Below are 225792 nucleotides of genomic sequence, written 5' to 3'. Positions count from 1 at the left end.
CCGAGTACGGCGCGGTGACCAGCGAGACGCTCTCCAGCGGCATCACCCCGGTCTCCTCGCCGATGAAGATGCGCACCCCCGGGGCCTGGATGGTGCGTTCGAGCAGCTGCAGGATCTCGCGCTTGCTGGCGAACACATCAAAAAGCTCGCGCAGCCGCTCCAGATCGGACAGGTCCTGCACGCCCATCAGCCGGGTCTGCCCGGCCAGCACCATGTCATCGGCCGGCGGCACCATCGCCTGCTCGGCCAGTTCGATGCTGTGCGCCAGCAGCTGCTCCATTTCCGACTGCGCATCGCGCAGCTCCAGCAGCAGCCGGGCCCGGATCTCGGCCAGCGGTCGCCCGGCGCAGTTCGCATTGAGGTAGTTGGCGACCTGCTCCAGCTCCCCGGGGTTGAACCCGCGGCGCGGCTCGATCACCCGGTTCTGGACCTCGTTGTCGGCAAACACCAGGATCGCCAGCACCCGGCGCGCGTCCAGCGCCACGAAATCGATATGCCGGAACGCGAACTGCTCCCGGCGCGGGGCACTGACCACCCCCACGAAATGGCTCATCGCCGAGAGCAGCTCCGAGGCGCTGCCGAGCAGGGCCTGGGTGCCGGTGCCGGTGGCCAGCTCGGTGCGCAGGCGGCTGAGCTCGCCCTCGCCCGGCGGCTGCATCTTGACCAGGCTGTCCACGAACACCCGGTAGCCGTGCGCGGTCGGCACCCGGCCGGCGGAGGTATGCGGCGAGCTGAGCAGCCCCAGGTCTTCCAGATCGCCCAGGATGTTGCGGATCGTGGCCGGGCTGACATCCAGGCCGGCATGGCGGGCAAGCGTCTGCGAGCCGACCGGTTCGCCATCCTGGATGTGGCGCGCGATCAGCGTCCGCAGCAGATGGCGGGCGCGCGGGGCGAGATGGGACGCGGAAGGATGCATGGAATCAGCCTGTGAGACGCCCACTTAGATAATGGCTGCACGGGGCGTTGGCAAGTCATTGGAGACGCCCCCCGCCCATGCTAGCTTGCGCGGCTTGGAGACGCCCCTCGTGTACAACGTAGACCATGCTTAGACATCTATCGATCAAGGATTTCGCGGTCGTCCGCGCCACCGAGCTGGAATTCGGCGCCGGCATGACCGTGGTCTCAGGTGAAACCGGCGCGGGCAAGTCGCTGATGGTGGACGCGCTGGGCTTTTTGTCCGGGCTGCGCGCCGACAGCGGCGTGGTCCGCCACGGTGCCGCACGCGCCGAGCTCTCGGCCGAATTCGCGCCGCTGGCCGACGCCCCGGCCCGCCAGTGGCTGCGCGACAACGAGCTGGACGACGAAGAACAGTGCCAGTTGCGACGGGTGATCCGCGCCGACGGTGGCTCGCGCGCCTTCATCAACGGCCGCCCGGTGACGCTGACCCAGCTGACCGAGCTGGCCAGCATGCTGGTCGAAATCCACGGGCAGCACGAACAGCAGGCCCTGCTCTCACGCCCCTCGCAGCTCTCGCTGCTGGACGCCTTCGCCCGCAACGACGCCGAGCGCGCCCAGGTCCGCCAGACCGCGGCACGCTGGCAAGCGCTGGTCGATGAAGCCGAGGCGCTCTCGCGCCAAGGCGACGTGAGCGACCGGATCGGCTACCTGGAACACCAGCTCAGCGAGCTCAAGCGCGAGGATCTGGACCCGGCCTCGATCGCCACTCTGGGCAGCAGCCACCGCCGCCAGGCCCACGCCAGCGCGCTGATCGGCGCCTGCGACGTGGCGGTCAGCCGCCTCAATGGCGACGACGAGGTCTCGGTCCTGCAGCTGCTGCAGCAGACACGCCATGACCTGGCCCGCGTGGCCGAACACGACAGCCGGCTCGGGGACGTCGATGCCCTGCTCGACAGCGCCGCCATCCAGCTGGACGAAGCACTGTCCCTGCTGGACCGCATCCATGACGACCTGGATGCCGACCCGGAACAGTTCGAGGACATCGAACGCCGCCTGGGCCGCCTGCATGACCTCGCGCGCAAGCACCGCGTGCCGATGGAAGGGCTGGGCGAGCACCGCGACGCCATGGAGGCCGAAGTGGAGCAGCTGCGCGGTGCCGACGAGCGCCTGCAGGCCCTGGCCGGCGAGATCGACCGTGCCGCCGGCCAGTGGAAGACCGTGGCCGAGGTGCTCAGCGCCAGCCGCCGGAAAGCCGCCAAGGCGCTCTCGGACACCACTACCACACTGATCGGCGAGCTGGGCATGGGCGGCGGTCAGTTCCTGATCGATATCGAGCCACAGACCGTGGTCAAACCGGACCCGAACGGGGCCGAGCGGGTCGAGTTCCTGGTCGCCGCCAACGCCGGCCAGCCGCCGCGCGCCCTGCGCAAGGTCGCCTCGGGCGGTGAACTGTCGCGTATCTCGCTGGCGATCGAAGTCGCCGCGCTGGGCCTGGATGCGGTGCCGACCATGGTCTTCGACGAAGTCGATTCGGGCATCGGCGGCGCCGTGGCCGACATCGTCGGGCAGAAGCTGCGCGCCTTGGGCGAGAAGCGTCAGGTGCTGTGCGTCACCCATCTGCCGCAGGTCGCCTCCAAGGGCCACGCCCACTACCGGGTCAGCAAGGCCCCGGTGGACGGCATGACCCAGAGCGCGGTCGAGAAGCTCGACACCAAGGCCCGCGAGGAAGAGCTCGCCCGGATGCTGGGCGGCGTGGAAGTCAGCAAGGAAGCCCGGGCCGCGGCGCGCAAGCTGCTGCAGGTCTGACAGGTAGTGCCGGCCGCTGGCCGGCGCCCCGCCCGAACCGGCGCCTCACCCCACAAATAAAAACCCCGGGCACGCCCGGGTTTTTTTGATCGCGTCCGGACGGCCAGCGGGCCGTTACCGACGCTTCTTGCGGACGTAGAGCACCAGTGAGTGCTCTTCCAGCTCATAGCCGTGGTCGGCCGCGATCTTGCGCTGCAGCTCCTCGATCTCGTGGCTTTCGAACTCGATGATCTTGCCGCTGTCCACATCGACCATGTGGTCGTGGTGACCACCGCGGTCCAGCTCGTAGACGGCCTGCCCGCCCTCGAAGTTGTGCTTCAGCACCAGGCCGGCGGCCTCGAACTGGGTCAGCACCCGGTACACCGTGGCCAGGCCGATCTCATCACCGTGCTCCAGGAGCTGGCGGTAGATATCTTCGGCGGTCATGTGGTGGCTGGCATTGCGCTGCTCGAGCAGCGCCAGGATCCGCATACGCGGATGGGTCACCTTGAGGCCAACTTTGCGCAGGTCGTGGGTTTCCATAGTTCTCCGTTCATTGGCGATTTAGCGCCAGCTGCCTCGGATTGGGTCGCGGCGACACGTCAGGAGTGTATCATCGACTCGATTTCCCCAAACGCCATTCCCCGATGCGCAATCTCCTGCTGGTCGCCGCCGTTGCCCTGTCCACCACGGGCTGCGGCATCATTTACAAGCAACCCATCTATCAGGGCAACCTGATCCGGGAGCAGGCCGTCGGTCAGCTGCAGGTGGGCCAGAGCAAGCAGCAGGTTGGTGCCCTGCTTGGTACGCCCTCCATCGCGGACCCGTTCCACGCCCAGCGCTGGGACTACACCGCCAGCCAGCGCGTGAACCGCGTGGGCAAGACGGAAGTGAAGAACTTCACCGTCTACTTCGAAAACGACGCGGTCACCCGTTGGGACGGCGAGTACTTCGCCAGCGACGACGCCCAGCTGGCCCGCAGCACGCTGCGCCAGTTCGGCCGCAACCTGCCCAAGGACAAGAAGAAGCGCGGCCGCTGAGGCCTGCCTTCTTCACTCAGCTGCCGGCGCGTGCGCGCCGGCGGCGGTTGTCTTTCGGGTCGGCCAGCAGCGGACGCAGCAGCTCGACCCGGTCGCCCTCGCGCAACATCTGATCCGGCTTGGCCAGCAGCCCATGCACGGCCACGGCCGGGCATTGCGCGCCGCCATCGATGGCCGCCGCTTCGATGGCATCGGCGACTGTGGCCCCTTCGGGCAGGGTCAAAGGCCGGGTATCTGCCCGATCGGGCCAGGCCAGTACCACCTCGACCGTGATCACGGCTCAGTCCTGGGCGTCGGCGACGCGGACGAAATCATTCACCATGCGGTCGGCCAGCCCCTGGAAGCCCAGCGCCAAGGCCGGACCGAGCAGGCGTGAGGTCGGCTCGAACTCCAGCGTCAGGGTGACCTTGCAGGCGTCCTCGGCCAGCGCATGGAACTCCCAGCGCCCGTGCAGGCGCTTGAACGGCCCGTCCTTGAGCTGCATATCAATGCTGTGCGGGCGCTGCAGCGTGTTCTCGGTCATGAACCAGGTCGAGAACGACCCGAAGCCCAGATCCAGGCGCGCGACCAGTCGGTCCGGGCCGGACTCCAGGATCTGCGAGGCCGAACACCAGCGGAAGCGGCGCGGATAAGCGTCAATATCATTGACCAGGTCGAACATACGGGCAGCCGAATGTTCGACCAGGGCACTACGGCGGATAGTTGGCATGCGATACAGATGTCGGATGAATCGACCGGGCGTGCCCGAATCGGAGACAATAGGGAAATGAGCAAGAACAGCGGCAAGGATAAAGCAAAGGGCGCGACGGCCAACAAAACCATCGCGCTCAACAAGCGTGCCCGTCACGAGTACCACATCGAGGATCGCTTCGAAGCCGGCCTGGCCCTGCAGGGCTGGGAGGTCAAGTCGATCCGCGCCGGGCGCGGCAACATCATCGATGCCTACGCCTACGTGCGCGATGGCGAGATCTTCCTGATCGGCGCGCAGATCACCCCGTTGATCCAGGCCTCCTCCCACATGGTGGCCAACGACCGTCGCGAGCGGAAGCTGCTCCTACATCGCAGCGAGATCGACAAGCTGATCGGCAAGGTGCAGCGCGATGGCTACACGATCGTGCCCACCGCGATGTACTGGAGCAAGAACAACATCAAGCTCGAGATCGCGCTGGCCAAGGGCAAGCAGACCCACGACAAGCGCGATGCCGAGAAGGACCGCGACTGGGCGCGCGAGAAGTCGCGCACCATGCGCCGGCACAACCGCGACGCCTGATGACCCCGGTGTCGCCCGCACCGGTTATCCAGCCCGCCAGCGCCGAGGACACCCGCGCGGTGTTCGCCGGTCTGCTGTCCTTCAACCAGGCCGCCAGTGGCGATGCGCTGGATGACCAGCCGGTCAACCGGGTGATCCACGATGCCGCCGGCCAGGTCGTGGCCGGGATCGCCGCTGACGTCTGTGGCGGCTGGCTGATGGTGCATGCGCTGTGGGTGGATGACACCCGCCGCGGCGAAGGATTGGGCCAGGCCCTGCTGGCCGAGGCCGAGCAGCAGGCCCGCGCGCTCGGCGCGCACGCCGTGACGCTGGATACCTTCTCCTGGCAGGCCGAGGGCTTCTACCTCAAGCAGGGCTATGAAGTGTTCGGCTGGCTGCAGGATTTTCCGCCTGGCCATCACCGGGCGTATCTGCGCAAGCGGCTGTAGCCCCTGCCTGACAGCCGCCAGTGCTGCGCCCCGGCACCATCGGCAGGCGGCCTTACTGGCGCGACGTCCGCCTCGCCTGCCCCCCGCGGCCCCCGCACGGAAACGATCTTTCCCCGCCAACCCCGCACAGCTGTCAGAATCCCCGCATTGATACGGAAAGGATCCGCGCGTGACTCTTGAAACTACCCCGGCACCCGCACAGGCGGCGGACGAACTGACCACCCTGCGCGCCGACGTGGCGGCGCTGGAGTTCATCTTTGACGAACTCGCCCGCGCCATGGACCCGGCCGCGCTGCTCAAGGTGCTGACCTACCTGATCCGCAACGCCAAGCGCGCGGCCTCGGAGACCCAGAGCTACGACAGCCTGGAGCACCGCCGCCTGGTGGCCCAGGTGGAATCGCTGATGGCCCGGGTTGAGCCGCAGGCCAAGAAGCAGGCGATGACCGTGCGCAACGAGCACAACCGCCTGAAGAAGGAAAAGGCCCGCCACAAGGCTGACAGCCGCCGCCAGCTGCAGAAGTAAGGCGCAGAGGGCCAAGGTGACTGTTCAGCTGGATTGGAGTAGCATCCACTCCGTCAAGTAGAGTTCCGGTGCTGTTTTCCGGATGAAGTGCGGTTCTTGAAGAAACCGGGGGTGCATTGGTTTCGACGGGGGTTGTGAAGTTACTTGGTGCATGCCGAGGGGGCAGCTTTCCTCGTTAATCCAGCAGCAAACTTTTAGTTGCCAACGACGACAACTACGGTTCGAACGACTTCGCAATCGCTGCCTAAAAACAGCTTTAGCGTTTAGTTCTACAGCCGCCTTAGGCGAACCCCCGAACCTACTTGTGCCCGTGCTCGTAGATGTAGGGTCATTATCACGGAACCGGTTGTGATGGCTGCCTGTCAGTCACGACTTAACTAAAGCAGGCTGGTCCTGGGGTGCGCTTTGCACACCGTGCTGCCACAGGATGAGATTCAACGGTGAGCTAAGCATGTAGTACCGGGGATGGAGTGCCTTCGGACGGCGGTTCAATTCCGCCCACCTCCACCAATTAGCCGTTTCGACGGTGCATCAAAGGCTGGAACCCTAGAGAAATCGAAGGTCCCGGCCTTTTTTGTGCCCGTCTTCCGTCAGCAAGAAAGGCGCTCAGCCCCTCACGGCAACGTAAACTTCCGCGCCATCCGCAGCGGCCACACCGAAGTGAACTGCGCACCGCCCACCAGCCGATATGCCGCAGACACGCTGTGCAGCACGCCCATCGCCTCCAGCACATCCTTGGTCTTCCGGAACGTCGGGCGCGGATCCGCGGTGAACATGAAGAGGTTGATCTCTTTCGTGCTGACGTCGTAGCCGTCCAGCGTGGCGGCTTTGCCGAGCGCGGTGGTCAGCTCGGCCTCCAGCGTGGTCAGAAAGGCCTCGTCGTCCAGAGACTTTCGCCAGAACTTGATCACAAGCTGGTAATCCATCAGGCGTTCCCGTCGTTTAAGAAGTGAACCGCCAAGGGTACCCGCATGGCGGGCATCACGCTGTCTTTGAGGCGGCAGCGATCATCTGCGCCAGCCGGTCGGCGATGGCCTCCCCTACCTCTGGCGGCAGGCGCGAGCGCGACAGCGCTTCGAACACCCACATGCCATCGGCGGCGAGCTTGGCGATGAACAGGTCCAGCGCGGCCGGGTCGCTCAGGTCGTGCGGGGTGGGCGGCGACCAGCGCTCGGCGACGGTGGACCAGGGCTGCACGTTCTCGTCGGTCGCCGCCGCGTCGAACATCAGCTGCAACTCGGCGCGGGTGGCGGTCTGCACGCAGGTCAATGCGTACGCCTGGTAGCGCTCGGTTGCATCGGCGGCTTCGGCGGGCTTGCCCGCCATCTGGATCAGGCTCGCCTCCCACACGCCGGCCAGGTGCTGGTGGATGCCCTGCAGCAGCGCATCGCGCGAGGGAAAGTGGTACAGCAGCCCGCCCCGGGCGATGCCGGATTCGGTGGCCACCGCTTCAAAGGTCAGTGCGGTGATGCCGTCGCGTTCGATCACGCGGACGGCGGCATCAAGGATGTTGGTTCGGTTGCTCGGGCGCATGGGATCAGTGGGCGTGGGAGGCGGTGGTGGCCGTGCCGGGGCCATGGCGGCGCAGCAGCACGCCGGTGGTGACGGTGCCGACCAGCAGCACCCCGGCGATCACATACAGTACCCAAACGTAGCTGGCGTCGTACGCGGTGCTGGCTGCCGCCAGCCAGCCGGCATCGCCGCCCGGTTGTGCGGCCAGGGCGAGTGCCTGCTGGATGCTCTCGCCTGCGGCCGGGTCCACGCCGTCCGGCAGCGTCACGGTGGCCGAGTACAGCGCGGCGATCAGGCTGCCCAGCAGGGAGACCGCGAACAGGTTGCCGAATTCATAGGACACCTCCTCCACCGACGACGCCATGCCGGCGCGGTGCGGGGGCACGTTGCCGATGATCGCGGTGGAGGCCACGGAGATGGTGGCGCCCATGCCCAGCCCGGTCAGCAGCAGCCCGGCAAGGGTCCAGCCAAGGTGGCCGCCGAAGGTGGCCGCGACCAGCACCACACCGGCAGTGCCCACGCCCAGCCCGCCGGTGATCAGCGGCAACAGCCCGACGCGGTGCAGGAACATGCCCCCAAAAATGGCGCTGGGCAGGCACCCGATCGCCACCACGGACACCAGCAGGCCAGCCTGCAACGGGGTGTAGTCGGCGACCAGCTGGAAGCGCTGGGTGGTCAGCAACTGCAGCCCGGCGATGGCGAACATCGCGAACGCCGCAGAGAGCACGCCGGCCAGGAACGGCGCGTTGCGGAAGATGGCCACGTCGAGCATCGGATACGGCAGGCGGCGCTGGCGGCGCAGGAACAGCACCAGACCGACAACGAAGATCAGCGCGGCCCCGCCGGCCAGCGGCCAGTTCGGCGGTGCATGCGCGACCTCCTTGATCGCGACGACCAGCCCGGACAAGGCGATCAGGCTGAGCAGCGAGGAGATCAGATCCCATGGCTTGCTCGCATCGGGCGTGCCGTGCGGCGCGAACAGCACTGCCCCGAGAATGGCGAGCAGCACGATCGGGACATTGATCAGGAACACCGCGCCCCACCAGAAGTGGGCCAGCAGCACGCCGCCGACGATCGGACCGAGGGCCGCGCCGATGATGGAAATGCAGCCCCACACGGCGATGGCCAGGTTGCGCTCGCGTTCGTCCTCGAAGGTCAGGCTGATCAGCGCCAGCGTGGCGGGCATCATCGCCGCCGCACCCACGGCCAACAGCGCACGGGCGGCGATCAGCAGATTGGCATCCGGCGCGAACGCGGCCAGCAGCGAGGCAATGCCGAAGATCACCAGGCCGATCAGAAACATGCGGCGGTGCCCCAGCCGGTCGCCCAAGGTGCCGGCACCCAACAACAGGCCGGCCATCACCAGCGGGTAGGCGTTGATGATCCACAGGCCCTGCAGCGGGGTTGCGCCCAGCTCTTTGGTCAGGGTGGGCAAGGCGGTATAGAGCACCGAGTTGTCCAGGGTGATCAGCAGCAGGCCGGCGGCAACGGTGAGCAGCAGGCTCCAACGCTGGGTCTTGGTGGGGGTCATGTCGGATCGGAGGGGGCGACGGGATCGTAACTATACAGACTATCCTGTTTAGTTTTAACGACAGGAAGCTGGCCGCGTTCAGTCTGCAGCGGGGGTGTTTGATGCGCACGACACACCGCGCCGTGGCCGGTGCGCCCGCCCAACGACGTTTACATCATTGCAGGGGGCTCACCCGGGCAGGCAGGCGCCTTCCCGATAGGGACTGTGTTGGGGGAATGCTATGGACGGACAGAAAGAGGCTTTTCGGTTGGCGCATGCCGAGCTGGCGCGGTGCTGGGCAGGCGGTATGTCAGCAGCGGAGCGCTGGGCGGTGTACGACGGCATCCATGATCGGCTCGTCGCGCAATGGCCCGGTGATGCGAATCGCATTGTCGGCATGATGGTGATGTGGGTGACCGAGATCCGCGGCACCTGCCCTGCCCCGTACCGCGTGGCGGATCCGGGCCTGAGTGACACCACGCTGCTGCGCGGGTGTCGTATCGATTCCTGAGCCGCTACGAGGCGGTGGGCTGGAACGGATCGGTATGGCCGGCCACTTCCATGTTGATCGCGTTGATCAGTGCGGAAATGGCGGTCGCCAGGCGGCGGCTGTCGGCGATGGAGCCGAAGAACAGAATGGACGTGCCCTCCAGTTCGACGCCGGCCAGCCCGAGTTCACCCTTGAGGGCGGCGACGCGCTCGCCGAACAGTTTCAACCAGCGTGCATCGGGTGCGACATCGAGCATGGCCACGATCGCTTCGTCCGCGCCGTGATCGACACTGGTGCGCAGCGTCGGAACGTCGAAACCCAGCAGGCGTGGCACGCTGCTGTCGGGGGAGGGAATGCTCATGGGCGCATGGTAGCCGGTAACCGGGTGCGGTGCCGGTGGCCGCCCAGTGGTGCGGGCCTGTGAAATGCGAAACACATGGCCAGCGCGGCCGGGCCACGGCGCCTACAGACGGGTCTTCTGCTTCCTGTTCGCTCTGGTGGGGGGCCTTCATGCGGGTGCCGTCATCGCACGCATGCGTCTCGACAGCGTCTTTATCCTGGCCGGATCATGCTCGCGCTGACATGCCCACGTCCGGGCTCACGAGGAAACGCCATGCTGCCGCTCCGCTCGATGTTGCTGACCTCCCTTCTTGCGCTCACACCGGTGCTGGCCAGCGCGGCGGACAAGGTCACCACAACCCCTGTGCACTTCACCAAGGGCGCCAGCAGCGCCACGTTGCGCGGCACGTTGTCCGGCTATGAGACGGTTCGATACACGGTTGCCGCGCGTGCGGGCCAGACCATGGCGGTGACGATCGACGGCAGCCCGAATGCCAACTTCAACGTCTTCGCGCCCGGCGTGGTGCCCGGGGAGGGTGAGGCGCTGGGCAGCAATGACGAAAAGCGCCGCTGGAGCGGGACCCTGCCGAACACCGGCACCTACGTGGTGCAGGTCTACCAGATGCGGGCGCAGGCACGCCGTAACGAGAAGGCACCGCACAGCGTGACGGTGGCCATCCGCTGAGTCCTGCACCGGGTATTCTCGGCATCGTCGGCTTCCTCCTTCGCAAGGACCCGGGATGGACTTCCTCAAACTGCTGCGGTCGCTGGAAGAGTTCCTCTACGAGCTGTGTACCTGGTTCCTGTTTTTTCCGCGCACGCTGTATCGCGTTATCGTCCATCCGCGGCGGATGGCCCAGTACGTCAACACCGAACTGACGCAGAAGCTGGACCGCCAGTTCGACGATGCGATCAGCCCGCCGATGTTTCTGATGCTGGCGGTGCTGGTCGCGCACGGGGTGGAGCTGATGCTGCACCAGCAGGTGGTCGGGACCGGGGCACTGTCGCGCTCGGTCTTCGGCAATGAAGAGAGCCTGCTGCTGTATCGCTCGATCACCTTCGCGATCTGGCCGCTGGTCACCACCACGCACCTGCTGCGGCGCAAGCACGTGCCGATGACACGCGAGTCGCTGCGCAGGCCGTTCTTCATGCAGTGCTATCTGACCGCGCCGTTCGCGGTGGCGCTGTCCACCAGCATGGTGTTCGTGCGGCTGCCGGGCCAGTTGTCGACCACACTGGGCATCGCGGTCGGCGTGCTCGCCGCGCTCTGGTATGCCGTGGTGCAGGCCGGGTGGCTGAAGGTCGCGCTGCAGCGCTCATGGCTCAACACCCTCCTCTCGACCCTGTGGGTGCTGGTACTCGGCGCGGCGATCAACATGACGATCGGCGTGATCCTGCTCTCCAACTGAGGGCGCCACTGCCGATCAACCGCCATGTCCCGCATATCCTTTCCGCGCCCTTCCGTGCGAACCTTCCGGAACGTTTTCATGGAATGGAGGGATTCCACATGCTGTCTCGTTTCCACCGGCCGGCGCTGCTGGCCCTGATGATGTTCGCCGCCCCGCTGGGCAGCGCCTGGGCGCAGGCACCAGGTGCATTGAAGGTGATGTCGTTCAACGTACGCACGCCGGCCGATACCGACCCGGGCAAGCGCTGGGAGGACCGCCGCGATGCGATGGTCACGCTGATCCGCGAACAGAAGCCCGAGGTGATCGGCACCCAGGAGCTGGTCAAGAAACAGGGCGACTATCTGGTCTCGCACCTGCCCGGCTATACCCTGTTCGGCAGGGACCGCCGCGGCGGCAACGGCGATGAACACATGGGCGTGCTGTACGACAACACGCGCCTGAAGGTGATCGAGTCAGGCGACTTCTGGCTGTCCGATACGCCGGATGTCCCGGGCAGCATCACCTGGGGCAACCTGTTCCCGCGCATGGTGACCTGGGCACTGTTCCAGCGTCAGGCCGACGGCCAGCGTTTTTACCTGTTCAATACCCACCTGCCCTACCGCGATGAGGATGAGCCGCGCCGCGTACTCGGCGCGAAGCTGATCGTCTCGCGGCTGGCCGCACTGCCCAAGGACATCCCGGTCGTGGTCACCGGCGATTTCAACAGTGAGCCCGGCAGTGACACCTACAAGGCATTCACCGCTGCGTTGGGCGATGCTCGCAAACTCGCCGGCAAGGTCGACGGCCCGCGCCTGACCTTCCATGACTTCACCGGCAAGCCCACCGTGGAGCTGGACTGGATCCTGGTGCGCGGCTTCAGCGTGGACAGCTTCAGCACGCTGGAACAGAAGCCTGGTGGCGTGCTGCCCTCGGATCATTATCCGGTGCAGGCCGAGCTGCGGTTCCCGGCGTCCGCGGCCACAGGCAAGTAAGAAGACCAACGATGGGCGGTCACGGCTGCCGCTCATCGATCTGCTGCAGCAGCCGGTACAGCGCCTGATGCTGCTCGCGCGCCTGGCAGATCCGCGCGCCGATGGCGATGAACACACCGGTGGCGATCAAGCCGATTTCGAACAGGCCTTCGGTGAGGCAACAGAATCCCATGAGCACTGCGAGGATCGCTACGACCAGCAGGGCGATCACGCCGCGGGAAAGCCCCGCGCCGGACCCTGGCCCCTGCTCGTTCAAACGCGCGCGGACAGGACGCCACTGATTGGGTTGCATGCGGGCCACTCCAGAAAACGACCCACGCTTTTAGCACCGTGCGCAGACACCGTGCAGAGGCAAAGCCGTCAACCGCGACGCACTGCGCAGCGGAAGTGACGGCTGTTGCTCATTCCTTCCCCGGGACGGCGCCGTCGCCGCCCCGAGACCCACGCGGCGGTCAGCGTTGCATGACCGCCACCGGCACCTTGGCTGCATCCTGCTGTTGGCCCCAGCCACCCAAGGCCTTGTACACCCCCACCACACTGACGTTGACCGTGGATTCGGCCTCGGCCAGTGCGTCATCCGCAGCGAGCTGCGTCCGCTGGGCATCCAGCAGCGTCAGGAAATCCTCCGAACCCTCGCGGAAACGGATCTGCGCCAGTTCCTCTGCGCGGCCTGCCGCCTGGGCCTGCTCGGCGACGATCGCCAGGCGTGCCTGCTGCTTGGCGTAGCGCGTCAGTGCGTTCTCGGTGTCTTCCAGCGCCAGCAGCACCGCTTTCTCGTACTCGGCCGCAGCACCGTCGGCCTGCGCCTTGCTTGCGCGCAGACGGGCCTTCACGGTGCCGAAATCGAACGCGGCCCAGCTGATCGACGGGGTCACCGACCACGCCTTGTTGCTGCCGTTGACCAGGCCACTGGCATCGCCGGACAGGAAACCGACGAAACCGCTCAGACTGATCCGCGGGAACAGATCGGCCGTGGCCACCCCGACGCGCGCGGTCGCCGCTGCCAGCCGACGCTCGGCCACGCGCACATCGGCGCGCTGACGCAGCAGATCGGTGGTGTCACCCAATGGCAAGGCCTTGGCATACGGCCGCATATCACGCGGCTGCAGCAGGCTGTCCAGTGCATCCGGGCGCTGGCCCAGCAGCACCGCCAGGCGATGCCGTGACTGCACTTCGGCCACTTCCAGCAGCGGGATGTCGGCCTCGATCGCCTTCAGCCGCGCACGGCTGCTCTGCACGTCCAGCTCGCTGCCGGCACCCAGTTCCCACCGGGTTTCGGTGAGCTTCTGGGTGTCGCGCAGATTGACCAGGGTGCGCTTGGCCACCGCGATGCGCTTCTGGGTACCGCGCAGCTCGAAGTAGTTGCGGGCCACTTCGGCGGCGACGGTGACCTGGGCATCGGCAAGATTGTCCTGCTCGGCGCCCAAGTCCGCGCGCGCTGCTTCGGCGGCACGGCGCTGGCGACCGAACAGATCCAGTTCCCAGCCGGCATCGAAGCCCAGCTGGTAACTCTCGCTGAAGACACGCTCGCCACCCACCGTTGCATCCGGCTGCTTGCGACGGTCGTAGCTGCCGCCGCTGGTGACGTGCGGCAACTGGTCCAGGCGCTGCTCGACGAACACCGCGCGGGCCTCGCGCACGCGCGACATCGCGATGCGCAGGTCCAGGTTGGTGCCCAGTGCTTCATGCACCAGCTGCTCCAACACCGGATCGTCGAACTGGGCCCACCAGCTCGCCACCGGCGAGGTGGTGGTGAACACCGGCGCGGCGGCGCCCTGCAGGGTCACCGGCTCGGCCGGCGGCGCCTGGTAGTTGGGGCCGACGCTGACGCAGCCGGCCAGCAGCGCGCTGGTCACGGCCACGGTCAACAGGCGGATCACCATGGCAGCACCTCGCCGAGGTAGGTGAAGCTGCCGTTCGGGCCATCGGCATCGATCAGTGCCATGCCCACGCTGGAACGCGCGCCTTCGCTGATCTCGATCTCGCCCTCGCCACCGTTCATGTCGGTTTTGACGTAGCCCGGGTGCACGGTATTGACCTTGGTGGTGCTCTCGCGCAGCTCATAGGCCAGCTGCACGGTCCAGGCATTCACCGCGCTCTTGGAGGCGTTGTAGGCCGGCACCGCGAAGCCGTAGATCGGCGAGCCCGGCTGGCTGTGCAGGGTCAGCGAGCCCAGGATGCTGGAGACGTTGACGATGCGGCCGGCCGGCGAGGCGTTGAGCAGCGGCAGGAACGCCTGGGTGACGGCGATCACCGCAAACACGTTGGTGTCGAACGTATCGCGCCAGGTCTGCAGGGTCTGCGCAGAGGGGGCCAGCTTGATGTCGTCGAGCAGAATGCCGGCGTTGTTGACCAGGATGTCCAGGCGGCCGTGACGCTCGGTCACGGTCTGCACGGCGGCGGCGATGCTGGCAGCATCGCCCACGTCGAGCTGGATCGCCTCGACCGGCAGGCCCTCGGCCTGCAGTTTGAGCGCCTCGGCCACGGCGACGTCGCGCTTGCGCCCGGCCAACAGCGTATGCACGCCGGCCTGGGCCAGCTGACGGACGGTTTCCAGGCCGATGCCGCGGGTGGCACCGGTGACCAGGGCGATCTTTTGGGTAGCGGTATTCATAGGAAAAACCTCGCGGGGGAAGGAATCAGTGGTGGATGGTCGGTTCGCCGTGGGTCACCAGCTGCCCGCCGCCATTACGGCTGACGAACTTGCGCAGGGCCACGTAGAACACCGGGGTCAGGAACAGGCCGAACAGGGTGACGCCCAGCATGCCGGCGAACACCGTGATACCGGTCACCGAGCGGACTTCCGCACCGGCGCCATGCGAGATCACCAGCGGGATGGTGCCGGCGATGAACGCGATGGAGGTCATCACGATCGGGCGCAGACGCAGGCGGCACGCTTCCAGTGCAGCCTCCACGATGCCCTTGCCGCCCATCTCCAGTTCTCGGGCGAACTCCACGATCAGGATCGCGTTCTTGCACGCCAGGCCCATCAGCACCACCAGGCCGACCTGTACGAACACGTTGTTGTCACCGCCCGTCATCCATACGCCGAACAACGCAGACAGCAGGGTCATGGGGACAATCAGGATCACCGCCAGCGGCAGCGACCAGCTTTCATACAGCGCAGCCAGCACCAGGAACGCCAGCAGGATCGCTACCGGGAACACGATGAAGGCGGCCTTGCCCTGCGTGGCCTGCTGGTAGCTCAGGTCGGTCCACTCGGTCTGCATGCCCACCGGCAGCACCTGCCCGGCGATCTCGGTCAACTTGGCCATGGCTTCGGCCGAGGACAGCATGCGCGGGTCGGCTTCGCCGGCCAGATCGGCCGCCGGGTAGCCGTTGAAGCGCAGCACCGGGTCAGGACCGTAGGTTTCCTTCACGGTCACCATCGAGCCGATCGGCACCATCTCGCCACGGTTGTTGCGGGTACGCAGGCGCCCGATGTCTTCCACGCTGTCACGGAACTGGCCGTCGGCCTGGGCGATCACCTGCCAGGTACGCCCGAACTGGTTGAAGTCGTTCACGTACGACGAGCCCAGGTAGGTCTGCAGCGTGTCGAACAACTCGGTCAGTTCCACGCCCTGGGCCTTGGCCTTGACGCGGTCAACTTCGGCGTCCAGCTGCGGCACGTTGGCCTGGTAGCTGGTGATCGGGAACGCCATGCCCGGCGTCTGCGCGACCGCCCCCTGCATCGTGCTCACCGCGGTCTGCAGTGCGCCGTAGCCGAGATTTCCACGGTCCTGGATGAACATCTGGTAGCCGTTGCCGTTGCCCAGGCCGAGGATCGGCGGCGGCATCATGGAGAACGCGAAGCCCTCCTGCAGCCCGGCGATCTTGGCGTTGATCTCGGCATTGATCTGCGCGGCGGTCCGCCCCTTCCGCTCACTGAACGGCTTGAGCGGAACGAAGGCCACACCGGTATTAGGCGTGTTGGTGAACTGCAGTGCGTTCAGACCCGGGAACTGGATCGTGTGCGCGACGCCATCGGTATTGCGCGCGATCTCGGCGACCTTGGCCAGCATGGCGTCGGTGCGTGCGATCGAAGAGCCTTCCGGCAGCTTCACACCCGCGATCAGGTACAGCTTGTCCTGGGTCGGGATGAAGCCGGCCGGTACCGCCTTGAACATCAGGCCGGTGGCCAGCAGCAGGCCGGCGTAGACCACGAACACCAGGCCACGACGGCCCAGCAGACGGCCGACCGTGCCGTGGTACTTCTCCGAGCTGGTCTTGAAGAAGCGGTTGAACGGACGGAAGATCCAGCCGAACAGACGATCGATCAGGCGGGTCAGGCCATCCTTCGGCGCGCCGTGCGGCTTGAGCAGGCGCGCGGCCAGGGCCGGCGAAAGGGTCAGCGAGTTGATCGCTGAGATGACGGTCGAGATGGCGATGGTGACGGCGAACTGCTTGTAGAACGCGCCGGTCACGCCCGACAGGAACGCCATCGGCACGAACACCGCACACAGCACCAGCGCGATCGCCACGATCGGGCCTGACACTTCACGCATTGCCTGGTGGGCCGCGGCCAGCGGGGTCAGGCCTTCTTCGATGTTGCGCTCGACGTTCTCCACCACCACGATCGCATCATCGACCACGATGCCGATCGCCAGCACCAGCCCGAACAGGGTCAGCGTGTTGATCGAGAAGCCCAGCACGTACAGCGCCGCGAACGTACCCACGATGGACACCGGCACCGCGATCAACGGAATGATCGAGGCGCGCCAGGTCTGCAGGAACAGGATCACCACCAGCACCACCAGCGCGATCGCTTCCAGCAACGTGGAGACCACGGCCTTGACCGAGTCGCGCACGAAGATGGTGGTGTCATACACCGCTTCGTACTTCACGCCGGCCGGGAACTGCTTGGTCAGCTCATCCATGGTGTGGATGACCGAGTCGCGGATTTCCAGTGCGTTCGCGCCCGGGGCCTGGAAGATACCGATACCGACCGCGTTCTTGCCGTCCAGCTGCGAGCGCAGCGTGTAGTCGCCGGCGCCCAGTTCCAGGCGGGCCACATCGGACAGGCGCACCACTTCACCGTCGTCACCGGCCTTGAGCACGATGTCGCGGAATTCCTGCTCGCTGCGCAGGCGGCCCTGGGCATTGATCAGGGTCAGAAAGTCGCTGCTCGGCATCGGTTCTGCGCCGAGCTGGCCGGCCGAGACCTGCACGTTCTGCTCGCGCATCGCGCGCACCACGTCACTGGCGGTCAGGCCGCGCGCGGCAACCTTGTCCGGGTCCAGCCACGCACGCATGGCGTAGTCGCCCCCACCGAACATCTGCGCATCACCGACGCCCTGCAGGCGTGCCAGGGCATCCTTGACGTGCAGGCGGGCGTAGTTGCGCAGGTACAGCGAGTCGTACTTGCCGTCCGGCGAAGTCAGGTGGACCACCATCAGGAAGGTGGGCGACTGCTTCTGGGTGGATACACCCTGGCGGCGCACGTCTTCGGGCAGGCGCGCCTGCGCCTGGGCGACGCGGTTCTGCACCTTCACCGCGGCCTCGTCCGGATCGGTGCCCGGGCGGAAGGTCACGGTCATCTGCAGCACGCCATCGGAGCCGGCGACGGACTTGATGTACATCATGTCCTCCACGCCGTTGATCGCTTCTTCCAGTGGCGTGGCCACGGTTTCAGCGATCACCTTGGGGTTGGCGCCCGGGTATACCGTGCGCACCACCACCGAGGGCGGCACCACTTCGGGGTACTCGCTGATCGGCAGCATGGGAATCGCGATCAGGCCTGCGGCGAAGATCACGATCGACAGCACCGCCGCGAAGATCGGCCTGTCAATGAAAAAACGGGAAAAGTCCATGGGTGGATTCCTGGGTGTTCGCCGACACCGGCATGCAGGACCCCTGCCGCTGTCGCGGACGACAGCGGAGACGGGCAGCCCCGCACGGGGCATCAGCGAGGGAAGATCAGTTCAGAGCAGCGGTGGCTTTCGGCGCAACGGTGCCGTCGGCCGGCTGCATCGCAACCGCCTTGGCCTGGACCGGCATGCCGGGCATGAAGACTTTCTGCACGCCGTCGATGATCACGCGGTCGCCGGCCTTCAGGCCCTGCTCCACGATGCGCAGGCCATCGGCATTGCGGCCGAGCTGCACGTCGCGGCGCTGCGCCTTGTTGTCCTTGTCGACCACGTAGACGAACTTGCGGTCCTGGTCGGTCAGCACGGCCTTTTCATCGATCAGCATGGCCTGGAACTGGCCACTGCCGAGCAGCTGCACGCGGGCGAACAGGCCCGGGGTGAAGGCGCGGTCGGCATTGTCCAGCAGCGCGCGGACCCGGATGGTGCCGGTGCTGCGGGTCACCTGGTTGTCCAGGAAGTCGACCTTGCCTTCGTGCGGGAAGCCCTCCTCACCCGACAGGCCGACCTTCACCGGCAGCTCGCTGTCGCGCTCGCTGGGGCGTTCACCCTTGCGCGCCATCTGGGCGTAACGCAGGAAGGTCCCTTCATCGGCATCGAAGTACACATGCACCTTGTCCAGCGAGACCAGCGTGGTCAGCACGCTGGCGCTGTCACCGGCGGTGACCAGGTTGCCAGCGGTCACCATCGCGCGGCCGGCACGGCCGTTGATCGGTGCGCGTACCTGGGTGAACTCCATGTTCAAGCGGGCCGCATCGACCGCCGCCTGCGCGGCCTGTACCTGCGCGAGCGCCTGCTCGGACACCGCACGGCGCTGTTCCCAGGTCTCGGTGGAGATGGCCTGCTGGTCGGACAGGCGGCGGGCACGGTCGGCTTCGCTGCGGCTCACCTGGGCCTGGGTGCGGGCGCGGTTGAGCTCGGCGGTGGCGCGGTCCAGCTCGGCGCGGTAGCTGCGGGCGTCGATGGTGAACAGCACATCGCCCTTCTTGACCTCCTGGCCTTCGACATAGTTGACCTTGTCGATGTAGCCGGAGACACGCGGGCGCAGTTCAACGCTCTCGACCGCTTCGACGCGGCCGCTGAAGTCGTCCCACTGGCTGACCTGCTTGACCAGGACCGGGGCGGCACTGACCGAGGGCGGCGGCGGCATGCCGGCTTCTTCAGCGTGGCTGCCGCTGCAGGCGGTCAGCACCGCGGCAGCAAGAATCGACACGCCGGCCAGGGCCAGCCGTCGGGTGAAACGGTGCGGGGTGGAAGAGGAAGAAGTCATGACATGCATCCGTACGTAGGGGTGGTGATACAGGGAAATCAAAAAGACGGGGCGACGTGGGGGCGTAGCCTGGGACCTGAACCTAGGTGAAGGTCAAGCGGTGCCGGCGGTGTTGCGCGAGATCGGAGGAGGCCAATCCAGGTGCAGCAGCCCGCGCGGCAGTTCAGCATCGCGCGTGTCGCAGCGGACGATGGCGCGGTTGTCCGTGCAGCTGTCGAGCAGGGAGACCACGCGGCGGCCGACCAGCAGTGCGCTCGGCCACTCGATGCAGGCATTGGCCGCGTTGGCCGGGGTACAGACCGGGTTGCACACTTCCAGCATCTGCGCGCGCACGCCCAGCGCCTGGGCTTCCTGGTGCAGCACCTGCGCGTACATGCGCGTGGTGGACATGGTGATGGACGACTCACCGTGACCGGCCCACGGCTTGAAGCCGGCCGGACCGCCCACGAGCACATAGCGACGCGTCTGTGCGCCACCGCGCAGCAACGGCAGCAGGTGCCGCCCGGCATGCACATGCGGCATCACATCGGCCTGCAGCGCCTGCAACAGGGCGTCGCCGCTGCGGTCGGTCACGCGGCCGCGGTTGTACGGCCCGCCCATCGCATCGACCACGGCGGCCAGCGTCCGACGACGTCCGCCCAAGCGCTCGGCCACGGTGCGCGCAGAGCCGTCGTCGCCCAACGAGCCGAGCAGCACTTCCAGGCCCGGCTCGTCGGCGAACTGCTCCTGCAGCGCCGCCAGCCGGGCGGGATCGCGGCCGACCACCAGGACCGGGCTGCCGGCCTCCAGCAAGGCCGCCACGATGCCCTGGCCCACGCTGCCGGTGCCACCGAGCACCAGCACCTCGGGGGCCAATGTCCCATTCATGGGACTTTCACTCCCGTCGCCGGGATAATCCCAATTCGGCCCAGTCGGTCGACGCCGCGGGCACCCAGGCGAATGCTGCCACCACGCTGCATGTTGGCAGGTGGCGTGAACTCACGGAAAGCCTTGCGGGACAGGGAACTCAAGCGGGGCTCCACGGTCAGCGCCAGGTCCAGCGGGGCGTTGGGGCCGCTACGCAGGCGGCCAAGAATGTTCCGCAACCACATGGTTGTCGTCCTTCATATCTGGAATGGCGCCAGATTAGTCCTCAAACTCCCCCTTGATTAGTCCGGATTTAGGGGAATAATCATCCCGTGCCCGGCACAATCATTTGCGGCACTCTCTCCTCCCCCGACCTTGGATCCCGTCATGGCCCACGATCTCAACGACACGCTGATCTTCGTCAAGGTGGTCGAGCAAGGCAGTTTCATTGCCGCCGCCACTGCACTGGGGCTGCCCAAGACGACGGTCAGCCGCAAAGTGCAGGAACTGGAAACGCGTCTTGGCGCACGCCTGTTGCACCGGACCACCCGCCGCCTCGGCCTTACCGAAGCCGGCTCGGTCTATCACGAGCACTGCCAGCGCATCGCACGCGAACTGGAAGAAGCCGAAGGCGCGGTCAACCAGCTGCAGTCCGGCCCGCGCGGCTGGCTTCGCTTCACCGTGCCCTATTCGATCGGCATCACCTGGATCGCGCCGCTGCTCGGCCAGTTCCATGCGCAGTACCCGGAAATCCAGTTGGACATGCACCTGGGCAACGAGAAGCTCGACCTGATTGCCGGTGAAGCGGATCTGGCGCTGCGCGTGGGCACCCTGCCCGACTCCAACCTGGTCGCGCGCAAGCTGGGCAGCCTGCGCACGCAGGTGTTCGCCAGCCCGGCCTATATCGAACGCTACGGCGAGCCGCTGCATCCGGATGAGCTGCAGTTCCACCGCATCCTGGCCATGCGCAAGGCACGCAACCTCAACAACAACCGCTTCTTCTGGCAGCTGGGCGAGAACGGTGGTGAGCTGCTGGATTTCCCGGTGAATCCGCTGTTGGTGGCCAATGACCCGTCCGCGTTGAACGGTGCATTGGTGTGCGGCGAAGGGTTGTTGTTGACCGGTGACGTGATGGCCAAGCCGTTCGTCGAATCGGGCATGGTGCGCCGGGTGCTGGCCGGCTGGACCGGGCCGGAAGTGGACTTCAACGCGGTATTCGCCGGCGGCCGGCTGGTCTCGCCGAAGGTGCGCGCCTTCGTTGATTTCCTGGTCGAGAAGATGAACTTCGACGCCAACTACATGCTGGCCCAGTGCCCGGCCGCAAAGCTGGCCAAGCAGCAGCAGACCCAGGTGGAAACCGAGCTGCAGGCGGCCGGGAAGCGGATTCTGGAGACGGTGACGGCGGGGTAATGCTGGCGATGCTTCATCAGCGCAGTGCCGTATGAACGACAACGCCGCCCTTGGGCGGCGTTGTCGTTTGGGTGTTGCGGGAATGCAGGTGTGCGAGCGGACGGAATTGTTCCGCGCGTACCGGCCAACGGCCGGTACCTACAAAAAATGCCGCCTGTAAGGGCGGCATTTTTGTGTCGCGAACCTGTGGCTCGCTACACGCAATAACAGCGCGCGGGCGCGCCGTTATTGCTGCAAAGGAATCACACGGATCTCGACGCGGCGGTTCTGCGCGCGGCCGGCATCGGTGTTGTTGTCGGCAATCGGGTAGGCCTTGCCGGCACCCAGGGTCTCAATACGGGCGCGCTGCACACCCTGGCCGGCCAGGTAGGCGGCGACGGAGTCGGCGCGTTCCTTGGACAGACGGTTGTTGACCGCGTCGCTGCCGATGCTGTCGGTGTGGCCGACCACTTCGATGATCGTCTGGTTGTACTCGGCCAGCGTGCTGGCCACGCCGTTGAGCGAACCGTAGAACTGCGGCTTCAGCGTGGACTTGCCGAAATCGAAGGTGATGCCGTCCGGCAGGTTCAGGACCAGGTTGTCGCCGTTGCGGGAGACATCGATACCGGTGTTGGCAGTACGCTCGCGCAGGGCGCGCTCCTGACGGTCCTGGTACTGGCCGACGGCCGCACCGCTGAGTGCACCAATACCGGCACCGATCATGGCGTGCTGGCGGCGCTCGGTAGCGCTGTTGCCGCTGAGCAGGCCTGCAGCGACGCCGACGGCGGTGCCGATCAGGGCATTGCGGCCGGTACGGTTCTGCTGTTCGACAGGGTTGCCGTACTGGTCACTCTGGACATACGAGCCGCCGGTGGCGCAGGCCGTCAGGGCGGCAGCGGTCATCAGGGCCAGGGCCACGTTGCGGGTTGCGGGTCGAATCATGAGGTTTCTCCTTGGTTACCGGACGCCGCCGGCGTGCGGGGCGTGAAGAGCATAAACAGCCCAACGCGATGCCGGCATGATGAATGTCACGCCCGGCAGCTCCCTGTTCAGGTAAACGGTTACGGCAAAAGCGACTTTTACGGGACGCCGGTCACGCCCCGCCGGTATGCCGATACGCTGCCAACGCGGCATCCCGACCCTCGCTCAGATCCACCAGCGGCAGGGTCGGATACCCGGGCGCGAACTCGGCCAGCAGCTGCGGCGATTGCCACGGGGCGAAGCGCGCCTTCACCGGTAGTGCCCCCAGTTCGGGTACCCAGCGCGTGATGTAGCGCGCCTGCGGATCGAACTTCTGCGACTGCGTCACCGGATTGAAGATCCGGAAGTAAGGCGCCGCGTCCGCCCCCGTGCCGGCAACCCATTGCCACCCCATGGTGTTGTTGGCCAGATCCGCGTCGACCAGGGTGTCCCAGAACCAGCGCGCGCCTTCGCGCCAATGCTGGCGCATGTGCTTGCACAGATAGCTGGCGACGATCATGCGCACGCGGTTGTGCATGTAGCCGGTGGCCCACAGCTCGCGCATCCCCGCATCCACGATCGGGATGCCGGTACGGCCCTGCTGCCACGCACGCAGCGCGTCGGCATCGGGCTTGGCCCAGTCGAACTGATCGAAGCGCGGGTTGAGGTTGTGATCCGGGGTCTGCGGGAAGTGATGCAGCAGGTGATACGAAAACTCGCGCCAGCCCAACTCGCGGATGTAGCCATCGATGTCGGCATCGCGACTGGCGCTGCGCTCGCCCTGCAGACGACGCGCGATCTGCCACGGGGCGATCTCGCCGAAATGCAGATGCGGCGACAGCATCGAGGTGCCCACACGGTCCGGCAGATCACGCTGCTCGCGGTAACCGTTGAGTGCACCGTCGATGAAGACGCCCAGCGCCTCGTGCGCGCCCGCCTCGCCCGGTTGCCAGTGGTCCCAGAACTGCCGATCCCACGGAATCGACGGCGCCAGGCCGAGCGTGTCGAGGCTCTCGCCGCTGGCGCTGTGCGCGGGCAGCCGATCCGGCAATCGGGTCGGGGCCGGCAACTGCAGACGGGTCAGCGCATTGCGCCAGAACGGGGTGAACACCTTGTACGGCCCGCCCTGCTGGGTCGCCACATCCCACGGTTCGAACATCAGGCTGCCGTTGTGGCTTTCGGCGTCGATACCCTGCTCGCGCAGTTCCCGCTTGATCGTCGCATCGCGTGGCTGCGTGGCCGGCTCGTACTTGCGGTTCCAGTACACCGCGACCGCACCGGTCTGCTCGATCAGCTGCTGCAGCTGTGCCTGGCTGTCGCCCTGGCGGAGCACCAGTGCCGAGCCGCGCGCACGGAGCTCGGCGTCCAGCGCGGTGAGTGAGCGATGCAGCCACGTATCCGATGCAGCGCCCGGGGCCCAGTCGCCCTCCTCCTGCGGCGCATGGATGTAGACCGGCACCGGCACGTGGCCTGCGTCCAAGGCGGCCTGCAGGGCCGGGTTGTCCTGCAACCGCAGATCACGACGAAACCACACCAGCGCTACCGACACGAGACTACCCCGGAAGATTGTTGAGGCAATGATAGCCAGTACAGGTGAAGGGGAGGCAGCGATCACGCGTGAATGGCCCGCACTGTTCCACACCGCCGCGCTTGACCTCAATCGTGCTTGAGGTTCTATCGTGGCATCACCGTGCTGCTTGCCGGCACCGCCCTCATCTGCTCTTCCGGAGATATCCATGGCCTACACCCTCCCCGCCCTGCCCTACGCCTACGACGCACTCGAACCGCACTTCGACGCACGCACGATGGAAATCCATCATGCCAAACACCACCAGGCCTACATCACCAACCTCAATGCCGCGCTCGCCGATGCCGGGATCCAGAGCACGGATATCGATGCACTGATCGCCGATATCGGCTCTCTGCCCGAGGGGGTGCGCAACGCCGTCCGCAACAACGGCGGCGGGCATGCCAATCACAGCCTGTTCTGGACGGTGCTGACCGCCAACGGGAGCACGCCGGAAGGCACGGTGGCTAAGGCGATCGAGCGCGATCTCGGCGGCTACGCCGCGTTCAAGGAGGCCTTCACCAAGGCCGCGCAGACCCGCTTCGGCAGCGGCTGGGCGTGGTTGACGCTGACCCGCGACGGCACGCTTCTGGTGGAGAGCAGCCCGAACCAGGACAACCCGCTGATGGGCGAGTTCGCCGGCCTTTCCGGTGGCACGCCGATCCTGGGGCTGGATGTGTGGGAACACGCCTACTACCTCAACTACCAGAACCGTCGTCCGGACTACATCGCCGCCTTCTTCGAGCTGATCGACTGGGCCGAAGTGGCGCGCCGTTACCAGGCCGCCGGCGGGCGATGATGGGCGCCGGTACTGCACGGTAGAGACAGCGATGGATATCCCCGCACTGCAACGTCTGCTCGAGCGTGGTCGCGACAGCGCCCTGCTCCGCTTCGGCCTGGGCAAGGCTCTGCTCGACGCGGGTGACACCGCGGAGGCGGTCATCCATCTGCAGGGCTGTGTCGCGCAGGATCCGCGCTACTCGGCAGGCTGGAAATGGCTGGGTAAAGCACATCTGGCGGCCGGCGATACGGACGCGGCATCACAGGCGTGGCGCGAAGGGATTACCGTCGCCGAGACCAACGGCGACAAGCAGGCGGCCAAGGAGATGGCCGTGTTCCTGCGGCGACTTCAGAAGGCGGATGCGAGCCGGGTGTGATCGCCCGGCATCGCTACCAGAGCAGACCGTTGTTGTAGAGCGCGATCAGGGTCCACATCAAGGCGATCACCGCGAAGCCGGTGAAATAGGTCCAGTTCTGGTGCGCGGCCGTCCAATCGTCTTTTCCAAAGCGGCCGCCGCTGAAAGCGAACAGCGTGACGCGCCCAATACCGAACACCAGAATCTGCACGATGAACACGACCACGATCCAGTGGATCACGGTCAGTACGCCACGCTTGATCTCCTCTTCCATGTGCCGCCGCCCCAATCCGTTGGAAAGCCTGACATCGACGATGCGCAGGCGAACAACATTGAGGATAGCGGACGGAACAGTCAATCGCCTTTCGCGCGCCGCTGCTGTGCATCGAAGCGTTGCATGGACGCACGGATCAGCGCCTTGGCCTCGGCGGCATTGCCCCAGCCGTTGAGCTGGACCGGATTACGGCCGGCAGGCAGGTCTTTGTAGACCCGGAAGAAGGCTTCGATGCGCTGCCGTTCGATCAGCGGCAGGTCATCCAGATCGCGGATGTTGGCGTAGGTCGGGTCGATCTTGTCGGTCGGCACGCCGATCACCTTTTCATCCTGCTCCCCGTCATCGACCATCTTCAGGAAGCCGATCGGGCGGAACCGCACGATCACGCCGGGATGCAGCGGCTCGCGGGTCAACACCAGTGCGTCCAGCGGATCGTTGTCGCCAGCCAGGGTGCGTGGCATCGAGCCGTAGTTGGCCGGGTATGCCACAGGCATGGACTGGAAGCGGTCCACATGGACCAGACCGTCTTCCTTGATCTCGTACTTCGTGAAGCTGCCGGCCGGGATCTCCACGGCCAGATGCACTTCGTCCGGCGCGTTCTTCGGCTGCGCGGCGAGGAAGGGGTGCAGGACCGCATTGGCGGCCACGCTGGTACCGGCGAGCAGCAGCAGCGAGGTGGCCAATACGACCAGCCCGAGGGAACGGCGATGGATCATCTCAGTCTCCACGAATGGCCGGGCGCGCCGCAGCGGCCCGGCCGCTCGATCATTCCCAACAACGGTCGGCGCGGCCCTTGAGGGTCTGGGCGCGCGTGCAGTCACGGGGGGCGATGCGTCCCTGCGTCAGTTCGGCTTTCTGTTTGCGGCCATCGGTGCCGCGTGTCAACTCGAAGCCGTCGTACAGGCGGCCGGTGACGGTGCGCGCCTCGTAACGCAGGTGGCTCGGATCGATCTTCAACACTTGGAACAGCTGCGTGTCCTCACCCACCGGTGCCATGGTGGCACGAGCTTCGTCAGACAGCCGGTACTGCTTCGGTCCAGCCACGGTGACCACAAACTGCGGCGTCGCACCCTTCCCTTCGCCACGGCGGCCGTAGGTGTGGTCGTGGCCCTGCAGGACCAGATCGACCTGGTGGCGGCGCACCACGGGCAGCAGCACATCGCGCAGCTCGGTGTTCTCACGGCCTTCGCGCGGGGAGTAGAACGGCTGGTGCAGCAGCACAATGCTCCACGGGTGCGGGTTGTCGGCCAGCACCTTGTCCAGCCAGGCGGCCTGCGCCTTGGCGGTGCCGAGATCGAGCGCGGAGGTGCCGTCGAGCACGGCGATGCGCACGCCCTGGTAGTCGAACCAGTAGGTGCTGGTATCCGCGGCGTCCACACCATTACGCGGCAGCGCGAACGTCACCGGCCAATGGCGGCCGAGCACGCGACGCTCCTGCGGGGTGTCTTCAAACTCCTCGAAGTACTCATGGTTGCCGATCGCCGGGGCCACGGCGGTCTCCTGCGGCAGCCAGCCGGCAGCGGCGAACCACTCGCCCCACTCGCTGTCGTCCTGCCCGTCGCCGCCGCTGACCAGGTCACCGGCGAACAGGCTCAGGCGCGCTTCCGGGGCGGCCTTGATGCCGGCCCGCATCACCCGCGAGACGTGGCTGAGGTTCTTGTTCTGGGTATCACCGAAATACAACAACGTGAGCGGCTGCTCGGCACGGCCGGCGGTGCGCAGCTGGTTCCAGGCACTCCAGGTGTTCTGTCCCTGCACGCGCCACAGGTACAACGTATCCGGCTGCAGGCCGGTGATGTCGGCACGGTGATGATGGGACGCGCCCAGTTCGGTGGTCAGCGCCTGCGTGATGGCAGTGATGCGGGTGGGCGTGCCGACATCCGGCGAGTCGCCGGCCACGACCCACTCCAGCACGGGCGCCTTGACGGAGGTGTCGGTGCGCCAGGCAACCGAGAAGCCGCGTGCGGCGTCCTGTGCCGGGGAGGCGACCAGGCGGTCCGGGAAGCCGGTGGCCGCGTAGTGACGGCTGCCGGCCGGCACCTGGGTGTTGGGCTCTGCACCGTTCTCGGCATCTTTTTTCGCCACGGCACTGCCGCTGCACAGCAGCAGCGCCATCACAAGCGCGGTCAGCGCGGCTGGAACACGGCTCACGCGCCACACTCCAGCGGAAGCGACAACTGCTTGGCGATGCTCGCCCAATCGAAGGCCACCACGCCCTGATCATCGTGCACGGCATACAGCGCGCCATGCGGGAAGCGCGCGGACGGTGCCTGCATCGACCAGATGCCGTCGGTGTTGGCCACCGTATTGCCCTGGAACGCACCGACATGCTTCAGGCTGTGCCGGTCGAACAGATGGAACACGCTGCGCTGCTTGCCCTGCTCGGTGGTGATCCACCAGCCGTCCTTGCCACAGGTACGCAGCATCACGCCCTCGGCCTGGGCCTGGAAGGCATCGCGGCCGAACGTGGTGCCGCTGAAGCGGCCTTCCAGCGTGTAGACCTTGAACTCGCTGGCATAGGTTTCGTCTTCTTCAGCGATCAGCAGGCGATCGTTGGCCGGGTCGCCCCAGATCGATTCGACCACGCGCAGCGCGCCGGCCTCGGTGGTGTCACCGAAACTGGCCGTCAACGAAGCCTGCGCCTTGCCGCCCTGCACGGTGAGCGCGTAACGGCGCACGCGCTTGTCCAGCTCGGCCAGCGGCGGCAGCACGTCGTTGCCCTGCGCATCTTCGCCCGCATCGTAGGAATCGGTGACGTACACGTCGTAGCCGGTGCCCTGCTTGTTCACCCACAGCCCGTACGGTTTGCGCAGGTCATCGGCGGCGAACACACCCAGCGGGGTGAAGTCCGGCAGCTGCAGGACCTGCACGCGGTGGTTGTCGCGCTCCACGATCAGCACCAGGTCATCGACCACGGCGATGCCGTTGGGGCGGTCGAACTGGCCCGGGGCAGTGCCGAGGCTGCCGACGTCACGCAGCTTCGCGCCAGTCTGCCCGTCGTAGACCACCAGCTTGTCGGTGGCCTTGGCGGTGGCGATCAGCCAGACCTGGCCCTCGGGCGTGGTCCAGCTGGCCGGGGAGTCGATGTTGTCGTCCGGAGTCATCGGGGTGAGGAACGCTTCGGCGACCGTGGCGACATCGCGTGCGGCGGAGGCGTCGGTGCCGGTCGGTGCGACCACCGACGCCGGCGCCGCTGCTTCGGGCGCCGCCGCCGGCCTGCAGGCGGTCAGCAGCGCCAGCGCGAGCAGGCTAAGACCATGGGACGCGCGCATCACAGGGCCACCTTCAGGCCGAGGGCGTAGGTGCGGCCATATTCTTCGTTCTGCAGGGTGCGCGAACGCACGCCCTGGTACAGCTCCAGCGGCTTGTCGAGCAGGTTCTGCGCTTCGAAGTAGACGCTCACGTTGGAGGTGATCTTGTAGTCCATGCTGAAATCGAGCTGGGTGTTGGGTGCCACATAGATGTCATAGGCGCGGCTGTCGCCGAGTGAATCCAGGTACTCGCTGCGGTAGACCGCGGCCACGCGGGTGCTGAAGCCGGCCTTTTCATAGCCCAGATGCGCGCTGTACACGTGTTTGGAGGCACGCGGCAGCATGAAGTCGTCACGCTCGCGGCCGGCCACGCCCGGATCGAAATCGGTATCCAGCCAGGTACCGCTGGCGCCGACCAGCAGACCATCCCAACCGGCCGGCAGGAAGGCGAGCTGCTGCTGCCAGTTGAACTCGGCACCCTTCACCGTGGCCTTGTTGCCGTTGATCACCCGGGTGACCTCGTAATCCGGATACGCCGGATCCGTATTGCTCACCGTGTTGACGATATAGCCGTCGATCGACTTGTGGAACACGCCCAGCGAGACGATGCCGGTGCTGCCGATGTATTTCTCGAGCGACAGGTCGATGTTCTTCGATTCATACGGATCCAGCTGCGGATTGCCGATCCGGACTTCCTCGTCACCGCGGCTCAGGCCGACACGCGGCGCCACATCGCCGAACGATGGGCGCGAGACAGTCTTGTTTGCGGCCGCGCGCAGCACCCAGTCATCACCGGCGTCATAGCGCAGGTGCAGGCCGGGCAGCACGTTGGTGTAGCTCCGGCTCACGCTCAACGGGGTGACCGTAAAGCTGCGCCCGTTACCGGCCACGTCGACACTGTTGCCGGTGGCGCTGAACTGGGTGTTCTCCACACGCACGCCACCGATGATGCGCAGCGCGCCGACATCCCAGGTGCCCATCGCGTAGCTGGCAAAGATGTCCTCACTGGCGGTGTAATCCTCTTCCAGCGAGGTCAGCGCATTGCCGCCGATATCCTGCGGGCGGGCACTGTAGCGGCTGCCGGACTGCGCCCAGTAGCGACGCATGGCATCCGAGCTCATGCCCTGGCCGAGGCTGCCGCCGCGGTGATCGGGGGTGGAGGTGGTCCAGTCCGACAACGCCACGTCCGGGCCGACGCGCAGTTCGCGCTCATCGACATTGACGTCGCGATCGCGCCAGCGGCCGAGCAGGCCAAACTTGATGCTGGAGGCATCGCCATCGAAGCGCACGTTGATCTGCGCACTGCGCTCGCTGTCGTTGACCTGCTTGGGCGAGACCACGAAGCGATCAAAATCGTAGTTGCCGTTGTCCATCCACTGCGCGCTGGTCAGGGTGTAGCGCGGGATGCCGCTGCTCTGATCGACACGGGCGCCGAGGTCGTCACCGCTGTACTCGAAGCGCGCCTCCATCTCATCGTTGACGCGCTCTTCGGTGCGCGTGTAGCCGACCTTGTAGTCGATCACCGCGTTGGTGAGACGGTTTTCGCCGCCGGCGCTGGTGGCGAAGGTGTTTTCCTTCTTGGTGCGGTAGCGCATGCGCTTCTGGATCGCATCGGCCGGCAGATCATCGACGCGGTACTGGCGGTCGCCCAACGCGGTGACGTCACCATCGCCGAAGTTGAAGATGGTGCGCTGGCGGGTTTCGGCATCGTCGAACTGGCTGTACAGCGTGCGCAGGTAGTAACGATTGTCTTCGTCCGGATGCCAGTCCAGATTGAGGTTGGCACCGATGCGCTTGCGCTCGATCTCGTACTTGCGCTGCTGCAGGCTGGTGGCGAACAGATCGTCGGCGGCACCGCCATCGAACGTGTCGTACTCCACTTCGGTGTTGTCCGATTCGAACTTGCGGTTCTGGTAGTTCACACCCAGCGCCACGCCGAAGGTATCGGCGAACACTTCGCTGTAGTTGATCGCGGCCTTCGGGCTGGTGTTGCCGGAGAGCTGCTGGTGGCTGGCTTCGATCTTGCCGCGCAGGTTGCGGCCTTCGCGGTCGAACGCCGAGGCGGACTCGACCAGGATCGCGCCGCCGATGGCGTCGCCGGGCATGTCCGGGGTCGGCGATTTGACCACGCGCAGGCGCTCGGTCGAGTCGGAGGGAATCACGTCCAGCGGGGCTGCGCGGCTGGAATCTTCCGGGGTACCAATCGCGATGCCGTCCACGCTGACGCTGTTGAGGTTGGCATCCAGGCCACGGATGACCACGAAGCGCCCCTCGCCCTGGTCACGGGTGACGCTGACGCCCGGCAGGCGCTGCAGCGACTCGGCCACGTTCTGGTCCGGGTAGACGCCCATGGCATCGGAGGACACCGCATCTTCGATCGCATCACTGCTGCGCTTGAGGTCGACCGCGCGGGTCTGCGACTCCAGCTGGGGGCGGACTTCGACCCGGTCCAGATCGATGGCGGCGGCACTGGCGGCGGCGCTGCCGGCCACGGTGCTGCCATCGGGCGTATCGGCGGCATGGGCCGACGGGGTGATCACCGCCAGCAACGAAAGGCTTATCGCCAGGCCCAACGGACGCTTCTTCTGCACTGCATTCCCCAATCTGTGTAAAGAATGGGTCAGCACGGTATGTCCGGGAGGTTGCATGGGGATGACACCGGGGACATCGAACGGTCGGTGGCGGGGTCGGCTTTTGGCTTCGGCGGGGTGTTGCGGCACACTACCGGCCTCTCCTTTGCCAGTCATTCCCCCATGAAAATCGTCGAAGTGCGCCATCCGCTGGTGCAGCACAAGATCGGCCTGATGCGCGATGCGTCCCTGAGCACCAAGGACTTCCGCGAGCTGGCCAATGAACTTGGTGGGCTGCTGGCCTATGAGGCCACCGCCGATCTGGATACCGAGGCCCACACCATGGCCGGCTGGGCCGGCCCGGTGACGGTGCAGCGCATCGCTGGTGCCAAGATCACCGTGGTGCCGATCCTGCGCGCCGGCCTTGGCATGCTCAGTGGCGTGCTGTCGCTGATCCCCGCCGCCCGCGTGAGCGTGGTCGGCCTGCAGCGCGATGAGGAAACCCTGCAGCCGGTGCCCTATTTCGAGCGCCTGACCGGGCGCCTGGAAGAGCGCGATGCGCTGATCCTGGACCCGATGCTGGCCACCGGCGGCACCCTGATCGCCACCATCGACATGCTCAAGCGCGCCGGCGCCCGCCGCATCAAGGGCATCTTCCTGGTCGCCGCACCGGAAGGCATCGCCGCCGTACAGGCCGTGCACCCGGACGTGGAGATCTTCACCGCCGCCATCGACGCCCAGCTCAACGAAAAGGGCTACATCCTGCCGGGCCTGGGCGATGCCGGCGACCGGATTTTCGGGACCCGCGTGGTCGGTTGATTCCGTCGTTCTGACCGGCGGGCCTTACCGGCCGCCGGTGCTTCACATGGCCGGGTCATGCCCGGGCGTCGAACCGGGTTCATGCCCGGTGCCGTGGGGTGCCGTGCCGACCCACGCTCGGCACCTACCGGTGTGGCTGCGCGGGCCGTTGTACCCGGCGGTGCGCGCCCGGGCCAAGCATAGCGTTACGCCAGCGCACGGGCCTTCAGTTCGCCCTGTTCGTGCACGGTGCCGAAGCGGCCCTTCTCATCGCGTGCCACCTGCGCCAGCGCGCACTGCGGATCGTGGGTGAAGAACAGATGGACGTTGCGGGCGAGTTTGTCTTCCAGGAAGCTGCGCTTCTCGTCGATCAGCAGTTCGGCATTGCGGTCGTAGCCCATGGTGATGGGTACATGCACCCACGAGCGGCCCGGGATCAGGTCCGCACAGAACACCACCCCGCCCCGTGCCTGGCCGTCCACGGTTTCAGGACCGACGATCTCGGCCAGCATCAGGCCCGGGGTATGCCCGTCGCTGAAGCTGAAACGCACGCTGTCGCCCAGCGTCTTTGAGTATGGACCGTCGACGATTTCCAGCCGCCCGCTCGCCTCCAGCAGACCGGGCAGTTCCGGGATAAAACTGGCGCGGTCGCGCGGGTGCGGGTGCAGCGCGCGTGCCCAATGCTCGGCACCGACCAGGAAGGTCGCATTGGGAAACAGCAGCTCCGGTGAGCGCCCTTCGCTCCACGGTGCGAGCAGCCCACCGGCGTGGTCGAAGTGCAGATGGCTCAGCACCACCACGTCGATATCCTCGTGCTCGAAACCGGCCTCGCGCAGGGATTCGATCAGCACGTGGCTGGGCTCCTGCACGCCATAACGGTCGCGCAGTTTCGGCTCGAAGAACGCGCCGATACCGGTTTCGAACAGCACGGTCTTCCCGGCCAGCGGGCTGGCCAACAGCGCGCGGCACGCCAGTTCGATCCGGTTGAGATCGTCCGGCGCCGCCCATTTTTCCCACACCGCGCGCGGCGCATTGCCGAACATCGCGCCGCCGTCGAGTTTCTGCGAGTTACCGCGGATGGACCATAGTTTCATCCGCAAATTATCCGGCCGCGCGCGTTAAATATTCGCTAGCCATCGGGCATGAAAAAACCCCGCCACTGGGACGGGGTTTCTCGTTGCTGCGATCAATCAGTGCGCCTGGCTGACCGCGGCGCTGCCCACCGGATTACGCGGGTCGCTGCCGCCGCTGAGCACATTGCTGCGGCGGTCCCATTCCACGGTCTGCAGATTGCCCCAGACGTGGCTGGAGCCGCGGCCGCCCGCAGCGGTATCACCGGGCAGATCGATCTTGTGACCCATCGCCTGCAGCTGCTTGATGGTGTCCGTATCGAAGGTGCCGTCCTCGGCCTCGATCCGGTCGGGCAGCCACTGGTGGTGGTAGCGCGGCAGCGCGGCGACCTGCTGGGCGGTCAGGCCGTCGTCGTAACCCAGGATCCCCAGCAGCACCATGGTGATGATGCGGCTGCCACCGGGCGTGCCGAGCACCACCACCTTGTCGGCGGACTCCATGAAGGTCGGGGTCATCGAGCTGAGCATGCGCTTGCCCGGCTTGGGCGCATTGGCCGCGTAGCCCATCACACCAAAGGCGTTGGGGGTGCCCGGCTTGAGCGCGAAATCGTCCATTTCGTTATTGAGCAGCACCCCGGTCCCGGACGGAATCAGGCCCGAGCCGTACAGCAGGTTCACGGTCTGGGTCGCACCGACGCGGTTGCCTTCGCGGTCGATGATCGAGAAATGCGTAGTCTCGTCGTCTTCCAGCGGGGTCGGATTGCCCGACAACAGGTCGCTCGGGGTGGCCTTTTCCGGATGGATGGTGGCACGCAGACCCTGCGCGTAATCCTTGCTGGTCAGCACTTTCTGCGGGATATCCACGAAGTCCGGATCGCCCAGGAAGAAGGTGCGGTCGCGGTAGGCGCGGCGCATCGCTTCCACTACCAGGTGGGTGCGGTGGGCCTGGTCCATCGACTTCAGGTCCCAGCCTTCCAGGATCTGCAGCATGGCCGCCAGCGCGATGCCACCGGAGGACGGCGGCGAGGCAGTGGTGATGGTCCAGTCCCGGTACTTGAAGGCGATCGGCTCGCGCAGCTTGACCCGGTAACCGGCCAGTTCCTCGGCGGTCCACTGGCCACCGGCCTGCTTCACGCCCTTGAGCAGCAGCTTGCCGGTCTCGCCACGGTAGAAACCATCAAAGCCCTGATCGGCCAGACGCTCCATGGTCCTGGCCAATTCCGGCTGGCGGAACACGTCGCCTTCGGCGATCGGCTTGCCGTTGCGCTCATACACCTCGCGCGTGCCAGGGTAGCGCTGCATCACCTCACGCCGGGACTGATAGCCCTTGGCCATGCGTGCATACACCGGGAAGCCCTCGCGCGCGATGCGCATGGCCGGTTCCAGCGAGGTCTTCAGCGGCAGCTTGCCGTGCTTGGAAGAGAGCTCCACCAGCGCTGCCGGCAGGCCCGGGATACCGGCCGACCAGGCACCGTTGACCGAACGGTCGCGGTCCAGCTCGCCTTTCTTGTCGAGGAACGCCTCGGGGGTGGCGGACTGCGGCGCGGTTTCGCGCGCGTCCAGCATCACATCCTTGCCGGTGGCCGCGTCATGCAGCAGGAAGAACCCACCGCCGCCGAGACCGGAGCTGATCGGCTCGACCACGGCCAGCGTGGCCGAAACCGCGACGGCCGCATCGAACGCGTTACCGCCCTTGGCCAGGATTTCCATGCCGGCTTCGGTGGCCAGGTGATGGCCACTGGCGACGGCGGCACCGTCAGGATGTTTGGCCAACACCGCCTGCGCGGGTTCCGCGGACCAGGCACTCGGGGCCACCAGCAGGACAAACAGCAACCAGCGACGCGACAGCGTTCTCATTTGGGCACAAACTCCGTGACATACAATTCGGGATGATCGCGCTGCAGCCCATGCAATTTGGCCAGCAGAGCGTCCTGGGTTTCCGGAATGTCCGGATCGGGATCGATGCATTCGACCGGGCAGACGACCACGCACTGGGGTTCGTCGAAATGCCCCACGCACTCGGTGCAGCGGGCCGGATCGATCACGTAGATGGTTTCACCCATCGAGATGGCCTGATTGGGACAGGCCGGCTCACAGACGTCGCAATTGACGCAGAGCTCATTGATTTTCAGCGACATGGCGTTACTCCACGCCCGCGCCGGCGGATGAGAACCGGCCCACGCGGGCGCGCGGGCCGGTCATCGGTGACGCCCCTGCGGGCGCCACCCGGGCCGCGCACGAGGCGCAGCCGCCACTGCACGGGTTACTTGGCTTCGACGAAGATGTACTCGGCGCCGGTCGGCTGGATGATCGACTGGACGCGGGCGTTGTCGGCAGCCTTGCCGATGAACACCACGCGCACACCCTTCATCGAGTCCGGCGAGACGTCCTTGAACACGGCCTGGATCATGTCGGCCATCTTGGCCGAGGCCGAGGAACCGAAGGCCAGCATGTTGCCCGGCTGCACGCCACGGCCGACGGCCTGGGTGGCGCTCTCGACCTGACGCTCATACTTGGCCGCGAATTCCGGATCCGATTCCGGGGCGAGGTAGTACAGGTACGGGCTGTTGCTGATGTTGCCCATGTTCTGCACGGCCACGGCCTGCAGGTACTTCTTCCAGCCGGCATCGTCATCGGCAGCCGGGGCGACCAGCGCCTGCTGGGCTTCGACGACCGGCGCGGCTTCTTCCTTCTTGCAGGCGGTGAAGGCCAGCGCGAACGACGCGATCAACATGGCACGCATGGTGTTGTTCATGGAATTCCTCCCTTGGTGATTCTTGGTATGTATGGGTCTGACAGGTACTACGCTTGGCCCGACTTCGCTTCACGGACCTTGCGCAGCGCCTCAAGCACAGCGGACGGCACAAAGCCGGACACGTCGCCGCCCAGACGGGCGATCTCGCGGACCAGCGAAGACGAAATGAAGCTGTGTTGCTCGGCCGGGGTCAGAAACAGGGTCTCGACCTCCGGGATCAGATGGCGGTTCATGCTCGCCATCTGGAATTCGTATTCGAAATCGGACACCGCGCGCAGGCCGCGCAGCAGGATCCCGCCCTGTACAGAGCGCACGAAATGCGCCAGCAGGGTATCGAAACCACGCACTTCCACGTTGCGGTTGTGGCCCAGCGCATCGCGGGCCAGCTGAACGCGCTGCTCCAGCGGCAGGGTCGGCCCCTTGGACGGACTCTGCGCCACGCCCACTACCACCTTCTCGAACAGGGGTGCAGCGCGGTTCACCAGATCGATGTGACCGTTGGTGATCGGATCGAAGGTGCCCGGGTAGACAGCAATGCGGCGGTTGGCCACGGTCATACGTCAGCTACGCGTGTTGGTCTGGTGAAAGTGTAGCAGCGGCGCGGCGATACAGGGCAAAACGGACCTCCCGGGTGCCCCCCTCGCGGTGCAGCAGCCACGGCGCGGGCATCTTCGGCGCCTGATCGGCCGGCGACTCCACGTACACCCAGGCATCGGCGGCCAGATGCGACGGCAGCCCGGCGATCACCGCCTCCCACAGCCCATCGGCAAACGGCGGATCGATGAACACGATATCCGCCAGCGCCCCGGCCGGCTGCCGCAGCCACTGCAGCGCATCGGCCTGGACCACCGCGATCTGCTCCTGCGCCCCCAGCTTGGCGACCGACTCGCGCAGCTGCCGGGACAAGGCGACATCCCGCTCCACCAGCGTCGCCTGCGCCGCCCCCCGCGACACCGCCTCCAGCCCCAGCGCCCCACTCCCGGCGAACAGATCCAGCACCCGCGCCCCGCCCAGCCGGGGCATCAGCCAATTGAACAGCGTCTCCCGCACCCGGTCACTGCTCGGCCGCAACCCCGGCGACAGCGGCACCGGCAGCTTCGTGTTGCGCCACCTGCCCCCGATGATCCGCACCTGGCCCACGGCGGCCGCCGGCTGACGCGGCTTCATGCGTGGCTCCGGAGATGGATGGCGCTGGGATGGGCGAACGGGCGGGAAAGAGTCATGGGCACAGATGGCAGGTAGTTCAGGACAATATTCTAGGCGGTCCGGTCGCTGTCTCTGCCAGGCATCCCGATGCTGGAATGAAATGCAGCCACGCATGGCGTGGCTCTACCTGTCGCACGTCCGACCCACCTTAGTAGAGGGCGGCGGGTATGGGGGGCCGGGACCGTTGGGCAGCATGGATGCTGCCCACGAGGCCCCATGGATGGGTTCACGCCGCGTCCCGGCCCCCCGTACCCGCCGCCCTCCCACGCAGAGATGCAGGCGCCGCGCTCCAGCTTGCGATTCAGCCCCGAAGGCTGCCGACACTCTTGAATTCGGGACAATCGACCCCTACCCCTTGAGCCAGCCGCCGCGCCGGGCGCGGCAATGCCCCAAGGAGCAACACGACCCATGACCGTGCAGACCCAAAAAGAAACCCTGGGCTTCCAGACCGAAGTCAAACAGCTGCTGCAGCTGATGATCCACTCGCTGTACTCCAACAAGGAAATCTTCCTTCGCGAGCTCATCTCCAACGCCGCCGACGCCTCGGACAAACTGCGCTTCGAAGCGCTGACCCAGCCGGCCCTGCTCGAGAACGACGGCGAACTGCGCATCCGCGTCAGCTTCGACGCCACCGCCAACACCCTGACCATCGACGACAACGGCATCGGCATGAGCCGTGACGAAGCGATCGCCCACCTGGGCACCATCGCCAAGTCCGGCACCGGCGACTTCCTGCGCCAGCTCTCCGGTGACCAGAAGAAGGATTCCCAGCTGATCGGCCAGTTCGGCGTCGGCTTCTACAGCGCCTTCATCGTCGCCGACCAGGTGGATGTCTACTCCCGTCGCGCCGGCCTGCCCGCCAGCGAGGGCGTGCACTGGTCTTCGCGCGGCGAAGGCGAGTTCGACGTGGAAGGCATCGACAAGCCCGAGCGCGGCACCCGCATCGTGCTGCACCTGAAGGACGACCAGCGCGACTTCGCCGATGGCTGGCGCCTGCGCGGCATCATCAAGAAGTACTCCGACCACATCGGCCTGCCGATCCAGATGGTCAAGGAACACCACGGCGAAGACGCCCCGGCCGAGATCGAATGGGAAACCGTCAACCGTGCCAGCGCGCTGTGGACGCGCCCGCGCACTGAGATCACCGACGCCGAGTACCAGGAGTTCTACAAGCACGCTGCGCACGATCATCAGGATCCGCTGGCGTGGAGCCACAACAAGGTGGAAGGCAAGCTCGAGTACACCTCGCTGCTGTACGTCCCCGGCCATGCCCCGTTCGACCTGTACCACCGCGACGCGCCCAAGGGCCTGAAGCTTTACGTGCAGCGCGTGTTCGTGATGGACCAAGCCGAGCAGTTCCTGCCGCTGTACCTGCGTTTCATCAAGGGTGTGGTGGATTCCAACGATCTGTCGTTGAACGTCTCGCGCGAGATCCTGCAGTCCGGCCCGGTCATCGATTCGATGAAGTCGGCGCTGACCAAGCGCTCGCTGGACATGCTGGAAAAGCTGGCCAAGGACAAGCCGGAGGTCTACGCGGGCTTCTGGAAGCAGTTCGGCCAGGTGCTCAAGGAAGGTCCGGCCGAAGACTTCAACAACCGCGAGAAAATCGCCGGCCTGCTGCGCTTTGCCTCCACCCATGACGACAGCGGCGAGCCGAGCGTATCGCTGGCCGACTACATGGGCCGCATGATCGAAGGCCAGGAGAAGATTTACTTCCTGACCGGCGACAGCCACACCCAGGTCAAGGACAGCCCGCACCTGGAAGTGTTCCGCAAGAAGGGCGTGGAAGTGCTGCTGCTCACCGACCGCATCGACGAATGGTTGATGGGGTACCTGACCGAGTTCGATGGCAAGTCGTTCGTGGATGTCGCGCGTGGCGATCTGGACCTGGGCGCGCTGGAAAGCGCCGAAGACAAGCAGGCGCAGGAAGCCGTCGCCAAGGACAAGCAGGCGCTGGTGGACCGCATCAAGAGCGCACTGGGTGACGACGTGGCCGACGTGCGCGTCTCGCACCGCCTGACCGATTCCCCGGCGATCCTGGCCATCGGCGAACAGGACCTGGGCCTGCAGATGCGCCAGATTCTGGAAGCCAGCGGCCAGAAGGTGCCGGACAGCAAGCCCGTGTTCGAGTTCAACCCGGGCCATCCGCTGATCGGCAAGCTGGACCAGGAAGGCGATGCCGCGCGCTTCGACGATCTGAGCCGCGTGCTGTTCGATCAGGCCGCGCTGGCCGCGGGCGACACGCTGAAGGACCCGGCCGCGTATGTGCGTCGGCTCAACAAGCTGTTGCTGGAGCTGTCGGCGTAAGACGTTCTGCAGGTGGGCGTCGGCCAAGGGTCGGCGCCTGCTGCGGACGATGATGGGTGCCGCTGGGCAGTGGCCGTCGCGGCCGGTTGGATCAGGCCCAGCGGTCGAGCAAGGTGCCCAGCATCTCGTCCTGGCGACGGACCACGGTCGCGTTGGCGGCAAACGCCAACGCAGCCTGTTTGGCCGTGAGCAGATCGGCGATGGGCGCGTTGGCGTCATCCGGTGCGGCGACCACGGCGGTGGTGGCACCGCCTCCTGCCGCTGCGGCCTGCGCGACACCCAGGCGGGTGGAATCGGCCACCGGCAGCCGTGCCACGTTGGAGGCGGCCGCCTGCACGCCCAGCGAGGCGGCACGCATGCCGGCACTGGCAATGGACATCACGCTCATCGTTCACCGTTTCGCTGTACTGGCCGCGCCCGCATGGCGCAGCCCTTCACAACCGGTAACGGCCGCATCGGCCATTACTTGAGTCCCGCCCCACCGCACCTGCACGCCCATGGGCCTTCGGGGCGCAGTGGTAGCATACCCCTCTGATTTCAGCGTCTTTTGCCAATGCTCAGCTTCTTCCGTCGCAAAAAGCCCCAGGACGCCCCGCAAGAGGCGGCCAAGACCCAGCACTACTCCACCGAGGAGCTGGCCGCCGCGTTCCCGCAGGCCACGCCCGAGCCTGCTGCACCGCCGGCGCCTGCCCCGCTGCCGCCCGTGGTGGCTGCGCCGGTAACCCCGGCTCCGGTTGCTCCCGCGCCCGTGGTGGCTGCGCCCGCTGTTCTGGAGCCGATCATTCCCACCCCGGCGGTGGCTGCTTCAGTTCAAACGCCACCGGTGGAGGCCCGTGCCGCGCCGGCCGCCGTCGCGCCGCCGGTTGTGCCAGCGCCGACTGTTCCCGCGCCGATCGCTCCCGTTGCACCGGTTGCCCCGGCTGCACCGGTCGCCCCCACCCTCGTGACCGAGCGTCCGTCCGCCCAGGACATCGCCCCTGCCGCGGCCGGCAAGAGCGGCTGGCGCGAGCGTCTGCGCAACAGCGTGATCGCACGCAGCTTCGGTGGCCTGTTCTCGCGCAATCCCAAGCTCGATGACGACCTGCTCGACGAACTGGAAACCGCCCTGATCACCGCCGATGTCGGCGTCGGCGCGACCACGGCGCTGGTCGAAGGCCTGCGCAAGCGCATGAAGGCACGCGAGTTCACCGATGCCAACGCGCTGCTCACCGCGCTGCGCGCCGAGCTGATCGCGATCCTGCAGCCGGTGGCCAAGCCGCTGGTGATCGACCGCACCGCCAAGCCGTTCGTGGTGCTCACCGTCGGCGTCAACGGCGTCGGCAAGACCACCACCATCGGCAAGCTCGCCAAGCGCTTCAAGGACGACGGCCACAGCCTGATGCTGGCCGCGGGCGATACCTTCCGCGCCGCTGCCGTCGCGCAGCTGCAGGCCTGGGGCGAGCGCAACGGCGTGGCCGTGGTCGCGCAGGGCCAGAACGCCGATGCGGCCTCGGTCGCCTTCGATGCACTGCAGGCCGGCAAGGCGCGCGGTACCGAGGTGCTGATCGCCGATACGGCCGGTCGCCTGCATACCCAGGCCGGCCTGATGAACGAGCTCGGCAAGATCCGCCGCGTGCTTGGCAAGATCGACGCCAATGCCCCGCATGAAGTGCTGATGGTCATCGACGGCACCACCGGCCAGAACGCGCTCTCGCAGCTGCGTCAGTTCCATGCCGCGGTCAACGTGACCGGCCTAGTGGTGACCAAGCTGGACGGCACCGCCAAGGGCGGCGTGGTGTTCGCGCTGGCGCGTGAATTCGGCATTCCGATCCGCTTCTGCGGCATCGGCGAGCGCCCGGAGGACCTGCGCGTGTTCGACCCGGAAGCCTTCGTCGACGCGTTGCTTCCGGAAGCACTCGGCGCCTGAGCCGATGCAGCCACGCATGGCGTGGCACCCGCCCTTCTCCGGAAACTGCATGACCCGCCAGCCTCCCGCCAGCGCCCCGTTGCCAACCGACGATGTCTTTGTCACGCGGCTGCTGCACTGGTTCGATGACCACGGCCGGCATGACCTGCCGTGGCAGCACCCGCGCTCGCCGTACCGGGTGTGGCTGTCGGAGATCATGCTGCAGCAGACCCAGGTCAGCACGGTCATCCCGTACTTCCTGAAGTTTCTCGCAGTGTTCCCGACGCTTCCCGACCTGGCCGCCGCCAGCAACGATGCGGTGATGGCGCAGTGGGCTGGATTGGGGTACTACGCTCGTGCACGCAACCTGCATGCCGCCGCGCAGCGCTGCGTGGACCTTCATGGCGGCGAGCTGCCGCGCGATTTCGATGCATTGCATGCGCTGCCGGGCATCGGCCGCAGCACCGCCGGCGCGATCCTCAGCCAGGCCTGGAATGACCGGTTCGCGATCCTGGATGGCAACGTCAAACGCGTGCTGACGCGCTACCACGGCATCGAGGGCTTCCCGGGCCTGCCGGTCATCGAAAAGCAGCTGTGGGCGGTGGCCGAGGCGCACGCCGAACATGTGCCTGACACGCGCATGGTCGATTACACCCAGGCGCAGATGGACCTCGGCGCCAGTGTCTGCAGCCGCAGCAAGCCGGCCTGCGTGATCTGTCCGCTGCAGGCCACCTGCGTCGCCCGGCGCGAGGGGCGTACCGATCAGCTGCCGACACCGAAACCCGGCAAGACCCTTCCCGAGCGCGAAGCGGTCGCGCTGCTGCTGCGCGATACGCGCGGCCGGGTGCTGCTGCAGAAGCGGCCGGACACCGGCATCTGGGCGCAGCTGTGGACCCTGCCCCAGGCCGACAGCGGAATCGCGTTGCAGGACTGGTTCGACGCGCACATCGACGGCTCGCTGGACGATGCCGAGCCGCTGCCGGTGCTGGAGCACACCTTCAGCCACTACCGGCTGCATCTACAGGTGCTGGTGACCGCGGTACAGGGGCTACGCGACGATAAGGCGGACCTGCGTTGGGTCGCTCCCGAGGAATTGGCCACGCTCGGCCTGCCCGCACCGATCCGCAAGCTGCTCCAGACCGGTGCACCGCCCGCTCAGCCCAAGCGCCGTACAATGCGGCGCGCAGCATCATCCCAAGACATCGAGTAACGCCATGCCCCGCACCGTTTTCTGCCAGTACGAACAACGCGACGCCGAAGGCCTGGACTTCGTGCCCTACCCCGGCGAACTGGGCCAGCGCATCTTCAACCACATCGGCAAGCCGGCGTGGGCCGCGTGGTTGGCGCACCAGACCATGCTGATCAACGAAAACCGGCTGTCGCCGCGCGATCCCAAGCACCGCGCGTTCCTGGAAGAGGAACTGGTGAAGTACCTGTTCAGCGGCGGCGCGGAGAAGCCAGCCGGGTTCGTACCGGAGGCCTGATCGTCGCTGATACCGACCAACGGTCGGTATGGTCGGGGTCCGGTTGCCGGCCAACGGCCGGCCCTACGGGGTTGGCGACTGCTGGCCTTCTTCGCGCTCCTGCACCTGCGCCTGGCGCAGCGCCTGTTCCGAGCTGCGCAGGGCCTTGGTGTCCAGCTTGCGGATGCTGCTGATGAAGCACGGCATGTTCATCGGGCCAGGCGTGGGGTCACGCACCAGCACCTTGTCGAAGCGCGCCGAGACACGGCCGACGCGGCTGATCAGACCGATCGCCGGGGCGTAATCCAGCCCCTGGCAGGGGCCGGCCAGCTCCAGCAGATAGCCTTCGCTGGGGCGCGTCCACACCGCCAGCGCGCTGTCGCCCAGCTCGGTCCAGCCGGACAGTGAGCCGTACAGCGGCATGTCCTGCTGCGGCGGCCCGGCGTGGGCGCGGTAGAGATCGAGCTTCTGCGCGGTGGACAACCGGCCGGTACTGGCACACGCGGCCAGGCCGAGGCACAGGGCCGCGATGGCAAGGGTCTGCTTCATGACGCCTCCCGCTGGGGACTGTGCGGCGATCATGCGCCGCCCGGCGTGGTCCCGGCGAGAGGACCCCGCCGGGTGTTCAGCGATCAGGCGGGCAGCAACGCCCGCTCAGACCTCGCTGTGCGCCAGGCTGTGCAGCCGCCCTTCGCGCAGCTCCAGCACGCGGTCCAGCTTGCGCGCCAGCGAGCGGTCGTGGGTCACCAGCACCAGGCTGGTGTGGTGCGCGCGGTTGAGCTCCAGCATCAGCTCGAATACGGTCGCGGCGGTCTTGTCGTCCAGGTTGCCGGTCGGCTCGTCGCCGAGCACGCAGGCCGGGCGGTTGACCAGGGCGCGCGCTACGGCCGCACGCTGGCGCTCACCGCCGGAGAGCTCGCCCGGCTTGTGATCCAGGCGATGACCGAGACCGACCGATTCCAGCAGCGCCTGCGCACGACTGCGCGCGTCGACTACTTCTTCGCCGCCCAGCAGCACCGGCATCATCACGTTTTCCAGCGCGGTGAATTCGGGCAGCAGGTGATGGAACTGGTACACGAAGCCGAGCGCGCGGTTGCGCAGCTGGCCGCGCTGACTGTCGGACAGGCCGGACATGCGCTGGCCGGCCACGTAGACCTCGCCCGCCGTCGGCGTATCCAGCCCACCCAGCAGGTGCAGCAGGGTGCTCTTGCCGGCGCCGGAGGCGCCGATGATGGCCACGGTCTCGCCGGCCGCTACGCGCAGGTCCAGCCCGTTGAACACGGGCGTCTGCATGCGGCCTTCGGCATAGGTCTTGGCCAGGGCTTCGGCGCGGATGACTTCCTGGCCCAGGGTGAGTGCTTCATTCATAACGCAGGGCCTCCGCCGGCTGGGTACGTGCCGCGCGCCAGGCGGGATACAGGGTGGCAAGGAAGCTCATGACCAGCGCCACGGCGGTGATCACGATGATGTCGGGGGTCTGCATGTCGGTCGGCAGGCCGGTGATGTAGTACACGTCCTCCGGCAGCAGCTTGACGTTGAACAGCGTCTCGATCGCGCCGAGGATGCGCTCCAGGTTCAAGGTCAGGGTGATGCCACCGATCACGCCGAGCACGGTGCCGAAGATGCCGATCAGCGAGCCCTGCACCATGAACACCTGCATGACACCGCCCGGGGTCAGGCCCAGGGTGCGCAGGATCGCGATGTCGGCCTGCTTGTCGGTGACCAGCATCACCTGCGAGGAGACCAGGTTGAACGCGCCCATGGCGATGATCAGCGAGAGCAGGATGCCCATCACCACCTTCTCCATGCGCAGCGAGTGATACAGGTTCGCGTTCTGCTGGGTCCAGTCGCTGACCCGGTAGGCACCGGTCAGGTTGTGGGCCAGATCGACGCCGACATCCAGCGCCTTGTCCATGTCATGCAGTTTCAGGCGCACGCCGGTGACGCCATCGATGCGCAGTACTTTTTCCAGATCGGCCATGTTGGCGTAGGCCACGCCGCGGTCGACCTCGTTGTAACCGGCTTCGAAGATGCCGCTCACGGTGAAGCGTTTCATGCGCGGGATCGCGCCGATCGGCGTGCCCTGCACTTCGGCCAACGTGACCAGCACGGTATCGCCGACGCCGACGCCCAGGTAGATCGCCAGTTCCTGGCCGACCAGCAGGTTGTAGCTGCCCGCGGTCAGGCTGTCGAAGCTGCCCTTCTTGACCTTCTGGTTGATGACCGAGACGTTCGGCTCCAGCGCCGGGTCGATGCCCTGCACGATGGCACCCTGCACGCGGGGACCGCTGAGCATGGCCTGGATTTCGATGTACGGCGCAGCACCGGCGACGCGCGGATCCTTCTTGGCCACCTCCACCGCATGCGCCCAATCGGCCATCGGTGCGCCGTCGGTGGTGATGGTGGTATGCGCGGTCATCTGCAGCAGGCGATCGCGGATTTCCTTCTGGAAACCGCTCATGACCGCCAGCGTGGTGATCAGCACCGTCACGCCCAGGGCAATGCCGAGGATCGAGGCCATGGAGATGAAGGAGATGAAGCCGTTGCGGCGTTTGGCGCGCAGGTAACGCAGGCCAATCGAGACAGGTATGGGTTTGAACATGCAGGTACGCCGGACAATTCAGGCTATGGTGCCACTGCAGGGGGTGAACGGGAAATGCAGTGTGCCCGGACGGCTAGTCGCAGTTCACGTGCCTGCGCCTGCGGAAGGGTATCGGGCCAGAACAAGCGCCAGTGGCGGCGCCCTTCCTGCCGCCAGCCCAGCTGCACCAGCGGGCCGCGGCGCCGAAGCTGCAGCTCCTCCACCGGCTCGCCATCCACCTGTGCCGGGTCTTCGCCCGCCGGGATCACGAAGACGCAGCCCGGGCGGCGCGCATATCGCCACGCCTCCCACCAGCTGCCGGCCATCGCCAGCACGCCCAGCCCCAGGCCCCACGGCGCAGGCAGATCGGTCGCCCACAACGCCCAGGGCATCAACGCGCCCATGGCGATCATCGCGCGGCACTGCCAGCGCGAGGGAGACCACTCACGCTGGAAGGGCGCGGATCCTGGCGATGAGGGCGGCGGGCGCGGCATGCGGGCACTCCTCGTAACCCATGAACCAGCGCCACAATTTATCGTCCTCGCTCTCGAGCAGGAACAGGAAAACCTCGCGCTCGTCTGTCGGTGCCTGCAGCCAGCAGCGGTCCAGGTAACGGCCGAACAGCTGGTCCAGCTCGCGCATGCCGCGGCGGCAACGCCAGCGCAGTTTCTTCAGTTCGGTTGCTTCGTCCATTTTCTGCGTTTCCAGATAAGGCAAAGCCACGCATGGCGTGGCTCTGCTGTTTCGATCATTGGTTGCAGGGCCACGCATGGCGTGGCGCTGCAGGGCACGTCTGGATCAGGCGCGACGCGCCATCATCAGCTTCTTGATCTCGGCAATGGCCAGCGCCGGGTTCAGGCCCTTCGGGCAGGTCCGCGAGCAGTTCATGATGGTGTGGCAGCGGTACAGCTTGAACGGGTCTTCCAGCTCGTCCAGACGCGCACCGGTGTCTTCATCGCGCGAGTCGATGATCCAGCGGTAAGCCTGCAGCAGGATGGCCGGGCCCAGGTAACGCTCGCCGTTCCACCAGTAGCTCGGGCAGCTGGTCGAGCAGCACGCGCACAGGATGCACTCGTACAGGCCATCCAGCTTCTTGCGGTCTTCCGGCGACTGCAGACGCTCGCGATCCGGCGGCGGCGGGGTCTGGGTGCGGATCCACGGCTTGATCGAGGCGTACTGCGCGTAGAAGTGGGTCAGGTCCGGCACCAGATCCTTGACCACGCTCATGTGCGGCAGCGGGTAGATCGGCACCTCGGCCTTGCCGCAATCGGCGATGGCGCGGGTGCAGGCCAGCGTGTTGGTGCCGTCGATGTTCATCGCGCACGAACCGCAGATGCCCTCGCGGCACGAACGACGGAAGGTCAGGGTCGGATCGATCTCGTTCTTGATCTTGATCAGCGCGTCCAGGACCATCGGGCCGCAGGCGTCCAGATCGATCTCATAGGTGTCGGTGCGCGGATTGCTGTCGTCGTCGGGACTCCAGCGGTAGATCTTGAAGGTGCGGGTGTTCTTCGCACCGGACTGGGCGGGGAAGTGCTTGCCCTTTCCGATCTTGGAATTCTTGGGGAGGGAAAACTCGGCCATGGCTGTTCTCGTTGGCTCAGGCGGCTCGCGCTGCGTGGCAGGCGCGGGTAGCACGGAAGATGAGGAAGTCGACACCGCCGGCCAGCGGCGCACGCGCCACCCCACCCTTGCGGATGATGGCGGTCGCGAGCGCTGCGTGGACGGAGGTCATGCCGCAGGTCTCTTAGTAAACGCGCGGCTTGGGCGGGACGACGTCCACGTCCTTGCTCAGCGTGTACATGTGGACCGGGCGGTAATCGAACTCGCACTTGCCGTTCTCGTCGACGTTGACCAGCGTGTGCTTCTGCCAGTTGACGTCGTCGCGGTCCGGGAAGTCCTCATGCGCATGCGCGCCACGGCTTTCCTTGCGCTGTTCGGCCGAGTTGATCGTCGCCACCGCGTTGAGCAGCAGGTTGTTCAGCTCGTAGGTTTCGATCAGGTCCGAGTTCCACACCAGCGAACGGTCGGAGACCTTGACGTCCTGGAAGGAGTCGAAGATCTCGGCCATCTTGCTGCAGCCCTCTTGCAGCGTCTTGCTGGTACGGAACACCGCCGCGTCGTTCTGCATGGTGCGCTGCATGCGATCACGGATGACCGAGGTCGGGGTGTCGCCGTTGGCGTAACGCAGCTTGTCGAGCAGACCCAGGGCCTTGTCGCAGGCATCGGACGGCAGGGTCTTGTGCGGCTGGCCCGGCTTGATGGTGTCGGCGCAGCGGTTGGCCACCGCACGACCGAACACGACCAGATCCAGCAGCGAGTTCGAGCCCAGGCGGTTGGCGCCGTGCACGGACACGCAGGCCGCTTCGCCGATGGCGTACAGACCGGGCACGACCGCATCGGGGTTGTCGCCGACCTTGCGCACGACTTCGCCGTGGTAGTTGGTCGGGATGCCACCCATGTTGTAGTGCACGGTCGGGATGACCGGAATCGGCTGCTTGTGCACGTCCACGCCGGCGAAGATGCGGGCGCTTTCAGCGATGCCCGGCAGCTTGTCGTCGATGACGCCCGGGCCGAGGTGGGTCAGGTCGAGCAGGATGTGATCCTTGTGCTCGCCGACGCCGCGGCCTTCGCGGATCTCGATGGTCATCGAACGCGACACCACGTCGCGCGAGGCCAGATCCTTGTAGTGCGGTGCATAGCGCTCCATGAAGCGCTCGCCGTTGCTGTTGCGCAGGATGCCGCCTTCGCCGCGCACGCCTTCGGTGATCAGGCAGCCCGCGCCATAGATACCGGTCGGGTGGAACTGCACGAACTCCATGTCCTGCATCGGCAGGCCGGCACGCATGACCAGACCGCCGCCGTCGCCGGTGCAGGTGTGGGCCGAGGTGGCGCTGAAGTAGGCGCGGCCGTAGCCGCCGGTGGCCAGCACCACGCCATGGGCGCGGAACAGGTGCAGCGAGCCGTCGGCCATGTCCAGCGCGAGCACGCCGCGGCAGACGCCTTCCTCATCGAAGATCAGGTCGAGGGCGAAGTACTCGATCATGAAGCGCGCGTTGTGCGCCAGCGACTGCTGGTACAGCGTATGCAGCATGGCGTGGCCGGTACGGTCGGCCGCGGCGCAGGTGCGCTGCGCGGAGGGGCCTTCGCCGTACTTGGTGGTCATGCCACCGAACGGGCGCTGGTAGATCTTGCCGTCTTCGGTACGGCTGAACGGCACACCGTAGTGTTCCAGTTCGATGATGGCCGGGATCGCTTCGCGGCACATGTACTCGATGGCGTCCTGGTCACCCAGCCAATCCGAGCCCTTGATGGTGTCGAAGAAGTGGTAGCGCCAGTCGTCTTCACCCATGTTGCCCAGCGCGGCGGAAATACCGCCCTGCGCGGCCACGGTGTGCGAACGGGTCGGGAAGACCTTGGTCAGGCAGACCGTCTGCAGGCCCTTGGCGGCAAGACCGAACGTGGCGCGCAGGCCAGCACCGCCGGCGCCGACCACGACCATGTCGTACTTGTGTTCCGTAATCTTGTAAGCGGACATCTAATCTGGATTCCTGTCTTGGTGCCTGGACTCAGGCAACGCCGAGCGCAATGCGGGCGACCGCAAACACACTGACGATCGCGCCGAGCACGGCGATGAACTTCACCGTGGTCTGCAGCGCCAGGGCCAGCAGCGAGTTATGGATGTAGTCTTCCAGCACGACCTGCAGGCCGAGCTGGGCGTGCCAGAACATCGCGACCAGGAAGCCGACCAGCAGCACCGCGTTCCACGGCTTGGACACCGCGTCGGTGGCGGTCACGTAATCGGCGCCGATCAGGCTTAGCACGAACACCAGGAACCAGATGGTCAGGCCGACCAGCGCGGTGGCGGTCAGGCGCTGCATCACGAAGTGCTCGGTGCCGGTCTTGGCGGCGCCCAGGCCACGCACGTTCTTCAGCGGGGTACGGTACTTGTTCATGCGGCCGCTCCCAGGAAGACATAGGCCCAGACCAGGGCAGTGATCACCAGGCTGGCGAAGACCGAGACCCAGCTGCTGCGCACGAAGGCGGGAATGGAGAAGCCGATCGCGAAGTCCTGCACGATATGGCGGATGCCATTGCACAGGTGGTAGGCGAAGGACCAGGTCCAGGCGAACAGGAAGAGCTTGCCGTACCAGCTACCGGCGTGGCCGGTGAAGCAGTTCCAGGATTCAGGACCCATCATCAGGGCGAGCAGGCCGCCGGCAATGATCAGGGCTCCAACAGACAGAAAGATGCCGGTCGCTCGATGCAGGATCGAGGTGGCCATCTGAATCTGCCAGCGATACACCTGAAGGTGCGGGGAAAGGGGACGTTCTCTGGCGGCCATTCGCTGGGCTCGTTATCTCGGCTGGGCGGCGCAATGCCGCGTTGGCTCAATGCTGATCAAAAATCGATGCAGCGTCCGTTTTTTTCCCAATCTCCGTACCGCACCGGATCAAGTCCGCCGCGGCCGCCGATTTCCAAAGGCGATGCCGGGGTCTCGGGAAGCGGTTGCTTCTCCGGTACCAACGTGCCTTCAGCTTCAGAATCTGGAGTGGGGGTTGTTTGGCCTATCATGGGTGTTCTCGCAACGCACAAATTTTAGACCCCGTTCACGTGCCTGACAACCTGCCCTCCGATTTCGCCGGCTTTTCGCGCCTCCCCGGTCACCAGCTGCTCAGCCTCAGCGGTGCCGATGCGGCCGCGTTCGCCCATGCCCAATTCTCCAGCGATGTGACCGCCCTGCCCCTGCGGCATTGGCAGTGGAGCGCCTGGCTGACGGCCAAGGGCCGCACCATTGCTGTGTTCCAGCTGTTGAGGCTGGAGGAGGAACGCATCGTGCTGGTGCTCGCCGACGGCGATGCCGATGCGATTGCGTCGCAGTTGCAGCGTTTCGTGTTCCGCCGCAAGGTGCGGATCGCGGTGCGTGACGACCTCGCCGTCGTGGCCAGCTTCACCGCGCCGGAATCGGCCTCCGGGGCGGCGATTGCGCAACTTGCCGGCGAAAACCTCGAATTGGACCTCGGCAGCGATGCACTTCCGCGCAGCCTGCGGATCGGTGCGGCCGATGCCGTGGCCGCTGCCGCCGACAGCGCGGATATCACGCTGGCCTGGCGCCAGTCCGACCTGCGCTACGGCCTGCCGCGCCTGGAGGCCGAGCAGCGTGAGCAGTGGACGCCGCAGCAGCTGGGTCTGGACCGCCTGAACGGGTACAGCGTCAAGAAGGGCTGCTACCCCGGCCAGGAAATCGTGGCCCGCACCCACTTCCTCGGCAAGGCCAAACGCGCCCTGCAGCTGCTGCGGGTCGTGGAGGGCACGACCAGCGGCACGCAGGTGCATCAAAACGACGCCGCGATCGGCACCGTGGCAGCGGTGGCCGGTGACCTGGCCCTGGCGGTGCTCCCGCTGGAGATCGCGCCCGAACCGTTGACGGTCGGCGGAGTTGAAGCCGCCCACCTGCCCTTGCTGGACGGCCTGGCGCGGTAAGCATCGCGGTCACGACCAATGGCCGTGACCCACCGCCCGGTAGTGCCGGCCGCTGGCCGGCAATCCCGTCACCCATCCTCGCCTTACGCGTCCTTCAGACGCTCGCCGCTCTGCGCATCGAAGAAGTGCAGACCCTGCGGCTGGATCGCCACGCGGATCGGCTCACCGACGGAGGGCAACGCCTGCGGCGCCACGCGCATGACCAACGGCTGGCCGCCACTGGTCATGTTGACGAAGATCTCGTTGCCGACCGGCTCGATGCCGTCGATCATCGCCTCGAACGCAGTCGCATCCCCGGCAGCGGCCGGCTGCAGATGCTCCGGGCGCACGCCCACGGCGATCGCCTTGCCGACCCAGTTCTGATCGATGCGCGCCTGGCCCAGCGGGGCGGTCAGCGCGGTGTCCTGCACGGCGAAACCGCTGTCGGTGCGCTGCAGGGTGCCGCGCAGCACGTTCATCGCCGGGCTGCCGAGGAAGCCGGCGACGAACAGATTGGCCGGACGGTCGTACAGCGCCATCGGCGTATCGATCTGCTGGATCACACCATCCTTGAGCACCACGATGCGCTGGCCCAGGGTCATTGCTTCGACCTGGTCGTGCGTCACGTAGATCATGGTGGTGCCCAGCTTGCGGTGCAGCTGCGCGATTTCCGTGCGCACGCTGTGGCGCAGCTTGGCATCCAGGTTGGACAGCGGCTCATCGAGCAGGAACACGGCCGGCTCACGCACCAGCGCACGACCCAGCGCAACGCGCTGACGCTGGCCGCCGGACATCGCCTTGGGCAGCTTGTCGAGCATGTCGGTCAGGCCCAGCGTTTCGGCCGCCTCGCTGACCCGCTTGCTGATCGTCGCCTTGTCGTGGCCGCGCAGCTTCAGGCCGAAGGCCAGGTTCTCGGCCACGGTCATGTGCGGGTACAGCGCGTAGCTCTGGAACACCATCGCGATGTCACGATCCTTGGGCGCCACGTCATTGACCACGCGGTCGCCGATCGTGAGCGTGCCGCCGCTGATCTCTTCCAGCCCGGCGACCATGCGCAGCAGTGTGGACTTGCCACACCCGGACGGCCCCACCAGCACCATCAATTCACCATCGGCCACTTCGAAGGTTGCGCCCTGCACGGCCACCTGACCGTTGTCATAGACCTTGCGAACGCCCTGCAGCTGCACTTTTGCCATATCACCATTCCAGTCCGCCCGGTCTCCGGGCTGTTATGCGGAACTGCCTTCGGCCCTCCCGATGGCAGGTCGATGGCGTGGTGCCGCATGACGGCGACCACTGCAATCGAATACAGTCTGCGCATTCTGCCATGTAAACGTTTTCACGTGGCACTATCCGATGGTCGGCCGTGACCTGATTGCCGGGAAGGATGCGAAATCCCTCCCGACACCGGGTCGGCAGGCCATCATGTCGGGCAGACAAGCTACCCCGCCCGACCCCCGAGAACATAGACGAGAAGCGATTGACAACGATGTCACCCGGATCTGAAACTCGAGCGATGCACGACACCCTTTTCCTGTTTGGCGCCACAGGTGATCTGGCCCAGCGCTATCTGTTCCCCTCGCTGCTGCGACTCCTCGGCGACGGCCTGCTCCCGGAAGACTTCAAAATCCGCGCGCTCGCGTTGTCGCCGCACGACACCGAGGCCTTCCGCGAGATCCTGCGCCCGCGCCTGCAGCAGGCCATGCCCATGGCCAGCCAGGACGACATCCACTCGCTGCTGCAGCGCATCGACTACCGCTCGGTGGACCTGCGCAATCCCGAGTCGGTGGCCGAATCGGTGCATGACCTGGTCGACCGCCATTGCGTGAGCTACCTGGCGATCCCACCGGGCCTGTACATCTCCACCTGCGAAGGCCTGGCCAAGGGCGGCGCACTGGCCGCCCCGCACCGGCTGATGCTGGAAAAGCCGATCGGCAGCGACAGCGCCAGTGCCGAGGAGATCATCTCCACCATCGGCCAGTGGATCGACGAAGACCGCGTGTTCCGTCTGGATCACTACCTGGGCAAGGCTGCGGTGCAGAACCTGATCGCGCTGCGCTTCGGCAACACGCTGCTCGAGGCGGTCTGGAACCGCAACTACATTGAATCGGTGCACATCCTGGTCGCCGAAAGCGAAGGCGTGGACGGCCGTGACGCGTACTACGCCCGCTCCGGCGCGCTGCGCGACATGGTCCAGAGCCACATCCTGCAGCTGCTCTGTCTGGTCGCGATGGAACCACCGGCCTCGCTGGAAGCCGACCGCATCCGCGATGAAAAGGTCAAAGTGCTGCGCGCCCTGCGCCCGCTGGACGCCAAGCACGCCGCACGTGACAGCGTGCGCGGCCGCTACACCGCCGGCACCATCAACGGGCAGCCTGCGCAGGCCTACCAGCCGCCGGAAGGCAGCGACGTGGAAACCTTCGCCGGCGTCACCGCGCATATCGACAACTGGCGCTGGAGCGGCGTGCCGTTCCACCTGGTCACCGGCAAGCGCCTGGCCGAGCGCACCACGCGCGTCGTGGTCAACCTCAAGCCCGTCACGCATTGGCTGTTCGAACGCCCGCACCGCGGCAACGCCACGCCGAACCGCATCACCTTCCAGCTGCAGCCGCAGGAAAACATCGAGCTGGGCCTGATGAGCTCGCTGGCCGGCCCGGAATGGGGCGCACTGGAGCTGCACCCGCTGGAACTGGAACTGTCGGTACCGACCGGCCTGCACCGCCGCATCGCCTATGAACGCCTGTTCCTGGATGCCTTCAACGGCAACCATGCCCTGTTCGTGCGTGATGACGAAGTGCGCGCTGCCTGGGCCTGGATCGACAGCGTCAGCGATGCCTGGAAAGCGGCCAGCCTGCCGCTGCAGCCCTACCCGGCTGGCGAGTGGGGTCCGAAGGAAGCGGCCGGTTTCCTGCCGGCCGATGTGGATGCCGAGGCCGGCCGCGGTGGCCAGGCATGACGGTGGTGTCCCAACCGGTCCTCGTGGCGGATATCGGGGGTACCAACGCACGCTTCGCGCTTGCCGATACCTCGCTGGAAGCCCCGCTGCAGCAGGACAGCATCCGCGAGTTCCGCGTCGCCGAATTCCCCTCGCTGGGTGAAGCGGCGCGTCATTACCTGGACGAGATCGGCGCGGAGGCAAAACGCGGCGTGTTCGCCGTGGCTGGCCGCGTGGACGGCGACGAAGCACGCATCACCAATCACCCGTGGGTGATCTCGCGCATGCGCACCGCGCACATGCTCGGCTTCGACGAACTGCACCTGATCAACGACTTCGCCGCGCAGGCAATGGCGATCTCGCTGCTGCAGCCGCACGACGTGATCCAGGTTGGCGGCGCGGCATGGGTGCCGGGCAAGCCCGGCCAGCCGCGCAATTATGCGGTGATCGGCCCGGGTACCGGCCTGGGGGTGGGTGGATTGATCCTGCGCCACGGCCGTTGCTATCCGCTGGAAACCGAGGGTGGCCACGTCAGCTTCCCGCCGGGCACGCCGGAGGAGATCCGCATTCTGGAGATCCTGTCCGAGCAGTTCGGGCGCGTTTCCAACGAGCGCCTGATCTGCGGCCCTGGTCTGGTCAACATCCATCGCGCCGTGTGCGAGATGGCCGGCATCGACCCGGGCCAGCTGCAGCCGGTGGACGTCACTGCGCGTGCACTGCATGGGGACCCGCAGGCGATGCGGACCGTGGATGTGTTCTGCGCGGTGTTCGGTGCGATCGCCGGCGACCTGGTGCTGATGCAGGGCGCCTGGGACGGCGTGTTCCTGACCGGCGGTCTGGTACCGAAGATGCTCGATTCGCTGCAGCATTCCGGCTTCCGCCAGCGCTTTGAACACAAGGGCCGCTTCTCTTCGATCATGTCCAAGGTGCCGTCACTGGCCGTGATGCACCCCAGCCCGGGCCTGCTCGGCGCGGCCGCGTATGCGGCGGATGTGGAACGCGATCTGCCGGGAGGCACCGCATGAATACCCTGGATACGTCCGACCGTTTCACCCTGATCCGTCACGGCGATGCCGATGGCTGGATCGAGGCCGTGGCCGCTGAAATGGCCGCCGAACTCAACCGCGACATCACCGAATTCGGCCGGGCGCGTATGCTGCTCTCCGGCGGCACCACGCCGGCGCCGATCTACCAGGCGCTGGCCGAGCTGGATGTTCAATGGGACCGGGTGGAAGTGAGCCTGGTCGATGAGCGCTGGCTGTCGCCGCAGGATCGCGACAGCAATGCCTGGCTGGTACGCGAGAGCTTCCTCAACCGTGCCGACGGTGCGCATTTCGACCCGCTGGTGCGGATCGGCAAGCCGCTGCCCGAATGCGTCTACAGCGCCAACCTGCAGGCCCAGCACAGCCAGCGCCCGTGCCTGAGCGTGCTGGGCATGGGCAACGATGGCCACACCGCCTCGCTGTTCCCGGGGTCGAAGGATCTGACCCGGGCACTGGAAAGCACCCTGCCCTACGCGGCGCTGGATGCCACCGGCTGCCCCGGTGCCAATCAGTGGCCGCTGCGCATCACCCTCACGCCGCATGGCTTGAAGCAGAGCCGCCAGCGCCTGTTGCTGCTACGTGGCAAGCAGAAGCTGGAAGTGCTCAAGCACGCGCTGGAAAGCAACAATCCGCAGCTGTATCCCATCCTCAATGCGATCGATCTCGACGGCGCGAAACTGCGCGTCCACTGGTGTGACTGAGTCGCCCCGGTGTTGTTCCGTTCGCCTTCTCATAGCCGGTAGCCAATGAGCCTGCATCCCAAACTCCATGCCATCACCGAGCGCATCGTCCAGCGCAGCGTCGCCTCGCGCGCCGCCTACCTGGCCGGTGTCGACGCGGCCCTGCGTGACGGTCCGTTCCGTTCGCGCCTGAGCTGCGGCAACCTCGCCCACGGGTTCGCCGCGTGCGGCCCGACCGACAAGTCGCGCCTGCGCGGCGGCGTGACGCCCAACCTGGGCATCATCACCGCGTACAACGACATGCTGTCGGCACATCAGCCGTTCGAGCACTACCCGGAGATCCTGCGCGAAACCGCGCGCGAACTCGGTGCGACCGCCCAGGTCGCCGGTGGTGTGCCGGCGATGTGCGACGGCGTCACCCAGGGCCGCGGCGGCATGGAACTGTCGCTGTTCTCGCGCGATGTGATCGCCCAGTCCACCGCGATCGGCCTGAGCCATGACATGTTCGACGCCAGCGTCTACCTCGGCGTCTGCGACAAGATCGTGCCCGGCCTGCTGATCGGTGCACTGGCCTTCGGGCATCTGCCGGCGATCTTCCTGCCGGCCGGCCCGATGACCCCGGGCATCCCGAACAAGCAGAAGGCCGAAGTGCGCGAGCGCTATGCGGCCGGTCAGGCCACCCGCGAGGAACTGCTGGAAGCCGAGGCGGCCTCCTACCACGGCGCCGGTACCTGCACCTTCTACGGCACCGCCAACTCCAACCAGACCCTGCTTGAGGCGATGGGCGTGCAGATGCCGGGCGCTTCGTTTGTCAATCCGGATACACCGCTGCGCGACGCACTGACCCGCCACGCGGCCGTGCGTGCGCTGGAGATCAGCGCACTGGGCGACGACTTCCGTCCGCTCGGCCGCCTGATCGACGAACGCGCGATCGTCAATGCCGTGGTCACGCTGATGGCCACCGGCGGTTCGACCAACCACACCATCCACTGGATCGCAGTGGCGCGTGCGGCCGGCATCGTGCTGACCTGGGACGACATGGACCAGCTCTCGCAGCTGATCCCGCTGCTGGCCCGGGTCTATCCGAACGGCGAAGCCGACGTGAACCGCTTCGCTGCCGCAGGCGGCACCGCGTTCGTGTTCCGCGAGCTGATGGAGGCCGGCCTGATGCATGCCGACCTGCAGACCGTGGCCGAAGGCGGCATGCACCAGTACGGCCAGGAGCCGGCACTGCGCGACGGCAAGCTGACCTACATCGATGGCGTGCGCGAGAGTGCCGATCCGGATGTGGTGCGTGGCGTGGCCAATCCGTTCGAGTCGCAGGGCGGCCTGCGCCTGCTGCGCGGCAACCTCGGCCGTTCGCTGATCAAGCTGTCGGCGGTGAAGCCGGAGTTCCGCACGATCGAGGCGCCGGCGGTGGTCGTCGATGCGCCGCAGGTGCTGAACAAGCTGCACGCGGCGGGCGTGCTGCCACACGATTTCGTGGCGGTGGTGCGTTACCAGGGCCCGCGCTCCAACGGCATGCCGGAGCTGCATTCGCTGGCGCCGTTGCTGGGCCTGCTGCAGAACCAGGGGCGCCGGGTGGCGCTGGTCACTGATGGTCGTCTGTCCGGTGCCTCGGGCAAGTTCCCGGCGGCAATCCATATGACGCCGGAAGCTTCGCGTGGTGGTCCGCTGGCACGCGTGCGCGAGGGCGACATCATCCGTCTGGATGGTGAAGCCGGCACGCTGGAACTGCTGGTGGACGCAGCCGAGTTCGCAGCACGTGAGCCGGCGCCGAACACTGCGCCGGCCGGGCACGATCTGGGCCGTAATCTGTTCGCGATGAGCCGCCGTCTGGTGGGTCCGGCCGATCAGGGCGCGATGTCGATCTCGTGTGGGCCGGCCGCCGATGACGGCAGCATCTGGAATTACGATGCGGAATACGAGCTTGGGCATGATGCCGCGGCTGCGGAAGCGCCGCATGAGGGTAAGGACGCCTGAGCTGACGCAAGAGCGGCGGCTGGGTGTCCTGGTTGAGGCAGCGGATGGCCCCAACTAGGACGCGCCGTGAACCCATCCATGGGGGCTCGTAAAGCGGCATCCATGCCGCTTAACGGTCCTGGTTGGGGCCATCCGCTGCCTCCGGACACTTTTCGGCGCGTTGTTGGCGTCGTACTTTTTGAAAGAAGGATTGGAAACGCATGAGCATCGCCGAACATCAGAAGCGCGCTGAAACCCTGTTGAAGGCTGCCGGCATTCTGCCGGTGGTGACGGTGCATACGCTGGATCAGGCCCGTGCGGTCAGTGCGGCGTTGTTGGAGGGCGGGCTGCCGGCGATCGAGCTGACGCTGCGTACGCCGGTGGCGATGGAAGCGCTTGCCATGCTCAAGCGCGAGCTGCCGGATGTGGTGGTGGGTGCGGGCACGGTGTTGACCGTGGAGCAGATGCAGCAGTCGATCGATGCGGGTGCGGATTTCCTGGTCACGCCGGGTACGCCGGCGCATATGGCCGATGCGTTGGCGCAGGCGCCGTTGCCGGTTGTTCCGGGTGCGGCGTCGCCGACGGAGATGCTGGCGCTGTATGCGCGCGGGTTCCGGGTGTGCAAGTTGTTCCCGGCCTCGGCCGTGGGCGGGCTGGCGATGATCAAGGGTCTGGCCGGTCCGATTTCGGATCTGAAGCTGTGCCCGACCGGTGGCATCACCGAAGATACGGCGGCCGAGTACCTGGAGCAGAAGAACGTGGTCTGTATCGGCGGTTCGTGGATGGTGCCGGGCGGTTGGATCGAGCGCGGTGAGTGGGACAAAGTGCGCGACAGTGCGGCCCAGGCCGCGAAGATCGTGGCGCGGGTGCGCGCGCACTGAACGAAAACGCCCGGGCATGCCCGGGCGTTTTTTATCTGCCGCCAGCGCGCGGTTACATCGGGCGTGCCGGATCCACCAGGCCGTACTGGCTGGCCATGCGCGCGAGCGCGATGTTGTCGTTGATGCCCATCTTCTCGAACAGGCGGGCCTTGTGCGTGTTGACGGTCTTCGCGCTCAGGCTCAGGCGCTTGGCGATGTCTTCCTGGCGCAGGCCCTGGGTGAGCAGCAGGGCGACTTCCAGTTCGCGCGGGGACAGGGTGTCGAACGGCGAGTGGTTGCCTTCCACGTTCGACAGCGCCAGGTTCTGCGCGATGCTGTTGCCCAGGTAGCGGCGGCCGAGTGCGGCATCACGCACCGCGCGCAGCAGCTCCTGCGCATCGCAGGCCTTGCCGATGTAACCGGACGCGCCGGCTTCGAGCAGGCGCTTGGGCATCGGGCCGTCTTCAAGCACGGAGACGATCACCACGCGGGTACCGTGATCGCCACGGACCACGCGCTCGGTGACTTCCATGCCGCTGACGCCCGGCAGGTGCAGGTCGCACAGCACGACGTCAGGCCGCAGGCGGCGGATATCCGGCAGCGCATCTTCGCCGCTCTCCGCCTCGCCGACGACCTCGATGTCGGTCTCGTTGGAGAGGATCATCTTCATGCCCGTGCGTACCAGAGCATGATCGTCCACCAGATACACTCGAATCGTCATCCGCCAACCTCGTTAAACACTGTGAACGGGGGCAAGCCTAGCCGCGGTATGTGGCGATCACAAGGAACGAGGTTCCCCATCATCGCGTTCTGGTCCGCGCATCACAGACGTGCTGTCCTGCCCCTCCCCCTGCGCCTCTCATCCTAGCCTGTTCCAAAGGGACAGCCTATCGATGCGGCCCACCTTCATGCCGTTTTCGGCCAGTTTACCGCCGGAATGCCCTCAGTGGCGGTGCCGCCACGGGTGACGGCGGCGGAACATGACCAGGAAGCACCCTACCACCCACACCAGGGCGGCACACCAGCCAGCCAGGATGTCGGACGGGTAATGCACCCCCAGGTACATGCGCGAGACGCTCACCAGGACCGCAAAAGTGAGTGCGGACAGCGCCACCGGCCAGCGCCAGCGGGTGTTCCAGGACAGCAGCACCAGGGTGACGGCCAAGGTCATCGAGCCCATGGCATGGCCGCTGGGAAAGCTGAAGGTGCTCTCCGGGGCGATGGACTCCCACAGGCTGGGGCGGTCGCGCTGGAAGAAGCGTTTGCTGCCCAGGTTCAGCAGGGCAGAGCCGGCAAAGCAGATCGCCACGAAACTGGCCTCGCGCCAGCGTTTGCGCCAGGCCAGCAGGCCCACGATCAGCACGTCGGCCGGAATCAGGAACCACTCGTAGCCCAGCTTGGAGAGCAGCACGAAGAACCGGTCCAGGCCCGGCGAATGCAGGGCGTGCAGCTTCCACAGCAGCAGGTCATCGAAGTAGATCGCCTCCAGCTCGTGCACTTCATCGGCCAAGGCCACGAAGCCCGCCAATGGCAGCAGCACGCCGACAAACAGCAGCACGAAGCGCCAGGCGTTGCGGCCCATCCAGTGGCGGACGCCGGCGGCCGGCTCCGCTGCGGCCAGCACCGCCGGCTTATCCAACGCGTCGGACATAGGTGCGTTCGACGTACTCATCGATCAGCGTGACGAAGTCCTGGGCGATGTTCTCGCCACGCAGGGTGACCGTCTTTTCGCCATCCACGAACACCGGCGCGGCCGGCGTTTCCCCGGTGCCCGGCAGCGAGATGCCGATGTTGGCATGGCGCGATTCGCCCGGCCCGTTGACGATGCAGCCCATGACCGCCAGGGTCATGTTCTCCGCACCCGGGTGGCTCACCTTCCAGACCGGCATTTTCTCGCGCACGTGGTTCTGCACGACCTTGGCCAGCTCCTGGAAGAACTCCGAGGTGGTCCGGCCGCAGCCGGGGCAGGCCGTGACCAGCGGCGTGAAGGCCCGCTGCCCGGTGGTCTGCAGCAGCTCCTGGGCAACGATCACTTCGGCCGTGCGGGACTGGCCCGGTTCGGGCGTCAGCGAGATACGGATGGTGTCGCCGATGCCTTCCTGCAGCAGCACGGCCAGCGCCGCCGAGGAGGCGACGATGCCCTTGCTGCCGATACCGGCTTCGGTCAGGCCCAGATGCAGCGCGAAATCCGAGCGCTGGGCCAGATCGCGGTACACCGCAATGAGTTCCTGCACGCCGCTGACCTTGGCCGAGAGCACGATGCGATCGCGCGGCAGGCCCAGTTCCACGGCGGTCTGAGCCGAATCCAGCGCCGAACGGATCAGCGCTTCACGCAGCACCCGGCCGGCATCCCAGGGCTGCTCGCGCTGGCTGTTCTCGTCCATCAGGCGCGCGGCCAGGGACTGATCCAGCGAGCCCCAGTTGGCGCCGATGCGGACTGGCTTGTTGTAGCGGATCGCAAACTCGATCAGCTGCGCGAACTGGGTGTCCTTCTTTTTGCCGAAGCCGACGTTGCCCGGATTGATCCGGTACTTGGCCAGGGCTTCGGCGCAGGCCGGCTCCTGGGTCAGCAGCTGGTGGCCGTTGTAATGGAAGTCGCCGATCAGGGGGACATCGATCCCCATCATCTGCAGCTTCTCCACGATCCGCGGAATAGCCGCGGCCGACTCGGGATTGTTGACGGTCAACCGCACCATCTCCGAGCCCGCACGCCACAGTTCAGCCACCTGCTTCACGCTGGAGGCGACATCGGCGGTGTCGGTGTTGGTCATGGACTGCACCACCACGGGATGGCCCCCACCCACGACCACGCCGCCGATATGGACGGGCTGGGTCTGGCGGCGGGCCCACACGGCGGAGTCGGCGGGTTGGGTCGGTCGGGTCACGGCGTCATGCATTCACCTATTTTAGCGCGCCCAGCGCGCGGGTAGGTGCCCACCGTTGCTAGGCACTCATGTTCCGTACCGCCTGCGCGCCGCGCCCGCCTGATGCGGCCGATTGTCGCAGGCAGGTCCTGTCCGGAGCGCATACGATGTGCGGACATGACCGGTACCGACGCCCCCTTTCTCCGCACCCTGTGCAGCCTGCGCTGGCTGGCCGTGGCTGGCCAGGCCGCCACCATCCTGGTGGCCACCTGGGTGCTGGGCCTGGAGCTGCCGCAGTTGCCGCTCTGGGCTGGTGTTGCCGCGCTGACCCTGTTCAACCTGTACGCGCAGCTGCGTGTGCAGGAGCCGGACACCGCACCGGTCACTGCCTTCGGCCATATCCTGGTGGATGTCACCGTGCTGACCTGGATGGTGGGCTGGAGCGGCGGCATCGCCAATCCCTTCGGCTCGCTGTTCCTGATCCTGATCGCACTGGCCGCGCTCGCCCTGCCCCTGCGCTGGACCCTGGCCGTCGCCGCAGCCTGCCTGATCGGCTATGCGGTGAGCGGGGTGTTCGGCCTGCCGCTGCCGAGCGGCTATTTCACCGGCGCGCAGATGCAGCAGTGGGGGGTGGTCTGCAACTTCCTGCTGTCGGCCACGGTGGTGCTGGTGTTCGCAACCCGGCTGGCGATCGCCCTGCGCCAGCGCGAACACGAGCTGGCGATGCTGCGCGAGCGCTTCGTGCGCAACGAGGGCATCGTGGCGCTGGCGACCCACGCCGCTTCGGTGGCGCATGAACTCAATACCCCGCTGGCGACCATGACCCTGCTTGCCGACGATATCGCCGACCAGACCGAGAGCAGCGAGGTCCGCGATGACGTGGAAACCCTGCGCGAGCTGCTGGTGCAGTGCCGGGAGCGCGTGCTCGCCCTCGCCCGCCCGGCTGCGGGCGATGCCCCGGGCCGCGATGCGGTGACCTTGCCGCAGGTGCTGGAACAGTGGCGGCTGGTGCGCCCGACCATCGCACTGCATCGCAATGAAGATGCCCCGCTGACCCTGCCGCTGGACCCGGGTATCGGGCACCTGCTGATGGTGCTGCTCAACAATGCCGCCGACGCCGGCGAGAAAGCCGACCGCCCGCAGGTGGATCTGTCGCTGCGCATCGAAGGCGACGACCTGATCGGCGAAGTCCGCGATTACGGCCACGGCTTCGACGCGCGCCAGGCGGTCCTGCCCGGCACCTTGTTCAACAGCGGCAAGACCGACGGCATGGGCGTCGGCCTGGCACTGTCCCACGCCACCATCGAACGCCTGGACGGCGAGCTGTGGATGCGCCCGGCCAACGGTGCCGGCACGCGCGTCGGCTTCCGCCTGCCCTTGTCCCCACGGGAGACTTCCGCATGACCACCTTCACTCCGGCCCCCGGCCTGGCCAGTCACGGCCTGCTGGTCGATGACGACGAACTGTACCTGCGCACGCTGCAGCGCAGCCTGGCCCGCAAAGGGCTGGAAACCGTCACCGCCAGCGATACCGCCTCGGCCCTGTTGCTGGCCCGGCAGCAGCCGCCGGCCTACGCGTTGATCGACCTCAAGCTCGGCACCGAATCCGGGTTGGCGCTGATCCAACCGCTGCGCGCCCTGCGCGAAGACATGCGGATCCTGCTGGTGACCGGCTACGCCAGCATCGCCACGGCGGTGGAAGCCATCAAACTCGGTGCCGACGATTACCTGCCCAAGCCGGCCACGGTGCCGATGATCCTGCGCGCACTCGGCGAGGAAGACGATGGTCCGGCCGACGATGGCGACATGGAACCGCCGGATGCGATGACCCCGATCAGCCGGCTGCAGTGGGAACACATCCAGCAGGCGATGCATGAAACCGGCGGCAATGTGTCCGCCGCTGCGCGGCTGCTCGGCATGCACCGGCGCTCGCTGCAGCGCAAGCTGGCCAAGCGGCCGAGCCCGGAGCGCGATCCGAGCCGCTGAGGCCTCGCTCGCACCCTGCGGCATGACACAGAAACGGCGACCCGAAGGTCGCCGTTTTCGTTTGCCACAGGTGCGTGACCGCGGTTACCAGAACACCGTGTACAGCGCGATCAGAATCGCGATCACTGCGGCACCACCGATGTTGAAACTCATCGGCGTGGCGTAGCGCACGTCATCGGTGCGGATCAGATCCTGCCCGGTACGCGCCGGCTTCCACAACGAGATCAGCACGGCCAGCGCCAGCGCCAGCAGGAACACCAGGCCGACGCGGTCGATGAAGGGCAGCGATGGCCACGCCAGTTTCAACACGATCGACAAGGCGAACGAGCCGCTGGCCGCGGCCAGCGCACCGGCTTCGCTGGCCTTCTTCCAGAACAGGCCGAGCAGGAAGATCACGGTGATGCCCGGGGTGAAGAAGCCGGTGAACTCCTGGATGTACTGGAAGCCCTGGTCGAAGCTGCCCAGCAAAGGACGTGCCGTGGCAATCGCCACCAGTACCGAGACCGTCGCTGCGATGCGCCCCACGCGCACCAGCGTGGTCTGGCTGCTCTGCGGGCGCGCCTTGGCGTAGAAATCCAGGGTGAAGATGGTCGCCACCGAGTTGATCTTGGAGGCCAGCGACGCCACGATGGCCGCCACCAGCGCGGCGAACACCAGGCCGAGAATACCGCTGGGCAACAGGCTCATCATGGCCGGGTAGGCCCGGTCCGGCTTGCCCAGATCCGGCGCCAGCACCACCGCCGCGATACCCGGCACCACGACCACCAGCGGCACCAGCAGTTTCAGGAAGGCCGCGAACAGCACGCCCTTCTGCGCTTCGCCGATGTCCTTGGCCGCCAGGGCGCGCTGGATGATGTACTGGTTGAAGCCCCAGTAACTCAGATTCATGATCCACAGCCCACCGATCAGCACGCTCAGGCCCGGCAGGTCTTTGTAGAACGGGTTGTCCGGGTGCAGGATCATCTGGAAGTGTTCCGGATGCTGATCCCACAGTTTCTGGAAGCCGCCGAGAATGCCAGCGTCGCCTCCCACCGCGTTGAGGGTGAGCGCGGTCACCAGCAGGCCACCGAGGATCAGCAGCGAGACCTGCACGATATCGGTGAGTGCAACCGCCTTCAGCCCGCCGTACAACTGGTAGAGCAGCGCGAACACGCCGATCAGCACCAGCGCCAGCATCTGGTCCATGCCGGTCACCTCGGTCACCGCGATCGAACCCAGCCACAGGATCGAGGTCAGGTTGACGAAGACGTACAGCCCCAGCCAGAACACCGCCATCAGCGTGCGGATGCGGTTGCCGTACCGCTGCTGCAGGAACTGCGGCATCGTGTAGATACCGTTGCGCAGGAAGATCGGCAGGAAGTACTTGCCAACGATCAGCAGCGTGAGCGCGGCCATCCATTCGTAGGACGCAATGGCCAGGCCGATCGCGTAGCCCGAGCCGGACATGCCGATGATCTGTTCGGCCGAGATGTTGGCCGCGATCAGCGAGGCACCGATGGCCCACCACGGCAGCGAGCGCCCGGCCAGGAAATAGTCTTCGGCACTCTTGCTGTGCCCGGCCTTCTCGCGCGAGACCCATTGCGCCAGGACGAAGATGCCGGCCAGGTACACCAGCACGATTGCCACATCCAGTGTTGCCAATCCCACGTCATGCTCCTTATGCAACGTTGCACCGCCCCGCCTGCCGGCAAACGCGGCGCGCGGTGGTGATCAGCCCCTGCCGCGGCGGCAGGGGCCCGTGTGGCTCATCGGGTCGCGCAGGCGACCACGGTCTTGGCGTCGTTGCCGGTGCCCAGCGCGATACGCGACACCGACAGGTCCAGCGCATTGGACGACTCCAGCACCGGCAGGCGCTCGATCTTCGACAGATCCGCACCCGCCGCCGCGAAGCACTTCAACGGCACGCCGATCGTCTGCCATTCGCCCTCGGCGATGCCGCCCAGCGTGGGGGCGAGATCGACCCTGCCCTCGCAGCCCTGGCCGCAGCCGATCGCCAGCCCCACCGGCCCGGCAATCGCGCCGGTGCGGCGCACGGTCAGCAGCAGCTGCACATCGCCATTGCTCTCGCGGGTCAGGTCCAGCGGGCGCGTGGACAGCAACGCCATGTTCGCCTTGCCACTGCCCGACCACTGCAGGCGACGCGCGTCTTCCTGCGCCTTGTGATCGACCGCGGACACTTTCAGGCTGGCATCGCTGAGCACGGCCGGGAATGTCACCGCCGGCAGCTCCGACTGCTTGACCCCGCTCAGGCGCATCGCCAGCCCAGCGGTCGGCTTGCCCTTGTTGAAGTACACACCGGCATCGCCCTGCTCACCGGTGATGCCCGAGACCTCCGGCAACGCGGCGAGGTTGCCGTTGTCGGCATAGTGCAGGCCGAAGCCGAAGGCGAACTGCGGGTCGTAGTCTTTCTGGCCGACATTGTTCTGGTACTGCACGGCGGTGCGCGGCCAGGAGAAGCTGAGCGTGCCCTTGAAGTCGTGCTGCACACTGCCGTCTGGCTTGCGCAGCAGCACATCAGCGATGCCGGCCCCTTCCGAGCCCGGCAGCCAGGCGGCCACGAACGCGTCGGACGCATTGATCTCGCGGTTCACCCACAGGGGGCGGCCGCTGAGGAACACCGTGACGACCTTGATGCCCTCGCTCTTGAGCCGTTTGATCAGCTGCAGATCGCTGTCATCGCCGGGCTTGTAGGCCAGCGTGGCGATGTCGCCCTGGAACTCGGCATACGGGTTCTCGCCGATCACCACCACCGCCACATCCGGCTTGGTGCGGTACTTGCCGTCGATCGACAGCTCGGCGCTGCCACCGGCGGCGGTGACCTGCTGCTTGACCCCGTCCCAGATGCTGTCCGCATTCGGGTAGTCCGCACGCTTGGTGCCGGTGCCCTGCCAGTTGAGGGTCCAGCCACCGGACTGCTTGCCCAGATCATCCGCACCGTCACCGGCGACCAGCACGCGCTGCTTGGGCGCCAGCGGCAGGACGCCGTCCTGGTTCTTCAGCAGCACCAGCGATTCGCGTACGGCCTGGCGCGCGATCGCACGATGTTCGGGCGCGCCGAGCAGCTCGAATTTGCCACCGAGTGGGCGCGTGGACGGCTTGCCGGCCTCGAACAGACCCAGGCGCAGCTTGACCCGCAGGATGCGGCGCACCGCTTCATCCAAGCGCTCCATGCTGATCACACCGGACTTCACCGCTGCGACATTGCTTTCGTAGATACCCTTCCAGCTGTCGGGCGCCATCAGCATGTCCACGCCGGCATTGAACGAGGCCGGGCAGTTGTCGTTGGTGCAACCGGCCACTTTGCCGTGGCCGTTCCAGTCGCCGACTACAAAGCCGCCGAAGTGCATGCGCCCCTTCAGGACATCGGTGAGCATCGGCTTGTGGCCGTGCATGGACACACCGTTGAAGCTGTTGAACGAGGCCATCACGGTCTGCGCACCGGCCTGGATCGCAGGCGGGTAACCAGCCGCGTGCACATCACGCATGACCGCTTCGCTGACCTGGGTGTCGCCCTGGTCCTTGCCGTGCGTGGTGCCGCCGTCGCCGGCGTAATGCTTGACCGAGGCGATCACGTGGTGGCCGTCGAGGAAGCCCGGCTGGCCAGGCACACCCTGCAGGCCTTCCACCACCTTGCCGGAGAAGCTGGCCACCACCTCCGGTGATTCGGAATAGCCCTCATACGTGCGACCCCAGCGATCGTCCTGCGGCACGGCCACGGTGGGCGCGAAGGTCCACTCCATGCCGGTGGTGCGCGTTTCCACGGCGGTGACCTGGCCGATCTGGCGCATCAGCTCGGGATTGCGGGTCGCGCCCAGGCCGATGTTGTGCGGGAACAGCGTGGCGCCGACGATGTTGCTCTGGCCGTGTACCGCATCGATACCGAAGATGATCGGGATGCCGGGGCCGCCGCTGGCCGGATCCATCGAGGCCGCGTAGTAGGCATCGGCCAGCGCGAGCCACGCCGAGGGCGGCGCATCGTACTTGCCGCCCGGATCGGAATTGCCACCGGCCAGCACCGAGCCGATGTGGTATCGGCGCACGTCATCGGGGGTCATGCTGGCGATATCGCCCTGCACGGTCTGCCCGACTTTCTGCTCCACGCTCATGCCCGCCATCAGCGCATCGATGCGCTTCTCCAGCGCCGGGTCGTCGGCCAGCGGCCAGGTCAGTTCAGGCCAGTCCTGCGGGTGGATCGCGTTGGCATCGGCTTTGTCGGCCGGCGCCGGTGCCTGCGCGGTCGTGGCAGGTGTAGTGCCGCCGCAGCCGGCCAGCAGCAACACCGTGGCCGAGGTGGCCAGCGCAAGGGCGTGGCGGATCGACCGCCGGTTGGAACGAAGCGAAAGCAACGGCATGTACCCTCCCAGGTATTGCACAGGCAGCAGACGGATGGCACGACTCCCCGCGCCATGACGGCCTACCTTTGGCGTTGCGCGCCACGCTGTCAATCGATCGCGCGGCATATGCCGTCGGCGCAGGCTGGTATGGGATTGGGCTATAGCCAAACCGATGCCCCGCCCTGCAATCACGGTGGTTTACGGCATACCTGGGCCGCGCGCCAGGGTAATCCGTGTTGCGTTGCAGTATCCCGTGCCGCGCGTACTGCGCAGAACGCGATGCGGCCCTGACCCCACAACGCAGAACCGCCGGACAGGCCGGCGGTTCGTGATGGCACAGCATGCGCCGATGCTCAGCCCTCGAGTCGGCCCAGCAGCTCCAGCGTCACCGGATCGGTGATGGCATGGGCCTGGCCCTGCAACGCGGGCAGCAACTGGCTGGCCAGCTGCTTGCCCAGCTCCACGCCGAACTGGTCGAAGGCGTTGATGTTCCAGATCAGCGATTGCACGTACACGGCATGTTCGTACATGGCGATCAGCGCACCGAGCGACTGCGGAGTCAGCGCGTCGAGCAGGATCAGGGTGCTGGGACGGCCACCGGGATACTCGCGATGGGGATCCTCGCTGCCCTGGCCATTGGCCAGCGCCTCGGTCTGCGCCAGCAGGTTGGCCATCAGCGCCTGGTGGTTGACCACGTAGGGATCATCGTTGTGCACGCAGCCGATGAAATCGGCCGGAATCACGCTGGTGCCCTGGTGCAGCGCCTGGAAGAAACTGTGCTGCACATCGGTGCCCGCCCCGCCCCACCACACCGGCACGGTGTCGCTGGCGACCGGACTGCCATCGAGCTGCACGCGCTTGCCCAGGCTTTCCATCACCAGCTGCTGCAGGTAGGCCGGCAGCAGCGCCAGGCGCTGGTCATAGGTCATCACTGCATGCGTGGCATGGCCGAGCAGGTTGCGGTTCCAGATATCGGTCAGTGCATGCAGTACCGGCAGGTTCTGCGCCAGCGGTGCGGTCAGCGCGTGTTCGTCCATCTGCGCGGCGCCCTCGAGCAGCTGCTCGAAACGCGTGAAGCCGATCGCCAGCGCGATCGGGAAACCGACCGCCGACCACAGCGAGTAGCGCCCGCCCACCCAGTCCCACATCGGCAGCACGCGGCCGGCGGCGATCGAGAAGGCCTTGGCCGCACGCTCCGGGTTGGCGCTGACTGCATACAGACGCTCGCTGCCACCCAGCCAGTCGTGCAGGATCTGCCCGTTGAGCAGGGTCTCCTGGGTGCCGAAGGTCTTGGAGATCAGGATGCCGGCCGTGGTGGCCGGGTCCAGCGTGGCGAGCGTGCGCTGCATCGCAGCGCCGTCCACGTTGGACACGAAATGCACGCGGAAGCGCGCCCCGGTGACCGGACGCAGCGCATCGGCCACCAGACGCGGCCCCAGGTCCGAGCCGCCGATGCCGACGCTGACGATATCGGTGATATGGGTGGCTTCCAGCGCGGCGATCAGCTCGCCCATCTGCTGGCGCACCTGCGCGGCAGTGGCGAAGGCCTCACCGGCCACCGGCGCGCCGCTGGCGTCACCGCGCAGCGCGGTGTGCAGCGCCGCACGGCCTTCGGTCACGTTGACCGTTTCGCCACGGAACAGACGCTGGAAACCACCGGCGACATCGCGCTCGGCAGCCAGTTCCAGCAGTGCGTCCAAGGCCGCGCGGTCGTACTTCTGCCGCGCGAAATTTACATACAACGGACCGACCCGCAGCCCCAGTGATTGTGCGCGGCCCGGTTCGGCGGCGATCAACGAGGGGATGCTCGCGCCACGCAGGCGCTGGGCATGGGAATGAAGCGGGTCGAATCCGTTGTGCTGTGTCATGCGGCCTGGGTCGGGATCGTGTCGTTGGTGTGGGAGATCTGGTTCTTGCCGTCCACATATACCAACTTCGGCTTGAAGCTGTCAGCTTCTTCTTCGCTCATGCTGGCGAAGGCGGCGATGATGATGATGTCGCCCACCTGCACGTGACGCGCGGCGCCACCGTTGAGCGACACCACGCCGCTGCCGGCTTCGGCGCGGATGGCATAGGTCGAGAAGCGCGCACCGTTGGTGACGTCCCAGATGTGCACCTGTTCGAACTCACGGATGCCGGTCGCAGCCAGCAGGTTGTCATCGATGGCGATGGAACCTTCGTAGTTCAGCTCGGAATGCGTCACGGTGGCGCGGTGGATCTTGGTCTTCAGCAGGGACAGATGCATGGCAACGGGACAACGGTAAAGGAAAGGGAAATTCTAGCACCCGGGGGGCGGGCGGCAGGGGGTGGCCCCGCAAGGCCGGTCCCGCGCTGCCATCCGTTCAGGCACCCGGATCAGCCCCGGCAGGCCCGGCAGGCCCGGCCGCCGGAGCCTCCTTCTCGCGCTGCCAGAACTCCACCAGGATGGTCATCCCGGCCCAGACCAGCAGGGTCGGTCGGATTTTGTCCGGGACGATGTCCGGATCGTGGAAGAGCACCCCCACCAGCTCGGGGAAAGTCGCCGATACCAGCACCGCGTATGCGGCATACGCCGCCCTGTGCCGGCTGGAGGAAATGTAGAGGATGGAGATGACCGCACCGGCCACCATCGTCAGGACCACGGCGAAACGCAGGTCGTTGAGCTGTTCGGCCCCGGTCAGTGCGAGGCCGAGCACGGCACCGAAGAACATGTTCAGGCCGTTCATGTTGGCGCGGTACTCGCGGTCGGTCATCCGGCCGAGCCCGACCATGGCCGCCCAGCGCCGTTTCTTTCCCGCCATGTGCCCTTCCCCTGTGTGGACGCGCTTGACGCCAGCCCATTCGTTGGCCGGCGGCCCCGATCGCATCGTCGTCGCGCGCGCTGCGCACTGTCAATCCAGCCCGCGCCGCACGGCTGACCGCACCGGGGAAGCCGCCTGCGGAAACGCGCAGGGCCACCCGAAGGTGGCCCTGCGTGGGTACCGCGAGGGCGGCCTCAGAACTCCAGGTTGTCGATCAACCGGGTGTTGCCGATCCGCGCGGCGATCAGCGCCACGCGGGTGCCGTCGTTGGCATCGGCCGGCTCGGACAGGTCCGGCAGGCGGACCACGGCGTAGTCCACCTGGAAGCCGGCAGACTGCAGCGCGGCGGCCGCTTCGGCCTCGATCAGGGTGCGGGTCTTGCCGGCGATGAAGCCTTCGCGCATGCCCAGCAGCACCTGGTGGATGGTGGTCGAGACGCTGCGCTGCTCGGCGTTGAGGTACTGGTTGCGCGAACTCATCGCCAGGCCATCGTCTTCGCGCACGATGTCGCCGCCGACGATCTGGATCGGGAAGGCCAGGTCTTCCACCATCTGGCGGATCACCGCCAGCTGCTGGAAGTCCTTCTTGCCGAAGGCCGCCACGTCCGGCTGGACCTGGTTGAACAGGCGCGAGACCACGGTGCAGACGCCATCGAAATGACCCGGTCGGTGTGCGCCTTCCAGCAGCCCGCTGATGCCCGGCACGTTGACGCTGGCCGCCAGCTCTACGCCGAACGGGTACATCGATTCAACGGTGGGCAGCCACAGCACATCGCAGCCGGCCTGCTCCAACCCGGTGGTGTCGGCTTCGGGCGTGCGCGGGTAACGGGTGAAATCTTCGTTCGGGCCGAACTGGGTCGGATTGACGAAGACGCTGGAGACCACGCGGTCGGCATACTGCCGCGCCAGCGTGACCAGCGAGTAGTGCCCGGCGTGCAGGTTGCCCATGGTCGGGACCAGCGCAACGCGCAGCCCCTCCCGCTTCCAGCCGTTGACCACAGTGCGCAGGCGGGACAGTTCGGTGACGGTATCGATCATGAGGCGTAGGCGTGTTCTGCGTCGGGGAAGGAGCCGTCGCGCACGGCGTCGGCGTAGGCACGGACCGCACCGGCAACCGACCCACCTTCGGCAAGGAAATCCTTGACGAACTTGGGACGGCGATGGCCGCTGTCCAGACCGAGGAAATCATGCAGCACCAGCACCTGGCCATCGCACTGCGGGCCGGCGCCGATACCGATGGTGGGCACGCTCACTTCTGCGGTGACCTGCCCGGCAACGGGCGTCGGCACGCATTCCAGGACGATCAGGCTGGCACCGGCGGCCACCACGGCCTTGGCGTCATCGCGCAGCTGCTGGGCGGCATCGCCACGGCCCTGCACGCGATAACCGCCCAGGCGAAGCACCGACTGCGGGGTCAGGCCCAGGTGCGAGCAGACCGGAATCTCGCGCTCGAACAGATAACGGATGATGTCCAGCTTGAAGCCGGCACCTTCGATCTTGACCATCTCCGCACCGGCCTGCAGCAGACGCAGCGAGGCATCCAGCGCGCGCTCGGGGGTGGCATCGGCGCCGAACGGCAGATCGGCCACCAGCAGCGCGCGCTCCAGCACGCGGGCCACGGCGCGGGTGTGATAGACCATGTCGTCGGTGGTCACCGGCAGGGTCGAATCGTGCCCCTGCACCACCATGCCCAGCGAGTCGCCAATCAGGATCAGGTCCACGCCGTTGGCATCGAAGCTGCGGGCAAAACCGGCATCGTAGGCGGTCAACATCACCAGCTTCTGCCCCGTGCGCTTGGCCTCCGCCAAGGCGGGGACGGTCCAGGGCTTGCTGTCTGCGTGGGTACTCATGAGCTGATAACCGGTGGCGATAAGCCCCCCATTATCCTCCTATTGGGGAGATCCCGCAGGGGTCGACCCGCATCACAGCATCCCGCACACGGCCATGGCCCGGAATCGTGGCGTCCGGCGCGATCTCGGCCAGCGGCAGCAACGCGAACGCGCGTGCGTGCAGATACGGGTGCGGCACCTGCAGTTGCGGCAGGTCAATGACGTCTTCGCCATACAGCAGCACGTCCAGGTCCAGTGCACGCGGGCCCCAATGCACGGCCGGATCGCGTACGCGGCCGAAGCGGCGCTCGATCTCCAGCAAGGCGTCCAACAGCACCGGCCCCGGCAGCGCGGTATCCAGCACGGCGGCGGCGTTGACGAACGCCGGCTGGTCTTCGTTACCCCAGGCCGGCGTGCGGTAGAGCTGCGAGCGGGCCCGCAGCGTGGTCTGCGGCAGGGCCGCCAGCGCCTGGAACGCCTCACGCAGGGTCTGCGCGGCGTCCCCCAGATTGGCGCCCAATCCAATACAGGCCAGGGTCACGGCTTACTCGCCTGCCACTCCACCGGGACGACGGCGGCGGCGGCGACGCTTGCGCGGTGCACCGTCTTCGCCCTCACCGTCGGCCTGGGCGGCATCCAGCGCCGAATCCAGCTCCGTGCCGGACTGCAGCTGGGCCTCGCGCCAGAACGCCACGTCGGCTTCATGTTCGCTGGAGGCGACCTGGCGCAGGACCAGGAAGTCGTAGGCGGCGCGGAAGCGAGGATGGGTCAGGGTCCGGATCACGCGCTTGCGCTGGCGCGAGCTGAAGCGGCCCTGCAGCAGCCAGATTTCCTGCATCGGCAGCGAGAAGCGGCGCGGCAGGGCGATCGTGCTCAACTGGTGCAGGGTCACGCGGTCCGCGGCGCGGCGCTGCGCTTCTTCCAGTGCCACGCCCTGCTTCTGCAGGCTGGCAAGGGCGCGGCAGAAGGCCGGCCACAGCAGCAGCGCGAACAGGAACGACGGCGACACCGGCTCATCATTGGCCACGCGCAGATCGGTGTTGTGCAGGCCTTCGATGACCATGCGGCGCAGCGCGCCACTGCGGTTGCTGCGCAGGGCCGCGGCGCTCTCGGGGAACATGACGTCGAGCAGGCCATACCGCTCGAGGCCCTCGAAGCTGGCCACGCCGTGCCCGGACAGGAACAGCTTGAGCACTTCCTCGAACAGGCGCGCCGGGGCAGCCTCGGCCAGCAGATTGGCCAGGCGCGGCAGCGGTTCGGCGGTCGCCTCTTCGATCTGGAAGCCCAGCTTGGCCGCCAGGCGCACCGCGCGCAGCATGCGCACCGGGTCTTCGCGGTAGCGCTGCTCGGGTTCACCGATCAGCTTCATCAGGCGCGCCTGCACATCCTCGAAGCCGCCGGTGTAATCGCGGACAGAGAAATCCTCGATCGCGTAGTACAGGGCATTGCAGGTGAAGTCGCGGCGGATCGCGTCGTCTTCGATGCTGCCGTACACGTTGTCGCGCACGAGCATGCCGTTTTCCATCTCACGGTCGCCGCTGCCATCGTCGATGTTGGCGCGGAAGGTGGCGACCTCGATGATCTCGCGGCCGAACACCACGTGCGCCAGGCGGAAGCGGCGGCCGATCAGCCGGCAGTTGCGGAACAACTGCTTGACCTGCTCGGGCGTCGCGTCGGTGGCGACGTCGAAATCCTTGGGGTGCCCGTTCACCAGCAGATCGCGGACGGCGCCGCCGACCAGGTAACCGGCAAACCCGGAATCACGCAGCCGGTACAGAACGCGCAGGGCGTTGGGGCTGATGTCCTTGCGGGAGATGTTGTGCTGATCGCGCGGGATCACGCGCAGGCTGAACGGTGATGTAGCAGAGGAATTGATGTTGGCGCTTCCGGTTGAGTTTTCGGGATTGCCCAATGGCATCTAGGTCCATATACTAGCGCGCTGCGCAGTTCGCGACAAAGTCTGCTCCCTTCGTCTAGAGGTTAGGACGTGGCCCTCTCAAGGCTAAAACAGGGGTTCGAGTCCCCTAGGGAGCACCAGTCGCGGTGCAGAAAGCCAAAAACCCCGCTACGGCGGGGTTTTTGCGTTCAGGGCCCAGGCGTGCGGCGCCTGCCCTGCCAGGCCCGGACCGGGGAGCACAGCTCCCCGACCCGGCCCCTGCCCTGCGTGGAGGGCCGTCGGAAGCGGCTCAGCCCTCCATCTGCTCCAGTTCCTTGCCCTTGGTCTCCTTGACGAAGCGCAGCACGAAGAACACCGAGATCACCGCTGCCACCGTATAGATGCCATAGGCACCGGCCAGGCCGATGCTGCCCAGCAGGATCGGGAAGGACACGGTGATGGCGAAGTTGGAGGTCCACTGCGCCGCGCCGGCCACCGCCAGCCCCGAGCCGCGGATCTGGTTGGGGAACATCTCGCCCAGCATCACCCACATCACCGGGCCCCAGGACATGTTGAAGAAGATCACGTAGACGTTGGCCGCCACCAGCGCCAGCACGCCCATGTTGTCGGTGAGCTGGAGCTTGCCCGCGGTATCCAGCGAGCCACTGGCAAAGGCGATGGTGACTAGGGCCAGCGAGATCGCCATACCGACTGAGCCGACCCACAACAGCGGCTTGCGGCCGATGCGGTCGATCAGCACCACCGTGATCAGGCACGCACCGATGCTCAGCGCGCCGGACAGCACGTTGATCAGCAGCGCGTCGTTCTCCGAGAAGCCGACCGCCTGCCACAGCACCGCGCCGTAGTAGAAGACGACGTTGATGCCGACCAGCTGCTGGAACACCGCCAGGCCGATGCCGATCCAGACGATCGGGCGGAGCTTGCCGGTGGTCTTGCTGATCAGGTCCGAGAACGTCGGGCGGTGCTGGTCCTGGGACAGCGAGCCTTCGATCTCGGTGATCTTGGCCTGCGCCTCGGCCGGGCCGTACAGACGGGTCAATACCGCCAGGGCCTGGTCACGGCGCCCTTTGACCACCAGGAAGCGCGGGCTCTCCGGAATCACCAGCAGCAGGCAGAGGAACAGCAGCGAGGGAATGGCCTGCATCCAGAACATCCAGCGCCATGCCGCCTGCCCCAGCCACAGCTCCTGGGTGGAGGCACCGGCCGCCTTGGCCAGCAGATAGTTACTGAGGAAGGCGCAGAACAGGCCACTGATGATCGCGATCTGCTGCACCGTCGCCAGCCGGCCGCGGTAGCGGGCCGAGGCCACCTCGGCGATGTAGGCCGGCGACATCACGCTGGCCGCACCGACCGCGAAGCCACCGATCACCCGGGCGATGATGAACACCGTGGAGCTGTGTGCCGCCCCGGCCCCCAGGGCGGAGAACAGGAACATCACCGCGGCGATGATCAGCACGCCGCGACGGCCGAGCCGGTCGCCGAGGCGGCCGGCGAAGAACGCACCGATCGCACAGCCGAGCAGCATCGAGGCGACCTCGAAGCCGATCCCGGCCGAACTGGACTGGAAGGTGTCCTTCAGGCCGTCGACGGTGCCGTTGATCACGCCGCTGTCGAAGCCGAACAGGAAGCCACCGATGGTGGCCACACAGCTGATCAGGACGATGAAGCCGGTGTTCTCGCCGCTGCCGGCGCGGGTACTGCTGAGCGAAGCACTGGACATGGGAACCCCTGGGTTGAAGGGAAGCTGCGGATCAGCGCAGCAGGTACTGGTTGATCAGGTTCTCATACCTTTCCTGGCGGCCGCTGCGCTGCTGCGGCTCGCCCTGGGCAAGGGCCAGGCTGCGAAGTGCATCCAGGCTGCTGCGGCCGGCGGCGAACTCGGCACCGGCGCCACTGCTGAAGCTGGCATAGCGGTCCTGGCGCCAGCCTTCCAGCGGCGAGGACTCGATCAGGGCATGGGCGACTTCCAGGCCGCGCGCAAACGCGTCCATGCCACCGATATGGGCCTCGAACAGGTCTTCCGGCGCGGAGGACTCGCGGCGCACCTTGGCATCGAAGTTGAACCCGCCCGGGGCCAGACCGCCCTGCCGCAATACGACCAGCATCGCGCCGACCGTGTCATACAGATCCGTCGGGAACTGATCGGTGTCCCAGCCGTTCTGCGGGTTGCCGCGGTTGGCATCGATGCTGCCGAGCAGGCCGGCGTCGGACGCCACCTGCAGGTCATGGGCAAAGGTGTGCCCGGACAGCGTGGCGTGGTTGGCTTCGATGTTGAGCTTGAAGTCCTTGTCCAGGCCGTGCTCGCGCAGGAAGCCGACCACGGTGGCACTGTCGAAATCGTACTGGTGGTTCATCGGCTCCATCGGCTTGGGCTCGATCAGGAAGTTGCCCTTGAAGCCGATGCTGCGCCCATGATCGCGGGCCAGCGTGAGGAAGCGCGCCATGTTGTCCTTCTCGCGCTTCATGTCGGTGTTGTACAGGCAGGCATAACCCTCGCGACCGCCCCAGAACACGTAGTTTTCGCCGCCCAGGGCCACGGTGGCCTCCAGCGCGGCCTTGACCTGCACCGCGGCGCGGGCGACCACGGCGAAGTCCGGGTTGGTCGACGCACCGTTCATGTAGCGCGGGTGCGAGAACAGGTTGGCGGTACCCCACAGCAGCTTGACCCCGGTGGCCTTCTGGCGCTCGCCGGCGATGCCGACCATGTGCTGCAGATTGGCCTCGTACTCGGCGATGTCGTCGGCGTCCGGCGCCAGATCGATGTCATGGAAGCAGTAGTACGGCACGCCCAGCTTGGTGATGAACTCGAACGCGGCATCGGCCTTGGCCTCGGCACGCGCCAGCGGCGTGTTGCCGGCATCCCACGGATACACCCGGGTGCCCGGGCCGAACGGATCGTGGCCGGTCGCGCAGAAGCTGTGCCAGTACGCCACCGCGAAGCGCAGATGCTCGGCCATGGTCTTGCCACCCACGCGCTTGTCCGCGTCATACACCTTGTAGGCCAGCGGGTTGTCCGAGTCGCGCCCCTCGAACGGGATGCGGCCGATGCCGGGGAAGTATTCCTTTGCGCCGATGTAAACGGAGGTGCTCATTGCTCGGATCCTTGCGGTGGTGACGGGGCGGTGCGCAGCAGCGGACCGACCTCGGAAAGATGGTGGAGGAAACGCCGGTACTGTTCTGCGTAGCGCGGCACAGTGCGGGGATCGGGTGTGGCCGACAGCGCGTCATCGAAGCGCACGTGCGCATCGACCGTCGCCACCAGGTCCGGTTCGCCGCCCTGCCCGCGCTGCGCGGCCCACAGCGCCTGCAGGGCGGCGCCGAACGCCGCGCCTTCGGCCTGGGTGGGCACCTTGACCGGCAGCTCGAAGACGTCGGCGATCAATTGCCGCCACGCGGCACTGTTGCTGCCGCCGCCGGTAAGCAGCACGGTGTCGAACGACAGGCCGGCACGGGTGAAGGCGTCATAGCCATTGCGCAGGCTGTACGTGGCGCCTTCCATCGCGGCCCGATAGAAGTGCGCGGGGGTGGTGTTGTGCAGGTCCATGCCATGCAGGCAGGCACGCGCGTCGGGCAGGTCCGGGGTCCGTTCGCCGTTGAAGTACGGCAGCATCACCAGGCCGCCCGCGCCTGGCTCGGTCTGCGCCATCAGCGCCTCGCCACAGCCGCGCGGGATGTTGAACAGTGCGGCCATGCGCTCGGTGGCGACGGTGCAGTTCATCGTGCAGATCAGCGGCAGCCAGCCGCCACTGGACGAGCAGAACGCGGCCCAGCGGCCATCGTCGTCCACCACCGGGTGATCGGCATACGCGAACAGCGTGCCGGACGTCCCCAGGCTCATGGTCAACCGCCCCGAGGCCACGTTGCCGGTGCCCAGCGCGGCCATCATGTTGTCGCCGCCGCCGGTGGAGACCTGCACGTCGGCCGGCAGGTCCAGCAGCGCGGCGATCCGCGGTGCCAGGGTAAAGGTGGATTCGAGCGGCACCAGCGGCGGCAGCAGCGCGGCCAGATCGCGTTGCGGGTCGATCGCATGCAGCAGTTCGCGCGACCAGCAGCGGTTGCGCACGTCCAGCCAGCCGGTGCCGGAGGCATCGCCGTACTCGGCATAGCGCTGCCCGGTCAGCCAGAAGTTGATGTAGTCGTGCGGCAGCAGGATGCCGTCCAGTTCTGCATACGCCTGTGCGCGATGGCGGCGCGTCCACGGCAGTTTGGAGGCGGTGTAGCCGGCAAGGATGGGATTGCCGGCCAGTGCGATGCAGGCGGCAGCGCCCCCCACCGCGGCCATGATCGGCGCACAGTCGGCGGCGGTGCTGGTATCGCACCACAGTTTCACCGGTGCGATCACCTCCCCGCGCGCGTTGATCGGCACGAAACCGTGCTGCTGGCCGGAGACGCCGATCGCACGGATGCGGCCGCGCAGCGCCGGGCCCAGTTCGGCGAAGCAGGCGACGATGCCATCGATCCACCACTGCGCCTCCTGCTCCCGGGTGCCATCGTCGTGGCTGACCAACTGCATCGGCCGGGCGATCGTGGCCACTACCTCGCCGAGCGACGGATCATAGGCCAGCAGCTTGACGCTTTGCGTCCCGACATCCAGCCCTACGTACAGACTCATTGCTTCACCAGTTGATTGCCGCGCAGGCCGATGCGCTGCTGACCACCGGCGCGAAGCGCCACGGTCAGCGTGCTCTCGCCATGCACGAGTTGATAGGTGCCCCCGCGCTCACTGCGCAGCAGGGCCGAGTGCAGCTGGCCATCGCGCCATTGCAGATCCACGCCGGCGGCATTGCGTACGCGCAGGCCGCGTACCTCGCCGTCAGGCCAGGCCGATGGCAACGCCGGCAACAGGAAGATCGACCCGCCCCAGCTCTGCAGCAGCATCTCGGTGATGCCGGCGGTGCCGCCGAAGTTGCCATCGATCTGGAACGGCGGATGCGCGTCGAACAGGTTCGGATACGTGCGCTCGGGCGAGAGCAGCATCTTCAGGATCTGCAGCGCATGCTCGCCATCGCCCAGCCGTGCCCACAGGTTCAGGCGCCAGCCGATACCCCAGCCGGTGGCGTCATCACCGCGGATCTGCAGCGAACGTTTGGCGGCCGCCGCCAGTGCGGGAGTATCGCGGAGGTTGATCTGGCTGGAGGGGTGCAGCGCATACAGATGCGAGACGTGCCGGTGGTGCATTTCCGGCGCCTCCATGTCCCAGTCCTGCTGCCATTCCTGCAACTGCCCGGCCTTGCCGATCCGGTCCGGTGGCAGTTGCGCACGCAGCGTCTTCAGCTGCGCGGCGAGCGCGGTATCTACGCCGAGCGCCGCGCTGATCTGGATGCACTGCGCGAACAGATCGCGCAGCAGCTGCGAGTCCATCGCCGGCCCGGCGCACACCGCCGCACCGAACGGATGCTGGTTCTCCGGCGAGATCGAGGGGTTGGTGACCATCGCGCCGGTGGTCGGGTCGCGCTGCAGGGTGGCCACGAAAAACTCGGCCGCGCCCTTGAACAGCGGATGGATGCGGCGCAGATAGGCCCGATCGCGGCCATAGTCCCAGCGGTCCCACAGCTGCTGCAGCAGCCAGACACCGCCCATCGGCCACAGGCTCCACTGCGCGCCGTCGATCGGCCCGGCCTGGCGCCAGAGGTCGGTGTTGTTGTGCACCACCCAACCCGGCGCATCGTAGATCCGCCGTGCGGTGACCGCGCCGGTACGGGCCAGATCGAACAGCATGTCTTCCAGCGGCTGCACGCATTCGTGCAGCGCATTGGCCTCGCTGGGCCAGTAGTTCATCTCGGTGTTGATGTTGATCGTGTACTTGCTCTCCCACGGCGGGGCCATGAGGTCGTTCCACACGCCCTGCAGGTTGGCCGGCTGCGAGCCGGGCCGCGAACTGCAGATCAACAGGTAGCGCCCGTACTGGTGATACAGGGCCGCCAGCGCCGGATCGTTGCCGCTGGCGAACGCCTGCACGCGTTGATCGGTGGGCAGCTGCGCGGCCGGCGTGCTGCCCAGATCGATCGACACACGACGGAACAGCGCCTGGTGCGCGCCCAGATGGCGCGCCAGCAGCGCCGGATAATCGTGGGCACCGGCCTGCAGCTGGTACGCCGCGGTAAGCACCTGCGGATCACCACTGACATCATCGAAGCGGCGGAAACTGGTGGCGGCCGTCAACACCAGCACCATCTCATCGGCACCTTCCACATGCAGGCGATCACGCGCCACCCGCAGCGTGCCGCCGCGCAGACGCGGCTGCACCCGCAGCGCGAAGCGGAGCTTGCCTTCGATACCGGCAAAGCCCGCGTTGCGCCCTTGGAACAACAGCCCTGCCTCATCCACCTGCACGTCGCCTGCCTGCGGGCTGTCCACGCCCAGCCGCAGCGAAATCCGCCCCGGCAGGTCGGCACTGAGCCGCACCACGATGCACTGGTCCGGTTCGGACACGAACACCTCGCGGCGGTGCCAGGCGCCGCCGCTGCGGAATTGCGTGGTCGCCACCGCCGTGTCCAGATCCAACGACCGGCGATACCCGTCGATGTGATCGGCACGGTCGAAATCCAGCAGCAGATCAGCCAGCGGCTGGTACGGCATCTGCTTGGCCGGCCGCGACAGCAGCTTGGCGTCGGCCAGTGCTTCGGCCTCGGCGTAGCGTCCGGCGAAGATCAGCGCGCGCACCTGTGGCAGCGCCGCCAGCGCGTCCGGGCTGGTCGCATCGTAAGGACCACCGGCATAAAGCGTGTCTTCGTTGAGGCCGATCCGCTCATGCGCGACCCCGCCCCAGACCATCGCGCCCAACCGGCCGTTGCCGGTCGGCAGGGCCTGTACCCACTCGGTGGCCGGCGCACGGTACCAGAGCTGCAGGGCGTCCCCCGGCGCCGCGGCGGCGTCGCTCCGCCCTGCAGCCGCTGGCACCGCACCGGCCTGCGACGACCACCCGGTGGCGGACAGGGTCAGCCCCGCCCCAAGTGCCTTGAACAGCCCGCGACGGCTCAGCTCCACGGCATTGCCCTGCGCTGCATTGGCCTGCCTGTACTGCCTGCTGCCACGTCAACGCCCTCCAAGGCGAAATGTCCACCGGTAGTCATCTTCATCCTAGGCGATCAGCGCGCGGCTGCCATCTTGCGCTGCGGCACGACCACCGCCTTACCGTCGTAGCGCACGGTCTGGTCGATGGCCGGGGCCAGCGCACCGGCATCGGCACGCGGTCCTTCCACGAAGCGGACCTGGATCGTGCGCTGCGCCTGCATGCCTTTCCACTGGCCTTCGCGCTTGCCGATGCGCAGTTCACGCGTGGCCTCGTTCCACTGCAGCGGGATGCGGCTGAACTGCCCCTTCTCATAGCCATAGCTGCGGCCGTCGTCTTCGTACAGCGAGAACGCACCGTCCGCGCCGGTGTAGACCACCACGGTCAGCGGCGCATCTGGCTGTTCATCCACGTACTGCTGGACCGGCCCGGTCGGAAGGATCGCGCCGGCACGCACGTACAGCGGGATGCGTTCCAGTGGCGCGGCGGCATCGATGGTCTGGCCGCCCTGCAGGCGCTGGCCGGTGTAGTAATCCAGCCAGGTGGTACCGGCCGGCAGGTAGACCTTGCGCGTGGTGGCGCCAAAGGTGGTGACCGGGGCGACCAGCAGCGAGGGCCCGAACAGGTACTGGTCGTTGATGTCACGGACCGCCGGATCGGACGGGAAATCCATCGGCAAGCCACGCATGATGCTGCCGTCGTGGTGCCAGGTGTCGGCGGCCAGGGTGTAGATGTAGGGCAGCAGCGTGTAACGCAGGCGGCTGTAGTACACCATGCTGTCGTAGTACGGCGTGCCTTCCGGGGCGATGTTCCAGATCTCGCGGAACGGGTACTGCCCGTGCGAGCGGAACAGCGGTACGAACGCACCGAACTGGAACCAGCGGGTGTTGAGTTCACGCCACTCCGGCAGGTGCGCCGGATCTTCTTCCGAATAGCGCTTCTCGGTGGAGAAGCCGCCGATGTCGAAGGTCCAGTTCGGCAGACCGGACATGGCCGTGTTCACACCGGCCGAGATCTGCTCGAGCATGTCATCCCACCGCGACACGATGTCGCCGCTCCACACCGCCACCGCATTACGCTGCGTGCCGGCATAGCCTTTGCGTGAGAGGATGAAGACACGCTGGCCATCGGCCGCGCGATCCCCCTCGTACACCCCCTGGGTGTGCGGCAGCGGATACGAATTGAAGAACTCGGTGGACGGCCCCAGTGCGGTCGGCGTGGTACGTGCCTTGCGCTCGCCGATATCCAGGTTGGAGTGCACGTCCGGCTCGTCGGCGTCCATCCACCAGGCATCGAAGCCCTTGCTGTTCAACTTCTCATTGATCTGGCGCCAATAGATCTGCTGCGCTTTTGCCGCGTAGGGATCGTAGAACGAGTTCTTGTAGCCCTTGCCGATCCAGTCCAGCTCGCCGACCTCGACGTTGCGCTGGTACATGAAGCCGGCCGCGTCCAGTTCCTTGTAGTTGGCCGTGGTCGGGTAGAACTTCGGCCACACCGAAATCATGACCTGCGCGTGCTGGTCATGGATGTGCTTGACCATGCCATCCGGATCGGGGAAGTGGGTGGGATCGAAGTCATGCGAGCCCCACGCATCTTCGGGCCAGTACGACCAGTCCAGCACGATGTTGTCGATCGGCAGCTTGCGGCGGCGGTACTCGTCCAGCACGCCGAGCAGCTCATCCTGGCTCTTGTAGCGCTCGCGGCTCTGCCAGAAACCGTAGGCCCACTTGGGCAGCATCACCGCCTTGCCGGTCAGTTCGCGATAGCCGGCGATCACCTGATCGGCATTGCCGCCGGCGACCACGTAGTAGTCCACCATCTGCCCAGCTTCGGACCACAGCGAGAGATCGGCGGCTTCGGCCTGCGGCAGCGGATCACGGTGCAGCAGCGCGATGTAGCTGGGGTCGATCAGGTCCCACTCGACCTTGATCTGGTGGCGGGTGCCGGGCGTCAGCTCCAGCGCGAATTCGTGATGCCACGGGTTCCAGTTCTGGCGCCAGCGGTCGATCACCAGCTTGCCGTCCACGTACAGCTTGATGTATTCGCTGCCGTACAGGGAGAAGGTATGGCGACCGGCGGTCTTCGCTTCGATCGCGCCTTCCCAGACCACCTGCGAGCGCCCACCCTCAGCGCCGTTTTTGCCCTTGGCCGGGAACGCGGTGAGATCCTTGATGTACTGGTAGTTCACCTCCGGCTCGCGGCGCTCGACGCGGGTCTTGCCATCGACGATGTAGCGGGCGGTCAACGCGCCGGCCTTGCCCTTGGCATCGAACACCTGCAGCGAGGCCTGCAGCGGCTGCAGCCCACGCGGGTCGCCCAGGCGGGTGATCGCGTTGTTGTCCCAGAGCAGACCGTAATTGCGGCTGGAGACAATGAACGGCACCGCCATGTCGATGTTGCCCTGGAGCAGCTCGACGTCGCGGCCCTTCTGATTCATCCATCCCTGCTGATGCTGCCCGAACCCGTAGATCGCCTCATCGCTGGGCGACTCGAAGCGCTGGCGCACGCTGTAGTACGCCTTGCCCTCCACGGTGAGCGGGCTGAAGCTGCGGCCACCGGCGCGCTCGGCCAGCAGCGGCTTGCCTTGCGCGTCACGGAAGCTCACGTGTCCATCGGCTTCGGAAACATCGGCGCTGATCCCGGCCGCGACCAGGCGCACGCTGCCACCGCCCTGCTCCACCGTGAAGCGCGGTTTGCCCTGCACGGGGACGCGCATCAGGCTCGGCGTGCGCGTGAAGTCGCCGTCGGGGTCGGCGCTGACCCGCACGATGTTGTCGTCCACCAGCTCCAGCCGGACCTGGGCCGCGCCGGCCTGGGCCGGCACCACCACCACACCGTTGTCCAGCACGCGGTGGCTCTGGGCCATCGCCGGTGACGCCAGCAATGCCAGCAGCGGCACGCTCAGTACGCTCATGTAACGCATTCAGTGCTCCCTTCTCATTCGTTGCGCGGGTGCGGACACCCCCGGTTCAATACGTCGCCAGCGTGACCTTGAGCAGCTGCGGCGCAGTGGTGAAGTTCAAGCCGTAGTCGGTCTGGTCGCCGTTCCAGTTGCGCTGGAACTGCCACTGGCCGTCCTTGTAGAACCCCTCTTCGACACGATCGAGCACCATGTTCGCGGTGGCCTCGCCGGCCGGGTGCAGGGTGACCCGTGCGTGCTGGGCGGTGATCAGGAATTCGTCCGGGCCGAGTTCGGCGATCAGCGCACTGCCGATCGGCTCGGGATTGCCCGGCGGCTGGCCCTGGAACCAGAACTGCGGCACGCCATAGGTGACCGTGGCCCGCCAGCGCGCGTTGAGCGGCACGTCCTGCACGGCCTGGCCGGCTTCTTCGGCCACGCCGTGCAGCTTGCCTTCGGCCGAGGCCTTGGCAAACTGGCGCATGCCCAGGCTGACCAGCTGGAAACCGGTGGCGAACGGCGCCAGCGTTTCCGCGTCCACTTTTTTCGCGCCCAGCGGGTAGTTGCTGTAATGGCTGAAGTCGATACCGAACGTGGACCAGCCAATGCCGTCGTGCCCCAGCGTCGGGAACAGGTACCGCGCATACGGCGGTGCGTTGCCGGTTTCGGCGACGAACAGCGCGTTGTCCGGCCGCGCATAGCGCTCCAGCACCGTGGTGTACATGCGGTACTCGGGCATGTAGATGTCCGGCGCCAGGAAATCGATGTGCGGGCCCGCGGCCTTCCACACATCCAGCACGTTGTCGGTCGGGCCACCACTGGCGTACTGGCCCGGCTGCCCGGGATTGAACGGCCCGCGCAGCGCGCCGTTGACGTACATCGGCAGCGGGTACACCGCCTTGCCTGCTTCAGTGACCTGATCGATGAAGCGCCCGATCGACCAGGCGTGGAAGAACTCATCGGCATCGGCACCGAACACCTGTGCCCAGGTGCCGGGTGACTTGCCGAGTTTCTGCAGCAGTTCGGCCGGCACCGGCCCGTCGAACAGTTGCTGCGCCATCGGCGAGAAGTCGCGGACGCTGCCATAGGTGCCCGGTTCGTTCTCCGGCTGCACCATGATCACCGTGCGCTGGGGGTCAGCCGCTTTGAGGTGCTGCATGAAGGCAACGAAGGCCTTGCGATCCGCCTCCAGCGTGGCCGGGGCATGCGGCGACAGCGAGCCGATGCTGCGTCCGTCGCGGGTCACCACCCGCGGGAAGCGGGTGTTGTCAGTCTTCACCCAGCGCGGCGCGTAGGCCGGGCCATTGTTCTTCCAGGTGGCGAACCACAGCAGCACCAGCCGCACGTCATGCTCGCGCGCCTGCTGGAGCAGCGTATCGACGAAGGAAAAATCAAACGTGCCCTCCTCCGGCTCGATCTGCTCCCAGGCGATCGGCACCTGCACCGTGTTGGCACCGATGATCTTCACCGCCGGCCACACTGCCTCCAGCGCCGCCGCGTAGTTGCTGGAGTTGTTGACCTGCGCGCCCAGCACCAGGAACGGTTCACCATCCACCAGCAGCGCGTGCTTGCCGTCCTTGCTGATGAACTGCGGGATCGGCGCTTGCCTGGCGTCATCGTTCGTCGCCGGCTTGCCTGTCGCGGAAGGCTGTGCACCCGTGGCGCCATCGGCCGATGGCGGCGTCGGTGCCTGCTCACAGGCGGCAAGCAGACAGAGCAAGGCGGCCGGCAGCAGCAGGCGGCGGCGTGGGAACAGCGGAAGCGGGTAGGTAGTCGGAGACATGCACGGGGTCCTTGTGGTCACCAGGTATCGCTGCGGAACGGCGAGGCCGGCAGCTGTTGCGAATTGATCAGGTTGGCGTCGGCCGGATTCTCGCGCCAGGCAAAGCGCACGGCGACCGGCGTGGCGACCGCGTCGCTGTGGACGATCACGCGATCACCGTCTATCCGCGCCTGTGCCAGGTGGAAGCGGCGGTCGGCACCGGCCACGGTGAAGCCTTGTACCTGGGTGCCACCGCCACGTACAGCCAGCGCGCTGCCCATCGGGTCGAAGGTGATGACGGCCTGGCTGCGATCGAAGCGGACGGCGCGCTGCACCGGGCCGCTGTACGCCAGCGTTTCGCCATACGCCGCGTGCCGGGCGGCCAGCGCCAGCCGTGCGCCGACGTCGCGCTTGTTGCGCGGATGGATATCCGTCGCATTGCCCAGGTCGATGCTCACCACCTGCGCGGTGTGCGGCAGCGACAGCGCCGCCGACTGCGACTCGCGCAGCAACGCCCACGGGCTCTGCTCACCATGATCGGCGCCCGCGCCGAAGCTGGCCAGCTGCACCCAGACGAACGGCAGCGCCGGTGCGTTCCAGTCCTGACGCCACTGTTGGATCAAGGCCTTGAACTGATCGCGGTAAGCCAACGCCCCGGTGTCGGTCGCATTGCTCTCACCCTGGTACCAGATCACCCCCTTGATCGGGAACGGCGGCAGCGGGTGGATCATGCGGTTGTACAGCAGGGTCGGGGTCTGGTTCTTGTCATCGTCCAGCGCGACCGTGACCGCAGCGGGGCGGAACCGCCAGCGCTGCAGCGGCACCTGGCTGCCATCGGCCAGACGTACGAACAGCTCGGCCGCCTCACCGTGGATACCACCGCCACCGCCCAGGTCCTCGACCCGTACCGCGACCACGTTGCGGCCGGCGTGCAGCTGGCCGGCCGCCAGCGGATACACCCGCGGCGTGTTCCAGGCCATCGTGGTCGCGCCAACCTGCACACCGTTGACGAAGGTGCGGTCCGAATCATCGATCCGCCCGACCCCGAGGCTGCCGGACTGCGCTGCCTGCGCGGCGCTCAGGGTGAACTCGGCCCGGTACCAGCCGATGCCGTCCATGCCGGCATAGCCCCCGGTTTCCCACAGGCCGGGGAGCGTGGTGGCCTCCCAATCCTTGTCGTCGAACTGCACTGCCGACCACTGCGGCTGCTCATCGAACGTGGTCCAGTGGGCAAGCCGCTGCCGCACCTGTGCCAGCGTGCGGGCATCGCGCTCACGCTGCGCCTGCATGCGTGTGGCCAGCGTGGCCGCATCGATGCCCTGGAGCGCCGCAGGCATCCACGCTTCGATGGTGCTGCCGCCCCAGGTGCTGTCGATGATGCCGATCGGCACCCCTGCGTGCTGCCGCAGCTCGCGCGCGAAGTAGTACGCGACCGCAGAGAAGCTGCCCGCGTTGGCGGGGGTTGCCGGCAGCCAGTGGCCACCGGCCAGCGCCGTCTCCGGCTGCCCGGACCAGGATTTGGGAATCTTGAAATGACGCAGCTGCGCGTCGCTCGCAGCGGCGATGGCCGCCGCCGCGTCCTGCGTATCGTGCAGCGGCCATTCCATGTTGGACTGGCCGCTGGCCAGCCAGACATCGCCGAACAGGACATCGCGCACCTGCAGCGCGCGCCCGTCGCCCGTGATCTCCAGCTGGAATGGGCCACCGGCCGCGTGCGGCGGCAGCACGACCTTCCAGCTACCGTCCGTACCGACCGTGGTACTGGCACGCTGGCCGTCGATGCCGACCTGCAGGCGTGCGCCGGGCGTGGCCGCGCCCCACACCGGCAGCGGCTGGTCACGCTGCAGCACCATGCCGTCGGCGAACATCCGCGGCAGGACCGGCTCGGCCTGCACGGCTGCGGAGAACATCGACAGCGATACCGCCAGCGCACACGCTCGTTTCATTGTGGATCTCCATAGACGATGCCGCGTCCGCCGGTTGCGAAGTAGACGCGCCCATGCAGGCGCGGATCCCCGGTGACGCGTTGAATCTGACCGAACTGATGCGCGGCGTCATCGATGCGCAGCCACCGGGCACCACCGTCATCGGAACGGAAGAGCCCCTGGACGCCCTCGACGGTGCCAGCAACGAACACGCTGGCAACGTCACGACCCGGGGCACCTTTGCCGACGCCGAGGCTGTGAACCGTCTCCACCCCCGCCACGCGCTGCAGATCACCCGCGCGCCAGCGCAGCAGCCCCTGCGAACCGGCACCGACATACACCAGCCCACTCTGCTGTGGATCAGCGCGCAGCTCGGCCGTCAGCGCCGGGGCCGGCGCCAGGCGTACGCGGTCGGCCACGAACGAGGCGCCACCATCGTCGCTGCGCAGCAACGCGCCGCTGGCGGCGTCGTACGCATACCAGTGCGCAGGCGAGCGGGTGTCCGCGACCACCACGGCTGTGTTAGGCAGGCCGCGCACGGCCTGCCAATGCCGGCCGTGATCGTCGGTGTACCAATGGCTGCCGCGCAGCGTGTGCCACAGCACCCGGCCGCCATCGCTGGCGATGCGGATGCGGCCCGCGCCTTCGCCGTCCGGCGGTTCGCTGACGAACGCCTGCCACGTTCGGCCACCATCGTCCGACCAGGCCGCACGGACCTCGTCATGCAGGCGATGGCGCACGGTGCCGCTGCGCACCACGTGGGAAGGTGACTGCGGGGCAGCGTCGATGCTCTCGCTGTTGGTCAGGCGCGGACCGGCGTACTGCAATGGCGACACGGTCAGGTCATCGTGGCGGAAGCCATCGATATCGCCCAGCGCGCTCAGCAGGTGCGCGCCCTGCCCCGGGCTGACCAGATCCAGCGGTACGGTTTCTTCCAACCCGTCATTCTGGAACCACCATCGCACCGGTTGGCCGTTATCGGCGACGCGGATATCCCGGCTCGCCCACAGCCCGTAGCCGGTGACGAACAGCACCCGGCGCGGGTCGAACGGATCGATCTGCACGTCGGCGATCCAGTGCGGGGAGGCGTGCGCGGTCCATGGCGCATTGCCGTGGTCGAACCTCGCGCCCGCGATGACCGGGGTCCAGCTGCGACCGCCATCGGTACTGCGGAAGATGTCGTCGTGCGGGCCAAAGCGATTGAAGGTGCTGGCCATCACCACCTGCGGATTGCCGGCCTCCACGCTGACGCCGCCCCAGCCGAAGCCATCGCCCTGGGTGTCACTGGACTGTGGCACCGGACTGATGTCCTGCCAACGCCCCTGCGCGGGATCGAACCGCCACAGCGCGCCATTGCTCATGCTGTCCGGGCCCGGCAGATCCGCGTAGGCGATGTACAGACGCCCGTCGCTGCCCTGCGCCATGCGGGTGGGTCGCAGGCCACGCGGTTGCCCGGGCAGTGCCTGCCAGGTCTGCCCGGCATCGTCGGAGCGGTACAGCGCGGGGCCGGTGGTGGTCGACACACCGGCATGGATCACCGGCGTCGGATCGCCATCACCACCGCTGCGCGCGTCGAACTGTACGAACACGATGCCGATCTGCTGCGTGCCATTCCAGGCCGGCGCACTGGCCTGCGCACTGCGCGCGATCGCCGGGAAGCTCGTCACTTCCTGCCAATGCGCGCCGTGATCATCGCTGCGCCACAGCCCATTGCTGCGCGTGCCCAGCAGCAGGATGCGGCCTTGATGCGGATCCACCGCCAACCGCTCGCCATTGCCGCGCGAGAGTTCGTTGCCACCGAGCTTGAACGGAAGATCGGTGCGGGTGAACGTAGCCCCGCGGTCGGACGAGCGCAGGATCGCGCCGTTGCCCACCCGGGGGTTGGTATAGGTGCCAGCGGCCAGATAGACGCGCTGCGGGTCGCTGGCGTCCACGGCCAGGCTTTCGATGCCGGTCAGGTTGGCATCGTCGCGACCGAGCCAGTCGGTCAACGCGATCCAGCGGCCAGCGGTCTGATCCCACCGGTAGGCTCCGCCAACATCGGTGCGTGCGTACAGCAGGTTCGGCTCGGTCGGATGGAACACCAGCCCGGTCACGAAGCCGCCGCCACCGATCGCCACGTTCTGCCACTGGTAAGGGGCCGCCACGGCGAGGACCGGAAGCACGGCCAGCAACAGCACCAGCCACCCTGCCCGGCAGCGGCCAGGACGGGCCGATGCACGCAACGTCCAGATCAGGCAATCGGCGGGGGTCATGCACGGGCCTCCCGGTGGAGCGGCGTGCGGCACAGCAGCCGCACGCCTGGAGCAGGAACTGCGGCCCTGCCCGCTTCGTGGTGGAGAGGAAGGTCCACGAAGCAGGAAGGCCGACAGACGATCACGCGCGTTACAGGCTCGCGCGCAGGGTGATGCCGTAGCGACGGTCGTTGATCACGAAATCGCGGTAGCGCGTGGTGTAGCCCAGGTAGCTTTCGTTGCGGGTATCGAGCAGGTTCATGCCATCCAGCGACACCGACCAGACGTCGTTGATGTTGAACCGCAGCGAGGCATCCAGCTGGCCGAAGCCCTTGTTGTAGACCGGCAGGTTGCCCGTTCCGTTGCCGGCGGTGGTGATCAGCCAGTCACTGCGCCAGTTGTAGGCCACACGCGCCTGGAACCGCGGCACTTCGTAGCTGAGGATGACGTTGTAGCTGTTCTTGGACAGCCCCTCCAGCGGCACTACCAGCTGGCTGCCGTTGGTATCGGTGGCGTTCGGGCTCGGCGCCTTGGAATCGACATAGGTGTAGTTGGTCTGCAGGCCGAAGTGGCTCATCCAACCGGGCAGGAAATCGAAGAACTGGGTATAGCCCACTTCCACGCCCTTGATCTTGCCGTCATCGCCATTGACCGGGCGGGTGATTTCCCAGTTCTCGCCGGCGTACACCTCGTTGAACACGGCATTGGCGATGAAGCCATCAACCTTCTTGTAGAACGCGGTGCCGTACATCATCGAGCCCTGGCCGAAGTACCACTCCAGCGAGGTATCGAACTGGGTGGCTTCCATCGGCTTGAGGTTGGGGTTGCCCGCCGAACCGGTCCGCCGGGTCACACCGCCACCGGCATCGGCCGCGCTCAGGCTCAGGTTCGGGTTGAGCTTGTCGAAGCCCGGGCGCGAAATGCCCTTGGACGCAGCGAAGCGCAGCTGCAGCTGATCGGTGAACATCCAGCGCAGGTTGAGGCTGGGCAGCACGTCGGTATAGGACTGCTCGACATTCACCGGCAGCAGGCCGCCACCTTCGATGTCGGTGCCGGTGCGCACGCCGTCGGAGGTGACCTCGGTTCGTACCACGCGCACGCCGACGTTGCCATCGAACGGCACGCCCCAGTCGTCCGCGCCGAAGCGCAGCACGCCATACGCCGCGTAGGTCTTCTCGCGCTGGTTGTTGATGTTGTTCGGCGAGAATTCCAGCGGATCAGCGCCGAACGCCGCCAGGGTCTGCTCGTAGTTCTCCACCGCCGCGTCGGCCGCACTCAGGGTGGGACCGAAGGTATAGCTCTTGCCGCGGAAGAAATCAGTGATCGGGTTCGGCACCAGGCCCACGTTGGGGAAGTCGGCGAACGGCGCGCCGAGCCACATGAAGCGCCACACGTTGCCCTGGTTCTCGGCCTTGCGATCGGTGTAACGCACGCCGGCCTTGAAGCTGCGGGCGAAGCCATCGTCGAACGCCAGATCCATGTCCGAACGCCAGGCGAACTCGGTGCCCTTGTTGTCGTCCTTGTTGTCCAGATGGAATTTCCAGCCGACATAATTGGCCGGATCGGTCAGATACCCCTGGTTGCCCGCGGCATCGGTCACGGCCAGGTACGGCAGGTCGCCGCTCAGGTCGATCGTGTAGAAGGGCGTAGCGTTCATGCCGGTGCCCACGATGTAGCGCGTGCCCTTGGTGGTGGCATCGACGTACTGGAAATCGGTGCTCAAGGTCAGGTTCGGGGTCACCGTCCACTTGGCGCCCAACGAGTAGTCGGTGGTGATCGACTTGCGCTGGGTGAGGCTGGTGTTGGAATCGGCCGGGGTGTTCTGGAACACGCCACTGACCAGTTCGTTGCGGTCGTTGACCACGATGTCGCGCGCGCCCTGCATGGCGTCGCCGCCGCTGTAGGCGAAGAACGAGTAATCCTGCCAGCGGAAATCGTAGTCCGAACGCAGCACCTGCGCCTGCACTTCGATGTCGTCGCGCGGGCGCCACTGCAGCGCCACCGCACCGGTGCGACGCTTGCGCTCACCCACGGTGGTGTTGATGCCGGCGCCGTGCGGCACGAACACCTCAGTGCCTTCAAAACCAGGCAGATCGGTCTGCGAATACCACGGTTCCAGCGAAATCGTGTCCTGGCGGAACGGGCTGGTCTGCTGCGAGTAGTTCACCAGCAGGCCGACCTCGCCGATACCGGTCTGCCAGCGGTCGCTGAACATGCCCGAGAACGCCGGCTTGCTGTCATCGGCCAGATCGTAATGGTTGTACTGCAGGCTGCCGGCGATCTTGCGGCCTTCATAATCGAACGGCAGACGCGTGCGCAGGTCGACCGTGCCGCCCAGGCCACCTTCGATCATTTCCGCCGAGGGGTTCTTGTAGACGTTGACGCCGCCGAGCAGCTCGGCCGAGACGTCCTCGAAGCTCAGGCCGCGGCCGTCATTGGCGGTGAAGATGTCACGGCCATTGAGCTCGGTGCGCACCTGGGTCAGGCCACGGATGGCGATGGTGCTGCCTTCGCCATAGTTGCGCGTGATCTGGATGCCGGAGATGCGTTGCAGCGCTTCGGCGACGTTGTTGTCGGGCAGCTTGCCGATGTCCTCGGCCACGATCGAATCGACGATCTGCTCGGCATTCTGTTTGATCTGCTGGGCACGGGTCACGCTGCTGCGGGTACCCGTCACCTGGACGGTGTCCAGCTGGGTCGCGGCATTCGTGTCCTGGAGATCACGCTGCTGCGCCATCACCTGGCCGGCAACCAGCATCGAAACGCAGACCGCCAGCGCACGGCGGCGCAACGCGGTGGGGGCGCGTGCAGGCACGGATGCGCCTGTCGCCCCACGGCAACAACGTACTGACATGATGTTTCCCTCCCAGGACACATGTGCTGACGGTGGGCGACGCCGCTCGGCGCCGCCTGTAACAATCAGGTTGTAGGGTTATGCCCACCACCGGAGGACCGGAGCGGGGTACAACGCGGCCGATCTTTCACGGTCGGCTGGCGGGCAGCTTAGGCAGCGGCAGCCATTCCATGCCAATAAAATATTGGGCTGGATGTATTCCTTCGGAGAATACCATTCACGCGGCCTATACCAGCCGTGGCCCGGCCTTCGTCAGGCGCTCCCGCGCAGCCCCGGATACAGCCAGCGCGCGGTCGTTCGCAGGGCCAGCAGCATGCGCTCGGCGGCCGGCGGCAACACGTGGCCGCGCCGGTAGATGATCCCGAACGACTCCATGCGGACGCCCACGTCAATGGGCAGCACGGTCAGCAACTTGGCCTGGATGTAGGGCGCCACCGATTCCACCGGCAACGCGGCCAGCAGATCGCTGCCGCGCAGCAGGCTGGTCATCACCGGCAGCGAGCTGGTCTCGATGATGTTCTGCGGAATCGGCAGGCCCTGCTCCAGGAACAGGGCATCCAGCCGGGCGCGCAGCACACTGTCGGCCGGCGGCAGGATCCAGCCATGCTTGGCCAGATCGGCATAGTGCAGATCATCGCGGCTGGCCAGCGGATGGCCGGCGCGGGCGATCACCGAATGCGGCTCGTCCGCCAGCGCTTCAAAGGTCAGGTCCGCCGCGCCCTCGGGCCCCAGGATGCGGCCGATCACCAGGTCCAGCTGACCGTCCAGCAGCCGCGCCACCAGCGGCCGGCTGTAGTCCATCTCGACCCGGATCAGGATGTCCGGGAACTCGCGCTTCACCTCGGCGATGGCCTGCGGCACCAGGTTGGTGCCCGGGTTGACCACGGTACCGATCGAGACCTGCCCCATATGCCCGCTGCGCAGCGCGGCGATCTCTTCGGTGGCGCGGCCGATCTCCGACATCGCCGAACGCGCGCGCCGGATCAGCACCTGCCCGTACCAGGTGGGCTCTACGCCGCGGGCGTGCCGCTCGAACAGCTTCACCCCGAGCATGTCCTCCATTTCCGCCAGCAATTTGGAGGCAGCCGGCTGGGTCATGGCAGCAGCCTCGGCGGCGCGCAGCACCGAGCCGTGTTCGTGCAGGTGCAGCAACAACATCAAATGCCGGGTCTTGAGCCGGGAGGCATTTGTCCAAGGGCTAGGTGCGGTCGTCATCACACTTCCGTTCTGCGTTGATCGCCGCATTGAATCACGGTATTCGCCGGGGGAATAGATATCCCGAAAAATTTCATTTGATAAGAATACCTTCGCACGCAACTCTGACCGTATGGCTGCGCCGCCACCGGCCGCCAGCCCGCCAGCGCCCCCCGCGCCCGCCGAGTCATGGAGCCTGCTTTGTCCGCACCCGCTTTGTCGTACCGTCTGCCGTTGGCTCCATCCCTGGACACACTGTTCGATGAGTAAACGACTGCAGGACAAGATCGCGCTGGTCACCGGCGCAGCCAGCGGCATCGGCGCGGCCACCGCTGCGCTGTTCGCCGAGCATGGCGCCCGGGTGATCGGGCTGGATCTGAACCCACCGCTCGCCCCGGATGCACGGATCGACCATCGCCTGGCCGACATCACCGATGCGGCCGCGGTGCGCGCTCTGGTGGAGGACGTTCGCGCCAAGCATGGCCGCGTGGATGTGCTGGTCAACAACGCCGGCGCCGATGTCTTCGCCGACCCGCTGCAGCTGGAAGACGCGCAGTGGGAACGCTGCCTGGATCTCAACCTCAAGGGCGCCTGGAACGTGTGCCGCGCGGTGCTGCCGGCGATGCTGGCGCAGCAGGCCGGTTCCATCGTCAACATCGCCTCGGTGCATGGTCACCGGATCATCCCGCACGCCTTCCCCTACCCGGTCGCCAAGCATGGCCTGATCGGGCTGAGCAAAGCACTTGGCATCGAGTACGCAGCGCAGGGCATCCGGGTCAACTCGATTTCGCCGGGGCTGATCCTGGTGCCCCGGATCGAAGCCTGGTTCGCCAACAGCGCCGATCCGGCCGCCACGCGCCACGCACAGGAGCAGCTGCTGCCCTGCAAGCGCATCGGTGAGCCCAGCGAAGTGGCGTACACCGCGCTGTTCCTGGCCAGCGACGAAGCCCGCTTCATCAATGCCACCGACATCCTGATCGACGGTGGCCGTTCCCAGCTTTACCACGAGTAATCATGAGCGCCCCGACCTTCCAACTGCCTCTCGTCGCGATCCTGCGCGGCATCACCCCGGATGACACCCTTGCCCATGTCGGCGCGCTGGTGGAGGCCGGCTTCGATGCGATCGAAGTGCCGCTGAATTCGCCGCGCTGGGAAGACAGCATCGCCCGCGCGCAGCAGGCCTTCGGTGCGCAGGCCTGGATCGGCGGCGGCACGGTGTTGCGCGAGCAGCAGGTGGATGCCCTGGTGGAGATCGGTGCGCGCTTCATCGTCACCCCCAACACCCGGCCGGCGCTGATCCGCCACGCGGTGGATCGCGGCCTGCAGGTGATGGCCGGGTTCGCTACCGCCAGCGAGGCATTCGATGCGATCGACGCCGGCGCGCAGATGCTCAAGCTGTTCCCTGCCGCCACTTACGGTCCCGGCCACGTGCGCGCCCTGCGCTCGGTGCTGCCGCGCGAGCTGCCGTTGTACGTGGTTGGCGGCGTGACCCCGGATTCCCTCGCCAGCTACCTCGCCGCCGGTGCGGTCGGTGCCGGCATCGGGGGCGATCTCTATCAACCCGCCCAGCCGCTGCAGCGTACCCGCAAGCAGGCCCAGGCGTTCCTCCAGGCCTACCGGACTACGCACGGATGAAGATCACCCGACTGGTTACCTATCACGCCGCACCGCGCTGGCTGTTCCTGAAGATCGAGACCGACGAGGGCATTACCGGCTGGGGCGAGCCGGTGATCGAGGGCCGCGCGCGCACCGTGGATGCGGCCGTGCATGAACTGTCGGAGTATCTGATCGGGCAGGACCCGACCCGGATCAACGACCTGTGGCAGACGATGTATCGCGGCAGCTTCTACCGCGGCGGCGCGATCCTGATGAGTGCCATCGCCGGGATCGACCAGGCGCTGTGGGACCTCAAGGGCAAAGCGCTCGGCGTGCCGGTGTACCAATTGCTCGGCGGCCTGGTGCGCGACCGCATGAAGACCTACCGCTGGGTCGGCGGCGACCGGCCGGCCGATCTGGTCGAGCAGGTGCATCGTTACCGCGAGCTCGGCTTTGATACGTTCAAGTTCAACGGCACCGAAGAGATGCAGCTGCTGGACAGTCCACGCCGCGTGGATGCCGCCATCGCGAAAGTGGCCGCGCTGCGCGATGCGTTCGGCGACAGCATCGATTTCGGCGTGGATTTCCACGGCCGGGTCGGCGCGCCGATGGCCCGCGTGCTGCTCAAGGAGCTGGAGCCCTACCGGCCCTTGTTCGTGGAAGAGCCGGTGCTGCCCGAGCAGGCGGAGTACTACCCGCGCCTGGCCGCGGCCACCTCGATTCCGCTGGCGGCCGGTGAGCGCATGTACTCGCGCTTCGAATTCAAGCAGGTGCTCGCCAACGGTGGGCTGTCGCTGCTGCAGCCGGATCTCTCGCACGCCGGCGGCCTCACCGAGTGCCTGAAGATCGCCGCGATGGCCGAGGCCTACGATGTCGCGCTCGCGCCGCACTGCCCGCTCGGCCCGGTCGCACTGGCGGCCTGCCTGCAGCTGGATTTCGTCTCGCACAACGCGGTGCTTCAGGAACAGAGCATCGGCATCCACTACAACCAGGGCGCCGATCTGCTCGATTACGTGTTGAACAAGGACGACTTCCACTGCGACCATGGCAGCATCGCCGCCCTGCCCAAACCCGGGCTGGGCGTGGAAATCGATGAGGAGCGCCTGCGCCATGCCCATGAGAATCCGCCTGACTGGCGCAACCCTGTCTGGCGCCACGCCGACGGCTCCGTTGCCGAGTGGTGAGCCGCGATGAGCGTTGAACTGGCCCCGGCCACGCTGGCGGTGGACAGCCGCTGCACCCATGGCGAAGGCGTGCTCTGGTGCGAACAGCGACAGAGTGTGCTGTGGGTCGACATCGCCGAGCGCCGGCTGTGGGAACACCACCCCGAGCGCGGCACCACGAGGCACTGGATGCTTCCCGATCGGCCCGGCTGCATCGGCCTGTTCGAGGACGGCACGTTGCTGGTGGCGCTGGTGAGTTCACTGCACCGCGCCGACCTGGCCACGGCCACCGACGATGCGCTGCCGCTGCAGTGGCTGGCCGACGTGGACCCGCTCAACGCGTACACACGCAGCAACGATGGCCGCGCCGACCGCGACGGCAACTTCGTGTTCGGCACCATGAACGAGCACCCCGGACGCGCTGCCGATGGCCGCTTCTACCAGTACTCCACCCGCCACGGCCTGCGCGAGCTGCCGCTGCCGGGCATCGTGATTTCCAATGCGATCAGCTTCAGCCTCGATGGCCGCACGATGTACTGGTGCGACTCGGTATCGCCGCGGATCATGGCCTGCGATTACGACCCCGAGCAGGCCAGCACCACCAACGTGCGCGAATTCACCGCGCTGGCCAATACCGCCGCCGAACCCGACGGCTCGGCCGTGGATGCCGCCGGACGGGTCTGGAACGCGCAATGGCGCGCACGCCAGGTGAGCTGTTACGCACCCGATGGCACGCTGCTGCAGGTGCAGCCGGTGCCGGTCAAACACCCCACCTGCGTCGCGTTTGGCGGCAGCGATCTGCGCACGCTGTATGTGATCAGCTCACGGCTGGACCACACGCCGGAAGAACTGGCCGCCAGCACACACGCCGGTAGTCTGTTCAGCGCACGCCAGGCGCAGCCGGGCCTGCCCGAGAGCCGGATCCGCGGATGATCGCGGTCGACTGGGGCAGCAGCAGCCTGCGCGGCTATTGGCTGGATGATGCCGGCGCGATCATCGAGCAACGCGCCAGCGGGCGCGGCATCCTGCATTGCCAGGGCAACTTCGCCGGCGTGCTGGCCGAGCTGATGGATGGCTGGCCGGACCGTACGATCCTGCTCAGCGGCATGATCGGCAGCCGCAACGGTTGGATCGAGCAGGCCTACCTGCCCTGCCCGGCCAGACTCGCCGATCTCGCCGCGGCCCTGCACCTGCATCACGACGAACGGCTGCCCGGGCGCGATATCTGGTTCGTGCCGGGCGCGGCCGTCCAAGGTGCTGGCGAAACGCCGGATGTGATGCGCGGCGAAGAGACGCAGTTGGTCGGTCTGGACGCCGGTGCCGGCGTGGCGCAGGTCTGCCTGCCCGGTACCCACAGCAAGTGGGCAATGCTGCACGATGGATCGATCACCGGTTTTGCGACCGCCATGACCGGCGAACTGTTCGCCCTCCTGCGCCAGCACAGCCTGCTTGGCCGCCTGATGGACGACGGCGACACCTTCGACGCCACCGCCTTCGCGCAGGGCGTGCAGCGCAGCGGCGAGGCCGGCGGCCCGCTCCACCACCTGTTCGGCGTGCGTGCGCTGGGCCTGTTTGAACGGTTGTCCGCCCTCGCAGCGCCGTCTTACCTCTCCGGGGTGCTGCTCGGCCATGAAATCCGTGCGCTCGCCGACGCCAGCGCGAAGGTCCACCTGGTGGGCAGTGCCGCGCTGACGGCGCGCTATGGCCACGCCTTGCAGCTGCTCGGCATCACCCCGGTGAATGCCCCTGAAAACCTTGCAGCACGGGGCCTGTACCGCCTTGCGCAGCAGCGCCGCCTGCTTGGCTGAGCGCACCGCCCCAGCATTCAGGCACAACCTGTTCTAGAATTACGCGGCTTAACGCCGGATTTCCCCATGCCTTTCGTCGTCACCGAAAACTGCATCAAGTGCAAACACACCGATTGCGTGGAAGTGTGCCCCGTGGATTGCTTCCACGAAGGCCCCAACTTCCTGGTGATCGACCCGGATGAGTGCATCGACTGCACCCTGTGCGAACCGGAGTGCCCGGTCAACGCGATCTTCCCCGAAGACGACGTGCCCGCCGGGCAGGAAGCATTCGTCGCCCTGAACGCCGAGCTGGCCCAGGCCTGGCCGGTGCTGACCGTGCGCAAGGACCCGCCCGCCGATGCCGGCGAATGGGACGGCAAGCCGGACAAGCTGAAGCTTCTGGAACGCTGAGCCTCCCGGCTCTGGCAGCAACGAAAAAGGGCGCCGAGGGCGCCCTTTTCGTTTCCATGACCCGTCCCGATTACGGGGCGAGTTTCGCCTTCAGCTCACCCAGCAGCTTGGTCGGGGCGGCAGCGGTGGCCGGCATGCCACGCGGATCCACGGCCGAGACGTAGGCGCCTGCGTCGACGGCAACCACGCGGACCAGGAAGTCGCTGCCTTCGAAGGCCACGTCGTAGGAACCCAGCAGCTGGGCCTTGCTGGCGATCTTCACACCTTCAACGGACTCCAGGGCGGTGCCGACCTTGGCGAACACCTCTTCCTTGGTGCCCGGCACGGTGAAGCCGGCATTGTTGGCGGCCGCCGGATTCGCGGCCGGACGCGCGGCCTGCGAAGCCAGCGTCGAACTGGCGACGGCGGCGGTGGCAGCGGCCTGGCCAGCCGGGACGTTCAGATCCGGCGGCACTTCCAGCGGGCGCACTTCCGGGGCCAGGGCATAGTCGCCCTTGGCGCCACGCTTGAAGCAACCGGTGGTGCCGACGAGGGTGGCGGTGGCCAGGATCGCGAAGGACAGCACGCGGAAGGCGGAAACGGATTGACGCATGGGAATCTCCTGAGTGACCACTGTGATCAGTGGTTGGATAGTGCTTCCAGCGCACCGATATCGGTGGCCAGGTGTTCGGCAGCGGCGTGATGGGCCGCGGACAAGGGCAGCAGCGGCAGGCGCAGGCCGTCACCAATGCCGATCCGGCGCAGCAGGTCCTTCACCGGGATCGGGTTGGACTCCACGCCGCAGAATTCATGGAACGGTTCAAGGCGGGCATCCCACGCCTCGGTCGCCTCGCGCTCCCCGGCTGCCGCCAGGTCGCACATCCGGCGGTACGCGCCCGGCAGGGCATTGGAGCCCACCGAGATCAGGCCATCCACGCCGGACAGGATCGAGCGCGCGGCCGTACCGTCGTCACCGCTGAGGATGGCGAAATCCGGCGCACGCAGCGCCAGCAGGGCATTGACGCGACCGACATCGCCGACCGCCTCCTTGATGCCCACGATGTTCGGGTGCCGGGCCAGTTCGGCCACGGTCTCGGGCAGCATGTCGCAGCCGGTGCGGCCGGGAACGTTGTACAGGATGACCGGCAGGCCGCCCTGGTCGGCCACGGCGCGGTAATGCGCGATCAGGCCCGCCTGGGTGGGGCGCACGTACGGCGGGGTCACCACCAGCGCATGGGTGGCGCCATTGGCGGCCGCCCGGCGGGTCTGCTCGATGGTCTTGGCCGTCCCCGACAGCCCGGTCCCGGCCAGCACCGGGATGCGCCCGGCGACGGTTTTGACCGCACTGCGCAGCAGCTGATCGTATTCGTCGTCGGACAGGGCCGCCGCTTCACCGGTCGAACCGGCCACCACGACACCGTGAACACCACCCTCCAGTTGCAGGTGCAGCAGGCGCTGCCAACCGTCGGGATCCAATGCGCCGTTCGCCTGGAAGGGCGTCGCCAGCGCGGTGATGAGACCGGAAAGGGACAAGGACATCGTGCTCGGAAGAAAGGGGGCACCCTGCCTGCGTAAACGCCGGCCAGATGTACGTTGCATGTTACTTGCGGGTCGAAAGCGCGGGCAAGTATGCTGGACTCCGGCGAACGAGCCGTCGTCCGGCCGTTCAGACTCACCTTGCATCACCCGGAACCATCTTGACCGACACCACGCCGCGGCCTGCGCCGACCGAAAACCACCTCCTGATCAACGCCTATACGACGCATCCGGAGTCCCCCCTGCTGCCTGTGACCCGGCGTATCGCCGACAGTGGCTGCAATCTGGTCGATGCCCGCCTGGCCACGGTCGGGCGCGACGTGTCCGTCACCGCCCTGGCCACCGGCTCGTGGGATTCGGTAGCCAAGCTGGAGGCGATGCTGACCCGGCTGGAGCGTGAGGAAGGGCTGAAGCTGGTCTGGTACCGCACCGGTGCCAAGCAGGCGCAGTCCAACCTGCTGCCCTACATCGTGGAAGTGATCGCCGCCGACAAGCCGGGGATCCTGTTCCAGCTGGCCGATTTCTTCGACCGCCAGGGCATCACCATCGAAAACCTGCAGAGCACGCGTTACCGCGCGATGCAGACCGGTGCGGAAATGTTCTCCGCGCAGGTGACCATCGGCGTGCCGGCCAACATGCACATCGCCGCGCTGCGCGATGATTTCCTCGAGTTCTGCGATCACCTCAACCTCGATGCGATCATGGACCCGATGAAGTTCTGATGCTTCGCGCGTTCGTCACGGGCGCGCGGGGTTTCATGCAGTTGTAGTAGATCCACCCCAGGATCCGGAAAGGAACCCATGAACGACGGCGACACCCTGGACAGCACCACCCTCGCACTGCCGCTGGCCTTGTCCGGCGGCGAGACCACCACCCTCGGCGATCTGGCCGGCCAGTGGCTGGTGCTGTACTTCTACCCCAAGGACAGCACCCCGGGCTGCACCACCGAGGGCATCGATTTCAACGCACTGCTGCCGCAGTTCACCCAGGCCGGCGCCCGCGTCTTCGGCGTCTCCCGCGATTCGGTCAAATCCCACGACAACTTCTGCGCCAAGCAGGGCTTCGCCTTCCCGCTGATCAGCGATGGCGACGAAGCGCTGTGCACCGCGTTCGACGTGATCAAGCTGAAGAACATGTACGGCAAACAGGTGCGTGGCATCGAGCGCAGCACCTTCCTCATTTCGCCGGACAGTCGTATCGTGCAGGTGTGGCGCAAGGTCAAAGTGGCCGGCCACGCAGACACCGTCCTTGAAGCCCTGAAGGCCGCGAAAACCCAGTGATCAACCCGGCACCCCCAATGGCCATCACCCTGCCCCGCAGGTCGTGATGGCTTGTCCCTGTTCTGCCACCAGGAATTGACGATGACCCGAGGCAAGCGCATCTACGTACTGGATACCAACGTGCTGATGCACGATCCGACCGCGCTGTTCAAGTTCGAGGAGCATGATGTCTACCTGCCGATGCAGGTGATCGAAGAGCTGGACAACGGCAAGAAGGGCACCACCGAGGCGAGCCGCAATGCGCGCCAGGTCAGCCGTTTCCTCAATGAGCTGGTGCAGGCCTCGGGCCTGGACAACCTGGCCGACGGCATCCCGCTGCAGCGTCCCAACGGGCTGCAGCTGCGCGGCAAGCAGAGCGTGGGCCTGCTGCGTTTCCAGACCAGTCATTTCGATGCTGGCAAGAGCTTTGGCGCGGTGATTCCGGACAACGCCATCCTCGGCGCGATCCTGGCGCTGAAGGAACAGGTACCGGAGATTCCGGTGGTGTTCGTGTCCAAGGACATCAACCTGCGGATCAAGGCGGCGATCGCCGGCATCGTCTCCGAGGACTACGAAAACGACCGCGCGCTGGACGATTTCAGCCTGCTCTACACCGGCGCCACCGAGCTGCCGGAAGACTTCTGGAAAAAGCACACCGACAACCTGCGCAGCTGGAGCGACAAGGGCCGCACCAGTTACGAAATCATCGCCAGCGAAGACGAGAACTGGCACCCCAACCAGTACGCCTACCTGCCGGGTGACGATGAAGTCGAACTGCGCGTGGCCAAGGTGGACGGCGACAAGATCACCCTGTCGCTGGTCAACGATTTCCGCCACGGCAGCCACGCGGTGTGGGGCATCAGTGCGCGCAACCGCGAGCAGAACTTCGCGCTCAATGCGTTGATGGACCCGGATATCGATTTCGTCACCCTGCTCGGCACCGCCGGCACCGGCAAGACGCTGCTCGCGCTGGCCGCCGGCCTGGCCCAGACCATGGACCAGCAGCGCTACCGCGAGATCATCATGACCCGTGCGACGGTCAGCGTTGGCGAGGACATCGGCTTCCTGCCCGGTACCGAAGAAGAAAAGATGACGCCGTGGATGGGCGCGCTGACCGACAACCTGGAAGTGCTCACGCATACCCAGGAAGGCGGCGCATGGGGCCGTGCGGCCACCAACGACCTGATCGCCAGCCGGATCAAGATCCGCTCGCTGAACTTCATGCGCGGCCGCACCTTCCTGTCGCGTTATCTGATCCTGGATGAAGCGCAGAACCTCACCCCCAAGCAGATGAAGACCCTGATCACCCGTGCCGGCCCGGGCACCAAGATCGTCTGCCTGGGCAATGTCGAACAGATCGACACCCCGTACCTGACCGAGACCACCTCGGGCCTGACCTACGCGGTGGACCGCTTCAAGAACTGGCCGCACAGCGCGCACATCACGCTGCGTCGAGGCGAGCGTTCGCGCCTGGCCGATTACGCTTCGGAGGTGTTGTGAGCCGTTCCCTGTCCCGTGCCGTCCTGCCGCTGGCGCTTGCTGCGCTGGCGGCAGCCTGCACGCCTGCCAATACGCGGCCGGGCGCCAGCGTCCCGACCGCGATCAAGACCGGTCAGTCCTGGGTGGTGACGCGACCGATCGTCGCCGCCCAGGTGCTCGATACCTGCTCGCGTGACAGTCCCGGCCGCGAGGCCGGCCGGGTCACCGGTTACTGGGCCCCCAGCCGCAAGGACGTCGAGCAGCTCGAGGCCGCCTTGCCGACACTGGAGGCACAGGTGCCCAACGCCGCCGGATTCGATCGCCAGTACGTCGGCATCGAGATGAAGGCACGTAAGCTGATCTACCTCAACGCCTTCCATCTGCCTGACGATGCCGACATCGATCCCGCGCGCGATGCGATCCGGGTCTGCGATGGGGGCGCGCAGTTCTGGGGCGCAGTGTTCGATCCGGCCAGCGGCAGTTTCTCGGATGTGCAGTTCAACGGCCCGCCCGCGGGCCGTTGATCGCGCCGTGACCACCACCGCGCACGCCGGATGAGCATCCGGCTGCCCACCTGGGTCTGGATCGGGGCGATCGCCCTGTCCTGCGTCGCCGGGATGGTCAACGTGGTCGGCTTCCTGGGCTTCGAACACCAGGCGGTCAGCCACATGACCGGCACCACCAGCCAGCTGGGGATGGCACTGGCCCAGCGTGACTGGCGCGTGGTCGGGCATCTGTGGGGGCTGCTGATCGCGTTCTGCGTGGGCGCCACGCTCAGCGGCGTGATCATCCAGGACAGCGGCCTGCAGCTGGGCCGTCGGTATGGCGTGGTGCTGGCGCTGGAGTCGCTGTTGCTGCTGATCGCGATCCCGTTGTTCAAACAGCAGCAGATCTGGGGCGCACTGGCGGCAGCGACGGCCTGCGGCCTGCAGAACGCGATGGCGACCACCTTCAGTGGCGCCGTGGTGCGCACCACCCACCTCAGCGGCATGTTCACCGATCTGGGGATCGGCCTGGGCCACCTGCTGCGCGGGCTGCCACTGCCGATCCGACGGCTGACCCTGAGCGGGTTGATCGTCAGCGGCTTCCTGGCGGGTGGCGTGATCGGCGCCCTGTTGTTCCTGCGCTTCGGCTACGACGCCCTGCTCGCCCCCGCGCTACTGACCGGCGGCACCGGGCTGGGCTACGTGCTGTACCGGCAGTGGGCACTGTTGCGGGCGCGCTGACAGCGCGGCAGCAATGCCGCGGCAAACATTGCACAATCGGCGTATGACGCCCTCCAGCCCCGTTTCCGCCCTGACCATCGCCGGTTCCGATTCCGGCGGTGGCGCCGGCATCCAGGCCGACCTCAAAGCGTTCGCCGCCCATCGCGTGCATGGCCTGTCCGCGATCGCCGCACTGACCGCGCAGAACACCCGCGGCGTTACCGCCGTGCACGTGCCACCGCTGGCGTTCCTGCAGGCGCAGATCGATGCCTGCTTCGCCGATTTCGATATCCATGCCGTGAAGCTGGGCATGCTGGCCAATGCCGACGTCATCGGTCTTGTCGCCGACGCACTGGAAAAGCAACGCCCACCGCACGTGGTGCTGGACCCGGTGATGGTCGCCACCAGCGGCGCCAAGCTGCTCGAAGCCAGCGCGCTGGAGGCGATGCGCACGCGCCTGATCCCGCTGGCCACGCTGCTGACGCCCAACACCCCCGAAGCCGAGCTGCTGCTCGGCCGCCGCATCGTCACCGCCGAGGATGCCGAGGATGCCGCCGACGCGCTGCTTGAACTGGGCGCCGGCGCGGTCCTGCTCAAGGGCGGGCATCTGGACGAAGGCAGCCGCGTGATCGATCGCTACTTCGACGGCGTGACCCGCGAAGAATTCATTCATACCCGCCTGCCGGTGGATGCGCACGGCACCGGCTGCACGCTGGCCTCGGCCATCGCCGCGCAGCTGTGCCAGGGCCTGTCATTGCCCAATGCCTGCGAAGCGGCCATCGACTACGTCGCGCGCGGCCTGCAGAGCGGTTATTACCCGGGCCGCAGCGAGGTGCTGGTGATCGACCATTTCGGTGCGGCACGCCCGGCATGATCGACGCCTCGCCTCTTACTGTGCAGGCCGAAGACGGCCATCGCTTCGAACTGCTGGCGCGCGTGCCCACACAGCCGCGCGCACGTCTGCTGTGGTTGCCTGCGCTGGGCGTGGCCGCGCGCCATTACCTGCCCTTCGCCGAGGCGCTGGCCGCACGCGGCGTTGCGGTGTACCTGCACGAGTGGCGTGGCAACGGCAGCAGCAGCCTGCGCCCGTCGCGCACGCAGGACTGGGGCTATCGCGAAATCCTCACGCAGGACCTGCCGGCCAGCCTGGCGCGGTTGCCTGACGAGGGACTGACACCACTGATCATCGGCGGCCACAGTCTTGGCGGTCAGCTGGCCTGCTGCTTCGCCGGGCTGCATCCACAGCGGTTCGCGCGGGTGTGGCTGGTCGCCAGCGGCACGCCGTACTGGCGCACCTTCCCGGCCCCGCGCGGCTGGACCCTGCCGCTGGTGTATCGCTTCCTGCCCTGGCTGGCCCGGCGCCAAGGGGTCCTGCACGGCAGGAAACTCGGTTTCGGCGGCACCGAGGCGCGCAGCCTGATCCGCGACTGGTCGCGCGTGGGGCTCAACAACCACTACGCAGCGGCTGGCATGGCGGTGGATCTGGAGGCCGGCATGCGCGAGCTGCGCGGCCAGGCCACTGCCGTGGTGATGGACGCCGACTGGCTGGCGCCGGTGGGATCGATGCAGGGCCTGCTGGACAAGATGCCGGGCATGCGTGCGCAGCGCTACGTGGTCAGTGCGCAGATGTTGGGTGCGCGCGCCGATCACTTTGCCTGGATGAAAACGCCGGAGGCCGTGGTACAGCGGCTTTTTCATTCATTTGAATGAAGACCTTCACAAAAACCGTTGACGAATGCGACGCCGATCCGCATAATTCCGCTCCTGTTGACGCGCCCGTAGCTCAGTTGGATAGAGTACCTGGCTACGAACCAGGCGGTCGGGAGTTCGAATCTCTCCGGGCGCACCATCAACAGGGTATCGATTTCGCCGTCGGTATCAGCTGTAAAAATTCGATGTAAATGCGCCCGTAGCTCAGTTGGATAGAGTACCTGGCTACGAACCAGGCGGTCGGGAGTTCGAATCTCTCCGGGCGCACCATTACATCGAACGGCAAGCCTGCTTGCCTTCCCGTCGAACGTGGCAACACGCGCGGCAGGACACACAACCAGACAATGCAAATGCGCCCGTAGCTCAGTTGGATAGAGTACCTGGCTACGAACCAGGCGGTCGGGAGTTCGAATCTCTCCGGGCGCACCATTGCATCGACGAAGACAGCAGCCCCCGGTTGCTGTTTTTTTTTGCGTCAGCCCTGCGGAGAGACGTGCGCCTGCGCCGCCTGCATCGCCATCAGATCGGCTTCGCCCGGCAGTTCCGGCGCGGGGCACGCACCGCCGGCATGGGCGTCGTGCGCCAGCCAGTCATCGACCACGCCGCCCAGCAGATCCACGCGCAGCGGCAGCGTGATGTGGTCTTCGCCCCTCAGCTCGATGTAGTGCACGCGCGGGCTGGCGGCGGCCAGACGACGGCCCTGCCCGACCGGCACGTGCTGGTCATTCTGACCATGCAGCAGCAGCACGCAGGTACGACTGTCCGCCAGTGCGCGGGTGACATCGACGCGGTCCAGGTCCAGATCCAGGCGCTGGCTGGCGGCGGCGATCACCTGGTCGATGTCCTGCCCGCCGTAGCGCCAGCGCCCGTAGGCGGCCATCACCTGCGCCTTCCAGGCGGTCGGCTGCAGCGACATCAGGTGCGGGATCATGCTGCGGATCGCATCGCCGGCATTGGCGAAGGATTCCATCGCCACCACGCCGGTAACCTGGTTGCCGAGCTTGTCGGCGGTGAACAGCGCGGTGGCCGCACCGTAGGAAACGCCGAACAGATACAACGGCCCGACCACCTCCCCGCGCGCCTTCAGCGCGGCGATGACATCGACCACGTCATCCGATTCGAACGTACCGTAACCGGACGGGCCGGCGCCGGAATGGCCGTGATTTCGCAGATCGATGGTGACCACGCGATAGCCGGACTGCGCCAGCTGCAGCGACCACGGCAGCATCGCATCACCGTTCATCATCCAGCCGTGCAGCAGCACCACCGTGCCGCGCGGCGCCTGCGGCTGGAACGGATGCGGCAGGTCCAGCGCCATGCCGGTACGCAGCGGCTCGCCGTTGTCGTGCTGCTGGGGCAGATACTCATAGCGCACCCCGTACTGGCCGGGATCGAACGCACGCCAGAAGATCGGCACACCTGCGCGGCCGGTGACCCGACCATGGCGGTTGGGGACGCTGTCCACTGCTTCGGCGATGCGCGGCATATCCAGCAGCGTGGACACGCCACCGGGCGCGATCAGCCGATCGCTCAACGAGGTCGAGGCAGCGGTGGAGGTCAAGGAGGAGCAGGCAGCCAGCCACAGGCCAGCCCCGGCCAGCAGCAACAGCAGCAAGCGCTTCATGGGCAGAGTCGGAAAACCAATCGAGTCGGGCAGGTTACCGATCCGCTCCGCACCGCTCTATCGCATCCGTATGACCATCCGATGACAGCGAGGCCAGGATTCAGGTTGACTACCCCAGCCAGCCTTCCATCGTCGGCCACCAGCCCGCCAGCACCGCCGGCCGCTGCATGCGCTCGCGCCACCAGCGCAGCGCCGCACCCTCCTCGCCGGTGCGCCACGCCAGCCAGAACGTCTCGTCCGGCTTGGGCTCCTCGACCTGCCTGATCACCAGCCGACCATCCCGAACCGCCCGCTGCACATACGGCTCGGGCAGGAAGCCGAAGCCCAGCCCAGCGCACTGCAGGCGGAACTTGCTGACCATGTCCGGCACGGTGACGGTCTCCTGCCCCATCAGCAGCCCGACCGTGCGTGGCAGCAGCCGCCGGGCCGAGTCTGCCACGGCGATCGCGCAGTGGGCAGCCAGCTGCTCACGGCCCAGCGGTTCGGGCGCGGCTGCCAGCGGATGCGAGGGTGCGACGGCGAACACGAAACGCACCACACCCATCGGCTCGACCACATAGCCCCCGCCGCTGGGCCCCTCGCCTGCCGCGCCGACCAGCAGGTCCGCGCGCCGGTCCAGCAGCGCTTCCCAGGTGCCCGACAGCGATTCACTGATCAGCCGCATCCGGGTCTGTTCGGCCACTGCATTGAAGGCACGCACGTCCTCGGCCAGTAACGCCGGCACGAACATCGAGTCGACCGCCACGGTCAGCTCCGCCTCCCAGCCGGACGCCACCCGCCGCACCCGCATCTCCAGCTCCCGCGCCGCCCGCAGCAGATGGCGGCCCTCCTCCAGCAGTGCGTCGCCGGCCGGGGTCAGGTGCGCGCGCGGACCGACCCGGTCGAACAACTGCACGCCCAGGTCCTCCTCCAGCTTGGAGACCGTATAGGAAATGGTCGAAGGAACCTTGTGCAGGGCCTTGCCGGCCGCGGCGAACGAGCCACGGCGGTCGATGGCATCCAGGATCTGCAGTGCATCGAGGCTGAGCTTGAGCATTCGAATTTTTCGATGATGGCTTGCGAAACTATCCGTTTTTCAACCGGCCGGAGCAAGCGGATACTGGCCGCAACAGGAAAGGGAACGGCAGCGACCGCCCCGGACCGCCATCGAAACCATCGAACACCAAGGAGATTCACCATGCTGCAGATCCGCAAGAGCAACACCCGTGGCAAGGCCGACCATGGCTGGCTGAACTCCATGCACACCTTCTCCTTCGCCAACTACTATGACCCGCGCTACACCAGCTTCGGCCCGCTGCGGGTGATCAACGAAGACCGCGTGCAGGGCGGCCAGGGCTTTGGCACGCACAGCCACAGCAACATGGAGATCATCTCCTACGTGCTCGGCGGCGCACTGGAACACAAGGACTCGATGGGCACCGGCTCGGTGCTGCGCTACGGCGATGTGCAGCGCATGAGCGCCGGCAGCGGCGTCAGCCACAGCGAGTTCAACCACTCGGCCAGTGAGCCGGTGCACTTCCTGCAGATCTGGCTGTTCCCCGACCAGGAGAACATCACCCCCAGCTACCAGGAAACCCACTTCGCCCCGGAGACCAAGCGCGGCCAGCTGCGCCTGATCGCCTCGCGCGATGGCCGTGACGGCTCGCTGCTGATCCACCAGGACGCCAACATCTACGCCACCATCCTGGACGGTGACGACCGCGTCCATCTGCCGCTGGCGCCGCGTCGCGGTGCCTATGTACAGGTCGCCCGCGGGCAGCTGCAGGTCAACGGCATCACCCTGGAGACCGGCGATGCGCTGCAGGTCAGCGACGAGGCGCAGCTGACGCTGGAAAACGCCAACGATGCGGAGGTCATCGTGTTCGAGCTGGCGCTGTAACCACCCGGCCGCAAACGCAGACACCCCGGTTGCCCGGGGTGTCTTCGTTGCATGGATCAGAATTTGTAATTGAGGGTCAGCCGCACGTTGCGCGGCTCGCCCCAGGTGTAGGTGCTGTACCAGCTGAAGATCGTGTAGTAGTGCTTGTCCAGCAGGTTGTTGACGTTGAGCGTCGCCGACAGCTGATCGTTGAACTGGTAACGCGCCATGGCATCGAGCAGCCAGTACGGTTCGGTGCGGTGGATCTGGCTCCCGCCGGTGGCCGGGTTGGTGATGGTGCCGAAGGTGCTGCCCTGCCAGCGCGCGCCGCCGCCCACGCTCCAGCCATCGGCCGGCCCGGTGAGGCGATAGCTGGTGTGCACGCTGAACTGATCTTCCGGCTCCAGCGTGGAGACCTTGGTGGACTGCTGGCGCGCGATCTTGTGCGCGTAGCCGCCCTGGATCTGCCAGCCCGGTGCAAGCTGACCGGAGACTTCCAGCTCATAGCCCTTGGTGCGCACGCCCATCAGGCCCTCATAGGCGATCCCGCCGCTCGGCGTCCTGCCGCCGGTCGGCTGCGCATAGTTGTCCTGCTCCAGCTGGAACACCGCCGCACTGGCGTTGAGGCGGCCGTCGTAGAACTCCGCCTTCAGGCCCGCTTCGTAGCTGCGCCCTTCCAACGGATCCAGCACCCGGCCCTGTTCGTCCTGGTTGCCCTGCGGCTTGAAGATGGTGCTGTAGCTGGCGAACACCGAGAAATTGCGGTTGAGGTCGTACACCAGACCGGCGTACGGCACGACCACGCCGCTCCCGTCGGTGTCCGGGGATTTATAGTTCGCGATGCGACTGCCGACGATCAGCTTGAGCGGATCGGCCAGGTCGAAACGGCCCACCACATAGGCACCACTCTCGCGGGTGACCTGGTTGTCGCCATAGCCCCACTGCCAGTCCGGCTCGGGCACATCACCCGTCCACGCGTAGTAATCGGCAACGTCGCTCACGTAGCTCGGCTGCGGCGAGTAGCCGTTGTTGACCCAGCGCTTGCGCGACACGCTGCCACCAACGACCAGCTCATGCTGCCGGCCGAACCACTCGAACTTGCCGCTGACGTACAGATCGGCCGCGTTGCTGGTGGTCTTGCCGATGTACTGGCCCAGCCACATGCTCACGCCTTCACCGGTCACCGGATCCGGATTGCCACCGGCCGCCGCGCCCAGCGAGGCGTCATAGCCGTTGACCTGGTGGTTGAGCTGCAGCTTGGCGACCCAGCCATTGGCGAAGGTGTGCTCCAGCGTGGCGAAGCCCGTGCGGGCGTACTGGCCCCAGCGGCTCCAGCGCGCCCCGTTGTTGAACGAGCGCGGCATGCTGTTGAAGTTGCCTGCACTGTCCAGCAACGGGATGCCGCCCCAGCTGGAACCCTCGGGATCGCTGTCCTGGTAATCGGCCCCGACGGTCAGCAGCGTGCTTTCGCCGATGTCGGCTTCCAGAATGCCGTAGAACACCTCATTGCTGCGCTGGTAGTGGTCGACATTGGAATGCTTGTCCTGGTAGGCACCCACCACGCGCCCACGCACGCGACCGCTCTCGGTGAGCGGGCCGGCGACATCGACTTCGGCGCGGTAGCTGTCCCACGAACCGACACCCAGCGTGGCACTGCCGGCCAGTTCCCGGGTGGGCTTCTTGCGCACCAGGTTGATGGTCGCGCCCGGGTCGCCCATGCCGGTCAGCAGGCCGGTGGCCCCCTTGAGCACTTCCACGCGATCGTAGATGGCCATGTCGCTGAGCGTGTTGCCGGCCGAGTACGCCGAATCGCGCGCCATCGGGATGCCGTCGTACTGGAAGTTCTGCACCGCGAAGCCGCGCGCGTAGTACTCGGTGCGTTCGCTGTCGTAGGTGACGATGCTCACGCCCGGCGTGACCTTCATGACGTCATCGATGCCGTTGAGCCCGAAGTCGTTCATTTCCTGCCGGGTGATCACGCTGATCGACTGCGGGGTCTGGCGCGGGCTGAGCACCAGGCGCGTCGCCGTGGCGATCGTGCCGGGCGTATACGAATCACTGCCTTCGGTCACGGTGCCGAGCTGATTGGCCGTGACCTGGACGGTCTGCAGGGTCTGGGCGCCGTCCTTGGCAGATGCGTCACCCGTCGGCGCCTCGTCGGCCTGCACGGCCGAGGCGGACAAGGCCAGGCCCAGCACGCAGGCCATCGCCTGCATCAACGGGGAGAACGCGGGAACAGCACGACGGCGACCCGAATGGATCGGGGCAACACGGAACGGAACGACAGACACGGCAATGCCTCCAGGCAGGAAGGGACTCCTCTGGCGGCGGCTGGAGGGAACGAATGGGCGGCATGATGCCGCATCCGGGCCTATAGCGAAAGGCTATGCGGCAGGCGAGCGGGTGGAGAGCCCCGCAGACAGGCGACGCTCCGGCCGCAGCCGGGGCGTCACAGGTCATTGGCCGGTAGCGATCACGTCAGGTGATCCGCCGGTCGACCCACCGGATCAACCACGCGGCACCGGCGCATCCGAGGCAATCAGCTTTTCCTGCTTGAGCTCGGCCCAGAAGGCCCCCGGCACCGCCACCGACATCGACGCGACGTTGGCCAGGACCTGTTCGGGCGTGCGCGCGCCCGGAATGACCGCCGATACCACCTCGGGTGCATCCGCGAACTGCAGCGCCGCCGTGCGCAGGTCCACACCATGGCGATCGCAGATGGCCTGCACCTTGGCGCGCTTTTCCGGCGCCCAGGACGGCACCTTGCCGTCATAGAGATACCGGTCCCGCCCGGCCAGGTAGCCCGCCAACAGCGGCGACCCCACTACGACCGACGCGCCATGCGCGGCGATCTTCGGGAAGGTGTCATGCAAGGCCTGCTCGTGATCCAGCAGCGAGTACTGGCAGGCCAGCAGGAAGATATCCGGGTCGGCCTCGGCCACCGCACGCAGCGCCGGCTCGGGGCGATTGACGCCGAACCCCCAGGCTTTGATAAGCCCCTCCTCGCGCATGCGCGTCAGCGCCGGCATCGCGCCTTTCGCGGCCTCTGCGAAGCGCTGCTCCCACGGCATGCCGAGGTCGTTCTCGTTGTCCGGCGACAGGTCATGAATGAAGACCACGTCCAGCTGCGACACCCCGAGCCGGTTGAGGCTGTCCTCCACCGAGCGCCGCGTGCCATCAGCGGAGTAGTCGTAGCGGTAATGGAACGGCGACGGGTCCTTCCACATCACCTCCTGCAGCTCACCGGCGGTTGCCGTCAGCAGGCGCCCGACCTTGGTCGACAACGTGTACTCACGCGCGGGATGGTTGTGCAGATGGTGGCCGTAACGGCGCTCGCTCAGACCAAGGCCGTACCAGGGCGAGGTATCGAAACAGCGCACCCCGGCCGCATACGCCGCCGCCAGCGTGGCTTCGCTCTGCGCATCGGTCGCGGCCGCGAAGCCGTTGCCGATGGCGACACCGCCGAGGCCCAGGCGGGTCTGCGGACGATATCGCTGACCCTGCTGCGCGGGATTGCCAGGCAAGGGCTTCACCGAAGCCTGGCCGCGGGTGGGCAGGACGCTGCCCGGCCCGGCCGACTGCGCCATCAACGGTGAGGCGGCGAACGCGGCGGTACCGGCGGCGGCAACGGAGAGGAAGTGACGACGTGTGTTCACGGCGACTCCTGTTTCTGCGGGGGAGGCGGTCACCTTCGCAGAACAGCGGTGCAGAGCGTGCCGTTACCGCGTCAAGGCAGCGGCAACATTGCCCCCGGGATCACCCTGGGCGAGCGCCTGCCGCCACCAGCAGCGCCTCCATCTCGCGGTAGCCGCGCTGGCGTGCGTGCTGCAGCGGGCTCACGCCTTCGCCGTCGGGCAGGTTCACATCGGCCCCGGCCGCGATCAGCTGACGGACGATCTCCACGTGCCGTGGCCCGCCATCGGCCAGAATGATCGCCTCCAGCAGCGCGGTCCACTGCAGCTTGTTGACGTGATCCACATCGACCCCGGCCGCGATGAGGGTCGCGACGGACTCCACGTGCCCGCGTTCGGCGGCTGGAATGAGTGCGGTGCCACCGTAGCGGTTGGTGCTTTTCAGGTCGGCACCCGCAGCCAGCGTCGCGCGCAGAATCTCGATGTGCCCGCGCGCACCGGCGTAGAGATACGGGCTGTCCTGGATGGCATCCTTGGCATTGACGTCGGCGCCAGCTTGGATGAGCGCAACTGCGGCCTCCACATGGTTGTGGTGGGTCGCGGCCAGCAAGGGCGTCACCTTGGCCGCACCGCGCGCATCCACCTGTGCGCCCTGCCCCAGCAGCGTACGCACTGCGCTGGCATCGCCCTTCTCCGCCGCCCGATGCAGGCGCTCTTCCAACGACGCCGCACTGACCGGCATGACCATGCCCATCAGCATGCTCATGACCACCCAACCACGGACCGACCTCCGTCCCATCGACATGTTCCTGCTCCTTACATGGGTGGCGCCCGGTGGGACGCTGCTGGACAACGACCGTAGCCGAGCCGCCACGCCGGCACCAATGAAGATTGGGGATCGACGGCATGCGCTATCAGAATGCGTCGACCGGCGCGCCGTCCGCCTGTTTCATGCGACGCTGCGCGCGACATTCGACACGGAAGCGCACCACCATGCTGCATCACCTTTCACTGGGCGTGCGCGATCTCGCGCGCGCCGCCGCCTTCCACGATGCCGCGCTCGGTGCGCTGGGCATGCGCCGCGTCTTCGAAGACGACGAGGCGATCGGGTATGGATATGTCGAGGACGAGGATCTGCTGTGCCTGAAGCTGCGGGCCGATGCCTCGCCCCCGGGCGCCGGATTTCACCTGGCCTTCGGGGCGCCCTCCCGCCAGGCCGTGGACGCGTTCCATCGCGATGCGCTGGCGGTCGGCGGCACCTGCAACGGGGCGCCGGGGCTGCGCGAGGACTATGGCGATCACTACTACGCCGCCTTCCTGATCGACCCGGACGGGCATCGCATCGAAGCGGTCTGCAAGTCGGTTGTTTGAACCGGATCGCGCAACCGGATCGCACAAAGAAAAAGGCCTCCGTACTTGCGTACGAAGGCCTCTTCTACAACTGGCGGAGCGGGAGGGATTCGAACCCTCGATAGAGTTTTAAGCCCTATACTCCCTTAGCAGGGGAGCCCCTTCAGCCACTCGGGCACCGCTCCAGTGTTCTTGGTCCGCCGCTGTGATGAATCATCTCAGCGGGGGCGCGAATAATAACGTTTTCCGCGCCCTCAGGTAAAGCCTTAATCCGAAGAATTTTCACTTCCGGATGCATTCGGCTCATCACCGCGCTGGATGCGCTGGTAAATCTCTTCGCGGTGCACGGCCACGTCCTTCGGAGCGGTGATACCGATACGCACCTGGTTGCCCTTGACGCCGAGCACGGTCACGCTGACCGAGTCACCGATCATCAGGGTTTCGCCTACACGGCGAGTCAGGATCAACATTTGTTCAAGTCTCCAGGGGAACCGGTGGTGGCATTTCCCCACCGGCTTGGCGCCCCGGCAAGAGCGCCCCACGACAACGGGAAAAGATTCGCCATAGTACCGTCAGGCCTCCCGACCCATCAAGGAGCAGGAGGCTTCAGGCTGTTCAGATACGGGGGGTGACCCAGTCGACCACCGCGGCCAGTGCAGAAGCAAGGGCGGGCCCGTCCTCACCACCACCCTGGGCGAGGTCCGGGCGGCCGCCGCCCTTGCCTCCGATCTGACTGGCGATATGGGCCAACAGTTCCCCGGCCTTGACCTTGCCCATTGCGCTGCCGTTCACGCCCGCGACCAGGGCCGCCTTGCCGTCCTGGGTACCGGCCAGCACGATCACCGCATCGCCGAGCTGCTGCTTGAGGCGGTCGATCGCATCGCGCAGCGCCTTGGCATCGAAGCCTTCCAGACGCGCGGCCAGGATCTTGATGCCGTTGACCTCGACGGCAGCGCCACCGAGATCGGCAGTCGCACCAGCAGCCTGCTTGGCCTTCAGCGATTCCAGCTCACGCTCGAGCTTCTTCTGGCGCTCGCCCAGCTGGCGGATCTTGTCGACCACGTCGCCGGCATTGCCGCCGAGCAGTGCAGCCGCTTCGCTGAGCTGCGCTTCTTCGTGGGCCACGTAATCCAACGCGCCCTGCCCGGTCACCGCTTCGATACGACGCACGCCCGAGGACACACCGCCTTCGGAGGTGATCTTGAACAGGCCGATATCGCCGGTGCGCGACACATGCGTACCGCCGCACAGTTCAGTGGAGTAATCGCCCATTTTCAGCACGCGCACGTGCTCGCCGTACTTCTCGCCGAACAGTGCCATCGCGCCGAAGTCGAGCGCTTCCTGCATGCCCATGTTGTGGACTTCAGCGGCGTTGTTGGCACGCACCTGCTCGTTGACCTTGCGCTCGATGATCGCCAGGTCCTCCGCGCTGATCGGCGCGAAGTGCGAGAAATCGAAGCGCAGGCGATCGGGCGCGACCAGCGAGCCCTTCTGCTGCACGTGGGTGCCCAGCACTTCGCGCAGGGCGGCATGCAACAGGTGGGTGGCCGAGTGGTTGAGGATGGTCGCGCCACGGCGCTGGCCATCGACCTGGCCGGACAGCACATCACCGACCTTCAGGTTGCCTGCCGTGATCTTGCCCACGTGGCCGTGGAACTGGCCCGCGAACTTCTGGGTGTCCCCGACGTCTACCTGCACGCCCGCGCCGGACAGGATGCCGTTGTCACCGACCTGGCCACCGGACTCGGCGTAGAACGGGGTCTGGTTGGTCAGCACGATGACGTCATCGCCAGCCTGCGCGCTCTCCACCGGGCGGCCGTCCTTGAGGATGGCGACCACGGTGAGGTCGTCGGCCTGCAGGCGGTCATAGCCGAGGAACACGGTCGGCTTGAGCGTGGCGACCAGATCGGCCGACAGGGTCACGCCACCGCCGAACTTGCCAGCCGCGCGCGCGGTCTCGCGCTGGGTGTCCATCGCGGCGTTGAAGCCGACCATGTCCACCGTCATATCGCGCTCGCGGGCGATATCGGCCGTCAGATCGACCGGGAAGCCGTAGGTGTCATACAGGCGGAACGCATCCACGCCCGGGATCACGCCGTTGGTGACCTTGGCCGCCACGTCGTCGAAGATCTTCATGCCCGAATCCAGCGTTTCAGCGAAACGCTCTTCTTCGGCCTGCAGCGCGCGCACGACCGTGTCGACCTGCGCCGGCAGTTCCGGATAGGCCACGCCCATCTGCTCGACCAGGGTCGGCACCAGCTTGCTGAAGAACGGCTGGCGCACGCCCAGCATCCAGCCATGGCGCAGCGCGCGGCGGATGATCCGGCGCAGCACATAGCCGCGGCCTTCGTTGGACGGCAGCACGCCGTCGACGATCAGGAACGAGCAGGCGCGGATGTGATCGGCGATCACGCGCAGCGACTTGTTTTCCAGGTCGGCCATGCCGGTCAGCTCGCTGGCCTTGCGGATCAGCGCCTGGAACAGATCGATTTCGTAATTGGTGTGAACGTGCTGCAGGATCGCGGCCAGACGCTCCAGGCCCATGCCGGTATCCACGCACGGCGCCGGCAGCGGCACCAGCGTGCCGTCGGGCTGACGGTCGAACTGCATGAAGACCAGGTTCCAGATCTCGATGAAACGATCGCCATCCTCATCCGGCGAGCCCGGCGGGCCACCGGCGATGTGGTCGCCATGGTCATAGAAGATTTCGGTACACGGGCCGCACGGACCGGTCTCCGCCATCTGCCAGAAGTTGTCCGAGGCAAACGGCGCGCCCTTGTTGTCGCCGATGCGCACGATCCGGTCTTCCGGAATGCCGATCATGTCGCGCCACAGCGCGTAGGCCTCGTCATCGGTCTGGTACACGGTCACCAGCAGGCGCTCGGCCGGCAGCTTCCAGACCTGCGTCAGCAGCTCCCAGGCCCAAGCGATCGCGTCCTTCTTGAAGTAATCGCCGAACGACCAGTTGCCCAGCATCTCGAAGAAGGTGTGGTGGCGCGCGGTGTAACCGACCTGGTCCAGATCGTTGTGCTTGCCACCGGCGCGCAGGCAGCGCTGGACATCGGCCGCGCGCACGTAGCTGCGCTTCTCGGCGCCAAGGAACACGTCCTTGAACTGCACCATGCCGGAGTTGGTGAACAGCAGGGTCGGATCATTGCCCGGCACCAGGGGCGCCGACGGCACGATCGTGTGGCCTTTGCCCTTGAAGAACTCAAGGAAATCGCTGCGGATCTGGGAGGTAGTGAATTTGACGGATGCGTTCATGGGGGGCTGGCTTTGTGCGGGCCGGTCAGTCCCTGGCACGCAGCCCCAATGGCCGGGTGTCAACTGCAGGACCGCCGAAACCACAAAGGGTATCAGGCCCGGGCCGCTCAGTCCTCAGGGTCGTAACGGGTGGCCTGGCGGATGCTGTCGCCGGGGAACCCCCGGCGGGCCAGAAGATCGGCGGCTTTGCGCCGCGCAGGCAGCTCCTGCGGGCCGGCCTCGCCGAAACGGCGGCAGACCAGGTCGCGGGCGTTCTCGGTCCAATCGCCTTCGAAGGTCTCCATGGCCGCAGCGATCTGATCGCTGTCCAGGCCATGTGTGCCCAGTTCGGCGCGGATGTGGATCGGCCCATAGCCGGTGTTGGCCCGGATCCGGACCAGATTCTCGGCAAAGCGGGTGTCATCCTGCCAGCCGGCCTCGGCCAGCTTGCTGACCGCGGCTTCGGCGGCCTCGTTCTCGATACCGCGGGCCTGCAATTTGCGGGTCAGCTCTTTACGCGAATGTTCGCGGCGCACCAGCAGCCCCAACGCCCGCTGGACCGGCGTCTGTTCCTGGACACGGCGCTTTCGCCGGGGTGCGGGGGCTTCAGAGTCGTGCATGGCAGCGGTCCATTACAGTGCGCCGTCCTTGGCGCCATCCCGTCGGGGATTCTTGAAACTGCAGGACAGGGCGAGCGTCACTGACGGCGCTGCCCTGCCCCGCAGCAAACTCACTCGGCGTCGTCTTCAGCCTCGTCGCCGCCTTCACGCACGGCTTCTTCCGGCTGGAACTTCTCGCGCAGCTCGGCCTCCAGACGCTGGGCGATCTGCGGGTTGTCGCGCAGATAGCCGCGGGCGTTGTCCTTGCCCTGGCCGATGCGCTCTTCGCCGTAGCTGTACCAGGCGCCTGCCTTCTCGACCAGCTTGGCTTCCACGCCCATGTCGATCAGTTCGCCTTCGCGGCTGATGCCTTCGCCGTACAGGATCTCGGTGATGACCTGCTTGAACGGGGGCGCCAGCTTGTTCTTGACCACCTTGATCTTGGTCTGGTTGCCGATGATCTCGTCGCCCTTCTTGATCGCGCCGATGCGGCGGATGTCCAGGCGGACCGAGGCGTAGAACTTCAGCGCGTTGCCGCCGGTGGTCACTTCCGGGCTCTGGCCCGGCATCATGACGCCGATCTTGTGGCGCAGCTGGTTGATGAAGACCACCAGGGTGTTGGAGCGCTTGATGTTGCCGGTCAGCTTACGCAGCGCCTGGCTCATCAGACGGGCCTGCAGGCCCGGCAGCTGGTCGCCCATTTCGCCTTCGATTTCAGCCTTCGGCGTCAGCGCGGCGACCGAGTCGACCACCACGATGTCCACCGAGCTGGAGCGCACCAGCATGTCGGCGATTTCCAGCGCCTGCTCACCGGTATCGGGCTGCGAGAGCAGCAGGTCGTCCACGTTGACGCCCAGCTTGGCGGCGTAGATCGGATCCAGCGCGTGCTCGGCATCGATGAAGGCCGCGGTGCCGCCCTTCTTCTGGCATTCGGCGATCGCCTGCAGGGTCAGGGTGGTCTTGCCCGAGGATTCCGGACCGTAGATCTCCACGACACGGCCCTTGGGCAGGCCACCGATACCGAGGGCGATATCCAGCATCAGCGAACCGGTGGGGATGACCTCGACCGCTTCGACGACGCGGTCGCCCATGCGCATCACGGCGCCCTTGCCGAACTGCTTTTCGATCTGGCTGAGCGCGGCGGTGAGGGCGCGCTTTTTGTTTTCGTCCATCGGAGTGGTCCTTGCAGAGGTCGTATCGGTGGAGGTGCTGTCTTTGGAAGTCTTCTTGGCCATGGGTTCACTTTAAGGCTGGCGTATCGCACGGGCTGAGATTCTGCCCGGCGTTCGGAAAAAAATTATCGGACATCCGTACCAACCTCAGCAAAACCAGAGATGTGCCACAAAAGACCGCGCGTGATTCAAGGGGAAACAGGGTCAGCGGTTGGGCCGCAGCAACCCGCAATAGAGACCTTCGATGGCGAAGTCCTGGTCGGGCAGCACTTCGATCGGTTTGTAATCGGGGTTGCGTGGCAGCAGGCGGATCCGGTCCTTGCCCATCTTCAGCAGCTTGACCGTGATCTCGTCATCGATGCGGGCCACCACGATCTGCCCGGAGCGGGCGTCGCGGGTGCGGTGCACACCGATCAGATCGCCGTCGAAGATGCCTTCGTCGATCATCGAGTCGCCCTGCACTTTCAGCAGGTAATCCGGCGCGGGCGAGAAGAACACCCGGTCCAGGACCACGAAATCGTCCGAGCCGATATCCGCGCCGATCGGCAGGCCGGCCGCGACCCGGCCCAGCACCGGCAGGCGCAGGACGTGATCCGGCAGCGCCGAGGCAGGCAGCGACTCCGGCAGACCGCTCTGCAACGCCGGTGCCTGGACCAGCCGGATGCCGCGGGCCTGGCCCGGGATGCGACGAATCGCCCCGGCCTGCTCCAGCGCTTCCAGATGGTATTGGGCTGCGCGGACGCCCTTGAAGCCGAACGCACGGGCGATTTCCGTCTGCGACGGCGGTGCGCCATCGGTCTCTATACGCTCGGCGATCAACTGCAGGATCGCCTGCTGGGTATCGGTCAGGTCCATGGTTAGTAGTATTACTACTAACGATACAGGCACGCAAGTGCCCGCAGAGAAAGAGCCGATAGAAGAAGGCCGCTCCCGCCGCAGCCGAAGCCTCCAGCAATGCCTGTAGCCACCGACCGTTGGTCGGTGACCACGCGAACGCGCGGCAATGCCTGACGGCGCGGGCGCGTTACGCGGGAGATTCCGGGGTTCCTTCGGACCCCAGCGGCAGGAACCCTATGGGTTCTTGCCGCTGCGCCAGATCGAAAACAGGATCCACACGCCACAGAAGCCGGCACCGATGAAGCCGGCCACGCCCAGCGCGAGCAACCAGCGGCTGGAGATGCCGCCGACGCTGTGCATGACGATCGAGGAGCCGATGATCAACGCGGCGGTCACGATGCCCATCACCAGACGGTTGGCGGCGCGGTTGACCTGGTCGCCGAAGCCCTGCAACGCGGTGGTTTCGATCTTGAGCTGGAGCCGCCCGCGGCGCGCCATCTGCAGCAGGCGACGCACATCGCGCGGCAGATCACCGACCAGGTCCATCACCCCGACCAGGCTGCGCTTGCCGCGTTTGAGCATGGCGCCGGGCGAGTAGCGCTGCCACATCACCCGCTCCAGATACGGACGCGCGGCACTGGCCATGTCGAACTGCGGATCAAGCTGACGCCCCATGCCTTCCAGGGTCAGGAAGGTCTTGATCATCAGCGCCAGATCGGCCGGCAGGGTCAGCGCATATTGGCGCAGCAGCTGGGTGATGTTGCCCAGCATCAGGCCCATGTGCAGGTCCTTCAGCGGCACCCCGCGGTACTGGTCCACGAAGGTGCTGATGTCCTGCTGCAGCCGCGACTCGTCCACCTCCACACCACCGGCCCAGTCCAGCAGCACATCGGCCACCTGCTCCGGCTCCTGGGTGACCAGGCCGTGCAGCAGCTGGGCGACCTGGAAACGACGCTGCTCGGAGATGGCGCCGACCATCCCGAAATCGATCACGCCGATGCGGCCGTCACGCAGGTAGATGATGTTGCCCGGGTGCGGATCAGCGTGGAAACAGCCGTCCTCCAGCACCATCTTCAGCACGATGCGCGCCCCGGTGCGGGCCAACTGTACGCGGTCCAGACCGGCCGCATCGACCCCGGCCAGATCGCGGCCGGGAATGCCATCCACGAAGTCCTGCACGTTGAGGCTCTCGCAGGTCCACTGCCAGTGCACGTTGGGGATCAGGATGTCCTCGCGGCCCTGGAAGTTGCGGGCGATACGCTCGGCGTTGCGGCATTCGGCGGCAAAATCCAGCTCGCGGCGAAGCGAGACCTGGAACTGCTGCACCACCTCGACCGGGCGGTAGCGCTGCATGTCCGGCAGTCGCGCTTCGACGATTTCGGCCAGCCGCGCCAGCAGACGCAGATCGGCTTCGATCACCTCGCGGATGCCGGGGCGGCGGATCTTCAGTACCACGGCGGTGCCGTCATGCAGCGTTGCGCGATGCGCCTGCGCCAGCGAGGCGGCCGCCATCGGCGTTTCATCGAGCCAGGCGAAGACCTCGGTCGCCGGTGCGCCGAGATCGCGCTCCAGCTGATCACGCACCTGTGCGTACGGCAGCGCCGGCACGGCATTCTGCAGTTCGGAGAATTCAGCGATCCAATCCGGCGGAAACAGATCCACGCGGGTGGCCAGCACCTGGCCGAGTTTGACGAAGGTCGGCCCCAGGTCTTCCATCGCCCGGCGCACGCGCACCGGCGCGGTCATCCGCAACATCTGCTGGGTGTCGTTCCAATGCAGCAGGCGGCCGGCACGTTCAAGCACATCGGCCAGGCCGATCCGACGCACCAGATCGCCGAAGCCATAGCGGATCAGGACCGACGCGATTTCCTGCAATCGCCCCAGGTCACGCACGGTACCCAGCGTTTCCCACATCGGCCCACTCTCCTGTCAGCACACCCGGTCAGGATGTCACAACAGCGGGAAGATTCCCGTCAGCGCCTGCTGTACGGTCTGGCGCCGTATGGCTTCGCGGTCGCCATCGAACTGGAACAACTGCGCACGCGCGTAGCCGCCCCGCCCCTTCCAGCCAATCCAGACGCTGCCGACCGGCTTGTCCTCGCTGCCACCGCCCGGACCGGCAATGCCGGTCACCGCCACGGCGATGCCGGCACCGGAATTGATCAGCGCGCCGGAGACCATTTCCAGTACGGTCTCGCGGCTGACCGCACCGAACTGTTCCAGCGTCTGCGCGCGCACGCCCAGCAGGCGTTGCTTGGCTTCGTAGCTGTAGACCACCATGCCGCAATCGAAGAACGCCGAGGAGCCGGCGATGTCCGTCATCGCCTTGGCGATCCAGCCGCCACTGCAGCTTTCGGCAGTCACCAACTGCAGCGAGGCCTGCTGCAGGCGCTGGCCCACGTCACTGGCAAGCGCGCCCAGTTCGGCGTCGGAAGGAACGGTCATGGGAAATCCTGGATCAACGGGGGACGAACGCCCCCTGTTTTAGTCGAAAACGCGGGTGATGTCGTGTGTTGCCGGGTGCGACAAAGGGTCGCTCACCCTCAGGGTCATGGGAGCCGGCCAGCGACCGGCACTACCGTGCGCGAAGCCTCGCCCATTCTCGAAGCCTCGCCGGGAGAATCATGGGCGCCGGCCAGTGGCCGGCACACCCATCACCACTCCGGAAGCTTCTCCGGAAGCATCGCGCGGATCGGTTCGCCGCCCTCGCCGGCCGCTAGCTTCTCGGCCTCGGCGATCGGGATTTCGACCTGGAGCAGCCAGCCATCTTCGTCGGTGGCTTCGCTGCGCACGACTTCCAGCTGGTGCAGGCGCGACCGCAGGCGGCCGGCACTCGGCGGCAGCCGCAGCTCGCCACTGACGTGCTGCAGGCCCAAGCGCTTGCCCAGGACGGACTGCAGCAGCGGCAGGCCGACGTTGTCGCGGGCGGAAATCCAGACCCGCTCGCGGCGCGCGTTGTCGGGGATGCCGTCCTGGCCATCGTGACGCACTTCGGCCCCGTCGATGCGGTCGATCTTGTTGAACACCAGCAACTGCGGCAGATCGCCCGCGCCGATGGCGGTCAGCACTTCATCGACCTGTGCGATGCGCTCCTCACGGTGCGGATCTGCGGCATCGACCAGATGCAGCAGGAAGTCCGCTTCGCGGGCTTCGGACAACGTGGAACGGAACGCGGCCACCAGATCATGCGGCAGGTCGCGCACGAAGCCGACGGTATCGGCAAGTACCACGCTGCCGCCCGGCAGTGCGATGCGGCGCACGGTCGGGTCCAGCGTCGCGAACAGCTGGTCCGCGGCGTAGGCCTCGGCGCCGGTCAGTGCGTTGAACAGGGTCGACTTGCCGGCATTGGTATAGCCCACCAGCGCCACGCGCGGCAGCTCGCTGCGCAGGCGGGCACGGCGCATCTGGGTGCGCTGCACTTCCACCTTTTCCAGCTTCTTCTGCAACTGCTCCACCCGCTTCTGCAGCAGCCGACGGTCGGTTTCCAGCTGGGTTTCACCCGGGCCGCGCAGACCGATCGAACCGCCGCGCTGGCGTTCCAGATGGGTCCAGCCGCGGATCAGCCGCGTGGACATGTGGCGCAGCTGCGCCAGTTCCACCTGCAGCTTGCCTTCGTGGCTGCGCGCGCGCTGGGCGAAGATGTCCAGGATCAGTCCGGTACGGTCGATCACCCGCCGCTCCAGGAACCGCTCCAGGTTGCGCTCCTGCCCCGGCGACAGCGCATGGTTGACCAGGATCAGGTCGGCGCCGGTGGCGTCGGCCGCGGCCTTGACCTCATCCAGCTTGCCGCTGCCGATCAGGATCGACGGATTGGGCCGATCGATGCGCGCGGTCAGTGTGGCCGCGATGCTGGCCCCGGCGGAGCGGGCCAGATCGGTGAACTCTTCCAGCACGTCGTCTTCGAGCCGGCCGGCATGCGGCTGGATCAGGAGTGCGTGTTCGCCTCGCTTGGAACGGTCAAACACGCAGTTCTCCAGAATTCTTCACGCTATCACTCAACGTCGTCATCACCTTGGACGCCATCGGCGCCATCGTTGGATTGCACATAGCCACCACCGGGCCCGACCTTCACGTTGCGTGCCGGCACCACGGTCGAGATGGCGTGCTTGTACACCATCTGGCTCACCGTATTGCGCAGCAGCACCACGAACTGGTCGAACGATTCAATCGTCCCCTGCAGCTTGATGCCATTGACCAGATACACCGACACCGGCACACGTTCGCGCCGAAGTGCATTCAGAAACGGATCCTGCAGCGATTGCCCCTTGGACATTGCACACTCCTGATTATTGTTTTTATGGTTTTCCGGCAGTTGCCACGGCCCCCGCCGCCCGCCGGAACCCTTGATGGTACACGGGGTGGGTGGGTGAGCGCGTGGACTCAGCGGTCGACGAAGGTCGACACCGCATCCGCCAGGGAAGCCCTGTCTAAATGGGGATCGAACCAGCGCGCATCAAGCTCCCCCCGCAACCAGGTCAGCTGGCGCTTGGCAAGCTGACGGGTAGCCTGGATGCCGCGTTCACGGAACACCTCGGCCGTCCCCTGCCCGTCCAGATACTCCCAGGCCTGCCGGTAGCCCACGGCCCGCACGGCCGGCAGATCCAGCGGCGCGGCCACCTCGGCCATGGCCGGCAGGGCCCGCAGCGCCCGGACTTCGTCCAGGAACCCGTGGCCCAGCATCGCGTCGAAACGGGTTTCGATGCGCTGGTGCAGCACTGTGCGCTCGCGCGGGGCGAGGATCAGTTTGAGCGCCCGCACCGGCAGCCGGTCCACCCCGGGCAGCTTCTGCCACTCGCTGATCGGGGTGCCGGTCAGGCGATGGACTTCCAGCGCCCGCTGGATACGCTGCGGGTCGGTGGCATGAATACGCTTTGCCGCTGCCGGATCGATGCCGGCGAGCTGGGCATGCATCGCCGCCCAGCCCTGCTCGGCCGCCTCGGCGGCGATCTGCGCGCGCACCGCCGGATCGGCTTCAGGCATCGGCGACAGGCCCTGCAGCAGGGCGCGGAAGTACAGCCCGGTGCCGCCGGCCAGAATCGGCATGCGCCCGCGCGCGATGATGTCGCGGACGGCTCGCGCCGCGTCGCTGGCGAACTCCGCCGCCGAATAGGTCTGCCACGGGTCGCGCACATCGAGCAGGTGGTGCGGCGCCTGCGCGCGCTCGGCCGCGTCGGGCTTGGCTGAGCCGATATCCAGCCCGCGGTAGACCAGCGCCGAATCGACGCTGACGATCTCACCGTCCAGCTGCTGGGCCAGCGCGATCGCGGTGGCGGTCTTGCCCGACGCGGTCGGGCCCATCACCGCGATGGCCAGCGGGCGCTGATCGACGGCCATCAGTCCTCGTCCGGCCAGCGCGGCATCGCCGGGGCCGCCGACACCCGCGGCATCGGCACGGCATCGACCGCCGCCCATACCTTCAAGGCGTCGACCGTGGCCGCGACATCGTGCACGCGCAGCAGCATCGCGCCACGCTGGGCCGCGATCAGGTGCGCGGCGACGGAACCGGCCACGCGGTCACGCGGCTGCTCACGACCGGTCAGCTCACCGATGCTGCGCTTGCGCGACAGGCCGGCCAGCATCGGCACACCCAGCTCGAGAAAGCGGTCCGAGCGCGCCAGCAGGATCATGTTGTGTTCGGTGGTCTTGCCGAAGCCGAAGCCCAGATCGATGATCAGGTGCTTCTTGGCGATGCCGGCCATCTCGGCCTGGAACATGCGCTCGGTCAGGAAGCGATGCACCTCGGCGACCACGTCGTCGTAATGCGGAGTGTCCTGCATGCTGCCCGGCTCGCCCTGCATGTGCATCAACACCACCGGCACGCCGAGGTCGGCGGCGGCGTCCAGCGCACCGGGCTGGCGCAATGCCTGGATGTCATTGATCAGGCCGGCACCGGCCGCGACGGCGGCACGCATCACCTCGGGCTTGAAGGTATCGATGCTGATCGGCACGGTGGTGTCGCGTGCCAGGCGCTCGATCACCGGGATGACCCGGCGCAGCTCTTCATCCAGCGGCACCGGCGCACTGCCTGGCCGGGTCGATTCGCCGCCGATGTCGAGCAGGTCCGCGCCCTCGGCCACCAGTTGCAGGCCGTGCGCGACCGCGGCCTCCACGCTGTCGTGGTCACCGCCGTCGGAAAACGAATCCGGGGTGACGTTGACGATGCCCATGACCCGCGGGCGATCCAGCCGCAGCAGGCGGCCGCCGCAATCGAGCTGGGGGGAGATATCGAACATGGGCAGATCCACGAAGTACGCCAGCGCGTAGTTTACGCTGGCGCACCGGACCGGCCGTCAGAGGTCGCCGAGGCGGGCCCCATCGACCGGCTTGGCCAGCCAGATCGCCAGATCGTTGCCGATCGCATTGACCGTGCGCTCGAGCACATCGCACGAGCCCTTGAAGCCGGCAAACGCGCCACCGCGCGACACGCGGCGTGCGGTGACGGTGGCCACCTGCTGGCCGTTCTCGAACAGCACGCCGCGCACGGCAGCCGACTTGAAGTGACCGGTGAATGCATTGCCGGCGCTCTGCGCCTCCACCAGCTCCAGCTTCAACGCGTGTCCGCTGCCGGTGTTCACTGGATCACTGCTGAAGACGATGGTATTGCCATGGGCCGGGGCATTCTTGCCCAGCGCGGTTGCCAGCTGCGCGCCCATCCGGCACTCGGCCTTGATGTTCTCGGCGATGATCGCCGATTCATTGAACGGCACCGGATCCTGCACGTGGATCTCGGCCGCCATGACCGGCGTGGCACAGCACAGCAGCGCAGCAACGGCTGCGCGCATCGAATGACGCATCAAAGTCCCCCTGGAAAGTGTGTCGGCCGATCCCCCGGCCATGCCCGACCGCGGCATGCAGCGCGGGCAAGCGCATCGTGCCCACTGCCGGCCGCGCGCGCAAGCACTCAGCGCTGGCGGCGCTTTCGCTCCACGTAGACGGTCTTGGCGATGCTCATCAGCACACCTACCGCGATGCCGATGCCGGCGCCGAGCAGGAAGTTGTCGCGGGTCAGGCCGATGGCCACGCCAATCATCGTGGCAATCACCATTTCGGTGGTGTGCGAGATCGGCTGCGGTGGGGGTGCGGACATGGCGACTCCAGAACGGGAACGAAAACAGAGCGACATTATGACCCGTCGGAAACGACGAAGGCCGGGTTTCCCCGGCCTTCGTCACTTACGTGGGCAACCCTCAGATCTGCTCGGCGGGACCGGCGATCGGCGACACGGGACGGGCATCGCCGCCCTTGTCGTTGTTGTTGCCGCCATCCTTGTTGCTGGGGGACTTGTCCCAGCCTGCCGGCGGCGGCGGATCGCGGCCTTCCATCACGGCATTGATCTGCGGCGCATCGATGGTCTCGTACTGCAGCAGCAGCTGGGACATCGTGTGCAGCTTGTCGAGGTTGGCCGTCAGCAGCTCGGTGGTACGGGCATAGGCCTTGTCCAGGATGCTGCGGACCACTTCATCGATGCGGCGGGCAGTGTCATCGGACACACTCTTGTGCTGCGTCACCGAACGACCGAGGAACACTTCATCGTCCTCTTCGCCGTAAGCGATCGGGCCGAGCTCATCGGACAGGCCCCACTTGGTGACCATGTTGCGGGCCATCTTGGTGGCGCGCTCGATGTCGTTGGAGGCACCCGTGGTGACCTTGTCGGTGCCGAAGATCAGCTCTTCGGCAACACGGCCGCCGTACAGCGAGCACAGCTGCGATTCGATCGCCACGCGGTTCATCGAGTACTTGTCGCCTTCCGGCAGGTACATCGTCACGCCCAGCGCACGGCCGCGCGGAATGATGGTGACCTTGTAGACCGGATCGTGCTCGGGCACCAGGCGGCCGACGATGGCGTGACCGGCTTCGTGATACGCGGTGAGCGTCTTTTCTTCTTCGCTCATCGCCATCGAACGGCGCTCGGCACCCATCAGGATCTTGTCGCGGGCACGATCGAAGTGGTCCATGCGGACTTCCTTCTCACCGCCACGCGCCGCGAACAGCGCCGCTTCGTTGGCCAGGTTGGCCAGATCCGCACCGGAGAAACCCGGGGTACCGCGCGCGATCACCATCGGCTCGACATCGTCGGCCAGCGGCAGCTTGCGCATATGCACCTTGAGGATCTGCTCGCGGCCCTTGACGTCCGGCAGGCCGACCACGACTTGGCGGTCGAAACGGCCCGGGCGCAGGAGCGCCGGATCCAGCACGTCCGGACGGTTGGTGGCGGCGATGACGATCACGCCCTCGCCTCCCTCGAAGCCGTCCATTTCGACCAGCAGCTGGTTCAGGGTCTGCTCGCGCTCGTCATGACCGCCGCCGAGACCGGCGCCACGGTGACGACCCACGGCGTCGATTTCATCGATGAAGATGATGCACGGCGCCTGCTTCTTGGCCTGCTCGAACATGTCGCGCACGCGGCTGGCGCCGACGCCGACGAACATTTCCACGAAGTCCGAACCGGAGATCGAGAAGAACGGGACCTTGGCCTCGCCGGCAATCGCACGGGCCAGCAGGGTCTTGCCGGTACCCGGCGGGCCGACCATCAGCACGCCGCGCGGGATCTTGCCGCCCAGCTTGGTGAACTTGGTCGGGTCGCGCAGGAAGTCGACCAGTTCGCCGACTTCTTCCTTGGCTTCATCGCACCCGGCGACGTCGGCGAAGGTGACCTTGATCTGGTCCTCGCCCTGCAGCTTGGCGCGCGACTTGCCGAAGGACATCGCGCCCTTGGCACCGCCACCACCGCCCTGCATCTGGCGCATGATGAAGATCCAGAAGCCGATGATCAGGATCACCGGGAGGAAGTTCATCAGGATCGCGCCCAGCGAGATGCCGCTGGAGGGCGGCGCCTGCTCGAATTCCACTTTCTTGCCGCGCAGCACATTGATCAGGTCGCGATCGTAGGGCGCGGTGATGGTGCTGGTCTGGCCGCTGCGGGTGGTGTAGGTCACATCATTGGCACCGCCGCGCATTTCGCCCAGCACTACCTTCTGGATGTTGCCGCTGTCCACCTGGTCCAGGAACTGCGAGTAAGTCGCCCCCTGCGCGCCGGCTCCGCTGCTCTTTGGCGAGAAGCTCTGGAAGACCACCATCAGCACGACGGCGACGACCACCCATAGCAGGAGGTTCTTGGTCAAGTCGTTCATCCTCATTGGCTCCGGTGTTCCTCTAATTCCTGACGCGATTCGTATGGTTGAGCTTACTTGATCTGCGCGCGTTTTCCCTGCCCCAAGGCGTACACCTCGGGCGAGCGCTTACGGGACGCTTCAGGCTTGCGGATCACCACTTTGTCGTACCGGCGGCGCATCTCGCGCACGTAGTCGTCAAAGCCCACGCCCTGGAACAGCTTGATCAGGAACGCGCCACCGGGCTTGAGATGGTTGTCGGCAAAATCCAACGCCAACTCCGCCAGGTGCATCATCCGCGGTTGGTCCACCGCATCCATTCCACTCTTATTGGGGGCCATATCCGAGAGCACAAGGTCTACCGGCTGATCCCCCAGCATGGCTTCGAACTCCGATAGAACGGCTTGCTCCCTGAAGTCACCGTGAAGGAACTCCACGCCGGCCAGCGGCGGCATCTCCAGGATGTCCAGGGCGAGTACCCGGCCGGTGTCGCCGATCTGGCGGCGAACCTGCTGGGACCAGCCGCCCGGGGCGGCGCCCAGGTCGACCACGACCATGTGCGGCTTCAGCAGCCGATCCCGCTGCAGCAGCTCCTCCAGCTTGTAGGCCGCGCGCGAGCGCATGCCCTCGGCCTGGGCCTTCTTCACGAAGGGGTCGGCGAAGTGCTCTTTCAACCAGCGTTGACTGCTTTTGCTACGGGTTGCCATTGAGATGCGGGTCGGATGGGGAGGTCATGATACCCTGATCGCCCCAGTTAACCGCTTGTTCCTGAATGGCTATCGCCCTGACGTCTTCCCAAACCCGTTTCCTCCGCGGCCACGCGCATGATCTGAAAGCCCTGCTCCAGATCGGCGGCAAGGGGGTGACACCGGCCTTCCTGGCTGAACTGGAAGAGGTGCTGGAGCGCCACGAGCTGATCAAGGTCAAGGTCGCCGCCGAAGACCGCGAGGCCCGTGACGCCATCATCGCCGAGCTGGTCGGTGCCAGTGAAAGCGCGCTGGTGCAGCGTATCGGTCATGTGGCCGTGCTGTACCGCCCGAGCAAGGAACAGCGCCAGATCGTCCTGCCGCGCGGCTGATCCGGGAACGCCCATGCAGCTGAGCCACGAAATCCCCGACTACGCCTACGCCCTGCGTGCCGCCGATGGCCGCAGCGCGAAGGTGAATGACCGGACGTTGGCCGACAGTTTCATCCTGGCCCCGGATACGCTGATCGAAGCCTGGCCGGTGGCCGACATCGCCCAGCTCACGCCCGAACACCTGCAGCCGGTGCTGGCATTGAATCCGGCGCTGGTGGTGCTGGGCACGGGCGACACCCAGGTGTTCCCGCCCGCTGCGGTCATGGCGGCCTGCCTGACGCGGGGGATCGGCCTGGAAGTGATGAACAACCCCGCCGCCGCGCGGACGTTCAACATCCTCGCCAGCGAGGGTCGCAAGGTGGCCGCGGCGTTCATCCTGAAGGGGTGAGACCGCGCGTTTCGTTCAGAAAAGGCCGCCCGTTGAGGCGGCCTTTTTCGTTCTTACTTCGGCGGAAGATACATCAACGGATCGACCGGCTTGCCGTTGTAGCGGATCTCGAAGTGCAGCATGTCGCGCGCCGCGCCGGTGCGGCCCATCTCCGCGATCTGCTCGCCCGCCTTCACGCTCTGGCCTTCGTTGACCAGACGCTTGCGGTTGTGGCCATACGCCGACAACCACTGGTCGCTGTGCTTGATGATGATCAACTCACCGAAACCGACCAGCCCGGCACCGGAGTACACCACCACGCCGGCGGCCGTCGCGCGGACCGGCTGACCACTGGCCCCGGCGATGTCCACGCCCTGCTTGGTCGCTTCACCGGCGACGAAACGGCCCACGATCGCGCCGTCCGCCGGCCAGCGCCAGCTGATGTTGCTCTTGATCGCCGTGGTCGGCGACGGGGTTGCTGCCGGCGCGGTGCTGCCCGGCCGCGGCGCGGTGACCACGGTGGTCGGCGCGCGGGCCGGACTGCCACCACTGCCGCCCGGGAACAGCCGCAGCGACTGCCCCGGATAGATCGTGTACGGCTCGGCCAGCCCGTTCCAGGCGGCCAGATCGCGCGGGGTGATGTTGTGGATGCGCGCGAGTGCATACAGCGTGTCGCCACGGCGGACGACAGCGGTCTGGCCGGGCTTGGCCACCGAGGTCTGCGGGGTGGTGTGGGCCACACGGCCGCCCGAACCCGAAGGCCGCACCACGGTGGCGGTGCCACAGGCGCTCAGCGCCGACACCACCAGCAGCAGCGCGCCGGTGCGCACTCCCTTGCTCAAACGATCAGCACTCATGCGAACTTCGCTCTCCATACAAGCCAGGCCACCAGCACGACCACCAGCGCGGTCGCGATCCAGCCCAGCGGTTCAATCCAACGGCGCAGCGCAGCTTCCGCGCGCGGACCGCCAATACGAATGACCGCCGCCAGCACGTACACGCGCTTGCCACGGCCGATCAACATGCTCAGGAAATACTGCGGCAACGGCACGCCGACGATACCCGATGCCCATGTGAAGACCTTCATCGGGATCGGCATGAAGCCGCCCAGCACCAGGAAAGTGAACACTGCCCACGGCGACTCGGCCATCTTGGCCTGCACGATGGCGATGCCACCTTCGATGCTGCTGAGCATGCCCAGCGCGGCAAACACCGGCTTGAGCGCTTCGAAGGCGAAATGACCCAGGGCGTAACCGACCAGCGCGCCGGCCATCGAGCCGATCAGGCTGAGCGTGGCGAACCACCAGCCGCGTTTGGGCTGCGCCACGCACATCGGCGCGAGCATCACCTCGGGCATCACCGGGAAGATGATCGCCTCGATGAAGCTCAACACCGTCAGATAGGTCGGGGCGCGCTCGTGTGAGGCCCACTTCATTGCCCGCTCGTACAGCGGACCAAAAATCTTCATGACGCAACGCTCCTTGGAATCAGTCCAGCATGCCAGACAGCAGCGGTACGAACGTGACCGGTGCCAGTACCTGCTGTTCAACACTGCCGTCATCGCGACGGGTCAACTGGATCAGCGACTGCGCGCCGGGGCCACCGACCGGGGCAACCAGGCGGCCACCGACGGCGAGCTGCTCGACCAGCGCATCGACCAGCGCCGGTGCGGCCGCGGTCACCACGATCGCATCGTACGGGCCATGCTCGGCCCAGCCGACACGGCCGTCGTCATGTTTGCTGCGGATGTTCATGCCCAACGCACGGAAGCGCTTGCGCGCCTGGCGCAGCAGATCGCCGATGCGCTCGACCGTGTAGACCTCCAGCCCGATCGCCCCCAGTACGGCGGCCTGATAGCCCGAGCCGGTACCCACTTCCAGCACCGTCTTCGGCGCGGACTGCAGGATCGCTTCGGTCATGCGTGCCACCACCCATGGTTGCGAAATGGTCTGGCCGTGGCCGATCGGCAGCGCGGTGTCTTCATAGGCGCGCGAGGCCAGCGCTTCATCAATGAACAGATGACGCGGCACCACACGGATCGCATTGAGGGTGGCTTCGTCGGTGATGCCGGCGTCGCGCAGGCGGTCGACCAGACGATCGCGGACGCGCTGCGAGGTCATGCCGATGCCGACGGCTTCGGGCTGCAGGCGCAGGCGCGGGCTCATGCCGGCCGATCCAGTGCGGCGGTCAGCCCACCCACCCAGCTGGCCACCTTCTCCAGCGCCTGGTAGCGCGTGAGATCGACCTGGATCGGGGTGATGGAGATGTATCCGTTGCGCACGGCATGGAAATCCGTGCCGGGGCCGGAATCCTGCTCGCGCCCGGCCGGGCCGATCCAGAACACCTGGTTGCCGCGCGGGTCGCGCTGGGCGATGCAGCCTTCAGCACGGTGCCGATTGCCCAGGCGGGTCACTTCAAACCCCCGGACCTCGCTCCACGGCAGGTCCGGCACGTTGACGTTGAGGATGGTGTCAGCGGGCAGCGGATCGGCCTTGAGGCGGGTCACGATCTCGACCGCGGCGCGCGCGGCGGTCTCGAAATGGCGCGGCTCGTGATTGTGCGTGACCAGCGACATCGCCACCGCGGGCAGACCGAGGAAACGCCCTTCCATCGCCGCCGAGACGGTGCCGGAATAGATGACGTCGTCGCCGAGATTGGCCGCGTTGTTGATGCCCGACACCACCATGTCCGGCTCGTACTCGAGCATGCCGGTCAGCGCCAGATGCACACAGTCGGTCGGGGTGCCGGCCACGGAACAGGTGTAGTGATCGATACGCTTCATGCGAATCGGCAGGTCCAGGGTCAGCGAATTGCTGGCACCGGAGCGATCACGATCCGGCGCGACCACCGTCACTTCATGCCCCGCGTCACGCAATCCCGTGGCGAGCATCTTGATGCCTGGTGCATCGACACCGTCGTCGTTGCTGACCAGGATCCGCATCTGCGATTTAACCGCTTGATTTTTCAAGACTTCGATTCCATCACTTCCCACTGTTGGCGGCGGCTGCCCTGCCCCTTCCGGAGCGGGACGACCGCGCAAGTGCGTTCGCTATTGTGCCGCAAGCGGACAGATCGTCCTACCCCGATAACGGTAGGCATCGCCCCTCCCGCCCATTAGGCTGTACGCATGTCACATCCTGAAGACGAAGATCCCGCCGCCCTGTTCCGTGCCGCCATCGGCGAGGTGAAACCGCTGCGCAAGGTGGTCACGCCCCCGCCCGCCACGCCGCGGCCGAAGCCCCGCGCGCGGATGGCCGAGCAGGATGAACAGGAGGCGCGGGGGGAGTTTGCCCGGCTGCTGCGTGACAGCGCGCCGCTGGAAGCCGGTGATACCGCGAGCTACCGGCGCGAGAATCTGCCGCCACGGATGTTCCAGCGGCTCAAGCGCGGGCAGTATTCCGTGCAGGACGAACTGGACCTGCATGGTGCGACCGTGGCCCAGGCCGAGGCACTGGTCCGGCAGTTCCTGGGCGAAGCGCATGCGCACGACTACGGCTGCGTGCGCATCATCCATGGCAAGGGGCTGCAGTCCGATGGCGGCGCACCGGTGCTGAAGAACCTGGTGGATCGCCTGCTGCGGCTGCGCAATGACGTGCTGGCGTTTCATTCCGCGCCCGCCGGGCAAGGCGGGACGGGCGCGGTGCTGGTACTGCTGGCGAACCGGTAAAGCCCCCATGGGTGGCTGCCCGGGGTGCCGATCGTGCGGCAGCCACGGGGTCCGATCGTGCGGCAGCCACGCGTGGCGTGGCTCTACGCCTCCGGTGCGGCCTGGCTGGCGTCTTCCACCGGACCCAGCTCGTGCAGCACCGCTGTGGCATAGCAGCCCGGCGGCAACGCGAAGCTGAGCTCCAGCACATCCGCAGCCAACCACTGATGCTGCAGCATGGCCGGACGCAGGCGCAGCGCGCGGCGTTCCTGCTTCAAGCGGGCACTTTCCAAGCCGGCACGCAGCGCGAGCGATTGCTCGTCCGCGACCGCGCCCAGTTCCAGTTCGGCGGCGGCACCGGTGCTGCGCAGTTCGCCTTCGCCCCACAACGGGCCGCTGGGATGAATGTCGAAGCGGCCGAGGCGATCGGCCAGCAGATCCGTCCACGGTTCCGGGCCGAACACGCTGCGGCTGCCATCGAGCATCCAGACCTCGCCGTCCAGCGGCGTATCCCAGTTGCCCTGCTCCACGCGCGACGCCAGGACCTGGTTGAACAGCGCCGAGCGTGCGGCCGAGAGCAGCAGCGAGCGCTGGTCCGGGCGCATGCGGCGGCCGCCGAACATCGCCAGCGCGGCCGGCACGTTGCCACCGTCGCGACCAAAGCGCTGCTCGCCGAACCAGTTCGGCAGGCCACGCGAGGCGATATGGGACAGGCGTTCTTCGATGGCCGCGGCATCGCCTTGCACATCGCGCAGCACCAGCTTGAAGCGGTTGCCCGCGAGGGCGCCGCGCTGCAGTTTGCGGTTGTGCCAGGTCGACTCGATCACTTCGATCTCATCGGAGGCCAGCAGCGCCGGATCCGGCGCTACGCGCTTGGGCAGGTGCACGCTGAAGCGCTGCGTGGTGACCGCGTGGCGATCCTTCATACCGGCGTAGCTGACCGCCATGTCCGGCAGCCCGGCCCACTTGGCCAGCACCTTGGCGACATGCACGGTGTTGGCGCCGCGCTTGCGGATCGTCAACAGCAGGTGCTCGCCCTCGCCGCTCGGCTCGAACGCCGGCAGTTCGTCGACCTGGAAATCCTCGGGCGTGGTACGGATTTTCGCGGTGAGCAGCGGCGCACCGAACGCCAGCGGCAACGGGATCACAGGGCCACCAGCAGCACGCTGGCCTGGGCGGCGATGCCCTCACTGCGGCCGGTGAAGCCCAGCTTCTCCGAGGTGGTGGCCTTCACGCTCACGCAGTCCAACGCAATGCCGAGCACGGCAGCGATGCGCTCACGCATGGCCAGCGCATGCGGGCCGACCTTGGGTCGCTCGCAGATCACCGTGATGTCGGTGTTGCCGACCTGCCAGCCGCGCGCGCGCAGCAGCCCGTTGCAATGATCCAGCAGGTGGGCGCTGTCGGCGCCCTTCCAGCGCATGTCGGTCGGCGGGAAGTGCACGCCGATGTCGCCCAGTGCCAGCGCACCAAGCATCGCATCGCACAGCGCATGCAGGATCACATCGCCGTCACTGTGCGCGAGCACGCCGGAGCTGTGCGCGACGCGGATACCGCCGAGCATGACGTGGTCGCCCTCGCCGAAGGCATGGACGTCGTAGCCCTGTCCGATGCGGAAGGGAGGAAACTGTGGCGTGGTCATTGCGAAAAACCTGCGGTTGGGTGCGGCGCGTGCGGACGTCAGGGTTCGCGACGCGACAACACGAATTCGAAACGGGACAGATCAGCCGGGGTGGTGACCTTGAAGTTGTCTTCGCTGCCTTCCACCAGCAGCGGGCGCAGCCCCTGGCGCTCCATGGCCATGGCCTCGTCGGTGACCTCCACGCCGGCGTCGGCCGCCTCCTGCAGCGCGCGCGCCAACTGGTGGCGGCGGAACAGCTGCGGGGTCAGCGCACGCCACAGGCGTTCACGCGGCTCGGTGGCATCGATACCACCGTCATCGCCGGCACGCTTGAGCGTGTCGCGCACCGGCGCGGCCAGGATCGCGCCGACCGGGTCGGCGCGGCCGACTTCCAGCAGGCGACCGAGATCGGCCGCAGCCAGGTTCGGACGCGCGGCGTCGTGCACCAGCACGAAATCATCGGCGCGCACGTCATCGGGCAATGCACGCAGGCCCGCCAGCACCGAGCCGGCGCGGGTCGCACCGCCGATGCAGGTCAGAATGGGTTTGTCCGCCAGTGACTGCCAGCCCGGCCAGTCGGCATCGTTCTCGGCGACCACCACCATCACCCCGGCCACGACCGGGTGCGAGAGCAGTGCCTCGAGGGTATGGGCCAGCAACACGCGGTCGCCGGCCAGCAGATACTGCTTGGGCGTGGGCCCGCCGAAGCGGGTGCCACGGCCGGCAGCAGGAACCACCGCCCAGATGCCCGCCATCAGGGCACATCCTGGTGCGGCGCATCCGGATCGGTGACGGCCGTCGGCGCGCGCGGCGGCGGCACCGGCGCATCTTCCACCACGCGGTAGAACTTCTCGCCGGGCTTGATCATGCCCAGCTCGCTGCGCGCGCGTTCTTCGATGGCCGCCTCGCCTTCCTTGAGGTCCTTGACCTCGGCAGCGAGCGCATCATTGCGCTGCTGCAGGCCGGCGTTGTCCCGCTTCTGGTTCTCGACCTGGGCCTCGAGCATCATCACTTCGCCCGAGTTCCCCGGCCCAAACCAGAAGCGGTACTGCAGCCATGCGAGCAGCAGCGCGAGCACCAGCAGCAGCCAGCGCCAGTTGCGCATGGGATCAGCGCTTCAGCGACACGAACGCGTCACGACCGGCGTAACGCGCGCCGGCACCGAGGGCTTCCTCGATACGCAGCAGCTGGTTGTACTTGGCCACGCGATCGCTGCGGCACAGCGAGCCGGTCTTGATCTGGGTGGCGGTGGTGGCCACGGCGATGTCGGCGATGGTGGTGTCTTCGGTTTCGCCCGAACGATGCGAGACGATCGAGGCGTAGTTGGCCGCGTGCGCCATGGCGATCGCTTCCAGGGTCTCGGTCAGGGTGCCGATCTGGTTGACCTTGATCAGGATCGCGTTGGCGGTGCCGGTCTCGATGCCTTCCTTGAAGATCTTCGGGTTGGTGACGAACAGATCGTCGCCCACCAGCTGTACCTTGTTGCCGATGCGGTCGGTCAGCAGCTTCCAGCCGGCCCAGTCGTTCTCGGCCAGGCCGTCTTCGATGGTCACGATCGGGTACTGCGCAGCCCAGTCGGCCAGGAAGTCGACGAACTGCTCGGAGGTCAGGCGCTTGTTCTCACCCACCAGGTTGTATTTGCCGTTCTCGTAGAACTCGCTGGAGGCCACGTCCAGGCCCAGCAGCACGTCTTCACCGGCGGTGTAGCCGGCCTTGCCGATGGCTTCCAGGATGGTGTCCAGTGCTTCGACGTTGCTGCGGAAGTCCGGCGCGAAGCCGCCTTCGTCGCCCACCGCCGTGCTCAGGCCGTGCCCCTTGAGCACCGACTTGAGCGAATGGAAGATTTCAGTACCGGCACGCAGCGACTCGGAGAACGAGGTGAAGCCGACTGGCAGCACCATGAACTCCTGGAAATCCACGTTGTTGTCGGCATGCGCGCCGCCGTTGATGATGTTCATCATCGGCACCGGCAGGGTCACGTCGCGGCCGTTGGCCAGGTGCTGCCACAGTGCCTGCTTCTTGGAGGCGGCCACGGCATGGGCGTTGGCCAGCGAAACCCCCAGCAGCGCGTTCGCGCCCAGGCGGCCCTTGTTCTCGGTGCCGTCCAGATCGATCAGGCGGCGGTCAAGGCCTTCCTGGTCGGCGGCATCGAAGCCCTTCAGCGCGGTGGCAATCGTGGTGTTGACGTTGGACACGGCGTTGCGCACGCCCTTGCCCAGGTAACGGGTCTTGTCGCCGTCACGCAGTTCCACGGCTTCCTTGGTGCCGGTCGAGGCGCCCGAGGGCACGGCGGCACGACCGAACGAGCCGTCCTCGAGGATGACTTCGGCTTCCAGCGTGGGGTTGCCACGGCTGTCGAGGATTTCACGGGCGTGGATGCTGCGGATCGTGGTCATAGCGGGCCGGTTACCAGTCAGAGAGGGGAGGCGCCGCCAATGCAGCGCCGAAAAAAACATGCCGCGTGATTATCCCTGCACACCCGTCACTTGCCAAATCGGCGTGGCGGCCGGCAGTACGTCGGCCACGATGGCCTGGCGCGAGACCAGCGACGGGATCAACAGCACCACCAGCAACAGCGCCAGCAACGCGAGCGCGACGCCACCACCGGCGGGTCGCCGGCGCAGCCGGAATGCCAGCACGCTGGCGATCACGCAGGCCAGCGCGGCGGTGCCGGTGAGCGACAACGTCACCAGCAGCATCGGCATCACCGAGCGCAAGGCGTTGTCACCATCGCCGGGCGAGCCGACGCTGGCGAACATCAGCACCACCTGCAGGAACACGCCGCACCAGACCGCGATCGCCGCACCCAGCGCGATCCAGCCCCAGGCCCAGCCGCGCCAGCCGCGGACAACCGCGGGTGACGCCGGAACATGGGCCGTCATGCGAAGCGCGAGAACCCGTGCTTCTTGGTGACCGCGTCGAGTTCCATCAGGGTTTCGAGCAGTTCTTCCATGCGGTCCAGCGGCCACGCGTTGGGGCCATCGGACAGCGCCTTGGACGGATCCGGGTGGGTCTCGGCGAACAGGCCCGACACCCCCACAGCGACCGCCGCACGCGCCAGCACCGGCACGAACTCGCGCTGACCACCGGAGCTGTTGCCCTGCCCGCCCGGCAGCTGTACCGAATGGGTGGCATCGAACACGACCGGGCAACCGGTATCGCGCATCACCGACAGCGAACGCATGTCACTGACCAGGTTGTTGTAGCCGAAGCTGGCACCGCGCTCGCAGACCATGATGTCCTGGTTGCCGGTGGCCTTGGCCTTCTCCACGACAGGCTTCATGTCCCACGGGGACAGGAACTGGCCCTTCTTGATGTTGACCGGCTTGCCGGTGGCACACACCTTGGTGATGAAATCGGTCTGGCGCACCAGGAAGGCCGGCGTCTGCAGCACGTCCACCACCGAGGCCACTTCGTCCATCGGGGTGTATTCGTGCACGTCGGTCAGCACCGGCACGCCGATCTGCTTCTTCACTTCGGCCAGGACCTTCAGGCCTTCTTCCATGCCCGGGCCGCGGAAGGCGGTGCCCGAGGTGCGGTTGGCCTTGTCGAAGCTCGACTTGAAGATGAAGTTGATGCCGAGGCGATCGGTGATTTCCTTCAACTTGCCCGCCACGTCCAGCTGCAGCTGCATCGACTCGATCACACACGGGCCGGCGATCAGGAACAGGGGCTGGTCCAGCCCGACGTCGAATCCACACAGTTTCATGGCATTTCCTTGTTGTCCGGCAAACGCTGGCCAGGCCAGCCGCCGTGGGTGATTAGCGCTCTGCAATGGGGGCATGCGGCCCCCACTGCAAGTGGGAGGCCGCGATCAGGCAGCTGCGTCCTGGGCCAGCTTGCCACCGGCCTTGCGCTCGCGCGCGGCACGGATGAAGCCGATGAACAGCGGGTGGCCCTCGCGCGGCGTGGACAGGAACTCCGGGTGCGCCTGGCAGGCCAGGAACCATGGGTGCTGGTCGCGCGGCAGCTCGATGACTTCCACCAGGGTGTCATCCATCGACTTGCCGGCGATCACCAGGCCCGCATCTTCCAGCTGGGTGCGGTAACGGTTGTTGAACTCGTAACGGTGGCGGTGACGCTCGGACACCACGTCCTTGCCGTACAGCTCGCGGGCCAGGGTGCCCGGCTTCAGGCGCTGCTCCTGCAGGCCCAAACGCATGGTGCCGCCCAGATCGCTCTTGTCGTCACGCTTCTCGACATCGCCGGTGGCGGTACGCCATTCGGTGATCAGGCCGATCACCGGGTTCGGCGACTGGCGGTCGTTCTCGGTGCTGTTGGCACCGTCCAGACCGGCCACGTGGCGGGCGAAATCGACCACCGCGGCCTGCATGCCGTAGCAGATGCCGAAGTACGGCACGTTCTGCTCGCGGGCGAACTGCGAGCTCAGCACCTTGCCTTCGAAGCCACGGTCGCCGAAGCCGCCCGGCACCAGGATGCCGTCGACATCCTTGAGCGCGGCCAGGTCGCTGTCTTCCAGCTCCTGTGCTTCCAGCCACTTCAGGTTGACCTTGGTGCGCTGGCGCAGGCCGCCGTGCTTGAGGGCCTCGCCGACCGACTTGTACGCATCCTGGTGATCGACGTACTTGCCGACCACCGCGATGGTGACCTCGTCCAGCGGGTGCAGGGTGGCATCCACCGCCGCTTCCCACTCGTGCAGGTCGGCCGGGCCGGCCTTGTCGCCGAGCTTGAGCTGGTTGATGACGATGTCATCCAGCCCCTGCGCGTGCAGGCCCATCGGGATGCGGTACAGCACGTCCACGTCCGGCACGCTGATCACGGCGCGTTCGGAGACGTTGGTGAACTGGGCGATCTTGCGGCGCTCCGAATCCGGCACGACCTGCTCGGAACGGCACAGCAGCACGTCCGGCTGGATGCCGATCGAGCGCAGTTCCTTGACCGAGTGCTGGGTGGGCTTGGTCTTCAGCTCACCGGCGGCGGCGATGTACGGCACCAGGGTCAGATGCATGAACAGCGCCTTCTCCGGGCCGCGCTCGGTGCGCACCTGGCGGATCGCCTCCAGGAACGGCAGCGATTCGATGTCGCCCACGGTGCCGCCGATCTCCACCAGCGCCACGTCGAAGCCTTCGGTGGCCTCGTCCATACAGCGGCGGATTTCATCGGTGATGTGCGGGATGACCTGCACGGTGGCGCCGAGGTAGTCGCCGCGACGCTCCTTGCGGATCACGTTCTCGTAGATGCGGCCGGTGGTGACCGAGTTCTTGCGGCTCAGGCGGGTGCGCACGAAGCGCTCGTAATGGCCCAGGTCCAGGTCGGTCTCGGCGCCGTCATCGGTGACGTAGACTTCACCGTGCTGGAACGGGCTCATGGTGCCCGGGTCGACGTTGATGTACGGATCGAGCTTCATCATCGTCACCCGCAGGCCGCGGGCCTCAAGGATGGCGGCAAGCGACGCGGCGGCAATGCCTTTGCCGAGCGAGGACACTACGCCGCCGGTTACGAAGATCAAGGGAGTCATGGCTGGGGGTGTCCTGTCAGGAAGGGGGAAACGGCGCCGGCGCGCGGGGCGACGGACGACGTAAAGGGGGAAATCGGGACGATCCGGCTGGCCGCGGCGTCTTCACGCGCCAAGGGCTGGATCAGGGGGGATACGGTGCGGGAGTGGGTCAGCGACGTCGGGTCAGCCGTGCCGGCCGCTGTCTGGACCGTCACCTCCTGCCTACCCTGCTGGCGATCGCGCACGATCAGGCCAGTCCATTCGCTGATGGATGACACGCACTACTCCCGGAAAGCCATAGTTTACAGATTGACGGCCTCCAGCCCAAGGGGCGGATGACGGCCTTCACATAAAAAACGCCCCGGCCAGGCCGGGGCGTCGGTAGTCAGGCAACAGGAATCAGCGCTTCTTCCGCGCTTCTTCTTCCTCTTCCTTCTGCGGGGCCTGCTCGCCCTTGGCCTTCATTTCGGCCGTGGCGGCGGCGCGGCGCTTGGCCTTGGCATCCGCCTCAGCCTGCGCCTTGTCGGCCTGTTCGCCCTGCTGCGGCGTGGGCTGGCCCTGTCCGGCGTTCTGGGCCAGTGCCATGGGCACGGCCACCACGGCGGCGGCGATGGCAACGATGGTCAGCAACTTCTTCATGGGGTGCTCCTCGCGGTATGGCATGGAATGGGGCGCCGGAGGGTCCGGTTTCCCATCGCAGACAGTCTATCGCGCCCCGGTCGGCCGCCCCCTGAACGTGTGGCGTGCAAAAAAGCCGTCCAGACCGCAAACTTCGCCGTCGCATTGCGCTTTATGAAGACAGATGAACGCCCGCTATAACGCCGCCGATATTGAAGTCCTGTCCGGCCTGGACCCGGTCAAGCGCCGCCCTGGCATGTACACCGACACCGCGCGCCCGAACCATCTGGCGCAGGAAGTCATCGACAATGCCGTCGACGAAGCCTTGGCCGGACACGCCCACACGGTCGAAGTCACGCTGTTCAAGGACGGCAGCTGCGAAGTCAGCGATGACGGCCGTGGCATGCCCGTGGACATCCACCCCGAGGAGAAGATCCCCGGCGTCGAACTGATCCTGACCCGCCTGCACGCGGGCGGCAAGTTCAACAACAAGAACTACACCTTCTCCGGCGGCCTGCATGGCGTTGGCGTCAGCGTGGTCAACGCGTTGTCCACCCTGGTCGAAGTGCATATCAAGCGCGACGGCAGCGAACACCGCATCACCTTCCGCAATGGCGACCGCGCCACCCCGCTGGAAGTGGTCGGCAGCGTCGGCAAGAAGAACACCGGTACCCGCGTGCGCTTCTGGGCCGACCCGAAGTACTTCGACACGCCCAAGTACAACCTGCGGGGGCTGCGCCACCTGCTGCGCGCCAAGGCCGTGCTGTGCCCGGGCCTGACCGTCAAGCTTCTCGATGAAGCCACCGGCGAGCAGGACACCTGGTACTACGAAGATGGCCTGAGCGATTACCTCAAGGCCGAGCTCGGCGAGCGCGAGATGCTGCCGGCCGACCTGTTCGTGGGTCACCTGAAAAAAGAAAACGAGATCGTGGACTGGGCCCTGGCCTGGATCCCCGAGGGCGAGCTGGTCCAGGAAAGCTACGTCAACCTGATCCCGACCGCGCAGCACGGCACCCACGCCAACGGCCTGCGTACCGGCCTGACCGAGGCGCTGCGCGAGTTCTGCGACTTCCGCAACCTGCTGCCGCGTGGCGTCAAGCTGGCCCCGGAAGATGTCTGGGACCGCGTGTCGTTCGTGCTGTCGCTGAAGATGACCGACCCGCAGTTCAGCGGCCAGACCAAGGAACGCCTGTCCTCGCGCCAGGCGGCCGGGTTTGTCGAAGGCGCCGCGCACGATGCCTTCAGCCTGCTGCTCAACCAGAACGTCGCATTGGGCGAGCAGATCGCGCAGCTGGCGATCGAGCGCGCCAGTGCGCGTTTGAAGACCGAGAAGCTGGTGACCCGCAAGAAGGTCACCCAGGGCCCCGCCCTGCCCGGCAAGCTGGCCGACTGCATCAGCCAGGACCTGTCGCGCACCGAGCTGTTCCTGGTCGAAGGCGACTCCGCCGGCGGCAGTGCCAAGCAGGCGCGCGACAAGGACTTCCAGGCGATCCTGCCGCTGCGCGGCAAGATCCTCAACACCTGGGAAGTGTCCTCGGGCAGCGTGCTGGCCTCCGAAGAAGTGCACAACCTCGCCATCGCGATCGGTTGCGACCCGGGCAAGGAAGACATCGCCGGCCTGCGCTACGGCAAGGTGGTCATCCTGGCCGACGCCGACTCGGACGGCCTGCACATCGCGACCCTGCTGACCGCGCTGTTCCTCAAGCACTTCCCGGCGCTGGTCGATGCCGGCCACGTGTTCGTGGCGATGCCGCCGCTGTTCCGTGTCGACGTGGGCAAGCAGGTGTTCTACGCCCTGGACGAGGAAGAGAAGCGCACGATGCTGGACAAGATCGAGCGCGAGAAGATCAAGGGCCAGATCAGCGTGACCCGCTTCAAGGGCCTGGGTGAAATGAACCCGCAGCAGCTGCGCGAGTCCACCATCCATCCCGATACCCGCCGCCTGGTGCAGCTGACCATCGATGACGGCGAGCAGACCCATTCGCTGATGGACATGCTGCTGGCCAAGAAGCGTGCCAGCGACCGCAAGGGCTGGCTGGAGAAGAAGGGCGATCTGGCTTCGCTGGAGGTCTGATCGGCCGGTCGTGACATTCCGGTCTGTTGTGACATTGAAAAACCCGCCTTCCGGCGGGTTTTTTCTTGGGCTGCGTGGTGCGTGATGGCACGCAAGGCGTGCGACACGGCGCGCGAGCCGCTACCGTGGCCTGAGCTCGATCACAGGAACCCACATGCCGTTCGACCCGACCCTGCAACTGGACAGCGCGCGCCTGGTACTAAGCCCGATCCGCGCGGCAGACGCCCAGGCATTGTTCGCGATCCAGTCCGACCCGGCAGGCATGCGCTACTGGAACCACGCGCCCTGGACCGACCTCAAGCAGGCTTACGTGCAGATCCTCGACGATCTCGCCGCCCTGGACGCGGGCACGCAGCTCAAGCTGGCGATCCGTGAGCAGGCGGACGGGCCGCTGCTGGGCATCGTGGTGGTATTTGCCATCGACGAGACGTCCAGGCGCGCGGAAATCGGGTATCACCTCGCTGCACACGCGCAGGGCAAGGGCTACATGCACGAGGCGTTGTCACGGTTCGTGACGTACCTGTTCGATGAACTGCGCATGCGTCGGCTGGAAGCGGAGATCGATCCACGCAATGTGCCCTCCGCAAAGGTGCTGGAGCGGCTCGGCTTCCAGCGCGAGGGGCTGCTGCGGGAACGCTGGCGGGTCGCTGGCGAGGTCTCCGATTCAGCCCTCTACGGCCTGCTGGTACGCGAGTGGCAGGATCGGGCCGACCCAGCGCCGCGCTAGGACCGGCGCGACGCCATCCTGGGTGTACCAGCCTCTCCCGCCCTGTCAGGCACGCTCACTCCCACGAAAAAGCCCGCCTTCCGGCGGGCTTTTCGATGTTCAACCCTGCGGACCGATCAGGCCCAGCCGAACATTTCGAATAGACGCAGGATCAGGTACGCACAGCCGCCGGCAGCCGGGATGGTCAGGATCCACGCCCACACGATCCGCTCGATCACGCCGAAGCGCAGCGAACGCGGGTTCTTGGCGAAGCCCACGCCCATGATCGCGGTGGAGATGCTGTGCGTGGTCGAGACCGGCATGCCGAAGTGCGCCGCCACGGTCAGGATCGTGGCCGAGCTGGTTTCCGCGGCGAAGCCATGGATCGGGTGCAGCTTGACCATCTTGTGGCCCAGCGTCTTGATGATCTTCCAGCCACCCGACGCGGTGCCGGCGGCCATCACCACGGCGCAGGTCAGCACGATCCACATCGCGATGCCATCACCGGCGCTTGCATCCGGGTGCATGAAGGCCAGCCAGGACGGCAGGTCGTTCAGCGCACCGGTCGCCTCGGCACCGATCAGGGTCATGGCGATGATGCCCATGGTCTTCTGCGCATCGTTGTGGCCGTGGGCAAAGCCCATGTAGGCCGCCGATACGATCTGCGCCTTGCCGAAGAACGCATTGACGATGCGCGGGCGCGCCAGACGGCCCAGGAAGCCACCGATCTTGGCCATGCCCGCGATCATGCCCCACAGCAGCAGCATCACCGCGATGCCGAGCAGGAAGCCGGCGATCGGCGAGGTGATCATCGGCAGGAACACCTTCCACAGCAGGCCCTTGTTCTGGGCCCAGGTGCCGATGCGCTCGGACCAGATCAGCGCGTCCCAGTTGTTGTGGGCCGCGGCCAGGCCGGCGCCGCACAGGCCGCCGATCAGGGCGTGCGAGGACGAGGACGGCAGTCCCTTCCACCACGTGATCAGGTTCCAGATGATGCCGCCCAGCAGCGCGCACAGGATCACCTGCGGGGTCACATCGACCACGTTGGTGTTGAGCAGGCCCGAGGCGATGGTCAGCGCGACGGCGGTGCCGGTCAGCGCGCCGATCAAGTTCATGAACGCGGCGAGCATCACCGCCCAGCCGGGCGAGAGCACTTTGGTCGCCACCACGGTGGCGATGGAGTTGGCGGTGTCGTGGAAGCCGTTGATGAACTCGAAGACGAGCGCGGCCAGGATCACCACCAGGACAAGGGTCAGCATGCTGTGGCGTCCGTCAGCTGTTCTTCAAGACGATCTGGTAGGCCACCACGCCGGCCTCGCGGCAACGATCGATGGCCTTTTCCAGGATCTCGAAGAATTCCTTGAGCAGGAACATCTGCAGGCTGTCCAGGCGGCCGGAGTAGATGTCGCGGTACAGCTCGAGCATCAGCCGGTCGGCTTCGTTTTCCAGCGAACGCAGCTTCTCGTTGAGCGCGGTCATCCGGTCCAGGTTCATGTGGCGCAGGTCGTTGACCATCTCCACCACCACGCTGGCCGCCTGTTCCAGCATCGCCGCGCGCGGCGCGAAATCGATGTGTTCCAGATGCTGGGTGGCCAGCGAATAGCGATCGGCGAACTTCTCGATCTGCTTGGGAATCTTGTACAGCGCCGAGCCCAGCGCTTCGATGTCTTCGCGCTCGATCGGGGTCATGAAGCTGTCGACCAGCGCCTGGCTGATCTTGTCCGAGGCCGCGCGCTCGCGCAGGCGGGCCAGCTTGAAGGCGTCCAGCGCCGGCTGGCGGTCCGCCTCGCGCAGCATGGAGTGCAGCGCCTTGGAACTGTCCTGGGCGGCCTGGGCAGCCTCGTCCAGCAGGGTGTAGAACTGTTTGCCGGAGCCAAAAATGGTCTGCAGAGAGAACATTGAGAAACCTATTCGCCGTCGAGGAAGGACGGCACCGGGCGGAATTATGACGGTTTGATGTCTGTTCCGGGTACTCCCCCCCTTCTTCACACGGGGACCGCCCCGTCTGAACGACTCTGTTTGCACCCCTGCCCCGGCCTTTTGTTAAGATGCGCGGGCACCTTCGGGTGCACTCTATGGACGACGACCCTTACCCCCCGCCGCACCGCCGCGCTTACGCGCCCTCCGGTAGCCGACATCGCTTGAACACGCCCTCCCTGCCACCAACCGGGGACGACGCCCGTGTTTGAACTGATTATTGTCCTGGCCCTGATCCTGCTCAACGGCTTCTTCGCCATGTCCGAGATGTCGGTCATGACCTCGCGCAAGAGCCGCCTCAAGCAGATGGCGGGCTCCAGCAAGCGCGCCGAGCGCGCGCTGGCCCTGTCCGAGAAGCCAGAGAGCTTCCTGTCCACGGTCCAGATCGGCATCACCCTGATCGGCATCCTGACCGGTGTGTTCGGCGGTGAGGCGATCGGCCTGGCCATCGCCGAGTGGCTGCACGGCATCGTGCCGGCATTTGCTTACTCCAGCGAGGTCGGCAAGGCGCTGGCAGTCGCCCTGATCACCTTCCTGACGCTGATCTTCGGCGAACTGGTCCCCAAACGGTTGGCCATCACCCGCTCGGAGGACATCGCCGGGCTGGTTGCATGGCCGATGGGCTGGCTCTCCCGGATCGCCTTCCCGGCGGTGTGGCTGCTCTCGCACAGCACCCGGCTGGTGTTGCGCGTGCTGGGCCTGGGCAAGGACGAGGCGGCCTCGGTGACCGAAGAAGAGATCCGCATGCTGGTGGCCGAGAGCCACGAGGCCGGCGTGATCGATGCCCATGAGCGCGACATGATGAACCGCGTCATGCGCCTGGGCGACCGTACTGCCGACAGCCTGATGACCCCGCGCAACCGGATTGCGTGGCTGGATACCGCGGCCGACCCGGAAAAGAACCTGGCTACCATGCGCGAGAACGAGTTCTCGCGTTACCCGGTGTTCCGCGACAACGACCAGGACATCGTCGGCGTGCTGGAGGTCAAAAGCCTGGTGACCCGCCTGGTGCGCGATGACCACTCGCTGTTCCAGAACCTGCGCGAGCCGCTGTACGTTTCCGAGTCCACCCACGCGATGAAGCTGCTGGAGATCTTCCGCGAGGAACAGCAGTCGATGGCCCTGGTGGTGGACGAATACGGCGAGATCCAGGGCCTGGTCACCATCAGCGACCTGATGGGCGCGGTGGTCGGCCGCCTGCAGTCGGTGGAGAACGTGGACGAGGACGCGCTGGTCGTCACCCGTGAGGACGGTTCGTTCCTGGTCGATGGCTCGCTCTCGATCGAAGACCTGCGCGAACTGATGGGCAACGCCGAACTGCCCGATGCCGATGATGGCGACTACTACACGCTGGCCGGCATGTGCATTCACTATTTCGGCCGCATCCCGCATGCGGGCGAGTACTTCGATTGGGCCGGCTGGCGCATCGAGATCGTCGATCTCGACGGTGCCCGTGTCGACAAGCTGCTGCTGCGCACCCTGAGCGAAGACGAAACCGATGACATCACCGGCTGAGCCGACGCCGCCGGACCCGACGCGGCCGCAGTACCGCAACGAGGGTATCCGTACCCTGCTGGCGATGTTCGACCACGGGGATCCGGAGGAACGGCTGCTGCTCGGCCAGATCCTGCAGGATCTGCAGCAGAGCGCGTTCGGTGTGTTCCTGTTCGTGGCGATCCTGCCGGCCTTCATTCCGATTCCGGGGATCGGCGGCGCGGTCAGTGGGCCGCTGGTGGTGCTGATCGGCGCGCAGATGCTGTGCGGCATGCGCCGGCCCTGGCTGCCTGGCTTCATCCGCAACCGCGGGCCCAAGCGCGGGACAATGCATCGCTTCCTGGAGCGGATCAACGGCCCGCTGCGCCGCCTGGACCGCCTGCTCAAGCCGCGGCTGCCCGGACTGCTGGTGCCGCTGCCGGTGCACGCCTTCAGCGGCCTGCTGCTGATCCTGATCGGCCTGCTGCTGTCGTTGCCGATCCCGCTCACCAATTACCTGTTCGGCTTCCAGCTGCTGTTGTTCGCCCTGGCACTGCTGGAGCGCGATGGCGTGCTGATGCTGCTCAACTGGATCGGCGCGGTGGCTGCCGTGCTGTTCTTCGGCTTCAGCTCGGGGCAGCTGGTGGGCTATACGGTGGACTTGTTCCAGCGCTGGTTCGGCTGACGCCGACACACCCCGGCACGCCACGCGCCATGAAAAAAGCCGACCCCGCGGCCGGCTTCAGCACAACCATGGCCGGCGCAAGGCCGGCCCTGTGAACCCGGTTACGCGCCGGGCTTGAGATCCACCGTGCCGGTGTCGGACATCGCGCCCGGATCATCGGTCACTGCCGACAGGACGAAGTACAACGCCTTGCCCAGCAGGCCGCCGGGGCCATCCCAGTACTCGGCCGATTCGGCGCTGACGTGGATCAGGCGCAGGTTCGGGTCGTCCTTGCCGCCGGGGAAGAAGACCTTCATCGCCGGCGACCAGAGTTCGTCGATCTTGGCCCGGTCATGGACCACGCGCGCGGTGCCCGAGACGGAGACGTAGGTGTTGCCCGATGGCGAGGCGTAGGCAACATTGACGCGCGGGTTGGCGGTGATCTCCGCGATCTTCGGGCTGTCGGCCCCGGTGGCGAACCACAGGTCGCCATCGAATTCGACTTCCTGGGTGCCCAGCGGACGGCTGAACAAGCGCCCGTCCGCACCGACCGTGGTGAACATCGCGATGTCCACATCGCGGATCAGTTCGGCCAGTTGTTTGATGTGCTGCTGGCGATCATGTTCGGCCATGAGGTGGCTCCTGTAAGGGGAGCCCCCATCACAGCCGATCGGCGGCTACGGCGACGTGAACCGCGCGGTCACGCCTTCTTCGCACGCCGCGCCGATGTCACACCTGCAGCGCGCGCCATGCCTGCATCGCCAGCCCGAACGAGCGCTTGCGCGCGGCGTGGTCGTAGATGTTGGCCGTGACCAGCACTTCATCCGGCTTGTGTCGTGACACGAACGCGGCGAGGCCTTCCTGCACCTGCTGCACGTCACCGACCACTGCACAGGCCAGCGCGCTCTGGACGCCGGCCTTTTCGTGCGGCTGCCAGAACGCTTCGATGTCGTCGATCGGCGGCGGAATCAGACCCGGCAGGCCACGACGCAGATTGACGAAGCTCTGCTGCTGGGTGGTGAACAGACGCTTGGCCTCGGCTTCGGAATCGCTGGCGACCACGTTCAGCCCCAACACCGCATACGGCGCCTGCAGATACTGCGAGGCGCGGAATTCGCGACGGTAGACCGACAGCGCTTCATCCATCGCGTCCGGCGCAAAGTGCGAGGCGAAGGCGAACGGCAGGCCCATCGCCGCCGACAGCCGCGCACTGAACAGACTGGAGCCGAGCAGCCACACCGGCACCGGGATGCCCGCACCGGGCACGGCGCGAACGGCCTGGCCCTTCTGGGCAGGCTCGAAGTAATGCAGCAGCTCGCGCACGTCCTGCGGGAACTGGTCAGCGCTGTCGAAGTAACGACGCAGTGCGCGGGCGGTGGGCTGATCGGTACCGGGCGCACGGCCCAGGCCGAGATCGATGCGGTCCGGGTACAGCGAGGCCAGCGTGCCGAACTGCTCGGCGACCTGCAGCGGCGAGTGATTGGGCAGCATGATGCCGCCGGCACCAACGCGGATACGCTTCGTGCCCCCGGCCACGTGGCCGATCAGTACCGCAGTGGCGGCGCTGGCGATGCCGGGCATGTTGTGGTGCTCGGCCAGCCAATAGCGGTGGAAGCCCCAGCCTTCGGCGTGCTGGGCCAGGTCCAGCATGTTGGCGAAGGCCTGCGTGGTGTCGCTGCCTTCGCAGACCGGCGCCAGATCAAGAATCGACAGCTGCATCATGAATGCTCGTTCCAACCAGGAGATATCCCACTGAGATGGGGCTGTCCGGCCGGTTTGCCACCGCCCACAAGGCGCAGGTGGCAAGACGCTGATTTCCGTCTCGCGACGATTCAGGACAATCAACGCCGTGAAGACGGCTCAGGCGGCGCCGGCGTCCTGGTCGACCAGCGGCTGCAGGGCCGGATCCAGCGCCACGCGCTCGTCGAAGACGAAGCAGCGGCCGTCATAGCCCTCACCGCCCACGGCCTCGAAATAGCCCAGAATGCCGCCGTCCAGCTGCAGGACGTTGTCCATGCCGTCGTTGCGCATCCACAGCGCCGCCTTCTCGCAGCGGATGCCGCCGGTGCAGAAGCTGACCACGGTGCTGTCCTTGAGCGCCTCGCGGTGCAGGGCCAGGGCCTCGGGCAGATCGGTGAACTTGGTGATCGGCAGCACCAGCGCGTCCTGGAAGGTGCCGTACTCGATCTCCTGGGTGTTGCGGGTGTCCAGCATCACCACCGGCTTGCCGGCGTCATCGTGCCCCTGGCGCAGCCAGCGCTGCACCGTGGCCGGATCGATCGAGGGCGCGCGCGGGTACGCCAGCGGCTGACCGTCGTCGATGCGGAAACTGATGATCTCCGGCTTGACCTTGGCCTTGAGCCGGGCGAACGGCTGCATCTGGCTGTAGCTGGTCTTCACGCGCAGCCCGGCAAACCGCGCATCCGCGCGCAGGGCGGCGTAGAAGCCGTCGATCGCCGGCGCTGCACCGGCCAGGAACAGGTTGATGCCCTCACCCGCCACCAGGATGGTTCCGCGGAGCTGCGCGGTGGTCGCCCGCTCCAACAGGGTCGCGCACAGCGCGTCCGGGTCGGCGACGGGGGTGAAGTGGTAGGCGGCGGTATTGGCGATCATCCCGCCATTTTAGCCGCTGGGCAGGCGCTACGCCTGAGCGGCCCTGGAATCAGCCGCGCAGCAGCACGAACGGCAGCAGCACCAGCGCGGCGGCCACCGCCATGCCGATCAGCACCGCGACCACGAACACCGGGCGACGCCGGATCAGGCTGCCGAAGGTCTCGGCGGTGCCGTCGCGCAGCGCGGCCTCACGCTCACCGCGGACACGTTCGCCGCGCACCTGCTGGTAGTCCGCCATCAGCGCCTTGGCCCGAGGGTGATCCTCGTTGTCGCGGACCCATATCCCGCCAAAGGAGATCCCCCAAGGGCTGGGCTCGGTGCGGTAATGGGCGATGCCCGCCTTGTCCAGCAGGGCGGTGACATCCTGGATTTCATCGTCCGCGACATTGCGCAGGTTGAGCAGCAGTTTCGACATGCGCCCATGATAGCGCCCGGCGATGCGCTACCCTTGCGTCCCCCGTTTTTTGGATCCGGAGCCCGCCCATGCGCCGTCTGCCCCGTTACCTGCTCGCCCCCCTGATGTTGTCGCTGTTGGCCGCCTGCACCCCGCCCGGCCCGCCGCCCGGTGGCAGCATCGCGCAGTTCGAGAAGATCGATACCCAGCCAGGCAACGGCGCCGAGGCCACGCCTGGCAGCAAGGTCACCGTGCACTACACCGGGTGGATCTATGACGAGCGCACCGCCGACAAGCATGGCGACAAGTTCGACAGCTCGGTCGACCGCGGCGAGCCCTTCACCTTCAACCTCGGCCAGGGTCAGGTCATCAAGGGATGGGACGAAGGCTTTGCCGGGATGAAGGTGGGCGGCAAGCGCACCCTGATGATCCCGGCCGAGTACGGCTATGGCGCGCGTGGCGCAGGGCCGATCGCACCGAATTCCTCGCTGGTGTTCGATGTCGAACTGCTCGACGTCAAGCCGCGTTGATCCTGCCTGCATGAGCATTGCCCTGAACACCCCACCACGCCGGGTCGCGATCATCGGCGGCGGCCCCGCCGGCCTGATGGCGGCGGAGACCGTGCGCGCTGCCGGCCACGCCGTCGATCTGTACGAGGCCAAGGGTTCGCCCGGCCGCAAGTTCCTGATCGCTGGCAAAGGCGGCCTCAACCTGACCCACTCCGATGCGCGCGACGTGTTCGTCTCGCGCTACCGCGAGCGCGCGGACGCAGTGGGCGGCTGGCTGGCCGATTTCGATGGTGAGGCGCTGCGTGCCTGGGCGCTGGCGTTCGGCGTGGAAACCTATGTGGGCAGTTCGGGACGTGTGTTCCCGGTCGACCGCAAGGCCGCCCCACTGCTGCGCGGCTGGGTGCGCCGGCTGAAGGAACAGGGGGTACGTTTTCACGTTCAGCACCGCTGGACCGGCTGGGATGACGCAGGCGCGCTGCGCTTCGATACGCCCGAGGGCACGGCAACGATCACGGCCGATGCGGTGGTGTTCGCGCTTGGCGGTGGCAGTTGGCCGGAGCTGGGCTCGGATGGCGCATGGGTCGCGCCGATGACCGCCACCGGTATCGACATCACCCCGCTGCAGCCGGCCAACTGCGGCTTCGACATCGGCTGGACGCCCTATTTCAGCGAGCGCCAGGCCGGTGCCCCGCTCAAGCCGGTGGTGGCGCACTGGACCGATCTGCAGGGTCAGCCGCGCTCGCTGCAGGGCGAGTGCGTGATCACCGCGACCGGTATCGAGGGCAGTCTGATCTATGCGCTGTCGGCGGACCTGCGCGACAGCCTGGCCCGCGACGGCCAAGTGACCCTGCAGTTGGACCTGTTGCCGGGCCAGACCGAAGCACAGGTGCTGGAGAAGCTGCAGAAGCCGCGACAGGGCCGCAGCTTCGGCGAGGTCCTGCGCCGCCAGCTCGGGTTGAGCGGCGTGAAGTCGGCCCTGCTGTTCGAAGTGCTGGGCCGCGAGGCCGGGCAATTGCCGCTGGACCAGATCGCGCATGCGCTCAAGCGTCTGCCCCTGGCTCTGCAGCAACCGCGCCCCATCGATGAAGTGATCAGCACGGCAGGTGGCGTACGCCTGGAAGCGCTGGATGCACAGTTGATGTTGCGGGGGCGGCCCGGCACGTTCTGTGCCGGCGAGATGCTGGACTGGGAAGCGCCGACCGGCGGCTATCTGCTGACCGCGTGCTACGCCAGTGGGCTGCGCGCCGGGCGTGGCGTGGTGGCGTGGTTGGCGCAGGCGTGAATCGAGGGGTGCCGGCCAGCGGCCGGCATCAGCGCCTGCGCTGCATCCGAACCGAGGCGAGCGACACGCCGCTGGGGTGCGGGTAGCTCTCCTCGCGCAGCGCTTCAAAGCCACAGCGACGATAGAACGGGACCGCATTGAGCGAGGCCGACAGCACCAGCGGCCGCGCCGGGTCGGCCAACGCCTCCATCGCCTGCATCAAGGTCAGACCGATGCCACGGCCACCGCAGTCGGGATCGACGAACAGCGCATCGATTTCGTTGCCGGCCAGATCGATCACGCCATAGCCCAACAGCACGCCGTCAGTGTCTTCGGCAATCACACAGCCACCGCCCGCCAACAGCGCACGGTAATGCTCCGGCGGCGGTGAGGCCGACCACGGGACGATCACCTCCGGCGGATAGGCCGCGCTGCAGAGTTCGCGCACGCAGCGCGTGCGCAGCACCCACAGCGCGTCGGCCTCATCGGCACGTCCCACACGCAGTTGAACGGTTCGTTCTCCACTCATCGCGACTTGCTCGTCCGCAGTGCCTGGATGCGCGCCGGTGGCTGGAACGAATCACTGCGCGCATCAGCCCAGTAGTCGTGGAAGACCGCGTGGTCCGGCACTTTGCGCAGCAGCTCACCGGGGGCCAGATAACGATACAACGACGCCAGCGAGCGGATCTCCACCGGCGAGACGCGACGCAGGATGTGCTCCGGGCCCAGCTCGGAGGGATCGTTCAGACCGGCCGCACACAGCAGGTCTCGCAGCGCGCGCAGCGTGTTCTCGTGATAGCTGTGTACGCGCGTGGCCTTGTCGGCGGCATCCAAGTGGCGCCAACGGTTGGGGTTCTGCGTGGCAATGCCCGTGGGACACTTGTCGCTGTGGCAGCTCAGTGACTGGATGCAGCCCAGCGCGAACATGAAACCACGCCCGGCATTGCACCAGTCCGCGCCCAGCGCGATGGTGCGGGCGATCTCGAACGCACTGGTCACTTTGCCTGCCGCGCCGATGCGGATACGGTCGCGCAGGTCCAGGCCGACCAGGGTGTTGTGCACCAGCAGCAGCGCTTCATGCATCGGCACGCCGACGTGATCGATGAACTCGGCCGGCGCAGCGCCGGTACCGCCTTCGGCGCCGTCGACAACGATGAAATCCGGCAGCAACCCGGTTTCCTGCATCGCCTTGGCGATGCCGAACCACTCCCAGGGATGACCGATCGCAAGCTTGAACCCGACCGGCTTGCCGCCGGACAGCTCCCGCAGCCTCGCGACGAACTGCAGCAGTTCCACCGGCGTGTTGAATGCACTGTGCCTGGAGGGCGATACGCAATCCACCCCCATCGGCACGCCCCGGGTGATCGAGATCTCTTCGCTCACTTTCGCTGCCGGCAGCACGCCCCCATGGCCGGGCTTGGCACCCTGCGAGAGCTTGATCTCGATCATCTTGACCTGATCGTGGTTGGCGTTGGCGACGAACTTCTCTTCGCTGAAACCGCCCTTGTCGTCGCGGCACCCGAAGTAACCCGAGCCGATTTCCCAGACCAGGTCGCCGCCCATCTCACGGTGATAGGGCGAGATCGAGCCTTCGCCGGTGTCGTGATAGAAGCTGCCGCGGCGCGCGCCTTCGTTGAGGGCGCGGATCGCGTTGGCCGACAGCGAACCAAAGCTCATCGCGGAGATGTTGAACACACTGGCCGAATACGGCTTGGCGCAGTTCGGGCCGATCTGGATGCGGAAATCGTGGTGGCCGATCTCGGTCGGCGCCAGTGAATGGTTGATCCATTCGTAGTCCACCGCATAGGTGCTGCGCAGCGTGCCGAACGGCACCACGTCCATCTCATTCTTGGAGCGCTGGTAGATCAGTGCGCGTTGCTGGCGCGAGAACGGCACGTCCTCCAGATCGCTCTGCACGAAGTACTGGCGGATCTCCGGCCCGATCGATTCCAGCCCGTAGCGGAAGTGCGCCATCACCGGGTAGTTGCGCCGCAGTGTGCTGCGCTTCTGCAGCATATCCCACGTGCCCAGAACTGCCAGCAACGCTGTCACGCCGACGCCCCAATACCAGGCGGGCCAGATCGTGGCCAACCACACGCAGACCGGGAACAACAGGATGGCGAGCAGATACGCGAGATAGCGATGCATGGCTTTCCTCAATCAATAGCTGCCCCCGAGTCTACAGGCGGTCGTCCACCGCTTCCCGGGGCCACACGGATTTGACGTCGTACACCACGCCGTGCGGCTTGAGCAGCGCGCGCACCTGCGCCGCGTCGAAGGCGCGGAAGCTGTCATGCGCCACCGCCAGCACCACCGCGTCATAGCCGCCGGCATCAGGTGCGGCGACCCACCGTACATCGGCATCGGCAAGCGCCGCTGGCCCGACCCACGGATCCTGCACGTCCACCTGTGCCCCGCTGGCCTGCAGGCGCTGCGCCAGCTCCAGCGCGCGGCTGTTGCGCAGGTCCGGGCAGTTCTCCTTGAAGGTGACGCCCAGCACGAGGACGCGCGCCTGGGCGACGGCAATGGTGCGCGATGCCAGCAGCGCCAGCACGCGTTGTGCGACGTGCTCACCGACCCGGTTGTTGACCTGGCGCGCGGTGTGGATGAGATCGGGGTGGTAGCCCATGCTCTCGGACTTGTGCAGCAGGTAGTACGGGTCCACGCCGATGCAGTGGCCACCCACCAGGCCGGGCCGGAACGGCAGGAAGTTCCATTTGCTGCCGGCCGCGGCCAGCACGTCCTGGGTGTCGATGCCGAGCCGATCGAAGATCAGCGCGAGTTCGTTGACCAAGGCGATGTTGACGTCGCGCTGGATGTTCTCGATCACCTTGGCGGCCTCGGCCACGCGGATCGAGGGCGCCGGCCAGGTCCCGGCGGTGATGATGCGCTTGTACAGTGCATCCACCACGGCCGCCGCCTCGGGTGTCGAGCCGGAGGTGATCTTGCGGATGTCCGGCAGCCGGCGTTCGCGGTCGCCCGGGTTGATCCGCTCGGGGCTGTAGCCGCAGTAGAAGTCTTCGTTGAAGCGCAGCCCCGAGCCGGCCTCCAGCAAGGGCACGCAGACTTCCTCGGTGGTGCCGGGGTACACGGTGGATTCGTAGATCACCAGGTCGCCCGGCGCCAGCAGCCCGCCGATCAGCTGGCTGGCACTGCGCAGCGGGCCCAGATCGGGCTGCTCATGCGCATCGATCGGCGTGGGCACGGTCACGATGTAGACGTTGCACCCGGCCAGATCCGAAGGATCGGCGCTGTAGCGCGCATTCACGGCGGCAGCGAGTTCGTCGGCGTCCAGCTCGAGCGTATGGTCATGACCGCGCTGCAGCTCGGCGACGCGCGCCTGGTCGATGTCATACCCCAGCGTCGGCTGCTGCTGACCAAACGTCACCGTCAGTGGCAGGCCCACATACCCCAGCCCGATCACGCCGATGCGCGGCGTTGTCGCTGCGGAAATGGCGCGCGTCATCGCCGCGCTCCATGCAGCGGAACCGGGCCGGCGATCAGCCGGGGCGTCATCAGGGAGGGCTTCATGCGATACAGGCGCCGGGGTACAGGTGATGCAAGCCTAACGCGCCAGGCGCTGCCCCACAAAGAACAAAGCCGCCGCCCGCGGAGAGTACGGACGACGGCCAAAGGAATGATGGTCCAGCTGCGGTTACTACCCTTTCAGACAGCCTCCAAGGGCAAACCCCGCAAGACTGGTCACAGCTGGTAGACACAGAATAGGTCGGCAACCGTGATCATTGTGTTACGGACAGCGTTGATTTGCGTTACGAACCCAACGTCACTGCGGCCGGTTCCAACTCGCCGGAGACGCCGGTCCATGCATCAAGCAATGCAGCAAATCCGGTGCGCGAGTTGCCGTCCACCGACGACGTCAGGGCGAAGCCTTCCCAACCGGCGTCCACCAGGCGCGACAGTGCATCCGGTTCGACGGCGGCCGAGGCCATCGTCCAGCAGGCAAAATACCGCACACTTACCTCGCCCCGTGCCAGCTCGCGGAGCCCTTGATGGATGCGCGCATTGAGCACGCGCTGGAACACCGAATCCACGCCGTCTTCCGGGCCTTCGAAGTACTGCAGGAACCGGCGCCCATCGAACATCAGCACGCCGGTCACCCCCGCCACTTTGTTGAAGCCCATTGCCGCACGCAGAATCTGATCGATGTCAGACGTCTCGATTCCTTCGATAGCGTCGCTCACGTAAGCGACCGCATGCAGCGGCATGAAGGCTTTCCATAGTGAACCGGAACTGACTATGCCATGAAGGCAACGCAGTGGGTAGCGGTGGCGTCAGGATGCATCGCCTTCCACCGTGGGGTGCAGCTCACCGCTCAATCAGGCGCCTGCACCTCATAGCCCCGCGCGCGCAGCTGCTCCAGATAGCCGCCGGGAGCGACCAGCGATGACACAGGGACGGTAGCGAAGGTCACTGCATTGCGCCCCAGCGCAGCGCTCGCCATGCCCAGCCACTTTCGCTGCGCCTGGGCGTCCACGTCGGTCAGGCCGCGGCGGCGGCCGAACTCACTGTTGGCAACCGCATCCACGCAGGCGACGTACTGCCCTTCCACGGCCAGCCGCTGCAACGCTTCTACATCCCCCACCGACCAGGCATTGGCGCGTTCGGCCAGCAGCGGCAGCCCGTGCTCGACCACATCCAGCGTGCGGCGGAAGCACTCCAGGTCCTGCAGGGCCGTACCGCGCACTTCCTTGAGCGCTTGGCGGGGGTCGGCGATCTTGATCTCGACCCGGGTCAGCACCGGCTTCAGGCCGTGCGCTTTGGCGGCCTTCTCCACCACCTTGGACACCGGCGAGGAACGGCCCAGGCCGACATCCTTGAGTGCAGCGGCGTAGAGCTGGGTGGCCGCCACCAGCGGACGATCTTTCTCGATGCCGCCATCGCGACCGATATGGCGCTGTTTGAGCTGCGCCCAGCGCGCGTACAGATCCGGCGGCAGCACCTCGCGCAACGTGCGCCCGTCCGGATCGCGGGCGGCCTTCAACGCCGACGGCACCAGCGTCAGCCGACCGAAGAAGCCGACATCGGCATCCAATCCCCAGCCCGGCGATCCGAGCACTTCCTGCGCACTGCCGATCACGGCCTGCACTTCGTCGGCCCGCCACTCCAGCTTGGCCGGCAGCGGTGACACCGTGCCGAGAATCCACAACGTGTGGCCGGCGCTGTTGCGGACCTGCCACATGCCCGGGCCAGGCTGCTCACCGGAGACCACCACCGGGGCCAGATCGATCACGTCCCCCGCCGGGGGCACCGTCGTCTGCGCCTGTACCGCACCGCTCAGCAGCAGCCCCATGCTCAACATCAGTGCTGTCCGTGCACGTACCGAGTTCGCCATATCACGTGTCTTTGTCCGGGATGGTGCGCAGCGTAGGGCGGCGCGCAAAGAAATGCGTAAAGTTTGCGTTGCCCGGACCCTGGTCCCCGCAGCGCGAACGAACGAGGGCAGCCCCATGGCTGCCCCCGCATCATCGCCACTCACCTTGATCAGGCGAGCCGCCAGCTCAGAACTCGCGCCAATCGCCGTCGACCGTCGCCGCCGGCACCTGCCGCAGCGGGGTCACCGTAGCGCTGCCGGAACGCGGCTTGGCGAACGCCGGCACCGATGCCTTCAGTGACGAGGCAGCACCACGCGGCGCGGCCGCAGGCTGCGTCTGAACGCCGCTCTGGGCCGCCAGGCGGAAGCGCGCCACCGCGCCGGTCAGGGCGATGGCCTGCTCCTCCATCGAGCGCGCCGCGGCCGTCGCCTCTTCCACCAGTGCCGCGTTCTGCTGGGTGGTTTCATCCAGCTGCACCACCGTCTGGCTGACCTGCTCGATGCCGGCCGACTGCTCCTGCGACGCGGCCGAAATCTCGGCCATGATGTCGGTGACCTTCTGCACCGAGGTGACGATCTCGGTCATGGTCACGCCGGCCTTGTCGACCAGGCCCGCACCGATGGCCACCTTGTCCACCGAGTCCTCGATCAGCTCCTTGATCTCCTTGGCCGCACCCGCCGAGCGCTGCGCCAGCGTGCGCACTTCACTGGCGACCACGGCAAAGCCCCTGCCCTGCTCCCCGGCGCGTGCTGCTTCCGGCAGCGTTCAAGGCCAGGATATTGGTCTGGAACGCGATGCCGTCGATCACCGTGATGATGTCGGCGATCTTCTTGGAGGAGGCCTCGATGCCGCGCATCGTGACCACCACGTCCTGCACTACCTGGCCGCCCTCGGAGGCCACCGCACCGGCGCCGATCGCCAGCTGGTTGGCCTGGCGGGCATGCTCGGCGTTCTGGCGCACGGTGGAGGTCAGCTCCTCCATCGAAGCCGCCGTCTCCTCGAGGTTCGCGGCCTGTTGTTCAGTACGACGCGACAGATCGTTGTTGCCGCTGGCGATTTCCACCGCGGCGGTATTGATGCTGCCCGCCGCCACCTGGATGCTGCCGATGATGCCGGTCAGCTGGCCGACCGTGGTATTGGCATCGTCGCGCATCCGGGCGAACACACCCTGGAACTCGCCTTCCATGCGCACGGTGAGGTCGCCGGACGCAATCGCCTTGAGCAGTTCCGAAAGCTGGCGAAGATTCTCGTCGCTGATCTGCATCATCGTGTTCAGGCGCTCGATCATCACCTTGAACTCGTGATCGAAGGCACCGGCATCGCCGCGCTGGCTGAAATCACCTGCCGCAGCCGCAGAGGCCAACCGGTGGATCTGGCCGTTGATCGCCGCCAGATTCTGCTTGGTGATGGCCATCGCTTCAGTGAAGCGCGCCTTGTCACCCGGCAGCGCTTCCAGATCCTCGGCCAGATCGCCGACCGCATAGTTGCGCACCACATCAATGATTTTCTGGGTCAGCTCGATACTGCTGCCCACCAGTGCATTCGTGCCGCCGGCGATTCGACCGAAATCACCCGGGAAGGCCGAGGCATCGATACGGTAGGCCAATTCACCCAGGTCATGACGATGCGCCATGTCCTGCTGTGCGGCGGAGAAGGCGCGCAGGCGCTGGGTCATCGCATCCATGCTGGCAAGCAGCTGCCCGGTTTCATCCCGGCTGGTGTTGCCGACCGTGGTATCGAACCGACCATCGGCAATCGACCGGGAGACATCCATCGCGCGCCGCAACGGCCCCACCAGGCTGCGCGTGATCAGCCAGGCCAGCAACCCACCCGCTACCAGGGCCACCAAGGCGAAGGTGATCAACAGGCTGCGTGAGGTCCGGATGGATGCGTTGACGATCGCCGCGCTTTCGGCGTTGCGACGCTCCTGCAGCTCCACCGCCGCCTGGATGGCTGCCGAGCGGGCCGCCATCAACGGCTCGGCCTCGCCGTAGAGCAGGCCGATCGCCGCCACGTCATCGTTGGCGGTGGCCCGCTCGATGATCTGGTTGTGCGCTGTCACTGCCGCATCCTGCGCGTCCCGGATCGCCTGCTTGGCCTGCATGCCTTCGGCATTGTGGGGGATCGCGTCCAGGTCCTCACGCGCCTTGGCGTAGGCGGCGCGGGTCTGCTGGATCCGCTCCAGGATCGCCGGGCCGTTCTCTTCGCCGTCCAGAATCAGATCGCGCAGGTTGCGCTCGTTCTGGTAATTGCTGCCCCGCATGGTGGTGAGCAGCGACATCTTTTTGCCGTTCGCTTCAATCTCGCCCACTTGTTGGCCGATCCGGGCGGCCTGGTAAAGCGCCAGTGAGGACGAGGAAATCAGCAGAATCAGAAGAATCCCGAAGCCTACGGCGAGTTTGCTGCCGACGCGCATATGTTTGAAGTATTCCATTTCGTTGCATCCGCTATATCGTCACGTTGTGACACCGGAACCCAATGACGGCTGCATGATTAATTGCTTGAGTCAATGACTTGGCATGGCGACTGCACGATTCCGTGATCGAATACTTCGGAATTGGCTTATCTATCAGCGATCTTGACGAGTGCGACGCCAAAGTTCCGACAGTCTGCGGCATCGCCGATGCCGTGCTGCATAGCAGCAAGATGTTGTCGCAGCGTCCTAAGTGCCAATCTCCCGGCGGTGTGACGCCCGTCGCCACGCTCATCTGAGACAGAGACAGCGACGACATCTCATTTCTGTGACCGAGTACCGAAATGGAGGCCAAGGAAAAGCGGTCGTTCTGGATGCCGGCAACGTGAAGTGCGTATCCGCCATGCACTGCAATGACGCGATACCGCGCGGACATCAACGCAGCGCGCCGAAGAAACACGCGAGAAGAGACGCGCGAGGTGGCGTGCCGGCCGGGTCATCGGCATCCTGGAGGACGGAAAGTTGTGGCGCTACGCGTCCGCGCTGCACTCGCTCGACCCGCTAACGCGGGGAGATGTCACAGCAGCCGTTGGTGCCCGGGGCCGGAATCGAACCGGCATGGGGTTGCCCCCGGCGGATTTTAAGTCCGATGCGTCTACCAGTTTCGCCACCCGGGCAACGGCGGGCATAGGGTGCCTGATCGCGCCCGAATTTGGAATGCGCACGCGGCCCGCGTACGCCGCTCAGATCGCTCTGGAGTACCGCACCGGCTGGTCAGGACGCGCCAGATAGCGATCAAAGCACATCGCCAGCAGACGCAGCAGCGGCCGTCCGTGCGCACTCGCGCGCACGACGCCGCCTTCGTATTCGGCCAGGCCGTCGGCCTGCAGGGCCGCCAACGCCGGCAACGCGTCGGCGAAGTAGTGCTCGAAATCCACACCATGGCGCGCGGCCACTGCGGCGCCGTCCACTTCGCCCTGGCACATCAAGTGGCCGATCAGTTCGGCGCGCAGCACATCGTCCCCGTCCAGCTGCAGGCCGCGCCAGACCGGCAACCGGCCAGCATCGACCGCCGCTTCCCACGCCGGCAGTTCGCGCGGGTTCTGGCTGTAGGTCGTGCCGATATGGCTGATCGCGCTGGCGCCCAGACCAACCAGATCGGTGTCGGCGTGCGTGGTGTAGCCCATGAAATTGCGGTGCAGCTGCCCGGCACGCTGCGCGCGCGAGAGGTCCTCTTCGGGCAGTGCGAAATGGTCCATGCCGATGTACTGATACCCGGCATCGGACAGGCGCTGCACCGCCAGGCCCAGCAGCGCGAGTTTCTGTTCGGGGCTGGGCAGGTCCGCATCGGCGATCTGGCGCTGCGCACGGAACAGATGCGGCAGATGCGCGTACCCATACACCGCCAGGCGATCCGGCCGCTCACGCAGCACCGTTTCCAGCGTCTGCGCGAAACCGGCAAGGGTCTGCCTGGGCAGGCCATAGATCAGATCCACATTGACCGAACGCAGCCCGTGCTCGCGGCACGCACGCAGGATGTCCAGCGTCGCTTCCACGCCCTGCTCGCGGTTGATCGCCTTCTGTACGTCCGGATCAAAGTCCTGCACGCCGAGGCTGGCGCGGTTGAAGCCAAGCTCGGCGAGCACGGCGATGTCCGCGCGCGTGACAAAGCGCGGATCCAGCTCGATCGAGAAATCACGCGAGGCGGCCGTGCTGAAATTGAAGCGCTGGCGCAGCCCATCGATCAGCTCACGCATCTGCGCCGGGGCCAGGAAGTTCGGTGTGCCACCGCCCAGGTGCAGCTGGATCACCTCACGCGTTGGATCAAACTGCGGGGCCATCAGGTCGGCTTCGCTCAGCACGCGCGCCACGTAACCGTCGCCCTTGCTGTGGTCGCGGGTGATGACCCGGTTGCAACCGCAGTAGAAACACGGGCTGCTGCAGTAAGGCACATGCACATACAGCGAGAGCGGCCGGCCCACGTCGTTGCTGTCCGCAATCGCCTGGCGCAGGGCAGTCTCACCGTAGCCGTCATGGAAGTGCGGCGCAGTGGGATAGGAGGTGTAGCGCGGGCCGGGCCGGTCGTGGCGGCGCAGCAGCTCGGGATCGAAGTGCCAGGCGAGCCCGGCGGCGGCAGGCGGGAAGGTATCCATGCCGCCAGCTTGCGCGTGCATGGGCGCACGCGCATTGCGTCAGATCAATTCAGGCCCGGGCGGCCGGCCATCGGCAGGCTGGGCCAGCGCAGCATCTGGAAGCGGCGCCAGAAGGTATCGGCGATGCGCTCGGCGACATCATCGGCGAGCCGCTGCATCGGCAGGTTGCCGCACTCGGCCGTGGTCTGCCGGAACAACGCCAGCCAACGATCGAAGAGATCGCGGTCCAGCTCGTCCATGGCCATGTGCTTGGGCATCGGCGCGCCGTTGAAGCGGCGCGTCCCACGCAGCATCGCCGACCAGAAATCGACCAGCTGTGCCAGGTGCGCCTCCCAGTCGTGGATCCGTGCCGTGAACACCGGTGCCAGCCGCGGTTCCTCACGGACGCGTGCATAGAAGTCATGCACCAGCCGGGTGACGTCGTCTTCGCTGCACAGCTCGGGCGAAGGGGTAGGCAGCGCGTTGTCGGTGGGATCGGGCATGAACGTCCTCGGGCGGCAATGCCCAGCATCGGCGGCGGCGCCTGCCGCTGCCTTGATCAGGATCAATGAAGCCGGTGGCGATGCCTTCTAGTCTGGGCGCTCGACAGGACGTGCGCATCCGCGATTCCGGCCCCCGGTCGGCGCGAAGTATAGCCGCGCCCTGCCCCTCTCTCCTGACCGTGGCCGCAATGAACGACCTGCACGACCCGCCCGACGGCAGCCGCCGACGGCTGATCCAGCAATGGGGCGCCATTCTGTGGCCCAGCTTCGTTGCGGCCGGCCTGGCCAGCGTGGTGTTCTTCGCGTTCGTTGACCCGCTGCGCCTGCGCGACATCAGCTTCCCGCAGCATGCGATCAGCCGCGAGCTCGGCTATACGCTCGGCTTCTTCATGTTCTGGGGCGTCACCGCCGCCGCCAGCACCATCACCTGGTATCTGCTGCGCCCGATGCCCAGTGATGATGACGATGTGCCATTGGGGTGAGCATGCCTGAGCGCCTGTCACTGCACCTGATCCAACCACCGCCCCCGCAGCCTGCCCGGCATCGACGCGTGCTGCGTTGGCGACCGTGGCTGTCCGCCCTGCTGCTGGCGAGCTTCTATGCGCTGCCGTGGCTGCGCTGGGACGGCCGCCAGGCACTGCTGTTCGATCTGTCGGCGCGCCGCTTCGATCTGTTCGGCTGGACACTGTGGCCGCAGGATGTGGGCGTGCTGCTGGGCTTGATCGCCGTGCTGGCCGCCGCGCTGGTGCTGCTGACCAACCTCGCCGGCCGGGTGTGGTGCGGGTATGGCTGCCCGCAGACGCTGTGGAGCCGGCTGTTCCGCTGGATCGACCAAGGCACCACGCGCTGGCTGCCCTCGCCGGGTTCCGCCCGGCTCGCCAGGCACGCGCTATGCGCACTCGTGGCGGGTTGGACCGGCATCACGTTCGTCGGCTTCTTCAGCCCGATGCACGGCCTGGTCGGCAACCTCTGGCCGCTGGCCTGGAACGGATGGGAGACCTTCTGGATCGTGTTCTACGCTGCGGCCACTTGGGGCAATGCCGGCTTCCTGCGCGAGCAGGTATGCCGCGATCTGTGCCCGTATGCGCGCATCCACGGCGCGTTCTGCGACAGCGATACGCCGCGCATGCAGTACCACGCACGGCGCGGCGAGCCGCGCGGACCCCGCGTGGCCGGCCTCGGCGGGATCGACGCGCGGGGGCGCGGCCTGCTCGATCCGACCAGTGCCAGTGACTACGCCTTCCGGGCCGCGCACGAAGCGATCGCCGGGCCGATGCCGCACTTCAGCGCTGATCGTCTCGGCGATTGCCTGGACTGCGGCGACTGCACCAGCGCGTGCCCGATGGGCCTGGATGTGCGCGCTGGCCCATTCCCGGGCTGCATCGGCTGCGGTGCCTGCGTGGAGGCGTGCGATGCGCGCCTGCAGGCCTGGCAATTCCCGTCAGGGCTGCTGCGCTACGCCAGCGACAACGCCCTGCAGCAGCGCTCCCGCCGCTGGCTGCGTCCGCGCACGCTCGCAGCCGCCGGGACCCTGCTGGTGCTGCTGGCTATCGGTGTTCATCACCTCGTGTAATGCCGGTGTTCCCCAACGGCATCTGGAAGCGCCCCCGGTCCCCCGACCGGTCTCAGCGCACGCGGGCGCGCGCACTCCTGAGCGGCACCAGTTGCGCACGGCGGACAATGCCGAGCTGTTCGATGACCAGGGCCAACTCATTGGTGACGCGTGTTCGCGCGGTGCCTTGGGCGGGCGGTACCAACCGCTCGAGCACACGCTGGTAGGTGGACCAGAATTCCGGGCCGCAGCCATGTTTCACATAGCTGGCTTCCAGCTCGGATCGCACTCCGTCAGCCAAGTCATGTACGCCGTAATCCATACGACCTCCGTGGGACTTGCTCTGCTTCAGGGACGGCAGACACCCGGGCGAAATTGATTCACTTCGGGTTCACTTAAAATTTGCACGGTCTTCGCAGTAAGTCAATTACCGGGACTGCCCGCATTCAACACATGCTGAACAGTTCAGAATGCACGTCCCCGGGTTTCATCATGGAACCGGGGTGGTGACAGGAATATGTCACCGCCCCGTACTTCGGTGCGTACCAGCGCCAGCGTTTCAGCGGTTGCCTGCCCGACGTCAGCGCAACGGCGGGGAATCGGGCGCACTGCTGGTGGGCAGATGCGGAGCGACAAAGCGCAGCAGGCACTCCATGGCGCTTTGCGGAGCGGGGCCGCCGCGGACGGCATCGGCGAATGCCTGCCAGTCTGCGGATGCCAACTGCTCGATCAGCGCGGGCTCCACACCCAGCCAGCGCATGCTCCAATACGGAAAGTACCGCTTCGGCACGCGCGCCCGGCCCAACTCGATGATGCCCCGGTGACTGCGCGCCTGCAGCACCCGCTCGTGCACCGCCGATACGCCATCATCCGGGCCTTCAAAGTACTGCAGGAACCGGCCACCATCGTAGAGCAGCACTCCAGTAACCCCGGCCAGGCTGTTGAAGCGCACTGCATCATCGACCAGTGCGTCGAGATGCTCGGCGGACAACGGACCCGCAACGTCGCTGACATACGCGACTGCACACAGGGGCATGGGACAAACTCCGACGGCTTGAAAGTGAATATGCTGGCACTTTCAGGTAGGTAAATAAACCGGCTGTCTGAAGCGTTCAGAACATCGCGGACAAACGCAGGGAACTAGCAGCGCATCTTTCGCTCTCTGCCGTCTGCGTTGCCAGCTTCATTGCTCGGAGGTGGCCATCGAGCGACGTACTGCCTCACTGAATGCATCCAGCAGGAAGGGCTTGGCGATCATGGCCATGCCGTTGTCGAGAAACGCGGACCGTTCCTGCGCCTTCTCCGCATAGCCGGTCATGAACAACACCGGCAACGCAGGGCGGGATTGACGCGCGATCTCGGCCAACTGGCGGCCGTTGAGGCCTGGCAGTCCGACGTCGGTGATCAACAGATCGATTTTCTTCGCCGAAGCGAGGATGGGAATCGCGCCGTCGGCATCCTCCACGACTTCGGTGGTGTAGCCGAGGTCTTCCAGCACCACCGTCACCAGCATGCGCACCTGTGCATCGTCTTCCACCACCAGAATCGACTGACCGGCGCCCAACGACACCGGCTGCGCATTGGCGGCCTCTTTTTCGGTGGCGGCGTCATGCACCACCGGCATGAACAGCGAGACCGTGGTGCCCTGCCCCGGGGTGGAATCCACGGTGATGTGGCCGCCGGATTGCTGCATGAACCCATAGATCATCGACATGCCCAACCCCGTTCCCTTGCCGATCGGCTTGGTGGTGAAGAACGGCTCGAAAATACGTTCCACCACTTCCGGCGGCATGCCGGTGCCGGAGTCGGACACGGCAACGAGCGCATATTCACCTGCCGGCACGGCAAGCATCTCGCCTTCCTCCACGTCCACGTGCGCGGTCCGCAGGGTCAGCTCGCCGCCATCGGGCATCGCGTCGCGGGCGTTGATGGCCAGATTGAGCAGCGCGCTCTCGAACTGGTTGCTGTCCAGGTTGGCGCGCAACGGCGTGTCGCTGAGTGCGGTGCGGATGCGGATCGTCTCACCCAGCGTGCTGCGCAGCAGATGCTGTGTCGAGCCGACCAGTTCGTTGAGATCGACAGTTCTGGAATCCAGCGACTGCCGGCGGGAGAACGCCAGCAGCCGCTGCGTCAAGGCCGCTGCCCGCTGGCTGGAGGCGGTGGCCGCATCCAGAAAACGTTCCAGGCCATCCATCCGCCCCATCTCCAGGCGCATGCGCACGATATCCAGCGACGACAGGATGCCGGTCAACATGTTGTTGAAGTCGTGGGCGATACCGCCGGTCAGCTGCCCGATCGCGTCCATCTTCTGCGACTGGCGCAGCGCGGCTTCGCTGGCTTCGCGCGCGGCCATCTGACGCTCCAGTTCGGCGGTGCGTTCTGCCACCATCGCCTCCAGATCGGAAGCGTGCTGCTGGCTGGTTTCCAGTGCCAGCTTGGACGCCGTGATATCGGTGACGAACACATGGAATCCGTCCGGCTCGCCGTCTGCGTTGAAGCGCGGCGAGTAGCGTATCTCGCTGTCGCGTCGGCGGCCGTCACTGAAGGGCCAATTGACTTCGAACATGATGTGCTCGCCCGCCATCGCGCGCTCGATCATCGGACGACGCGTGGCCCATATCTCCTCGCCGAATACCTCGGGCACGCGCTTGCCGATCACCTCCGAGACGGGGCGCTCGAACCAGGATTCATACGCCTTGTTCGCAAAACGATACTGAAGATCGCGGTCGATGAAGGCGATCAGGACCGGCATGGCATCGGCGACCAGGCGCAGCTCGGCCTCGCTGCGCTCCAGCGCCGCACGGCTGTCGGCCAGCGCGCGCATCTGATCACGGACCAGGAACTGCTTGTCACGGGCGCGCAGCGCACTGCGCACTGAACTGAGCAGCGAGCTGCTGCCAAGCGGCCGATCCAGCTCGACAATGTTGAGTGCCAGTTGCAGGTCTGGATCGGCCAGCGGGCGTTTTTTCGAGCGGGGCGAGCGCAACAGGATGAATGGAATATCCGACCATGACGGCTGCCGGGCCAGCGGCTCCAGCAGCACACCGGCGCCCTTGGCAACAGCTTCCTCGGTCACCACCACCGCGCCCACGTCACCGTCGAGCGCGTCGACCAGCCACGACAGGCTGTCGTGGATCGTGGTCCTCAGCCCAGCGGTAGTGAGCACGGAGGCGATGCTGTGCGCATCGCGACCAAACGGCGCAACGATGTGCACCACGCCGGAAACGTCGTCATTCTGCACTGGTATGGCCCAGCAGATGCGCCGTATTGCCGACGAACTCTGGCGTACCCGTCAGGATTCCCTTGAACTCATTGAGTGGCGCACTGAGCGAAATGCCCTTGCCGTCAATCTTCAGCTCGCGGATCGTATTTTCGTGCGCACCGCCGCGATTCTTGATGACCGAGATCGCCTTGCGGATACGCCCCTGAGATTCGAAGAAGCGGAACAGCACGACCGAATCGGCGATATAGGAGACGTTGAGATTGCCGGTCGACATCGTGCCGACCAGGCCATGCTGCGGATTGATGAGAATGGTCGCCACCCCCTTCTGGTTGAGATAGGACAGCATCTCGTGCAGCTGGAGCATCAACTGCTTCTCCTGCGGCATCGCGGTGACGTAGCCGTTGAGGCTGTCGATCACCAGCAGCCGGCAGTGACGCTCCTCCACCGCACGCCGCATGTTCCAGGCGAACTCGCCCGGCGAAATCTCGGCCGGGTCCACCTGCTGGATCTCCAGCAGGCCCGACGCCAGGTGCTTGCTGAGATCGATGTCCAGCGATTCCGCACGGGCCAGCAGGGTGCCGATGCGCTCATCGAATTCGAAGATGCAGCAGTGTTCACCGCGCTCGCAGGCGGCCCAGACATATTGAAGCGCCACGTTGGTCTTGCCGCTGCCGGCGGGGCCGGTGATCAAGGTGCTGGTGCCCCGCAGCGGCCCGCCGCCGAGCAGGCTGTCGATCTCGGCCACCCCGCTGCTGATGGGCGTACCGACGAATTTTGCGTGGTGGTCCGAGGCGATCAACCGCGGGAAAACCTCCAGGCCGCCTTCGCGGATGGTCATGTCGTGGTAGCCGGCGGTGAAGTTCACGCCGCGCAGTTTCTGCACATGCATGCGCCGCCGCGCAGGGCCGAAATCCAGCGTCAGCCGTTCGAGCGAGACCACGCCGTGGCAGAGGCTGTGCAACTGGCCATCGCGCTCTTCACCGGTGGCGGTCATGTCATCGACCAGCACGACCGTGGCGCTCTTGGGCGCGAAGAACTGCTTGAGCGACAGAATCTGGCGGCGGTAGCGCAGCGGATCCTGCGACAGAAGCCGCAGTTCGGACAGCGAATCAAACACCACCCGATGCGGCTTGATGCGTTCGACCTCGCCCAGGATCAGCTTCACCGTCTCGTCCAGCTCCACCTCCCAGGAGTGCAGCACGGACTGCATCCGGCCGTCGCCCAGCGCCTCCTCGGCCGATGCCAGCTCGAACAGGTCCAGCCCCTCCAGCGACCAGCCATGCGCATGCGCGACTTCGCGCAGCTCGTCGGCCGTTTCCGAAAGCGTGATGTAGAGGCAGCGTTCGCCCTTGCTCAGCCCGTGCAGCAGAAACTGCAGGGACAGCGTGGTTTTACCCGACCCGGGCGGGCCTTCGAGCAGGTACAGCCGCCCCTGGGGAAAGCCTCCGCCGAGAATGCTGTCGAGCCCTTCGATCCCGGTTGCTACGCGCGCTTTTTGTGTCTGCATAAGGCTGCCAAAGTGGACGGCCGCAGCATACGAAGCGCGTTGTGTAGGCCCCGTCGGTTCAGGTCCGCGAACCTGAATGAGGCCCATAACGCACAAAGCCCGCTTTCGCGGGCTCTGGGCTACTTTCTATTTGGAGGCCTGGGTCGGAATTGAACCGGCGTACGCGGATTTGCAGTCCGCTGCATGACCACTCTGCCACCAGGCCGGTGACCCTACGATCATCGAAGGCGTGTTGCGTGCCCCGATAAAACAAGACCCCGAGAACGGGGCCTGGTCAGGATTTGGAGCGGGAAACGAGACTCGAACTCGCGACCTCAACCTTGGCAAGGTTGCGCTCTACCAACTGAGCTATTCCCGCAAAATCAAGCGTGTATGTTACCGAAACCACTCGAAACACACCAGCTTTTTCACACTTTTTTTCACATCCCGGCCGATACGTCCGGACAGGATGCCCGCGTGCCATCGCGGAGAAAAACAAGGCCCCAAGGGGGCCCTGTCGAAATCTGGAGCGGGAAACGAGACTCGAACTCGCGACCTCAACCTTGGCAAGGTTGCGCTCTACCAACTGAGCTATTCCCGCAGACTTTCGCTTGCCCCGACGACACCGCACCGTGGGGTGCTGGAGGCTGTCGGCCCCTCGACCTGCGTCGAAGGAGCGCTATTCTGTCGGAATTCCTTCACGTCGTCAACATCCTTTTCGCACCAATTCAGTGCACTACCCCGACCTGCCCCGAAGCCTTCACAGCGCTGGCGCAGCGCCTCCTCGCCCCACATCAATCCTTCGGCCATGCCAAGCCATTCCCGCACCGCCCGCCTCGCCATCGTCACCGCGGTCAGCCTCGTCGCCGCCACCCTTATCCTTGGTGCAACGACGCACGCCTTCTCCAACGCCTGGCTGATGCTGACCGACAGAAGCAACGTGATTCCTGCCGAATCCTCGATCGTGTCGTTCGATCCCTACGTCATCAACCAGGGCTCATCGAACGACTGGCTGTACGGAAAAGATGGCACGAACTATTACCACTTCGTGCGTACGGAGCAGGCGCTCTACGTCTATCTCCCGATCAACAACCGCTGTCCGCGTTTTGACCGGAACAACATCCGCACGTGGTGCAATGTCCGGGTCGGCGCACGCCATTGACGCGTGACAGGCGCAAACGAAAAAAGCGACCCGGAAGGTCGCTTTTTTCGTTGCATCGCATCGGGACGGATCACGATGAAATACGGTATCTGGAGCGGGAAACGAGACTCGAACTCGCGACCTCAACCTTGGCAAGGTTGCGCTCTACCAACTGAGCTATTCCCGCTTGGGAGGCGAAATTCTACAGCCAAATACCTCTCTGTCAACAGCCCTTACGCATTCTTTTTTGCTCTGGCGTTCTCACGCGCGAGGCGTTCATCTTCGCGCAGGCTTGGCCACGCCGCGTGCAGGTATTGCAGGCCGGACCACAGCGTCAGGATCGAGGCGATCGCCAGGGTCCAATCGCCTATGTGGAAGACCTGCGTACCCATCCAGATGTCCTGCATCGGGGTGTGCGGTGCGACCGAGTACAGCAGGCACAGCAGCGCGACCATCTGCGCGGTGGTTTTCACCTTGCCGATCACCGCCACACGCACCTTGGCGCGCTGGCCGATTTCAGCCATCCATTCACGCAGTGCCGAGACGGCGATTTCACGGCCGACGATCACGGCCGCCCAGACCGCCATCCACGCGGTGGGATGGCCTTGCACGATCAGGAACAGCGCTACGGCCACCATCAGCTTGTCGGCGACCGGGTCGAGGAAGGCGCCGAACGCGGACTGCAGGTCGTAGCGGCGGGCGATCCAGCCGTCGAGCCAATCGGTGAGCGCAGCCAGGCCGAAGATCGCCGCGGAGGCGAAATTGGTCCACTTGTAGGGGAGATAGAACACCAGCACCAGGACGGGGATCATCACGATCCGCAGCAGGGTCAGCCAGGTGGGGAGGGTCAACTTCATTGCGTCTCTCTACTCGCCCGCCGCGTCGGGCGTGGGCAGTCCATGAAGGTTAGCGTAGATACGCGCAGCGAGGGCGTCATTGATGCCGTCCACTTTCGCGATTTCCGCTTCACCGGCGGCTTTCAGGCCGACCAGGCCGCCGAAATGTTTGAGCAGGCTGGCGCGCCGGCGCGGGCCGATGCCGGGAATATCTTCAAGTTTGCTGGTCATGCGGGCCTTCTGGCGGCGCCCGCGATGGCCGGTGATGGCGAAGCGGTGCGCCTCGTCACGCACCTGCTGGATGAACTGCAGTGCCGGTGAGGCCGCGCCCGGGCGCAGCTCGCGGCCGTCCGGCATGACCAGGGCTTCATGCCCTGCCCTGCGCTCCACGCCCTTGGCCACGCCGACCAGCATCACCCCTTCCACGCCCAGATCGGCCAACGCGGACTGCGCCTGGGCCAACTGGCCGGCACCGCCGTCGATCAGCAGCAGGTCGGGCAGCACGCCGTCTTCTTCGACCGCGCGGCGGAAGCGCCGTTCGATCGCCTGGTGCATGGCCGCGTAGTCATCGCCGGGCTCGATGCCGCTGATGTTGAAGCGGCGGTACTGGCTGCGCACCGGGCCCGCCGCATCGAACACCACGCACGAGGCCACGGTGGCCTCGCCCATGGTGTGGCTGATATCGAAACACTCCACGCGCTTGACCTGCTCGGTCAGGCCGAGCATCTGCCGCAGGTCTTCGCTGCGCGCGTGCTGGGCGGTGCGGCTGCCCAGCTCGGTCACCAGGGTGATCTGCGCATTGCGTGCGGCCAGTTCCACGTAGCCTGCGCGCTCACCACGCACGTTCCAGCGCAGCTGCACCTTGTGCTCGGCCGAAGCACTCAAGGCCGATTCGATCAGGCTGGCATCGGGAATCTCGCGGTCGAGCAGGATCTCGCGCGGCGGCGCATGCTCGGCGTAGTACTGGGAGACGAACGCGCCCAGCACTTCGTCGGCACTCTCCTCGCCATTGGTGCGCGGGAAGAACGGCCGCGTGCCCATGTTGCGGCCATCACGGAAGGCCAGCAGCAGCACGCAGGCGCTGGCGCCCTGGGTGGCGCAGGCGAGCACGTCCAGATCGGCCGCGCGGCCATCCACGTACTGGCGGGTCTGCATGCTGCGCAGCGAGGCGATGAGATCACGCAGGCGCGCGGCCTGCTCGAACTCCAGTGCTTCGCTGGCGGTCTGCATCTGAGTGCCGAGCTCGCGCGCCAGCTGGTCGCTCTTGCCTTCCAGGAACATCGAGGCGCGGCGGACAGATTCGGCGTAATCCTCCGGGGCCACCAGTTCCACGCAGGGCGCGCTGCAGCGCCCGATCTGATACTGCAGGCAGGGCCGCGAGCGGTTGCGGAACACGCTGTCCTCGCAGCTGCGCAGCTTGAACAGCTTGTGCATCAGGTTGAGCGTTTCGCGAACGGCGGTGACGCCCGGGTACGGACCGAAGTAGCGCCCGGGCACCGCACGCGGGCCACGGTGCAGCGCGATGCGCGGCCATTGTTCGCGGGTCAGCAGCACGTGCGGATAGGTCTTGTCGTCGCGCAGGGACACGTTGTAACGCGGCGAGAGCGACTTGATCAGCTGGTTTTCCAGCAGCAGCGCCTCGGCCTCCGAGCGGGTCACGGTCACGTCCATGCGCGCGACCTGCGACAGCATCGACATGATCCGCGTGGTCTTGGGCGTGCCGTTGAAGTAGCTGCCCACGCGATTGCGCAGCGCGCGCGCCTTGCCGACGTACAGCAGCGTGTCGTCGGCGGCGTACATGCGGTACACGCCGGGGGCGGTGCTCAGGTGGGCCGCAAATGCCTTGCCATCGAAGGCGGGGGCGGAAGAAACAGTCATTCGTTGATCGGCACGTCGCTCAGGACACCACTGACGGGGTCGAACCGCAGTACGGCATGGGCGTCGGTCTCGGCAATCCAGACCGCGCCGCCGCCCAGCGCCAGGCCGGCCGGGCCGTGCAGGCGGCGCGGCAGTTCCAGCGTGCTGAGCTCGCCGCCGCCCAGGCGCAGCGTGCGCAGGCGACCATTGCCGGCATCGGCGATCCACAGCAGCGGCGCATCCGGACTCAGCGCGATCGCCTGCGGGTACTGCAGCAGCGCCGACGCACGCGGGCCGTCCTGCTCGCCAAAGGTCCACGGGCCCTGCCCGACCAGCGTCTGCACCAGATCGCCACGCAACTGCATGGCGCGGATCGAGGAACCCAGCGCATCGCAGACGTACAGCACCTGCTGGACCGCGGCGACCGAGCACGGCTGTGCGAAGGCGGCCATATGGCCACTGCCGTCGCGCTCGTCGATGGCGCCGCTGCCGGCGCGCCACTGCAGGCTGCGCTGGCCGAGGTGATAGCTCCAGATGCGGTTGTCGCCGGCCATCGCGATGTGGATCTGGTTGTCGGCGACGGCCAGCCCCTGCGGGTGGTTGAGTGCGGTGTGGCGGGGATCGGCGACCGGCCCTTCGATCGGCTCACCGGGGCGGCCGGTGCCGCACAGCGTGTCGACCTGGCCGGAGAGCAGGTTGATCCGGCGCAGCGCATGATTGCCGGTGTCGGCGACGTAGAGCCATTCGCGTTCCAGCGCGAGACCCTGCGGATGGTGGAAGGCGGCCTGAGCCTGATCCCCATCCATGAAGTCGGCCGTGCCCATCCCGAACTGCCGCAGCACGCGGCCGCCGTGGCTGCACTCCAGGACGCGGTGGTGACCGGTGTCGGCGATGTACAGCCGCTCGGTGGTGACTGCCAGGCCGGTCGGGAAGCGCAGCGCCAGGCGCGGCTCGGGGCTCAGCTCGCGGGCGCCGTGCCGGTCCTCATCGGACGGCCGGGAGCTGCCCTCGCACAGTGCAGCGAGGGAACGCTCCAGCTCCCCGCCAAGACCGACCAGACGTTCGCGCTCACGCCCTTGGGCATCCAGCAGGACCAGGGTCGGCCACGCGGTCACGCCGAAGCGTCGCCACCCATCCCACTCCGCATCCAGCAACGCCGGGGCGCTCAGGCCCTGGCGACGCAACAGCTTGAGTGACTGCTCGGGATCGCGCTCGCCATCGAAACGCGGCACCTGCAGCACCAGCACCTGCAGCTTGCCCGGGTTGCGCGATTGCCACTGGGCCAGCTCGGCCAGCCGCTGCGCGCACCACACCGAGGCGGCGTTGACGAAGGCCAGCACGACGGGCCGGCCCTGAAGCTCGGCCAGGGTGGTCGGCTTGGCGTTGAGCCAGGCGGCGAATTCAGGAAGATCCCGGACGGGCTGGACGTTCATGCCCCGATTATGCCGGACTCGGCGTCATGCAACCGTCGTGCCACGGTCACGGATGCGCTGCCCACCAGGCCTCGGCACGCGCCAGATCCTCCGGGGTGTCGATGCCGGGCGGGAACTCTGCCGGAGTCAGCGCCACGCTGATGCGGTGCCCCGCTTCGAGCACACGCAGCTGCTCCAACGATTCCAGCTGCTCCAGCGTGCCGGCCGGCAACGCGGCGAACTTGCGCAGGAAGCCGGCCCGGTAGCCGTAGATGCCGATATGGCGCAGCCAGTGCGGGCCGGACAGCGTGTCGCGCGAGCGCGCGAAGGCATCGCGGTGCCACGGGATCGGCGCGCGGCTGAAGTACAACGCATCCAGGTTCTGCTTGCGCACCACTTTGACCACGTTCGGGTCGAACAGGGTGTCCGCATCTTCCACCGGGGTGGCCAGCGTGGACATCTCCGCACCGCTGTAGACCAAGGCTTCAGCCACCGCGCGGATGCCTTCGGCGGGGGCGAACGGCTCATCGCCCTGCAGGTTCACCACCAGGGTGTCATCGGACCAGCATGCCTGTGCGGCGCACTCGGCCAGACGATCGGTGCCGGAGGCATGCTCGGTCGAGGTCATCGCCACCCGCACCTCGGCCAAGCCCTGCAGCGCGTCGGCGATGCGCTGGTCATCGGTGGCGACCCACACCTCGCGCGCACCGGCCAGGAGGGCGCGCTGCGCCACGCGCAGCACCAGTGGCTCGCCACCGAGCAGGCGCAGCGGCTTGCCCGGCAGCCGCGAAGCGGCATAACGGGCGGGAATGGCGACGACGAACTCGGCGGAAGCGCTCATGGGGAATGACCTGTACGAAGGGAATGCAGTCAGGGCCTCAGTGTGCCGCACGCGGCACCAGGCCCGTCAACGCTTGCCGAGCTTCTCGACGCGGTCCAGCAGGCTGATCCAGAACGCGGCGGGCAACTCGGCCGACAACGGCACGGCAAAGTGCCATTCGGTGGCGAAGGCCTTGCACTTGACCGCGTCCTTCTCGGTCATCAGCACCGGCAGTTCGCTGCCGAAGCGCAGGTCCGCTGGCTGGTAGGCATGGTGATCGGCGAAGGCGTGCGGCACCACGCCGATGCGATGCGCACGCAGCATGTCGAAGAAGCGCTGCGGATTGGCGATACCGGCCACCGCATGCACGCGCTGGCCCAGGAAATGCGACAGGCGCCGCGCGCGGCCGCCCTGCAGCGGCTGTGCGCTGTCGATACGCAGCTGCATGGGCCATTCGCCGAAGCCGCAGGCGGTCTGCGCTTCGGTGCCATCGCTGGCCTGGCCCATGTTGACCACGCGGAAATCGCAGTCGCGCGCACGGCTGGCCGGCTCGCGCAGCGGTCCGGCGGGAATCAGCCGCCCGTTGCCGTAACGACGCTGGGCGTCGACCACTTCAATTTCGATGTCGCGCGCCAGCCGATAGTGCTGCAGCCCGTCGTCGCAGACGATGATGTCGCAGCCCGCCTCGACCAGTGCCTTGCCGGCCGCCACACGGTCCGCATCCACCCGCACCGGCACGCCGGTTTTCCAGGCGATCAGCACCGGCTCGTCGCCGCCGACCGCGGTATCGGTACTGGCCAGCACCCAGCGCGGTGTGCCCGCATCGTCGCGACCATAGCCACGGCTGGCGACCCCCGGCTTCCAGCCCGCTTCGCGCAGGCGGTTGACCAGGGCGATCGTGAGCGGGGTCTTGCCGGTGCCACCGGCCGTGACGTTGCCGACCACCACCACCGGCACCGGCAGTGAATGCCGTTTCAACCAGCGACGGCGATACGCCATCCGGCGCAGCGCGATCGCCGCGCCGTACAGCGGCGACGCCAGGCGTGCCAGGAACGGGATGGCGCTGCCGTCATACCAGTACGACGGCGTGTGGGTGCCCTTGCCTGCCATCAAGGCTGCCTTTCGCGGAACTGCATCTTGTGCAGATGCTCGTACAGGCCACCCAGCGCCAGCAGCTCGTTGTGCGTGCCGCGCTCGACGATGCGGCCATGGTCCATCACCAGCACCTGATCGGCATGTTCGATGGTGGACAGGCGGTGCGCGATCACCAGCGTGGTGCGCTCGGGCATCAGACGCTGCAGGGCGTCCTGCACCAGCCGCTCGGATTCGTTGTCGAGCGCGGCGGTGGCTTCATCCAGGATCAGGATCGGCGCGTCGCGCAGGATCGCGCGGGCGATCGCCAGGCGCTGACGCTGACCGCCCGAGAGCAGCGCACCGTTCTCGCCGACCGGGGTCTGCAGCTGCTGCGGCATGCGCGCGATGAACTCCCACGCGTTGGCCGCTTCGGCCGCAGCGCGGATCTGCGCTTCGGTCGCCTCCATGCCGTAAGCGATGTTGGCGCCCACGGTGTCATCGAACAGCATCACCTTCTGCCCGACCATCGCCACCTGGCGACGCAGGTCGGCCAGCGGGTAGTCGTCCAGCGCCACGCCATCCAGCGTGATGCGACCGCCGCTGGGTTCGTAGAAGCGCGGCACCAGCCGGATCAGGCTGGTCTTGCCGCTGCCCGAGCGGCCGACAATCGCCGTCACCGTGCCAGGCTTGGCCACGAAACTGATGTCATCCAGCGCGATGCCGGTGTCTTCACGGTAGCGCAGCATCACGTGTTCGAACGCGAGCTCGCCACGCGCGCGGCCGATCCGCTGGATGCCCTGGTCGCGCTCGACCGGCATGTCCAGAATCCCGAACAGGCGCTCGGCCGCGGCCACACCGCGCGAGATCGAGGTCTGCACGCTGGTCAGGCGACGCAGCGAGGGAATGATCGCCATCATCGAGGTCATCAGGCCCATGAACTGGCCCGCGTTGAGCTTGCCGGCCAGCGCCTCGCGGGTCGACACCCACACGATCACCGCCAGCGCCAAGGCCGCCAGGAACTGCACCGTACTGGACGCCAGCGCGCGCGTGGTTTCGACCTTCATGTTCAGGCCGAGCATGCGGTTGGCAAGCCGGGAATAGCGCGAGATCTCGTGCGCCTGGGTGCCATGCACCTTCACTTCCTGCTGCGCGGCCAGGGACTGCTCGGCGGTCTGCGCCATGCCGCCCATGCCGTCCTGGATGCCACGGCTGATGCGGCGGTAGCGCTTGCCGACGATGGAGACAATCACGCCGATCAGCGGCACCACGACCAGCATCGCCATGGTGACCTTGACGCTCATCTGCAGCATCACCACCAGCATCGCGATGATGGTGAGGGTATCGGCCACCAGGGTCTTGAGCGCATCCGCGCTGGCCTGGGTGACCTGCTCGGTATCGAAGTTCAGGCGGCTGACCATCACCGGCGTGGCCTCGGCATCGAAATGCGAGGACGGCAGATGCAGGTACTTTTCCAGTACCTGCTCACGCAGATCGCGCACGACGCTGCGGCCGGTGCGGGCCAGTGCGTAATCGCTGACCAGGGTGGCCAGACTGCGCATCATGAACAACCCGAGGATGGTCAGCGGCAGGATCACCGCCATGCGCGGCTCCGGGTTGACGAACCCGCGGTTGACCAGCGGCTCCATCAGCTTGGTGAAGCTGTACCCGGCCAGGGCCTCGATCACCATCGCGACCACGGCCGCGACCATGAACACCCAATAGGCGCCGGTGTAGCCGAGCAGGCGTTTGTAGATCGGCCAGACGGGAGAATGTTTCTTGCTCATGGACGCACCTCCGGCGCGGTAGCGATGGCGATGCGGCGGAAGCCCAGCTGGCCCAGAGCATCCTGGGCCGTGACGACAGCCTGGTAAGGCGTGCGCGCGTCGGCGCGCAACAGTACGGTCTGTTCCCGATCGCTGCCGGCCACGGCGGCAATCGTCTGCTTGACCGACTCGACGTCGGTGCGCAGTACTTCCTGATCGTTGATGAAGTAACGCCCTTCGGCATTGACCAGCACGCTCAGCGAGCGCGGCGGCTCGGTGGTGTCCTGCTGGCTGGCGGTCGGCAGCTGCAGCTGCAGCGTCGAACGCGCATCGAAGGTGGTGGTGACCACGAAGAAAATGATCAGGACGAGGATCACATCGATCAGGGGGACCAGATCGATATGCGGTTCGTCCTGGATCCGGTCATTGCGGATGCGCATCCGTCAGCCCTTGACCGTGACCGGTGCCGCACCCGCCTGCGCACCCGCACCGCGCGGTGCGTTGTTCATCACGCCGGGGCGGCCATCAAGCGCATCCAGCAGGGCCGAAGCCTCCTGCTCCATCTCGATCACGTAGCCGGCGATGCGGCCCTTGAAGTAGCGATGGAACATCAGCGCGGGGATCGCCACGATCATGCCGGTTGCGGTGCAGACCAGCGCCTTGCCGATGCCACCGGCGAGCTGATTCACATCGCCCACGCCGTGGTCGAGGATGCCCATGAACATCTGGATCATGCCGACCACCGTGCCGAGCAGGCCCAGCAGCGGGCCGGCCGAGGCGATCGTGCCGAGGGCATTCAGGAACCGCTCCATGCGGTGAACCAGATGCCGGCCGGCGTCTTCGATGCGCTCACGGATCTGATCGCGCGGACGGTTGCGCGCTTCCAGCGCGGTCGCCAGCAGCGCGCCCAGCGGCGAGTTGCCGCGCAGCGACTGGATGTGGCTCGGGTCGAGCTTGCCGCGCGCCGCCCAGTTGCGCACTTCCTGCCCCAGCCCGGGGGGCAGGACTTCATTGCGGCGAAGGGTCCAGAAACGCTCCAGGACAATTGCCAAAGCCAGTACGCCCAACAGCAGCAGCGGCAGCATCGGCCAGCCACCGGCCTTGACCAGTTCCCACACGTTTCAATCCTCCGGCCCATCGGCCGCCTGTTTGATCGCCGATAGGATAGCAGCCGGCCGGCTCCGCTCCGCGGCATCCCACCAACGCCGCTCGAAAACCCGCTGTTCTCGCACCTGCAGGCCTTCACGCCCGAGCCAGACCCGCACGGCGCCGCTGTCGGCGGTGTTGAGTACCTCAGCCCCGACCGCCTGCCAGCGCGCGACCACCTCCGCGCGTGGGTGCCCGAAGCGGTTGCGGTGGCCGGACGAGACGATCGCCAACCCAGGCGCAACCGCTGCGACCCACGCCGGCGTGGACGAGCTCGCGCTGCCGTGGTGTGGAACCACCACCGCCTCGGCCGCCAGCAGCGCACCTGCCTGCTGGACCAGCAGCGCCTCGCTGCGCTTTTCGATGTCGCCGGCCAGCAGGATCGCGCCCTGCGGCGTTTCCAGCCGCAGCACGCAGCTGCTGTCATTGGTCGGCTGCGGCACATCGCGCGGGGGATGCAACACCCGGAACGTCACCCCGTCCCACTGCCACGATTGACCGGCATGGCAGGCCACTGCGCGGCCACGCAGGGTGCCGGGCGGGGCCTGCAGCGTCGCACCGGGAAAGCTGCGGCGCACCCCGCGCAGCCCCCCGGTGTGATCGCGGTGGTCGTGGCTGATCATGATCCGGTCCAGCCGGCCCTGCCCCAGCGCGCGCAGGGTCGGCACCACGATGCGCTCGCCGGCATCGAAGCCATCGTCGGCCCCCGGCCCGGTGTCATACAGCAGCGTGTGGCGGCGCGTGCGCACCGCTACCGCCAGGCCCTGCCCCACATCCATCACCAGTAGTTCCACCTCACCCTCGCCCGGGCCATGCCGCGCCGGCCACAGCAACGGCAGGCACAGCAACAGCGCGGGCACCCTGCCGCCACTGCCGCGCGGCAGCAGCAGCCAGAACACACCGAACACCGCCGAGATCAACGCCCAGCGATTGGCCTGCGGCAGCCACCACAGCGACAGCTCACTGCGCGCGGCATGGCCGAACAGCCACCAGCTCGCCTCGAAACACCACGCCGCCAACTGCCACGGCCAGCGCCCCGCTCCGTCGATCAGGGCCTCCAGCGCAGTGCCGAGCAACGCCAGCGGCACCACTACCATCGTCCACCACGGAATCGCCACCAGGTTCACCAGCGGTCCGGCCCGGGAGGCCTGCCCGAACAGCGCCACCGTCAACGGCAGCAGCGCCACGGTCGCCACACCCTGCGCACTCAGAAAACCGCGCAGCCAGCCCTGCTCACGCCCCGGCAGGCACCAGATCAGCCAAAGGACGCCGGCAAAGCTCAGCCAGAAGCCGGGCGCGAGCACGGCGAGCGGATCGAACAGCAGCATTGCCAGCGCCGCCAGGGAGAGCGACTGCGCCACGCTCGCCCGCCGCCGGCTGCAGCGGGCGGCGGCCACCACCGCGATCATCAGCACGGTACGCACGGTCGGCAGCGCGAAACCCGCTGCGGCGGCGTACAGCGCAGCGCCTGCGACGGCCGCCGCCGCGGCCCCCATCGGGCGCGGCACGTACAGGCCGAGCAGCGGCAGGCAGCGCCAGAGCCCACTGGCCAGCAGTGCGGCAACGCCTGCCACCACACCGACATGAAAGCCGGAGATCGCCACCAGGTGCGTAACCCCCAACGCACGCAGATCGTCCCAGTCCCCTTGGCTGAGACCGCGCGTATCGCCGAGTGCCAGGGCCTGGACGAAGCGGCGGCCGTCGCTCTGGACCGCCCTGGCAATCGCCTCGGCCATCCGCTCCCGCCATGCGGGCAGTCCGGTCGGCTCCCCCAGCGGATGCGCTTGGGCAGGCTCCCGTACGTACCCGCTTCCAGCCACCCGTTGCCGCAACGCATAGCCCTCGGCATCGAACCCGCCGGGGTTCACCCGCCCGCGCGGTGGCCGGGCACGGACCGTGAGCGACCAGCGTTCACCGGCCCGAAGGGTGCGCCTTCGATCATCGGCTGCGCCGCGAAAACCGTCATACCAACCCAGCGCCAGGTCACGGCCGCGGAGCTCGGCGGGCATCGCCGGCGCATCATCCACCCGGAAGCGGAAACGGGTACCGCCGGGGCCGTGGTGAGGCAGGCTGATCACGCGCCCGTGCAGCGCGTGGTCCACCGGCGGGGCGCCGGGGGGCAGCTGCCGCGCCAACCCGGCGTGACCGTGCAGCGCGGCCCAGCCAAACCCGAAGAGGGCAGCACCGAGGAGGCGGAAGCGGCAGGGCAGGATCCAGAACAGGATGCCGGACGCTGCCGCAGCAACGCCCCACCCCAGTGGCAGCAGCCGGGGCGAGAAGACGATCACGCAGATGCCTGCCAACAGCGCGACGACACACGCCTTGCCGAAAATCGGGAGAGGCGTGCGTGCAGCCCTGGTGCCGGTGTGTAGCACTCGTCGCATGGGCAGCGCCCGGCAAACCCTGAGTGTCGACGGCGGGCGCGGCGCGCGGTATCAGTGCGGCATGCAGGGCACTGTCAGGAAATGCACATAGCAAAAAAGCCAACCCGAGGGCTGGCTTTTCTGTTGTGCCACTGCAGTCTCCGGGACTGAAGTGGTGGGCGGTACAGGGTTCGAACCTGTGACCCCTACCATGTCAAGGTAGTGCTCTACCGCTGAGCTAACCGCCCGTTTTGCTTCCCTGCCCCGCTGCGAATGCGTCGGTGCAGGCCGCGTATATTACGGACGCCCCCTGGAAAGCGCAACACTTTTGTGAAGATATTTCACAACGCGTTGTTCAGCCCAGACTGGCCTCCTTCAACTGACGGATCTGATCGCGTACGCGGGCGGCATCTTCGAACTCCAGATCGCGGGCGTGCTGGTACATCTGCTGCTCCAGCGCCTGCAGGCGCTTGGCGATCTGGGCCGGCTCCATCGTGCGGTAGTCGGTGGACTCTTCGGCCACGCGCCCACCCTTGCCCTTGCCCTTCCCTTTGCCACGCGATTCTTTCTCAGCCGCTTCCGAACGCGCGCCTTCAAGCACATCGGTGATCGGGCGCAGTACCGACTTGGGCACGATGCCGTGCAGTTCGTTGTACTCGACCTGCTTGGCACGACGACGGTCGGTCTCGTCGATCGCGGCCTGCATTGAGCGCGTGATCTTGTCCGCATAGAGGATCGCCTTGCCACGCAGGTTGCGCGCGGCGCGGCCGATGGTCTGGATCAGCGAGCCAGTCGAACGCAGGAAGCCTTCCTTGTCCGCATCCAGGATCGCCACCAGCGACACTTCGGGCATGTCCAGGCCTTCGCGCAGCAGGTTGATGCCGACCAGCACATCGAACTTGCCCAGACGCAGATCGCGGATGATCTCCACACGCTCGACCGTATCGATATCCGAGTGCAGGTAACGCACGCGGATGCCGTGCTCGGTCAGGTACTCGGTGAGGTTCTCAGCCATACGCTTGGTCAACGTGGTGACCAGCACGCGGTCGCCCAGCTTGATGCGCTCGTTGACCTCGGACATCAGATCGTCGACCTGGGTGCCGACCGGACGGATCTCGACCACGGGATCGATCAGGCCGGTCGGGCGCACCACCAGTTCGGTGATCTCGCCTTCGGTCTCGCGCAGTTCGTACGGACCCGGCGTGGCCGAGACATAGATGCTGCGCGGGCAACGCTCTTCCCACTCCTCGAAACGCAGCGGACGGTTGTCCAATGCCGACGGCAGGCGGAAACCGAACTCTACCAGGGTTTCCTTGCGCGAGCGGTCGCCTTTGAACATCGCGCCGATCTGCGGAATGGTCACGTGCGATTCGTCGATCACCAGCAGCGCATCCGGCGGCAGGTAGTCGAACAGCGTCGGCGGTGGATCGCCGGCATTCTTGCCGGTGAGATGCCGCGAGTAATTCTCGATGCCGTTGCAGTAGCCGACCTCGGCCATCATCTCCAGATCGAACTGGGTGCGCTGCGCCAGGCGCTGCGCTTCCACCAGCTTGTTCTGTTCGTACAGCTGTTCCAGGCGGACCTTCAACTCGGCCTTGATCGTGTCCACCGCCGACAGCACGCGCTCACGGGTGGTCGCGTAGTGGGTCTTGGGATAGATGGTGTAGCGCATCATCTTGCGCAGGCTTTCGCCGGTGAGCGGATCGAACATGCTGATCTGCTCGACCTCGCCTTCGAAGAGCTCGATGCGCACCGCTTCACTGTCCGATTCGGCCGGAAACACATCGATCACTTCGCCGCGCACGCGGAAGGTGCCGCGGTGCAGCTCGAACTCGTTGCGCGTGTACTGCAACTGGGTCAGGTGCTTGATCAGATCGCGCTGGTCGATCCGCTCACCGGTGGAGAGGATCAGACGCATCGACAGATAGTCTTCGGGCGCGCCCAGGCCGTAGATCGCCGACACCGTGGCCACCACGATCGCATCCGGGCGCGACAGCAGTGTCTTCGTCGCCGCCAGGCGCATCTGCTCGATGTGCTCGTTGATCGAACTGTCCTTCTCGATGAAGGTGTCCGACGAGGGCACGTAAGCCTCGGGCTGATAGTAGTCGTAATAGCTGACGAAATACTCGACCGCGTTGTGCGGGAAGAACGCCTTGAACTCACCGTACAGCTGCGCCGCCAGGGTCTTGTTCGGCGCCATCACCAGCGTCGGTTTCTGCACCCGCTGGATCACGTTGGCGACCGTATAGGTCTTGCCGGAACCAGTCACGCCGAGCAGGGTCTGCTTGGCGATGCCCGCCTCGAAGTTGGCGGTGAGTTTCTCGATGGCCGCCGGTTGGTCGCCCGCCGGCGAATACGGGGATTCAAGTTGGAAACGATCGCTCATGGTGCCGCCACTGCCGGGAAGCCTCCAGTATAACGGCCGGGTTGGTGACGGCCGGTTGAGGGAAGAGCCGACACCAAAACGCGGCATGAACCTGCAGCCTCGGGGTCCTCAGGCGGCCACAGTGAAGCTCGCCCGCATGACGGATCCTCTTCGTGGACCACCCCCGCCCCCTGCCCCGCCCGGCCAGCTGCGCCGGCGTGACACTGATCCAGGCACTGATCGCGATGGCCGTTCTGGCCATCCTGACCGGCATGGCGCTGCCGCCCTTGCAGCAGACCCGGGACCGCCTCCAGGCTGACAGCCTGCGCATGCAACTGGCCTCGGCACTGGCGACGGCACGCAACACGGCGATCACCGAGCGGCGCCGGATCGCGGTCTGCCCGACCGAGGACGGTGTCCGTTGCGGACGCGACTGGAGCCGGGGCTGGATGCTGTATCGGCATGTCGAGGGCGCCACGGGGCAGACCCCGCCACCCGCGCCGCTTCTGGTCCAGCAGCAGGCACGTTCACGGCTGAGCGCGCATGGCAGCGCGCACAAACCCACGATCCAGTTCCGACCGGATGGTCAATTGAACGGAAGCAACCAGTCGGTCATCTTCTGCCTGGAAGGCTTCTCCCAGGGCAAGGTCGTCGTCAGTCGGACGGGGCGGGTGCGAAGCGAGCGTCCGCGGCGGCCGACGGCCTGTTGAACAGAGGTTGCCGAGCCGGAGCCCCATCCCGAAAAAGACAAAAGCCGCGATTGCTCGCGGCTTTTGCAGATCTGGCGCCCGAAGTTGGACTCGAACCAACGACCCCCTGATTAACAGTCAAGTGCTCTAACCGGCTGAGCTATTCGGGCGGGGTGCGCATTCTAGCCAGCAACGGCGGTGTGATGCAAGCATTGCGACACACCCCGTAACACCATGTCCTTACCAGCAGCCGGAGACGGTCTTTTCGGTCGGCGTCTTGCGCCCGGCCTGGTCCAGCGTCAGCGTGCCGCATTTGTCCTTGGCCTGGCTGCCACCCTCGACCGGGATGGCCTGAATGTCGAAGGTGCTACCCGTTGGGTCCTCGTTGAATGACAGCGTGTAATGCGCGGTGCCTTCGCGCGGCGACTGGGCAAAGGCCAGGGTGGAGGCCGCATAGGTGTTCTGCACCGTGTGATAGCGCTCCAGGTTCTGGGCCAGTTCGACCAGATCCGCCTTCGCCTGAGCGCGTCGGGATTTCCGCACGGATTCCTGGTACGCCGGTAGCGCCACGGTCGCCAGGATGGCGACCACGGCCACCGTGATCATCAGTTCGATCAGGGTGAAGCCGGCGACACGGCGGCGGTAGGCTGTCTGCATGGGGGCTCTCGTCATGAAGGTCATCAGCGCACCTGCCGCCAGGACTGGCGTCCGCAGGGGCGTGGCATGTACAGCGGATCGGCATTGCCCGTGCGCACCACGTAAGTGCAGATGTCGCTCTTGAGCAGGTCATCCAGACTACAGTCTGCATCGGCCGGGTCGCACTTCTGCAGCTTGTTGTTCGGCACGAAGACTGCGTTGTCATCCATTGGGGCCCCATTGCTGACGGTGCCGCCACTGGTCAACTTCGCACCAGCGCAATTGCCCGTGCAGAGAGGATCGCCACCGGGCGTATCGCTCAGCCCACCCATCGCGCCGGCGCCGGTGAGCAGTTCCACGGAATATCGCCAGTTGATGCCACCACCGCCGCCGCAGATCGCTTGGCCGGGCACGTAAGTATTGAAGATCACCGAGCCGCTCTGAATGCGCGGGTTGCCAACGAAGCGCTCCCCATCCACTGTCCCACCCACTGTCAGATCGAAATACCAGCCACGCCTGCTCACATAGCTGACCGCGTTGGCGCTGACATAGCGGAAGCCGTCATCCGCCTCGGATATCTGCTGGCCGACCAGATCATCCCGCCCCCCCACGGGGGCAACCAGGTTGTCCCAGACACTGTAAATCGACTGGATCGGCGAACTCGAACTGACGGCGTTGTCGTCGCTGGCGAAGTACTGTCCGGTCCCGAACACAATGTTGTAGCCCCGACCGGCTGCCCGGGAGATCTCGAATCCGCCGGTGATCGGCTGGGCCACGCCATTACGCGTGGCGGTAAACAACGGTGCGCCACTGTAGGAAACCCCCCAGTTGGCGGGGTTGGGATCGCGCAGGTCGAACTTCCACAGGTTGCCCTGCATGTCACCACCGTAGACCGTATCGGCGATGCGGTTGTTGTTGCTCGCCGCCACCGCCACGACGTTCATCAGGCCGTTGCGCAGCGCGTAGCCCCCACCGCTTGGCGAGAGACGGTTGAGCACCTCGCCGGTCTGGATGTCGACCACGAACAGTACCGGCTTGCCACTGGACGAGTTGACGCCGTTACCGAAGATCGCCACGAAGCGCGGTGCGGCATTGGCATTCGCCCCGCTGACTGGAACGATGATCGGCTTACCCAGCGCGAAGCCCATATCAGAATCGGTTTTGCCTGACAGCTCCCACAGCACATCGTCCTTGGTGAATCCGGTGGGGTTGCTCACGTTCAGTGCGAACATCGACCCGTTGCCCGCCGCAGCCGCATTGGGCGCGCGGTTGGCGCCGCCGGCACCGGTCGAGCCGACCAGTACGGTGTGCCAGGCATCACCGTAATAGACGTCGGACGAGGCCAGCGCTCCATCCACGTAATACCGATGCGAGTAGCCCGGGTTGGCCAGTTCTGCCATGTGCTGCAGCGACGAGGACGGAATGAATGCCAACAGCTCGTTGCCCGCACTGGCACCGGTGGACGCATCGAAGCCGTGCAGCATGCCGTCATTGGCGCCCACGTACAGCATCGTCGGCGGACCGCCCGCCGCTTTCTTGGCCGTCAGGTAGGCGCGATAGCGAGTGCCCAGCGTGGCCTTCCACGCCGGCGTGGTGGTCCAGGATCCGTAACCGAAATTATCGGCCGTGGAGACGATCTCCGTCGTGGAATTGACGATGTCGCCCAAGATGGCGCTTCGCGAACGGAAGCCACTGATGGCCGAGCCCTTCAGGTAGTTCACCAGATCGGCCACCGTGTGCGAGCCGAACCAGTTCGGCACGGAACTGCTGAAGCCCATGTTGCCCAGCTGCGCCGCACGATCGGCGCCGGGAATATTGTTGGCCTCGAACGGAGCCGCCGCCACCGGCACCAGGGTGCCACTGCCATTGACCGTGGTCGGCGCGGTAGCCATGACGATGTTGCGGCCACTGGAGCTCATCTTGGTCGACGCGCGCCACAGCACATCACCATTGGCGCCCAGCGCGCCTACCTTGGTGGCCACTACATCGCCGGTCCAGTCGTTGGTTCCCGAGGGAACCTTGTAGCTGGCCGATACCGTGAACGAACCGGTGCTGATGCGCGCACCGGTACCACCGCCACCCACCGGTGCGTCGCCCTCGGCGGCACTTTCGAAGATTGCCTCCAACGCCGCCTTCAGCTTGGCCGGGTTGCGGGCCAGGAAGTAATTGTCAGGCACACCGGCTTCCCGGGTGTCCCATCTGCCACTGGGAACGCCGTACTTGGCCGCGTACCACAACGGGCTCTGCAACTGATTGGCCTGGGCGCCGCTGAGCTTGTAGCGGACCACCGAAGGCTTGGTCCAGTCATTGGGGGGATTCTCGGTGGAGCTGATCACAGAGCCGTTGCTGTTGCCGGGACGCAGCAGCAGGCGCTGCACGTTGCTGGCTGCGTTGGAGCCGACGATGGTGTAGCCGGTCAGCATCGCATTGCCCGCATACGCCGACAGATTCTCAAGGCGGACGAGTACCTCGTCCTCACCGATGGTCGCATTCAACAACTGGTTGGAGCAGACCGCATTGTTGGGTGAACGCCAGCACATGTCGGCGATGCCGGCCTTGTCGCCACACGCCGCGCCGACGCAGTAGCTCATCATCGTCACGACGTCATTGTCATGATCGTTGCCCCACAACGAATCCTCCCAGACCAGCGAGAAACTGCCAGACTTGCCGTCGGCACGATATGGGCGACCATAGATGTGTTTGGGCGCCACCGACGCTTCTTTGGTGCCGATGCCGACCGAGCCAAGGAAACAGCTTCGCCACCCGGCATCGGCCGCCTTGGCGCCACCGGTGTTGTTGGCCTGGCAAAGCGGCGACAGCGAGATGGTGCCACCGGCAACGCTGATGTCGAACTTGGGCAGATTCTCGGCCATGGCCACGGTGTACGTGGTCGCAGTGACTTTGTAGTCCGCCGGCTTGCCGGCCAAGCCCGGACGCAGATCAGTTTCTGCCGCCGCCTTGGACAGGCCGGCGAGGAGGTAGCTGCCCTCCGTGGACGGAATGTCCGGGCAGATGCCACGGACCAGGCTGAGCTGGTTGACGGTCAGCGCCTGGCAGATGTCTTCGTGGGTATTGATGGAGGCATAGCGGGCGGTGGCGCCGACGCGACCGGCCAGATAGCTTTTCCCGTTGATGCCCTCCGCCGCGCCAAGCGCATCGGTGGCCGACTCCGCCGTAGCAAGGTGGGGCACGGCACCTACGTTGTCGCTGTCGAAGGACGGCAGACCCGACGACATCACCAGAATGTTGCAGGTAGCACAGTACGAGTTGCCACCCTGGGCAGGGCTGCGGTACGGATCCTTCCACGTCACGCCCACCGGCAGCCCGGACAGATCGCCGGTGTCGCCGTAAACCTTGGTGCCGGCCCCCACGTAGCGAAGTGCCTCGGCGTACATCTCGGCCAGCGGGTTACCCCAGGCGCTGCACTTTTTAGCCTTGTCACCCGATGCACCGGGATCCAGCAGATTGCCTCGGTCGCCGAAGCCCTGGCGATTGAGGATGCTGTAGTCGTTGCAGTCGTTCCAGTTATTGCTCCAGTTCCACTGATCAATGCGGAAATTGGACATCGTGTTGATGATGCCCTCGGTGCCGCTGTCGCGCGCCAGGCACAACTGACCCGTGGCGAGATTGATTTCGTCGCCGGTATCACAAAGCTTCGCGCCATTGCCGGCGATCTTGCCGATATTCCGGCGCAGGACGCCACCATCGCGCGGGCTGGAGTAAGTGCCGCTTACCAGACCAAAGCGCAGGCGACCACTCTCACCATACGTCTGCAGCAATCCACTGGGCTTGTAGTGATCGGTGGTGCCATCATTGTATTTCCGGCAGAAGCTCTCACGATGGCTGTTCTGTCCCGGATCGCAGACTTCGACGCGCACGGTGTAATCCACCACCGCCTTGGGCGTGTCCGCGCTACCCTCGCCACTGCGATTGACACCGCACTGATACGACGCAGTCGATGCCCACTCGGACCAGTTGCCACCGGCCACGCGCATCAACGGACGGCCATTGGCACTGATGCTGGCGTTGCAGAACGAGGCGCTGGCGTTCAGTGGTGTGAACTTGCCGATGTCCGAACCGGTGTAGACCTTGACCCACGCGTGCAGGTCGTTGGGAATCTGCGCACGCTCGATCACGGTCTTGTTGGCGTCGTCGGTGGAACGCTGACCGCCATAAAGCACGTAGCGCATGACGTCCAGCCGGCTCATCGTGACCCAGTTGAGGAAGTTCCCCGACCACGCACCACCGCACTCGTGCTTGTTGATGCCGGTCGCCTCACCCGATGCCTTGAACACGTTGCTTGCGTAGCCGTAGCAAAGGTTCGAGTCGAAGTAACCGGAATAGGAGAACTTGTCCTGGTAGGTGGTATCGATGATCTTGTCATCGTCCAGATCGCTGTAATCGCTGTAGGCCTTGTTGAACAGCTGCTCGTCGCGGGACATCACCATCATCATCAACGGCGGCTGGCTCTGCTTGGTGTACAGCGGCTCCTGGGCAATGTCGTAGTCGCCGAGCGCAGCGCGCAGAGGCACCACGCGGCTGAGCAGGAAGCCCACCGCAAGGACAACAAAGCCGATGCGCAATGCGTTGATGGCGCGCTTGCTGAGAGGGAAGCGATCAGAAGTCATGGGATATAGATCGTATCGACGACCGCACTGGCCGAGGGATTGTCCGGATCATCACTGGCCAGCGCCGTGATCTGATAGATGTTGCCAGTGTCTTCGTTCTCGCGACCGCCAAGACCGCCGCTACTGCCTGCGGTTACGCACTTGTCCATGCGCCGGGTGTAGGTGGCCTGCGCATCGGTAGTGCCATCGGCCCAGGTCAGTGGATCAAAAATCGGGCTGCACTCTTCCTGATCGGCACTGTAGGTTCCTCCTGCCGCCAGTTGCGCCTCGATCGTGCTTTCCATCGAGCGGGCGTCCGCTTCGGCACTCTGGAAGGCCAGGTTGGTACGCAGATAGTTGGCGGCCATGCGCTCCTGCATGCCGGTCACCTGCATCCCGGCGATCCCGAGAAGTGCCAGCAGGATCAGGATGATCAGGGCCACATACAGCACAGCGCCATCCTGACGACGAGGTGCGGTGAAAGGCTTGCGACTCGATGCCATGATGACCTCAGTTGCCATAGAGGCGGTTGCGTACCGCGATCGTGGTCTGGTAGACCGTGCGGAACCTGCCGTCCTTGGGCGTGGTGAACGTCACGCCCACGGCGGTGAGCGCCGCATCGGCCGTGGCCTGCGCAGCCGCCGACGGGTCCGGGCTTTCCAGCAACAGCCCCAGCTGCACCGCACCGACGCGGCGCCAGGCTGCATCCGCTGGCGCAAGCGAATCCTGCACGTCCGCTGCCGTGCCCTGACGGTCGATGAAACCGCTGGGCGCCGCCGTGGCACTCAGCGAGTGATCCTGACCATAGAGCAGCTGCATGTTGCGCACGCCTTCAACCAACGGCTCCGGCGCCTCTGCGACCAGTGCAGCACCCGGCTTGGCACTGAAGCGCACCCGATACAGCGAACTCTGCCGCGTCGTCGCGTCGTATCCAATGTAATAGACCACGCTCTCGGCCCGGTACAGGACGGCCTGGCCGGCCGTATAGATCGAGGTGAAGCTGGTGGTATTGTTCGGTGCTGTGTTGAAGGTGACCGAACCGCTGGTGCCGCTCGCGGCACTGGCTTGAAACAACGTGGCCGTCGTGCAATCGGCTACACCGAACAGCCCCGGCTCCTTTACCCCGCTCTGCAGAACAGCCCACCTCGCGCTGTCGAACGAGAACCCGGGCTTGTCATCGGTCCCGGTGATCGCAGTCACCGGCACGCCATCGGGAACGAGGAAGCGCAACGCAACGATGTCGCTGCCGTCGACCCGATTAGTGAGGGCCTCAGCATATTCGGACGGAAGTGCGGGGCTGTAATCCACGCCTCCGGTCGTCGGCGTTGCGGTCAGCGTCAGCGGGTCGCCCGGTTTGGTGTCGATGGCCTCGAACCCCTGGATGGATTGCGTGAAGTCCAGCGCCGGGTGCCCTGCGGCGGCGAATGTCGTGTGCAACGAGCCGGGATTACGGATGTTGTGACTCTGGTCGTTCACGCAGCCGAAGTGGCCGGCCATACGCAGATCGCGCTGCAGGAAATCCATGGCGAAGCGCCCGTTCTCCTGCACGCGCGCCAGACCTTCGGATAGGCGCGAGGCCGTGCGTGACGCGGCGAATACCTGCATCAGACCCAGCAACAACACCAGGCCGATGACCATGGCGATCATCAGCTCAACCAGCGACAGACCCATGCTGGTGCGCTGGATGGAAGGTGGGCGCATCACAGCTGGGTCCTCGCCGAGAAGGTGGTATCGGCTGCATCGAGCCAACGCTCGTCACCCCAGCTCACGTTGACCGTGATCTCGTCGCCATCGCGGGTCACACTGGCGCTGGCCGCATCGCCGAGCGCCTTCCCCAGCCGGCAACGCCAATCGGTCATGTACATGTCCTTGGTGATGTCCGCACCGGTGGGCGAAACGCAATCGGCGGCCTTGGTTGTGGCCGCGTAGGTACCCACGAAGCCGTCAGCGGTGATCCGGTTGATGCGGATCTGATCCAGCAGCTCGTAACTGAGGTTGGTCGCCTGGGTGCGGAAGTTCGCACTCTGCACGAACCGCACGTTCATGGTCTGCAGCAGTGCGAACCCGAGCAGGCCGATACTCATCACCACGATCGCGATCAACACCTCGATCATGGTGAAACCGCCCTGCCCCGCACGCGGCGCACGAAGAAGTCTTCCCGTCACTTGCAACTCTCCCGTTCCACACGCACCTGGCCAACAGCCGACAGCCGCAGCGTTCGCTGCAGGGGCTGGTCGCCGCATTCATCGGGTTTGAGGGTGATGTCCAGCGCCGCCGCGGCGCGATTGCGACCACGGCCATCGAAGGCCACGATCAGATTGTCCTTGCTGCCGAGCATCTTGGGCGACCCGGCGGAGTAACGCAGGACCGGCTCCTCGGTGTCGAAAGTGCCGCTGCCGTCCGCATCGGACCAGACCATCCAGCCATCACCCCAACTGTCGCCGTTGCAGGCGGCACCGTCAGTGGAGGCGCACACGCCGGCACCACGGGTGTTCTTCAGCGCCTCACTGCGCGCCAGCGCCAGCGAGGCCATCATTTCGTTGGTGGTGGTGGCCGCGCGGTTGGAACGAAGCACGCCCTGGAAGCTCGGCATGCCAAGCGTGATCAGGATGGCGAGCACCGCGATGGTGACCATCAACTCGATCAGTGTGAAGCCGTTGGACCGGCGCAAAGACATGAAACGCTCCCCAGCGTTGATGACACAGACGATGAACGTCTTGCCGCCGGTCAGCAAGCGGCGGCAGGACGAACGGTCGCCCGGAGGCGACAGGCGTCAATCCGTTGACGCAGAACAGGGCCGGCGGCAGGCCCCCTGCCCGCCGCCGGCCCCCGTCAGGGCCTCAGGCCATGACCTTGTAGCAGGGCTGGTACTCGCCCGAGATCTTCATGCGGCGCTGCTCGACGAAGGCGCGCAGCAGCTCATCCAGGGCCTGCATCATGTCCGCATCGCCGTGGATCTCGAACGGACCGAACTGTTCGATGCGGCGCATGCCGTCTTCCTTCACGTTGCCGGCCACGATGCCGGAGAACGCGCGCCGCAGGTCGGCGGCCAGGGCATGCGGCGGACGGCCGTGGTGCAGGTCCAGCGCGGCCATCGCCTCGTGGGTCGGCACGAACGGCTGCTGGTACTCCCACGGAATCTCGATGGACCAGTTGAAGAAGAACGAGTCCTTCTGCGCCAGGCGGTGCTCGCGCACGCGCTTGATGCCCTGGGCCATCTTGCGGGCGACGTTGACCGGGTCGCCGATGATGATCTCGTAGCGGCTGGCCGCCTCTTCGCCCAGGGTGAGGCGGATAAAGCGGTCGATCTGCTCGAAGTACGGCGCAGCCACGGTCGGGCCGGTCAGGATCAGCGGGAACGGCAGATCCTTGTTCTCCTCGCGCAGCAGGATGCCCAGCAGATACAGGATCTCCTCGGCCGTGCCGACACCGCCGGCGAACACGATGATGCCGTGGCCGATGCGCACGAACGCTTCGAGACGCTTCTCGATGTCCGGCATAATCACCAGGTGGTTCACGATCGGGTTCGGCGACTCCGCGGCGATGATGCCCGGCTCGGTCAGGCCGATGTAGCGCGTGGTGGTCTTGCGCTGCTTGGCGTGGGCGATGGTGGCGCCCTTCATCGGCCCCTTCATCGCGCCCGGGCCGCAGCCGGTGCAGATGTCCAGCCCGCGCAGGCCCAGCTCGTAGCCGACCTGCTTGGTGTACAGATATTCATCGCGGCCGATCGAGTGGCCGCCCCAGCAGACGACCAGGTTCGGATCGCCCGGGTTGAGGATGCGCGCGTTGCGTAGCAGCCCGAACACCGCGTTGGTGATGCCCTCGGACGACTCCAGCTCCGCCGCGTACGCCGGGCCCATCTCGATGGCCATGTAGGCCAGGTCACGGACCACCGCGAACAGCAGCTCGGCCACACCGCGGATGATCTCGCCATCCACGAAGGCCATCGCCGGAGCGTTGACCAGGTCGATGCGGACGCCGCGGTCCTGCTGGGCCACCTGGATATCGAAATCGGGATACAGATCGCGCGCCGCGCGCGGATCGTCCGAGGCGCTGCCGCTGGTCAGCACGGCCAGCGCACACCGGCGCAGCAGCTCGTGCATGCCACCACCGGACGCATCACGCAGGCGCGCCACTTCCGCGCGCGACAACACATCCAGCCCACCGCGCGGGTAGATCCGCGCGTCCTGCACCGGCAGCGTACGCGCCGGCTTTTCGTTGATCGTCATGTCCATCTTGTTCGCTTTCCTCAAGGTTACCGACTGTACCGCTGCCCCCTTAAAAAGCAAAACGGCCGGGAAACCCGACCGTTTGGATATGTGGTGCCCCCGGCGCCACATCGGGGCTGCCGCAGTTGCATGTTTTTCGCGCAACCGCCGGAGCATAGCCGTATTCCCGGGGTCGAGCAAGCACCGCGTCACAGGTCCCGCGCTGGCGCGGCCGTAGTCCGGACAGCAGAACGGCCAGGTTGCCCTGGCCGTTCCGGGTGTTACGCGGGTCGTTAACTCAGTTCATCAGAACTGGTAACGGAAGCCCAGCTGCAGCGACCACTGCGAGACACCGGCATCGAAACCATCGGCATCCTGGTTGGCCACGCTCGGGGTATCAGCGCCGGTGAAGTTGTACACGTACTTACCGTCATAGATGCCCTGCAGAGCGGCAACACGGCTGTTGGCGAAGAAGCCGTAGTCGTAGATGTTGCCCCACTTCTTGTTGAGCATGTTGCCGACGTTCTGGATGTCCACCCAGATCTCCGACTTGTGGCTCTTCATGAAGCCCGGCAGCTGCTGGCTGATGCGGATGTCGAACGTGTTGATCCAACCAGTGCGGAACTTGTTCGCCGGCGCCACCTGGCCCGCGTACTTGGCCAGATCCGGGTTCGCAGCCAGCCAATCGAAGAAGTTCTTCTCCATGTCCGAATTGGCGGTGAAAACGCCCGTGTTGGTCAGGCTGCCGAACAGCACTTCGCCACGGTTCGGCACGTAGAACAGGTCATTGCCGTTGCGGCCGTCGCCATTGGCGTCGGTGGAGTAGATGTAGCTGTACGGACGGCCGCTGCGGCCTTCGTACACCAGACCCACCTTGGTTTCGTAGTCACCGAAGAACTTGTGCTTCCAGTTCAACGAGCCGGAGATACGGTCCTTGATCTCGTAGCGCGAGGTGTTCAGGGCTTCTTCGTTGGCATTGAACGCGTACTGGTAGCCCCAGCCCGAGCTGGCGGTGGAGCTGGTCAGCGTGCCCACTTCCGTGGCATCGGTGTAGGTGTAACCCAGGTTCCAGGACCAGTCGCTGTCGTTGCTCCACGGCTTGCTCAGCGAGACAGTGAACTGCGAGGTGCGCCCCTTGTCGGTGTTGTCGATCAGGTAGACGTTGTCGAAGCCGACATCGGCGCCGTCACGAACGCCGGCGGTGCCCCACAGCTTGCCGTAGGTGGACGGAGCGTAGTAGTTGGTGCGGCCATCCGGACCAATCTGACGGCCCGGGCCCAGGTTCAGATGCTGGTAGTACAGACCATCCTTGACCTTGGTGACCAGCAATTCAGCCGACGCGACCAGGCCGTACCACGGCAGTTCGTGATCCAGGGCCAGGTTGGCCTTGTAGATCGACGGCAGCTTGAAATCCTTGCCGACGAAATTGACGTTCTGCTTGGCCGAACCCGGGGTGGTCGGAATCGGCTGGCTGTCCTTGTCCGCGTTGAACGGCTGGCCGTTGTAACCAGTGATGTTGTAGGCGGTGTAGTTGAAGCCGGTGGTGGAATAGCTGTTGCTGATCCACACCTGCGGCGAATCACCCTGGAACAGGCCCACGCCACCACGCAGCTGCGTCGGACGGTCGGTGTCGAAGCTGTAGTTGAAGCCGAAGCGCGGCTGGATCAGGAACTTGCTCTCGAACACCTGGCTGTTGTTCAGGCCGAAGACGTCCAGCGCCTTCTGGTTGAACTGCGGCGAGGGGCTGGTGTCCGGACGGTCAGCGCGCAGGCCGAAGGTCAGGGTCAGGTTGTTGTTGACATACCAGGTGTCCTGCACGAACAGGGCCAGGTTGCTGTACTTGTAATCAGCGGCGATCGAGCCCGGCGCATTTTCCTGGGCCAGGTTGTAGGTCTGCCAACGGCCGGCGGCGAAGTTGTCCAGGCCGTAGAAGGTGTACGTACCCCACGAGTTGGCGCCGTAGTAGTTGTAGACGTCATTGGTGTCGTACGAGGCACCGAACTTCACGTCATGGTCGCCCAGGGTCCAGGTACCGGCGGCGTAGTAGTTCCACGCCTTGGTCTGCAGGATGTTGTCCTGCGAGTTGGCCTCGGTGCCCAGGTACAGCGAATCACCCTGCGGGGTGGTTGCGTTGCGCGGGAAGTAGATGCGAATGCTCGGCGCATTGGTCGACACTTCACGGATGGCCGAGTACTCGCGGTACGACGCCTTCAGTTCGGTCGAGAAGTTGTCGGACCAGTCGCTGAACAGCTGGGCGACGTAGCTCTCGTTGGTCTTGGCGTGCTGGTACCAGTAGGAGCTCAGCGAGGCGGTCGAGGTCGAGTTCATGCCGTTGATGCGCAGCTTGCTCTGCTCGAGCTTGCTGTAACGGATGCTGGCACGATGGTTGTCGTTGATGTTCCAGTCCAGCTTCAGCGCGTACTCTTCCAGATCGGTATTACCGTTGCTTTCAGTGCTGCCGGCATCGAAGCCGTAAACATCCTTGGCGATCTGCTGGGCGCGCGCCACATCGGCGGCATTGAAGTTGGCGTTGGCCTTGCCCAATGCGGTACCCGAGATATCGGCGCCCGGCGCGGCCTGCTCGAACTTCTCATAGTTGGCGAAGAAGAACAGCTTGTCCTTGACCAGCGGACCACCCAGGGTCATGCCGTAGGTCTTTTCCTTGGTGAAGCCCTTGAACGGCTGGCCTTCCGGGTTGTCGCCGAACCAGTCGCCATCACGGTAGGTGCCATACACCGAACCGTGGAATTCATTGGTACCGGACTTGGTCACCGCGTTGACGGTGGCACCGGCGGCGGCAGCAATGCTGACGTCGTAGTTGGACAGGTTGATGTCCAGAGCTTCGATGGCTTCCATCGCGACCGGCTGGCGACGGGTCGGCATGTTGTTGCCTTCCAGGCCGAAGGTATCGCTGGCGGACACGCCGTCGATGTTGATCGAGTTGAAGCGCGGGTTCTGGCCACCGGCCGAGATCGAGCCCGAGGCGCGATCGATGAAGGTGACGCGCGGATCCAGACGCATCAGGTCCTGGATGTTGCCGCCGATGGAGGGCGCGGCTTCGATCTGCTGCTGGCTGATGTTGGTGCCCGAGCCCATCTTGGTGGTGCTGAACACTTCCGAGCCGCCGCCAACGGCCACAACCTGCACTGCCTCCAGGTTGGTCGCCGCGAGGTCACCGGTCAGTGCCGCGTTGACGGTACCGGTCTGGTTGACGCCGAGGTACACACCCTCTTCCGTCTTGGTGCCTTCACCGGACTTGGTGATGGTGACGGTGTACGGACCACCCACGCGCAGGCCGCGCGCGTTGTAACGACCCGCAGCATCGGTGGTCGCACGGCTGACCGTGCCCGATTCGGTGTGGGTGATGGTGACTTCGGCACCGGCAACAGGCGCGCCTGCAGCGGTCGTGACCTGGCCGCCGACACCGGCAGAGGTGCTCTGGGCGAAGGCGGGAGCGGCGGCAAGTGCAGCCACGAGACCAAGCGTCAGCTTGGACATCCGGAGACAACGGGAGTGGGTCATTGGGGAGTAGCCTCGATGCGAGATTGGCGATGGCGGAGAAAAAAACGCGCCCAAGCAGCCTTGCTGGCGGCTGACTGGACTTTTATCTGGGTTCCCTAGCCGCGAGCTGGTTTCAGCCGCAACGGTTAACACTAGATTAACACGGTAACCTCGGATTGTGACGGTTTGGCGACAAAACACACGCCATCACAACGGGATCGTGACGCTATCTTCACACCTGATTGTGACTGGCTGAATTCGGGCCAGTGGGGGCCTCAACGGTGTCGAGATGGGTGTGCCCGCAGGTTGGCCGGGGAGCCGGCCAGCGGCCGGCACTACCGTGAAAGAGGCGGTGACGCCTTTGCCGCTCTCAGGCCTCGAGGATCTGGCCGCGGTGGGCGGCGCCGGCAGCGGACAGCAGCAGCACCGCCGCCGCCGCGCACTCGGCCGGGTCACGGGCGGTGCGGTCCTCGTCCAGCGAGAACGCACGGGCGCGCAGCGCGGTGCGCATCGGGCCCGGCTGCAGGCCACTGACCCGGACCGGGCTGCGGGCGAGTTCGTCGTGCAGGGAGGCAATCAGGCCGCGAAGGCCGTGCTGGGCTGCGCCGTAGCCGCCCCAGTAGGCCTGCCCTACCCGCGTGGGGTCGTCCACCGTGAACACCAGCGCAGCATCGTCGCTCTGGCGCAGCAGTGGCAGGCAGGCCTGGGCCAGCCAGGCCGGGGCGGTCAGGTTTACGTGTACCGCCCGGGCGAAGGCGGCCGGGTCGGCCAGCTCGAACGGGGTCAGCCCGGCGAAATCGGCCGCGCAGTACAGCACCCCATCCAGATGGCCGAGCTCGGAGTGCAGCCGCTCGGCCAGGGTGGCGTAGTCGTCGGGGGTGGCCCCTTCCAGATCCAGCGGATACAGCAGCGGCTCCGGGCCGGCGGCTTCGACCGCTGCGTAGACCCGATCCAGCCGACGTGGCTTGCGCCCCAGCAGGACCACGGTTGCCCCGGCCTGTGCGCAGGCGACGGCCGCGGCGCTGCCAAAGCCTCCCCCGGCTCCGGCGATGAGAATGACGCGATCGGCGAGCGATCCGGTCCCGACCACCACGGACGGGACCGCACTCACGGCTGGGACGCCTCTTCGACGATGCGCTTGAGCTCGCCGGATTCGAACAGCTCCAGCACGATGTCGCAGCCGCCGATCAGCTCACCGTGGATGAACAGCTGCGGGAACGTCGGCAGGTTGGAGAAGCGCGGCAGGTTGGCGCGGATCTCGGGTTCTTCCAGCACGTTGACCGTGCGCAGCGCGATCGCGCCGGCGGCCATCAACGCCTGGATGGCACGGCTGGAAAAGCCGCACATGGGGTATTGCGGGGTGCCCTTCATGAACAACACGAGGGGGTAACGTTCGACTTCGGACTGGATCTGCTGCATCACCGCCACAACGACTCTCCCTCCAATGGGACAACCCGGCCTCACCGGTCGGATAGACTTCCCTGACCGCCATTGTATGCCCTACCTTCGCGTGGTGGGCACCCTGCCATCGGCCACCCTGATGACGATCCGCCATGGATCGGCGCTCTCCCTTCCCAATCTGTCGTGCCCATGCCCCTCGAACTGCCTCGCCTTCCCTACGACCGCGCCGCCCTTCAGCCTCACCTGTCCTCGGAGACGATGGACCTGCACCACGGGCGGCACTTCCGTGGCTACCTGGACACGGTGAACGCACGTATTGAAGGCACGGAGCTGGCCGAGCTGCCACTGGAGGAGATCGTCCGCCAGAGCCAGGGCAGTCTGTTCGACGCGGCCGCGCAGGCCTGGAACCACCAGTTCTATTTCCAGTGCCTGCACCCGCGCGCCGGGGGCGATCCGCAGGGCCGGCTGGGTGAACTGGTCACCCGCCACTTCGGCGATGCCAAACGCCTGCGTGACACCTTTGACCGTGCGGCGCTGAGCCTGTTCGGCTCGGGCTGGGTGTGGCTGGTGCAGCACCCCAATGGCGCGCTGGCGATCCAGGTCACGCGCAATGCGGGCACGCCGCTCACCGGTGAGAGCACTCCGCTGCTGGCCTGCGATGTGTGGGAACACGCGTATTACATCGACTACCAGAACGAGCGCGCGCGCTATCTGGAGTCGTTCTGGAAGCTGGTGAACTGGGACTTCGTTACCGCGCAATTGCGCGATTGAGGTCAGGTAGCGCACGACCGTTGGTCGTGCGTCCCGGTAGTGCCGGCTGCTGGCCGGCACCCCTCGCCTTCAACCGCGCAGGATCGTGATGACCGGCGCGACCTGGTCGGCGCGATCCAATTGCCCACCGACGCTTTCCAATGCACCGGCCAACGCCGCCGCATCATCATCGCGCAGGGTGGCATGGCCGACCTTGCGGCCGTCCCGCGCCTGCTTGCCGTAATCGTGCCAATGGCCGCTGGCCTGGCCGAGCACGGCCGCAGCCTCGGGCATCTGCCCGATCCAGTTGAGCATGCAGGCATGGCCGAGCATGCGCGTGGCGCCCAGCGGCAGGCCAAGCACGGCACGCAGGTGGTTTTCGAACTGCGAGGTCTCGCTGCCCTCGATGGTCCAGTGGCCGGAATTGTGCACGCGCGGGGCCATCTCGTTGGCCAGCAGCTCTTCGCCGCGGCAGAACAACTCCAGCGCGAACACGCCGACATAGTCCAGGCGCTCGGCCAAGGTACGGGCGTAGCCGATGGCCGCCTCGTGCTGCGCCGCCGACAGCTGTGCCGGGGCCAGGCTGGCCGAGAGCACGCCGTTGACGTGCCAGTTGCCGGTGATCGGCCAGGCGCGGAACTCGCCATCCTGCCCGCGTACCGCCACCACACTGACCTCGCGATCAAAGGCGACGAAGCCCTCCAGGATCAACCCGGTCTTCTCGACCTGACTGCCGAGGGCGTCCCAGGCCGCGTCGATGTCGGCCGCGCTGCGGATCCGGAACTGGCCCTTGCCGTCATAGCCCAGCCGACGGGTCTTGACGATGCAGGGCATGCCGAACTCGACGACCTTGGCCGCCAGTTCGTCACGGCTGCGGATATCGGCGAAGGCCGGCAGCGGGATGCCCAGCGACTGGAACAGGGTCTTCTCACTGAGCCGATCCTGGGCCACGGCCAGCGCATCCGGATTGGGATACACCGGCACGCGCTCGGCCAGGAACTTGGCGCTGCGCGCCGGCACGTTCTCGAAGTCGAAGGTCACCACGTCCACGCGCGCGGCGAAGGCCGCCAGGGCCGCCTCGTCCTCGAAGGCGGCCACCTGCAGCGGTGCCACCTGGGCACCACAGGCATCGGCGGCCGGGTCGAACAGCTCGAAGCGCAGCCCCATCGGCGCACCGGCCAGGACCATCATGCGGGCGAGCTGACCGCCGCCCAGAATGCCAACGGTCCTGGTCATTGACGCGGGTCGTCGTGGGCCATGACGTCTTCGGTCTGGCGGGCGCGGAAGGCGTCCAGCGCCTCACCGATCGCCGGCTGATCCGACGCCAGCATGGCGGCCGCGAACAGGGCCGCGTTGGAGGCGCCGGCGTTGCCGATGGCGAAGGTGGCCACCGGGATACCGGCCGGCATCTGCACGATCGAGAGCAGCGAATCCATACCGTTCAGGGCCTTGGACTGCACCGGCACGCCCAGCACCGGCACGGCGGTCTTGGCGGCGATCATGCCCGGCAGGTGCGCGGCCCCGCCGGCACCGGCGATGATCGCGCGCAGGCCACGCTGGCCCGCCTGCTCGGCGTAGGTGAACAGCACGTCCGGCGTGCGGTGCGCCGAGACCACTTTCACTTCATAGGGAACGCCCAGCGAATCCAGCTTCTGGGCGGCGTGCTGCATGGTTTCCCAATCCGAGCGGGATCCCATGACGATGCCGACGAGCGGCGCGGTTTGGTTGAGGGTCATTGGCCGTCACCTGCCTTAAAGACGTATTCTAGCCGTCTTCCACGCAAGACGAAGAATCCATGGATCGCAAGCTGCTCGACCTCCTGTGCTCGCCCGATACGCGCCAGCCCCTGTCCCTGCTGGACGCCACCGGCCTGGACGCGCTCAACCGCGCGATCGGCAGCGGTGCCGTGCTCAAGGCCGATGGCAGCCCGCAGGCGCAGACGCTGCGCGAGGCCCTGCTGACCCGCGACCGCAAGCAGGTGTTCCGCGTGGATGACGGCATCCCGGTGTTGCTGGCCGAAGAGGCCATCGCCACCGCCCAGATCGCCGATTTCCCGGAAAAATGAGCCACCTCCCCGTGCCGGCCCCCGAGGCCGCCCTGGTGGCCGCCGATGTGGCCCGTGCACTGGCCGAGGATATCGGCAGCGGTGATGTCACCGCGGCCCTGCTCCCGGACCGCCCCGACAGCGCCTACCTGCTGTGCAAGCAGGACGCGGTGATCGCCGGCCGCCCCTGGTTCGATGCGACCCATCAGGCGCTCGACCCGCAGGTACGCATCGACTGGCGCGTGGCCGAGGGCGACCGCGTCGCCGCCGGCACCGTGCTGGCCCTGCTGCAGGGCCGCAACCGCAGCCTGGTGAGTGCCGAGCGGACCTCGTTGAACTTCCTGCAGACACTGTCCGGCACGGCCACCACCACCGCGCAGTACGTCGCGGCGGTGGCCGGTACCGGCGCGCGGATCCTGGACACCCGCAAGACCCTGCCTGGCCTGCGTGTCGCACAGAAATACGCAGTGCGCTGCGGCGGCGGCGACAACCATCGCCTGGGTCTGTTCGACACGGTGATGCTCAAGGAAAACCACATCCGCGCGGCCGGCTCGCTGACCGCTGCCGTGCTGGCGGCGCGTGTGCAGTGGCCGGCCTTGCCGCTGGTGGTCGAGGTCGAAGACCTGGACCAGCTGCGCGAGGCGCTGGCGGTCGGCTGCACCCGTATCCTGATCGACGACTTCGACGCTGCCACGCGGCGTGAGGCCGTGCACATCGCGGCCGGGCGCATTCCGCTGGAAGTGTCCGGCAGTGTCAGCCTGGACGGGCTGCGCGCGATCGCCGAGGACGGTGTGGACTGCATCTCCATTGGCGGGTTGACCAAGCACGTGCAGGCGATCGACCTGTCGTTGAAACTGGGGCCGCCTCCGGGCTGACGGGCACTTTCACGGTATGGGCAGATGCGGTCTGCGAGGCTGCGTCTGCCCCCACCTGGAATGCACGCATGCGCTGCCTGCCGCTTTTCGCCTGCCTGTCTCCCCTGCTCGCGCTGCTGCCGCTCCACGCGTCCGCCGCCGAGGTCTGTGATGTGCCCCCACGCTTCGGGCTGAGCCCATTGGCCGTCGCCATCGTGCAGACCGCCTGCAACGAACACCGCCTCTGGTACCGGCCCTTCATTGATCGTGATGGCCGCGCAGCCAGCCTGAGTGTCACCGAAGCCGAGGACGTCCACCTGGCTGACAACGGTCTGGTCGCCTGGCAGCGGGTGGTCGGCTACTGGCGGCAGAGCGGAACGTTGTCGCCGATGGGCAGCCAGCCCGGTGCCGCAAGCTGCATGGCCCCGCCGGGCACGCGCTACACCGACACCGACTGCCGCGCGTACCTGGTGGACAACCCGTGGTCAGCCGCCTTCATTTCCTGGGTGATGACCCGCGCTTCGGTGCCCGGCTTTACCCGGTCGCCCCGGCATATCGACTACATCCGCGCCGCGTACCAGAACAGCGGGCCGTACCGGATGACCGATCCGGCGCAGGAGAAACCCGCGCCCGGCGACCTGCTGTGCTACCTGCGCGACCGCCGCGAGACTCTGAGCTACAGCGGGCTGGTGCAGTCGCTGGGCAGCGGCGCGGTGACGCATTGGAAATCACATTGCGAGGTGGTGATCGCGGCCAACATGGGCGGCGACCGCACGCTGTATCTGATCGGCGGCAATGTCATGAACACCGTGGCGTTGCGCAAGCTGTCGCTGGACCGCAGCGGCCGCATCGAGCTGCCGCCCGCAAAGGCCAGCGCGGGCGATGGGGTGGATCTGGGCTGCACCCCGGGCCGCGAAGAGGAATGCAGCTTCAATCGCCAGGACTGGGCCGCACTGCTGAAGCTGGTGGCCACCGCGCCGGCCACGGTGCCGATGGACGCGCCCGTTCCGAACGGCATGCCGGCGCCCGGCACGGTGACACCGCCGATGACGCCTTCGGGATCTGCACCGCCGACACCGGTCCCGCCGCCGCGCACCTCCTGATCGCAATCGCGCGGATGGCTTGATCCGCGCCGCATTCGTCGCCATCTTGGAGAGACCGACCTCCCTGACCGCGCCGAGTCACCGATGCCCAGTTTGATCCTGTTGATGATTGCCGGCGCGTTCGCCTACGCCTTCTGGAATTCCTCGCGTGCCGCCGCCGAGCGTGCCGGCGTGCTCGGCCGCAATGCCTGCCGCGCTGCCGATGTGCAGTGGCTGGACCAGAGCGTGCACGCCACCGGCCTGCGCGTGTGCCGCAAGGACAACGGCTGGCTGGGCTGGGAGCGTACCTTCAAGTTCGAGTACTCGCACGATGGCGTGGACCGGCACAGCGGGCGCATGGTGCTGCGCGGTGATCAGCTGATCACGTTCGTCGGGCCATCGGCGGCGCGGATCAGCGAGATCCGCCGCGATATCGATACGCGCGATGCCGAGGACGTGTGAGCAGCCGACCAGCGGTCGGCACTACCAATGAAATGGCCGCCTTGCGGCGGCCATGGTGTCGCTTATTTGACCACCCGTAGATGCGGGCGACCGCTGGGCTTGGGCGGTGCGTCATCCGGCGGGGTCGGTGAATCATCGGGCGGCAGCTCATCGTCCGGAGCCGGCTCATGGCCCGGGATGTCATCCGGCAGCGCCATGCCCTGCCCCGTCTCGCGGGCATACACCGCCAGCACGGCCGAGATCGGCACCTGCACCGGGTAGCTGGTGCCGGAGAAGCGGGCCGAGAAGCTCACGCTGTCATTGTCGATATGCAGGCGCACCACGGCGCGCTCGGCGATGTTCAGGACGACGCGGCCGTCCTTGACCGCACTCTGCGGCACCTGCACGCCAGGCATGCCGGCGTCGACCAGGATATGCGGCGTCAGGTCGTTGTCATTGATCCATTCCACCAGGGCCCGCAACAGGTACGGACGGTGGCTGGTCATGCGAAATGTGTCTTCAGTCATGTGGTAGAGCCGAGCCGTGCTCGACTGCTCTTGATCCGGATTGCCTGATGCAAGTGTACGCGCCCGCCTACCCGCAGGTCAGCCATGGCGCGTCCCGGCACCGCGATTTCGTTCAGTAGACCGGCGTCGCATGCGGCACGCGCACCCTTGGGTCAGACTGGCAGATCGCGCAGTTTCTTTTCCTGATCGGTCAGGCTGCGGATGAAGCCGGGGTGCCGGAAAATACGGTTGCCATAGTCTTCGATCGACTTGCCATCCTTGGGCAGGGCCACATCCAGTGCCTGCAGCCGCCAGATGATCGGCGCCATCGCGCAGTCGGCCAGGCTCATTTCCGGGTTGAGGAAGAACTTGCTGGCCTTGAACAACGGCACCGCGCTGGTCAGCAGTTCCCTGAGCCGCTTGCGCCCGGCCTCGGCCTGGGTCTTGTTGCCCAGCTGGATGGCCTGCACCTGCGGCACCCAGTCGTGTTCGATGCGCAGCATCGCCAGGCGGATGCGGGCCCGTGAGAGCGGATCGACCGGCATCAGCGGCGGGTGCGGATAGCGCTCGTCCAGGTACTCACTGACCACCGACGCCGCGTACAGCACCAGTTCGCGCTCCACCAGGGTGGGCACGGAGTGGTACGGATTGAGATCGATGAGATCTTCGGGCGGGTTCTGCGGATCGACCGGCACGGAGTCGTAAGTGACGCCCTTGGCCGCCAGTACCAGCCGCACGCGATGGCACAGGACATCGTCGTTCGAGGAAAACAGCGTCAGGGTATTCCGCATGCGTACGCTCGCCGCCATCAAAGGCTCTCCAACGTCCGGTAACCGCCGGTCGTATCGGCGCCGCCAGCCCATTGCCGACGGTCGTCACAGTACCCGAGTGTGCAACCGCACATCACAAAAGCCAATAGGGCGATGGTCCCACACGTGGAACGATCGCCACTGGACGGCGCCCGACGGCTCAGTGGACGTCCTTCCAATATTCCTTCTTGAGCAGATAGGCCAGGAAGGTCAGCAGCGCCAGGAACAGGATCACCCAGACACCCAGCTTCTGCCGCTTGAGCGCGGCCGGCTCGCCGGCGTACTCCAGGAAGTTGGTGATGTCGCGCACCGCCTGGTCGTACTGCCCGGGATCCATGTTGCCCGGCTGCTCGATCTTCAGGCCGACCACCGGCGGATCTTCACCCGGGTTCTCCGGCTTGCCGTGTACCGCATGCTGCAGCCCCTGCATTTCCCACAATGGGTTGGGCATGGACGCATTCGGGAACACGGTGTTGTTCCAGCCCAGCGGCCGCGTGGGATCCAGGTAGAACGACTTGAGGTAGGTGTAGACCCAGTCGCTGCCCCGCACGCGCGAAATCAGGCTCAGATCCGGCGGCATCTTGCCGAACCACTTCTCGGCCTGCGCCTTGGGCATCGTCACCGGGATCGGCTCGCCGACCGGGGTGCCGGTGAAGTTGAGGTTGTTCATGACCTCTTCTTCGCTCAGCCCGAGATCGGCGGCCATGCGCGAGTAACGCAGGTATTTCAGCGCGTGGCAGCCCGAGCAGTAGTTCATGTAGAGCTGTGCGCCACGCTGCAGCGATGCACGATCGCTCAGATCATTGCCGGCCTGCAGGGTCTTGGCACCTTCGGCGGCATCGGCCACCGCTACGCCAAACATCAGGGCCGCTGCGCAGGCCAGCCGGACAATCCAGTGGTCAGTCATGCGTGGTCACCCGGTCCGGTACCGGCTTGGTCCTGTCCAGCTTGGTCCATAGCGGCATGGTGATGAAGAAGGCGAAATACAGGAAGGTCAGCACGCGCCCGATGTAGGTCTCGTGCGCATCCGTACCCGGGCCGGAGCCGATCACGCCCAGCCAGACGAAGCACACCGCGAACATGCCCAGCAGGCCGCGCGAGAGCAGGCCTCGATAGCGGTAGGACTTCACCAGCGCGCGGTCCAGCCACGGCACCAGGAACAGGATGGCGATCGCCGAGAACATCACGATCACACCACCGAGCTTGTTGGGCACCACGCGCAACATCGCGTAATACGGGGTGTAGTACCAGACCGGCTTGATGTGCTCGGGCGTCACCAGGCGGTTGGCCTCGGTGAAGTTGTCGTGCTCCAGGAACAACCCGCCGAAGGCCGGGGCGAAGAAGATGATGAAGGCGGCGATGATCAGCAGGAAGCCGGCGCCTACCGCATCCTTGAGCGTGTAGTACGGGTGGAAGGGAATGCCGTCGGTAGGCGCGGTGGCCGACCAGCGGTTGCCCTTCGGGCCCTTCTTGATCTCCACGCCGTCCGGGTTGTTGGAGCCCACTTCATGCAGCGCGCCCAGGTGCAGCACCACCAGCAGCAACAGCACCAGCGGCAGCGCGATCACATGCAGCGCGAAGAAGCGGTTTAGGGTGGCGTCGCTGGGCAGGTAATCGCCCATGATCCATTCGGTCAGGCCAGTGCCGATCACCGGGATCGCGCCGAACAGCGAGATGATCACCTTCGCGCCCCAGAACGACATCTGGCCCCACGGCAGCACGTAGCCCATGAAGGCTTCGGCCATCAGCACGAGGTAGATCAGCATGCCGAGGATCCAGACCAGCTCACGCGGCTTCTGATAGCTGCCGTAGAGCAGACCGCGGAACATGTGCAGGTAGACCACGATGAAGAACAGCGAGGCACCGGTGGAGTGCATGTAGCGGATCAGCCAACCCCACTCCACGTCCCGCATGATGTATTCGATGGAGGCGAACGCTTCGGCCGCGTTCGTCTTGTAGTGCATCGTCAGGAAGATGCCGGTGACGATCTGGTTGACCAGGATCAGCAGCGCCAGCGAGCCGAAGTAGTACCAGATGTTGAAGTTCTTCGGCGCGTAATACTCGCTGACATGCTTGCGGTAGACCGGCATCAGCCCGGGCGCGCGAGCATTGACCCAGTCGGCCAGGCCGGTGGCGGTGCGGGAAAGGATATTGGCCATGATCAAGCCGCCCCCTGCGGATCAACGCCGATGATGATGGTGTTGTCGTCCTGGTAGTGGTGCGGCGGCACCAGCAGGTTGATCGGTGCCGGGACATCCTTGAACACGCGACCGGACATATCAAAGCGCGACTTGTGGCAGGGGCAGAAATAGCCGCCCTTCCACTGCGGGTCGTAGGGCTCGGGGCGGATCTCGGCGACCATTTCCGGCGAACAGCCCAGATGGGTGCACAGCCCGACCAGCACCGAGACCTCGGCCTTGATCGAACGGAATTCGGGATTCTGCTTGAGCACGTACTCGGGCTGCTGTTCTTTCTCGCCCGACTCGGGATCCTTCAGGCGACCGTCCAGCCCATGCAGCGCATCGAGGATGGCCTTGGAGCGCTTGACGATCCAGATCGGCTGTCCACGCCACTCCATGACCAGTCGCTGGCCTTCCTGGAGCGCACTGATGTCGGCAATCACCGGGGCACCGGCCAGTTTGGCGCGGGCGCTGGGATTCCAGGACTTGATGAACGGTACCGCTGCAAATCCGACGCCGACCGCTCCGACCACCGCAGTGGTTGCTGAAAGGAATCGTCGACGTCCAGTATTGACTGGATCGTTTACCCCATCGTTGGCCATCCGGCACTCCGATATTGATTTAGGTAGCTTGAGGCTGCCAGCAGACCGGTGGGGGCCAGTCCACATTGAATCAGCCGCGAGTGTAGCTGAACCGAAGTCGGCCACACAACGCGGTACTACGGAACGACATTACCCCGACAGTACGGCATCAGGTACTCCCGGCGCCATCGGTTATTGCTGGGTGGCGACCGCACTTCGGTAGCGGTCGGCCAAGACGGCCACCCGCTTCACGTAATACTGGGTCTCGCTGTAAGGGGGCACGCCGCCATGGCGGGCTACCGCACCCTCGCCCGCGTTGTAGCCCGCGGCGGCGAGCGTCAGGTCGCCATTGAAGCGCTTGAGCAGCCATGACAGGTACTGCACGCCGCCGCGGATGTTCTGCGAGGCATCATAGGAATCACTGACCCCGAAGCGGCGCGCGGTGGGCGGCATCAGCTGCATCAGGCCCTGCGCCCCGGCCCGGCTCAGCGCCAGCGGGTTGTAGGCGGACTCGGCATGGATGATCGCGCGCACGACGGCTTCTTCCACCCCGAACTCCCGGGCGGCCGCAGCGATCTCACTCTGGTAGGCCGTGGTATTGAGGCGGACCGAGCCGAAGTTGACCGAGGGGTTCGCGCCACAGGCATAGCAGCGTTCGATGAAGGTGTAATGGATGGTGCGGACCTGCCCAAGGCTGGCCATCTGGGCCGGGCGTGCGCTGGTGTAATGGCGCACGCCGTCCTTCATATACGAATAGAGCTGACCGCTGCGGACCTGCCCGGCCTTGCCAGCTGCGGGGGCCCGGGCGGGCGGCGCGGTCAACACGGTGGCCGGGGCCGGAACCGGGGCGGGGGTGATCGCGGTGGCGGCCGTGGCGGTATCGGCCCGGGCCGGCGCGGCGGTGCCCCCTGCTGCAGGTGTGGCGTTGGCGATCTGGGCGGCCGGGGCGGGCGCGGCCGGCGGCAGGGCCCGGCGGGGCGCGCTGCGGTCGGGCCGGTAGCTGCTGATCACGCTGCAGCTGGCCCCGCCCACGCGCTTGCTCACATAGCTGGGAATGCCGTCGGCGCCGACACACTTGTACAGCGTGCCCGCACTGGCCGGCATAGCGGTCAGCGCAGCCAAGGCCAGCGCAGCGATCCCCAACATCCCCTTCATGAGCGGGAGTGTCCCCAATTCGCCGGGGATTGCCAAGGGGGGAGCCCGACCCGGCTACAATGGCCTGCTCACCGCAGCCATCCGGCTGCCTGCCCGCCCACCCGACTGGAATAAGCGCCATGACCGGGACGCCAGCTTCGACCGCGCCGACTTCGGCCGGTTCTACCCTGCCTGCCTCTGCTCCACCCAGCTCCGCCCCCCGCCCCGACCTGCTCCCCCTGCCCGGCGCCAAGCCACAGGTGAACGGACCGGTGCGCGGCAAGCTGTACATCAAGACCCACGGTTGCCAGATGAACGAGTACGACTCGACCAAGATGGCCGACGTGCTCGCCGCCTCGGAAGGGCTTGAGCTCACCGACGACCCGGCCGAGGCCGACGTGTTGTTGATGAACACCTGCTCCATCCGCGAGAAGGCCCAGGAGAAGGTGTTCAGCCAGCTCGGCTACTGGAAGGCGCTGAAGAACAACGGCCGCGGCGTGATCATCGGCGTCGGCGGCTGCGTGGCCTCGCAGGAAGGCGAGGCGATCATCAAGCGCGCACCGCATGTGGACCTGGTGTTCGGTCCGCAGACCCTGCACCGTCTGCCGGAGCTCATCCGCCAGCGCCGTGAATCAGGCAAGTCACAGGTGGACATCAGCTTCCCGGAGATCGAGAAATTCGATGCCCTGCCCGAGCCGCGTGCCGAGGGTGCCTCCGCGTTCGTCTCCATCATGGAAGGCTGCTCGAAGTACTGCTCGTTCTGCGTGGTGCCCTACACCCGCGGCACCGAGGTCAGCCGTCCGTTCGAGGACGTGGTGGTGGAAGTGGCGCAGCTGGCGGCCCAGGGCGTACTGGAAATCAACCTGCTCGGCCAGAACGTCAACGCCTACCGCGGCCCGTATGGCGACGGCGAGTTCGCCGACCTCGGGCTGCTGATCCGGACCATCGCCGAGATCGACGGCGTCGGCCGGATCCGCTTCACCACCTCGCACCCGCTGGAGTTCAGTGATTCGCTGATCGATGCCTACCGCGATGTGCCCCAGCTGGCCAACTTCCTGCATCTCCCGGTGCAGGCGGGCAGCGACCGCGTGCTCTCGGCGATGAAGCGTGGCTACACCGCGCTGGAATTCAAATCCAAGATCCGCAAGCTGCGTGCGGTGCGCCCGGACATCTCGATCAGCTCGGATTTCATCGTCGGTTTTCCCGGCGAGACCGAGGCCGAGTTCGAGAAGACCATGAAGCTGATCGAGGACGTGGGCTTCGACCAGAGTTTCTCTTTCATCTATTCACGCCGCCCGGGCACGCCCGCTGCCGATCTGGAAGACACCACCACCGATGCGGAAAAGCACGCGCGCCTGTCGCGCCTGCAGGCCCGGATCAACGAGCAGGCCGCCGCCATCTCGGAAAAGATGGTCGGCACCGTGCAGACCGTGCTGGTGGAAGGCCCCTCCAAGCGCAACCCGAACGAACTGACCGGCAAGAGCGAGAACATGCGCTCGGTGAACTTCCCGGGGCACCCGCGCCTGGTCGGCCAGTTCGTGGATGTGGTGATCACCGAGGCGTACAGCAACTCGCTGCGCGCGCGGATGGTGACGGCGGAATGAGCGGGATGACCGGACCACGGCCCGGTCATCGTTGACGCTTTTTTGACCACGCAATCGAACCCGTTGCCGCAGTAGGGCGGGCGCCACCTATCCACAGGTTGCTGCACCGGCGTTGCACAGCCCCTGTGGAAAACCGCTTTCCGCCCGTGCTGTAGCGGCCGCCCCACACCCGCGCTACCCTGTTCTCCCTTTCCCTGCTTGCGGCCCGGTCGGCTGGACCGGCGGCCGCCGGACGCAATGACCGCACTCGCACAACGCGACTTCACCCTCACCCCGGAAGACAACGAGCGCCTGGCCAACATGGCCGGTCCGTTCGACGAGCATCTCCGCCAGGTGGAACTCAAACTCGGCGTGGAAATCGCCAACCGTGGCCACGTGTTCCGCGTGACCGGCCCCAAGGCCGTGGTGGCCGATGCGCAGGCCCTGATCGAAGCGCTGTACGCCGAAGCCGGCGACGTGGTGTTCGACAGCCATGCCATCCACCTGCGGCTGAACCAGGCCAACGTGGAGCATGTGGTCGAGCGCGCCTACGAGGCGCAGGAAGTGGCGATCAAGGTCAAGCGCGGCACCGTGCGCGGCCGCGGCGCCAACCAGGCCCGCTACCTGCATCAGATCACCACGCATGACATCAACTTCGGCATCGGCCCGGCCGGTACCGGCAAGACCTTCCTGGCCGTGGCCAGCGCGGTGGAAGCACTCAATGAAGCGCGCGTGCAGCGCCTGATTCTGGTGCGCCCGGCGGTGGAGGCAGGTGAAAAGCTGGGCTTCCTGCCCGGCGATCTGAGCCAGAAAGTGGACCCGTACCTGCGCCCGCTGTACGACGCGCTGTATGAAATGCTGGGCGTGGAGAAGGTGCTCAAGCTGCTGGAGAAGAACGTCATCGAGATCGCGCCGCTGGCCTATATGCGCGGGCGCACGCTCAACGATGCGTACGTGATCCTCGACGAAGCGCAGAACACCACGGTCGAGCAGATGAAGATGTTCCTGACCCGCCTGGGCTTCGGCTCCACGGCCGTGGTCACCGGCGACCTCACCCAGACCGATCTGCCCAAGCACGTGAAGTCCGGCCTGCGCGATGCGATCGACGTGCTGCGTGATGTCGAAGGCGTGAGCTTCACCTTCTTCGAAGCGCGCGACGTGGTCCGCCACCCGCTGGTGGCCCGCATCGTCAGTGCTTACGACCGCCGCGATCTGCAGCAGGTCCAACCCGGAGCGACCCCATGACCCGTGGTCCCGTGCGACTGGACGTCGCGATCAACTATGCCCTGCCCCGCGCCGGGCTGCCCTCGGCGGTGAGCTTCCGCAAGTGGGTGGCCGCCGCCCTGAAGGGCCGCATCCGCGAGGCCGACCTGGCGATCCGCCTGGTCGATGCCAAGGAAGGCCAGTCCTTGAACCGGCATTACCGCGGCAAGGATTACGCGACCAACGTGCTCAGCTTCCCGGCCGAACTGCCGGAGGGCCTGCCCAAGGGCGTGAAGTTCCCGCTGCTGGGTGATCTGGTGATCTGCGCCCCAGTGGTCGCCCGCGAGGCCGACGAGCAGGGCAAGGCACTCAACGCCCACTACGCGCACCTGACCGTGCACGGCGTACTGCACCTGCTCGGCTGGGACCATGAGGACGAGAAGGAAGCCGACGCCATGGAACAGCTCGAGCGTGACATCCTGGCCGAACTGGGCATTGCCGATCCGTATGCCGGCGAGCGCTGAGCGGCCCTGATGGATGGACCTGTTCCGATGACCCCGTTGCGACTTGTCTGCCTGGGCCTGATGGGCGTGCTTTCCGCCCCGGCCTTCGCCGATGCGGCCCCGCTGGATCTGACCGCCCTGATCGAATGCCGCCAGAGCGTTGGCGATTACGATGCGGTCGCCCCGGTGGTGGCCGACCCGCTCAAGGCGGTCGCCAACGGCCTGCAGCCGCTGCCGCAGACCAACCAATTCATGACCGAATTCCGCCTGGCCGCCCCGATCACGGTGTTCGGCGAGCGCGCCGAGTACATCGCGGTGGCCGGAGCCAGCATCATGGCGATCCTGGAGCTGGCCGATCCGCGCCCGCTGGCCAAGCGCCTGGCGCTGGAGGACGGCGTGGATACCCCCGAGAAGTTCATGGCCGGGCGTGAGCTGGTCAGCCGCGATGTCACCGACCCGCGCACCGGCGAGGCCTTGATCGAATCGGTGATCCTGAGCGTGTCCACGGTCAAGACCCACCCCGGCAAGACCCTGGCCGGCTGTACCTACAGCCTGGACCTGCCACCGGAGGAAGACACCCCGCCGCCGGGCGCCGCCCCGGCCCCCGTGCCGGGGGTGAATCCGCCCTCGGCAGGGCGCTGACAGGCGCCCGCATCCTGATAGACTAAATCCAACGCCCGGCACGCCGGGTGCCTTTTTTTCCAGAGATGTCTGAAGACGACAGTAGTAGCTCCACCCAGGAGCACAATGAAAAGAAGCGCAGCTGGCTCGAACGCCTGACCTCTGCCTTCTCCGGCGAACCCCACACCCGCGACGAGCTGGTGGCGGTACTGCACACCGCGCACGAAGACGGCCTCATTGCCGCTGACACGCTGCGCATGATGGAAGGCGCCATTTCGGTGGCCGAGCTCACCGTCGGCGACGTGATGATCTCGCGCTCGCAGATGGTCTCCCTGCCGGTCGAAGCTCCCTTCCTTGACCTGATGAAGCAGGTGGTCGAATCCGGCCATTCGCGCTTCCCGGTGCATGGCGACAACAAGGACGACATCCTCGGCATCCTGCTGGCCAAGGATCTGCTGCGCGGCGTGGTGGCCGACAACGGGCCGGCCAACATCCGCGAGCTGCTGCGTCCGGCGGTGCTGATCCCCGAGGCCAAGAAGCTCAACGTGCTGCTGAAGGAGTTCCGGCTCTCGCGCAACCACATGGCCATCGTGGTCGATGAGTACGGCGGTGTCGCCGGGCTGGTCACCATCGAAGACGTGCTGGAGCAGATCGTCGGCGAGATCGACGACGAGCACGACGAGGCCGAGGACCACACCTCGCAGATCGCGATCCAGGCCGACGGCCAGTACGTGGTCGATGCATTGACCGCGATCGAGGATTTCAACGAGCGCTTCGGCGCGACGTTCCCGGACGATGATTACGACACCATCGGTGGCCTGGTCACCGAGGCGATCGGGCACCTGCCCGAAACGGGCGACGAGCTCACCCTGGACCGCTTCGTGTTCCGGGTCGCGCGTGCCGATGCCCGCCGCGTGCAGGCGTTCCATGTGACCGTGCTGCCGCCCGACACCCACAACGAGGATTGACCCACGCCATGCGGCCCCCTTTGAATCGGTGGTCGCTGTGCCGCCTGTTGTTCGTGTTGTCGCTGCTTGCGATGGCCAGCCTGTCTTTCGGGGCGCTGGCCGCGCAGGACGCCGCGCCCGTCACTGCCGCCCAGGCACCCACGGCCGAGGCACCGCGGATCGGCGTGGTCACCATGCAGCCGGGCGAGATCTTCTTCGAGCGCTTCGGGCATGACGCACTGGTGGTGGTCGATCCGGTCACCGGTAACGCCACCTCCTACAACTTCGGTTACTTCGACCCGAGCGAGTCCGATTTCATCGGCAACTTCGTGCGCGGCGACATGATGTATTACCTGGTCGCGTTGCCGCTCGGACAGGACCTGTCGTACTACCAGGAGAGCGGCCGCGGCGCGAGCGTGCAGTGGCTGGACCTGACGCCCGCGCAGGCGCGCGCCCTGGCTGAATCACTGGCCGAGCGCGCCAAGCCGGAAAATGCGCGTTACCACTACGATTACTACACCGCCAACTGCGCCACCATGGTCCGCGATGCGATCGATGGCGCGCTCGGCGGCGCGCTGCATTCGCAGCTCTCCGGCCGCTCGCGTGGCAACACCTACCGCAGCGAATCGGTGCGCCTGGCCTCGCCGTCGCCGTGGATGTGGCTGGGCTTCGATATCGGCCTGGGCCCGTTCGCCGATCAGCCGCTGTCACGCTGGCAGGAGGCGTTCGTGCCGATGCGTCTGGCCGATGCGCTGCGCCAGGTGCGCAACAGTGAAGGCCGCCCGCTGGTGCAGGCCGAGCAGGAACTGCTGCCCCACCGGATCGCTTCGGAACCCACCGAGTCTCCCCGCAGCTGGTGGCCGTGGCTGCTGTGCGGCCTGGTCGTCGCCGCCGGTGTGGTCGCACTGCGCCGCCGGCGTCGGCTGCTCGGCGGCCTCGCGCTGCCGTTCTGGCTGTTCTGCGGCATTGGCGGTGCGCTGCTGACCTACCTGTGGGGCTTCAGCGCCCACCAGGCCGCCTGGGCCAACCGCAACCTGCTGCAGCTCTCGCCGCTGTGCCTGCTGCTCCTGCCCGGCGCGATCACGCTGCTGCGTGGCCGCGTGGCACGCGCGTGGTTCGGCGTCGTGTTGTGCGCGGTGGCCGGGCTGTCACTGCTCGGCCTGGTGCTGCACTGGCTCACGCTGCAGGCGCAGTACAACCTGCAGTGGATCGTGCTGCTGCTGCCGATCCATGTCGCGCTGGCGTGGGCGCTCGCCCGCCGTGACCTGCCCGTCACGGGCCGCTGACGCACGATGCCCGCCATGGATACCGTCACACTCGAAAATCCCGCCTGCGTCATCAACTGCGTTCACTACGATGACCAGGGCAAGCGCCACGACATCAGCCTGGATGCGATCAGTGATGTGATCGCCAGCGACAACGGCTTCGTCTGGGTGGGCCTCTACGAGCCCCAGGACAGCGTGCTGCTGAAGCTGCAGGAAGAATTCGGCCTGCATTCACTGGCCATCGAAGACGCGCGCAACGCCCATCAACGGCCCAAGGTGGAGGCATACGGCAACTCGCTGTTCGTGGTGGTGACCACTGCGCAGATGGTGGACGAGCGCATCCAGTACGGCGAGACACATGCCTTCCTCGGGCCACGCTTTCTGGTCACGGTGCGCCATGGCGCATCGTTGTCCTACGCCGCGCCGCGCGCCCGCGTGGAGCGTGAGCCCGAGCTGCTGCGCACGATGGGACCGTCGTACTGCCTGTACGCGGTGCTGGATTTCGTGGTCGACAACTACCTGCCGATCACCCAGCGCTACCGCGACACGCTGGAGCTGCTGGAAAAGGACATCTTCTCCGACAACTACAAACGCCACACCGTGGTGCGGCTCTACGAGCTCAAGCGCGAGCTCAACAAGATGCGCATGGCGGTTGCGCCGCTGCAGGACATGCTCTCGCAGATCAAGCGCTACCAGGGCGACCTGGTGCCGGACGAAGTGAAGCTGTACCTGCGCGACGTGCACGACCACGCCGTGCGGATCAGCGATGTGATCGACACCCTGCGCGAGATGTTGGGCACTGCGTTGAGCGTGAACCTGTCGCTGGTGACCCTGGCCCAGGGCGAGACGGTGAAGCGACTGGGTGCGTGGGCTGCGCTGCTGGCCGCCCCGACCTTGATCACCAGCTGGTATGGCATGAACTTCACCCACATGCCCGAGCTGGACAAGCCCTGGGCCTATCCGGCGATGATCATCGGCGTGGGTGCGGTGTGCGTGGGGCTGTACCGCCTGTTCAAGCGGGCGCGCTGGTTGTAGGTAGCGCGGCTGCGCAAACCGCGCGCCCCGGCTCACCATCACCACACCCCCGCGCCTGTCGACGCGCCCCCTTGAACTCCAAGGGGGCTATCGCTCCAGACGCAATCAAGCCACGTAAACGGTCTTGATGTTCATGAACTCATGGATGCCGTGCTCGGCCAGCTCTCGACCGAAACCGGAGCGCTTGCTGCCGCCGAACGGCAGGCGAACGTCACTCTTGACGATGGCGTTGACGAAGGCGGCGCCGCATTCGAGCTGCTGGGCGATGGCTTCGCCCCGCGCCGCATCGGTCGCCCATACGCTGCCCCCGAGGCCGAAGGTGGTGTCGTTGGCCACGCGCAGCGCTTCGGCATCGTCGCGGACGCGCAGGATCGCGGCGGCCGGGCCGAACAGTTCTTCGTCGTAGGCCGGCATGCCGGGGGTGACGTTGTCCAGGATGGTCGCCGGGTAGCCTGCATGCGAGCCGGCCACCGGCTCACCGCCGAGCAGCAGCGTGGCGCCCTTGGCGATGCTGTCCTCCACCTGCTTGTGCAGCTCGTCGCGCAGGTCCGCGCGCGCCATCGGGGCAAGCGTGGTTTTTTCGTCCTGCGGATCACCGTAGACGCGCTTGCCGGCGGCAGCGACGAACTTCTCCACGAACGCATCAGCGATCGCATCGACCACGATGAAACGCTTGGCGGCGATGCAGGTCTGGCCACTGTTGTCGAAGCGCGACTTCACTGCGGCAGCCACGGTCTTCTCGAGATCGGCATCGTCCAGCACCACGAAGGCGTCACTGCCGCCCAGCTCCATCACGCATTTCTTGAGCTGGTCACCGGCATTGGCGGCGATGGATCGCCCGGCGCGCTCGCTGCCGGTCAGCGTGACCGCCTTGACCCGCTTGTCGCGCAGCACGTCCGCTGCCTGGTCGTTGTCGATGTGCAGCACATCGAACACGCCCTCGGGCAGGCCGCCGTCGCGGCACACCGCCAGGATCAGATCGGCGCATTGCGGCACGTTGCTGGCGTGCTTGAGCAGGGCCACGTTGCCGGCCATGAACGCTGGTGCGAGGAAGCGGAACACCTGCCAGATCGGGAAGTTCCACGGCATCACCGCAAACACGCAGCCGATCGGCTCGTAGCGCACGTAGCTGCGCTGGGCCTCGGTATCGATCAGCTGCGGCTTGAGGTAATCCGCCGCATGGTCGGCGTAGAACTCGCAGGCCTCGGCGCATTTCTCGATCTCGCCCAGTGCCTCCACCTTGAGCTTGCCCATCTCGGTGGTCATCGCGTGCTGGATATCGCCCTTGCGCTGGCGCAACTGGCCGGCGATGGCGCGCAGGATCGCCCCGCGCTCCTGCAGCGAGCGTGCCGCCCAGGCCGGGAAGGCCTCTGCGGCAGCAGCCAGGCGCTGCTCGACCCCCTCGGCGGTGAGCAGTTCATGGCGATACGTGACCTGGCCGGTCGCGGGATTGATGATGTCAGTGGTCATCGCGGGTCTCCTAAAGTCAGACCCGCAGTGTGCGCCCGGCGCCGTGAGCCGGATGTTGCCGGATCGCGATGACGTTCAGCTGGGGTCCTGCAGCGCCATCTGCATGTCGCGCTGGCGACGCTTTTCCGAGCGGGCGGTGATGTACCAGCCCACCACCGCCGCGATCGACACCGCCAGCACCATCAAGGTGGCCAGTGCATTGATCTCCGGCTTGATGCCCATCCGCACCGAAGAGAACACCTTCATCGGCAAGGTCGTCGAGTTCGGACCGGCCACGAAGCTGGCGATCACTACGTCATCCAGCGACAGCGTGAACGCCAGCAGCCAGCCGGCCACCAGCGCCGGGGCGATGATCGGCAGGGTGATCTGGAAGAACACTTTGAGCCGGCTCGCGCCGAGGTCCATCGCGGCCTCTTCCAGCGAACGGTCCAGCTCCTGCAGGCGCGAAGACACCACCACCGTCACGAAGGACAAGGTGAAGGTGACATGCGCGATCCAGATGCTGGTCACACCGCGGCTGGGGAAGCCGGGAATGCCGCCCATCGCCACCAGCAGGGTCATCAGCGAGAAGCCCAGGATCACTTCGGGCATCACCAGCGGCGCGGTGATCAACGCACCGAACACGGTCTTGCCCGGGAAGCGGCGCATGCGGGTCATCACCATCGCCGCCATCGTGCCGAGCACCGTGGCGGCGCAGGCGGTCCAGAACGCGACCTTGAGGCTGATCCACAGCGCATCCAGGATCTGCCGGTTGTTGAACAGCTCGCCGTACCAGCGCGTGGAGAAGCCCGACCATACCGTGGCCAGCTTGGAGGCGTTGAAGGAGTAGACCATCAACAACAGGATCGGCAGGTACAGGAAGGCGAACCCCAGCCCGAGCAGGCTCCAGCCCAGCCAGCGGTTGCTGCGCACCATGCTCATGCCAGCTTTCCTTCCAGCTCGCGCTGCTGCATGCGGTTGAACAGCAGGATCGGCACCAGCAACAGGGCCAGCATCACGATCGCCACTGCCGAGGCCGTGGGCCAGTCGCGGTTGTTGAAGAACTCGCCCCACAGCACGCGACCGATCATCAGCGTGTCCGGCCCGCCGAGCATTTCCGGAATCACGAATTCACCCACGGCCGGGATCATCACCAGCATGCAGCCGGCGATGATGCCGGTGCGCGAGAGCGGCAGCGTGATCCGCACGAAGGCCTGCCAGGGCTTGGCACCGAGGTCGTACGCGGCTTCAAGCAGGCGGTTGTCCAGCTTGACCAGGTTGGCGTACAGCGGCAGCACCATGAACGGCAGGTAGCAGTACACGATGCCGATGTAGGCTGCGGTCGGGGTGTACAGGATCTGCAGCGGCGCATCGATCAGGCCGAGCTTGAGCAGCAGCTGGTTGAGCAGGCCGTTGCGGTCCAGGATGCCGATCCACGCATACACGCGGATCAGGAACGAGGTCCACGAGGGCAGCACCACCAGCATCATGGCCACGTTGCGCGCGGCCGGGCTCATCCGCGAGATCACATACGCCATCGGATAGCCGATCAGCAGCGTGAGCAGGGTCGAGATCACCGCGATCTTGATCGAGCTGAGGTACGCCAGGATGTACTGGTTGTCGTTGACCAGGGCGGCATAGCTGCCGAGGTTGAGCTTGAGCGAGAAGGCGCCATCCACGTACTCCAGCAGCCACGTGTACGGCGGCGAGCCGACCTGGGTGCGCGCGAAGGAGATCATCAGGATGATCACGAACGGCACCGCGAAGAACAGCAGCAGCCACAGGTACGGCGCGGCGATCACGCCGGCGCGCGTGCCCGGGAGCCAGCGCTTCCAGCCGATCGCGCTCATGAGGTCAGCACCACGCCGTCGTTGTCGCGCCAGTGCACCCAGACGGTGTCACCCCAGGTCAGGCCATCGCTGGCCCAGCGCTGCGAGTTGGCGAAGTTGGACAGCACCTTGGCCCCGCTCGGCAGACGTACATGGAACACCGAGTGGCTGCCGAAGTACGCGATCTCTTCGATCACGCCCTGTGCCTTGTTGGTGTCCCCGGCCGGCTCGTCCTTGCCGATCATCACCTTCTCCGGACGCAGCGCGAACGCCACCGGCTGGCCTTCATAGCCGGTGATGCCGTGGGCAACATAGATCGGCGCGGGGAACAGCGGCGTGCGCACGGTGACGTACTCGGGCAGGTCTTCGTCGAGCACGCCGTCGAACAGGTTCACCGAGCCGATGAACTCGGCCACGAACCGGTTGGCCGGCTGTTCGTAGATTTCATCCGGCTTGCCGACCTGCTGGATCCAGCCGGCATCCATCACCGCGATCCGGGTGGCCATGGTCATGGCTTCTTCCTGATCGTGGGTGACCATCACGCAGGTCACCCCGGTGGTCTCGATGATGTTGACCAGCTCCAGCTGCATCTGCGAGCGCAGCTTCTTGTCCAGCGCGCCCATCGGCTCATCCAGCAGCAGCAGCTTCGGGCCCTTGGCCAGCGACCGCGCCAGCGCCACGCGCTGCTGCTGGCCACCGGAGAGCTGGTGCGGCTTGCGCTTGGCCAGCTTGGTCAACTGCACCAGCTCCAGCATTTCGCCGACGCGGCGATTGATCGCATCGCGGGCCATGCCGTCCTGCTTCAGGCCGAAGGCAATGTTCTGCTCCACCGTCATGTGCGGGAACAGCGCATAGGACTGGAACATCATGTTGATCGGGCGCTGGTACGGGGGCAGCGCGTTGATGCGCTGGCCGTCCAGATCGATGGTGCCTTGGGTGGGGGTCTCGAAGCCGCCCAGGCAGCGCAGCAGCGTGGACTTGCCACTGCCCGAGCCACCCAGCAGCGCAAAGATTTCGCCCTTGCGCACATCCAGGGTGACGTCATCGAGCGCGACGAAGCCGTCGAACTCCTTGCGCAGCGCGCGGATGGACAGGTAGCCCGGTTCCAGGACCGGGAGCACCGCGCCTTCCGGCTTGGCTTCAAATGGCATGGTCAGCGGCTCCGGGAGCGGCGGCGGGACGGGGGAAGAATGCCATTTTACCGGTGGTGGCCGCGTCATGTCCTACCCCCTGAAACGACGACGCCGGCACGAGGCCGGCGTCGCAGAGGCGGTCAACGCCCGGTTTTCACCTCGGTCCACAGCCGGGTGTAGAGCTTGTCCACCTCGGGCGTGTTGATCGAGTAAGTGAACATCTTGGCCGCCACATCGGCCGGCGGGTAGATGGTCGGATCGGTGCGGATCGCCTCGTCCACCAGCGGCGTGGCCGTGGTCACCGGGTTGGCGTAGTGGATGAAGTTTGTATTGGCCGCGGCGACCTTCGGCTCCAGCAGGTAGTTGATGAATGCGTAGGCCGCCTCCGGGTGCTTGGCATCCTTGGGGATGGCCAGCATGTCGAACCACTGCGGGGCGCCTTCGCGCGGGATCGAGTACGCCACGGTCACGCCGTTGGAGGCCTCGGCCGCACGGTCGCGGGCCTGGATGATGTCACCGGACCAGCCCACCACCAGGCAGGTGCCACCGTTGGCCAGCGAGCCCACGTACTGCGAGGAGTGGAAATTCTGCACATACGGGCGGATCGTCTTGAGCAGCGCGGCGGCCTTCTCCAGCGTGGCCGGGTCCTGGCTGTGCGGATCTTCGCCCAGGTAGTGCAGCGCGATCGGGATCATGTCCGACGGCGTATCCAGGATGGTGATCCCGCAGTCCTTCATCTTGGCGATGTTTTCGGGCTTGAAGATCAGATCCCAGCTGTTGGCGATGTCGGTGCTGCCACCAAAGCGCTGTTTGAGCAGCTCCACGTTGTAGCCGATGCCGGTGGTGCCGATCATGTACGGCACACCGTATTCGTTGCCCGGATCCTGCTGTGCGATGCGCTGCATCACGCTCGGGTCGAGATTGGCCAGGTTCGGGATCTTGCTCTTGTCCAGCGGCAGGAACACACCGGCCTTGATCTGGCGGCCGAAGAAGTTCAGCGTCGGCACGACCACGTCGTAGCCGCTGTTGCCGGCCAGCAATTTGGTCTCCACCATCTCATCGCTGTCGAACACGTCATAGGTCACCTTGGTGCCGGTGGCCTTTTCGAAATTCGGGATGGTGTCTTCAGCGATGTAGTCGCTGTAGTTGTAGACGTTCAGCACCTTCGCGTCGTCCTGCTTGTCACCGCCGCCACAGGCGGTCAGCACGGATACGGCAATGCCGAGGGTGAGGATTCGCAGCTTCATCGGACTCTCCACAGGTCAGGTGCGAGTTGGGGGGGAACCGGCCAGACCGGCGCAACGGGTGCCAGCCTACCGGGCATGCCCCCATTTTCCCAGCACACGGCCCTCACGGCCATGCCGAAGGTGGCGCCCGGGGTCAGACGTTGAGCAGCAGGAACTCGCGCTCCCAGGAACTGATCACCCGGAAGAACGTCTCGTATTCCTTGCGCTTGACCGACACATAGGCGCGGCAGAAGCGCTCGCCCAGCATCTCGCGCAGTTCCGGGCAGCCTTCCAGCCCGTCCAGCGCCTCGCCCAGCGAGCGTGGCAGGTCATAGCCCAGCTCCTTGGCGCTGCCACTGATCGGCGCGGTCGGGGAGGCCTGCTCGCGGATGCCGAGCAGCCCGGCGGCCAGGGTCGCGGCGATCGCCAGGTAGGGGTTGGCATCCGAGCCGGCGAACCGGCTTTCCACCCGCATGTTCTCCGGCGTATCCAGCGGCACGCGCAGCCCGCAGGTGCGGTTGTCGAAGCCCCAGTGGACATTACTGGGTGAAACCTCGCCGAACATCAGCCGGCGGTAGGAGTTCACGTTCGGCGCGAAGAACGCCATCGCCGCCGGCACGTACTTCTGCAGGCCAGCCAGGTAATGCCCGAACAACGGGCTGAAATCCTCACCGCCATGCTCGCCGGTGAACACATTGCTGCCATCGCTGATCCGCAGCAGACTCTGGTGGATGTGCATCGCACTGCCCGGCTCGTTCTCCATCGGCTTGGCCAGGAAGGTGGCATAGATCCCGTGGCGCATCGCCGACTCGCGCATCGTGCGCTTGAACAGGAACACCTGGTCGGCCAGATCCATCGCATTGGCGTGGGTGAAATTGACCTCCAGCTGGGCCGCGCCGGATTCGTGGATGAGCGTGTCCACGTCCAGCTTCATCGCATCGCAGTAGTCGTACATCAGATCGAGGATCGGATCGAACTCGTTCACCGCATCGATGGAATACGACTGACGCGCGGTTTCAGGGCGTCCGGAGCGGCCCGCCGGCGGCAGCAGCGGGAAATCCGGGTCGGTGTTCTTCTGGACCAGGAAGAACTCCAGCTCCGGTGCCACCACCGGGCGCAGGCCCAGTTCGGCATAGGCATTGAGCACCCGCCGCAGCACGTTGCGCGGGGCCAGCTCATGCGGCTCGCCGGTTTTGGTGAAACAGTCATGGATGACCTGCGCGGTCGGATCGGTCGCCCACGGCACCATGCGAACCGTATCGGCATCCGGGCGCAGGATCATGTCCGAGTCCGACGGTGAGGTCAGCTCGTAGTAGTCGTCCGGGAATTCGCCGGTGACCGTGGTGGCGAAGATCCCCTCCGGCAGGCGCGTGCCGTAATCGTGCGAGAACTTGTCGGCCGGAATGATCTTGCCGCGCGCGTTGCCGGTGATGTCCGGCACCAGGCACTCCACCTCGGTGATACGCCGGTCCTTGAGCCAGCGCAGCAGCGTGCTCTCCTGCGGAACAGGCTTGGGGGCGGCGGCTTTGCGCGAACGCGTTCGGGTGGTCATGACCGGTCTGCTGTAAGAGAGTTGCGGCGACAAGCATCGCCGAAAGCGTGGAAAATGCTGTGATAGAACCGATTGTCGGCCACCCGCCACTCTGGATGCCACTGCACGCCAAGCACGAAACGATGCGCGGTGCTGCGGGCGGCTTCAATCAGGCCATCCTCGGCGACGGCCTCGATCTGCAGGCCCTGGGCCAACCGATCAATGCCCTGCCCGTGCACGGAATTGACCCGGGCGCACGACGCCCCGGCCCAACCGGCCAGCCAACCGCCCTCGGACAGCTTGATCGCATGCGCCGGACCATACTGCACCTCGACCGGTGCATGCGGGTCTTCGCGATGATCGTTCATGCCCGGCACCTCGTGCACGCGCGGATGCAGACTGCCTCCCAGCGCGACGTTCAATTCCTGGAAACCACGGCAGATCGCCAGCACCGGCAGGTCACGCGCCAGCGCTTCATGCAGCAGCGACAGCGCGGTCGCATCGCGCGCCGGATCATGGCGGTTGCCCGGCCAACTGGGCGGCCCGGCATACAGATGCGGTTGGATGTTGCTCACCGCTCCGGTCAACAGCACACCCTGCAGACGGTCCAGCCACTGCGCGGCCGACAATGGCGGCTGCAGGCTGGGCAGCAGCACCGGGGTGACACCGGCCGCCTCGACCAGTGCATGGATGTACTTTTCACCCGCCGCCGCAAAGCGGTGATGACCCAGCATCGTGC

Annotated in this window: 215 protein-coding genes, 12 tRNA genes, 1 other RNA gene and 1 pseudogene (2 of these 229 cut by a window edge); 71 read left to right on the top strand and 158 right to left on the bottom strand. The window is 66.3% G+C overall.

Annotation, left to right across the window (positions count from 1 at the left end; translation table 11 throughout):
* Positions 1–916, bottom strand: partial view of a heat-inducible transcriptional repressor HrcA gene (hrcA, locus tag ABE464_RS01395; RefSeq protein WP_088433152.1) — the 5' portion only. Its footprint begins 152 nt before the window's first position; the window shows 916 of its 1068 coding nt (coding positions 1–916); its start codon is at positions 914–916; its stop codon lies beyond the left edge, outside the window.
* A 125-nt stretch (positions 917–1041) separates the two neighbouring features.
* On the opposite strand from hrcA, the gene recN reads away from it, so the two are divergent.
* Positions 1042–2703 (top strand): DNA repair protein RecN, encoded by a 1662-nt coding sequence (gene recN, locus ABE464_RS01390; protein ID WP_346470411.1) that lies wholly within the window; start codon positions 1042–1044, stop codon positions 2701–2703.
* A gap of 114 nt (positions 2704–2817) precedes the next feature.
* Here recN and fur read toward each other — a convergent pair whose 3' ends face one another.
* Positions 2818–3225 carry a ferric iron uptake transcriptional regulator gene (gene fur / locus ABE464_RS01385; RefSeq protein ID WP_070470227.1) on the bottom strand — a complete coding sequence of 136 codons (408 nt, stop codon included), beginning with the start codon at positions 3223–3225 and terminating at the stop codon, positions 2818–2820.
* A 104-nt stretch (positions 3226–3329) separates the two neighbouring features.
* Between fur and bamE the strand changes: the two genes are divergently transcribed.
* Entirely contained in the window at positions 3330–3722 is a 393-nt protein-coding gene (bamE, locus tag ABE464_RS01380) for an outer membrane protein assembly factor BamE (protein WP_313218015.1), read from the top strand.
* A gap of 16 nt (positions 3723–3738) precedes the next feature.
* Here bamE and ABE464_RS01375 read toward each other — a convergent pair whose 3' ends face one another.
* On the bottom strand, positions 3739–3999 hold the full coding sequence (locus ABE464_RS01375) for an RnfH family protein (protein ID WP_346470410.1): 261 nt from the start codon (positions 3997–3999) through the stop codon (positions 3739–3741).
* 3 nt (positions 4000–4002) lie between these two features.
* Positions 4003–4431 carry a type II toxin-antitoxin system RatA family toxin gene (locus ABE464_RS01370; RefSeq protein WP_026069778.1) on the bottom strand — a complete coding sequence of 143 codons (429 nt, stop codon included), beginning with the start codon at positions 4429–4431 and terminating at the stop codon, positions 4003–4005.
* A gap of 57 nt (positions 4432–4488) precedes the next feature.
* Between ABE464_RS01370 and smpB the strand changes: the two genes are divergently transcribed.
* The 4 genes from smpB (at position 4489) to ssrA (ending at position 6453) form a co-directional block, all read left to right on the top strand.
* On the top strand, positions 4489–4992 hold the full coding sequence (gene smpB / locus ABE464_RS01365; protein WP_123729005.1) for an SsrA-binding protein SmpB: 504 nt from the start codon (positions 4489–4491) through the stop codon (positions 4990–4992).
* Positions 4992–5420 (top strand): GNAT family N-acetyltransferase, encoded by a 429-nt coding sequence (locus tag ABE464_RS01360; protein WP_346470409.1) that lies wholly within the window; start codon positions 4992–4994, stop codon positions 5418–5420. Before smpB ends, ABE464_RS01360 begins: the two co-directional genes overlap by 1 nt.
* Positions 5421–5589: 169 nt before the next feature.
* Positions 5590–5943, top strand: a complete 354-nt coding sequence (locus ABE464_RS01355) for a hypothetical protein (RefSeq protein WP_346470408.1) — start codon at positions 5590–5592, stop codon at positions 5941–5943.
* Positions 5944–6050: 107 nt separating this feature from the next.
* Positions 6051–6453: a transfer-messenger RNA gene (gene ssrA, locus ABE464_RS01350) on the top strand.
* A 104-nt stretch (positions 6454–6557) separates the two neighbouring features.
* On the opposite strand, the gene ABE464_RS01345 is transcribed toward ssrA, so the two are convergent.
* From ABE464_RS01345 to ABE464_RS01335, 3 genes are read right to left on the bottom strand one after another with little or no spacing between them, the layout of a single operon-like run.
* Entirely contained in the window at positions 6558–6869 is a 312-nt protein-coding gene (locus tag ABE464_RS01345) for a hypothetical protein (RefSeq protein WP_346470407.1), read from the bottom strand.
* A gap of 55 nt (positions 6870–6924) precedes the next feature.
* Positions 6925–7476 carry a TetR/AcrR family transcriptional regulator gene (locus ABE464_RS01340; RefSeq protein WP_346470406.1) on the bottom strand — a complete coding sequence of 184 codons (552 nt, stop codon included), beginning with the start codon at positions 7474–7476 and terminating at the stop codon, positions 6925–6927.
* 4 nt (positions 7477–7480) lie between these two features.
* A complete protein-coding gene (locus tag ABE464_RS01335) occupies positions 7481–8986 on the bottom strand; it encodes an MFS transporter (RefSeq protein WP_346470405.1) in 1506 nt (501 codons plus the stop codon).
* A gap of 220 nt (positions 8987–9206) precedes the next feature.
* Here ABE464_RS01335 and ABE464_RS01330 point away from each other — a divergent pair, with 220 nt between their 5' ends.
* Positions 9207–9476, top strand: a complete 270-nt coding sequence (locus ABE464_RS01330) for a hypothetical protein (protein WP_346470404.1) — start codon at positions 9207–9209, stop codon at positions 9474–9476.
* Positions 9477–9480: 4 nt separating this feature from the next.
* Here ABE464_RS01330 and ABE464_RS01325 read toward each other — a convergent pair whose 3' ends face one another.
* On the bottom strand, positions 9481–9816 hold the full coding sequence (locus ABE464_RS01325; protein WP_346470403.1) for a hypothetical protein: 336 nt from the start codon (positions 9814–9816) through the stop codon (positions 9481–9483).
* Positions 9817–10068: 252 nt separating this feature from the next.
* Between ABE464_RS01325 and ABE464_RS01320 the strand changes: the two genes are divergently transcribed.
* From ABE464_RS01320 to ABE464_RS01310, 3 genes are all read left to right on the top strand, one after another.
* Positions 10069–10479: a g-type lysozyme inhibitor gene (locus ABE464_RS01320; protein WP_346470402.1), complete on the top strand. Its 411-nt coding sequence runs from the start codon at positions 10069–10071 to the stop codon at positions 10477–10479.
* Between the two features lie 55 nt (positions 10480–10534).
* Positions 10535–11203 (top strand): hypothetical protein, encoded by a 669-nt coding sequence (locus tag ABE464_RS01315; protein WP_346470401.1) that lies wholly within the window; start codon positions 10535–10537, stop codon positions 11201–11203.
* 98 nt (positions 11204–11301) lie between these two features.
* The gene (locus ABE464_RS01310) at positions 11302–12174 is read left to right on the top strand and encodes an endonuclease/exonuclease/phosphatase family protein (protein ID WP_346470400.1); all 873 of its coding nucleotides are present in this window, start codon (positions 11302–11304) and stop codon (positions 12172–12174) included.
* 19 nt (positions 12175–12193) lie between these two features.
* On the opposite strand, the gene ABE464_RS01305 is transcribed toward ABE464_RS01310, so the two are convergent.
* The 6 genes from ABE464_RS01305 to ABE464_RS01280 all read right to left on the bottom strand — a co-directional run bounded on the left by ABE464_RS01305 (position 12194) and on the right by ABE464_RS01280 (position 20175).
* Positions 12194–12385, bottom strand: a complete 192-nt coding sequence (locus ABE464_RS01305; RefSeq protein ID WP_346470399.1) for a hypothetical protein — start codon at positions 12383–12385, stop codon at positions 12194–12196.
* A 241-nt stretch (positions 12386–12626) separates the two neighbouring features.
* The gene (locus tag ABE464_RS01300) at positions 12627–14057 is read right to left on the bottom strand and encodes an efflux transporter outer membrane subunit (RefSeq protein ID WP_346470398.1); all 1431 of its coding nucleotides are present in this window, start codon (positions 14055–14057) and stop codon (positions 12627–12629) included.
* On the bottom strand, positions 14051–14788 hold the full coding sequence (locus ABE464_RS01295; protein ID WP_121041922.1) for an SDR family oxidoreductase: 738 nt from the start codon (positions 14786–14788) through the stop codon (positions 14051–14053). Before ABE464_RS01295 ends, ABE464_RS01300 begins: the two co-directional genes overlap by 7 nt.
* A gap of 25 nt (positions 14789–14813) precedes the next feature.
* On the bottom strand, positions 14814–17984 hold the full coding sequence (locus ABE464_RS01290) for a multidrug efflux RND transporter permease subunit (RefSeq protein ID WP_346470397.1): 3171 nt from the start codon (positions 17982–17984) through the stop codon (positions 14814–14816).
* Between the two features lie 106 nt (positions 17985–18090).
* Entirely contained in the window at positions 18091–19308 is a 1218-nt protein-coding gene (locus tag ABE464_RS01285; protein WP_346470396.1) for an efflux RND transporter periplasmic adaptor subunit, read from the bottom strand.
* A gap of 93 nt (positions 19309–19401) precedes the next feature.
* Positions 19402–20175: an SDR family NAD(P)-dependent oxidoreductase gene (locus tag ABE464_RS01280; RefSeq protein ID WP_346470395.1), complete on the bottom strand. Its 774-nt coding sequence runs from the start codon at positions 20173–20175 to the stop codon at positions 19402–19404.
* Positions 20176–20541: 366 nt separating this feature from the next.
* Here ABE464_RS01280 and ABE464_RS01275 point away from each other — a divergent pair, with 366 nt between their 5' ends.
* A complete protein-coding gene (locus tag ABE464_RS01275; RefSeq protein ID WP_121041912.1) occupies positions 20542–21564 on the top strand; it encodes a LysR family transcriptional regulator in 1023 nt (340 codons plus the stop codon).
* Positions 21565–21789: 225 nt separating this feature from the next.
* On the opposite strand, the gene ABE464_RS01270 is transcribed toward ABE464_RS01275, so the two are convergent.
* Both ABE464_RS01270 and ABE464_RS01265 read right to left on the bottom strand, forming a co-directional pair.
* Complete coding sequence (locus ABE464_RS01270) at positions 21790–22485, bottom strand: OmpA family protein (protein ID WP_123728987.1); 696 nt, start codon at positions 22483–22485, stop codon at positions 21790–21792.
* A 151-nt stretch (positions 22486–22636) separates the two neighbouring features.
* Positions 22637–24052: a deoxyribodipyrimidine photo-lyase gene (locus ABE464_RS01265; RefSeq protein ID WP_346470394.1), complete on the bottom strand. Its 1416-nt coding sequence runs from the start codon at positions 24050–24052 to the stop codon at positions 22637–22639.
* 187 nt (positions 24053–24239) lie between these two features.
* On the opposite strand from ABE464_RS01265, the gene ABE464_RS01260 reads away from it, so the two are divergent.
* Together ABE464_RS01260 and ABE464_RS01255 are read left to right on the top strand one after the other, a co-directional pair.
* Entirely contained in the window at positions 24240–24869 is a 630-nt protein-coding gene (locus tag ABE464_RS01260) for a superoxide dismutase (RefSeq protein WP_346470393.1), read from the top strand.
* A gap of 31 nt (positions 24870–24900) precedes the next feature.
* Complete coding sequence (locus ABE464_RS01255) at positions 24901–25227, top strand: tetratricopeptide repeat protein (protein ID WP_346470392.1); 327 nt, start codon at positions 24901–24903, stop codon at positions 25225–25227.
* Between the two features lie 13 nt (positions 25228–25240).
* Here the strand turns inward: ABE464_RS01255 and ABE464_RS01250 are convergent, their stop codons facing one another.
* From ABE464_RS01250 to ABE464_RS01230, 5 genes are all read right to left on the bottom strand, one after another.
* On the bottom strand, positions 25241–25480 hold the full coding sequence (locus tag ABE464_RS01250; RefSeq protein WP_346470391.1) for a hypothetical protein: 240 nt from the start codon (positions 25478–25480) through the stop codon (positions 25241–25243).
* An 80-nt stretch (positions 25481–25560) separates the two neighbouring features.
* A complete protein-coding gene (locus ABE464_RS01245; protein ID WP_346470390.1) occupies positions 25561–26196 on the bottom strand; it encodes an inorganic diphosphatase in 636 nt (211 codons plus the stop codon).
* 49 nt (positions 26197–26245) lie between these two features.
* The gene (locus ABE464_RS01240) at positions 26246–27595 is read right to left on the bottom strand and encodes a metallophosphoesterase family protein (RefSeq protein WP_346470686.1); all 1350 of its coding nucleotides are present in this window, start codon (positions 27593–27595) and stop codon (positions 26246–26248) included.
* A 32-nt stretch (positions 27596–27627) separates the two neighbouring features.
* Positions 27628–28752, bottom strand: a complete 1125-nt coding sequence (locus ABE464_RS01235) for a phytase (protein ID WP_346470389.1) — start codon at positions 28750–28752, stop codon at positions 27628–27630.
* The gene (locus tag ABE464_RS01230) at positions 28752–31322 is read right to left on the bottom strand and encodes a TonB-dependent receptor (RefSeq protein WP_346470388.1); all 2571 of its coding nucleotides are present in this window, start codon (positions 31320–31322) and stop codon (positions 28752–28754) included. Before ABE464_RS01230 ends, ABE464_RS01235 begins: the two co-directional genes overlap by 1 nt.
* Positions 31323–31484: 162 nt before the next feature.
* On the opposite strand from ABE464_RS01230, the gene upp reads away from it, so the two are divergent.
* Positions 31485–32120: a uracil phosphoribosyltransferase gene (upp, locus tag ABE464_RS01225; protein ID WP_019183235.1), complete on the top strand. Its 636-nt coding sequence runs from the start codon at positions 31485–31487 to the stop codon at positions 32118–32120.
* Between the two features lie 185 nt (positions 32121–32305).
* Here the strand turns inward: upp and ABE464_RS01220 are convergent, their stop codons facing one another.
* The 6 genes from ABE464_RS01220 to rsmD all read right to left on the bottom strand — a co-directional run bounded on the left by ABE464_RS01220 (position 32306) and on the right by rsmD (position 37091).
* Positions 32306–33193, bottom strand: a complete 888-nt coding sequence (locus tag ABE464_RS01220; protein ID WP_346470387.1) for an MBL fold metallo-hydrolase — start codon at positions 33191–33193, stop codon at positions 32306–32308.
* A 96-nt stretch (positions 33194–33289) separates the two neighbouring features.
* Positions 33290–35026, bottom strand: a complete 1737-nt coding sequence (ggt, locus tag ABE464_RS01215; RefSeq protein WP_346470386.1) for a gamma-glutamyltransferase — start codon at positions 35024–35026, stop codon at positions 33290–33292.
* Entirely contained in the window at positions 35023–35307 is a 285-nt protein-coding gene (locus ABE464_RS01210) for a YfhL family 4Fe-4S dicluster ferredoxin (RefSeq protein ID WP_123728977.1), read from the bottom strand. The genes ggt and ABE464_RS01210 overlap by 4 nt, the downstream gene beginning before the upstream one ends.
* A 125-nt stretch (positions 35308–35432) precedes the next feature.
* Positions 35433–35924, bottom strand: a complete 492-nt coding sequence (locus ABE464_RS01205) for a hypothetical protein (protein ID WP_019183240.1) — start codon at positions 35922–35924, stop codon at positions 35433–35435.
* Between the two features lie 47 nt (positions 35925–35971).
* Positions 35972–36481, bottom strand: coding sequence for a pantetheine-phosphate adenylyltransferase (gene coaD / locus ABE464_RS01200; RefSeq protein ID WP_313211488.1), 510 nt, complete (start codon positions 36479–36481; stop codon positions 35972–35974).
* A 7-nt stretch (positions 36482–36488) separates the two neighbouring features.
* The gene (rsmD, locus tag ABE464_RS01195) at positions 36489–37091 is read right to left on the bottom strand and encodes a 16S rRNA (guanine(966)-N(2))-methyltransferase RsmD (RefSeq protein ID WP_346470385.1); all 603 of its coding nucleotides are present in this window, start codon (positions 37089–37091) and stop codon (positions 36489–36491) included.
* A gap of 447 nt (positions 37092–37538) precedes the next feature.
* Between rsmD and htpG the strand changes: the two genes are divergently transcribed.
* The gene (htpG, locus tag ABE464_RS01190) at positions 37539–39437 is read left to right on the top strand and encodes a molecular chaperone HtpG (RefSeq protein WP_346470384.1); all 1899 of its coding nucleotides are present in this window, start codon (positions 37539–37541) and stop codon (positions 39435–39437) included.
* Between the two features lie 91 nt (positions 39438–39528).
* On the opposite strand, the gene ABE464_RS01185 is transcribed toward htpG, so the two are convergent.
* Complete coding sequence (locus ABE464_RS01185; protein WP_346470383.1) at positions 39529–39825, bottom strand: hypothetical protein; 297 nt, start codon at positions 39823–39825, stop codon at positions 39529–39531.
* A gap of 165 nt (positions 39826–39990) precedes the next feature.
* Here ABE464_RS01185 and ftsY point away from each other — a divergent pair, with 165 nt between their 5' ends.
* Genes ftsY through ABE464_RS01170 form a run of 3 tightly spaced genes read left to right on the top strand, consistent with a single transcriptional unit; the run spans position 39991 to position 42806 of the window.
* Positions 39991–41343, top strand: a complete 1353-nt coding sequence (gene ftsY / locus ABE464_RS01180) for a signal recognition particle-docking protein FtsY (protein WP_346470382.1) — start codon at positions 39991–39993, stop codon at positions 41341–41343.
* A 49-nt stretch (positions 41344–41392) separates the two neighbouring features.
* Positions 41393–42532 (top strand): A/G-specific adenine glycosylase, encoded by a 1140-nt coding sequence (gene mutY, locus ABE464_RS01175; RefSeq protein ID WP_346470381.1) that lies wholly within the window; start codon positions 41393–41395, stop codon positions 42530–42532.
* Between the two features lie 4 nt (positions 42533–42536).
* Entirely contained in the window at positions 42537–42806 is a 270-nt protein-coding gene (locus tag ABE464_RS01170; protein ID WP_019183247.1) for an oxidative damage protection protein, read from the top strand.
* 63 nt (positions 42807–42869) lie between these two features.
* Here ABE464_RS01170 and ABE464_RS01165 read toward each other — a convergent pair whose 3' ends face one another.
* The 11 genes from ABE464_RS01165 to ABE464_RS01115 all read right to left on the bottom strand — a co-directional run bounded on the left by ABE464_RS01165 (position 42870) and on the right by ABE464_RS01115 (position 49941).
* The gene (locus ABE464_RS01165; protein WP_346470380.1) at positions 42870–43334 is read right to left on the bottom strand and encodes a DUF6491 family protein; all 465 of its coding nucleotides are present in this window, start codon (positions 43332–43334) and stop codon (positions 42870–42872) included.
* A gap of 105 nt (positions 43335–43439) precedes the next feature.
* Positions 43440–44153: a lipoprotein-releasing ABC transporter ATP-binding protein LolD gene (lolD, locus tag ABE464_RS01160; RefSeq protein WP_346465538.1), complete on the bottom strand. Its 714-nt coding sequence runs from the start codon at positions 44151–44153 to the stop codon at positions 43440–43442.
* The gene (locus ABE464_RS01155) at positions 44146–45387 is read right to left on the bottom strand and encodes a lipoprotein-releasing ABC transporter permease subunit (protein ID WP_088432207.1); all 1242 of its coding nucleotides are present in this window, start codon (positions 45385–45387) and stop codon (positions 44146–44148) included. Before ABE464_RS01155 ends, lolD begins: the two co-directional genes overlap by 8 nt.
* A 23-nt stretch (positions 45388–45410) precedes the next feature.
* The gene (locus tag ABE464_RS01150; protein ID WP_346470379.1) at positions 45411–45860 is read right to left on the bottom strand and encodes a hypothetical protein; all 450 of its coding nucleotides are present in this window, start codon (positions 45858–45860) and stop codon (positions 45411–45413) included.
* Positions 45811–46059 carry a succinate dehydrogenase assembly factor 2 gene (locus ABE464_RS01145; RefSeq protein WP_019183252.1) on the bottom strand — a complete coding sequence of 83 codons (249 nt, stop codon included), beginning with the start codon at positions 46057–46059 and terminating at the stop codon, positions 45811–45813. The genes ABE464_RS01150 and ABE464_RS01145 overlap by 50 nt, the downstream gene beginning before the upstream one ends.
* 105 nt (positions 46060–46164) lie before the next feature.
* Positions 46165–46950, bottom strand: a complete 786-nt coding sequence (locus tag ABE464_RS01140) for a succinate dehydrogenase iron-sulfur subunit (RefSeq protein WP_346470378.1) — start codon at positions 46948–46950, stop codon at positions 46165–46167.
* A gap of 16 nt (positions 46951–46966) precedes the next feature.
* Entirely contained in the window at positions 46967–47101 is a 135-nt protein-coding gene (locus tag ABE464_RS01135) for a hypothetical protein (protein ID WP_346470377.1), read from the bottom strand.
* 12 nt (positions 47102–47113) lie between these two features.
* Positions 47114–48904, bottom strand: coding sequence for a succinate dehydrogenase flavoprotein subunit (gene sdhA, locus ABE464_RS01130; RefSeq protein ID WP_346470376.1), 1791 nt, complete (start codon positions 48902–48904; stop codon positions 47114–47116).
* 31 nt (positions 48905–48935) lie between these two features.
* Complete coding sequence (sdhD, locus tag ABE464_RS01125) at positions 48936–49322, bottom strand: succinate dehydrogenase, hydrophobic membrane anchor protein (protein ID WP_088432212.1); 387 nt, start codon at positions 49320–49322, stop codon at positions 48936–48938.
* The gene (gene sdhC, locus ABE464_RS01120) at positions 49319–49711 is read right to left on the bottom strand and encodes a succinate dehydrogenase, cytochrome b556 subunit (RefSeq protein WP_346470375.1); all 393 of its coding nucleotides are present in this window, start codon (positions 49709–49711) and stop codon (positions 49319–49321) included. The genes sdhD and sdhC overlap by 4 nt, the downstream gene beginning before the upstream one ends.
* Positions 49712–49767: 56 nt before the next feature.
* Positions 49768–49941, bottom strand: a complete 174-nt coding sequence (locus tag ABE464_RS01115) for a DUF1674 domain-containing protein (RefSeq protein ID WP_346470374.1) — start codon at positions 49939–49941, stop codon at positions 49768–49770.
* 39 nt (positions 49942–49980) lie between these two features.
* Between ABE464_RS01115 and ABE464_RS01110 the strand changes: the two genes are divergently transcribed.
* Positions 49981–50850 (top strand): folate-binding protein, encoded by an 870-nt coding sequence (locus ABE464_RS01110; protein ID WP_346470373.1) that lies wholly within the window; start codon positions 49981–49983, stop codon positions 50848–50850.
* Between the two features lie 83 nt (positions 50851–50933).
* On the opposite strand, the gene ugpC is transcribed toward ABE464_RS01110, so the two are convergent.
* Positions 50934–52025, bottom strand: a complete 1092-nt coding sequence (gene ugpC / locus ABE464_RS01105) for a sn-glycerol-3-phosphate ABC transporter ATP-binding protein UgpC (RefSeq protein ID WP_346470372.1) — start codon at positions 52023–52025, stop codon at positions 50934–50936.
* A 320-nt stretch (positions 52026–52345) separates the two neighbouring features.
* Here ugpC and zwf point away from each other — a divergent pair, with 320 nt between their 5' ends.
* From zwf to ABE464_RS01080, 5 genes are all read left to right on the top strand, one after another.
* Positions 52346–53785, top strand: coding sequence for a glucose-6-phosphate dehydrogenase (gene zwf / locus ABE464_RS01100; RefSeq protein ID WP_346470371.1), 1440 nt, complete (start codon positions 52346–52348; stop codon positions 53783–53785).
* Positions 53782–54789, top strand: a complete 1008-nt coding sequence (gene glk, locus ABE464_RS01095) for a glucokinase (protein ID WP_346470370.1) — start codon at positions 53782–53784, stop codon at positions 54787–54789. The genes zwf and glk overlap by 4 nt, the downstream gene beginning before the upstream one ends.
* On the top strand, positions 54786–55508 hold the full coding sequence (gene pgl, locus ABE464_RS01090) for a 6-phosphogluconolactonase (protein WP_346470369.1): 723 nt from the start codon (positions 54786–54788) through the stop codon (positions 55506–55508). The genes glk and pgl overlap by 4 nt, the downstream gene beginning before the upstream one ends.
* A gap of 45 nt (positions 55509–55553) precedes the next feature.
* Entirely contained in the window at positions 55554–57470 is a 1917-nt protein-coding gene (gene edd / locus ABE464_RS01085) for a phosphogluconate dehydratase (RefSeq protein WP_346470368.1), read from the top strand.
* Between the two features lie 200 nt (positions 57471–57670).
* A complete protein-coding gene (locus ABE464_RS01080) occupies positions 57671–58330 on the top strand; it encodes a bifunctional 4-hydroxy-2-oxoglutarate aldolase/2-dehydro-3-deoxy-phosphogluconate aldolase (protein WP_346470367.1) in 660 nt (219 codons plus the stop codon).
* Positions 58331–58382: 52 nt separating this feature from the next.
* Here ABE464_RS01080 and ABE464_RS01075 read toward each other — a convergent pair whose 3' ends face one another.
* The 3 genes from ABE464_RS01075 to ispG all read right to left on the bottom strand — a co-directional run bounded on the left by ABE464_RS01075 (position 58383) and on the right by ispG (position 61206).
* Positions 58383–59030, bottom strand: a complete 648-nt coding sequence (locus tag ABE464_RS01075; RefSeq protein ID WP_019183265.1) for a response regulator — start codon at positions 59028–59030, stop codon at positions 58383–58385.
* 222 nt (positions 59031–59252) lie between these two features.
* Complete coding sequence (locus ABE464_RS01070) at positions 59253–59960, bottom strand: phosphatase PAP2 family protein (RefSeq protein ID WP_346470366.1); 708 nt, start codon at positions 59958–59960, stop codon at positions 59253–59255.
* Positions 59941–61206 carry a flavodoxin-dependent (E)-4-hydroxy-3-methylbut-2-enyl-diphosphate synthase gene (ispG, locus tag ABE464_RS01065; RefSeq protein WP_346470365.1) on the bottom strand — a complete coding sequence of 422 codons (1266 nt, stop codon included), beginning with the start codon at positions 61204–61206 and terminating at the stop codon, positions 59941–59943. The genes ABE464_RS01070 and ispG overlap by 20 nt, the downstream gene beginning before the upstream one ends.
* Positions 61207–61350: 144 nt before the next feature.
* On the opposite strand from ispG, the gene ABE464_RS01060 reads away from it, so the two are divergent.
* Both ABE464_RS01060 and ABE464_RS01055 read left to right on the top strand, forming a co-directional pair.
* On the top strand, positions 61351–62577 hold the full coding sequence (locus ABE464_RS01060; RefSeq protein WP_346470364.1) for an ATP-binding protein: 1227 nt from the start codon (positions 61351–61353) through the stop codon (positions 62575–62577).
* Positions 62574–63158, top strand: a complete 585-nt coding sequence (locus ABE464_RS01055) for a response regulator transcription factor (RefSeq protein WP_179459225.1) — start codon at positions 62574–62576, stop codon at positions 63156–63158. Before ABE464_RS01060 ends, ABE464_RS01055 begins: the two co-directional genes overlap by 4 nt.
* An 84-nt stretch (positions 63159–63242) precedes the next feature.
* On the opposite strand, the gene ABE464_RS01050 is transcribed toward ABE464_RS01055, so the two are convergent.
* From ABE464_RS01050 to pcnB, 9 genes are all read right to left on the bottom strand, one after another.
* Positions 63243–64805, bottom strand: coding sequence for a sodium/sugar symporter (locus ABE464_RS01050; protein ID WP_346470363.1), 1563 nt, complete (start codon positions 64803–64805; stop codon positions 63243–63245).
* A 98-nt stretch (positions 64806–64903) separates the two neighbouring features.
* Positions 64904–67510 (bottom strand): exo 1,3/1,4-beta-D-glucan glucohydrolase, encoded by a 2607-nt coding sequence (locus ABE464_RS01045; protein WP_346470362.1) that lies wholly within the window; start codon positions 67508–67510, stop codon positions 64904–64906.
* A 335-nt stretch (positions 67511–67845) separates the two neighbouring features.
* A complete protein-coding gene (pgi, locus tag ABE464_RS01040) occupies positions 67846–69360 on the bottom strand; it encodes a glucose-6-phosphate isomerase (protein WP_346470361.1) in 1515 nt (504 codons plus the stop codon).
* Positions 69357–69737 (bottom strand): aspartate 1-decarboxylase, encoded by a 381-nt coding sequence (panD, locus tag ABE464_RS01035; RefSeq protein WP_019183273.1) that lies wholly within the window; start codon positions 69735–69737, stop codon positions 69357–69359. The genes pgi and panD overlap by 4 nt, the downstream gene beginning before the upstream one ends.
* Before the next feature lie 97 nt (positions 69738–69834).
* Entirely contained in the window at positions 69835–70272 is a 438-nt protein-coding gene (locus ABE464_RS01030; protein ID WP_346470360.1) for a hypothetical protein, read from the bottom strand.
* 194 nt (positions 70273–70466) lie between these two features.
* Positions 70467–71309 carry a pantoate--beta-alanine ligase gene (panC, locus tag ABE464_RS01025; RefSeq protein WP_346470359.1) on the bottom strand — a complete coding sequence of 281 codons (843 nt, stop codon included), beginning with the start codon at positions 71307–71309 and terminating at the stop codon, positions 70467–70469.
* On the bottom strand, positions 71306–72121 hold the full coding sequence (panB, locus tag ABE464_RS01020; protein WP_346470358.1) for a 3-methyl-2-oxobutanoate hydroxymethyltransferase: 816 nt from the start codon (positions 72119–72121) through the stop codon (positions 71306–71308). The genes panC and panB overlap by 4 nt, the downstream gene beginning before the upstream one ends.
* Before the next feature lie 31 nt (positions 72122–72152).
* Positions 72153–72641, bottom strand: coding sequence for a 2-amino-4-hydroxy-6-hydroxymethyldihydropteridine diphosphokinase (folK, locus tag ABE464_RS01015; RefSeq protein WP_346470357.1), 489 nt, complete (start codon positions 72639–72641; stop codon positions 72153–72155).
* A gap of 3 nt (positions 72642–72644) precedes the next feature.
* Entirely contained in the window at positions 72645–74012 is a 1368-nt protein-coding gene (gene pcnB / locus ABE464_RS01010) for a polynucleotide adenylyltransferase PcnB (protein WP_346470685.1), read from the bottom strand.
* A gap of 50 nt (positions 74013–74062) precedes the next feature.
* On the opposite strand from pcnB, the gene ABE464_RS01005 reads away from it, so the two are divergent.
* A tRNA-Glu gene (locus ABE464_RS01005) sits at positions 74063–74137 on the top strand.
* 149 nt (positions 74138–74286) lie between these two features.
* On the opposite strand, the gene ABE464_RS01000 is transcribed toward ABE464_RS01005, so the two are convergent.
* From ABE464_RS01000 to ABE464_RS00955, 10 genes are all read right to left on the bottom strand, one after another.
* A complete protein-coding gene (locus tag ABE464_RS01000; RefSeq protein ID WP_259260327.1) occupies positions 74287–75717 on the bottom strand; it encodes a sugar porter family MFS transporter in 1431 nt (476 codons plus the stop codon).
* A gap of 31 nt (positions 75718–75748) precedes the next feature.
* Complete coding sequence (xylA, locus tag ABE464_RS00995; RefSeq protein ID WP_346470356.1) at positions 75749–77089, bottom strand: xylose isomerase; 1341 nt, start codon at positions 77087–77089, stop codon at positions 75749–75751.
* Positions 77086–78609 (bottom strand): xylulokinase, encoded by a 1524-nt coding sequence (xylB, locus tag ABE464_RS00990; RefSeq protein WP_346470355.1) that lies wholly within the window; start codon positions 78607–78609, stop codon positions 77086–77088. The genes xylA and xylB overlap by 4 nt, the downstream gene beginning before the upstream one ends.
* Positions 78606–80984, bottom strand: a complete 2379-nt coding sequence (locus tag ABE464_RS00985) for a glycoside hydrolase family 95 protein (protein WP_346470354.1) — start codon at positions 80982–80984, stop codon at positions 78606–78608. The genes xylB and ABE464_RS00985 overlap by 4 nt, the downstream gene beginning before the upstream one ends.
* Before the next feature lie 101 nt (positions 80985–81085).
* Positions 81086–83932, bottom strand: coding sequence for a TIM-barrel domain-containing protein (locus ABE464_RS00980; RefSeq protein ID WP_346470353.1), 2847 nt, complete (start codon positions 83930–83932; stop codon positions 81086–81088).
* Between the two features lie 46 nt (positions 83933–83978).
* Positions 83979–85691: a DUF5597 domain-containing protein gene (locus tag ABE464_RS00975; RefSeq protein WP_346470352.1), complete on the bottom strand. Its 1713-nt coding sequence runs from the start codon at positions 85689–85691 to the stop codon at positions 83979–83981.
* A gap of 17 nt (positions 85692–85708) precedes the next feature.
* Complete coding sequence (locus ABE464_RS00970) at positions 85709–87616, bottom strand: sialate O-acetylesterase (RefSeq protein WP_346470351.1); 1908 nt, start codon at positions 87614–87616, stop codon at positions 85709–85711.
* Positions 87613–89850 (bottom strand): cellulase, encoded by a 2238-nt coding sequence (locus ABE464_RS00965; protein ID WP_346470350.1) that lies wholly within the window; start codon positions 89848–89850, stop codon positions 87613–87615. Before ABE464_RS00965 ends, ABE464_RS00970 begins: the two co-directional genes overlap by 4 nt.
* A 130-nt stretch (positions 89851–89980) precedes the next feature.
* The gene (locus ABE464_RS00960) at positions 89981–92587 is read right to left on the bottom strand and encodes a TonB-dependent receptor (protein WP_346470684.1); all 2607 of its coding nucleotides are present in this window, start codon (positions 92585–92587) and stop codon (positions 89981–89983) included.
* Between the two features lie 348 nt (positions 92588–92935).
* Positions 92936–93898: a LysR substrate-binding domain-containing protein gene (locus tag ABE464_RS00955; RefSeq protein WP_346470349.1), complete on the bottom strand. Its 963-nt coding sequence runs from the start codon at positions 93896–93898 to the stop codon at positions 92936–92938.
* Between the two features lie 241 nt (positions 93899–94139).
* On the opposite strand from ABE464_RS00955, the gene ABE464_RS00950 reads away from it, so the two are divergent.
* From ABE464_RS00950 to fdxA, 6 genes are all read left to right on the top strand, one after another.
* Positions 94140–94889 (top strand): SDR family oxidoreductase, encoded by a 750-nt coding sequence (locus ABE464_RS00950; RefSeq protein WP_346470348.1) that lies wholly within the window; start codon positions 94140–94142, stop codon positions 94887–94889.
* A 2-nt stretch (positions 94890–94891) separates the two neighbouring features.
* On the top strand, positions 94892–95512 hold the full coding sequence (locus ABE464_RS00945; RefSeq protein ID WP_346470347.1) for a 2-dehydro-3-deoxy-6-phosphogalactonate aldolase: 621 nt from the start codon (positions 94892–94894) through the stop codon (positions 95510–95512).
* Positions 95509–96657, top strand: a complete 1149-nt coding sequence (gene dgoD / locus ABE464_RS00940) for a galactonate dehydratase (protein ID WP_346470346.1) — start codon at positions 95509–95511, stop codon at positions 96655–96657. Before ABE464_RS00945 ends, dgoD begins: the two co-directional genes overlap by 4 nt.
* Positions 96658–96663: 6 nt before the next feature.
* Complete coding sequence (locus tag ABE464_RS00935) at positions 96664–97569, top strand: SMP-30/gluconolactonase/LRE family protein (RefSeq protein ID WP_346470345.1); 906 nt, start codon at positions 96664–96666, stop codon at positions 97567–97569.
* On the top strand, positions 97566–98444 hold the full coding sequence (locus ABE464_RS00930) for a 2-dehydro-3-deoxygalactonokinase (RefSeq protein ID WP_346470344.1): 879 nt from the start codon (positions 97566–97568) through the stop codon (positions 98442–98444). The genes ABE464_RS00935 and ABE464_RS00930 overlap by 4 nt, the downstream gene beginning before the upstream one ends.
* A gap of 66 nt (positions 98445–98510) precedes the next feature.
* Positions 98511–98834: a ferredoxin FdxA gene (gene fdxA, locus ABE464_RS00925; protein WP_123728932.1), complete on the top strand. Its 324-nt coding sequence runs from the start codon at positions 98511–98513 to the stop codon at positions 98832–98834.
* A 70-nt stretch (positions 98835–98904) separates the two neighbouring features.
* Here the strand turns inward: fdxA and ABE464_RS00920 are convergent, their stop codons facing one another.
* On the bottom strand, positions 98905–99426 hold the full coding sequence (locus tag ABE464_RS00920; protein ID WP_346470343.1) for a hypothetical protein: 522 nt from the start codon (positions 99424–99426) through the stop codon (positions 98905–98907).
* A 26-nt stretch (positions 99427–99452) separates the two neighbouring features.
* Positions 99453–100346 carry a 4-hydroxy-tetrahydrodipicolinate synthase gene (gene dapA / locus ABE464_RS00915; RefSeq protein ID WP_346470683.1) on the bottom strand — a complete coding sequence of 298 codons (894 nt, stop codon included), beginning with the start codon at positions 100344–100346 and terminating at the stop codon, positions 99453–99455.
* A gap of 164 nt (positions 100347–100510) precedes the next feature.
* On the opposite strand from dapA, the gene ABE464_RS00910 reads away from it, so the two are divergent.
* The 10 genes from ABE464_RS00910 (at position 100511) to ABE464_RS00865 (ending at position 106431) form a co-directional block, all read left to right on the top strand.
* Positions 100511–101071 (top strand): glycine cleavage system protein R, encoded by a 561-nt coding sequence (locus ABE464_RS00910; RefSeq protein ID WP_019183297.1) that lies wholly within the window; start codon positions 100511–100513, stop codon positions 101069–101071.
* A 78-nt stretch (positions 101072–101149) separates the two neighbouring features.
* Positions 101150–101629 carry a peroxiredoxin gene (locus ABE464_RS00905; protein WP_265310072.1) on the top strand — a complete coding sequence of 160 codons (480 nt, stop codon included), beginning with the start codon at positions 101150–101152 and terminating at the stop codon, positions 101627–101629.
* Between the two features lie 81 nt (positions 101630–101710).
* The gene (locus ABE464_RS00900) at positions 101711–103108 is read left to right on the top strand and encodes a PhoH family protein (protein ID WP_346470342.1); all 1398 of its coding nucleotides are present in this window, start codon (positions 101711–101713) and stop codon (positions 103106–103108) included.
* An 8-nt stretch (positions 103109–103116) separates the two neighbouring features.
* Positions 103117–103611 carry a hypothetical protein gene (locus ABE464_RS00895; protein WP_346470682.1) on the top strand — a complete coding sequence of 165 codons (495 nt, stop codon included), beginning with the start codon at positions 103117–103119 and terminating at the stop codon, positions 103609–103611.
* Positions 103612–103641: 30 nt separating this feature from the next.
* Positions 103642–104313 carry a YoaK family protein gene (locus tag ABE464_RS00890; RefSeq protein WP_346470341.1) on the top strand — a complete coding sequence of 224 codons (672 nt, stop codon included), beginning with the start codon at positions 103642–103644 and terminating at the stop codon, positions 104311–104313.
* Between the two features lie 43 nt (positions 104314–104356).
* A complete protein-coding gene (gene thiD / locus ABE464_RS00885; RefSeq protein WP_346470340.1) occupies positions 104357–105166 on the top strand; it encodes a bifunctional hydroxymethylpyrimidine kinase/phosphomethylpyrimidine kinase in 810 nt (269 codons plus the stop codon).
* A complete protein-coding gene (locus tag ABE464_RS00880; protein WP_346470339.1) occupies positions 105163–106002 on the top strand; it encodes an alpha/beta fold hydrolase in 840 nt (279 codons plus the stop codon). The genes thiD and ABE464_RS00880 overlap by 4 nt, the downstream gene beginning before the upstream one ends.
* 62 nt (positions 106003–106064) lie before the next feature.
* Positions 106065–106141, top strand: a tRNA-Arg gene (locus ABE464_RS00875).
* Positions 106142–106195: 54 nt separating this feature from the next.
* Positions 106196–106272 (top strand) — tRNA-Arg (locus ABE464_RS00870).
* Positions 106273–106354: 82 nt separating this feature from the next.
* Positions 106355–106431, top strand: a tRNA-Arg gene (locus tag ABE464_RS00865).
* 46 nt (positions 106432–106477) lie between these two features.
* Here ABE464_RS00865 and ABE464_RS00860 read toward each other — a convergent pair.
* Both ABE464_RS00860 and ABE464_RS00855 read right to left on the bottom strand, forming a co-directional pair.
* Entirely contained in the window at positions 106478–107626 is a 1149-nt protein-coding gene (locus ABE464_RS00860) for an alpha/beta fold hydrolase (protein ID WP_346470338.1), read from the bottom strand.
* A gap of 109 nt (positions 107627–107735) precedes the next feature.
* Complete coding sequence (locus tag ABE464_RS00855; RefSeq protein ID WP_346470337.1) at positions 107736–108662, bottom strand: LysR family transcriptional regulator; 927 nt, start codon at positions 108660–108662, stop codon at positions 107736–107738.
* 141 nt (positions 108663–108803) lie between these two features.
* Here ABE464_RS00855 and ABE464_RS00850 point away from each other — a divergent pair, with 141 nt between their 5' ends.
* Positions 108804–109505 (top strand): pirin family protein, encoded by a 702-nt coding sequence (locus ABE464_RS00850; protein ID WP_346470336.1) that lies wholly within the window; start codon positions 108804–108806, stop codon positions 109503–109505.
* Positions 109506–109561: 56 nt separating this feature from the next.
* On the opposite strand, the gene ABE464_RS00845 is transcribed toward ABE464_RS00850, so the two are convergent.
* The 3 genes from ABE464_RS00845 to ABE464_RS00835 form a co-directional block, all read right to left on the bottom strand.
* Entirely contained in the window at positions 109562–111700 is a 2139-nt protein-coding gene (locus ABE464_RS00845; RefSeq protein WP_346470681.1) for a TonB-dependent siderophore receptor, read from the bottom strand.
* A 291-nt stretch (positions 111701–111991) separates the two neighbouring features.
* Positions 111992–113140: an aldo/keto reductase gene (locus tag ABE464_RS00840; RefSeq protein ID WP_346470335.1), complete on the bottom strand. Its 1149-nt coding sequence runs from the start codon at positions 113138–113140 to the stop codon at positions 111992–111994.
* A 100-nt stretch (positions 113141–113240) separates the two neighbouring features.
* Complete coding sequence (locus ABE464_RS00835; RefSeq protein WP_346470334.1) at positions 113241–113882, bottom strand: ankyrin repeat domain-containing protein; 642 nt, start codon at positions 113880–113882, stop codon at positions 113241–113243.
* Between the two features lie 227 nt (positions 113883–114109).
* Here ABE464_RS00835 and ABE464_RS00830 point away from each other — a divergent pair, with 227 nt between their 5' ends.
* Entirely contained in the window at positions 114110–114487 is a 378-nt protein-coding gene (locus ABE464_RS00830) for a VOC family protein (RefSeq protein ID WP_346470333.1), read from the top strand.
* 71 nt (positions 114488–114558) lie between these two features.
* On the opposite strand, the gene ABE464_RS00825 is transcribed toward ABE464_RS00830, so the two are convergent.
* From ABE464_RS00825 to rlmE, 16 genes are all read right to left on the bottom strand, one after another.
* Positions 114559–114651, bottom strand: a tRNA-Ser gene (locus ABE464_RS00825).
* A gap of 81 nt (positions 114652–114732) precedes the next feature.
* Positions 114733–114936 carry a carbon storage regulator CsrA gene (gene csrA / locus ABE464_RS00820; protein WP_019183311.1) on the bottom strand — a complete coding sequence of 68 codons (204 nt, stop codon included), beginning with the start codon at positions 114934–114936 and terminating at the stop codon, positions 114733–114735.
* 145 nt (positions 114937–115081) lie between these two features.
* Complete coding sequence (alaS, locus tag ABE464_RS00815) at positions 115082–117730, bottom strand: alanine--tRNA ligase (RefSeq protein WP_346470332.1); 2649 nt, start codon at positions 117728–117730, stop codon at positions 115082–115084.
* A gap of 107 nt (positions 117731–117837) precedes the next feature.
* Positions 117838–118329: a recombination regulator RecX gene (gene recX / locus ABE464_RS00810; RefSeq protein WP_346470331.1), complete on the bottom strand. Its 492-nt coding sequence runs from the start codon at positions 118327–118329 to the stop codon at positions 117838–117840.
* A gap of 110 nt (positions 118330–118439) precedes the next feature.
* Positions 118440–119480: a recombinase RecA gene (gene recA, locus ABE464_RS00805; protein WP_123728917.1), complete on the bottom strand. Its 1041-nt coding sequence runs from the start codon at positions 119478–119480 to the stop codon at positions 118440–118442.
* Positions 119481–119684: 204 nt separating this feature from the next.
* On the bottom strand, positions 119685–120335 hold the full coding sequence (gene lexA / locus ABE464_RS00800; RefSeq protein ID WP_019183315.1) for a transcriptional repressor LexA: 651 nt from the start codon (positions 120333–120335) through the stop codon (positions 119685–119687).
* Positions 120336–120551: 216 nt separating this feature from the next.
* Positions 120552–122231 carry a 2-polyprenylphenol 6-hydroxylase gene (gene ubiB, locus ABE464_RS00795; protein ID WP_346470330.1) on the bottom strand — a complete coding sequence of 560 codons (1680 nt, stop codon included), beginning with the start codon at positions 122229–122231 and terminating at the stop codon, positions 120552–120554.
* A 36-nt stretch (positions 122232–122267) separates the two neighbouring features.
* Entirely contained in the window at positions 122268–122762 is a 495-nt protein-coding gene (locus ABE464_RS00790) for a CinA family protein (protein ID WP_019183317.1), read from the bottom strand.
* Positions 122763–122971: 209 nt separating this feature from the next.
* Positions 122972–124282, bottom strand: a complete 1311-nt coding sequence (gene hflX, locus ABE464_RS00785; RefSeq protein WP_259260294.1) for a ribosome rescue GTPase HflX — start codon at positions 124280–124282, stop codon at positions 122972–122974.
* A gap of 26 nt (positions 124283–124308) precedes the next feature.
* Complete coding sequence (hfq, locus tag ABE464_RS00780; RefSeq protein WP_123728913.1) at positions 124309–124590, bottom strand: RNA chaperone Hfq; 282 nt, start codon at positions 124588–124590, stop codon at positions 124309–124311.
* A gap of 107 nt (positions 124591–124697) precedes the next feature.
* The gene (miaA, locus tag ABE464_RS00775) at positions 124698–125651 is read right to left on the bottom strand and encodes a tRNA (adenosine(37)-N6)-dimethylallyltransferase MiaA (protein ID WP_346470329.1); all 954 of its coding nucleotides are present in this window, start codon (positions 125649–125651) and stop codon (positions 124698–124700) included.
* Positions 125651–126550, bottom strand: a complete 900-nt coding sequence (folP, locus tag ABE464_RS00770) for a dihydropteroate synthase (protein ID WP_346470328.1) — start codon at positions 126548–126550, stop codon at positions 125651–125653. Before folP ends, miaA begins: the two co-directional genes overlap by 1 nt.
* Before the next feature lie 57 nt (positions 126551–126607).
* Positions 126608–127099 carry a hypothetical protein gene (locus ABE464_RS00765; protein WP_346470327.1) on the bottom strand — a complete coding sequence of 164 codons (492 nt, stop codon included), beginning with the start codon at positions 127097–127099 and terminating at the stop codon, positions 126608–126610.
* 119 nt (positions 127100–127218) lie between these two features.
* Positions 127219–127404: a hypothetical protein gene (locus ABE464_RS00760; protein ID WP_346470326.1), complete on the bottom strand. Its 186-nt coding sequence runs from the start codon at positions 127402–127404 to the stop codon at positions 127219–127221.
* Positions 127405–127504: 100 nt separating this feature from the next.
* A complete protein-coding gene (gene ftsH / locus ABE464_RS00755) occupies positions 127505–129448 on the bottom strand; it encodes an ATP-dependent zinc metalloprotease FtsH (protein ID WP_259260289.1) in 1944 nt (647 codons plus the stop codon).
* A gap of 53 nt (positions 129449–129501) precedes the next feature.
* Positions 129502–130134, bottom strand: a complete 633-nt coding sequence (gene rlmE, locus ABE464_RS00750) for a 23S rRNA (uridine(2552)-2'-O)-methyltransferase RlmE (protein WP_121041780.1) — start codon at positions 130132–130134, stop codon at positions 129502–129504.
* Between the two features lie 65 nt (positions 130135–130199).
* Between rlmE and yhbY the strand changes: the two genes are divergently transcribed.
* Positions 130200–130505 (top strand): ribosome assembly RNA-binding protein YhbY, encoded by a 306-nt coding sequence (gene yhbY, locus ABE464_RS00745; protein WP_346470325.1) that lies wholly within the window; start codon positions 130200–130202, stop codon positions 130503–130505.
* A gap of 13 nt (positions 130506–130518) precedes the next feature.
* Positions 130519–130893: an Mth938-like domain-containing protein gene (locus ABE464_RS00740; protein ID WP_346470324.1), complete on the top strand. Its 375-nt coding sequence runs from the start codon at positions 130519–130521 to the stop codon at positions 130891–130893.
* Between the two features lie 53 nt (positions 130894–130946).
* On the opposite strand, the gene ABE464_RS00735 is transcribed toward ABE464_RS00740, so the two are convergent.
* Genes ABE464_RS00735 through surE form a run of 4 tightly spaced genes read right to left on the bottom strand, consistent with a single transcriptional unit; the run spans position 130947 to position 133813 of the window.
* Positions 130947–131729, bottom strand: coding sequence for a peptidoglycan DD-metalloendopeptidase family protein (locus ABE464_RS00735; protein WP_346470323.1), 783 nt, complete (start codon positions 131727–131729; stop codon positions 130947–130949).
* Positions 131726–132340 carry a YqaA family protein gene (locus ABE464_RS00730; RefSeq protein ID WP_346470322.1) on the bottom strand — a complete coding sequence of 205 codons (615 nt, stop codon included), beginning with the start codon at positions 132338–132340 and terminating at the stop codon, positions 131726–131728. The genes ABE464_RS00735 and ABE464_RS00730 overlap by 4 nt, the downstream gene beginning before the upstream one ends.
* Positions 132341–132359: 19 nt before the next feature.
* Positions 132360–133037, bottom strand: coding sequence for a protein-L-isoaspartate(D-aspartate) O-methyltransferase (locus ABE464_RS00725; protein ID WP_346470321.1), 678 nt, complete (start codon positions 133035–133037; stop codon positions 132360–132362).
* On the bottom strand, positions 133034–133813 hold the full coding sequence (gene surE, locus ABE464_RS00720) for a 5'/3'-nucleotidase SurE (protein WP_346470320.1): 780 nt from the start codon (positions 133811–133813) through the stop codon (positions 133034–133036). Before surE ends, ABE464_RS00725 begins: the two co-directional genes overlap by 4 nt.
* A gap of 186 nt (positions 133814–133999) precedes the next feature.
* On the opposite strand from surE, the gene ABE464_RS00715 reads away from it, so the two are divergent.
* On the top strand, positions 134000–134539 hold the full coding sequence (locus ABE464_RS00715) for a Smr/MutS family protein (protein WP_346470319.1): 540 nt from the start codon (positions 134000–134002) through the stop codon (positions 134537–134539).
* A gap of 83 nt (positions 134540–134622) precedes the next feature.
* Here the strand turns inward: ABE464_RS00715 and truD are convergent, their stop codons facing one another.
* From truD to ABE464_RS00670, 9 genes are all read right to left on the bottom strand, one after another.
* Positions 134623–135666 (bottom strand): tRNA pseudouridine(13) synthase TruD, encoded by a 1044-nt coding sequence (truD, locus tag ABE464_RS00710; protein ID WP_346470318.1) that lies wholly within the window; start codon positions 135664–135666, stop codon positions 134623–134625.
* A complete protein-coding gene (gene ispF / locus ABE464_RS00705; RefSeq protein WP_346470317.1) occupies positions 135663–136160 on the bottom strand; it encodes a 2-C-methyl-D-erythritol 2,4-cyclodiphosphate synthase in 498 nt (165 codons plus the stop codon). The genes truD and ispF overlap by 4 nt, the downstream gene beginning before the upstream one ends.
* Before the next feature lie 38 nt (positions 136161–136198).
* Positions 136199–136897 carry a 2-C-methyl-D-erythritol 4-phosphate cytidylyltransferase gene (ispD, locus tag ABE464_RS00700; protein ID WP_346470680.1) on the bottom strand — a complete coding sequence of 233 codons (699 nt, stop codon included), beginning with the start codon at positions 136895–136897 and terminating at the stop codon, positions 136199–136201.
* A complete protein-coding gene (ftsB, locus tag ABE464_RS00695) occupies positions 136894–137244 on the bottom strand; it encodes a cell division protein FtsB (protein WP_265310090.1) in 351 nt (116 codons plus the stop codon). The genes ispD and ftsB overlap by 4 nt, the downstream gene beginning before the upstream one ends.
* A 4-nt stretch (positions 137245–137248) precedes the next feature.
* Complete coding sequence (gene eno, locus ABE464_RS00690) at positions 137249–138535, bottom strand: phosphopyruvate hydratase (protein ID WP_346470316.1); 1287 nt, start codon at positions 138533–138535, stop codon at positions 137249–137251.
* A 69-nt stretch (positions 138536–138604) separates the two neighbouring features.
* Positions 138605–139021 (bottom strand): hypothetical protein, encoded by a 417-nt coding sequence (locus ABE464_RS00685; protein WP_346470315.1) that lies wholly within the window; start codon positions 139019–139021, stop codon positions 138605–138607.
* On the bottom strand, positions 139018–139848 hold the full coding sequence (gene kdsA / locus ABE464_RS00680; RefSeq protein WP_088433181.1) for a 3-deoxy-8-phosphooctulonate synthase: 831 nt from the start codon (positions 139846–139848) through the stop codon (positions 139018–139020). The genes ABE464_RS00685 and kdsA overlap by 4 nt, the downstream gene beginning before the upstream one ends.
* A gap of 105 nt (positions 139849–139953) precedes the next feature.
* Positions 139954–141618, bottom strand: coding sequence for a CTP synthase (locus ABE464_RS00675; protein ID WP_346470314.1), 1665 nt, complete (start codon positions 141616–141618; stop codon positions 139954–139956).
* Between the two features lie 378 nt (positions 141619–141996).
* Positions 141997–142236 (bottom strand): hypothetical protein, encoded by a 240-nt coding sequence (locus ABE464_RS00670; RefSeq protein ID WP_088433184.1) that lies wholly within the window; start codon positions 142234–142236, stop codon positions 141997–141999.
* A 163-nt stretch (positions 142237–142399) separates the two neighbouring features.
* Between ABE464_RS00670 and parE the strand changes: the two genes are divergently transcribed.
* Complete coding sequence (parE, locus tag ABE464_RS00665; RefSeq protein ID WP_102788297.1) at positions 142400–144289, top strand: DNA topoisomerase IV subunit B; 1890 nt, start codon at positions 142400–142402, stop codon at positions 144287–144289.
* Positions 144290–144443: 154 nt separating this feature from the next.
* On the top strand, positions 144444–145016 hold the full coding sequence (locus ABE464_RS00660; protein WP_346470313.1) for a GNAT family protein: 573 nt from the start codon (positions 144444–144446) through the stop codon (positions 145014–145016).
* A gap of 116 nt (positions 145017–145132) precedes the next feature.
* Here ABE464_RS00660 and ABE464_RS00655 read toward each other — a convergent pair whose 3' ends face one another.
* Both ABE464_RS00655 and ABE464_RS00650 read right to left on the bottom strand, forming a co-directional pair.
* A complete protein-coding gene (locus ABE464_RS00655; RefSeq protein ID WP_176989624.1) occupies positions 145133–146254 on the bottom strand; it encodes an inorganic phosphate transporter in 1122 nt (373 codons plus the stop codon).
* A gap of 13 nt (positions 146255–146267) precedes the next feature.
* Positions 146268–146894 (bottom strand): DUF47 family protein, encoded by a 627-nt coding sequence (locus ABE464_RS00650; protein ID WP_121041743.1) that lies wholly within the window; start codon positions 146892–146894, stop codon positions 146268–146270.
* Between the two features lie 282 nt (positions 146895–147176).
* Here ABE464_RS00650 and ABE464_RS00645 point away from each other — a divergent pair, with 282 nt between their 5' ends.
* Complete coding sequence (locus ABE464_RS00645) at positions 147177–148487, top strand: hemolysin family protein (protein ID WP_319208135.1); 1311 nt, start codon at positions 147177–147179, stop codon at positions 148485–148487.
* Positions 148471–149130: an exopolysaccharide biosynthesis protein gene (locus tag ABE464_RS00640; RefSeq protein WP_346470312.1), complete on the top strand. Its 660-nt coding sequence runs from the start codon at positions 148471–148473 to the stop codon at positions 149128–149130. Before ABE464_RS00645 ends, ABE464_RS00640 begins: the two co-directional genes overlap by 17 nt.
* Before the next feature lie 101 nt (positions 149131–149231).
* Here the strand turns inward: ABE464_RS00640 and ABE464_RS00635 are convergent, their stop codons facing one another.
* From ABE464_RS00635 to ABE464_RS00620, 4 genes are all read right to left on the bottom strand, one after another.
* The gene (locus ABE464_RS00635; protein WP_346470311.1) at positions 149232–149741 is read right to left on the bottom strand and encodes a pyridoxamine 5'-phosphate oxidase family protein; all 510 of its coding nucleotides are present in this window, start codon (positions 149739–149741) and stop codon (positions 149232–149234) included.
* 97 nt (positions 149742–149838) lie between these two features.
* A complete protein-coding gene (locus tag ABE464_RS00630; protein ID WP_346470310.1) occupies positions 149839–150831 on the bottom strand; it encodes an LLM class flavin-dependent oxidoreductase in 993 nt (330 codons plus the stop codon).
* A 138-nt stretch (positions 150832–150969) separates the two neighbouring features.
* Positions 150970–151722 carry a sulfurtransferase gene (locus tag ABE464_RS00625; RefSeq protein ID WP_346470309.1) on the bottom strand — a complete coding sequence of 251 codons (753 nt, stop codon included), beginning with the start codon at positions 151720–151722 and terminating at the stop codon, positions 150970–150972.
* A gap of 49 nt (positions 151723–151771) precedes the next feature.
* On the bottom strand, positions 151772–152137 hold the full coding sequence (locus ABE464_RS00620; protein ID WP_346470308.1) for a DUF6164 family protein: 366 nt from the start codon (positions 152135–152137) through the stop codon (positions 151772–151774).
* A 68-nt stretch (positions 152138–152205) separates the two neighbouring features.
* Between ABE464_RS00620 and ABE464_RS00615 the strand changes: the two genes are divergently transcribed.
* Positions 152206–152646 (top strand): FKBP-type peptidyl-prolyl cis-trans isomerase, encoded by a 441-nt coding sequence (locus ABE464_RS00615; protein WP_346470307.1) that lies wholly within the window; start codon positions 152206–152208, stop codon positions 152644–152646.
* A 10-nt stretch (positions 152647–152656) separates the two neighbouring features.
* Entirely contained in the window at positions 152657–153907 is a 1251-nt protein-coding gene (locus ABE464_RS00610; protein ID WP_346470306.1) for a TIGR03862 family flavoprotein, read from the top strand.
* Positions 153908–153935: 28 nt separating this feature from the next.
* On the opposite strand, the gene ABE464_RS00605 is transcribed toward ABE464_RS00610, so the two are convergent.
* The 6 genes and pseudogenes from ABE464_RS00605 to ABE464_RS00580 all read right to left on the bottom strand — a co-directional run bounded on the left by ABE464_RS00605 (position 153936) and on the right by ABE464_RS00580 (position 161653).
* On the bottom strand, positions 153936–154415 hold the full coding sequence (locus tag ABE464_RS00605; RefSeq protein ID WP_346470305.1) for a GNAT family N-acetyltransferase: 480 nt from the start codon (positions 154413–154415) through the stop codon (positions 153936–153938).
* On the bottom strand, positions 154412–156034 hold the full coding sequence (locus ABE464_RS00600) for an FMN-binding glutamate synthase family protein (protein WP_346470304.1): 1623 nt from the start codon (positions 156032–156034) through the stop codon (positions 154412–154414). The genes ABE464_RS00605 and ABE464_RS00600 overlap by 4 nt, the downstream gene beginning before the upstream one ends.
* A 31-nt stretch (positions 156035–156065) precedes the next feature.
* On the bottom strand, positions 156066–157352 hold the full coding sequence (locus ABE464_RS00595; RefSeq protein ID WP_346470303.1) for a nucleotide sugar dehydrogenase: 1287 nt from the start codon (positions 157350–157352) through the stop codon (positions 156066–156068).
* 304 nt (positions 157353–157656) lie between these two features.
* Positions 157657–158112 (bottom strand): BLUF domain-containing protein, encoded by a 456-nt coding sequence (locus ABE464_RS00590; RefSeq protein WP_346470302.1) that lies wholly within the window; start codon positions 158110–158112, stop codon positions 157657–157659.
* A 107-nt stretch (positions 158113–158219) separates the two neighbouring features.
* Entirely contained in the window at positions 158220–159197 is a 978-nt protein-coding gene (locus ABE464_RS00585) for a TraB/GumN family protein (protein ID WP_346470301.1), read from the bottom strand.
* A 208-nt stretch (positions 159198–159405) separates the two neighbouring features.
* Positions 159406–161653 (bottom strand): annotated as a pseudogene (locus ABE464_RS00580) (methyl-accepting chemotaxis protein).
* A 104-nt stretch (positions 161654–161757) separates the two neighbouring features.
* Here ABE464_RS00580 and ABE464_RS00575 point away from each other — a divergent pair.
* Positions 161758–161931 (top strand): hypothetical protein, encoded by a 174-nt coding sequence (locus ABE464_RS00575; protein WP_346470300.1) that lies wholly within the window; start codon positions 161758–161760, stop codon positions 161929–161931.
* A gap of 291 nt (positions 161932–162222) precedes the next feature.
* Here ABE464_RS00575 and ABE464_RS00570 read toward each other — a convergent pair.
* From ABE464_RS00570 to ABE464_RS00560, 3 genes are all read right to left on the bottom strand, one after another.
* A tRNA-Leu gene (locus tag ABE464_RS00570) sits at positions 162223–162309 on the bottom strand.
* 66 nt (positions 162310–162375) lie between these two features.
* Positions 162376–163785 (bottom strand): oxygen-independent coproporphyrinogen III oxidase, encoded by a 1410-nt coding sequence (hemN, locus tag ABE464_RS00565; RefSeq protein WP_346470679.1) that lies wholly within the window; start codon positions 163783–163785, stop codon positions 162376–162378.
* A 44-nt stretch (positions 163786–163829) separates the two neighbouring features.
* Positions 163830–164267, bottom strand: a complete 438-nt coding sequence (locus ABE464_RS00560) for a group III truncated hemoglobin (RefSeq protein ID WP_346470299.1) — start codon at positions 164265–164267, stop codon at positions 163830–163832.
* Between the two features lie 188 nt (positions 164268–164455).
* Here ABE464_RS00560 and ABE464_RS00555 point away from each other — a divergent pair, with 188 nt between their 5' ends.
* Together ABE464_RS00555 and ABE464_RS00550 are read left to right on the top strand one after the other, a co-directional pair.
* Positions 164456–164749, top strand: coding sequence for a hypothetical protein (locus ABE464_RS00555; protein ID WP_346470298.1), 294 nt, complete (start codon positions 164456–164458; stop codon positions 164747–164749).
* Between the two features lie 2 nt (positions 164750–164751).
* A complete protein-coding gene (locus ABE464_RS00550) occupies positions 164752–165840 on the top strand; it encodes a 4Fe-4S dicluster domain-containing protein (protein WP_346470297.1) in 1089 nt (362 codons plus the stop codon).
* A 52-nt stretch (positions 165841–165892) separates the two neighbouring features.
* On the opposite strand, the gene ABE464_RS00545 is transcribed toward ABE464_RS00550, so the two are convergent.
* The 7 genes from ABE464_RS00545 to ABE464_RS00515 form a co-directional block, all read right to left on the bottom strand.
* Positions 165893–166141 (bottom strand): hypothetical protein, encoded by a 249-nt coding sequence (locus tag ABE464_RS00545; protein ID WP_346470296.1) that lies wholly within the window; start codon positions 166139–166141, stop codon positions 165893–165895.
* Positions 166142–166399: 258 nt separating this feature from the next.
* On the bottom strand, positions 166400–166855 hold the full coding sequence (locus ABE464_RS00540) for a BLUF domain-containing protein (RefSeq protein ID WP_346470295.1): 456 nt from the start codon (positions 166853–166855) through the stop codon (positions 166400–166402).
* A gap of 147 nt (positions 166856–167002) precedes the next feature.
* Entirely contained in the window at positions 167003–169060 is a 2058-nt protein-coding gene (locus ABE464_RS00535; RefSeq protein ID WP_346470294.1) for an ATP-binding protein, read from the bottom strand.
* Positions 169050–170636 (bottom strand): ATPase domain-containing protein, encoded by a 1587-nt coding sequence (locus tag ABE464_RS00530; RefSeq protein ID WP_346470293.1) that lies wholly within the window; start codon positions 170634–170636, stop codon positions 169050–169052. Before ABE464_RS00530 ends, ABE464_RS00535 begins: the two co-directional genes overlap by 11 nt.
* Before the next feature lie 44 nt (positions 170637–170680).
* Positions 170681–170754: transfer RNA gene (locus ABE464_RS00525), tRNA-Cys, on the bottom strand.
* 77 nt (positions 170755–170831) lie between these two features.
* Positions 170832–170907: transfer RNA gene (locus tag ABE464_RS00520), tRNA-Gly, on the bottom strand.
* 146 nt (positions 170908–171053) lie between these two features.
* Positions 171054–171129 (bottom strand) — tRNA-Gly (locus ABE464_RS00515).
* A gap of 207 nt (positions 171130–171336) precedes the next feature.
* Between ABE464_RS00515 and ABE464_RS00510 the strand changes: the two genes are divergently transcribed.
* The gene (locus ABE464_RS00510) at positions 171337–171690 is read left to right on the top strand and encodes a hypothetical protein (RefSeq protein ID WP_346470292.1); all 354 of its coding nucleotides are present in this window, start codon (positions 171337–171339) and stop codon (positions 171688–171690) included.
* Positions 171691–171780: 90 nt separating this feature from the next.
* On the opposite strand, the gene ABE464_RS00505 is transcribed toward ABE464_RS00510, so the two are convergent.
* From ABE464_RS00505 to uvrB, 12 genes are all read right to left on the bottom strand, one after another.
* A tRNA-Gly gene (locus tag ABE464_RS00505) sits at positions 171781–171856 on the bottom strand.
* Positions 171857–171902: 46 nt separating this feature from the next.
* Positions 171903–172526 carry a CDP-diacylglycerol--glycerol-3-phosphate 3-phosphatidyltransferase gene (pgsA, locus tag ABE464_RS00500; RefSeq protein WP_346470291.1) on the bottom strand — a complete coding sequence of 208 codons (624 nt, stop codon included), beginning with the start codon at positions 172524–172526 and terminating at the stop codon, positions 171903–171905.
* Between the two features lie 9 nt (positions 172527–172535).
* Complete coding sequence (uvrC, locus tag ABE464_RS00495; RefSeq protein ID WP_121041696.1) at positions 172536–174383, bottom strand: excinuclease ABC subunit UvrC; 1848 nt, start codon at positions 174381–174383, stop codon at positions 172536–172538.
* Positions 174380–175795, bottom strand: a complete 1416-nt coding sequence (locus ABE464_RS00490) for a hypothetical protein (protein ID WP_346470290.1) — start codon at positions 175793–175795, stop codon at positions 174380–174382. The genes uvrC and ABE464_RS00490 overlap by 4 nt, the downstream gene beginning before the upstream one ends.
* A 46-nt stretch (positions 175796–175841) precedes the next feature.
* Positions 175842–176615 carry a 3-deoxy-manno-octulosonate cytidylyltransferase gene (gene kdsB, locus ABE464_RS00485; RefSeq protein ID WP_346470289.1) on the bottom strand — a complete coding sequence of 258 codons (774 nt, stop codon included), beginning with the start codon at positions 176613–176615 and terminating at the stop codon, positions 175842–175844.
* A gap of 66 nt (positions 176616–176681) precedes the next feature.
* Positions 176682–177704 (bottom strand): tetraacyldisaccharide 4'-kinase, encoded by a 1023-nt coding sequence (gene lpxK / locus ABE464_RS00480; RefSeq protein ID WP_346470288.1) that lies wholly within the window; start codon positions 177702–177704, stop codon positions 176682–176684.
* Positions 177704–179452 carry a lipid A export permease/ATP-binding protein MsbA gene (msbA, locus tag ABE464_RS00475; RefSeq protein WP_346470287.1) on the bottom strand — a complete coding sequence of 583 codons (1749 nt, stop codon included), beginning with the start codon at positions 179450–179452 and terminating at the stop codon, positions 177704–177706. Before msbA ends, lpxK begins: the two co-directional genes overlap by 1 nt.
* The gene (locus ABE464_RS00470; RefSeq protein WP_019183376.1) at positions 179449–179871 is read right to left on the bottom strand and encodes a biopolymer transporter ExbD; all 423 of its coding nucleotides are present in this window, start codon (positions 179869–179871) and stop codon (positions 179449–179451) included. Before ABE464_RS00470 ends, msbA begins: the two co-directional genes overlap by 4 nt.
* A gap of 3 nt (positions 179872–179874) precedes the next feature.
* A complete protein-coding gene (locus ABE464_RS00465; protein ID WP_259260249.1) occupies positions 179875–180549 on the bottom strand; it encodes a MotA/TolQ/ExbB proton channel family protein in 675 nt (224 codons plus the stop codon).
* Between the two features lie 3 nt (positions 180550–180552).
* Positions 180553–182961: a DNA internalization-related competence protein ComEC/Rec2 gene (locus tag ABE464_RS00460; protein ID WP_346470286.1), complete on the bottom strand. Its 2409-nt coding sequence runs from the start codon at positions 182959–182961 to the stop codon at positions 180553–180555.
* 152 nt (positions 182962–183113) lie between these two features.
* Positions 183114–183188: transfer RNA gene (locus tag ABE464_RS00455), tRNA-Val, on the bottom strand.
* 107 nt (positions 183189–183295) lie between these two features.
* The gene (gene uvrB, locus ABE464_RS00450) at positions 183296–185326 is read right to left on the bottom strand and encodes an excinuclease ABC subunit UvrB (RefSeq protein WP_346470285.1); all 2031 of its coding nucleotides are present in this window, start codon (positions 185324–185326) and stop codon (positions 183296–183298) included.
* A 197-nt stretch (positions 185327–185523) separates the two neighbouring features.
* On the opposite strand from uvrB, the gene ABE464_RS00445 reads away from it, so the two are divergent.
* The gene (locus ABE464_RS00445) at positions 185524–186015 is read left to right on the top strand and encodes a GspH/FimT family pseudopilin (protein ID WP_346470284.1); all 492 of its coding nucleotides are present in this window, start codon (positions 185524–185526) and stop codon (positions 186013–186015) included.
* Between the two features lie 72 nt (positions 186016–186087).
* Here the strand turns inward: ABE464_RS00445 and ABE464_RS00440 are convergent.
* From ABE464_RS00440 to grxD, 11 genes are all read right to left on the bottom strand, one after another.
* Positions 186088–186164 (bottom strand) — tRNA-Asn (locus tag ABE464_RS00440).
* 70 nt (positions 186165–186234) lie between these two features.
* Entirely contained in the window at positions 186235–186651 is a 417-nt protein-coding gene (locus tag ABE464_RS00435; RefSeq protein WP_346470283.1) for a type IV pilin protein, read from the bottom strand.
* Positions 186652–186674: 23 nt separating this feature from the next.
* Entirely contained in the window at positions 186675–191258 is a 4584-nt protein-coding gene (locus ABE464_RS00430) for a PilC/PilY family type IV pilus protein (RefSeq protein ID WP_346470282.1), read from the bottom strand.
* Positions 191255–191740, bottom strand: coding sequence for a PilX N-terminal domain-containing pilus assembly protein (locus ABE464_RS00425; protein WP_346470281.1), 486 nt, complete (start codon positions 191738–191740; stop codon positions 191255–191257). The genes ABE464_RS00430 and ABE464_RS00425 overlap by 4 nt, the downstream gene beginning before the upstream one ends.
* A gap of 7 nt (positions 191741–191747) precedes the next feature.
* On the bottom strand, positions 191748–192938 hold the full coding sequence (locus tag ABE464_RS00420; protein WP_346470280.1) for a PilW family protein: 1191 nt from the start codon (positions 192936–192938) through the stop codon (positions 191748–191750).
* A complete protein-coding gene (gene pilV, locus ABE464_RS00415; protein WP_346470279.1) occupies positions 192938–193402 on the bottom strand; it encodes a type IV pilus modification protein PilV in 465 nt (154 codons plus the stop codon). Before pilV ends, ABE464_RS00420 begins: the two co-directional genes overlap by 1 nt.
* Positions 193399–193914: a Tfp pilus assembly protein FimT/FimU gene (locus ABE464_RS00410; RefSeq protein ID WP_346470278.1), complete on the bottom strand. Its 516-nt coding sequence runs from the start codon at positions 193912–193914 to the stop codon at positions 193399–193401. Before ABE464_RS00410 ends, pilV begins: the two co-directional genes overlap by 4 nt.
* Positions 193915–194077: 163 nt before the next feature.
* A complete protein-coding gene (gene ppnN, locus ABE464_RS00405) occupies positions 194078–195466 on the bottom strand; it encodes a nucleotide 5'-monophosphate nucleosidase PpnN (protein ID WP_088433096.1) in 1389 nt (462 codons plus the stop codon).
* A 285-nt stretch (positions 195467–195751) separates the two neighbouring features.
* Positions 195752–198943: a TonB-dependent receptor gene (locus tag ABE464_RS00400; RefSeq protein ID WP_346470277.1), complete on the bottom strand. Its 3192-nt coding sequence runs from the start codon at positions 198941–198943 to the stop codon at positions 195752–195754.
* A 373-nt stretch (positions 198944–199316) separates the two neighbouring features.
* Entirely contained in the window at positions 199317–200057 is a 741-nt protein-coding gene (locus tag ABE464_RS00395) for an SDR family NAD(P)-dependent oxidoreductase (protein ID WP_346470276.1), read from the bottom strand.
* Entirely contained in the window at positions 200054–200374 is a 321-nt protein-coding gene (gene grxD / locus ABE464_RS00390) for a Grx4 family monothiol glutaredoxin (protein ID WP_019186185.1), read from the bottom strand. Before grxD ends, ABE464_RS00395 begins: the two co-directional genes overlap by 4 nt.
* Positions 200375–200536: 162 nt before the next feature.
* On the opposite strand from grxD, the gene ABE464_RS00385 reads away from it, so the two are divergent.
* Complete coding sequence (locus ABE464_RS00385; RefSeq protein WP_346470275.1) at positions 200537–201118, top strand: Fe-Mn family superoxide dismutase; 582 nt, start codon at positions 200537–200539, stop codon at positions 201116–201118.
* Positions 201119–201187: 69 nt separating this feature from the next.
* Here ABE464_RS00385 and ABE464_RS00380 read toward each other — a convergent pair whose 3' ends face one another.
* Positions 201188–202333, bottom strand: a complete 1146-nt coding sequence (locus tag ABE464_RS00380; RefSeq protein WP_346470274.1) for a 5-(carboxyamino)imidazole ribonucleotide synthase — start codon at positions 202331–202333, stop codon at positions 201188–201190.
* Complete coding sequence (purE, locus tag ABE464_RS00375) at positions 202330–202833, bottom strand: 5-(carboxyamino)imidazole ribonucleotide mutase (protein WP_346465464.1); 504 nt, start codon at positions 202831–202833, stop codon at positions 202330–202332. The genes ABE464_RS00380 and purE overlap by 4 nt, the downstream gene beginning before the upstream one ends.
* Before the next feature lie 59 nt (positions 202834–202892).
* On the opposite strand from purE, the gene ABE464_RS00370 reads away from it, so the two are divergent.
* The 4 genes from ABE464_RS00370 (at position 202893) to ABE464_RS00355 (ending at position 205539) form a co-directional block, all read left to right on the top strand.
* A complete protein-coding gene (locus ABE464_RS00370) occupies positions 202893–203162 on the top strand; it encodes a Trm112 family protein (protein WP_019186189.1) in 270 nt (89 codons plus the stop codon).
* Entirely contained in the window at positions 203159–204016 is an 858-nt protein-coding gene (gene nadC, locus ABE464_RS00365) for a carboxylating nicotinate-nucleotide diphosphorylase (RefSeq protein ID WP_346470273.1), read from the top strand. The genes ABE464_RS00370 and nadC overlap by 4 nt, the downstream gene beginning before the upstream one ends.
* A 68-nt stretch (positions 204017–204084) precedes the next feature.
* Positions 204085–205098 carry a DUF2272 domain-containing protein gene (locus tag ABE464_RS00360; RefSeq protein WP_346470272.1) on the top strand — a complete coding sequence of 338 codons (1014 nt, stop codon included), beginning with the start codon at positions 204085–204087 and terminating at the stop codon, positions 205096–205098.
* Positions 205099–205182: 84 nt separating this feature from the next.
* Positions 205183–205539 carry a DUF3301 domain-containing protein gene (locus ABE464_RS00355; RefSeq protein ID WP_019186192.1) on the top strand — a complete coding sequence of 119 codons (357 nt, stop codon included), beginning with the start codon at positions 205183–205185 and terminating at the stop codon, positions 205537–205539.
* Between the two features lie 62 nt (positions 205540–205601).
* On the opposite strand, the gene ABE464_RS00350 is transcribed toward ABE464_RS00355, so the two are convergent.
* The 6 genes from ABE464_RS00350 to ABE464_RS00325 all read right to left on the bottom strand — a co-directional run bounded on the left by ABE464_RS00350 (position 205602) and on the right by ABE464_RS00325 (position 210749).
* Positions 205602–206045 (bottom strand): ClpXP protease specificity-enhancing factor, encoded by a 444-nt coding sequence (locus ABE464_RS00350; RefSeq protein WP_346470271.1) that lies wholly within the window; start codon positions 206043–206045, stop codon positions 205602–205604.
* Positions 206046–206197: 152 nt separating this feature from the next.
* Positions 206198–206833, bottom strand: coding sequence for a glutathione S-transferase N-terminal domain-containing protein (locus tag ABE464_RS00345; protein ID WP_346470270.1), 636 nt, complete (start codon positions 206831–206833; stop codon positions 206198–206200).
* A 160-nt stretch (positions 206834–206993) separates the two neighbouring features.
* Positions 206994–207695 (bottom strand): cytochrome c1, encoded by a 702-nt coding sequence (locus ABE464_RS00340; protein WP_346470678.1) that lies wholly within the window; start codon positions 207693–207695, stop codon positions 206994–206996.
* Positions 207696–207732: 37 nt separating this feature from the next.
* The gene (locus tag ABE464_RS00335; RefSeq protein ID WP_346470269.1) at positions 207733–208992 is read right to left on the bottom strand and encodes a cytochrome bc complex cytochrome b subunit; all 1260 of its coding nucleotides are present in this window, start codon (positions 208990–208992) and stop codon (positions 207733–207735) included.
* Between the two features lie 2 nt (positions 208993–208994).
* Positions 208995–209615 (bottom strand): ubiquinol-cytochrome c reductase iron-sulfur subunit, encoded by a 621-nt coding sequence (petA, locus tag ABE464_RS00330; RefSeq protein ID WP_019186259.1) that lies wholly within the window; start codon positions 209613–209615, stop codon positions 208995–208997.
* Between the two features lie 171 nt (positions 209616–209786).
* Positions 209787–210749, bottom strand: coding sequence for a lytic transglycosylase domain-containing protein (locus tag ABE464_RS00325; protein ID WP_346470268.1), 963 nt, complete (start codon positions 210747–210749; stop codon positions 209787–209789).
* A 251-nt stretch (positions 210750–211000) separates the two neighbouring features.
* Between ABE464_RS00325 and miaB the strand changes: the two genes are divergently transcribed.
* From miaB to ABE464_RS00290, 7 genes are all read left to right on the top strand, one after another.
* A complete protein-coding gene (gene miaB, locus ABE464_RS00320; protein WP_346470267.1) occupies positions 211001–212332 on the top strand; it encodes a tRNA (N6-isopentenyl adenosine(37)-C2)-methylthiotransferase MiaB in 1332 nt (443 codons plus the stop codon).
* A gap of 237 nt (positions 212333–212569) precedes the next feature.
* Positions 212570–213556 carry a PhoH family protein gene (locus ABE464_RS00315; RefSeq protein WP_088433024.1) on the top strand — a complete coding sequence of 329 codons (987 nt, stop codon included), beginning with the start codon at positions 212570–212572 and terminating at the stop codon, positions 213554–213556.
* Positions 213553–214038: an rRNA maturation RNase YbeY gene (gene ybeY, locus ABE464_RS00310; protein WP_019185849.1), complete on the top strand. Its 486-nt coding sequence runs from the start codon at positions 213553–213555 to the stop codon at positions 214036–214038. Before ABE464_RS00315 ends, ybeY begins: the two co-directional genes overlap by 4 nt.
* A 27-nt stretch (positions 214039–214065) precedes the next feature.
* Positions 214066–214659: a hypothetical protein gene (locus ABE464_RS00305; RefSeq protein ID WP_346470266.1), complete on the top strand. Its 594-nt coding sequence runs from the start codon at positions 214066–214068 to the stop codon at positions 214657–214659.
* Positions 214660–214724: 65 nt separating this feature from the next.
* Positions 214725–215606 carry a transporter associated domain-containing protein gene (locus tag ABE464_RS00300; RefSeq protein WP_346470265.1) on the top strand — a complete coding sequence of 294 codons (882 nt, stop codon included), beginning with the start codon at positions 214725–214727 and terminating at the stop codon, positions 215604–215606.
* Positions 215607–215614: 8 nt separating this feature from the next.
* Positions 215615–216871 (top strand): DUF4105 domain-containing protein, encoded by a 1257-nt coding sequence (locus ABE464_RS00295; RefSeq protein ID WP_346470264.1) that lies wholly within the window; start codon positions 215615–215617, stop codon positions 216869–216871.
* Between the two features lie 15 nt (positions 216872–216886).
* A complete protein-coding gene (locus tag ABE464_RS00290; RefSeq protein ID WP_346470263.1) occupies positions 216887–217885 on the top strand; it encodes a magnesium and cobalt transport protein CorA in 999 nt (332 codons plus the stop codon).
* Positions 217886–217990: 105 nt separating this feature from the next.
* Here the strand turns inward: ABE464_RS00290 and ABE464_RS00285 are convergent, their stop codons facing one another.
* The 7 genes from ABE464_RS00285 to ABE464_RS00255 form a co-directional block, all read right to left on the bottom strand.
* Positions 217991–219355 (bottom strand): NAD-dependent succinate-semialdehyde dehydrogenase, encoded by a 1365-nt coding sequence (locus ABE464_RS00285; protein WP_346470262.1) that lies wholly within the window; start codon positions 219353–219355, stop codon positions 217991–217993.
* Between the two features lie 75 nt (positions 219356–219430).
* The gene (locus ABE464_RS00280; protein WP_346470261.1) at positions 219431–220276 is read right to left on the bottom strand and encodes an ABC transporter permease subunit; all 846 of its coding nucleotides are present in this window, start codon (positions 220274–220276) and stop codon (positions 219431–219433) included.
* A complete protein-coding gene (locus ABE464_RS00275; protein ID WP_346470260.1) occupies positions 220273–221184 on the bottom strand; it encodes an ABC transporter permease subunit in 912 nt (303 codons plus the stop codon). Before ABE464_RS00275 ends, ABE464_RS00280 begins: the two co-directional genes overlap by 4 nt.
* The gene (potA, locus tag ABE464_RS00270; protein ID WP_019185858.1) at positions 221181–222314 is read right to left on the bottom strand and encodes a polyamine ABC transporter ATP-binding protein; all 1134 of its coding nucleotides are present in this window, start codon (positions 222312–222314) and stop codon (positions 221181–221183) included. Before potA ends, ABE464_RS00275 begins: the two co-directional genes overlap by 4 nt.
* A gap of 122 nt (positions 222315–222436) precedes the next feature.
* Positions 222437–223543, bottom strand: a complete 1107-nt coding sequence (locus ABE464_RS00265) for a polyamine ABC transporter substrate-binding protein (protein ID WP_123728826.1) — start codon at positions 223541–223543, stop codon at positions 222437–222439.
* Between the two features lie 133 nt (positions 223544–223676).
* Positions 223677–225074: a glutamine synthetase family protein gene (locus ABE464_RS00260; protein ID WP_346470259.1), complete on the bottom strand. Its 1398-nt coding sequence runs from the start codon at positions 225072–225074 to the stop codon at positions 223677–223679.
* Positions 225071–225792 carry the 3' portion of a gamma-glutamyl-gamma-aminobutyrate hydrolase family protein gene (locus ABE464_RS00255; protein ID WP_346470258.1) on the bottom strand. It continues 37 nt past the right edge of the window, so only the last 722 of its 759 coding nucleotides appear in the window; the start codon falls outside the window, past its right edge; it ends in the stop codon at positions 225071–225073. Before ABE464_RS00255 ends, ABE464_RS00260 begins: the two co-directional genes overlap by 4 nt.

The sequence above is a fragment of the Stenotrophomonas sp. TWI587 genome, from assembly GCF_039674145.1.
Taxonomy (GTDB): Bacteria; Pseudomonadota; Gammaproteobacteria; order Xanthomonadales; family Xanthomonadaceae; genus Stenotrophomonas; species Stenotrophomonas maltophilia_AY.
The sequence above is the reverse complement of the archived record's forward strand: the minus strand, read 5'-3'. Positions and strand labels throughout refer to the sequence as shown.

Bases quoted from the DNA above. Each gene is read 5' to 3' on its own strand.
- ABE464_RS01080 (WP_346470367.1), top strand. From the start codon at position 57,671: ATGAGCATCGCCGAACATCAGAAGCGCGCTGAAACCCTGTTGAAGGCT.
- ABE464_RS01220 (WP_346470387.1), bottom strand. From the start codon at position 33,193: ATGAAACTATGGTCCATCCGCGGTAACTCGCAGAAACTCGACGGCGGC.
- ABE464_RS00935 (WP_346470345.1), top strand. From the start codon at position 96,664: ATGAGCGTTGAACTGGCCCCGGCCACGCTGGCGGTGGACAGCCGCTGC.
- ABE464_RS01285 (WP_346470396.1), bottom strand. From the start codon at position 19,308: ATGACTTCTTCCTCTTCCACCCCGCACCGTTTCACCCGACGGCTGGCC.
- folP (WP_346470328.1), bottom strand. From the start codon at position 126,550: ATGTTCGATATCTCCCCCCAGCTCGATTGCGGCGGCCGCCTGCTGCGG.
- ABE464_RS01135 (WP_346470377.1), bottom strand. From the start codon at position 47,101: ATGACCTCCGTCCACGCAGCGCTCGCGACCGCCATCATCCGCAAGGGT.
- ABE464_RS01060 (WP_346470364.1), top strand. From the start codon at position 61,351: ATGACCGGTACCGACGCCCCCTTTCTCCGCACCCTGTGCAGCCTGCGC.
- ABE464_RS00425 (WP_346470281.1), bottom strand. From the start codon at position 191,740: ATGGCATCGAGTCGCAAGCCTTTCACCGCACCTCGTCGTCAGGATGGC.
- pgsA (WP_346470291.1), bottom strand. From the start codon at position 172,526: ATGAAGTTGACCCTCCCCACCTGGCTGACCCTGCTGCGGATCGTGATG.
- ABE464_RS00435 (WP_346470283.1), bottom strand. From the start codon at position 186,651: ATGCAGACAGCCTACCGCCGCCGTGTCGCCGGCTTCACCCTGATCGAA.
- sdhD (WP_088432212.1), bottom strand. From the start codon at position 49,322: ATGAACAAGTACCGTACCCCGCTGAAGAACGTGCGTGGCCTGGGCGCC.
- fdxA (WP_123728932.1), top strand. From the start codon at position 98,511: ATGCCTTTCGTCGTCACCGAAAACTGCATCAAGTGCAAACACACCGAT.
- kdsB (WP_346470289.1), bottom strand. From the start codon at position 176,615: ATGAGCGCTTCCGCCGAGTTCGTCGTCGCCATTCCCGCCCGTTATGCC.
- ABE464_RS00595 (WP_346470303.1), bottom strand. From the start codon at position 157,352: ATGACGCGCGCCATTTCCGCAGCGACAACGCCGCGCATCGGCGTGATC.
- recX (WP_346470331.1), bottom strand. From the start codon at position 118,329: ATGCACGACTCTGAAGCCCCCGCACCCCGGCGAAAGCGCCGTGTCCAG.
- lexA (WP_019183315.1), bottom strand. From the start codon at position 120,335: ATGGACCTGACCGATACCCAGCAGGCGATCCTGCAGTTGATCGCCGAG.
- ftsB (WP_265310090.1), bottom strand. From the start codon at position 137,244: ATGCGCAACTGGCGCTGGCTGCTGCTGGTGCTCGCGCTGCTGCTCGCA.
- ABE464_RS00545 (WP_346470296.1), bottom strand. From the start codon at position 166,141: ATGGATTACGGCGTACATGACTTGGCTGACGGAGTGCGATCCGAGCTG.
- ABE464_RS01150 (WP_346470379.1), bottom strand. From the start codon at position 45,860: ATGCCGCGCCCGCCGCCCTCATCGCCAGGATCCGCGCCCTTCCAGCGT.
- ABE464_RS00640 (WP_346470312.1), top strand. From the start codon at position 148,471: ATGACATCACCGGCTGAGCCGACGCCGCCGGACCCGACGCGGCCGCAG.
- ABE464_RS01185 (WP_346470383.1), bottom strand. From the start codon at position 39,825: ATGAGCGTGATGTCCATTGCCAGTGCCGGCATGCGTGCCGCCTCGCTG.
- fur (WP_070470227.1), bottom strand. From the start codon at position 3,225: ATGGAAACCCACGACCTGCGCAAAGTTGGCCTCAAGGTGACCCATCCG.
- ABE464_RS00530 (WP_346470293.1), bottom strand. From the start codon at position 170,636: ATGGGCCTCATTCAGGTTCGCGGACCTGAACCGACGGGGCCTACACAA.
- ABE464_RS00675 (WP_346470314.1), bottom strand. From the start codon at position 141,618: ATGACTCCCTTGATCTTCGTAACCGGCGGCGTAGTGTCCTCGCTCGGC.
- ABE464_RS01140 (WP_346470378.1), bottom strand. From the start codon at position 46,950: ATGGCCGAGTTTTCCCTCCCCAAGAATTCCAAGATCGGAAAGGGCAAG.
- ABE464_RS00730 (WP_346470322.1), bottom strand. From the start codon at position 132,340: ATGAAGATTTTTGGTCCGCTGTACGAGCGGGCAATGAAGTGGGCCTCA.
- ABE464_RS01320 (WP_346470402.1), top strand. From the start codon at position 10,069: ATGCTGCCGCTCCGCTCGATGTTGCTGACCTCCCTTCTTGCGCTCACA.
- miaA (WP_346470329.1), bottom strand. From the start codon at position 125,651: ATGGCCGTCGATCAGCGCCCGCTGGCCATCGCGGTGATGGGCCCGACC.
- pgl (WP_346470369.1), top strand. From the start codon at position 54,786: ATGAATACCCTGGATACGTCCGACCGTTTCACCCTGATCCGTCACGGC.
- ispG (WP_346470365.1), bottom strand. From the start codon at position 61,206: ATGCATGACGCCGTGACCCGACCGACCCAACCCGCCGACTCCGCCGTG.
- ABE464_RS00430 (WP_346470282.1), bottom strand. From the start codon at position 191,258: ATGACTTCTGATCGCTTCCCTCTCAGCAAGCGCGCCATCAACGCATTG.
- ABE464_RS00305 (WP_346470266.1), top strand. From the start codon at position 214,066: ATGACCCCGTTGCGACTTGTCTGCCTGGGCCTGATGGGCGTGCTTTCC.
- ABE464_RS00510 (WP_346470292.1), top strand. From the start codon at position 171,337: ATGCCAAGCCATTCCCGCACCGCCCGCCTCGCCATCGTCACCGCGGTC.
- ABE464_RS01260 (WP_346470393.1), top strand. From the start codon at position 24,240: ATGGCCTACACCCTCCCCGCCCTGCCCTACGCCTACGACGCACTCGAA.
- ABE464_RS00610 (WP_346470306.1), top strand. From the start codon at position 152,657: ATGAGCATTGCCCTGAACACCCCACCACGCCGGGTCGCGATCATCGGC.
- ABE464_RS01370 (WP_026069778.1), bottom strand. From the start codon at position 4,431: ATGCCAACTATCCGCCGTAGTGCCCTGGTCGAACATTCGGCTGCCCGT.
- ABE464_RS01155 (WP_088432207.1), bottom strand. From the start codon at position 45,387: ATGTTCAAACCCATACCTGTCTCGATTGGCCTGCGTTACCTGCGCGCC.
- ABE464_RS00860 (WP_346470338.1), bottom strand. From the start codon at position 107,626: ATGAAGCGCTTGCTGCTGTTGCTGCTGGCCGGGGCTGGCCTGTGGCTG.
- ABE464_RS00955 (WP_346470349.1), bottom strand. From the start codon at position 93,898: ATGACGACCGCACCTAGCCCTTGGACAAATGCCTCCCGGCTCAAGACC.
- zwf (WP_346470371.1), top strand. From the start codon at position 52,346: ATGCACGACACCCTTTTCCTGTTTGGCGCCACAGGTGATCTGGCCCAG.
- ABE464_RS01325 (WP_346470403.1), bottom strand. From the start codon at position 9,816: ATGAGCATTCCCTCCCCCGACAGCAGCGTGCCACGCCTGCTGGGTTTC.
- ABE464_RS00290 (WP_346470263.1), top strand. From the start codon at position 216,887: ATGGATACCGTCACACTCGAAAATCCCGCCTGCGTCATCAACTGCGTT.
- ABE464_RS00900 (WP_346470342.1), top strand. From the start codon at position 101,711: ATGACCCGAGGCAAGCGCATCTACGTACTGGATACCAACGTGCTGATG.
- ABE464_RS01295 (WP_121041922.1), bottom strand. From the start codon at position 14,788: ATGAATACCGCTACCCAAAAGATCGCCCTGGTCACCGGTGCCACCCGC.
- kdsA (WP_088433181.1), bottom strand. From the start codon at position 139,848: ATGAAACTGTGTGGATTCGACGTCGGGCTGGACCAGCCCCTGTTCCTG.
- ABE464_RS00590 (WP_346470302.1), bottom strand. From the start codon at position 158,112: ATGCCGCTGCATGCGGTCGCTTACGTGAGCGACGCTATCGAAGGAATC.
- sdhA (WP_346470376.1), bottom strand. From the start codon at position 48,904: ATGTCCGCTTACAAGATTACGGAACACAAGTACGACATGGTCGTGGTC.
- ABE464_RS01240 (WP_346470686.1), bottom strand. From the start codon at position 27,595: ATGGCGCTGCTGCTGTGCAGCGGCAGTGCCGTGGCGAAAAAAGATGCC.
- ABE464_RS01165 (WP_346470380.1), bottom strand. From the start codon at position 43,334: ATGAAGCAGACCCTTGCCATCGCGGCCCTGTGCCTCGGCCTGGCCGCG.
- ABE464_RS01275 (WP_121041912.1), top strand. From the start codon at position 20,542: ATGGCCCACGATCTCAACGACACGCTGATCTTCGTCAAGGTGGTCGAG.
- recN (WP_346470411.1), top strand. From the start codon at position 1,042: ATGCTTAGACATCTATCGATCAAGGATTTCGCGGTCGTCCGCGCCACC.
- ABE464_RS00605 (WP_346470305.1), bottom strand. From the start codon at position 154,415: ATGAGTGGAGAACGAACCGTTCAACTGCGTGTGGGACGTGCCGATGAG.
- ABE464_RS00945 (WP_346470347.1), top strand. From the start codon at position 94,892: ATGAGCGCCCCGACCTTCCAACTGCCTCTCGTCGCGATCCTGCGCGGC.
- ABE464_RS00845 (WP_346470681.1), bottom strand. From the start codon at position 111,700: ATGCAGGCGATGGCCTGCGTGCTGGGCCTGGCCTTGTCCGCCTCGGCC.
- ABE464_RS01045 (WP_346470362.1), bottom strand. From the start codon at position 67,510: ATGCCGTTGCTTTCGCTTCGTTCCAACCGGCGGTCGATCCGCCACGCC.
- ABE464_RS00280 (WP_346470261.1), bottom strand. From the start codon at position 220,276: ATGAGCATGGTGCGCAGCAACCGCTGGCTGGGCTGGAGCCTGCTCGGG.
- ABE464_RS00275 (WP_346470260.1), bottom strand. From the start codon at position 221,184: ATGAGCGCGATCGGCTGGAAGCGCTGGCTCCCGGGCACGCGCGCCGGC.
- ABE464_RS00615 (WP_346470307.1), top strand. From the start codon at position 152,206: ATGCGCCGTCTGCCCCGTTACCTGCTCGCCCCCCTGATGTTGTCGCTG.
- ABE464_RS00560 (WP_346470299.1), bottom strand. From the start codon at position 164,267: ATGCCCGATCCCACCGACAACGCGCTGCCTACCCCTTCGCCCGAGCTG.
- ispF (WP_346470317.1), bottom strand. From the start codon at position 136,160: ATGACCACGCCACAGTTTCCTCCCTTCCGCATCGGACAGGGCTACGAC.
- smpB (WP_123729005.1), top strand. From the start codon at position 4,489: ATGAGCAAGAACAGCGGCAAGGATAAAGCAAAGGGCGCGACGGCCAAC.
- ABE464_RS00930 (WP_346470344.1), top strand. From the start codon at position 97,566: ATGATCGCGGTCGACTGGGGCAGCAGCAGCCTGCGCGGCTATTGGCTG.
- ABE464_RS01255 (WP_346470392.1), top strand. From the start codon at position 24,901: ATGGATATCCCCGCACTGCAACGTCTGCTCGAGCGTGGTCGCGACAGC.
- ABE464_RS00380 (WP_346470274.1), bottom strand. From the start codon at position 202,333: ATGACCAGGACCGTTGGCATTCTGGGCGGCGGTCAGCTCGCCCGCATG.
- dgoD (WP_346470346.1), top strand. From the start codon at position 95,509: ATGAAGATCACCCGACTGGTTACCTATCACGCCGCACCGCGCTGGCTG.
- ABE464_RS01055 (WP_179459225.1), top strand. From the start codon at position 62,574: ATGACCACCTTCACTCCGGCCCCCGGCCTGGCCAGTCACGGCCTGCTG.
- ABE464_RS00460 (WP_346470286.1), bottom strand. From the start codon at position 182,961: ATGCGACGAGTGCTACACACCGGCACCAGGGCTGCACGCACGCCTCTC.
- panB (WP_346470358.1), bottom strand. From the start codon at position 72,121: ATGAGTACCCACGCAGACAGCAAGCCCTGGACCGTCCCCGCCTTGGCG.
- ABE464_RS00550 (WP_346470297.1), top strand. From the start codon at position 164,752: ATGCCTGAGCGCCTGTCACTGCACCTGATCCAACCACCGCCCCCGCAG.
- glk (WP_346470370.1), top strand. From the start codon at position 53,782: ATGACGGTGGTGTCCCAACCGGTCCTCGTGGCGGATATCGGGGGTACC.
- ABE464_RS00340 (WP_346470678.1), bottom strand. From the start codon at position 207,695: ATGTTTGGCGTAGCGGTGGCCGATGCCGCCGAAGGTGCCAAGACCCTG.
- ABE464_RS01075 (WP_019183265.1), bottom strand. From the start codon at position 59,030: ATGACGATTCGAGTGTATCTGGTGGACGATCATGCTCTGGTACGCACG.
- ABE464_RS01290 (WP_346470397.1), bottom strand. From the start codon at position 17,984: ATGGACTTTTCCCGTTTTTTCATTGACAGGCCGATCTTCGCGGCGGTG.
- ABE464_RS00345 (WP_346470270.1), bottom strand. From the start codon at position 206,833: ATGGCGGCGAGCGTACGCATGCGGAATACCCTGACGCTGTTTTCCTCG.
- ABE464_RS00855 (WP_346470337.1), bottom strand. From the start codon at position 108,662: ATGCTCAAGCTCAGCCTCGATGCACTGCAGATCCTGGATGCCATCGAC.
- xylA (WP_346470356.1), bottom strand. From the start codon at position 77,089: ATGAGCACCTCCGTTTACATCGGCGCAAAGGAATACTTCCCCGGCATC.
- ABE464_RS00970 (WP_346470351.1), bottom strand. From the start codon at position 87,616: ATGAAACGAGCGTGTGCGCTGGCGGTATCGCTGTCGATGTTCTCCGCA.
- ABE464_RS01345 (WP_346470407.1), bottom strand. From the start codon at position 6,869: ATGGATTACCAGCTTGTGATCAAGTTCTGGCGAAAGTCTCTGGACGAC.
- edd (WP_346470368.1), top strand. From the start codon at position 55,554: ATGAGCCTGCATCCCAAACTCCATGCCATCACCGAGCGCATCGTCCAG.
- ABE464_RS00830 (WP_346470333.1), top strand. From the start codon at position 114,110: ATGCTGCATCACCTTTCACTGGGCGTGCGCGATCTCGCGCGCGCCGCC.
- ABE464_RS00300 (WP_346470265.1), top strand. From the start codon at position 214,725: ATGTCTGAAGACGACAGTAGTAGCTCCACCCAGGAGCACAATGAAAAG.
- sdhC (WP_346470375.1), bottom strand. From the start codon at position 49,711: ATGGCCGCCAGAGAACGTCCCCTTTCCCCGCACCTTCAGGTGTATCGC.
- ABE464_RS00975 (WP_346470352.1), bottom strand. From the start codon at position 85,691: ATGTCTCCGACTACCTACCCGCTTCCGCTGTTCCCACGCCGCCGCCTG.
- recA (WP_123728917.1), bottom strand. From the start codon at position 119,480: ATGGACGAAAACAAAAAGCGCGCCCTCACCGCCGCGCTCAGCCAGATC.
- ABE464_RS00295 (WP_346470264.1), top strand. From the start codon at position 215,615: ATGCGGCCCCCTTTGAATCGGTGGTCGCTGTGCCGCCTGTTGTTCGTG.
- ABE464_RS00835 (WP_346470334.1), bottom strand. From the start codon at position 113,882: ATGAGCATGCTGATGGGCATGGTCATGCCGGTCAGTGCGGCGTCGTTG.
- ABE464_RS00790 (WP_019183317.1), bottom strand. From the start codon at position 122,762: ATGACCGTTCCTTCCGACGCCGAACTGGGCGCGCTTGCCAGTGACGTG.
- ABE464_RS00725 (WP_346470321.1), bottom strand. From the start codon at position 133,037: ATGAGCCCGCGCCTGCGCCTGCAGCCCGAAGCCGTCGGCATCGGCATG.
- ABE464_RS01145 (WP_019183252.1), bottom strand. From the start codon at position 46,059: ATGGACGAAGCAACCGAACTGAAGAAACTGCGCTGGCGTTGCCGCCGC.
- ABE464_RS01315 (WP_346470401.1), top strand. From the start codon at position 10,535: ATGGACTTCCTCAAACTGCTGCGGTCGCTGGAAGAGTTCCTCTACGAG.
- ABE464_RS01245 (WP_346470390.1), bottom strand. From the start codon at position 26,196: ATGATCCATCGCCGTTCCCTCGGGCTGGTCGTATTGGCCACCTCGCTG.
- ABE464_RS00760 (WP_346470326.1), bottom strand. From the start codon at position 127,404: ATGTCCGCACCCCCACCGCAGCCGATCTCGCACACCACCGAAATGGTG.
- ugpC (WP_346470372.1), bottom strand. From the start codon at position 52,025: ATGGCAAAAGTGCAGCTGCAGGGCGTTCGCAAGGTCTATGACAACGGT.
- htpG (WP_346470384.1), top strand. From the start codon at position 37,539: ATGACCGTGCAGACCCAAAAAGAAACCCTGGGCTTCCAGACCGAAGTC.
- ABE464_RS00670 (WP_088433184.1), bottom strand. From the start codon at position 142,236: ATGAAGAAGTTGCTGACCATCGTTGCCATCGCCGCCGCCGTGGTGGCC.
- ABE464_RS00950 (WP_346470348.1), top strand. From the start codon at position 94,140: ATGAGTAAACGACTGCAGGACAAGATCGCGCTGGTCACCGGCGCAGCC.
- ABE464_RS00890 (WP_346470341.1), top strand. From the start codon at position 103,642: ATGAGCATCCGGCTGCCCACCTGGGTCTGGATCGGGGCGATCGCCCTG.
- ftsY (WP_346470382.1), top strand. From the start codon at position 39,991: ATGCTCAGCTTCTTCCGTCGCAAAAAGCCCCAGGACGCCCCGCAAGAG.
- ABE464_RS00960 (WP_346470684.1), bottom strand. From the start codon at position 92,587: ATGCTGGTTGCCGGCCAGGTGATGGCGCAGCAGCGTGATCTCCAGGAC.
- csrA (WP_019183311.1), bottom strand. From the start codon at position 114,936: ATGTTGATCCTGACTCGCCGTGTAGGCGAAACCCTGATGATCGGTGAC.
- ABE464_RS01170 (WP_019183247.1), top strand. From the start codon at position 42,537: ATGCCCCGCACCGTTTTCTGCCAGTACGAACAACGCGACGCCGAAGGC.
- lpxK (WP_346470288.1), bottom strand. From the start codon at position 177,704: ATGGCAGGCAAGGGCACCCACACGCCGTCGTACTGGTATGACGGCAGC.
- ABE464_RS00285 (WP_346470262.1), bottom strand. From the start codon at position 219,355: ATGACCACTGACATCATCAATCCCGCGACCGGCCAGGTCACGTATCGC.
- coaD (WP_313211488.1), bottom strand. From the start codon at position 36,481: ATGACCGTGGCCAACCGCCGCATTGCTGTCTACCCGGGCACCTTCGAT.
- ABE464_RS00715 (WP_346470319.1), top strand. From the start codon at position 134,000: ATGTCACATCCTGAAGACGAAGATCCCGCCGCCCTGTTCCGTGCCGCC.
- ABE464_RS00355 (WP_019186192.1), top strand. From the start codon at position 205,183: ATGCCCAGTTTGATCCTGTTGATGATTGCCGGCGCGTTCGCCTACGCC.
- ybeY (WP_019185849.1), top strand. From the start codon at position 213,553: ATGACCCGTGGTCCCGTGCGACTGGACGTCGCGATCAACTATGCCCTG.
- petA (WP_019186259.1), bottom strand. From the start codon at position 209,615: ATGGCCAACGATGGGGTAAACGATCCAGTCAATACTGGACGTCGACGA.
- ABE464_RS00965 (WP_346470350.1), bottom strand. From the start codon at position 89,850: ATGACCCCCGCCGATTGCCTGATCTGGACGTTGCGTGCATCGGCCCGT.
- ABE464_RS00490 (WP_346470290.1), bottom strand. From the start codon at position 175,795: ATGAACGTCCAGCCCGTCCGGGATCTTCCTGAATTCGCCGCCTGGCTC.
- ABE464_RS00555 (WP_346470298.1), top strand. From the start codon at position 164,456: ATGAACGACCTGCACGACCCGCCCGACGGCAGCCGCCGACGGCTGATC.
- ABE464_RS00265 (WP_123728826.1), bottom strand. From the start codon at position 223,543: ATGAAGCTGCGAATCCTCACCCTCGGCATTGCCGTATCCGTGCTGACC.
- ABE464_RS00410 (WP_346470278.1), bottom strand. From the start codon at position 193,914: ATGTCTTTGCGCCGGTCCAACGGCTTCACACTGATCGAGTTGATGGTC.
- parE (WP_102788297.1), top strand. From the start codon at position 142,400: ATGAACGCCCGCTATAACGCCGCCGATATTGAAGTCCTGTCCGGCCTG.
- ABE464_RS00420 (WP_346470280.1), bottom strand. From the start codon at position 192,938: ATGCGCCCACCTTCCATCCAGCGCACCAGCATGGGTCTGTCGCTGGTT.
- ppnN (WP_088433096.1), bottom strand. From the start codon at position 195,466: ATGACGATCAACGAAAAGCCGGCGCGTACGCTGCCGGTGCAGGACGCG.
- yhbY (WP_346470325.1), top strand. From the start codon at position 130,200: ATGGCTATCGCCCTGACGTCTTCCCAAACCCGTTTCCTCCGCGGCCAC.
- thiD (WP_346470340.1), top strand. From the start codon at position 104,357: ATGACGCCCTCCAGCCCCGTTTCCGCCCTGACCATCGCCGGTTCCGAT.
- ABE464_RS01280 (WP_346470395.1), bottom strand. From the start codon at position 20,175: ATGAATGGGACATTGGCCCCCGAGGTGCTGGTGCTCGGTGGCACCGGC.
- ABE464_RS00325 (WP_346470268.1), bottom strand. From the start codon at position 210,749: ATGAAGGGGATGTTGGGGATCGCTGCGCTGGCCTTGGCTGCGCTGACC.
- ABE464_RS00880 (WP_346470339.1), top strand. From the start codon at position 105,163: ATGATCGACGCCTCGCCTCTTACTGTGCAGGCCGAAGACGGCCATCGC.
- rlmE (WP_121041780.1), bottom strand. From the start codon at position 130,134: ATGGCAACCCGTAGCAAAAGCAGTCAACGCTGGTTGAAAGAGCACTTC.
- ABE464_RS00350 (WP_346470271.1), bottom strand. From the start codon at position 206,045: ATGACTGAAGACACATTTCGCATGACCAGCCACCGTCCGTACCTGTTG.
- nadC (WP_346470273.1), top strand. From the start codon at position 203,159: ATGAGCCACCTCCCCGTGCCGGCCCCCGAGGCCGCCCTGGTGGCCGCC.
- pgi (WP_346470361.1), bottom strand. From the start codon at position 69,360: ATGACACAGCACAACGGATTCGACCCGCTTCATTCCCATGCCCAGCGC.
- ABE464_RS00585 (WP_346470301.1), bottom strand. From the start codon at position 159,197: ATGGGGCTGCTGCTGAGCGGTGCGGTACAGGCGCAGACGACGGTGCCC.
- bamE (WP_313218015.1), top strand. From the start codon at position 3,330: ATGCGCAATCTCCTGCTGGTCGCCGCCGTTGCCCTGTCCACCACGGGC.
- surE (WP_346470320.1), bottom strand. From the start codon at position 133,813: ATGCGGATCCTGGTCAGCAACGACGACGGTGTCGATGCACCAGGCATC.
- ABE464_RS00980 (WP_346470353.1), bottom strand. From the start codon at position 83,932: ATGCGTTACATGAGCGTACTGAGCGTGCCGCTGCTGGCATTGCTGGCG.
- ABE464_RS01235 (WP_346470389.1), bottom strand. From the start codon at position 28,752: ATGCGCGCGTCCCATGGTCTTAGCCTGCTCGCGCTGGCGCTGCTGACC.
- ABE464_RS00660 (WP_346470313.1), top strand. From the start codon at position 144,444: ATGCCGTTCGACCCGACCCTGCAACTGGACAGCGCGCGCCTGGTACTA.
- ABE464_RS00400 (WP_346470277.1), bottom strand. From the start codon at position 198,943: ATGTCCAAGCTGACGCTTGGTCTCGTGGCTGCACTTGCCGCCGCTCCC.
- ABE464_RS00765 (WP_346470327.1), bottom strand. From the start codon at position 127,099: ATGCGCGCAGCCGTTGCTGCGCTGCTGTGCTGTGCCACGCCGGTCATG.
- ABE464_RS00360 (WP_346470272.1), top strand. From the start codon at position 204,085: ATGCGCTGCCTGCCGCTTTTCGCCTGCCTGTCTCCCCTGCTCGCGCTG.
- ggt (WP_346470386.1), bottom strand. From the start codon at position 35,026: ATGAGAACGCTGTCGCGTCGCTGGTTGCTGTTTGTCCTGCTGGTGGCC.
- rsmD (WP_346470385.1), bottom strand. From the start codon at position 37,091: ATGAAGCCGCGTCAGCCGGCGGCCGCCGTGGGCCAGGTGCGGATCATC.
- ABE464_RS00685 (WP_346470315.1), bottom strand. From the start codon at position 139,021: ATGACGGCCCATGTTCCGGCGTCACCCGCGGTTGTCCGCGGCTGGCGC.
- ABE464_RS00385 (WP_346470275.1), top strand. From the start codon at position 200,537: ATGCCCCTCGAACTGCCTCGCCTTCCCTACGACCGCGCCGCCCTTCAG.
- ABE464_RS00655 (WP_176989624.1), bottom strand. From the start codon at position 146,254: ATGCTGACCCTTGTCCTGGTGGTGATCCTGGCCGCGCTCGTCTTCGAG.
- panC (WP_346470359.1), bottom strand. From the start codon at position 71,309: ATGATCGATACCGTCACCGAACTGTCCCGCCTGCGCACTGTGGTCAAC.
- ABE464_RS00315 (WP_088433024.1), top strand. From the start codon at position 212,570: ATGACCGCACTCGCACAACGCGACTTCACCCTCACCCCGGAAGACAAC.
- ABE464_RS00470 (WP_019183376.1), bottom strand. From the start codon at position 179,871: ATGCGCATCCGCAATGACCGGATCCAGGACGAACCGCATATCGATCTG.
- msbA (WP_346470287.1), bottom strand. From the start codon at position 179,452: ATGAGCAAGAAACATTCTCCCGTCTGGCCGATCTACAAACGCCTGCTC.
- alaS (WP_346470332.1), bottom strand. From the start codon at position 117,730: ATGAACGCATCCGTCAAATTCACTACCTCCCAGATCCGCAGCGATTTC.
- ABE464_RS01210 (WP_123728977.1), bottom strand. From the start codon at position 35,307: ATGTCGCTGAAAATCAATGAGCTCTGCGTCAATTGCGACGTCTGTGAG.
- ABE464_RS01310 (WP_346470400.1), top strand. From the start codon at position 11,302: ATGCTGTCTCGTTTCCACCGGCCGGCGCTGCTGGCCCTGATGATGTTC.
- ABE464_RS00905 (WP_265310072.1), top strand. From the start codon at position 101,150: ATGAACGACGGCGACACCCTGGACAGCACCACCCTCGCACTGCCGCTG.
- ABE464_RS00600 (WP_346470304.1), bottom strand. From the start codon at position 156,034: ATGCATCGCTATCTCGCGTATCTGCTCGCCATCCTGTTGTTCCCGGTC.
- ubiB (WP_346470330.1), bottom strand. From the start codon at position 122,231: ATGTGGGAAACGCTGGGTACCGTGCGTGACCTGGGGCGATTGCAGGAA.
- panD (WP_019183273.1), bottom strand. From the start codon at position 69,737: ATGCATCTGTCCCTGCTGAAGACCAAGATCCACCGCGCCACCGTGACG.
- ABE464_RS00735 (WP_346470323.1), bottom strand. From the start codon at position 131,729: ATGAGTGCTGATCGTTTGAGCAAGGGAGTGCGCACCGGCGCGCTGCTG.
- upp (WP_019183235.1), top strand. From the start codon at position 31,485: ATGAAAATCGTCGAAGTGCGCCATCCGCTGGTGCAGCACAAGATCGGC.
- ABE464_RS01270 (WP_123728987.1), bottom strand. From the start codon at position 22,485: ATGATTCGACCCGCAACCCGCAACGTGGCCCTGGCCCTGATGACCGCT.
- mutY (WP_346470381.1), top strand. From the start codon at position 41,393: ATGACCCGCCAGCCTCCCGCCAGCGCCCCGTTGCCAACCGACGATGTC.
- eno (WP_346470316.1), bottom strand. From the start codon at position 138,535: ATGACCACGATCCGCAGCATCCACGCCCGTGAAATCCTCGACAGCCGT.
- ABE464_RS01070 (WP_346470366.1), bottom strand. From the start codon at position 59,960: ATGTCCGACGCGTTGGATAAGCCGGCGGTGCTGGCCGCAGCGGAGCCG.
- uvrB (WP_346470285.1), bottom strand. From the start codon at position 185,326: ATGAGCGATCGTTTCCAACTTGAATCCCCGTATTCGCCGGCGGGCGAC.
- ABE464_RS01205 (WP_019183240.1), bottom strand. From the start codon at position 35,924: ATGAACAACACCATGCGTGCCATGTTGATCGCGTCGTTCGCGCTGGCC.
- ABE464_RS00630 (WP_346470310.1), bottom strand. From the start codon at position 150,831: ATGATGCAGCTGTCGATTCTTGATCTGGCGCCGGTCTGCGAAGGCAGC.
- ABE464_RS00625 (WP_346470309.1), bottom strand. From the start codon at position 151,722: ATGATCGCCAATACCGCCGCCTACCACTTCACCCCCGTCGCCGACCCG.
- hemN (WP_346470679.1), bottom strand. From the start codon at position 163,785: ATGGATACCTTCCCGCCTGCCGCCGCCGGGCTCGCCTGGCACTTCGAT.
- ABE464_RS00850 (WP_346470336.1), top strand. From the start codon at position 108,804: ATGCTGCAGATCCGCAAGAGCAACACCCGTGGCAAGGCCGACCATGGC.
- xylB (WP_346470355.1), bottom strand. From the start codon at position 78,609: ATGAGTCTGTACGTAGGGCTGGATGTCGGGACGCAAAGCGTCAAGCTG.
- lolD (WP_346465538.1), bottom strand. From the start codon at position 44,153: ATGAATGAAGCACTCACCCTGGGCCAGGAAGTCATCCGCGCCGAAGCC.
- purE (WP_346465464.1), bottom strand. From the start codon at position 202,833: ATGACCCTCAACCAAACCGCGCCGCTCGTCGGCATCGTCATGGGATCC.
- ABE464_RS00540 (WP_346470295.1), bottom strand. From the start codon at position 166,855: ATGCCCCTGTGTGCAGTCGCGTATGTCAGCGACGTTGCGGGTCCGTTG.
- ABE464_RS01000 (WP_259260327.1), bottom strand. From the start codon at position 75,717: ATGTCCAGTGCTTCGCTCAGCAGTACCCGCGCCGGCAGCGGCGAGAAC.
- ABE464_RS00620 (WP_346470308.1), bottom strand. From the start codon at position 152,137: ATGTCGAAACTGCTGCTCAACCTGCGCAATGTCGCGGACGATGAAATC.
- ABE464_RS01250 (WP_346470391.1), bottom strand. From the start codon at position 25,480: ATGGAAGAGGAGATCAAGCGTGGCGTACTGACCGTGATCCACTGGATC.
- ABE464_RS00635 (WP_346470311.1), bottom strand. From the start codon at position 149,741: ATGGCCGAACATGATCGCCAGCAGCACATCAAACAACTGGCCGAACTG.
- ABE464_RS01115 (WP_346470374.1), bottom strand. From the start codon at position 49,941: ATGATAGGCCAAACAACCCCCACTCCAGATTCTGAAGCTGAAGGCACG.
- uvrC (WP_121041696.1), bottom strand. From the start codon at position 174,383: ATGACTGTTTCTTCCGCCCCCGCCTTCGATGGCAAGGCATTTGCGGCC.
- ABE464_RS00260 (WP_346470259.1), bottom strand. From the start codon at position 225,074: ATGACCACCCGAACGCGTTCGCGCAAAGCCGCCGCCCCCAAGCCTGTT.
- ABE464_RS00920 (WP_346470343.1), bottom strand. From the start codon at position 99,426: ATGCGTCAATCCGTTTCCGCCTTCCGCGTGCTGTCCTTCGCGATCCTG.
- ABE464_RS01360 (WP_346470409.1), top strand. From the start codon at position 4,992: ATGACCCCGGTGTCGCCCGCACCGGTTATCCAGCCCGCCAGCGCCGAG.
- ABE464_RS01335 (WP_346470405.1), bottom strand. From the start codon at position 8,986: ATGACCCCCACCAAGACCCAGCGTTGGAGCCTGCTGCTCACCGTTGCC.
- ABE464_RS00740 (WP_346470324.1), top strand. From the start codon at position 130,519: ATGCAGCTGAGCCACGAAATCCCCGACTACGCCTACGCCCTGCGTGCC.
- ABE464_RS01340 (WP_346470406.1), bottom strand. From the start codon at position 7,476: ATGCGCCCGAGCAACCGAACCAACATCCTTGATGCCGCCGTCCGCGTG.
- ABE464_RS01030 (WP_346470360.1), bottom strand. From the start codon at position 70,272: ATGGCGGGAAAGAAACGGCGCTGGGCGGCCATGGTCGGGCTCGGCCGG.
- potA (WP_019185858.1), bottom strand. From the start codon at position 222,314: ATGCCATTTGAAGCCAAGCCGGAAGGCGCGGTGCTCCCGGTCCTGGAA.
- ABE464_RS00650 (WP_121041743.1), bottom strand. From the start codon at position 146,894: ATGTTCTCTCTGCAGACCATTTTTGGCTCCGGCAAACAGTTCTACACC.
- ABE464_RS00370 (WP_019186189.1), top strand. From the start codon at position 202,893: ATGGATCGCAAGCTGCTCGACCTCCTGTGCTCGCCCGATACGCGCCAG.
- ABE464_RS00335 (WP_346470269.1), bottom strand. From the start codon at position 208,992: ATGGCCAATATCCTTTCCCGCACCGCCACCGGCCTGGCCGACTGGGTC.
- hfq (WP_123728913.1), bottom strand. From the start codon at position 124,590: ATGTCCAAGGGGCAATCGCTGCAGGATCCGTTTCTGAATGCACTTCGG.
- ABE464_RS01330 (WP_346470404.1), top strand. From the start codon at position 9,207: ATGGACGGACAGAAAGAGGCTTTTCGGTTGGCGCATGCCGAGCTGGCG.
- ABE464_RS01300 (WP_346470398.1), bottom strand. From the start codon at position 14,057: ATGGTGATCCGCCTGTTGACCGTGGCCGTGACCAGCGCGCTGCTGGCC.
- ftsH (WP_259260289.1), bottom strand. From the start codon at position 129,448: ATGAACGACTTGACCAAGAACCTCCTGCTATGGGTGGTCGTCGCCGTC.